General features: G+C 41.9%; 192 protein-coding genes, 3 tRNA genes, 1 pseudogene and 1 riboswitch (2 of these 197 cut by a window edge). Of the genes and pseudogenes, 111 read left to right on the plus strand and 85 right to left on the minus strand.

What is annotated here, in order from left to right:
* From BLS59_RS06420 to BLS59_RS06490, 15 genes are all read left to right on the plus strand, one after another.
* Positions 1-975 carry the 3' portion of an AAA family ATPase gene (locus BLS59_RS06420; RefSeq protein ID WP_091146391.1) on the plus strand. 24 nt of this gene lie to the left of the window's left edge, so the window shows 975 of its 999 coding nt (coding positions 25-999); its start codon lies off the left edge, out of view; the stop codon is at positions 973-975.
* 142 nt (positions 976-1,117) lie between these two features.
* Positions 1,118-1,993 carry a DUF58 domain-containing protein gene (locus BLS59_RS06425; RefSeq protein ID WP_240315160.1) on the plus strand — a complete coding sequence of 292 codons (876 nt, stop codon included), beginning with the start codon at positions 1,118-1,120 and terminating at the stop codon, positions 1,991-1,993.
* Positions 1,994-2,041: 48 nt separating this feature from the next.
* A complete protein-coding gene (locus tag BLS59_RS06430; protein ID WP_091146394.1) occupies positions 2,042-3,568 on the plus strand; it encodes a BatA domain-containing protein in 1,527 nt (508 codons plus the stop codon).
* Positions 3,561-5,693, plus strand: a complete 2,133-nt coding sequence (locus tag BLS59_RS06435; RefSeq protein WP_091146398.1) for a DUF4175 family protein — start codon at positions 3,561-3,563, stop codon at positions 5,691-5,693. The genes BLS59_RS06430 and BLS59_RS06435 overlap by 8 nt, the downstream gene beginning before the upstream one ends.
* Positions 5,694-5,698: 5 nt before the next feature.
* Entirely contained in the window at positions 5,699-7,480 is a 1,782-nt protein-coding gene (locus BLS59_RS06440) for a hypothetical protein (protein ID WP_091146401.1), read from the plus strand.
* A gap of 93 nt (positions 7,481-7,573) precedes the next feature.
* Positions 7,574-9,211, plus strand: a complete 1,638-nt coding sequence (locus tag BLS59_RS06445) for a TldD/PmbA family protein (RefSeq protein ID WP_091146405.1) — start codon at positions 7,574-7,576, stop codon at positions 9,209-9,211.
* 7 nt (positions 9,212-9,218) lie between these two features.
* Complete coding sequence (locus BLS59_RS06450; protein ID WP_205411199.1) at positions 9,219-10,550, plus strand: TldD/PmbA family protein; 1,332 nt, start codon at positions 9,219-9,221, stop codon at positions 10,548-10,550.
* Positions 10,551-10,803: 253 nt separating this feature from the next.
* Complete coding sequence (locus BLS59_RS06455; RefSeq protein ID WP_091146412.1) at positions 10,804-11,370, plus strand: RNA polymerase sigma-70 factor; 567 nt, start codon at positions 10,804-10,806, stop codon at positions 11,368-11,370.
* A gap of 99 nt (positions 11,371-11,469) precedes the next feature.
* Positions 11,470-12,498 (plus strand): FecR family protein, encoded by a 1,029-nt coding sequence (locus BLS59_RS06460; RefSeq protein ID WP_091146415.1) that lies wholly within the window; start codon positions 11,470-11,472, stop codon positions 12,496-12,498.
* Positions 12,499-12,740: 242 nt separating this feature from the next.
* Positions 12,741-16,106: a TonB-dependent receptor gene (locus BLS59_RS06465; RefSeq protein ID WP_205411200.1), complete on the plus strand. Its 3,366-nt coding sequence runs from the start codon at positions 12,741-12,743 to the stop codon at positions 16,104-16,106.
* 20 nt (positions 16,107-16,126) lie between these two features.
* Positions 16,127-17,665 (plus strand): RagB/SusD family nutrient uptake outer membrane protein, encoded by a 1,539-nt coding sequence (locus BLS59_RS06470; RefSeq protein WP_091146419.1) that lies wholly within the window; start codon positions 16,127-16,129, stop codon positions 17,663-17,665.
* Positions 17,666-17,722: 57 nt separating this feature from the next.
* Positions 17,723-18,949 carry a sialidase family protein gene (locus BLS59_RS06475; protein ID WP_162842567.1) on the plus strand — a complete coding sequence of 409 codons (1,227 nt, stop codon included), beginning with the start codon at positions 17,723-17,725 and terminating at the stop codon, positions 18,947-18,949.
* A gap of 24 nt (positions 18,950-18,973) precedes the next feature.
* Complete coding sequence (locus BLS59_RS06480; RefSeq protein ID WP_091146425.1) at positions 18,974-20,026, plus strand: glycoside hydrolase family 43 protein; 1,053 nt, start codon at positions 18,974-18,976, stop codon at positions 20,024-20,026.
* A 24-nt stretch (positions 20,027-20,050) separates the two neighbouring features.
* Positions 20,051-21,121 carry a glycoside hydrolase 5 family protein gene (locus tag BLS59_RS06485; RefSeq protein WP_143014052.1) on the plus strand — a complete coding sequence of 357 codons (1,071 nt, stop codon included), beginning with the start codon at positions 20,051-20,053 and terminating at the stop codon, positions 21,119-21,121.
* A gap of 140 nt (positions 21,122-21,261) precedes the next feature.
* On the plus strand, positions 21,262-22,965 hold the full coding sequence (locus BLS59_RS06490; protein ID WP_091146427.1) for a GH39 family glycosyl hydrolase: 1,704 nt from the start codon (positions 21,262-21,264) through the stop codon (positions 22,963-22,965).
* A gap of 6 nt (positions 22,966-22,971) precedes the next feature.
* Here BLS59_RS06490 and BLS59_RS06495 read toward each other — a convergent pair whose 3' ends face one another.
* The 4 genes from BLS59_RS06495 to BLS59_RS06515 form a co-directional block, all read right to left on the minus strand.
* Positions 22,972-23,526, minus strand: coding sequence for a GNAT family N-acetyltransferase (locus BLS59_RS06495; protein WP_091146430.1), 555 nt, complete (start codon positions 23,524-23,526; stop codon positions 22,972-22,974).
* A gap of 60 nt (positions 23,527-23,586) precedes the next feature.
* On the minus strand, positions 23,587-26,682 hold the full coding sequence (locus BLS59_RS06500) for a ligand-binding sensor domain-containing protein (RefSeq protein WP_091146433.1): 3,096 nt from the start codon (positions 26,680-26,682) through the stop codon (positions 23,587-23,589).
* A gap of 150 nt (positions 26,683-26,832) precedes the next feature.
* Complete coding sequence (locus BLS59_RS06505; protein WP_240315161.1) at positions 26,833-28,137, minus strand: BamA/TamA family outer membrane protein; 1,305 nt, start codon at positions 28,135-28,137, stop codon at positions 26,833-26,835.
* A 480-nt stretch (positions 28,138-28,617) separates the two neighbouring features.
* Positions 28,618-29,310 (minus strand): DUF3667 domain-containing protein, encoded by a 693-nt coding sequence (locus tag BLS59_RS06515; protein ID WP_240315162.1) that lies wholly within the window; start codon positions 29,308-29,310, stop codon positions 28,618-28,620.
* A 384-nt stretch (positions 29,311-29,694) separates the two neighbouring features.
* Here BLS59_RS06515 and BLS59_RS06525 point away from each other — a divergent pair, with 384 nt between their 5' ends.
* Both BLS59_RS06525 and BLS59_RS06530 read left to right on the plus strand, forming a co-directional pair.
* Positions 29,695-30,456 (plus strand): response regulator transcription factor, encoded by a 762-nt coding sequence (locus BLS59_RS06525; RefSeq protein WP_091146448.1) that lies wholly within the window; start codon positions 29,695-29,697, stop codon positions 30,454-30,456.
* A gap of 203 nt (positions 30,457-30,659) precedes the next feature.
* On the plus strand, positions 30,660-31,568 hold the full coding sequence (locus BLS59_RS06530; protein ID WP_091146452.1) for a glycoside hydrolase: 909 nt from the start codon (positions 30,660-30,662) through the stop codon (positions 31,566-31,568).
* 67 nt (positions 31,569-31,635) lie between these two features.
* On the opposite strand, the gene BLS59_RS06535 is transcribed toward BLS59_RS06530, so the two are convergent.
* The gene (locus BLS59_RS06535; RefSeq protein WP_091147410.1) at positions 31,636-32,175 is read right to left on the minus strand and encodes a DUF1349 domain-containing protein; all 540 of its coding nucleotides are present in this window, start codon (positions 32,173-32,175) and stop codon (positions 31,636-31,638) included.
* 251 nt (positions 32,176-32,426) lie between these two features.
* Here BLS59_RS06535 and BLS59_RS06540 point away from each other — a divergent pair, with 251 nt between their 5' ends.
* Positions 32,427-33,161: a hypothetical protein gene (locus tag BLS59_RS06540; protein ID WP_091146456.1), complete on the plus strand. Its 735-nt coding sequence runs from the start codon at positions 32,427-32,429 to the stop codon at positions 33,159-33,161.
* A 21-nt stretch (positions 33,162-33,182) separates the two neighbouring features.
* Here BLS59_RS06540 and BLS59_RS06545 read toward each other — a convergent pair whose 3' ends face one another.
* The 11 genes from BLS59_RS06545 to BLS59_RS06595 all read right to left on the minus strand — a co-directional run bounded on the left by BLS59_RS06545 (position 33,183) and on the right by BLS59_RS06595 (position 43,315).
* Positions 33,183-34,427, minus strand: a complete 1,245-nt coding sequence (locus BLS59_RS06545; RefSeq protein WP_091146460.1) for an arsenic transporter — start codon at positions 34,425-34,427, stop codon at positions 33,183-33,185.
* Positions 34,428-34,639: 212 nt separating this feature from the next.
* Positions 34,640-35,101, minus strand: a complete 462-nt coding sequence (locus BLS59_RS06550) for a hypothetical protein (protein ID WP_091146463.1) — start codon at positions 35,099-35,101, stop codon at positions 34,640-34,642.
* Between the two features lie 66 nt (positions 35,102-35,167).
* Complete coding sequence (locus BLS59_RS06555) at positions 35,168-35,509, minus strand: hypothetical protein (RefSeq protein WP_091146467.1); 342 nt, start codon at positions 35,507-35,509, stop codon at positions 35,168-35,170.
* A 69-nt stretch (positions 35,510-35,578) separates the two neighbouring features.
* Positions 35,579-35,896, minus strand: a complete 318-nt coding sequence (locus BLS59_RS06560) for a hypothetical protein (RefSeq protein WP_091146470.1) — start codon at positions 35,894-35,896, stop codon at positions 35,579-35,581.
* 94 nt (positions 35,897-35,990) lie between these two features.
* A tRNA-Gly gene (locus tag BLS59_RS06565) sits at positions 35,991-36,066 on the minus strand.
* Positions 36,067-36,212: 146 nt separating this feature from the next.
* On the minus strand, positions 36,213-37,493 hold the full coding sequence (locus tag BLS59_RS06570; RefSeq protein ID WP_091146474.1) for a cation:proton antiporter: 1,281 nt from the start codon (positions 37,491-37,493) through the stop codon (positions 36,213-36,215).
* Positions 37,494-37,506: 13 nt separating this feature from the next.
* Positions 37,507-38,325, minus strand: coding sequence for a serine O-acetyltransferase (locus BLS59_RS06575; protein ID WP_091146477.1), 819 nt, complete (start codon positions 38,323-38,325; stop codon positions 37,507-37,509).
* An 8-nt stretch (positions 38,326-38,333) separates the two neighbouring features.
* Positions 38,334-40,250, minus strand: a complete 1,917-nt coding sequence (locus tag BLS59_RS06580; protein WP_091146481.1) for a family 2A encapsulin nanocompartment cargo protein cysteine desulfurase — start codon at positions 40,248-40,250, stop codon at positions 38,334-38,336.
* Positions 40,234-41,154 (minus strand): family 2A encapsulin nanocompartment shell protein, encoded by a 921-nt coding sequence (locus BLS59_RS06585; protein WP_091146485.1) that lies wholly within the window; start codon positions 41,152-41,154, stop codon positions 40,234-40,236. Before BLS59_RS06585 ends, BLS59_RS06580 begins: the two co-directional genes overlap by 17 nt.
* A 318-nt stretch (positions 41,155-41,472) precedes the next feature.
* Complete coding sequence (locus BLS59_RS06590; protein WP_091146488.1) at positions 41,473-42,279, minus strand: phytanoyl-CoA dioxygenase family protein; 807 nt, start codon at positions 42,277-42,279, stop codon at positions 41,473-41,475.
* 259 nt (positions 42,280-42,538) lie between these two features.
* Positions 42,539-43,315 (minus strand): SDR family NAD(P)-dependent oxidoreductase, encoded by a 777-nt coding sequence (locus BLS59_RS06595; RefSeq protein ID WP_091146491.1) that lies wholly within the window; start codon positions 43,313-43,315, stop codon positions 42,539-42,541.
* A gap of 217 nt (positions 43,316-43,532) precedes the next feature.
* Between BLS59_RS06595 and BLS59_RS06600 the strand changes: the two genes are divergently transcribed.
* The 16 genes and pseudogenes from BLS59_RS06600 (at position 43,533) to BLS59_RS06675 (ending at position 62,105) form a co-directional block, all read left to right on the plus strand.
* Entirely contained in the window at positions 43,533-44,687 is a 1,155-nt protein-coding gene (locus BLS59_RS06600; protein ID WP_091146495.1) for a hypothetical protein, read from the plus strand.
* 155 nt (positions 44,688-44,842) lie between these two features.
* Entirely contained in the window at positions 44,843-45,289 is a 447-nt protein-coding gene (locus tag BLS59_RS06605; protein ID WP_091146498.1) for a protein-disulfide reductase DsbD domain-containing protein, read from the plus strand.
* A gap of 407 nt (positions 45,290-45,696) precedes the next feature.
* Positions 45,697-45,809: riboswitch (SAM riboswitch) on the plus strand.
* 219 nt (positions 45,810-46,028) lie between these two features.
* Positions 46,029-47,348: a peroxiredoxin family protein gene (locus BLS59_RS06610; protein ID WP_091146502.1), complete on the plus strand. Its 1,320-nt coding sequence runs from the start codon at positions 46,029-46,031 to the stop codon at positions 47,346-47,348.
* Positions 47,349-47,372: 24 nt separating this feature from the next.
* Positions 47,373-48,701 (plus strand): peroxiredoxin family protein, encoded by a 1,329-nt coding sequence (locus BLS59_RS06615; protein WP_091146506.1) that lies wholly within the window; start codon positions 47,373-47,375, stop codon positions 48,699-48,701.
* Positions 48,702-48,781: 80 nt separating this feature from the next.
* Entirely contained in the window at positions 48,782-49,450 is a 669-nt protein-coding gene (locus BLS59_RS06620; RefSeq protein ID WP_091146510.1) for a YceI family protein, read from the plus strand.
* Positions 49,451-49,645: 195 nt separating this feature from the next.
* The gene (locus tag BLS59_RS06625; protein WP_091147415.1) at positions 49,646-50,608 is read left to right on the plus strand and encodes a cytochrome-c peroxidase; all 963 of its coding nucleotides are present in this window, start codon (positions 49,646-49,648) and stop codon (positions 50,606-50,608) included.
* 109 nt (positions 50,609-50,717) lie between these two features.
* The gene (locus BLS59_RS06630; protein WP_091147419.1) at positions 50,718-53,483 is read left to right on the plus strand and encodes a TonB-dependent receptor; all 2,766 of its coding nucleotides are present in this window, start codon (positions 50,718-50,720) and stop codon (positions 53,481-53,483) included.
* Positions 53,484-53,497: 14 nt separating this feature from the next.
* Complete coding sequence (locus BLS59_RS06635) at positions 53,498-54,340, plus strand: DUF4397 domain-containing protein (RefSeq protein ID WP_091146514.1); 843 nt, start codon at positions 53,498-53,500, stop codon at positions 54,338-54,340.
* 97 nt (positions 54,341-54,437) lie between these two features.
* Entirely contained in the window at positions 54,438-55,175 is a 738-nt protein-coding gene (locus BLS59_RS06640; protein ID WP_091147422.1) for a superoxide dismutase, read from the plus strand.
* Positions 55,175-56,530 carry a hypothetical protein gene (locus BLS59_RS06645; RefSeq protein WP_091146518.1) on the plus strand — a complete coding sequence of 452 codons (1,356 nt, stop codon included), beginning with the start codon at positions 55,175-55,177 and terminating at the stop codon, positions 56,528-56,530. Before BLS59_RS06640 ends, BLS59_RS06645 begins: the two co-directional genes overlap by 1 nt.
* 417 nt (positions 56,531-56,947) lie before the next feature.
* A complete protein-coding gene (gene metN, locus BLS59_RS06650; protein WP_091146522.1) occupies positions 56,948-57,979 on the plus strand; it encodes a methionine ABC transporter ATP-binding protein MetN in 1,032 nt (343 codons plus the stop codon).
* Complete coding sequence (gene metI, locus BLS59_RS06655) at positions 57,954-58,628, plus strand: methionine ABC transporter permease MetI (protein WP_449406538.1); 675 nt, start codon at positions 57,954-57,956, stop codon at positions 58,626-58,628. The genes metN and metI overlap by 26 nt, the downstream gene beginning before the upstream one ends.
* Before the next feature lie 13 nt (positions 58,629-58,641).
* Positions 58,642-59,451 carry a methionine ABC transporter substrate-binding lipoprotein MetQ gene (gene metQ / locus BLS59_RS06660; protein ID WP_091146529.1) on the plus strand — a complete coding sequence of 270 codons (810 nt, stop codon included), beginning with the start codon at positions 58,642-58,644 and terminating at the stop codon, positions 59,449-59,451.
* A 302-nt stretch (positions 59,452-59,753) separates the two neighbouring features.
* Complete coding sequence (locus BLS59_RS06665) at positions 59,754-60,638, plus strand: pirin family protein (RefSeq protein ID WP_091146532.1); 885 nt, start codon at positions 59,754-59,756, stop codon at positions 60,636-60,638.
* A 2-nt stretch (positions 60,639-60,640) separates the two neighbouring features.
* Positions 60,641-61,030, plus strand: a complete 390-nt coding sequence (locus BLS59_RS06670) for an OsmC family protein (protein WP_091146536.1) — start codon at positions 60,641-60,643, stop codon at positions 61,028-61,030.
* Between the two features lie 134 nt (positions 61,031-61,164).
* Positions 61,165-62,105 (plus strand): annotated as a pseudogene (locus BLS59_RS06675) (DUF5996 family protein).
* A 129-nt stretch (positions 62,106-62,234) separates the two neighbouring features.
* Here the strand turns inward: BLS59_RS06675 and BLS59_RS06680 are convergent.
* The 4 genes from BLS59_RS06680 to BLS59_RS06695 form a co-directional block, all read right to left on the minus strand.
* Positions 62,235-62,675 (minus strand): GreA/GreB family elongation factor, encoded by a 441-nt coding sequence (locus BLS59_RS06680; protein ID WP_091146539.1) that lies wholly within the window; start codon positions 62,673-62,675, stop codon positions 62,235-62,237.
* A 61-nt stretch (positions 62,676-62,736) separates the two neighbouring features.
* Positions 62,737-63,132 carry a GreA/GreB family elongation factor gene (locus BLS59_RS06685; protein WP_091146541.1) on the minus strand — a complete coding sequence of 132 codons (396 nt, stop codon included), beginning with the start codon at positions 63,130-63,132 and terminating at the stop codon, positions 62,737-62,739.
* Positions 63,133-63,186: 54 nt separating this feature from the next.
* A complete protein-coding gene (locus BLS59_RS06690) occupies positions 63,187-64,587 on the minus strand; it encodes a glutamate synthase-related protein (protein WP_091146543.1) in 1,401 nt (466 codons plus the stop codon).
* 620 nt (positions 64,588-65,207) lie between these two features.
* Positions 65,208-66,008: a response regulator transcription factor gene (locus BLS59_RS06695; RefSeq protein ID WP_091146547.1), complete on the minus strand. Its 801-nt coding sequence runs from the start codon at positions 66,006-66,008 to the stop codon at positions 65,208-65,210.
* A 234-nt stretch (positions 66,009-66,242) separates the two neighbouring features.
* Here BLS59_RS06695 and BLS59_RS06700 point away from each other — a divergent pair, with 234 nt between their 5' ends.
* A complete protein-coding gene (locus tag BLS59_RS06700; RefSeq protein WP_091146550.1) occupies positions 66,243-68,345 on the plus strand; it encodes a RagB/SusD family nutrient uptake outer membrane protein in 2,103 nt (700 codons plus the stop codon).
* A gap of 65 nt (positions 68,346-68,410) precedes the next feature.
* Here the strand turns inward: BLS59_RS06700 and BLS59_RS06705 are convergent, their stop codons facing one another.
* Positions 68,411-69,247: an alpha/beta fold hydrolase gene (locus BLS59_RS06705; protein ID WP_091146553.1), complete on the minus strand. Its 837-nt coding sequence runs from the start codon at positions 69,245-69,247 to the stop codon at positions 68,411-68,413.
* Positions 69,248-69,424: 177 nt separating this feature from the next.
* Positions 69,425-71,785, minus strand: a complete 2,361-nt coding sequence (locus tag BLS59_RS06710; protein WP_091146557.1) for an alpha-L-rhamnosidase-related protein — start codon at positions 71,783-71,785, stop codon at positions 69,425-69,427.
* A 216-nt stretch (positions 71,786-72,001) separates the two neighbouring features.
* Here BLS59_RS06710 and BLS59_RS06715 point away from each other — a divergent pair, with 216 nt between their 5' ends.
* On the plus strand, positions 72,002-73,267 hold the full coding sequence (locus tag BLS59_RS06715; RefSeq protein ID WP_205411202.1) for a glycoside hydrolase family 27 protein: 1,266 nt from the start codon (positions 72,002-72,004) through the stop codon (positions 73,265-73,267).
* 166 nt (positions 73,268-73,433) lie between these two features.
* Here the strand turns inward: BLS59_RS06715 and BLS59_RS06720 are convergent, their stop codons facing one another.
* The 30 genes from BLS59_RS06720 to glmS all read right to left on the minus strand — a co-directional run bounded on the left by BLS59_RS06720 (position 73,434) and on the right by glmS (position 108,723).
* Positions 73,434-74,363, minus strand: a complete 930-nt coding sequence (locus BLS59_RS06720; RefSeq protein WP_143014054.1) for a hypothetical protein — start codon at positions 74,361-74,363, stop codon at positions 73,434-73,436.
* Positions 74,364-74,405: 42 nt separating this feature from the next.
* A complete protein-coding gene (locus BLS59_RS06725) occupies positions 74,406-75,857 on the minus strand; it encodes an MBOAT family O-acyltransferase (protein WP_091146563.1) in 1,452 nt (483 codons plus the stop codon).
* Positions 75,858-76,070: 213 nt separating this feature from the next.
* Positions 76,071-76,508 (minus strand): helix-turn-helix domain-containing protein, encoded by a 438-nt coding sequence (locus BLS59_RS06730; RefSeq protein WP_091146566.1) that lies wholly within the window; start codon positions 76,506-76,508, stop codon positions 76,071-76,073.
* Positions 76,509-76,948: 440 nt separating this feature from the next.
* Complete coding sequence (locus BLS59_RS06735; RefSeq protein WP_162842568.1) at positions 76,949-78,448, minus strand: PAS domain-containing protein; 1,500 nt, start codon at positions 78,446-78,448, stop codon at positions 76,949-76,951.
* A 132-nt stretch (positions 78,449-78,580) separates the two neighbouring features.
* Positions 78,581-80,296 carry a polysaccharide biosynthesis protein gene (locus tag BLS59_RS06740; protein ID WP_240315163.1) on the minus strand — a complete coding sequence of 572 codons (1,716 nt, stop codon included), beginning with the start codon at positions 80,294-80,296 and terminating at the stop codon, positions 78,581-78,583.
* Between the two features lie 260 nt (positions 80,297-80,556).
* Positions 80,557-81,582, minus strand: a complete 1,026-nt coding sequence (locus tag BLS59_RS06745; protein WP_091146571.1) for a GNAT family N-acetyltransferase — start codon at positions 81,580-81,582, stop codon at positions 80,557-80,559.
* 25 nt (positions 81,583-81,607) lie between these two features.
* Complete coding sequence (locus BLS59_RS06750; RefSeq protein WP_091146574.1) at positions 81,608-82,114, minus strand: GNAT family N-acetyltransferase; 507 nt, start codon at positions 82,112-82,114, stop codon at positions 81,608-81,610.
* Positions 82,111-83,085 carry a hypothetical protein gene (locus BLS59_RS06755; protein ID WP_091146577.1) on the minus strand — a complete coding sequence of 325 codons (975 nt, stop codon included), beginning with the start codon at positions 83,083-83,085 and terminating at the stop codon, positions 82,111-82,113. Before BLS59_RS06755 ends, BLS59_RS06750 begins: the two co-directional genes overlap by 4 nt.
* A gap of 30 nt (positions 83,086-83,115) precedes the next feature.
* Positions 83,116-83,919, minus strand: coding sequence for a phytanoyl-CoA dioxygenase family protein (locus tag BLS59_RS06760; RefSeq protein ID WP_091146579.1), 804 nt, complete (start codon positions 83,917-83,919; stop codon positions 83,116-83,118).
* A gap of 16 nt (positions 83,920-83,935) precedes the next feature.
* Positions 83,936-84,994 carry a glycosyltransferase family 4 protein gene (locus tag BLS59_RS06765; protein WP_240315164.1) on the minus strand — a complete coding sequence of 353 codons (1,059 nt, stop codon included), beginning with the start codon at positions 84,992-84,994 and terminating at the stop codon, positions 83,936-83,938.
* 243 nt (positions 84,995-85,237) lie between these two features.
* Positions 85,238-86,323 carry an NAD-dependent epimerase gene (locus BLS59_RS06770; RefSeq protein WP_091146586.1) on the minus strand — a complete coding sequence of 362 codons (1,086 nt, stop codon included), beginning with the start codon at positions 86,321-86,323 and terminating at the stop codon, positions 85,238-85,240.
* A 140-nt stretch (positions 86,324-86,463) separates the two neighbouring features.
* On the minus strand, positions 86,464-86,895 hold the full coding sequence (locus tag BLS59_RS06775; protein ID WP_091146590.1) for a hypothetical protein: 432 nt from the start codon (positions 86,893-86,895) through the stop codon (positions 86,464-86,466).
* Between the two features lie 54 nt (positions 86,896-86,949).
* Positions 86,950-88,020: a glycosyltransferase gene (locus BLS59_RS06780; RefSeq protein WP_091146594.1), complete on the minus strand. Its 1,071-nt coding sequence runs from the start codon at positions 88,018-88,020 to the stop codon at positions 86,950-86,952.
* Positions 88,020-88,937 carry a glucosamine inositolphosphorylceramide transferase family protein gene (locus BLS59_RS06785; protein ID WP_091146598.1) on the minus strand — a complete coding sequence of 306 codons (918 nt, stop codon included), beginning with the start codon at positions 88,935-88,937 and terminating at the stop codon, positions 88,020-88,022. The genes BLS59_RS06780 and BLS59_RS06785 overlap by 1 nt, the downstream gene beginning before the upstream one ends.
* On the minus strand, positions 88,934-89,665 hold the full coding sequence (locus tag BLS59_RS06790; protein WP_143014055.1) for a hypothetical protein: 732 nt from the start codon (positions 89,663-89,665) through the stop codon (positions 88,934-88,936). The genes BLS59_RS06785 and BLS59_RS06790 overlap by 4 nt, the downstream gene beginning before the upstream one ends.
* Before the next feature lie 14 nt (positions 89,666-89,679).
* Positions 89,680-91,521 (minus strand): asparagine synthase (glutamine-hydrolyzing), encoded by a 1,842-nt coding sequence (asnB, locus tag BLS59_RS06795; RefSeq protein ID WP_091146604.1) that lies wholly within the window; start codon positions 91,519-91,521, stop codon positions 89,680-89,682.
* 30 nt (positions 91,522-91,551) lie between these two features.
* Complete coding sequence (locus BLS59_RS06800) at positions 91,552-92,616, minus strand: glycosyltransferase (RefSeq protein ID WP_091146608.1); 1,065 nt, start codon at positions 92,614-92,616, stop codon at positions 91,552-91,554.
* A gap of 37 nt (positions 92,617-92,653) precedes the next feature.
* On the minus strand, positions 92,654-93,799 hold the full coding sequence (locus tag BLS59_RS06805; RefSeq protein WP_162842569.1) for an O-antigen ligase family protein: 1,146 nt from the start codon (positions 93,797-93,799) through the stop codon (positions 92,654-92,656).
* A gap of 90 nt (positions 93,800-93,889) precedes the next feature.
* Positions 93,890-94,483: a sugar transferase gene (locus BLS59_RS06810; RefSeq protein WP_091146614.1), complete on the minus strand. Its 594-nt coding sequence runs from the start codon at positions 94,481-94,483 to the stop codon at positions 93,890-93,892.
* Between the two features lie 5 nt (positions 94,484-94,488).
* A complete protein-coding gene (locus tag BLS59_RS06815; RefSeq protein ID WP_091146617.1) occupies positions 94,489-95,739 on the minus strand; it encodes a DegT/DnrJ/EryC1/StrS family aminotransferase in 1,251 nt (416 codons plus the stop codon).
* A 23-nt stretch (positions 95,740-95,762) separates the two neighbouring features.
* Positions 95,763-96,524 carry a DUF2334 domain-containing protein gene (locus BLS59_RS06820; protein WP_091146620.1) on the minus strand — a complete coding sequence of 254 codons (762 nt, stop codon included), beginning with the start codon at positions 96,522-96,524 and terminating at the stop codon, positions 95,763-95,765.
* Positions 96,525-96,542: 18 nt separating this feature from the next.
* On the minus strand, positions 96,543-97,712 hold the full coding sequence (locus BLS59_RS06825; RefSeq protein ID WP_091146624.1) for a glycosyltransferase: 1,170 nt from the start codon (positions 97,710-97,712) through the stop codon (positions 96,543-96,545).
* Positions 97,713-97,735: 23 nt separating this feature from the next.
* Positions 97,736-98,593, minus strand: a complete 858-nt coding sequence (locus BLS59_RS06830) for a glycosyltransferase family 2 protein (RefSeq protein ID WP_091146627.1) — start codon at positions 98,591-98,593, stop codon at positions 97,736-97,738.
* On the minus strand, positions 98,590-99,765 hold the full coding sequence (locus BLS59_RS06835; RefSeq protein ID WP_091146629.1) for a DegT/DnrJ/EryC1/StrS family aminotransferase: 1,176 nt from the start codon (positions 99,763-99,765) through the stop codon (positions 98,590-98,592). Before BLS59_RS06835 ends, BLS59_RS06830 begins: the two co-directional genes overlap by 4 nt.
* Positions 99,762-101,201 carry a lipopolysaccharide biosynthesis protein gene (locus BLS59_RS06840; protein WP_091146633.1) on the minus strand — a complete coding sequence of 480 codons (1,440 nt, stop codon included), beginning with the start codon at positions 101,199-101,201 and terminating at the stop codon, positions 99,762-99,764. Before BLS59_RS06840 ends, BLS59_RS06835 begins: the two co-directional genes overlap by 4 nt.
* Before the next feature lie 5 nt (positions 101,202-101,206).
* On the minus strand, positions 101,207-102,505 hold the full coding sequence (locus tag BLS59_RS06845; protein ID WP_091146636.1) for a nucleotide sugar dehydrogenase: 1,299 nt from the start codon (positions 102,503-102,505) through the stop codon (positions 101,207-101,209).
* Positions 102,495-103,058 (minus strand): UpxY family transcription antiterminator, encoded by a 564-nt coding sequence (locus BLS59_RS06850; RefSeq protein ID WP_091146640.1) that lies wholly within the window; start codon positions 103,056-103,058, stop codon positions 102,495-102,497. Before BLS59_RS06850 ends, BLS59_RS06845 begins: the two co-directional genes overlap by 11 nt.
* Positions 103,059-103,446: 388 nt before the next feature.
* The gene (locus tag BLS59_RS06855; protein ID WP_091146644.1) at positions 103,447-105,759 is read right to left on the minus strand and encodes a GumC family protein; all 2,313 of its coding nucleotides are present in this window, start codon (positions 105,757-105,759) and stop codon (positions 103,447-103,449) included.
* A 34-nt stretch (positions 105,760-105,793) separates the two neighbouring features.
* Complete coding sequence (locus BLS59_RS06860; protein ID WP_240315165.1) at positions 105,794-106,552, minus strand: polysaccharide biosynthesis/export family protein; 759 nt, start codon at positions 106,550-106,552, stop codon at positions 105,794-105,796.
* 332 nt (positions 106,553-106,884) lie between these two features.
* On the minus strand, positions 106,885-108,723 hold the full coding sequence (glmS, locus tag BLS59_RS06865; protein ID WP_091146650.1) for a glutamine--fructose-6-phosphate transaminase (isomerizing): 1,839 nt from the start codon (positions 108,721-108,723) through the stop codon (positions 106,885-106,887).
* 478 nt (positions 108,724-109,201) lie between these two features.
* Here glmS and BLS59_RS06870 point away from each other — a divergent pair, with 478 nt between their 5' ends.
* Both BLS59_RS06870 and BLS59_RS06875 read left to right on the plus strand, forming a co-directional pair.
* The gene (locus tag BLS59_RS06870; RefSeq protein WP_240315166.1) at positions 109,202-110,515 is read left to right on the plus strand and encodes an MBOAT family O-acyltransferase; all 1,314 of its coding nucleotides are present in this window, start codon (positions 109,202-109,204) and stop codon (positions 110,513-110,515) included.
* A gap of 57 nt (positions 110,516-110,572) precedes the next feature.
* Positions 110,573-111,508: a hypothetical protein gene (locus BLS59_RS06875; RefSeq protein WP_143014056.1), complete on the plus strand. Its 936-nt coding sequence runs from the start codon at positions 110,573-110,575 to the stop codon at positions 111,506-111,508.
* 90 nt (positions 111,509-111,598) lie between these two features.
* Here the strand turns inward: BLS59_RS06875 and BLS59_RS06880 are convergent, their stop codons facing one another.
* Positions 111,599-113,011 (minus strand): pectate lyase family protein, encoded by a 1,413-nt coding sequence (locus tag BLS59_RS06880; RefSeq protein WP_143014057.1) that lies wholly within the window; start codon positions 113,009-113,011, stop codon positions 111,599-111,601.
* A 469-nt stretch (positions 113,012-113,480) separates the two neighbouring features.
* Between BLS59_RS06880 and BLS59_RS06885 the strand changes: the two genes are divergently transcribed.
* Positions 113,481-114,341: a universal stress protein gene (locus tag BLS59_RS06885; RefSeq protein WP_162842570.1), complete on the plus strand. Its 861-nt coding sequence runs from the start codon at positions 113,481-113,483 to the stop codon at positions 114,339-114,341.
* 81 nt (positions 114,342-114,422) lie between these two features.
* Here the strand turns inward: BLS59_RS06885 and BLS59_RS06890 are convergent, their stop codons facing one another.
* Positions 114,423-116,204, minus strand: a complete 1,782-nt coding sequence (locus tag BLS59_RS06890) for a hypothetical protein (protein WP_091146669.1) — start codon at positions 116,202-116,204, stop codon at positions 114,423-114,425.
* A 161-nt stretch (positions 116,205-116,365) separates the two neighbouring features.
* Between BLS59_RS06890 and BLS59_RS06895 the strand changes: the two genes are divergently transcribed.
* The 11 genes from BLS59_RS06895 (at position 116,366) to adhP (ending at position 126,952) form a co-directional block, all read left to right on the plus strand.
* Positions 116,366-118,756 carry a heavy metal translocating P-type ATPase gene (locus BLS59_RS06895; RefSeq protein WP_091147431.1) on the plus strand — a complete coding sequence of 797 codons (2,391 nt, stop codon included), beginning with the start codon at positions 116,366-116,368 and terminating at the stop codon, positions 118,754-118,756.
* On the plus strand, positions 118,753-118,914 hold the full coding sequence (gene ccoS / locus BLS59_RS06900) for a cbb3-type cytochrome oxidase assembly protein CcoS (protein WP_091146671.1): 162 nt from the start codon (positions 118,753-118,755) through the stop codon (positions 118,912-118,914). Before BLS59_RS06895 ends, ccoS begins: the two co-directional genes overlap by 4 nt.
* A gap of 82 nt (positions 118,915-118,996) precedes the next feature.
* Positions 118,997-121,123 (plus strand): cytochrome-c oxidase, cbb3-type subunit I, encoded by a 2,127-nt coding sequence (gene ccoN, locus BLS59_RS06905; RefSeq protein WP_091146676.1) that lies wholly within the window; start codon positions 118,997-118,999, stop codon positions 121,121-121,123.
* A gap of 7 nt (positions 121,124-121,130) precedes the next feature.
* On the plus strand, positions 121,131-121,322 hold the full coding sequence (locus BLS59_RS06910) for a hypothetical protein (protein WP_091146678.1): 192 nt from the start codon (positions 121,131-121,133) through the stop codon (positions 121,320-121,322).
* On the plus strand, positions 121,319-122,209 hold the full coding sequence (locus BLS59_RS06915; protein WP_091146681.1) for a cbb3-type cytochrome c oxidase N-terminal domain-containing protein: 891 nt from the start codon (positions 121,319-121,321) through the stop codon (positions 122,207-122,209). Before BLS59_RS06910 ends, BLS59_RS06915 begins: the two co-directional genes overlap by 4 nt.
* Before the next feature lie 4 nt (positions 122,210-122,213).
* A complete protein-coding gene (ccoG, locus tag BLS59_RS06920) occupies positions 122,214-123,587 on the plus strand; it encodes a cytochrome c oxidase accessory protein CcoG (protein ID WP_091147434.1) in 1,374 nt (457 codons plus the stop codon).
* Between the two features lie 4 nt (positions 123,588-123,591).
* Positions 123,592-124,014 carry a FixH family protein gene (locus BLS59_RS06925; protein WP_091146684.1) on the plus strand — a complete coding sequence of 141 codons (423 nt, stop codon included), beginning with the start codon at positions 123,592-123,594 and terminating at the stop codon, positions 124,012-124,014.
* Entirely contained in the window at positions 124,011-124,700 is a 690-nt protein-coding gene (locus tag BLS59_RS06930) for a sulfite exporter TauE/SafE family protein (RefSeq protein ID WP_091146688.1), read from the plus strand. Before BLS59_RS06925 ends, BLS59_RS06930 begins: the two co-directional genes overlap by 4 nt.
* Positions 124,701-124,715: 15 nt before the next feature.
* Positions 124,716-125,450, plus strand: a complete 735-nt coding sequence (locus BLS59_RS06935; protein WP_091146692.1) for a YoaK family protein — start codon at positions 124,716-124,718, stop codon at positions 125,448-125,450.
* 89 nt (positions 125,451-125,539) lie between these two features.
* Positions 125,540-125,887: a hypothetical protein gene (locus tag BLS59_RS06940; protein WP_091146695.1), complete on the plus strand. Its 348-nt coding sequence runs from the start codon at positions 125,540-125,542 to the stop codon at positions 125,885-125,887.
* A 27-nt stretch (positions 125,888-125,914) separates the two neighbouring features.
* Complete coding sequence (gene adhP / locus BLS59_RS06945) at positions 125,915-126,952, plus strand: alcohol dehydrogenase AdhP (RefSeq protein WP_091146699.1); 1,038 nt, start codon at positions 125,915-125,917, stop codon at positions 126,950-126,952.
* A gap of 56 nt (positions 126,953-127,008) precedes the next feature.
* On the opposite strand, the gene hemN is transcribed toward adhP, so the two are convergent.
* The gene (gene hemN, locus BLS59_RS06950) at positions 127,009-128,382 is read right to left on the minus strand and encodes an oxygen-independent coproporphyrinogen III oxidase (protein WP_091146703.1); all 1,374 of its coding nucleotides are present in this window, start codon (positions 128,380-128,382) and stop codon (positions 127,009-127,011) included.
* Positions 128,383-128,393: 11 nt separating this feature from the next.
* A complete protein-coding gene (locus BLS59_RS06955) occupies positions 128,394-129,410 on the minus strand; it encodes a 2-hydroxyacid dehydrogenase (RefSeq protein ID WP_091146706.1) in 1,017 nt (338 codons plus the stop codon).
* A 502-nt stretch (positions 129,411-129,912) separates the two neighbouring features.
* On the opposite strand from BLS59_RS06955, the gene BLS59_RS06965 reads away from it, so the two are divergent.
* The 5 genes from BLS59_RS06965 to BLS59_RS06985 are packed head-to-tail and all read left to right on the plus strand — an operon-like array spanning position 129,913 to position 133,563.
* The gene (locus BLS59_RS06965; RefSeq protein WP_091146712.1) at positions 129,913-130,350 is read left to right on the plus strand and encodes a thioredoxin family protein; all 438 of its coding nucleotides are present in this window, start codon (positions 129,913-129,915) and stop codon (positions 130,348-130,350) included.
* Positions 130,337-131,290: an FAD:protein FMN transferase gene (locus tag BLS59_RS06970; RefSeq protein WP_091146715.1), complete on the plus strand. Its 954-nt coding sequence runs from the start codon at positions 130,337-130,339 to the stop codon at positions 131,288-131,290. The genes BLS59_RS06965 and BLS59_RS06970 overlap by 14 nt, the downstream gene beginning before the upstream one ends.
* A gap of 14 nt (positions 131,291-131,304) precedes the next feature.
* Complete coding sequence (locus BLS59_RS06975) at positions 131,305-131,526, plus strand: DUF4266 domain-containing protein (protein WP_091146718.1); 222 nt, start codon at positions 131,305-131,307, stop codon at positions 131,524-131,526.
* Positions 131,527-131,550: 24 nt separating this feature from the next.
* The gene (locus tag BLS59_RS06980) at positions 131,551-132,849 is read left to right on the plus strand and encodes a DUF3570 domain-containing protein (protein ID WP_091146721.1); all 1,299 of its coding nucleotides are present in this window, start codon (positions 131,551-131,553) and stop codon (positions 132,847-132,849) included.
* A 24-nt stretch (positions 132,850-132,873) separates the two neighbouring features.
* Entirely contained in the window at positions 132,874-133,563 is a 690-nt protein-coding gene (locus BLS59_RS06985) for a VIT1/CCC1 transporter family protein (protein ID WP_091146725.1), read from the plus strand.
* A 4-nt stretch (positions 133,564-133,567) separates the two neighbouring features.
* Here BLS59_RS06985 and BLS59_RS06990 read toward each other — a convergent pair whose 3' ends face one another.
* Positions 133,568-134,251 carry a cytochrome b/b6 domain-containing protein gene (locus tag BLS59_RS06990; protein ID WP_091146728.1) on the minus strand — a complete coding sequence of 228 codons (684 nt, stop codon included), beginning with the start codon at positions 134,249-134,251 and terminating at the stop codon, positions 133,568-133,570.
* A 185-nt stretch (positions 134,252-134,436) separates the two neighbouring features.
* Here BLS59_RS06990 and BLS59_RS06995 point away from each other — a divergent pair, with 185 nt between their 5' ends.
* The 13 genes from BLS59_RS06995 (at position 134,437) to BLS59_RS07055 (ending at position 154,636) form a co-directional block, all read left to right on the plus strand.
* Complete coding sequence (locus BLS59_RS06995) at positions 134,437-135,114, plus strand: response regulator transcription factor (RefSeq protein ID WP_091146732.1); 678 nt, start codon at positions 134,437-134,439, stop codon at positions 135,112-135,114.
* The gene (locus tag BLS59_RS07000) at positions 135,111-136,364 is read left to right on the plus strand and encodes a sensor histidine kinase (protein WP_091146736.1); all 1,254 of its coding nucleotides are present in this window, start codon (positions 135,111-135,113) and stop codon (positions 136,362-136,364) included. Before BLS59_RS06995 ends, BLS59_RS07000 begins: the two co-directional genes overlap by 4 nt.
* A gap of 405 nt (positions 136,365-136,769) precedes the next feature.
* A complete protein-coding gene (locus BLS59_RS07005; protein ID WP_162842571.1) occupies positions 136,770-137,990 on the plus strand; it encodes an alpha/beta hydrolase in 1,221 nt (406 codons plus the stop codon).
* Positions 137,991-138,408: 418 nt separating this feature from the next.
* The gene (locus BLS59_RS07010; RefSeq protein WP_091146742.1) at positions 138,409-138,996 is read left to right on the plus strand and encodes an RNA polymerase sigma-70 factor; all 588 of its coding nucleotides are present in this window, start codon (positions 138,409-138,411) and stop codon (positions 138,994-138,996) included.
* Positions 138,997-139,086: 90 nt separating this feature from the next.
* Positions 139,087-140,091, plus strand: coding sequence for a FecR family protein (locus BLS59_RS07015; RefSeq protein ID WP_091146746.1), 1,005 nt, complete (start codon positions 139,087-139,089; stop codon positions 140,089-140,091).
* A gap of 231 nt (positions 140,092-140,322) precedes the next feature.
* Positions 140,323-143,751 carry a TonB-dependent receptor domain-containing protein gene (locus tag BLS59_RS07020; RefSeq protein WP_240315167.1) on the plus strand — a complete coding sequence of 1,143 codons (3,429 nt, stop codon included), beginning with the start codon at positions 140,323-140,325 and terminating at the stop codon, positions 143,749-143,751.
* A gap of 7 nt (positions 143,752-143,758) precedes the next feature.
* Positions 143,759-145,573, plus strand: coding sequence for a hypothetical protein (locus tag BLS59_RS07025; RefSeq protein WP_143014058.1), 1,815 nt, complete (start codon positions 143,759-143,761; stop codon positions 145,571-145,573).
* Between the two features lie 7 nt (positions 145,574-145,580).
* Complete coding sequence (locus BLS59_RS07030; protein ID WP_091146754.1) at positions 145,581-146,849, plus strand: hypothetical protein; 1,269 nt, start codon at positions 145,581-145,583, stop codon at positions 146,847-146,849.
* Between the two features lie 7 nt (positions 146,850-146,856).
* Positions 146,857-147,939 (plus strand): fasciclin domain-containing protein, encoded by a 1,083-nt coding sequence (locus BLS59_RS07035; RefSeq protein WP_091146758.1) that lies wholly within the window; start codon positions 146,857-146,859, stop codon positions 147,937-147,939.
* Positions 147,940-147,955: 16 nt separating this feature from the next.
* Positions 147,956-149,206, plus strand: coding sequence for a fasciclin domain-containing protein (locus tag BLS59_RS07040; protein WP_091146761.1), 1,251 nt, complete (start codon positions 147,956-147,958; stop codon positions 149,204-149,206).
* A 12-nt stretch (positions 149,207-149,218) separates the two neighbouring features.
* A complete protein-coding gene (locus BLS59_RS07045) occupies positions 149,219-150,280 on the plus strand; it encodes a fasciclin domain-containing protein (RefSeq protein ID WP_091146764.1) in 1,062 nt (353 codons plus the stop codon).
* 10 nt (positions 150,281-150,290) lie between these two features.
* Positions 150,291-151,277, plus strand: a complete 987-nt coding sequence (locus BLS59_RS07050) for a fasciclin domain-containing protein (RefSeq protein ID WP_162842572.1) — start codon at positions 150,291-150,293, stop codon at positions 151,275-151,277.
* Positions 151,278-151,336: 59 nt separating this feature from the next.
* On the plus strand, positions 151,337-154,636 hold the full coding sequence (locus BLS59_RS07055) for a TonB-dependent receptor (protein WP_091146771.1): 3,300 nt from the start codon (positions 151,337-151,339) through the stop codon (positions 154,634-154,636).
* Positions 154,637-154,953: 317 nt separating this feature from the next.
* Here the strand turns inward: BLS59_RS07055 and BLS59_RS07060 are convergent, their stop codons facing one another.
* The 5 genes from BLS59_RS07060 to BLS59_RS07080 all read right to left on the minus strand — a co-directional run bounded on the left by BLS59_RS07060 (position 154,954) and on the right by BLS59_RS07080 (position 161,604).
* Positions 154,954-158,199: a CHAT domain-containing tetratricopeptide repeat protein gene (locus tag BLS59_RS07060; RefSeq protein ID WP_091146774.1), complete on the minus strand. Its 3,246-nt coding sequence runs from the start codon at positions 158,197-158,199 to the stop codon at positions 154,954-154,956.
* A 35-nt stretch (positions 158,200-158,234) separates the two neighbouring features.
* Positions 158,235-159,161, minus strand: a complete 927-nt coding sequence (locus BLS59_RS07065) for a sensor histidine kinase (RefSeq protein ID WP_091146778.1) — start codon at positions 159,159-159,161, stop codon at positions 158,235-158,237.
* A gap of 56 nt (positions 159,162-159,217) precedes the next feature.
* Positions 159,218-160,225: a tetratricopeptide repeat protein gene (locus BLS59_RS07070; RefSeq protein ID WP_091146782.1), complete on the minus strand. Its 1,008-nt coding sequence runs from the start codon at positions 160,223-160,225 to the stop codon at positions 159,218-159,220.
* Positions 160,226-160,313: 88 nt separating this feature from the next.
* Positions 160,314-160,490: a hypothetical protein gene (locus tag BLS59_RS31505; protein ID WP_162842573.1), complete on the minus strand. Its 177-nt coding sequence runs from the start codon at positions 160,488-160,490 to the stop codon at positions 160,314-160,316.
* Positions 160,491-160,872: 382 nt separating this feature from the next.
* Positions 160,873-161,604: a hypothetical protein gene (locus BLS59_RS07080; RefSeq protein WP_091146796.1), complete on the minus strand. Its 732-nt coding sequence runs from the start codon at positions 161,602-161,604 to the stop codon at positions 160,873-160,875.
* 12 nt (positions 161,605-161,616) lie between these two features.
* On the opposite strand from BLS59_RS07080, the gene BLS59_RS07085 reads away from it, so the two are divergent.
* Complete coding sequence (locus BLS59_RS07085; protein ID WP_091146800.1) at positions 161,617-162,570, plus strand: hypothetical protein; 954 nt, start codon at positions 161,617-161,619, stop codon at positions 162,568-162,570.
* Positions 162,557-162,991 (plus strand): hypothetical protein, encoded by a 435-nt coding sequence (locus tag BLS59_RS07090; protein WP_091146803.1) that lies wholly within the window; start codon positions 162,557-162,559, stop codon positions 162,989-162,991. Before BLS59_RS07085 ends, BLS59_RS07090 begins: the two co-directional genes overlap by 14 nt.
* A 21-nt stretch (positions 162,992-163,012) precedes the next feature.
* Here the strand turns inward: BLS59_RS07090 and BLS59_RS07095 are convergent, their stop codons facing one another.
* The 3 genes from BLS59_RS07095 to BLS59_RS07105 are packed head-to-tail and all read right to left on the minus strand — an operon-like array spanning position 163,013 to position 166,122.
* Positions 163,013-163,585 carry an outer membrane beta-barrel protein gene (locus tag BLS59_RS07095; protein WP_091146807.1) on the minus strand — a complete coding sequence of 191 codons (573 nt, stop codon included), beginning with the start codon at positions 163,583-163,585 and terminating at the stop codon, positions 163,013-163,015.
* Positions 163,586-163,636: 51 nt separating this feature from the next.
* On the minus strand, positions 163,637-164,584 hold the full coding sequence (locus BLS59_RS07100) for a CsgG/HfaB family protein (RefSeq protein ID WP_091146811.1): 948 nt from the start codon (positions 164,582-164,584) through the stop codon (positions 163,637-163,639).
* A 26-nt stretch (positions 164,585-164,610) separates the two neighbouring features.
* The gene (locus BLS59_RS07105; RefSeq protein ID WP_091146814.1) at positions 164,611-166,122 is read right to left on the minus strand and encodes a DUF5018 domain-containing protein; all 1,512 of its coding nucleotides are present in this window, start codon (positions 166,120-166,122) and stop codon (positions 164,611-164,613) included.
* 256 nt (positions 166,123-166,378) lie between these two features.
* Here BLS59_RS07105 and BLS59_RS07110 point away from each other — a divergent pair, with 256 nt between their 5' ends.
* Positions 166,379-167,143, plus strand: coding sequence for a LytR/AlgR family response regulator transcription factor (locus tag BLS59_RS07110; RefSeq protein ID WP_091146816.1), 765 nt, complete (start codon positions 166,379-166,381; stop codon positions 167,141-167,143).
* A gap of 32 nt (positions 167,144-167,175) precedes the next feature.
* On the opposite strand, the gene BLS59_RS31970 is transcribed toward BLS59_RS07110, so the two are convergent.
* From BLS59_RS31970 to BLS59_RS07130, 4 genes are all read right to left on the minus strand, one after another.
* The gene (locus BLS59_RS31970) at positions 167,176-167,334 is read right to left on the minus strand and encodes a hypothetical protein (protein WP_205411203.1); all 159 of its coding nucleotides are present in this window, start codon (positions 167,332-167,334) and stop codon (positions 167,176-167,178) included.
* Positions 167,335-168,248: 914 nt separating this feature from the next.
* A tRNA-Leu gene (locus tag BLS59_RS07120) sits at positions 168,249-168,333 on the minus strand.
* Between the two features lie 51 nt (positions 168,334-168,384).
* Positions 168,385-168,457, minus strand: a tRNA-Gly gene (locus BLS59_RS07125).
* Between the two features lie 123 nt (positions 168,458-168,580).
* Complete coding sequence (locus BLS59_RS07130; protein ID WP_091146819.1) at positions 168,581-169,063, minus strand: regulatory protein RecX; 483 nt, start codon at positions 169,061-169,063, stop codon at positions 168,581-168,583.
* Between the two features lie 60 nt (positions 169,064-169,123).
* Here BLS59_RS07130 and BLS59_RS07135 point away from each other — a divergent pair, with 60 nt between their 5' ends.
* Positions 169,124-171,589: a bifunctional UDP-N-acetylmuramoyl-tripeptide:D-alanyl-D-alanine ligase/alanine racemase gene (locus tag BLS59_RS07135; RefSeq protein ID WP_091146823.1), complete on the plus strand. Its 2,466-nt coding sequence runs from the start codon at positions 169,124-169,126 to the stop codon at positions 171,587-171,589.
* Positions 171,590-172,042: 453 nt separating this feature from the next.
* A complete protein-coding gene (locus BLS59_RS07140; RefSeq protein WP_091146827.1) occupies positions 172,043-172,636 on the plus strand; it encodes a DUF502 domain-containing protein in 594 nt (197 codons plus the stop codon).
* Between the two features lie 102 nt (positions 172,637-172,738).
* On the opposite strand, the gene BLS59_RS07145 is transcribed toward BLS59_RS07140, so the two are convergent.
* Together BLS59_RS07145 and BLS59_RS07150 are read right to left on the minus strand one after the other, a co-directional pair.
* Entirely contained in the window at positions 172,739-174,022 is a 1,284-nt protein-coding gene (locus BLS59_RS07145; protein ID WP_091146831.1) for a TCR/Tet family MFS transporter, read from the minus strand.
* 71 nt (positions 174,023-174,093) lie between these two features.
* Positions 174,094-175,335, minus strand: coding sequence for a TCR/Tet family MFS transporter (locus BLS59_RS07150; RefSeq protein ID WP_091146833.1), 1,242 nt, complete (start codon positions 175,333-175,335; stop codon positions 174,094-174,096).
* Between the two features lie 90 nt (positions 175,336-175,425).
* Between BLS59_RS07150 and BLS59_RS07155 the strand changes: the two genes are divergently transcribed.
* On the plus strand, positions 175,426-177,375 hold the full coding sequence (locus BLS59_RS07155; protein ID WP_091146836.1) for a TlpA family protein disulfide reductase: 1,950 nt from the start codon (positions 175,426-175,428) through the stop codon (positions 177,373-177,375).
* A gap of 139 nt (positions 177,376-177,514) precedes the next feature.
* Positions 177,515-179,425 (plus strand): TlpA family protein disulfide reductase, encoded by a 1,911-nt coding sequence (locus tag BLS59_RS07160; protein ID WP_091146839.1) that lies wholly within the window; start codon positions 177,515-177,517, stop codon positions 179,423-179,425.
* 66 nt (positions 179,426-179,491) lie between these two features.
* Here the strand turns inward: BLS59_RS07160 and BLS59_RS07165 are convergent, their stop codons facing one another.
* Both BLS59_RS07165 and BLS59_RS07170 read right to left on the minus strand, forming a co-directional pair.
* Positions 179,492-180,199 (minus strand): LOG family protein, encoded by a 708-nt coding sequence (locus BLS59_RS07165; RefSeq protein WP_091146843.1) that lies wholly within the window; start codon positions 180,197-180,199, stop codon positions 179,492-179,494.
* Positions 180,200-180,221: 22 nt separating this feature from the next.
* The gene (locus tag BLS59_RS07170) at positions 180,222-181,706 is read right to left on the minus strand and encodes a sodium:solute symporter (RefSeq protein WP_091146845.1); all 1,485 of its coding nucleotides are present in this window, start codon (positions 181,704-181,706) and stop codon (positions 180,222-180,224) included.
* A gap of 299 nt (positions 181,707-182,005) precedes the next feature.
* Here BLS59_RS07170 and recR point away from each other — a divergent pair, with 299 nt between their 5' ends.
* The 5 genes from recR to BLS59_RS07190 all read left to right on the plus strand — a co-directional run bounded on the left by recR (position 182,006) and on the right by BLS59_RS07190 (position 184,989).
* Complete coding sequence (gene recR, locus BLS59_RS07175; RefSeq protein WP_091146849.1) at positions 182,006-182,623, plus strand: recombination mediator RecR; 618 nt, start codon at positions 182,006-182,008, stop codon at positions 182,621-182,623.
* A gap of 3 nt (positions 182,624-182,626) precedes the next feature.
* Complete coding sequence (locus BLS59_RS07180) at positions 182,627-183,463, plus strand: glycosyltransferase family 2 protein (RefSeq protein ID WP_091146852.1); 837 nt, start codon at positions 182,627-182,629, stop codon at positions 183,461-183,463.
* Entirely contained in the window at positions 183,447-184,262 is an 816-nt protein-coding gene (locus BLS59_RS07185; RefSeq protein WP_091146856.1) for an SDR family oxidoreductase, read from the plus strand. The genes BLS59_RS07180 and BLS59_RS07185 overlap by 17 nt, the downstream gene beginning before the upstream one ends.
* A 79-nt stretch (positions 184,263-184,341) precedes the next feature.
* Positions 184,342-184,506: a hypothetical protein gene (locus tag BLS59_RS31515; protein WP_162842576.1), complete on the plus strand. Its 165-nt coding sequence runs from the start codon at positions 184,342-184,344 to the stop codon at positions 184,504-184,506.
* Between the two features lie 3 nt (positions 184,507-184,509).
* Positions 184,510-184,989, plus strand: coding sequence for a hypothetical protein (locus tag BLS59_RS07190; protein ID WP_091146859.1), 480 nt, complete (start codon positions 184,510-184,512; stop codon positions 184,987-184,989).
* A gap of 41 nt (positions 184,990-185,030) precedes the next feature.
* Here BLS59_RS07190 and BLS59_RS07195 read toward each other — a convergent pair whose 3' ends face one another.
* A complete protein-coding gene (locus BLS59_RS07195) occupies positions 185,031-185,975 on the minus strand; it encodes an ion channel (protein WP_091146863.1) in 945 nt (314 codons plus the stop codon).
* A gap of 520 nt (positions 185,976-186,495) precedes the next feature.
* Between BLS59_RS07195 and trpD the strand changes: the two genes are divergently transcribed.
* The 4 genes from trpD to trpA all read left to right on the plus strand — a co-directional run bounded on the left by trpD (position 186,496) and on the right by trpA (position 190,166).
* On the plus strand, positions 186,496-187,485 hold the full coding sequence (gene trpD / locus BLS59_RS07200; RefSeq protein WP_091146866.1) for an anthranilate phosphoribosyltransferase: 990 nt from the start codon (positions 186,496-186,498) through the stop codon (positions 187,483-187,485).
* A gap of 1 nt (position 187,486) precedes the next feature.
* A complete protein-coding gene (locus BLS59_RS07205) occupies positions 187,487-188,116 on the plus strand; it encodes a phosphoribosylanthranilate isomerase (protein ID WP_091146870.1) in 630 nt (209 codons plus the stop codon).
* Positions 188,113-189,294, plus strand: a complete 1,182-nt coding sequence (gene trpB, locus BLS59_RS07210) for a tryptophan synthase subunit beta (protein ID WP_091146873.1) — start codon at positions 188,113-188,115, stop codon at positions 189,292-189,294. The genes BLS59_RS07205 and trpB overlap by 4 nt, the downstream gene beginning before the upstream one ends.
* Before the next feature lie 71 nt (positions 189,295-189,365).
* A complete protein-coding gene (trpA, locus tag BLS59_RS07215; protein WP_240315168.1) occupies positions 189,366-190,166 on the plus strand; it encodes a tryptophan synthase subunit alpha in 801 nt (266 codons plus the stop codon).
* Between the two features lie 105 nt (positions 190,167-190,271).
* Here trpA and BLS59_RS07220 read toward each other — a convergent pair whose 3' ends face one another.
* Both BLS59_RS07220 and BLS59_RS07225 read right to left on the minus strand, forming a co-directional pair.
* Complete coding sequence (locus tag BLS59_RS07220) at positions 190,272-190,892, minus strand: L-threonylcarbamoyladenylate synthase (RefSeq protein ID WP_091146877.1); 621 nt, start codon at positions 190,890-190,892, stop codon at positions 190,272-190,274.
* A 125-nt stretch (positions 190,893-191,017) separates the two neighbouring features.
* On the minus strand, positions 191,018-191,866 hold the full coding sequence (locus tag BLS59_RS07225) for a ThuA domain-containing protein (protein WP_240315169.1): 849 nt from the start codon (positions 191,864-191,866) through the stop codon (positions 191,018-191,020).
* A 354-nt stretch (positions 191,867-192,220) separates the two neighbouring features.
* Between BLS59_RS07225 and BLS59_RS07230 the strand changes: the two genes are divergently transcribed.
* The gene (locus tag BLS59_RS07230; protein WP_091146880.1) at positions 192,221-195,049 is read left to right on the plus strand and encodes a TolB family protein; all 2,829 of its coding nucleotides are present in this window, start codon (positions 192,221-192,223) and stop codon (positions 195,047-195,049) included.
* 427 nt (positions 195,050-195,476) lie between these two features.
* Here the strand turns inward: BLS59_RS07230 and BLS59_RS07235 are convergent, their stop codons facing one another.
* The 3 genes from BLS59_RS07235 to BLS59_RS07245 all read right to left on the minus strand — a co-directional run bounded on the left by BLS59_RS07235 (position 195,477) and on the right by BLS59_RS07245 (position 198,336).
* The gene (locus BLS59_RS07235) at positions 195,477-196,265 is read right to left on the minus strand and encodes a copper homeostasis protein CutC (protein WP_091147488.1); all 789 of its coding nucleotides are present in this window, start codon (positions 196,263-196,265) and stop codon (positions 195,477-195,479) included.
* Positions 196,266-196,520: 255 nt separating this feature from the next.
* Complete coding sequence (locus tag BLS59_RS07240; RefSeq protein ID WP_091146884.1) at positions 196,521-197,537, minus strand: glycosylasparaginase; 1,017 nt, start codon at positions 197,535-197,537, stop codon at positions 196,521-196,523.
* A 358-nt stretch (positions 197,538-197,895) separates the two neighbouring features.
* The gene (locus BLS59_RS07245) at positions 197,896-198,336 is read right to left on the minus strand and encodes a putative signal transducing protein (RefSeq protein ID WP_091146888.1); all 441 of its coding nucleotides are present in this window, start codon (positions 198,334-198,336) and stop codon (positions 197,896-197,898) included.
* Between the two features lie 56 nt (positions 198,337-198,392).
* Between BLS59_RS07245 and BLS59_RS07250 the strand changes: the two genes are divergently transcribed.
* From BLS59_RS07250 to BLS59_RS07265, 4 genes are all read left to right on the plus strand, one after another.
* On the plus strand, positions 198,393-199,358 hold the full coding sequence (locus BLS59_RS07250) for a helix-turn-helix transcriptional regulator (protein ID WP_091146891.1): 966 nt from the start codon (positions 198,393-198,395) through the stop codon (positions 199,356-199,358).
* Between the two features lie 95 nt (positions 199,359-199,453).
* On the plus strand, positions 199,454-199,891 hold the full coding sequence (locus BLS59_RS07255; RefSeq protein WP_091146895.1) for an EVE domain-containing protein: 438 nt from the start codon (positions 199,454-199,456) through the stop codon (positions 199,889-199,891).
* 13 nt (positions 199,892-199,904) lie between these two features.
* Positions 199,905-200,327: an SRPBCC family protein gene (locus BLS59_RS07260; protein ID WP_091146898.1), complete on the plus strand. Its 423-nt coding sequence runs from the start codon at positions 199,905-199,907 to the stop codon at positions 200,325-200,327.
* A gap of 93 nt (positions 200,328-200,420) precedes the next feature.
* Positions 200,421-200,876, plus strand: coding sequence for a GyrI-like domain-containing protein (locus tag BLS59_RS07265; RefSeq protein ID WP_091146899.1), 456 nt, complete (start codon positions 200,421-200,423; stop codon positions 200,874-200,876).
* Positions 200,877-201,152: 276 nt separating this feature from the next.
* On the opposite strand, the gene BLS59_RS07270 is transcribed toward BLS59_RS07265, so the two are convergent.
* The 3 genes from BLS59_RS07270 to BLS59_RS07280 all read right to left on the minus strand — a co-directional run bounded on the left by BLS59_RS07270 (position 201,153) and on the right by BLS59_RS07280 (position 203,482).
* Positions 201,153-202,487, minus strand: a complete 1,335-nt coding sequence (locus tag BLS59_RS07270; protein ID WP_091146903.1) for a dihydroorotase — start codon at positions 202,485-202,487, stop codon at positions 201,153-201,155.
* 117 nt (positions 202,488-202,604) lie between these two features.
* Positions 202,605-202,859 carry a hypothetical protein gene (locus tag BLS59_RS07275; RefSeq protein WP_143014059.1) on the minus strand — a complete coding sequence of 85 codons (255 nt, stop codon included), beginning with the start codon at positions 202,857-202,859 and terminating at the stop codon, positions 202,605-202,607.
* Positions 202,844-203,482, minus strand: coding sequence for a hypothetical protein (locus tag BLS59_RS07280; RefSeq protein WP_091146910.1), 639 nt, complete (start codon positions 203,480-203,482; stop codon positions 202,844-202,846). Before BLS59_RS07280 ends, BLS59_RS07275 begins: the two co-directional genes overlap by 16 nt.
* A 306-nt stretch (positions 203,483-203,788) precedes the next feature.
* Here BLS59_RS07280 and BLS59_RS07285 point away from each other — a divergent pair, with 306 nt between their 5' ends.
* From BLS59_RS07285 to BLS59_RS07320, 8 genes are all read left to right on the plus strand, one after another.
* Positions 203,789-205,138 carry a DEAD/DEAH box helicase gene (locus tag BLS59_RS07285; RefSeq protein WP_091146913.1) on the plus strand — a complete coding sequence of 450 codons (1,350 nt, stop codon included), beginning with the start codon at positions 203,789-203,791 and terminating at the stop codon, positions 205,136-205,138.
* Between the two features lie 31 nt (positions 205,139-205,169).
* Positions 205,170-205,436, plus strand: a complete 267-nt coding sequence (locus tag BLS59_RS07290) for a hypothetical protein (protein ID WP_091146916.1) — start codon at positions 205,170-205,172, stop codon at positions 205,434-205,436.
* 18 nt (positions 205,437-205,454) lie between these two features.
* On the plus strand, positions 205,455-205,784 hold the full coding sequence (gene gldC / locus BLS59_RS07295; RefSeq protein ID WP_091146918.1) for a gliding motility protein GldC: 330 nt from the start codon (positions 205,455-205,457) through the stop codon (positions 205,782-205,784).
* Positions 205,785-206,031: 247 nt separating this feature from the next.
* Entirely contained in the window at positions 206,032-206,349 is a 318-nt protein-coding gene (locus tag BLS59_RS07300; protein WP_143014060.1) for a hypothetical protein, read from the plus strand.
* Between the two features lie 86 nt (positions 206,350-206,435).
* Positions 206,436-209,885, plus strand: a complete 3,450-nt coding sequence (locus BLS59_RS07305) for a response regulator (RefSeq protein ID WP_091146924.1) — start codon at positions 206,436-206,438, stop codon at positions 209,883-209,885.
* Positions 209,886-209,888: 3 nt separating this feature from the next.
* Positions 209,889-210,719 carry a CheR family methyltransferase gene (locus BLS59_RS07310; RefSeq protein WP_205411204.1) on the plus strand — a complete coding sequence of 277 codons (831 nt, stop codon included), beginning with the start codon at positions 209,889-209,891 and terminating at the stop codon, positions 210,717-210,719.
* On the plus strand, positions 210,709-211,320 hold the full coding sequence (locus tag BLS59_RS07315) for a chemotaxis protein CheB (protein ID WP_162842577.1): 612 nt from the start codon (positions 210,709-210,711) through the stop codon (positions 211,318-211,320). The genes BLS59_RS07310 and BLS59_RS07315 overlap by 11 nt, the downstream gene beginning before the upstream one ends.
* A gap of 6 nt (positions 211,321-211,326) precedes the next feature.
* Entirely contained in the window at positions 211,327-213,270 is a 1,944-nt protein-coding gene (locus BLS59_RS07320) for a hybrid sensor histidine kinase/response regulator (RefSeq protein WP_091146931.1), read from the plus strand.
* Here the strand turns inward: BLS59_RS07320 and BLS59_RS07325 are convergent.
* Complete coding sequence (locus BLS59_RS07325) at positions 213,259-213,744, minus strand: methylated-DNA--[protein]-cysteine S-methyltransferase (RefSeq protein ID WP_091146934.1); 486 nt, start codon at positions 213,742-213,744, stop codon at positions 213,259-213,261. The genes BLS59_RS07320 and BLS59_RS07325 overlap by 12 nt on opposite strands.
* A 606-nt stretch (positions 213,745-214,350) precedes the next feature.
* On the opposite strand from BLS59_RS07325, the gene BLS59_RS07335 reads away from it, so the two are divergent.
* From BLS59_RS07335 to BLS59_RS07355, 5 genes are all read left to right on the plus strand, one after another.
* The gene (locus BLS59_RS07335; protein WP_091146941.1) at positions 214,351-215,034 is read left to right on the plus strand and encodes a heme exporter protein CcmB; all 684 of its coding nucleotides are present in this window, start codon (positions 214,351-214,353) and stop codon (positions 215,032-215,034) included.
* 105 nt (positions 215,035-215,139) lie between these two features.
* Positions 215,140-216,381, plus strand: a complete 1,242-nt coding sequence (locus BLS59_RS07340) for a hypothetical protein (RefSeq protein WP_091146944.1) — start codon at positions 215,140-215,142, stop codon at positions 216,379-216,381.
* 10 nt (positions 216,382-216,391) lie between these two features.
* Complete coding sequence (locus BLS59_RS07345) at positions 216,392-216,817, plus strand: QcrA and Rieske domain-containing protein (RefSeq protein ID WP_091146948.1); 426 nt, start codon at positions 216,392-216,394, stop codon at positions 216,815-216,817.
* A gap of 5 nt (positions 216,818-216,822) precedes the next feature.
* Positions 216,823-217,896, plus strand: a complete 1,074-nt coding sequence (locus tag BLS59_RS07350) for an imelysin family protein (RefSeq protein WP_091146952.1) — start codon at positions 216,823-216,825, stop codon at positions 217,894-217,896.
* 8 nt (positions 217,897-217,904) lie between these two features.
* Positions 217,905-219,278, plus strand: a complete 1,374-nt coding sequence (locus tag BLS59_RS07355; protein WP_205411205.1) for a di-heme oxidoreductase family protein — start codon at positions 217,905-217,907, stop codon at positions 219,276-219,278.
* 275 nt (positions 219,279-219,553) lie between these two features.
* On the opposite strand, the gene BLS59_RS07360 is transcribed toward BLS59_RS07355, so the two are convergent.
* Positions 219,554-220,081 (minus strand): YcxB family protein, encoded by a 528-nt coding sequence (locus BLS59_RS07360; protein WP_091146960.1) that lies wholly within the window; start codon positions 220,079-220,081, stop codon positions 219,554-219,556.
* A 474-nt stretch (positions 220,082-220,555) separates the two neighbouring features.
* On the opposite strand from BLS59_RS07360, the gene BLS59_RS07365 reads away from it, so the two are divergent.
* The 4 genes from BLS59_RS07365 (at position 220,556) to BLS59_RS07380 (ending at position 224,487) form a co-directional block, all read left to right on the plus strand.
* On the plus strand, positions 220,556-221,737 hold the full coding sequence (locus BLS59_RS07365; RefSeq protein ID WP_091146963.1) for a carboxypeptidase-like regulatory domain-containing protein: 1,182 nt from the start codon (positions 220,556-220,558) through the stop codon (positions 221,735-221,737).
* Between the two features lie 157 nt (positions 221,738-221,894).
* The gene (locus BLS59_RS07370; protein WP_262492937.1) at positions 221,895-222,686 is read left to right on the plus strand and encodes a cytochrome c biogenesis protein CcsA; all 792 of its coding nucleotides are present in this window, start codon (positions 221,895-221,897) and stop codon (positions 222,684-222,686) included.
* A complete protein-coding gene (locus tag BLS59_RS07375) occupies positions 222,686-222,898 on the plus strand; it encodes a CcmD family protein (RefSeq protein ID WP_091146968.1) in 213 nt (70 codons plus the stop codon). Before BLS59_RS07370 ends, BLS59_RS07375 begins: the two co-directional genes overlap by 1 nt.
* 152 nt (positions 222,899-223,050) lie before the next feature.
* On the plus strand, positions 223,051-224,487 hold the full coding sequence (locus BLS59_RS07380; RefSeq protein WP_091146971.1) for a Glu/Leu/Phe/Val family dehydrogenase: 1,437 nt from the start codon (positions 223,051-223,053) through the stop codon (positions 224,485-224,487).
* 248 nt (positions 224,488-224,735) lie between these two features.
* Here the strand turns inward: BLS59_RS07380 and BLS59_RS31520 are convergent, their stop codons facing one another.
* Positions 224,736-224,882, minus strand: coding sequence for a hypothetical protein (locus BLS59_RS31520; protein WP_162842578.1), 147 nt, complete (start codon positions 224,880-224,882; stop codon positions 224,736-224,738).
* A 139-nt stretch (positions 224,883-225,021) separates the two neighbouring features.
* On the opposite strand from BLS59_RS31520, the gene BLS59_RS07385 reads away from it, so the two are divergent.
* The 5 genes from BLS59_RS07385 to BLS59_RS07405 all read left to right on the plus strand — a co-directional run.
* Entirely contained in the window at positions 225,022-226,647 is a 1,626-nt protein-coding gene (locus BLS59_RS07385) for a sensor histidine kinase (RefSeq protein ID WP_091146973.1), read from the plus strand.
* Positions 226,640-227,335, plus strand: coding sequence for a response regulator transcription factor (locus BLS59_RS07390; RefSeq protein WP_091146975.1), 696 nt, complete (start codon positions 226,640-226,642; stop codon positions 227,333-227,335). The genes BLS59_RS07385 and BLS59_RS07390 overlap by 8 nt, the downstream gene beginning before the upstream one ends.
* A gap of 275 nt (positions 227,336-227,610) precedes the next feature.
* Positions 227,611-228,021 (plus strand): cytochrome c maturation protein CcmE domain-containing protein, encoded by a 411-nt coding sequence (locus BLS59_RS07395; protein WP_091146977.1) that lies wholly within the window; start codon positions 227,611-227,613, stop codon positions 228,019-228,021.
* A 117-nt stretch (positions 228,022-228,138) separates the two neighbouring features.
* The gene (gene ccsA / locus BLS59_RS07400) at positions 228,139-230,601 is read left to right on the plus strand and encodes a cytochrome c biogenesis protein CcsA (RefSeq protein ID WP_091146978.1); all 2,463 of its coding nucleotides are present in this window, start codon (positions 228,139-228,141) and stop codon (positions 230,599-230,601) included.
* Positions 230,602-230,609: 8 nt separating this feature from the next.
* Positions 230,610-230,686: the 5' portion of a phytanoyl-CoA dioxygenase family protein gene (locus BLS59_RS07405; RefSeq protein WP_091146980.1), read on the plus strand. 646 nt of this gene lie beyond the right edge of the window; 77 of the gene's 723 nt are visible here — the first part of the coding sequence; it begins with the start codon at positions 230,610-230,612; the stop codon falls past the right edge of the window.

Consider the following 230,686-nt stretch of genomic DNA (forward strand, 5'->3'; position numbering starts at 1 on the left):
AAAGCCTTACTGGCAAAGCTGCCGCAGCTTAAAACTGAGATACAGAAGGTGATAGTAGGGCAGGATGCCATCCTTGACGAATTATTGGTGGCGTTTTTAGCCGGCGGGCATTGCCTGCTGGAGGGCGTACCCGGCCTTGCCAAAACCCTTATCGTAAAAACTATGTCGCAGGCGTTGCATTTATCTTTCAGGCGTATTCAGTTTACGCCAGATCTGATGCCTACTGATATTATAGGTACCGAGATACTGGAAGAAGACCACGTTACCGGCAAGCGTTTTTTTAAGTTTAACAAAGGCCCGTTGTTTGCCAACATTATATTGGCCGATGAAATTAACCGCACACCGCCAAAAACGCAGTCGGCATTGTTAGAAGCCATGCAGGAGTTTGAGGTAACCTACGGCGGACAAACATATCCGCTTGATAAACCTTTCTTTATCCTGGCTACGCAAAACCCTATTGAACAGGCTGGCACCTACCCATTGCCCGAGGCGCAGTTAGACCGCTTTTTACTGCTCATTAAAATAGGCTACCCAACAGAGCAGGAAGAGTTTGAAGTATTGAACCGCACCACCGGTACCAAAAAGGCCGATGTAAAGGCGGTTATAAATGCCGAAGATATACAGCAAGCCCAAGCATTGGTAAGGCAGGTAACCATTAATGACGACCTGGTAAAATACGTAAGCAGTATAATAAGGGCAACCCGGCCAGATACTACTACCGTACCTTATATTAAAGAATGGGTACGCTGGGGCGCTGGTCCGCGGGCGGGGCAGGCGCTCATATTAACTGCAAAGGCCCGCGCGCTGTTAAAAGGCAGATACGCCGTTTTAATGGAGGACATACATGCCATGGCCCCGGCTGTTTTAAGGCACCGCATACTCATGAACTTTAAGGCCGAAGCCGAAGACATAACATCAGACAAAGTAACCGCGGAACTGATAAAGACAGTTGAACGACCGAAAAATATTGGCTGAACAAGGGGATTGTCTGAACCATGATTTATGGGATTAAAAGATTACCACGATTTTATTAAATCAAAAAAAAATCCTAAAATCAAATAAATCTGCTTAATCCCGGTTCAGACAAATTCCAAACCCGAAATCCCAAATCAAACATATGCTCGATCCTAAAGTATTAATAACCATTAAAGATTTGCCATTGCTGGCCAAAACGGTTATTGATGGCTTTATGAACGGCTTTAACAAAAGTACTGTAAAAGGGCCGGGACTGGAGTTTAGCCAATACCGCAGCTACCAGCCGGGGGACGATCTGCGCTGGTTGGATTGGCGTATGTTTGCCCGCAGCGACAGGTATTACATTCGCGAGTCAGAAGTCGAAACCAGTATTTCGGTGAGATTTTTGGTAGATGCCAGCGCATCCATGAACCATGATGACGGCGGGATAAAAAAAATAGATTACGCTAAGTTTTTAGCTGCTTCGCTGGCCTACCTGGCCAATTTGCAGGGCGATTCTGTAGGACTTTACGTTTTTCAGGATGGCGGCTTGTTTTCGCTGGCTTCCAAACCCGATCCGCAGCATCTGCAGCGTTTGTTTTACCACCTGCAGCAGGTAACACCAGCGGGTACGTTTACAAAGGCGGTACATTATAAGGAACTGTTTACGGGGGCAAATCGTAAAGAACTGCTTGTTTTTGTAACCGATATGTACCAGGCCGATGGCGAGATCAGCAAATTGCTCGATTCCTTATCGGCATTAAAGCACGAGGTTATTGTATTCCATTTAATGGGGAAGAACGAACTTGATTTTGATTTTGGCCAGTATGCCACCCTTGAGGACCTGGAAACCGGTCAAACTATCGATATAAATACCGAACAGGTAACGGTTTATAAAGAGAAGTTGCAAGCACATTTAGAGGCTATCAGGTTACAGTTGTTAGGTAAGCATATCTATTATCGCATGATCAGCACATCGCAGCCGTTGGATACAGCCCTGCGCGATTTTTTAGTTCAAAGAAATAAGAGTAAATTTTAATAATATAAACAAGTACTTCCCTTTTTGGGAGGATTCAGGAGGGGATTAATGTTGTTTTTAAATTCTACATGGTTATTTGCTATTGCCGCGTTAAGCATCCCTGTAGCAATACACCTGTGGAATATAAAGCAGGGTAAAACTCTAAAAGTGGGTAGTATAGCGCTGATAAACGAAGCCGCCCAAAAAAGCAGCCGCAGCCTTAAACTGCATGATCTACTTTTGCTGCTCCTACGCTGCCTGTTATTACTTTTACTGGCGCTGCTGTTGGCTGTACCTGTATGGCAGCATAGTTTATCATCGGCAAAAACAAAGGGCTGGCTGCTTATCCCGAAGGAGAACATTAGCGAGAGTCTGCATAAGTTTAGTCCGCTTATCGATTCACTTACTAAGGCGGGTTATGAGTTGCATTATTTTAATAAAGGATTTACGAAGGACGATTTGAAAAAGCTTCGGGCAGACACCTCCCCGAAAGATAAACCGCAAGCCGATGATCCTAATTATTGGAACATGGTAAGTATGCTCGGTCAGCAATTGCCCGCAACAATACCCGTGTACCTCATTACGCCCAACGGTGCAAGCCATTTTAGCGGAAATAAACCATCGGTGGCATTAAACTTAAGGTGGAAAACCTATATCGCCAATGATTCGGTAAGTACATGGATAGAAAAGGCATGGTTTACCAATAACAACGATATTAAGGTGATACAGGGCAGCAGCAAGCCATCGGGCACCGTGTTTGCTACTTATACCATTGCATCGGGCGCAGCCGCTAATTCGCTTTTTGAGGTAGGCACTGCCAATGGCAATCCAACGGTGAAACTAAAAAATAGCGGTCAGTCACCTGTAATTATTGATACTGCCACTTTGCGCCTTGCGGTTTATACCGATAAATACAATGCCGATGCCGGGTATTTAAAAGCGGCTTTGCAGGCAATAGCCAATTTCAGCAAGCTTAGGATAACGGTAAAGCAATACACCAACGCTGCACAAATTCCCGCAGGGCAAAACTGGTTATTCTGGTTGTCCGATAAGCCGGTGGATGCTACTACGCAGAAAAAAGCTATAAATATTTTCCAGTATGGAACCGGGAAAGTTGGCAATGCAAATTCATGGATAAAAACTAATGGTTACTTTGCAGCAGGCGGGCAGCAAAATATAGCTTTATTTAAGCTGATTGCCGGGGCAGATACAGCAGCCAGTTCGGTGTGGCAGGATGGCTTTGGAAACCCGGTTTTAAGTATTACACAAGCAGCAGGGCAAACAAATAACTACCACTTTTACTCGCACCTTAACCCGGCCTGGAATAACCTTGTTTGGAGCGATGTGTTTCCGCAGTTGTTGTTTAAGCTCATCATCGGTAGAAACGTTTTGGAACAGGGCAATAAGTATGATCGTAGGGCAATGGATGAACAGCAATTGATGCCGTATCATACTGAGGGAACAACTATTAAAACCACAGAGCCGGTAAAACAGCAAACCGACTTGTCACGCTATTTTTGGCTGGCGATGATGGTGGTTTTTGTAACCGAAAGATGGCTGGCTAACAGAAATAAACAGGTACTAAAAAATGGCTGATCAGGGGGCGATAAATAAAATAAAAAGCATACGCGGCTGGTACATCACGTACCGGGTAGCTGCCGACGTGCTTTTTGCTGCCGCCATAGCCGTTGCCCTGGGAACTGCTTTATACCTGTTCGGCTGCTCTCATTTGTTAACCATACCCTTATTTGTGGTCGCGGTTGTTGTTTTGCTCGGTTATCATAAATCTTGGCAAACCAATAATGCCGCTATAGTGGGTTTCCTTAACCAGCAATATCCGCAACTGGAAGAAAGTACCACGCTGGCGCTGAAACCCCGGCATGAACTAAACCTGCTGGAAAGCTTGCAACTTACAAGGGTGGAAACGGGGTTGCAGGAAATACCCGCGCATCAACAGCGCTTTTTTAAGCCGTTACTTATAGCATTAGTGATTTTAATTGCAGTTACCAGCATTAACCTGGCATTGGACAAAGCGGGGCTATTTAATCACCGGGGATTACCGGTTTCGTTTACGCAATCATCCACACCTGATAAAGCCATTATTCCCGAAAAGGTATTGCCGCAGATCTCATCCGTTGAAATAACAATTGCCCCGCCCGCCTATACCGGCAAACCCAAACGCGGGCAGGATAAATTTACGTTGGATGTGGAAGAGGGCGCTAAAGTATCATGGAATATCAGCACCAACATTGCCGTAAAAAAAGTTACGCTTTTGTTTAATGATAAAGAGGTTTACAACTTAACGGGCAACAGTGAGCATACCGGATGGTCGGTAGATAAAAATATCAGTCAGCCCGGTTTTTACCAGGTAAATGTAGATGGTAAATTATCGGATTTGTACCAGGTGCAGGTGATAAAGGATCTGCCGCCGGTTATCCGCATTAAAACGCCTAAGCAATATACCTACATAGATGCCGGTGAGACGCAAAAGGTAAACATAGATGCCGCCATTAGTGACGATTATGGGGTAAGTAATGCCCTCATAGTTGCCACGGTAGCAAAGGGCAGCGGCGAGGCCGTAAAGTTTAAAGAGTACAAACTCGATTTCGGCAAATCATTCGGTGAGCATCTGCCGCAATATAGTCTGCAAAAATTGATCAGCCTGCCGGCGTTGAACATGGAACCGGGTGATGAACTTTATTTTTATGTGGAGGCTAAGGATACCCATCTCAATTCGGTACGGACGGATGTATACACCGTGTCGATACAAGATACAGCGCAGCTGTTGAGCATGGATGGTATGCTAACTGGCGTAAATCAGAAGCCAGAATTTTTCAGAAGTGAGCGTCAGATCATCATGGATACCGAACGACTTTTGAAGGAAAAAGACAGCATTACGGTAGAGCAATTCAAGAACCGCAGTAACGACCTCGGGATAGATCAAAAGCTGCTCAGGCTGCGTTACGGCAAGTTTTTAGGCGAAGAATCGGAATCGGATATTAACCCGGCCGAGGATAAGAACGACCCCGTTGGCGATATCAATAATTATGGCAACGCCGCCGTTATACTTGATAAATATACTGATAAACACGACAATGCGGAGGATGCAGAATTCTTCGACCCAACCCTAAAAGCACAGCTGAAAGCTACCCTTACCGAAATGTGGAAAGCCGAGCTGCAGCTACGTTTATACAAGCCACAAGACGCGTTACCGTTTGAGTATAAGGCACTTCGGTTATTGAAAGACCTGCAGCAAAAATCAAGGGTATATGTGGCTAAAACGGCCTACAAAACCAGTCCTATAAAGTTAGAAAAACGCCTCAGCGGTGATCTTTCGAAAATAACTCAACCGGTTAATAAACAAGATATTAAACCGGGAGCGGATCAATATGCCGACCTGAAAAAGGCGGCCGAGATATTGGAACAGTTAAAAACTGATAACCAAATAAATCCCGCCGATCAGCATATACTCGCGCTGGCCAATCAGCAGCTCAGCCAACGTGCTTCGGCGGAGCCGGGGATGTATCTTTCGGCATTAAAGGCCATGCGCAGGATTTTGTCGGGCGGGGGAAATGTGCAGTTGGAGGATATAAAAATGGTTGAAAAAGCAATCCAAAAAACACTGAATACGGTTAAAAAACTACCCGAAAATGTCCAAAAACCGGTAGATATGGGTTTGGCGCAGGATTATTATAAAAACCTTAAAAACACAAACAAATAAGGCAAATGAACTGGAGCAGTATAGTTATCATCATTTGCATTTTAACAGGAGTTTTTGCTGTTTGGAGGGAGTATGCACGAGCCAAAAAAACGCGGTTATTGTGGCGTATAATTGCCGTGGTTGCTGCCATTACCGCCCTGGCCTGTATTGCCCTGCAGCCAACCTATCAAACAAATGCCACCCTGCAGTATAAACATGAAGCTGTATTAGTAACAGATGGATTTAATGCCGATAGTTTATCCAAATTCAATACTAAACTGTTTACTACCAGCGTAGCGATAAAAAAGGAATATCCGGGGGCAACGCTCATAAATAACGTAGAGGAGGTAATAGCCGATCCAACTATCACCCAGCTACATATCCTTGGCAACGGACTTTATGAAGAGGAGTTGCAGCAGTTAAATAATCTGCCTGTTATTTTTAATCCTAAAGAATTTACCCAAGGCATTACCGCCATCAACTGGAACCAAAGGTTGAAAACAGGGGATAAACTTATTATTCAGGGCAGGTACAAAAATACATCGGCACAAAAAGTAAAACTGGTTTTAAGGGGATTGAGCACTAATCTCGATTCTGTTGATATCGACAGAAACAACGAACATGTATTTGAACTGCAAACTATCCCAAAAACTGCAGGGAAAACTATATATAACCTGTTGGTAATTAGTAATAAAGATACAATTGAAAAAGAAGATCTGCCGCTGCAAACAGAACCTGTAAGGCCTTTAAGGGTACTGATGCTTACGGCATCGCCAGATTTTGAGAGCCGCTTTTTAAAGAATTGGCTGTCCGAAAATGGTTACGCGGTAGCCGTCAGATCGGCCATTAGTAAGGATAAGTTCAACAAGGAATATATCAACACCGAGCAACTTCCGCTGGATCATCTTACAGCTGGAGTGTTGAATAAATTTGATGTACTGCTCGGCGACTTGTCGGTACTAAAATCATTAAATGGTGCCGAAGCCTCTGCTTTAAAAATCGAAGTTACTCAAAAGGGTATAGGCCTAATTATAAGAGCTGATAGTACGCTAAAATCGTCCTCGTGGCTGCAAACTGATTTTCCGCTGGATAGGCTGGCCGCAAAAGACTCCATCTCATCTTCGTTATTGATACAAGGAATAAAAGATAAAACAGCGAAGATAATCCCGGGTGCTGTATATATTAATTACCAAAACGGTACACAGCCATTGGTTATTGATGGGCGCGGGCATATAGTAGTCAGCAGTGCTTTAAGTGGCGCCGGCAAAATGCTGTTTACTTCGTTAAATAATACCTTTAGCTGGATGCTGGCTGGCGATAAAAACGACTATACCACGCTATGGTCGCGGTTAATTCATGAGGGGGCCCGCAAATCACAGGCTACCGAAAGCTGGGATGTTTTAACAGCTTTGCCAGTATCACAATCGGCAGTAAAACTACAGTTAATGAGTGCTCTGCCCAATCCGTCGGCAACTTTCGGGCCAGCCAGTGTAGCATTTGAACAGGATGCTATGCTACCATTTGAACATACCGCTATATACTGGCCGCAAAGTAGTGGCTGGCAGTCTGTAAAGCAAACCGGTGGTTTGCAAAACTGGTGGTATACCTACGGGAACGATAATTGGAAAGGCCTGCAAATACTAAAGAGGGAAACCGATACCCGCAATTACATAGCTAAACACACAAATGTTAGTAATGTAACGAAAGAGATACATCAAAAACTACGGATTGCCATACCTAAAATATATTTTTATGTTTTGCTATTATTAGCAAGCATATTCTTGTGGGCCGAGGCTAAACTTAGCTAAGCCACTTAGTCCCTATACTTAAAGGGCACATCAAAGTATAAAATTAGTTCCCATACCGGGAATAATCTGAAATAATTAAGGAGGAATATAATTTTGAGAAGACGAGATTTTATTTATTTAACCGGCATTGGCACTGGCGCGCTCATGATGCCCAGCCTTACCGGATTTGGCAAAGAGATTGACCCCCTGCAGGCACTGGAAAGTGTAGATGTAAAGATCAAAAAAGAGCTTGCCGATGTGGCACTTAACGCTGCCAAATCAAACGGTGCCAGTTATGCAGATGTGCGGATTGGCCGCTACCTTAACCAGTTTGTGGTAACCCGCGAAAACAAGGTACTTAACGTTGCCAATACCGAATCATACGGGATAGGGATTCGCGTTATAGCCAATGGCTGCTGGGGATTTGCCGCAACCAATGATGTAACCAAAGAAGGTATGGCAAAAACGGCATTACGTGCCGTGGCCGTGGCAAAGGCCAACGCTAAAATTGGCAGTGCGCCTGTGCAACTTGCGCCACAAAAAGGATACGGTGAAGTAAGCTGGAAAACCCCGCTGGAGAAAAACGCGTTTGAAGTGCCTATTAAGGAAAAGGTAGACCTGTTGTTAAACGCCAATGGCGTGGCTATGGCGGGCGGTGCCAACTTTGTTAACTCAACCATGTTTGCTGTTAATGAGCAAAAATATTTCGCCTCAACAGATGGTTCTTATATCGACCAGGACATTCACCGTCTGTACCCAAGCTTTAACGTTACCAAAATAGATCCAACAGCTGGTGGTTTTGAAACCCGCCGTTCGCTGAGTTCGCCGGTAGGTATGGGTTATGAGTATATGGATCCATTGGCCAGTGAGAAAGTTTTGGGTATAACCACCCGTTACAAAAAACGCTACGATATATTAGAGGATATTAAATATGCAACCCAACAGGCAGGCGATAAGCTAAAAGCAAAATCTGTTGAACCGGGTAAGTATGACCTTGTTTTAGATCCATCGCATTTATGGCTAACTATCCATGAGTCGGTTGGTCACCCTACCGAGCTTGACCGTGTATTAGGCTACGAAGCTAACTATGCCGGTACCAGTTTTCTAACGCTGGATAAATGGAAAACGGGCAAATTTAATTTCGGCAGTAAAAATGTAAACGTAGTGGGCGATAAAACCCAGGTTGGTTCATTAGGTGCCGTAGGCTATGATGATGAAGGTGTAAAATGTAAAAAATGGGATATCATAAAAGACGGCATCCTTGTTAATTACCAGGCCATTCGTGACCAGGCACATATTATCGGCTTAACCGAATCGCAAGGTTGCTGTTATGCTCAAAGCTGGCAGGATGTACAATTTCAGCGTATGCCAAATGTATCCTTGCAGCCGGGCAAAACACCGCTAAGTGTTGATGATATGATCAAAAACGTTGAAAAAGGCGTTTACATCATTGGCGATGGCTCTTTCTCTATAGATCAGCAGCGTTATAACTTCCAGTTTGGTGGTCAGCTGTTTTACGAGATAAAAGAAGGAAAAATAGCCGGTATGCTGAATGACGTTGCTTATCAGGCCAATACACAAGAGTTTTGGAACTCCTGCACACAGGTTTGTGATGAGCGCGACTATCGTTTAGGTGGTGCTTTTAATGATGGTAAGGGCCAGCCAAGCCAGTCAAGCGCTGTTTCGCACGGTTCATCTACGGCATTGTTTAAGGGAGTTAATGTAATCAACACTAAAAGAAAGATCGGATAATTGAATTATGCCATTATTAACTAAAGAAGAAGCACAAGCCTTATTAAAGAAAGTGCTTGCCTATTCAAAGGCCGAAGAGTGCGAAGTGAGTGTAAGCGGCAGCGAAGGCGGTAATATCCGTTATGCGCTAAATGCGGTTTCAACTGCCGGTGATATCAGTACTATTGGTTTGGCGGTTACATCTGTTTTTGGTAAAAAAGCCGGTGTTGCAACTATTGACGAGTTTGACGATGCTGCCCTTGAAAGAGTTGTGCGCCGCTCAGAGGAGCTGGCACAGCTGGCCCCGGCCAATCCGGAATATATGCCAATGCTTGGTGCACAAACTTTTGCCGAATCAATAACATATAATGCGAATACAGCCGCCATGACGCCAGAAAGTCGTGCCGGTATGGTGGCCAAAAGCTTATCTGTCACCAAAGAAGCAAAATTAACAGCAGCAGGTTTCCTTGAAAATTCAACCGGCTTTAGTGCTGTAATGAATTCAAAAGGATTGTTTGCTTATAATAAAGGCAGTGACGTTACATTTTCGGTAACTACCCGCAACGAGGGGGGCACCGCATCTGGCTATGCCGCCAAAGGTTTTACCGATGTAAGCAAGCTGGATACTTTTACGGCTACCAAATATGCAGCCGGTAAATGCCTTAGCTCATCTGGTGCCAAAGCCATTGAGCCGGGTAAATACACGGTTATACTGGAACCGGTAGCTGCTACCTACATGATGGAAAATATGTTCCGTTTTGATGCCCGCAGCGCCGAGGAAGGCCGTAGCTTTTTAAGCAAAAAGGGTGGGGGCACTCGTTTGGGCGAGCAACTGGTAGATCCGAAAGTTACCATCTACTCAGACCCATTTAACACCGATCTGCCTTCATCAACTTGGAGCGGCGATGGTTTACCTCGCGAGAAAACCTTATGGATAGATAAAGGCATAGTTAAAAACCTAAGCTATTCGCGTTACTGGGCTGATAAAAAAGGTGTTAAGCCTATGCCTGGCCCGGGTAATATTATCATGGAGGGTGGTGATGCCAGCCTTGAAGATTTAATCAAAAGTACCGAAAGAGGCATCCTGGTGTCGCGCTTGTGGTATATCCGCATGGTTGATCCGCAATCGTTATTGTTAACGGGCCTTACCCGCGATGGTACTTTTTATATTGAGAACGGAAAGATCAAGTTCCCGGTAAAAAACTTTCGCTTTAATGAAAGCCCTGTAATTATGCTCAACAACCTTGAAGCATTAGGCAAACAGGAGCGAAGCATTAGTGTGGAAAGCTATCGCAGCTACCTGATCCCGCCAATGAAAATTAAGGACTTTACCTTTAGCTCATTGTCCGACGCTGTTTAACAACTGACCTCGTTTTCTATAACTAAAAAAGCGTACCCTTAAAAAGGTGCGCTTTTTTTGTTGGGTAATAGCACATTGCTGTACGATGTATTTGTAAAGTAATATGTTTAAATGTTATAACTGTATGGTTAACACTTTTTAGTTAAAATTTTGTTAATGTTAAATCTTTTGCAGATTTTTAGCTATTCGTAAAACCAATTATTACGGAGTGCTGTAATAACCTGTACCGGGTTTAAACCAAAATTGTGATCGCGTGAGGAACTATGCTGAAATATCAGATGGCGAACTGTTACAATTGCTTAGGCAAGAGGAAGACGCAATGGCTTTTGGCGAAATTTATAACCGGTATTGGGATAAACTTTATGGAGCAGCCTACAAGCGCGTTAAAATAATTGAAGTAGCCGAAGAGCTGGTACAGGATTGCTTTACCGATATATGGGTGAGGCGTAAATCCATCGATATAAAAGTTTTACTGCCGGTTTATCTCTTTACCGCCATCAGGTACAAGGTGATCAATTATGTTCATAAGGAAATAGTTAAGCATAACTACGAACATGCCTTGCAGCTTCATGGTATAGCGTATGATAACTCTACAGAAGAACTGCTTATTGCCAGCGATTTGAACAACCGGCTGCAAACCCAGGTTGAGCTGTTGCCTTTAAAATGCCGCGAGGTTTTTAAACTAAGCCGCAATGAACATAAAAGCAACAAGGAAATAGCCCAAAACTTAGGTATTTCCGAGAAAACCGTGGAGAATCACATCACACTGGCATTAAGGCGTTTGCGAACGAGCCTTAATTCTTTTTTCTTCCTTTTTTAAATTATCCAATAAATATTCAAAAGAATTTTCATTTACATTGGGGGGTATGCCTTGCTGGGCTGACTATGTAGTATAAACCAAGAAACTCCCAGTTTGTAAATGAATGAACCAATAACTGCTTATTTATTAAATAAGTATCTGCAAGGCGATTGTACGCCCGAAGAAGAGGCCGTTGTTAAAGAATGGTATAACTCCTTTGAGGCCGATACAGACCATATTTCGGCCATATCTGAACCGCAAAAGCAGGCGATAAAAGATCGTTTAAGGAATAATATCCAGGCACGCATAGCATCGTTAAATGAAGAACCTGTTTTTGAAACACAACCCCAGGTACAAAAAAGTAATGTACGTACATTGATCTATACGCTATCGGGAGTTGCTGCCGCGGTAATTATATTCTTCGGGATTTATTTTAACAAACAGACTGCTGCTCCGGATACTGCAGATAACGTTGAGTTGGTTAATGTTACCAATACCACCAAAAGTATTTATGAACAGGTTTTAAGCGATGGCAGCCACGTATGGCTTAGTCCCGGCGCGCAATTAAAATTCAGCAAAAAATTCACCGGTAACACCCGCGAGGTAACCATGACGGGCGAATCCTTCTTCGAGATCACTAAAAACCCGGCTAAGCCATTTATCATTTATAGCAATAATATGGTTACCAAGGTTTGGGGTACCAGTTTCCGCGTGCGCGATTCAAAGAATTTGTCTTTCGCCGATGTATCTGTAGTAACGGGTAAAGTTTCGGTAAAACTGGTAAAATCAAACTCATTTGGGCACAACAACAAAGCGCTTAATGAGGTAATGATATATCCAAATCAGCAAGTCACCTATTCAAAAAAGAACAACGAACTGAAGGAGAAGTTCAATATCGATATAAAGGAACTCCATATATGGAAAAAGGTTAACATATCATTTGATAATGCCACCATTGAAAGTGTTATGCCTGTTTTAAACAAACGTTTTGAAGTTAATATTCATACAGCGGATACCAAGTTGAACGCCTATCTGCTCAATGCCGATTTTAACGACCTTAACCTTCCGCAGATCATGGAATTGCTGAAGAAAACCCTGAATGTAAGTTATGAAGTTGATGGTACTGATATTTTATTAGTAAGAAATTAACAACCAATTATAAGTGCAGAACCCTAAATTAAAATATATGAGTATAAACAAACCAACCTAAAGTATCCCCCATAAAAAAAGGCAGGAGTGCTGGTACCACCCCTACCTTCCATTTAATTGTAAGCCCGTTTTAATTACCCGCAAGGCAGGTAACAGGGCTTTATTTGTCTCAATTGTTCAAAAAGAAACTTATCTAAATTATGAAATTTTATCAATTAATACCAAAACCCTGGTGTAAAATTATGAAGATAACATTAGGCCAAGTATTTATTGCAATAGTACTTACCGGTATGTCATACGCTAAAACGGGCCATGCCCAGGCGGTGCTTGAAAAACCGGTAACTATATCGATAAACAACTTAAGTTTAAGCAACGCGTTAAAAAAGCTCGAAAAAAACGCCGATATAAAATTTGTTTACAGTAAAAGCATCATCCAAACCAGTCAGGATGTATCTATCGAGTCGACGAAGGAACGACTGGAGAGTGTGCTAAGCCGATTGCTGGCACCAAACGGGATTGGTTTTGAGGTGATTAATGAACGGATAGTGCTCGTGAAAAAGGCAATAGCCCCCATAACCAACATCATAGAAGCTAAACCGGCAGATAACTACGCGGGCGACATACAGGCAATAACGGTACGGGGTGTAGTAACCTCGTCAGAAGGGGAGGTTTTGCCCGGCGTATCTGTAATGGTAAAAGGAACTTCCAGCGGCACTACTACCGATGTTAACGGTAAATACAGTATCAACTTACCCAACGGCGATGTCACGCTGGTTTTTAATTATATAGGCTACGCCCCGCAGGAGATAGCGGTTAACGGCCAAACACAGATCAATGTATCCTTAACAGGTTCAAATAAATCATTGAATGAAGTGGTGGTAATTGGTTATCAATCTGTTAAGAAAAAGGATTTAACGGGTGCGGTTGCCGTAATAAGCGCGGCGGAATCAAAACGGATATCGTCTAACAGCTTGGCAGAGTCTATACAGGGTTTATCACCGGGCGTTTCTATCCGTACCAGCGGTAATCCTGGGGGCCAGGCCGACGTTCAAATTCGGGGAATTGGCAGTTTTAACGGTACTACCCCACTGTATATAATTGACGGTATGTATGCCGATGCAAATCCAACAATAAATAACGACGATATTGAATCGATACAAATACTAAAGGATGCTTCAGCCTCGGCTATTTATGGTTCACGAGCCGGTAATGGTGTAATTATTATTACCACCAAAAAAGGCAAGCAGGGTGATGCAGTAATAAATGCAAGTGCAAAGTATGGTGTTCAGGAAATTCCAAAACGTTGGAATGTTATGGATGCAAGCCATTATGCGGCATTAGAAAAACAAGCATACATCAATTCTGGGCTTACGCCGGTAGGTAGTGTTGGCGATCAATATGACCCCAGTATAAATACTAATTGGCAGGATGAAATCATGCGTACAGGCGCTATACAGGATTATAATTTAGCTCTTTCCGGCGGTACCGAAAAAAGCAAATACCTGATATCTGGTAGTTATTTTGGAAACAAAGGCACGCTGATAGGTAACAAGTTCGATAGATCAAGCCTGCGGGTTAACACCGAAACTAAAAAAGGCATTTTAACCTTTGGCGAAAATATGTTGCTTACCAATTCAATAGCAAATAACCCCGCAGCCGGTAATCCTTTTTATGATATGCCGCAGCAGTTGCCAGTAATTCCCGTTAAAAGTGCAAAATACATAACAGATACAAATCCTGCGGGGTGGGGGATAGGTACCACAGACGCACCAAGTTACGCATGGAATTATTTGGCTATTAATGATTATGACCAGCGTAAAAGCACGTATACCAAACTTGTGGGCAATGCCTTTATCGACTTGAAATTTACCAGTTGGTTATCGTATCGTTTTAACACCGGTGCCGAAGTAAGCTTTGATGATAACAGTTATTTGAGAAAAACAGGTATATGGGCTTATACCCAGCAACCCGAACTGAGTTACGCAGAAAACGACAGAGAAAAATTCACTAATATACTGCTTGAGCATACGCTGAATTTTAACAAAACCTTTAGTAAGCACAGCATTAACGGCGTTTTAGGATATACTGAGCAACGAGTTTTAAGAACGTTTTTAGATGGTCGTAAAAATGGATTGCAGGTTGTAGGCGGCGATTATTTCACGACTATAAATTCGGCGAATGGCCTTGCATCTGTAACTGGCGGTGTAAATGAAGGACAGGATTACAGAACGCGTGGATATTTAGGACGCGTTAACTATGGCTATGATGATAAGTATTTACTGACACTTACTGGCAGGATAGACCAGGATTCGAGATTTGGAGCAAATTACAGAACCGGCTATTTTCCATCTGTCGCAGGAGCATGGCGCATAAGCAGGGAAAGCTTTTTCCATGTAGATTGGGTAAATGACCTGAAAATAAGCGCTTCTTACGGCCGCTTGGGTTATAACTCCTTAGGATCATTTGATAACCAGGCACTGTTAAATAGTGCGCAACGAGCGGTTTTCGGTCCCAATCAATTTCCATATGTAGGGGCATCGCAAGCTAAGCTAAACAATCCCGATTTGAGATGGGAAACAAGAATTGACAAAAATGTGGGTGTTGCAGCAACCTTGTTCAACAACAGCTTAACTGTAGGTATTGATGCTTATGATAACCTTTCAAAGGATATTATATTAGGTTTGAATATACCATCTTTTTTAGGGAATCAACAGGGCAACCCATCAACCAACGCGGGTAGTATTAGCAATAAAGGTATTGAATTTGAGGCCACTTACCGCCACAACACCGGCGATTTTAAATGGGACATATCAGGGAATTTCACCACCATAAAAAACAAAGTTGTTAGCTTGGGCAAACAACTTGGCTCAAGTAAATACTTCCAGACAGGTGCAACACGCTCGCAAATTGGCGGTGCTATTGGCCAGTGGTATGTGGTAAAAACCGAAGGCTTATTCCAAAGTCAGGAAGAAATAAATAATTATAAAAATTCCGGCGGCAAAATCATCCAGCCGAACGCTAAACCAGGGGATGTAAAATTCCAGGATATAAATGATGATGGTCAGATTAATAATGATGATCGCCAGTTTGATGGTTCGTCTATTCCAAAGTTTCAGGCTGGGTTTCAGTTTAACGGTTCTTACAAATCATTTTCAATAAATGTACAATTGGTTGCTTTAACGGGTTACAAAATATATAATGATGTAAGGCGACATTTAGATAGTTATGACCTAACCAACTTCAGGGCTGATGTTAGCCCCTGGACTCCAACGAACACTAATACAAACGACCCGAGAATAGGCATATTAACTAATGACCCCGGGTTAGTTGATAATGCTAAGTACGAAAGCTCAAGATGGCTTGAGAACGGATCATATTTACGTATCCGTAATCTTGAAATTGGCTATTCATTCCCTACAAGCCTGGTTAAGCAAATTGGTGTGGCAAATGCTAAGGTTTTCCTGAGCGGCCAAAACCTGCACACATTTACCAAATACACAGGGCTTGACCCGGATGTACCTGGAGCAGGTATACAAGACCGGGGAATTGATAACGGAACATGGCCGCCAAGCAGAATTTATTCATTAGGTATTCAGTGTGGGTTTTAACCATTTAAAGATTTAATTACATGAAAAAGTATATCATATATTCATTTATAGCGGGGCTTTTGCTGGTAACCGCAGCCTGCAAAAAAGATCTTAACATTAATAACCCCAATACGCCAACAATTACCGCTTTTTGGAAAACACAAGCCGATGCGCTCTCTGGAGTAAATTCCGTTTACAGTACATTACACAGGGGCGCTATTTCGCGCTGGCAGTTGTTTGCCAACATTATCCGGTCTGACGAAGGCACAAGCACCAGCCCCGATCATAGTTTGCAAAATAATTTCGATCTGTTTTTAATAACCGATTACAATTATGGTAATACAACAGGTATCTGGGCCGATAATTATGTTGGTGTTTTTCGTGCAAATCAAGTATTGGATAACGTGCCTAACATTACCATGGATGCTACCTTAAAGAATCAGTATCTTGGCGAAGCCAAATTTTTGCGGGGTTATTTTTACTATAACCTTGCTATGCTATTCGGCAATGTGCCGCTTCAGCTGAAAACTTCAGTAACAAACGATCAAATAGCTACATCTCCACAGCAGGCAGTTTGGGCACAAGTTGTAAAAGATCTTACTGAAGCTATTGCGGTTTTGCCGACAAGCTATTCAAATCCAAATGATTTGGGTAGGGCAACAAAAGGTGCGGCTTACGCTATGCTGGCTAAGGCCTACATGCAGCAGCGTAAATTTGCCGAGGCCATACCAGCATTAGCTTATTTGGCAGATGGCCCGGGAAAAGGTATGTATGGATTAACTGATGACTACCGCGATAACTTTCTGGAAAGTAAGGAAAATAATAAGGAATCGGTTTTTGAGATCCAGTTTGCAACAAACCCGTTGGATAACCATGATGATGATACCGACCCACGGGTTGATAACCTTAACTATGGCCAGTCGTTGCCGCCGTTTTTTGCGCCTAAGCCAATTGGGTTTACCGATGGACAGGGTTTACGCTGGGTGATCCACGAGTTTACCAAGGAGAAAACTGTAGCCGGCGGCCGCGATCCGCGCGTGGATGCTTCGTATCTGTATGATTCAACCGATGTTAGGGGGCCAAACTTCTCCATGATCTATGGGCAAACTTTTGCCTCACGTTATCCGGGGGGTAACAACGATGTGTGGTTTAGGAAATACCTGGATGATGCAATTGGCACGGGCGAAAGCTTTCACTCTGGCAACAACTACCGTATCATCAGGTATGCGGATGTGTTGTTGATGTATGCCGAGTGTCTTAACGAAACCGGTAAAACCACCGATGCTTACAAATACGTAGATGCTGTTAGACAACGTGCAGGTTTACCCACACTTACAAGTGCGAAACCCGGGATGGATCATGATGCATTTTTAACCCAGTTAAAACACGAACGCCTGACCGAGCTTGCCGGCGAAGGGCACCGCTGGGATGACCTTGCCCGCTGGGGCGATCTGGGAACGGGTTTAGCCAATCATGACCCCGCGTTCAGTAATTTTGTGAAAAATAAAAGTGAGTTCTTCCCGATACCACAGGTTGATCTGGACAGTGATCCTAACCTGAAGCAGAATCCTAATTATTAAATTTTACAGCCGTGAAGGATGACACTCGTCCTTCACGGTTTATATAATTCTACCATCATGAAAAAAGTTGATTATGTCCATTGTGTGTTGATTTCGGTGCTGCTGATAGCGGCATCATGTGGTAAGGGGGCAAATAACAAGCCTACGGATAACGGAAATGGTAAAACAGATCCGCCGGTTACGCCGGTAAAACATGCCGATGATACGCCGCCGGTTGATAATTCAACATCAACCGTAAATATTACCTGGGATGCCACGGCTAAAAAGATCTCGCACGATGTTTATTATGCCGAGTATGGCCGTGTTAAAAGGATAAGCGCCACAACGCTTTTACTTACCTACCACTGCGGCGGTGCCAATGATTACTGGAACAACATTGCCCTGCGCCGTAGTGATGATAATGGCGCAACCTGGGGCGATGCGCAAATACTGATGGCTGATAATATTCCCGGTTATTACGGTTTTTCTAATCCGGATATCCTGGTGATGAAAAACGGATGGCTTATGCTGGCTTTTGTTGGCAGGGGCAACCCCGATGATAACGCGCATGACAACGTGCAAATAAGAATCAGTAAAGACCAGGGATTAAGTTGGGGTGATCCTAAAATAATTGCTACAGGCCGCTCATGGGAACCTGGCGCTATACAACTGAGCGATGGCGATATAGAACTATTTTATTCCAGCGAAGCCAATTGGTGGCCAAGCAGCAATCCGCAGCAGGATATTCTGTTTATCCACTCTACGGATAATGGTGCTACCTGGTCGTCGCCAAAAGAGGTTGCTTATGCAAGTGGTTTCCGCGATGGAATGCCAACACCATTGGTTTTAAAGGATAATAAAGGGATTGTGTTCCCTATCGAGTCGGTTAATAATTCAAAATCGCCCTGGGTATTATGGTCGTCAACAGATGCTAAATGGAATTATAATACTAACGGAACTACTTCAAACGGCAGGCGATGGCTGGCTACCACCAATAATGTTTTTGGCGGCGGCCCGTATATGGTGCAGTTATCAACCGGCGAAACGTTACTCTCTTTTCAGGATGGGGATGGACGCGCCATATCCGACTGGAAAAAAAGTACCATGCTGGTATTACAGGGTAACAGTGTAGGTGCAAACTTCTCAAAAACTACCAGGCCATGGCCCAATTTGCCGCTTAACGAAGGTGCCTATTATAGCTCGATGTTTTTAAAGGATGATAATACCGTTGTTTTAATTACAACACGTAACTTTAGCGATAATCACAGTGAAATTTATTGGAAAGAAGGGCACATTACAAGGTAGCCTTTTAACGCATTTGCCATTATCATGAATAAAATATTTAAGCTTATTATCCTGCTGCTATGTTTTGCCGTTACGGGCTTTGCCCAAACTAACACCGATAAAACATTTACCAACCCGCTGCTGCCATCGGGCGCCGATCCCTGGGTTATTTATAAGGACGGGTATTACTATTATACCAATTCTGCAGGTAACCGCCTTGTAATCTGGAAAACTAAGAGTGTTGCCCGGTTAAGCTCAGCCGAAAAGAAAACCATTTGGGTGCCACCGGCAGGTACCAGCTACTCAAAGGAACTTTGGGCCCCCGAGCTACATTTTTTAAAGGACAAATGGTATATGTATTTTGCTGCCGATGATGGTAATAACAACAATCACCGTATCTATGTGCTTGAAAATTCATCTGCCGATCCAACAAAGGGCGACTGGACGTTTAAAGGCAAAGTAGGCGATGAAACCAATAAATGGGCTATCGATGTATCTGTTTTTGAAAATAACGGGCAGCTTTACATGTTATGGGCTGGCTGGGAAGGTGATGAGAACGGTCAGCAGAATATTTATATTGCTAAAATGAAAGACCCGCTTACTATTGACGGGCCACGGGTTAAAATATCTACCCCAACCTATGATTGGGAAAAGTACGGCGACCTGGGCGCAAAATCAAACCCGCCGCATGTAAATGTGAATGAAGGGCCAGAGATATTGAAACACAAAAACAAGTTGTTCCTTGTGTACTCCGCCAGCGGCTGCTGGACAGATTATTATGCCTTGGGTATGCTTACGGCATCAAAAAACAGCGACTTGCTTAACCCAGCCTCCTGGACAAAATCGCCGCAGCCTGTATTTAAGGAAGCTCCTGCGAATAGCGTTTACGCACCGGGGCACAATTCGTTCTTTAAATCGCCGGATGGCACCGAGGATTGGATCTTGTACCACGCCAACTCGCAGCCGGGTCAGGGTTGCGGAAATGAACGCTCGCCGCGGATGCAAAAGTTTAGCTGGAATAAAGATGGCTCACCAAACTTCGGCGTTCCGCTAAAAGCAGGGATAGCAATGGACGGTCCATCCGAAAAAAATAAATAGATTTATCACATCTTATTATAAACTATGAAAATAATAAAACAATTATGCGGCGCTTTATTGTTGCTGGCAATGGCCTTTAACGCGCAGGCGCAAAAGAAAGCAAGCGGACAAATATGGTCGGCAGAGAAGGCGAATAAATGGTACGCGGCGCATAAGTGGCTTAGCGGTGCCGATTACATACCTGCTACTGCAATTAACCAGTTGGAGATGTGGCAGGCTAATACATTCGACCCAAAAACAATTGACAAGGAACTTGGCTATGCCGAGGGTATTGGCTTTAATACCATGCGTGTGTTTTTACACAGCCTTGCCTATAAGCAAGACCCCGCCGGTTTTAAAAAGCGGATGGATAAGTTTTTAACCATAGCTGCCAGTCACCATATTACGCCGCTGTTTGTGTTTTTTGACGATTGCTGGAATAAAGAGCCAAAGGCCGGCAAACAACCCGAGCCAAAACCGGGCATCCATAACTCCGGTTGGATGCAGGATCCCGGTCAGCCCGCATCTGCGCAGGCGGCCAATTTCCCGGCTTTGGAAATATATGTGAAGGATGTATTAAAAACTTTTGCACATGATAAAAGAATTTTGCTTTGGGATCTGTACAATGAGCCCGGAAACTCTGGTAAAGGCGATTCATCATTGCCACTGTTGAAAAAAGTATTTGGCTGGGCAAGGGAAGTAAACCCCGATCAACCAATAAGTGCCGGTGTATGGTCATGGGGATTAGAGGCACTGAACGAATACCAGGTAACCCATTCAGATGTGGTTACTTATCATGATTACTCGCCCGAGAATGAACATTTAAAAACGGTTCAGTTTTTAAAGATGTATGGCAGGCCGGTAATTTGTACCGAGTATATGGCCCGCCCGCGTAACAGCCGGTTTGAAACCGTAATGCCTATGCTTAAAAAAGAAAATGTGGGTGCCATAAACTGGGGCTTTGTGGCCGGTAAAACCAATACCAAATACGCCTGGGATACCCCTATACCTGATGGTGGTGAGCCAAAAGAATGGTTCCACGAAATTTTCAGACCCGATGGTACACCTTACAAGCAGGAAGAAGTTGACGTGATCAAAAAATTAAACGGTAAATAAGCTGTTAATATTTACAGTATATTAAAGCCCGGTACTTTTTGTATCGGGCTTTTTACTTTAAAAAAATTAATAAGTGTTTATAAAGGAAAAGATGATAAGTATATTTAAATGTTCTTTGTAACAATTATAACTATCTCTTTATGGGTTTTAAATTAAGGTATTTCAGTTTAGTGTTGTTTTTTGCGGCAATTAGTTTCAGTACGGTGCGGGCACAGGAGTCGAAGTCATCGTCTGCAACTATCACTGTCGACCTGAAAACAGAAACAGGTGATATGAGCCCCGTTTGGGCGTGGTTTGGGCACGATGAGCCAAACTATACCTATATGAAAGATGGTAAAAAGCTACTTTCTGAACTGGCTGCCTTAAGCCCAACGCCCGTTCACATGCGGGTGCACAACCTGCTTACCACCGGCGATGGTACACCAGCCCTTAAATGGGGATCGACCAATGCCTATACAGAAGATGCCTACGGCAAACCAGTTTACGACTGGCACCTTGTCGACAGCATTTTTGATACTTATATTAAACGCGGCATGAAACCGTACGCGCAGATAGGTTTTATGCCTGAGGCGCTGTCAACACATCCGCAGCCTTACCGGCATCACTGGGAACCGGGCAAAAACTACGGCGAGATCTACACCGGCTGGGCTTACCCGCCCAATGATTATAATAAATGGGAAGAGCTGATCTATCAATGGGTAAAACATGAGGTAGCAAGGTATGGAAAAAAGGAGGTGGAAAGCTGGTATTGGGAAGTATGGAATGAACCAAACATTGATTACTGGAAAGGTACCATGCCCGAATTTTTTAAAATGTATGATTATGCGGCCCAGGGTGCAAGACGCGCTTTACCAACCGTAAAAATAGGCGGACCGGAAATAGCGGGAGGTTCAAGCAGCAGCGGAATGAAATTTCTTAAGGCTTTTATTGAACATTGTATAAGCGGTACCAATTATGCAACAGGTAAAACCGGATCGCCGTTGGATGTGATCTCGTTTCACGCCAAGGGGAACCCCTCGGTGGTTGATGGTCACGTACGGATGAATATGGCCCCGCAGATCCGCGATATACGGGAAGGGTTTAAGATAGTGGCCTCATACTCACAAACAAAAAATATTCCCATCGTAATCGGCGAATCCGACCCGGAAGGTTGCGCAGCTTGTGGCATGGCTACTAATCCGTCAAATGCTTACCGGAACGGTACCATGTATTCCAGCTACACCGCGGCTACTTTTGCGCGTAAATACTTGCTGGCCGATTCACTGAAGGTAAACTTTATGGGTGCGGTATCATGGTCATTCGAGTTTGAAGATCAGCCTTGGTTTTACGGTTTTCGGGATCTGGCTACTAATGGTGTTGATAAGCCGGTGCTAAATGTATTCAGAATGTTTGGGATGATGAAAGGCAAACGGGTAGCGGTTAAGGGCAGCCAGATGTTCAGCGTTAAGGCTGTTGCAGATTCCAGCGTTCGTGGTTCACATACCGATATTGGCGCACTGGCAGCAAAAGATAAACGCGCGGCCACGGTAATGATCTGGAATTATCATGACGATGATATACAAGACGAGGGTAGCCCGGTAACGGTCACTATAAATGATTTGCCGGTAAAGGCGGTAAAGCTTACCCAATACCGCATAGATCAGCAGCATAGTAATTCCTACGAAGTTTGGAAAAAGATGGGTTCGCCACAAAAGCCCACAGCCGCGCAGATCAGCGAATTGGAACGTGCCGGTCAACTGGAGATGATGGATAAACCGGTTACAGTTCCCGTAAAAGCGGGACAATTGCAAACCCAAATTACTTTACCCCGGCAGGGAGTGGCTTTGTTAAAGTTAGATTGGTAGTCTGCCTTACATTATGCGCTGCATGTGATAGTAAGAGTGCCCTAAAAGCTCTTTTTCCTGTACTATGCTAAATCCTAATCCTGCATATAGTTTTTCGGCACCATTATTTTCTTTGCTTACGAGCAAACCTACGATTGTATACCCTTCCGCAGCGGCCTTTTGGCACAGGGCTGCTATTAGCTTTTTGCCGATGCCTTTACCTTGTTGGTGAGGGTAAACACCCAGGCAGTCTATATAATATTCGCCGGGCTGGGTTTCGTCCTCTGGGTGGATAGCGGTGCCATAAGTCAATTTGATGTATTGCAGAAATGGTTTTCGGAGGTCATCCAGCGTTGCGCCGTCGTAAGCGGTTATCATTCCGCAGATACCGGTTTCATCTTCATAAACCAGTGCGTTTTGGTAACTATATTGGTTTGCCTGCAAACCCGCGAATTTTTCAAATACATGAATAGCTTCGGCTGTATCATTGCTGTTGATGAACTTTGCCGCCAGGTCGCCCATGGCAAGCACAATAAGCAAGGCAAGGTGGCGAGCATCTGACGGAGTTGCTTGTCGGATCATGTATGAATTTGAGAATCTGATTGCAAATTTAATACAATAAAAATAGTCAGGATATCATCGTCAGGCCAAATTTATTGGCAGTATCAATGTAGCTATAGTGCCTGATTTTCCAGGTGCGTTTATTTCCTTTATTTCAAAAGATGCTTTTGTGTCGCCGTTTAGTCCGTTCATTGCGGCTATACGCTCCCTGATACTTTTTAACGCCAGCGATTGTTGTTTAAGGATGTGTTTGCTTTGGTTTTGTGTGGCCGCGCTAAATCCTATGCCATTATCGGTTACGGTAAAACGGATAGAATCATCTTGTTTGGAAAGTTCGATGGTTACAAGTCCATCATCTTTCTGGTAGTTGCGCAAGCCGTGGTGTATGGCATTCTCTATCAAAGGCTGCACCAGCATAGGCGGAATAAGCAGGCCATTCAGATCGACATCATTGTTGCAAATGAAGTTAAAGGCAAATTGGTTATTAAAACGCATGGCCTCTACTTCTGCATATAATTTAAGCGCCTTCCATTCCCGGGCTGCCGAAACCAGGCTTTGGGTAGAGTTTTCAAGGATCAACCGGCAAAGGCCCGCGAATTTTTGGATCATTACACTGGCCGTACGCGCATTGTTTTCCATGATATATGATTCAATGGAGTTAAGGGCATTGAATATAAAATGTGGGTTCATCTGCGCGCGAATGGCCCGCAGCTCGCTTTCAATAAGTTTCTGTTTAAATAAGGCTTCATTACGGATAAACGCAATCCTTCTTCTCACTAAAAATATAATAACAGCAATGATGACCAATATGCACAATAACTCAAACACAGCTGTTTCATACCAATGTGGCAACACGGTTATGGTAAGCTTTTCTTCCTTGCTGAAAACGTTATCGTTATTGCTGCCTTTGATAAACAGGGTATAAGTGCCGTTTGGCAGGCTGCCCAAAGCTATATTTCCATTTTTTACTTGCTGCCATTGGGTAGTTGAACCTACTTTATAGTAATAATTATTTTCCTGCGGGGCGGTATAGTTGGTAATGGCGAAGTGGATGCTCACAATTTTTGTTCCAGGTGCCAGCGTAATACTTTTTTCGTTGTTGCTGGTCGAAACGCTTGTCCTGTTACCATCTGCAGATATGCTAAGTAATATAACTTTAGGTATGGCGGTATTGGTTATGATGTTGTAGGGGTTAAACCGGGTTACAAAACCGCTAAAACCAACCAGAAAATTCCCTTCGCTATCCCTTTCAAAAAAACCGTGCCCTTCATACTGAAACGGCAAACCGTTATTTACATTGAAAAATGTGAACGCTTTTTTTCTGTCGTATTTTATAATACCCTGCTGCGATGGAATCCATAAGTTGCCGAGGGTATCAATCATAATCCGTTTCAGGTAATTCTCGGGCAGGCCCGATTTGGAGTTTATCAGCAGGCCATCGTCGCTGCTTTTTTTTATTTTGATAAGCCCCGCGTCCGAAACCGCCCATATCACGTTTTCCTTGTCTTCGGTTATATCTGTTATCCAGCCTACAGGTACCACTTTACCGTCGTTCTTTTTGATGATGATCTTTTTAAACACATCTTTTGAGGGGACATAGCAGCTGATCCCACCAGTTGCGCCAACCCATAGCACGCCATCCTTAGCTAAAAAGCAGGAAAAAACGGTGCCGTCGATAGTTTTACCATCGGGTTTATACTGCTTTAAAAACACGCCGCGTTCGGGGTCAAAAACGTACAGGCCATTTTGCCTGGCCCTTATCCAGAACAAACCATCGGTACGTTTATATATTTTTGAAATGGTCAGGTTATCTTTATTAGCGGCATCTAATCCCGGCGGGAAATAAAATTTGTAGCTGTTCCCACTTTGTTTTACCAGGCCCGAATCAGTACTGAACCACAGGTTGCTTTTATCGTCCTTATAAATGCTATTTATTGATTTGCTGAGCGCGCTGGTTGAGTTTTCAGGCACCTGTAAAATATGTTTAAGCAAACGCCAGTTTTTATCAAACACATACACGCCTTTGGCGTAATAGCTGGTCAGGTAAAATTTACCGTCGGCCTCCAGCATATTATTGGGCAAGCCGAACAGTTTGGGATTGTTTAATTGCAGCTGCTGGTACAGCGGCAGGTTTTCAAAATTCTGCAGGTTAGGGTCTATAATGTTGATGCCATTATCTGTTGATAGCCACAGCCGGTTTTGCCTGTCTTTAGTAATTTGATATACATAAAAGGCATGTAACGACGAGGTGTTTAAATTGTCAAAACCGTACTCCCTTATCTGCCCACTTTTCAGATCTATAAGCCCCAACCCGCCGCTGGCACCAATGCAAAGCCAGTTATTATTGTTGTCATCCCGCCATTCGGCAATATCATTTACCTTCCCATCAGGCGCATTTGAGAGCTTGCTGATCACCTGTTGGTACAAGCTTTGCTGCGGAATGAATTTTTTAAGGCCACCCTTTAATTGCCCTAAATAAATAGTGCCGTCGGCAGTTTGGTGAAAAGCGAGGTTCAGATCTGCGGCGTGTTGGTTATATAGTACCAGTTTATGCGCCCGCTCATCAATGAGGTACATACCAAACGCACTGAGCGCCCATAACTGGTGTTTAGTATCTTCTCTTATCAGGTTAAAATAATTGTAAACGTGCTCTGCGTCCGGGCCAATTATAGGCGGCGCATTATAGGTGGTGAATTGGTTATTTTTGTAATCAAACAGTTGTACGCCGTTCCCGGTGGCAATCCATAAGCGGCCCTTGCTGTCAAAGTAGGGGATGCATTTTTCGTTGGTGGCTAAGCTGTTTTTATCGGTAGCGCTATGTATGTAATTAACGGCTTTGCCTGTATTTGGATTAAACCGGGATAAACCGCCTATTGTGCTCACCCATAATTGGTGCTCGGGATCGGCGGTGACATAATTGAGTGCGTCATTGCAAATAGAGGTACTGTCATCTTCAATATGGTGGTAAACCTCAAAACCGGTACCATCGTAGCGGTTTAGCCCCTTTGAGGTGGCTATCCACATAATGCCGTTATTATCTTCGTAAATACATTTTACGGCATTGGTGCTAAGGCCGTCTTTTACGGTAAGCTGGTTGAATTTTATATCAGGAAAAACTTGACCGGCAGCGCGAAACCCGCACAACATCAAAATAAAGCAAGCAAGCCAAGTTTTCATACGCAAATGCCGGGTGGATATCACATGTAATTTACCCACTATAACAAAGTAAAGCAATAATTTGCCTATATCTTATGGCGTATACTCATTAATGACGGTTGTTCGCTCATTAAATTGGAGGTTTTAAACTTTGGGCACCCTGAAGGATGTTTAAAAAGCCTCGTTCAATCCCAAAAAGAAGCCTCTTGAGCCATATTTACCCCAGGCATAATCAAGGCATAAGTTGGTACGCGTAGCTTTGTTAAACAGCACACGTAAGCCGCCGCCGCCGCCTGGCTGCCATACCTGGAAAAGTTTGGTACCTAAGTCGTCATTAGCGGTTTGCATACTGAAGAAAGCTACCCCGCTCAGGAATTTGTTATTCAGGATAGGGAAACGGTATTCAATTTCCGAATCGTTGTATTGTGTTCCTTTAAAATAGGTGGCTACGTAACCGCGCCCACTGCGGAAACTCCCATCCCTGCCTGTTCCGGGTAATTCAAGATAGGGCAAGGTACCGCTCAATAAATATGATCCCCAGTTCCAAATCGCTATAACATGCTCTGGATGACTGCTCGACAGGCTAAAATACTTTCTGAAATCGGTAGTGAACTGCACAGCGCTTTTGGTACTGCCTATCCAGGTTTGGTTAACCCTAAAACCAGCATCGGCATAAATACCTTTGTAAGCCCGGTTCTGGTTATCACGGGTGGTATACTGCACGTTAAAAAGAAATCCGTTTGCACTGTAGCTATCGCCCTTAAATCCGTTGCGCTCGTTGTAAATATTATAGGGGGTGAGCTTGCCCGATGTATCGGCCCGGTCTTCGATCTTTTTGCGGATATCAAGCGATAATCCTGCCCCAACAAAAAGGTTTTTCTCCACTTCCTTATACACCTTTTCCCTGAAATTGAAATATAAGGAATGCAGGGCGCGGCCTTTACGCTCGGGGTTGGTGAGTACATGATCTTCTTCGGTATCATTTACTCCGCGACCAATCCCGATACCATAATCTGGCGATACAGTTTTGGCGACTATAATACTTCCCTGTAAATTCCATTTGTTGCCGGGGGTGTATATATTATGGTTGATGTAAAAATAGATGATCCCCTTGGTGGTAATAGAAGCCGATGTTGCGGCGACAGATAGGAGGGTAGTAGGATCGCTACCCAATTTCCGACCGGCTACGGCCTTAATACCTATTTGAGAGCCTATGGTTGGGTTAGAAGCAATATTGGGGATAACGGTGATACCCGATGACGTTTTTTTTATGGAATCGGGTTTTTTGTTTGGATGGAAAACTGCATTAAACAGGTTGCCAATATCATACTGTTTGCTAAAATTATCATTATGCTTTTGGAGTTTTATGGCCGCAGCGCGTGCAGAATCAGCTTTAACGGAATCGGCATGAGTTTTTTCCTGGCTGAAGGCAAAAGTATTAGCTCCAACAAAAATGGCCAATAATAAAGTCTTCAATAATATAGAACATCTGGTACTATAAGCGCTATTTTGCAATGTGTGATATGATAAATGTTTAAAATTCAATTTCTTATACAGGTAATTTTCCGCTAACATAACGAAACCAAATTTTAAACCAAGAGATACGTAAAATGTTTTACAGCTGCTTATTCATGATAGTTGTGTGATAATAGTGATGTGTGTACAAGGGGGCGATTTAAACTTAGTTGTCAGTCACTTACATAAATTTCTCAGATCACGCAGGAAGCCACTTCTATGCTATTCATCGCCAAACTGATGTTGATTGTTGTTATTTATTTTTAAAGTTCTTGATTAGAAAATAAATTGAGGTTACAAAAACAATTATGTAAACAATTGCTAGCCATGGTTTCTCAAATTTTAAATTTTCAAAATCAAATTGCTTAAATAATGTTACACCTAAAATGATTGCTATAATGCTCAAAGTAAATGAGGGTGTCTTGTTCCTTTCCATATTTTTCAATGTTTTATTATCAAGTCAATTGACGTTCCCAAAAGAATTGCAGTTACCATAAATGTTATCATTCCTAAGATATAAGAAGCAGATGCTTTGATAAAGTTTACAGTTTTTTTCTTGTCAAAAAACTGCCCTATAGCCCATGTGCAATAACCAAATCCAATTATGCCCGCAACACTCATCAAGTTAAAATGAGTTATCCCTTGAATAATTGCAAAAACAGAAAAAATCAACATGCCCATTCCCATCACAAAACACAATAGAATTAATATTTCAAAAAAATTGTAGCTGTACCTATTAAAAAAAAGTTTTAGCCAAAAGGCAATAAAAGTGCCCATGATTATATTGGCATAACCATAATGGTTTTGAACCCAGTTGAAGATTATGCTTAGGGTAGTTTTTTTCGTCTCTCTATAATCAAGGTACCCTTGTTCGATATGAAAAAAATGATCGATTATTGTATAGGTGAATGAAGTGATAATGATAAATAGAATTGGTTTAATTAGCCTGCTACGGTTATCGGCAATAAACACGTTGATGTTTTGTCCGGGCCTGATCAACAACTCTTTTACGGTATATAAGATTCCTTTATCGAAATGTAAAACATGCTGAATTTCGTGTAGGACATAATGCCAGTCAACCCTTTTAATTTGCACGGGTAGGCCACAATTACAACAAAAGTTGCCGTTGACCATATTACTGCAGTTTTTGCAATTAGTCATATTACTAAGTATAAAGGTTAGAGATCTGCAGGCCTTTCTGAACTTCGCGATCTTAATTCATCATTTACCGATTTTAATGAAATGAAGATGGGTAGCCAGGTGATTGGCAGCACCAATGCCGGAATAAATAAAACAAATTTGGCTTTAAGAAAGTATAAGACGAAAGCAACGAGGACACCCAATATAATTAATGCTATCAAGACACTCTTTAATGTTGTTTCTCTCTTAGTCAATTCCGCTAAACTTAATTCGGATTGTTTTTTCATAATACAAAAGTTGTTTTCGTACAAAAGTGGGCACAAAAACATTCTCAAAGACTACACTTTAGTGTAAATTTGGCCTTAAGTTATTCGGCAAATGACAAATAGTGTTAATTCAAGCCTGCTTACCAAGAATAGGCTCGGGAAAATATCAAAAGAAGATTATAATCAACAACAAGATTATCTGGAAGTCGTAAAGTCTTTTGCCAGGCTAACCTACGAAAGCTTATATGTGATTGATTATGAAAAGATGAATTTTGAGTATGTTTCGGAAAATCCTTTATTCTTATGTGGGCATTCACCTGAGGAAGTGTTGAATATGGGATATGGGTTCTATTTTAAGAATGTTCCCGAAAACGATTTGGAATTGTTGAATCTGATTAATGAGGCAGGATTTGATTTCTTTGAAAAATTGCCCGGGAATGAGAAAAAAATGTATAGCATAACTTATGACTTTCACTTGGTTAATAAGGATGGCAAGCATGTTCTCATCAATCACAAGCTTACTCCGTTATTTTTGACAAACGATAAAAAAATGTGGAAAGCGATCTGCATCGTTTCTATTTCGCATCATAAAAAGGCAGGTAACATTTGTATTCATAAACAAGGCACAGACGAAACCTGGGAACTAAGTATAGAAAATAATGTTTGGCGTAAATATGAGAAACCTAAACTCACGAAAAGAGAGGTAGAGATATTGCGGCTGCATGCACAAGGATTAACAATTGACCAAATTGCAGAAAAAATATTTGTTGCCTCTGATACGGTTAAGTATTACAGAAGACGCATTTTTGAGCGTTTAGGTGTAAATAATATCGTAGAAGCACTTTCATACGCTGTTAACAACAAGATTGTTTAATTAACATGCTCTAAGTCTCATTTCCTTCATCAACTCTGAATGACCTCGAAAGGTTTGAACCATTTAAGTAAACAATACTTCCCGCTTTTCGCGTAAACCTGCCAATGGCTTATTGGCTAAAATTTGCAAAGCATTGGCCAAGTTTTATGTGTGATTATTGCATGCTGTTGGGTAATTTTAGTTATCACTAATAATCGCCACCTATGCTCATAAAATATCAAACCGGTAAACTCGTATGTGCCGTTCTCATTGCTACAGGGATGCTTTTTACCAACAAAATTGCCTTTGCCCAGCAAGGTTCTCCGGCCGGTGCGCTGATCACCAATTTCGATTCGCTGATGATAACGGCTCCGCCTGCAGCATTGGGGCTCAATCCTTTTTATAAAAAATATGCTGATGCTTATGGTATCCCTGTTGTATCGTCAGAAAAAGTGCCCAATACTGCATTACTTGTTGCGCGGGATGTGATCAATTATATGCTGCTTAACCGGCCGGATATACGGAAGGAATTAGTGAGGCGAAGGTCGCGCTTGTTAATTATGGCACAAACCGAAATGGAAACAGATCTGCCAGAACGCAGCGACTGGAAAAAGCCAACACGCGACGATAGGAGGCTTACCCCCGGCGAACGCGAGAAGTACGACAAACCCGGTGGCATCGCCTCCATGACCGATAAACAATACTGGAATAACCGGGCTCGGGGCATGGGCGGTAACATTACATCATGCGCCGAAGAAAATATCCTCGGCTATCCCGGCACAAAATATTACGGCGAAAATATCCTGGTGCACGAGTTTAGTCACAATATTATGAGTGCCATGAGCGCAGCAGATCCTGCTTTATTGCAGGAGATTGAAGCAGCCTACAAAGCCGCCAAGGAAAAAGGTATGTATAAAGGCGAGTACGCCATTAATACCGTTGCCGAATATTGGGCCGAAAGTACGCAATGGTGGTTTTTCTCCAACTTTGAATTTAACGATGGTACGGTAAAAGTGCAATCGGCCGAGGATATTAAAACTTACGACCCTGCCATGTACAGCATCCTGGCCCGGGTTTATGCTGGAAACCACATCCCGGCCGATGTTTATTACGGAAGAAATATCAAAAAGTAGCTTAGTTGTAAAACAATAAAGCCTCGCTGTAATTATACGGCGAGGCTTTGTTATATATTGAATGTAGTTATTTAATAGGTTGCACTTTAAAGTCTTCAAAAGTAACATCAAAATGTTGTTTGCCGGGTGCGGCGGCAACCATGCCTATCATGGCTTTCACCTTTGGCGGGAAATAGGCCAGGCGCAGCATGTCAAATTTTATACCATCGAACGAGTATTTTATCTCTACAAAATCTCTTTGGCGTTTTAGTTTTAGCCACACTGATTTAGGGCTGTCATGTCGTGGTACTACCGACCAATCAGATACTTCGCGGGTAACAACAGCGCTTACGTTTTGAACGCCGTCTACATATTCAATCCCGGTTTTTATCCAGTTTTTGTTATCGATCCTTATCATCAGGCCGGCCTGGTGAAACAACTCTTTGTAAGCGCCCGTGATTTTTACACTGGCCTCAAAGTCGCTGGTTTGTTCTGTAAAATAGAAAGGGCCATTGTCCCTGATAAAACCGTAATGCGTTATCCGCCAGTAATCCGTACCGGGGTCTACGGTCATTTTTAATGATTGACCTTCAACGGCCGACTTAACCGGTTTACTGTACCATTTCATTGTTTTTAAATTTTGAGCAAACCCCACTGAACAAGCCAGTGTAAATACAAATAGCAGGATAGATTTTTTCATACGGTAAAACTATTAATTTTATGATAGTAAGGTTATAGATAAACCGAATTTCGGCGCTGATATTTCATTGGCCTTGTTGTTTATCTGTCATTTATTATTCGCCGTTAGCAAGTATATAATATATATTGATGCTGATTAAACCAATAGGCTGGTTTTGTATCAAATCTTAAAAACCTGTCATGAAAAAAATCTTACTCCTGCTTTTATTCTTCGTTACGGCTAAAAGCTCCTATGCCCAATTTGATCAGAATCCCAGGGATACTTATTTCACCTTTTCATTAGGCGCCGGTATCCCGGTGGTTGATAATAGTGCCTTTGACAGGTGGACACAGCTTAACTACAATAAAAAATATAATAACAACGTGAGCGGCAATGCTGATATTGGAGTGGTTTATAAAAAGTTTAACGCGGGTATACGCGTTGCAGCCGGCTCAGGCGATTTTGTTACCTACAGTTTTTATGCAGGGCGGAAACTGACAGCTGATCAAAGTCCCCTGGTGTCGTTTCTTAATTTTGAAGTTGGAGGGCAAAGTGTTGTTAGTAAAACGCTTGCACCAGTAAATTATGAGCTATCGCCAGATGAGTTGGGCAAGGATATGCAGTTGAATTATAACGCCACATTTATAGGTTTATACAGTAAAAACTACCTGAGCCACCTGGGTATTAATATCGGAAAGAAAAAACGTGTAGCTATAACGCCGGGTTTTTACATCGGCCTTGAGTACCGGGTAGGTGGTGGTACCTGGAAGTACGGCTATTTGCAGGATAATGGGTCGGACACGTACTATTATGAAGATGGCTCATCCTACACAACCACAAACACAAAGTTTGTAGGAAATAAGGTTTACGATGTTCCCAAACTGGCCAATAAATTTATGAGCGGTGGTGTATTTTTATCTATAACCGCTTTTTAGGAGCGATTCCTATTTAAACAGTTAAATAAAAAGAGCAGCTATGGCCAATAGCAGCGCCACTGTCATGATCAGTGAGCCGAGTTTTAAAAACGTCCAGGTACTTATAGTTTGATTTTCGCGTCGTAAAGCCACCAGCCATAAAATGGTTGCCAGCGAACCCGTGACAGATAAATTTGGCCCCAGATCTACACCTATCAGCACTGCGCTTTTTATAGTTTCGTTTATATGGCCTGCCTGTATCACGTTTCCGGCAATTAATCCCGCTGGCAGGTTATTCAACAGGTTGCAGGCGAACGCTACGATTAATCCGCTGCCCCAAACTGTTGCACTGGTAGATGTTGCCGCGCTATTGTGCAGTATGACGGTAAGCGTTTCAATTAATCCGGTTTTTTGCAATGCGGCTACAATGATAAATAATCCTGCAACAAGCGGCAGTACCGACCATGAAACTCCCTTTACAACTATCCATGGATTTTTTTTGGCCCGCAAAATAACAATGGCCGATGTTAGCACACCCGTAATGGCCGTTGGCAACCCCAATTGAATGTCTAACCCCGACGATACCAACAGGATAACAGCCGTTATTAAAATGCCGATAATGGCTGTTTTTCCGCCCTGTGATAGTTTGGGAATGGCAATATCACTTTCAATTTTTTGGTTGAGTGCCCTGCGCTGCGTAAAGCGGAGCAATACATATGTAACCACAATTGCAGCTATAGATGGCAGGATATATTGCGGAAGCCATTTTAATAGTGGCGGCATGTGGCTGCCATATATAACCAGGTTTGCCGGGTTTGAAATTGGCAAAACAAATGAAGCCGCATTAGCAATAAACGCGCAGATGAGTAAATAAGGGAGTGGCTTTTCAACCTTGGCTGCTTTTACAGCCGCGGCTACTGCGGGTGTAAGTACAACGGCTGTGGCATCATTTGATAAAAAAGTAGTTACCACAACACCAACCAAATAAATGAGCAGAAATAGCCTGTTGGCCGAGCCTTTTGCCATTTTTGTGGCATGTGCCGCCAGCCAGTCGAAAAGTTTTTCTTCGCGTGCTGTTTCGGCAAGCAGCATCATCCCGGTTAAAAACAGATAAACATCCAGCCCGTTGGTGATCCCGGTTAGGGCGTCGGCAGGCGAAATAAGTTTGAATATAAGTAACACCACGGCACCCGTTACCGCATAAATAGCTTCGGTTACTTTAAACGGGCGAATAATGACACCGGCAATAGCTAAAAAAGATATAACCCAAATGGCAATATGGAACATATTAGATGCTTTCTTTCAACCAAAGCTTTGCCGTTTTGTATAATGATGGAATTGCTGCCATTTTCATACGTTGGGCAATTAGTGGTTTTGCAGCAAATATAATATTATGCCGATAAGCGTTCCGAAATCACGTGCAGTATCTTAAATAATCCTGACGGGCGGGTTTGTTAAATCCCTTTCCTGGTATGGAAAGGGATTAACTGCAAATGTTATTAAATAAGCCTTTTAATGAGGGTTTCCCATTGGGCGGCTATTTTTTGGGTTTGTTTCAGGTTTTGCTCATTATCTACATACTGTTTATAAAAAACGATCTGATTAACAGTATGTCCGTCTTTATTGCGAAGTTGTAGTTGCAGCAATTGCACGGCCTTGCCCTGTTTTTTTTCCTGCAGCCAGCAGTTACTGATCTCTTTCAGGTTGATAAGTACGGCTTCGGTCGGGTTAAACGGAATTTGTGCAATCATCTTTTTATCCTGATCCAAAGCCAGCGCAAAAGAATCCAGGTGATCGGTAACTGAAAAAAACAGTTGGTGAGTTGCCTGAACGTTAGTTAACTCATCGTTGATCCTTTTCTTTTTTTGAAGGCGGGCATTACGCACAGCCACGTAAACAGGTATAAATATAATAGTAAGCAGAACGCCAATAATAAGGCCGTTCTCTGCAGCATCGTTCATGTTGTAAAAATTAATGGTAAATAAATTGCGCTGTTGCGCCTGTAATAATTCGGTACAGAAATCTATTTACCTGAAGAAATGCGCGGGGAAAAGCAGTTTTCGGAAATGAAGCACACGGTAAAACGTGCCAGTACGGGTTTGCAGGAATAAGTTATGGCAGTGGGTAGCAAAATTAAGCTGCCAGCCGGCAAGGTCTGCAACCCATAGCGGTTTTGCAAAGCCGTAGTCGGGCATTTCAACTACCGTACGCTGGTGCCCGATCTTTATCTTCGACAGGTCATGTGCATATGATGTAACGCTTACCTGCTGCTTGTTGCCGGTATTTTCGGGCACAGTAGCATAAGCTCCCGGATCAATAGCCGTAAACAGGAAAAGAATTAAAAGAAGCTTTACCAGCGCCTTATGCATAGTGCAAAGATAGTATATCGCGGGCTATTTATGGATATTATCAGGGAGATAGGTAATAGTACTGGTGATTTAAAAGCTTTTACTTTTCCTTATCAGCGGCAGCACGCCAAATGTTATGATGCTATGGGCAACCAATGAAACCGCGAAAGTCACCACCAAAATCATTCCTTTTCTTAACGGTGTACTAAAATAATCAAGAAAGCCAGATTGATTTGTACCGCTGTAAAGCAGGGCCGCTATAAATATAACCCCACCCGTAAGCCATAAAGTTAAATGCGAATAAAAATAACGTGAAGTGGCAAATTTGGTCCCGGTAAACGAAGCGATGAGGAGAACTACATGAGCAATAAAAAGCAAAAGAACTGCTGCAATTAATAGATTAAACATATAGGTTGTAAAAAAGATACTTTAAAAATATATAAAATATCCATATCTCGATAAAAGAAATCAAAAAAAACCTTCCCGGGTTAACAGGAAGGTTTGGAGCGAAAGACGAGATTCGAACTCGCGACCCCGACCTTGGCAAGGTCGTGCTCTACCAACTGAGCTACTTTCGCGTTGGTATTTGTAAAAAGCAAAAGCCAATCATCAGATTGGCTTTGTGCCTGCAAATATATAATTTCCGACCGTTTCATAGAAACCCTTCGGCTGCTTATTTATCTATCTGCTTAAAATCAGGGTTTTAAAATTTTACGGGACTGCGTTATTGCAGCACTTTTACGTTATCAGGAGGGATATAAACGTTATTTGTTTGCTCCTTTAAAAAGTAGTATTTCATAATAGGCCCCGAGATGATCATGGTTACTACGGTCATCACCACCAATCCTTCAAACACGGGTTCGCTAATGATCTTTGCCTGCAGGGCAAGCAAACCTAAAACAATTTCCTGCGAACCCCTTGCGTTCATCCCGAAGGCTACTGCGATGGATTCGTTCTTATTCATGCCGCTCATAGCGCTGCCAATACCTGCACCTAATAGCTTTGCAATACAGGCAATAAACAGTATAATTGCTACCACCTCCAGATTAAAGTTTGCGATGAAATTAAGCCTTAATCCAACCGAAGCAAAAAACAATGGGGCCAGTACGTTAATGGTAAACTGATGCAAAACGTGTTTGTGCTTTTCCGTGAAATATTCCGAATCGTTAATACCAATACCCACCAAAAAAGCACCAAACACACCCCGAACGCCAAGACTTTCGGTAACACAGGCGCTTATAAGGCAAAGGCAAACAGCCATGGTTATCACCCTGCCTTGTTTATGACTTTTACCGGCAAAAGCCAATAATTTATGAATTAACCAACGCCCGCCGGTGAGCATAAAAATGGCGTAAAGCACAACTATTGTTACCGACCAAAATGACGCTTCTTCCTTGCCTACGTTCATGAGCTGGATGATGACGGAAAATAAGATCCAACCCAAAAAATCATCAACCATGGCGGCTGTGAGCACAATATTGCCTATCCGTGTATTTAAAATATCCAGATCGAGCAATATTTTGGTGATTACCGAGAGTGCCGTAATAGACAAGGCAGTACCAAAGAACAGCGAAGTAACCAACTGGTTATTAAAGCCATTTGCAAAATGACTTTGAAACAGGAACCACACGGTGGCAAAACCAATAGCAAAAGGGAAAATGATGCCCGTAAGGCTAATGCTGATAGCCTGTTTACCATTCTCGCGGATCTGTTTTAAATCAACCTCAAATCCGGCTATGAACATCAACAATATAATGCCAATATTGGCTATACCGTCAAACGCTTCAAAAGCATGCGGGGTTGATAGAAAGATGCCTTTAAACAGATCTGGAAAAACAAGTCCCAACAAGGTGGGGCCAACAATAATACCCGCGAAAATTTCGCCAATAATAGCAGGTAGCTTATACCGGCGGCATAGTTCGCCAAGCAGGCGGGCCGGTACCAGGATGATTAAAAGAATAATTAAGAAATGTACAATTTCTGCCGAGCTGAGTTTAGAAACCATGATAATTTAAATGTTATTGAACTCCCTCTTTTACTTCGATCCTTAATTGGTGGGTATTAAAAACATGCGAATAGGGTTGAACGCTTTTTGTTAAAAACACACTGCCGCCAATTATGCTGTGGTGGCCAATTAGTGTTCGCCCGCCTAATATGGTGCTGCGGGCATAAATAATCACATTGTCCTCTACTGTTGGATGTCGTTTGGTTTCGGAAAGCTCCTTGCTCACCTGGGATGCACCCAATGTAACACCTTGATAAATAGTAACATATTTGCCTATAATGGTGGTGGCCCCAATTACAATCCCGGTTCCGTGATCTATACAAAACGGTACGCCAATGGTAGCTTTGGGGTGAATATCAACCCCAGTTTTTCCGTGGGCGTGTTCGCTCAGAATGCGTGGCAATATGGGTATAGCGGCTTGCGTTAGCTTATTTGCTATGCGATAAACCGCTATGGCATAAAAACCGGGGTACGATACGATAACCTCATGCACACTTGTCGCGGCCGGGTCTTTATCGTATATCAGGGACGCATCAAGCCGCAGATTTTGATAAATTTCGTCCAGCGAATCGTAAAACAGGTTAACAGCTTTTTGAATGTCGATATCGCGCGAATCCAGGTAGCTCAATAAAATATTCTCCAGGTCGATCTGATTTTTTTTCAGGTGCCCGCCATAGATAGATAATTTATTGGAGCGGTTGTTCGGAAACAAAAATTCAAATAAATCAGACAGCCAACCCACGCAATCGCGGATAGACGGTGTAGCTTCCCACTCGGCCCTATGAGTTTGATAGAGCAGCTCTATAAAGCTGTCGAATTTATCATCTTTCATGTAAAGGCTTATCTTTTAAGGCTATGAAGCGTATTTACCAGTAAGTCGATCTCGGCGCAGGTATTATAAAATGCCAGCGAAGGCCTCACGGTACTCTCTACCCCAAACCGCCGTAAAATAGGCTGGGCACAATGATGCCCGGAACGTACAGCAATACCTTGTTGGTTTAATGCCGCGCCAACATCCTCGGTTTTGTAACCATCAAGTACGAATGATAGTACACTTGCCTTTTCCGGCGCTGTGCCTATAAGGCGTATACCTTTAACCTCCTTTAAAAGTTGGGTTGCATATACCAACAGGTAATGCTCATATTGTGCAATAAGCGGCATGCCCAACCTGGTTACGTAGTCAATAGCCGCGCCAAGGCCTACGGCATCGGCAATATTACCGGTACCGGCCTCAAATCTGCCTGGGGCATCATGGTATTGGGTGTGTTCAAAGGTTACATCTTTGATCATATTACCACCTCCCTGCCAGGGCTGGGTTTCATTAAGGAGATATTCCTTGCCATATAAAACACCGATACCAGTTGGTCCGAATACTTTATGACCCGAGAATACGAACCAGTCAGCATCCAGGGCCCGTACGTCAACCGGCATATGCGATACCGATTGTGCACCATCAACCAGCACTTTTGCACCGGCCAAATGGGCCAGCTGTACAATTTGCGCGGCCGGGGTAACAGTACCCAATGCGTTTGATACCTGGGTAAATGAAACCAGTTTGGTTCTTGGGCCAAGCAGTTTTACATACTCGTCAATAAGTACCTGTCCGTCATCATCTACCGGGATAACCTTTATTTTCAGGCTTTTTTTAGCCGCCAGTTGCTGCCACGGAACGATGTTGGCATGGTGCTCCAGATGGCTCACAATAATTTCATCGCCTGCGTTTAGGTTTTGATCGCCCCAGCTTTTAGCCACCAGGTTAATGGCTTCGGTTGCGCCCCTCACAAAAATAATTTCGTTAATGGAGCCGGCATTTAAAAATTGTTGTACTTTTTTACGGGCCCCTTCATAAGCATCGGTAGCACGCGCCGCCAACTCATGCGCTGCGCGATGGATGTTGGAGTTTTCGTGCTTGTAAAAATAACTGATACGATCGATAACCTGTTTAGGCTTTTGAGTTGTAGCAGCATTATCCAGCCATACCAGTTGTTTTCCGTTTACCTGCTCCTGTAATATCGGGAAATCACGCCTTATAATATTTACATCGAATGGCGGGGTTATGATACCGCTTATCCCAGCTTTGGATGGTTGGGCCTTATCGGCTTTTACGGCGGGTAAACCATGGGTATCGTTTAAAAAATAAAACGGTACCGCTGTAGTTGTGGGCGCACCATTGAAAATGCCTGACGATCCAGGTGCCGACGTGCTGATCTGCTCCAGCACTTTTTTAAGCTCGGTATCGAAATGCTGATCCTGCTGATAAGGCAGATGAAACAGATCTTGCGGAGCAGCAGATAACTGCTCAACCCCAAAGTTTTGCCTGAGCAAAACATCAGGAATAAGGTCTGTTTTCTTCAGATAAGATTCATAATCGCCATTTAGCTGCACTGGCAACTGACCACCAAAAGCAGGCTGACTATATCCCGTTGCCGGGGATAATGAGGGCGACTGGCTACTCAAATTAGGATCGGCAAAACTCGTTTGCGGATCCTGCAAGTTTACAGCATTACCCTGGTTTACCGCAGATGGTGATATACCGCCGCCGCCAATTGTGCTCGGCGGTGCCTGTTGAGCAGGGGCATTGACCGGCGCACTCGTATTAAACAAACTAATATCCGGCGCTATCGAAAATATATCTGCACCTTTTTGTGAAGGCAGTTCACTTAAAAAGCCACCCGGCCCGGCTTTAAACAGCTGGTTTGCCAGTGCTTCAAGCTCTTGCGGGCTGGGCAAGTTATCGTTATTAATATTTGTACTCATGGTAATTACCTAAATCAACATCTTCTAAAACAGCAATAGCGTCATCAACCAAAACAGCCAGTGAGCAATACAGCGACACTAAGTACGATGCAATGGCTTTGTTGTTGATGCCCATAAAGCGCACCGATAAACCAGGTGACTGCTCGCCGGGAAGTCCTGGTTGGTATAAACCAACCACACCCTGGCGGCTTTCGCCCGTGCGTATTAAAATGATCTTAGATTTATTGTTTACGATAGGTAATTTGTCAGACGGAATTAGCGGGATACCACGCCAGGTTATAAACTGCGAACCAAAAAGTGATACTGTTGGCGGTGGTACACCACGGCGGGTACACTCCCTGCCAAAGGCTGCTATAGCCAGCGGGTGCAGCAGGAAAAATCCCGGCTCTTTCCAAACTTTGGTTATCAGTTCGTCCAAATCATCCGGGGTAGGGGGGCCAAGCCTTGTTTTGATTTTTTGCGATGGGGCTATGCTGCTCAGTAAACCATATTCGGTATTATTGATAAGTTCGCTTTCCTGTCTTTCCTTAACAATTTCAATAGTAAGGCGCAGTTGCTCGCTGATCTGGTTGTAAGGCTTGCTGTATAGGTCTGATACGCGGGTATGCACATCAAGAACCGTGTTTACGGCGCTTAAATTGTACTCGCGCGGGTTTTCTTCGTAATCAACAAAGGTTGATGGCAGCTCGCGTTCATCGCGGTTTGAGCAGTCAACTTCAACATTGTTTGCATCCACCACTTTGTTTAACCTGTACACGCCAGACTCAACCGGAATCCAGTTCAGTAAATGGGTTAACCAGCGGGGCGTAATGGTTGATAATTGCGGAACGGTGCGGGTTGCTACCGCCAGCTGCCGGGCGGCTACGTCGCCAAGGGCGGTTTGTTTTGGTTTTTGATCGGGCATTTTAGTAGTAGTTGGTTTATGCTTAAATTATGTTTGATTTTAAATTTTGACAATGGTTTTACAAGTATAGTATATTAAAACTATAGATTTTATATACTAATCGATTTTATCGAAAATAATGCAGGGCTAATCCTGATTATTTAAAATCGGAATATTTTACTGACAGGAGATTGCGGGATTTTAACAGGTTAACGCTTAGGCAATAGTATTACGAATGTATACTTTAGCCATAACTTTATCTCTAAAGAAAGCTTTGAGAGTATTTAGTTTTCCAGTGCGTGCAAGGTAACCGATAAATAGAGCTATTAACATGATATCTTATTTAACGATGCCTGCAAAGCGTTGATAAAAAGCGGTCGGGCTATCGGCTGTTTTAGGCTCGTACTTACCCGCTATAATGGGTATATAGATAACGCGACGACGGCTTTCCTCACCAATTACCGTTGATTGTGCCACACGGTGCCATAGGCGACCATCATGTATGGTAAGGTCACCGGCTGTAGGAGTAATGGCAACCTCGTTTTCATCTGTATCGTGATCAAGAAAATATTTTTTGCGGAAAAGCATTTGGTAAAGGTTTTGCTGATGTGTGCCGGGCAAGATCCGCAGGCCGCCATTTTCTGACTTTAAAGTGCTCAGGTGAATGCCAACATTAAGCATTGGGTTTAACCTCGATCCGTGGAAGATATCGCGCAGGCCATCCGTGTGCCAGCCCATTTTGGTGAAACTGCTTTCGGGGCCGTTTACGTAGTGGTTAAATACCATTCCGTCCTTTTCATCGGTGCCCAAACGTGCGCCATCACCTATCAGGTTAAGTAAAGTGTTGAACCTGGGATCATTCGTAAATTCATTAAGCGTGGGGTGATGCTGGTTAATGAACGCAAAGCGCTGCACGATAGGCGAGCCATTCAAATCCTTACCGTATTTTACGGGTACGCCATTTACCTTTTCAACCTTGTTTGTAATCCAGTTTTCCTGAACCTGTTCAGATGCTTCAATGATATCTGCCACGGTTTCGGGCTTAATAAAATTGGTAAAGTGTATAAAACCATGCTGGTTAAAAAAGTGCTGTTGTTCGGGAGTAATTGTTTCGCCTAAGGTGAATTTTTGATATGAGGTTGCCATAAAAATGTACTGATTAACTTGGTGGAATAAAAGGTTGAAAAAATGGTAACCGTTTATAAACGGTTTTGGAAAAGTGGGTTAGCTCCCGGAGAAATTAACAACAACAGCTGCACATGACCCTTTGGCAAAAGGGCATTCGCATGGTAAGTGCAAATGATATGTGGCGTTGATTATTCAATGTATATTAAATCTATCTTTTTAGTAGATATTACAAATGTATGTAAACTTTGCAATCAAACAAATTTTTGTGAAAATATTTTTAGTGCTTGTAAAGTCCGGCCGTAATACGCTCAATAAAAGCTTTGGGGCTATGTATTGCAGCAACTGCCGAAAGTTTGTTTAAAAAGCCCGGTACAATTTCTGCCTTCTTTTTAAACATACCACGCAGACCAATGGCGGCAACATCATTGGCGGCCATGTTAAATTTGGCGGCCAGCTCTGCCAGGGCATCCATCCCGGCGGCGTGTGCAAAGCCGGTATCAGTAGGACCGGGGCAAAGGCAGCTTACCGATATCGTGGAATCCTTTAATTCAAACCGTAAAGCCCTACTAAATGATAACACAAATGCTTTTGTGGCCGCATAAATTGCCAGCGTAGGTACAGCCTGGTAAGCCGCCGTGCTGGATACATTTAGTATATATGCCTGCTGCTGCAATTTTAAAACGGGCAAAAGATAATGAGAAAGTTCAACTACGGCGTTTATATTAACCTTTACCATATCCATTTGTTGTGTTGCATCAAGCGCATCAAAATTGCCCCAAAGGCCATAGCCGGCGTTGTTTACCAATATGGTCAATGGTACATTCAGCTTTTTTACCCAGCCGGCCACATCGCCGGCGGCACCTGCTTTTGAAAGATCGACCGGCAGGTATTCAACGTTTACAGCATGTTCGGCTTTTAGTAAGGTGGATAAGGACTGTAGTTCGCTTTCGGTACGGGCCACCAATAATAAATTATAGCCTTTTTGCGCCAGCTGCAACGCCACCGACCTACCAATCCCTTTACTGGCGCCTGTTATTAAGGCATACTCTTTCATTTTATAATAGCTAATGGATTGGATAAAAAACGCATAATGGCGCAAGTTAAAAAATAAATACTACTAAATTTGTAGACTATTTAAAATCTTATTACGTTTGTACCGTATGAAAAACGTAGTTCTTCATTTTCATCCCATATACCATTGTTGTTGCTGTTAACCATACCGCAGTAGTATTTTGTAATAAATTCCATTTTCAATTTAATTTACCTGTTTTATGATTGCCCCCCGTACGGCGCTTTCCATAAAGGCGCTTATAATTATAAGTTACGTTTTATATAGTTTACCGGCAACTGCGCAGCTATCGGCAGCCGTGCGTTATAAGTTACCTGTATCAGATACATCGGCCCGTGCCAGCAGTTACTACAACGATGCTGACTTTGCCGAGAATAGCCTGCCAGCCTCAAATCATATGAGTAAGGACGAGGCTTCCCGCGAAGAAAGTATGGAAGCACAATTGGATACCAAGGTTGGTCGGACACGGCTCATGGGGTATTTAAAAGAAATTTCGGCTAATAATTCCCAGGTTAATTATAATGAGGCAAAGGTTAAAATATACTACCGCCTTGCCAATGTTTTTGCCCGCCTGCGCCTGTATCCGTTAGCTATGAAATGCTTTTTTAAAACCATGGCCAACAGTAATAACCAACCGGCCGATTCAAAGAATACTATACCCGCAGATACCGCCGAACGGGATGTGACTGTTAACCCTGGCTATTTATCCATCAACACTACGGATGATTCTGTTTTTGTTAACGACCCTACCCCTCCTAATAAAAAAGCCAAAAAGAGTAAAGCCATAACCTATCAGCGTATTGTTAATACTTTTAATGATGGAAAAAAGGCAGTGGCTTATGCTTTGCTTTTTCATGTAAAGCAGCCGGTTCCGGGTAAACCCAAGGTTTTTGTTTGGGCCAACACCGGGCATACTTTTATAACGTTGATTAAATATAATTCCGATTCAAGTTCGGTTTCAATTTCTTTTGGCTTTTATCCTAAAAAGGATAACCTGTTTTCTGCAACGCCCTGGGATCCTACCTGTACAGGTACCTTTAAAAATGATAACGCGCACGAATGGGATGAGGTAGTAGGGAAGTTTATATCCGCAAGAAAGTTTAACAGGATCCTAAAACTCACCAAGGATTACGATGGTCTTGAATATCAGCTTTCAAAAAACAACTGTACCGATTTTGCCATTAAAGCCGCCTCATATGCCGGTTTCGGAATTACCAATACTGCAGGTTCATGGCCGTTAGGGCATGGAAATACCCCGGCTATTACAGGGCAAAGCATCATTCAGGGTGGAGTGTACGATGCTCATAATCAGCGAGATTTGTTTATTAATTATGAAGAATCATTAAATAGAAAATAAAATACTATTAAATCCATAGGAATTATAGAATATAATATATATTTGCATCATACAAGTTCTTTACTGCTTATCCGGATAGGGGAGAAAAAAAGATTTATCCTCCTTATCAAATTCAGATAAGTTTTAATTAACATTACAAACCGAAGTCACTCACAATGAAAAAAATTATACTTACCGCATTATCAATTGTATTAAGTACTGCGGCGTTTTCGCAAATACATGCTCCTGTAAAATGGTCATACGCCGCTAAAAAAGTTGGCAAGGATCAGGCCATTGTATTTGTGAAGGCTACCATTGAAAAAGGCTGGCATATATATTCACAGCATGCAGCCGATGACAGTCAGCTGAAAACATCCTTAACGTTTAATAAAGATAATAACTATACACTGATAGGCAATACAACTGAGCCAAAGCCACAAACCAAGTTTGAACCGGCAATTAAAGCCAACGTTGGATATTTTGAGCAATCGGTTATATTTCAGCAAAAAGTAAAATTAAACTCGGCAGCTGCAACTGTTAATGGCACCGTTAATTATCTTGTTTGCGACAGCAAGCAATGTTTACCGCCAGAAGAAGTTGAATTTAAAATTCCAGTAAAGTAATATACTATATAACAAAACCTTTATACAGTTCAATAGCCACCAATTGAACCGTTTTTAAAAGCGAACACCTTATGAATCCGAAATCAGATCTATTCACTATAGCCCGCAAACAGAATGGTGGCACCCTTTTCTGTTGTTATTGTCATTGTTAAAAACGCTGCTACAATTCAGGTATTAATAAATCTTAACTAAGATATACATCCTGGCTGTACTAAGTGCGTTGCTTTGCTATGGTGGTAAAACAGGCGTGTGCTGTACAGTCCAGGATGTTTATCGGTTTACAAGATAAGAAATAATCAAAAGCATCTTTAATTAAAAATATACTACTAAATCTATAGATATAATTGTATATATCAAATTTATTACTATCTTTACACCATTCTAATTAACCCCACCATTAATTAGTTGATTTATAAAGAATAAGGGAGAGGAAGCTCGATGATCTTATAGCAACTTTTCAGTGATCTGGAATAAGTGCTAAACTTTTTTCAAAGGCAATAAGGCTTTTGAAATATAAATTAACTAACAGTCATGAATTCATTACATCATCAACAGCCGCAGGCGCTATCCGCAACCATCAACCGATGTTGTTGTATGGCACAATGTGCTTTCTGGTTTTAGCGCCGGTATTCCGAAAATTTTATAACTGATTTTTCAAAGGCTCATTAAGCCTTATTGGATAGTTCATGCCCAAATTTTCTCATCAAATCAATTAACAATAACTAAAACTTATACTAAAATGAAAATTTCAAATTACTTAACCAAGGCAAAGTTGCTTTCTGCCGGCTTGCTGCTCAGTGGTGTTAGTGTTTTATCGGCCCATGAAGGCCCAAAACCTAAGTTTATAAAAGAAGGCAGATGGCGCGGTGTATTCACCGTAAGCGAATCGGAAGTACCATTTAATTTCGAACTTAAAGGTAAAGATGCGGAGCACGCTGTATTTACCCTTATAAACGGCAGTCGCCGCGATAATTTCCATGTTAAGCTTATCGGTAAAGATTCGGTTTATGTAAAAATGAATACCTATGATGCAGCGCTGGTTGCCAAAATTAACGATGATAATACTATAACTGGTGAATACCGCAGCCTGGTGCCGGGTTTTCGTGGTAATTCATTACCCTTCACAGCCGAATATGGCAAAACCTACCGCTTTGTTGAGCCCGACAAAAATGTGGCCCCAACTGCTAATTTAAGCGGTAAATGGGAAATTAAAACCTATAGTAAAGATGCGGTACCGGCCTCTATAGCTATACTAAAACAAAACGGCAACAAACTTACAGGCGTGGTAATGACCGTAGTTGGCGATACCCGCGAACTGGAAGGAACGGTACAGGGCGATCAGTTTGCATTAAGCGGTTTCACCGGGCCAAGTCCGTTTATTATAAAGGGAAAAATTAATGCCGATGGTTCTATCAGCGGCGAAGAAGGTTTCGGGATCTACAAAAACCTGAAGTTTGATGCCGCCAAAAATGAGCGCGTAGAATTGCCCGATCCGTATAAACTTACCTTCCTGAAAGATGGCTACAAAAAGCTTGATTTTTCTTTCCCTGGTATCGACGGTAAACAGGTTTCTTTAAGTGACGATAAATATAAAGGCAAAGTAGTTATAGTAGAGATCATTGGTACCTGGTGCCCTAACTGTACAGATCAAACCGTGTTTCTTTCGCCGTGGTTCAACAAAAATCATCAGCGCGGCGTTGAGGCCATTGCCCTGGGTTTTGAGCAGAAGGATAGCCTGGAGTATGCTAAATACACGCTTGGTAAGCTTAAAGAAAAATATGCCATCAATTACGATATCGCTTTTGGCGGTCTGGCCGATAAAAAACTGGTATCGCAAAAGCTGCCTGCGCTTAATAAGTTCATTGCTTTCCCTACCACTATCATTATCGACAGAAAAGGCGATGTAAGGGAAATTTATACCGGCTACACAGGTACAGTTACCGGCAAATACCACGAAGATTACGAAAAGAAATTTAACAAATTATTGGATGAACTTATAGCCGAGCCTGCTCCAGAAACAGCCGCTATTGCCCAACCAGCTACACACCAGGGAAACTAATAACTGATCTTATAAACTACAAAAATGAAAACCATCAACTTAATTACCTCATTCAAATGCCTGTCTGTAGGCTTGTTGTTTAGCGGTGCAGCGGCGCTGGCTGCCGATAAAAATCCGCCGATAAAGTTTATTAAAGAAGGCGTTTGGCGCGGTGTATTCACCGTGGCCGAAACCAAGGTGCCATTTAATTTTGAGCTTAAAGGTAAGGACGCCCAACACGCTGTATTTACCTTGCTTAATGGCAGCCGCCGCGACAATTTTCACGTACAGCAAATAGGTAAAGATTCGGTATTTATAAAAATGAATACCTACGATGCTGCATTGGTTGCCAAGGTAGAAGAAGATGGAACCCTAAGCGGCGAATACCGCAGCCTGGTACCCGGTTTCCGCGGAAACTCATTGCCTTTTATTGCAGAGTATGGTAAAAGCTACCGTTTTGTTGAACCGGGAAAAGATGTGGCCCCCGCCGCAAACCTAACCGGTAAATGGGAACTGAAAGTTTATTCAAAAGACCAGGTGCCCAATAAAATTGCAGTATTAAAGCAAACAGGCAATAAGCTTACCGGCGTAATTATGCAGGTAACCGGCGATAGCCGCGAGTTGGAAGGCACCGTACAGGGCGATGAGTTTGAGCTTTCTGGTTTTACCGGTCCAAGCCCTAAGATCTACAAAGGAAAGATCAATGCGGATGGTACGCTGAGTGGTGAAATTGGACAGGGTATTTATGACAATACCAAGTTTGATGCCGTTAAGGATGATAAGGCCGAACTGCCTGATCCGTACAAGTTGACCTACCTGAAAGAGGGCTACAAAAAGCTTGATTTCACGTTCCCCGATCTTACCGGCAAGTCTGTTTCCCTGAGCGATAGTAAGTATAAAGGCAAGGTAACCATCATTGAAATTGTTGGTACCTGGTGCCCTAACTGTACAGATCAAACCGTGTTTCTTTCACCCTGGTTCAATAAAAATCATAACCGCGGTGTAGAAGCCATTGCTATTGGCTTTGAACAAAAGGACAGTTTAAAATACGCCCAGTATACTTTAGGCAAGCTGAAAGAAAAATACAATATCCAGTATGATATTTTATTTGGCGGCCTTGCCGATAAAAAACTGGTATCGCAAAAACTACCTGCCTTAAACAAGTTTGTAGCGTTCCCTACCACTATTATTATTGATAGGAAAGGCGATGTGCGGGAAATTTATACAGGCTATACCGGCACCGTAACAGGCAAATACTACGCAGATTATGAAAAGAAGTTTAACAAACTACTGGATGAACTGATAGCCGAACCTGCACCAGCTAACGAGGCAAATGCTGCCAATACCAATAACGAAATACTAAAAGGAAAATAAATCACTAAACTAAACCGATCCCGGCAGGGGGTAACAGCTTTGCCGGGTTTATTAAAAATCAATTAAACAGTAAACCCACCATGACAAAATTATCAGGCGCTGTATTATTTACAGCATTCGTATCGTTAACAGCGTTCACACCATCGGCTATAAAAAGCGTTAAGCTTACAAAAGGGAAAGCCAATACCATTAAAACGGTAGAAACCCACAAGAAATTTAAAGTTGCCACCTTTAAGGTTGATAACGAAAGCAGTAAACTTACCTGGGCGGCAAAAAAAGCAACCGGCGATCATAACGGCGAAGTAAAAGTGAGCAACGGTAATTTTTCAGTTGAAGGCAGCGCGCTTAAAGGCGGCAGTTTCGATATCGACCTCAACACCATTACCGATGCCGATCTTACCGACCAGGCCTCGAACGACAAACTGGTAAGCACGCTTAAAAGCGAAACGTTTTTCAATACCGAAAAATTTCCAAAAGCAAGTTTTGCCATTACCTCGGCCACAAAAACAAGCGGAAACCAATATGATGTGAAAGGCAAATTAACCATTAAGGGTATCACCAATGATGTAAGCTTCCCGGCCACTGTAACTGTTGCCGGCAAAAAGCTGGTTGCCAATGCAAAGATCACCGTTGATCGTACAAAATATGACATCAAATTCCGCTCAAAAAACTTTTTTGAAAACCTGGGCGATAAGGTGATCTACGACGATTTTGATATTAACGTAAACCTTAATGCTAACGCGCAATAAGGCTTTTACTTCCATCAATTAAAATTTTATTTAACAAACAAGGGCCGCCGGTTTAGGCGGACGGCCATTGTTTTGCCAAAAAAGCATTTGAGAATTTTGTATGGTTGGTTCCCAGGGATCATGAGCTGGGGTGTATTGGGCACCCCGGCAAAGATCCCACATTAACCTGTAAAGTATAGCTAAATGCATAATGTTATGAAAAAAGGAAATATACTTTTGGTTATTGTAGCTATCAGCACGCTGATAGGTTTTATGAGTTTTGTGGGCACAAAAGATGATGTGCAAACCAAAGAGCAATTGGGCGAGAAACTTTTTTTTGACCCCATACTGTCTGTCGATAACACCATCAGCTGCTCATCATGCCATAAGCCGGAATTTGCATTTGCAGATACCGCTACCTTCAGCATAGGTATAAAAGGCAATCTTACATCAAGAAATTCACCGGGACTAACTAATCTATCTGGCCGGCCGCACTTGTTTTGGGACGGACGCGCCTCATCGCTTGAGGAACAGGCATTGGGGCCAATTACATCGGCTACAGAAATGGGGCTTCCTATTGAGGATGCCGTAAAAAAATTAAACGCAAATAAATACTACGCTGATGCATTTCAAAAAATATTTAAATCAACACCCACCAAAGATAATTTGTTGAAGGCCATAGCCTCATTTGAGCGCACGCTGGAAACATCAAACAGTCCTTATGACCGCTATATCAACGGCGATGATAATGCGCTATCAGCCGCCGCTGCGCGGGGGCGGTTACTGTTTATAGGTAAAGCTAATTGCAACAACTGCCACTCGGGCGAGGATTTTACCGCCGACAGGTTTAAAAGTATTGGCTTATATAACGGTAAAGATCTGAATGATCCCGGTCGTTCCGCTATCACCAAAAATAAAACTGAAGACGGTGAATTTAAAATACCAAGCCTGCGCAATGTGGCTGTTACAGCGCCATATATGCACAACGGAAAATTTAAAACGCTGAAAAGTGTGGTTGAATACTACAATAACCCATCGGCAGTGGTAAAGGATGGCATAAACCGCGATCTGTCGCTTGATAAGCCGCTAAACTTAAACGACGGTGAGATAGGCGATATTGTGGAGTTTTTAAAAGCCCTTACTGATGATCGTTTCAAGCAAAAGCTCGCATCAAACTAAAATAATCCCCCTATTAAATAATTAATTAACCAAACAGCAAACGATGGTACCTGATGGCAGTATTAATACTGCTACAGCCACCGCTTTGCTTGTTTTAAACTATTGCAACATGAAGAAAATTGTACTCTTGCTTATATTTTTCGGCCTGGCATACGGGCAAAATGTATTAGCGCAAAAACGAACGGTAAGCGGTATAGTTACCGGCGCCGATGATAATAAACCAATTCCCGGTGTATCCATAACCGTAAAAGGACTAAACCAGGGCGCGGTTACCAAAGCCGACGGTTCATTTGATATTGTGATAAGGAATGGTAAATACCTGGTATTCTCATTTATTGGCTATGAAACCCAGGAGGTAGAGATTGATGGAATAAAACAATTTAGCATCAGCCTGAAACCCGCCGGGAATAACCTGAACGAAGTGCAGATAGTAGGCTCACGCAACGCTAACCGCACCAAACTTAACTCGGCAGTTGCAGTCGATGTAATTGATATCAAACCACTGCTTGAGTCATCGCCACAAGTAAGTGTAACGCAGATCCTGCAGTATATTTCGCCATCGTTCCACTCGGTTAACGGCAGTAATGCGGGCGATGCGGGTTCGGCTTTAAGCCTGGCCCAGCTGCGCGGCTTAGGTCCCGACCAGGTTTTGGTATTGGTAAACGGTAAACGCAGGCACAAAAGTGCCAACGTAAATTACGGTGGCTTGGGTAATGGTTCTACCGGTTACGATCTGAATTCCATCCCCACAGGATCAATTGACAGGATAGAGATCCTGCGCGATGGCGCGGCGGCGCAGTATGGATCTGATGCTATTGCGGGGGTAATCAACATTGTGCTAAAGAAAAAAACAGATGACCTTGCGGTATCAACCTCGGGTAGTACCCGCAGGCGTGGCGACGGTGCAGTTACCCGTACCAGCGCCAACTATGGTGTAGGTTTTGGCAACAGTGGCGGCTATGTGAATGTAACAACGGAATATGCTACCCAGGCTGTTGCCTTACCATCTGGTAAAGCTGATGCCGGTTTGTACAATGGCCCTATTTACGGTGGCGGTGCCAATACCCGCGGGTACGATGCCATTTATACCAAAGAAATTGATGATGCCATACTGAAAAGCCGTGGTATCGACCGTCACTTTTTTGACCAGCGTGCCAGCGGCTCAAATGCAGGACAAGACGCATTACTGTTTTTTAACGCCGGATTACCGCTAAAAAACTCAGCCGAACTTTATTCCTTTGGTGGTATCAGCAGCCGTAACTCGCAATTTACGGCCACTTACCGCTTACCCGGCTGGACTTCAAGAAACAATAACTTTATTTACCCCGATGGATTTTTACCTGCCATGGAAAATAACATAGTTGATGAGTCATTGGCTATAGGTATAAGAGGTAAAGTAGGCGACTGGAATGTAGATTTCTCGAACGTGTTTGGCAAAAACATATTTGGTAACCGGGTTGATAATTCACTAAATGCAAGCTTAGGTTTAAAAAGCCCGACAAGTTTTGATGCAGGCAGCTACAATGCCAGCCAAAATACTACCGCCCTTGATTTCAACCGCTATTTTGGAAAGGTTTTAAAGGGGCTTAACGTTGCCTTTGGTGCCCAGCACCGGGTTGAGGGCTTCCAAATCAAAGCCGGCGAAGAGGCATCGTATTCTAAAGCAGATCAGCGTACTATTGTTGATATAGATACCACTACGGGCGGTATTCCATACCTGTCAAACGGAGGCGTTACCTCCTTGAACGGACTTTCGGCAGGTTCGCAGATCCACCTTGGTTTCAGGCCCGAGAATGCGGTTAATGTAAACCGTTCCGTAACTGCCGGTTACATTGATGCAGAGCTGAATATAACCAAAGAGTGGCTGGTATCCGGTGCCGGTCGCGCAGAATATTTTTCTGATTTCGGCAACGTATTTACCTGGAAAGCAGCTACCCGGTATAGTTTTGCCCCCTGGTTAAACCTCCGCGGATCAGCTAATACAGGCTTTAGGGCACCCGATCTGGCACAGTCATATTACACCTCTATATCAACCACGTTTCAGCAGGGCAGGGGCGTTGATATTCTAACCGCATCAAACCAAAGCGCAGCTGCAAGGGCATTGGGTATCCCTAAGTTATCGCCCGAAAAATCAAAGGGATATACTTTGGGTTTAACATCGGCCCCGGGCAGTAACGTGGAGCTGACTGTTGATGCTTACCTCATTAATATCAGTAACAGGGTGGGTAACACGGGTAACTTTACAGCTACGGATGCCAATTTACCTGCCGACGTGAAAAGCCTGTTTCAGCAAACCGGTGCTGCGCAAGCCAACTTTTTTTACAATGAATTTAGCACACGTACTAAAGGGATAGAATTTACCGGCAGCTACAAAGTATTACTTAATAAGGGCAACATCAACTTCCTGTTTGGCGGCAACTTCGAAAAAAACGAAGTAACCAAAGTAAATACACCTAAAGGACTGGAAAAATATACCAACGTGATTTTAAGTCCGGGTGAAAAGGCAAGGGTAACTACAAATATCCCTGCCCAAAAGGTTAACCTGCAAGGTATATATAGTGTAGATAAATTTACCTTTTTGCTACGTACTGTGTACTTTGGTAAGGTAACAACAGCATCGTTACTAAGCGCCGCCGATCCGCTTAATCCCGTATATTTTTACCAGAACCTGAAACCAATTTACGTGACAGATATTTCTGTAGGTTACAGGTTTACCCCAAAACTACAGGGTACTGTTGGTGTAAACAATGTATTTAACGTATTGGGCGATTATACCGATCCATCAATAGCAGGCTTACGGAATCCTACAGTTGTCGGCATCCAAAACGGAAGTGCGGGCATTCAGCCATTTATTAAACTATCAGCTCACTTATAACAGATCAGTATATCATGAACACTATAAATCATAAAAAATACGGGCAAACACTAAAAAAGGTGGTTGTGCCAAAACTTAATAAACCTTGGTTATTACTTGGCGCGGTGTTGCTATTTGCATCATCCTGCAAAAAAACCGACTATTTAAATATTAACGCTGCCGACAGGCCTGGTTTAGCGGCACATATAAGTTTTGTAAATGCCCGCCCCGTAAGTGCAAATATCCAGTTTTGGGTGTACACCACGCAGGTAACCAAAACGGCCTTAGCCATTAACACAAAAAGCGATTACCTGGATACCCAATTTGGCGACGTGCAGATAAACTTTACCGAAGGTACCAACACCTCGTACAAAGCATCGCGCCAGTTTGGTAATAGTGCTACGTTTAGCTCTTCGGGCGGACCTAACGGACCGATTGCAAATTACTACCACACGGTTTTTGCAGTAAAAAACACCAAAGCCACCGCCGATTCGCTTATCCTTTTCTATGACGATCTTTCGGCGCCGGCAGCGGGTAAAGCCAAAGTAAGGTTCGTGAACCTTGCGCCTGGTACACCCAATGTTGATTTTGGTGTAGCCGGTCAAACTGCCCTGTTCACCAATACCGCTTATGGCAGGGCAGGTGGTTCTATTTTATCCGGTACGGGCGCAAATACATGGTCGCTTGGGCCGTTTGTTTCGGTTGATGCAGGTGCGGTGAACTTTTCCGTTACGAAAACTTCAGATCATGCCGCGCTTACTATCTCAAATGATAAGCTGACTAATGTAACCCTTGCTGCCGGTAAAATATATACCATTTACATTAATGGCACGCCTGGTAGCACTGCTGTTGGCGCCACTATAATTACCCATAATTAATTAAAAATATAGCACAGATGTAAGTGATTTAATAGATGTGCTTACTAAGCTGTCCCGGTTAAATCCGGGCAGCTTATTTATTAAAACAGAAAATATCATGAAAAATAACAGTCGCAGAAAATTCATTGAAAATACTTTAAAGGCAACTGCTGCAGTAGCAGTTGCAGGTCCGGCTATATTTGCCGCAAACAAAGCTCAGGCCAATACACCCATCTCAAGCGAAATAACAGCCGATGAAATACTGAAGTTTACGCAGGTGCCGCTTGGTTTCGAGTATAACGCGCTTGAACCTTACATAGACGCGCAGACCAACGAAATTCATTACACCAAACACCACACGGCCTATATTAAAAACGTAAACGACGCAATAACAGCCGAAAAGTTAACCTACACAACCGAGAAAGATTTTTTTGACCATGCCTCTCAACTATCGCCCAAAGCACGTAACAACGGCGGCGGTGCATGGAACCATAATTTTTTCTGGCAAAGCTTAACACCCAAACCTGCTGCACCCGCGGGTAAGATCAAGGATACTATCAACGTGTCCTTTGGTTCGCTGGATCAGTTTAAGGAACAGTTTGCGCAGGCCGCGCTTGGCCGCTTTGGATCGGGCTGGGTTTGGCTGGTTAATGTTAACGGTAAGCTTATTATAACATCAACTGCCAACCAGGATAACCCATTATTTGATAACGCTGCGGTAAAAGGTACGCCGCTGCTGGCCCTTGATGTTTGGGAGCATGCCTATTACCTTAAATATCAAAACAAAAGGAACGAATACGTTGCCGGCTGGTGGAATGTGGTAAACTGGGACCAGGTTAACAAAAGGCTGGGGTAATGAGTAATAACACAACTGAATTTGCCGCGCCCAACTGGAAAACGCCGCAAAAGGTGCTGTTGCGCACATTTACCATTTATGCGGCAGTAACCATCATTCCGCTTATCCCATCATTTTATCAGCAGGATTTTGATGCCGGGTTTTCGGTAGTTAACTATCCCTGGCGATGGCTGGATGTGATAAGCCAGAACAATCCCTGGTTTTTTAGCAGCCAGGGCGGTAAAAATTATTTCGGCTGGTTTATTACACTGGTTGTTTGCCTTATTGCCGGCACTATATGGACGTTTGCTGAAAAGCAGGTAGATAAAAACAAAAACGTATTGGAGGGTACCCGGAACGATAATAAGTTATATGACCTGTTCTTTGTATTGGTACGGTACCAGGTGGCGCTAAGAATGTCGTGGTTTGCCATAGCAAAGGTTTTTCCGGTACAGATGCCTTTTCCTACAATTAGCCAGTTGAATACCAACCTTGGCGATTTTACGGCGGGCAAGCTGTATTGGCTCACCACCGGCGTATCGCCATTTTTTGAAGTGTTTGCTGGTGTTTTTGAGCTTACAGCTACCGTATTGATCCTTTTTAGGCGCACTACAACATTGGGCGCGCTAATGATGATAGCCATATTGCTGCCAATATGGTTTGTGAACATTGGCTACGATGCGGGCGTTGAACTGGCCAGCCTGCACCTGCTGCTTTTATCATTATTGCTTTTAGCTAAAGATGCCGATAGATTCTGGGCTTTGCTTATCCAGCATCAGCAGGCCGCTATCAGTTATATAAAGCCACCTGCTTTTTCGCAGCAGTGGAAAAAACAGGCACGTTTGGTATTTAAAATAGCGTTCATTTTTGTATTCATCGTATACCGTGGTTATCATTACGAACACCTCTACGCCGCAGGTAAAACCTTCAAATTGCCGTTGGACGATGGTATAAAAAGCTTTATCGGTTTTTATAAAGTAAACGACTTTAAACTTAACGGGCAATCGATCCCTTACAGTCCAAATGATTCTGTTCGCTGGCAGAATGTGGTGTTCGAGAAATTTAATACCATCAGTATAAAAGTTCAAAAGCCATTTAAGCTGAACACCCAAAACAAGATCCGCACTACCGAATACTACGGAAACATTGGAAGGTTGTTTTATGGATATGAGGCAGATACGGTTAAAAAAACGCTGTTGCTGAAAAACCGGGCCGATACGACAGAAAAAGTGGTATTAAGCTACCAAATTCCTTTCCCCGGTAAATTTATTTTAAAAGGATTGAACGAACGACGGGATTCTATCTATATCGAACTTAACAAAGTAGATAAGCAATATCCGCTTGCGTTAAAAAGAAACAGCAAGGCTGCGGATTGATGATTAATTGCTTCGTTCAGCGTAGTTCACTTCCTCCAAAGCTCCCGTTGTTAATATCATCGGGAGCTTTGGTTTTAATGTTATTTGAGTTGTAAAAACCATGATTTTCGAAGTTTAATGACATAGCATTTAAAATAAAGGGACTGTCATGCTGAGCTTGTCGAAGCATAGTGGGCAAAGGCATCTACGCGCGACCCTTCGACAAGCTCAGGGTGACAGCCCTTTAACATCGAATATATATGGAGAGGAAATATTTAGAATAATTAAGTGTTGAAGATGCTTAAAATGAAATAGTTACTGTTGGCAGATTGTCATTAATTTAGTCTTTATACTCTACTAACTTTGTAGACTACTTAAAATATTTACTTTTGCAGCAAATTAACAAGCGCATATTTCTGAAACAGCGTAAAAGCGTGTATGATCGAATTAAAAAACATCACCAAAACATTTACCAAAAAGAGCAGTAGCGTAACAGCATTGGCTAACGTGTCGTTGCTTGTGCCCCAGGGAAAAATCTTAGGTGTGATAGGTGCTTCGGGGGCGGGGAAGAGCACACTCATCCGCTGCGTAAACTTATTGGAAAAACCTACAAGCGGGGAGGTGATAGTAAACGGGCAAAATTTGACAACACTTTCTCCATCGGCGCTGGCTAAGGCCAGGCGGCAGATAGGTATGATCTTTCAGCATTTTAATTTGCTTTCGTCAAGAACGGTTTTCGACAACATCGCTTTCCCGCTGGAATTGGATCATACGCCCAAAGCAGAGATCCGGGAACGGGTAAACGAACTTTTGATGCTGGTTGGCCTTGAAGATAAGGCAAGTGACTATCCGGCAAACCTCTCCGGCGGACAAAAGCAAAGGGTTGCCATAGCAAGAACACTGGCCAGCAACCCTAAAGTGCTTTTATGTGATGAAGCCACAAGCGCCCTTGATCCGGCTACAACCCGGTCTATCCTTGCCTTGCTAAAGGATATTAACCAGCGTTTTAACATCACAATTTTGCTTATTACTCACGAAATGAATGTGGTTAAGGCCGTTTGCGATGAGGTAGCCGTAATTAGCGAGGGTAAACTTATTGAACGCGGTACGGTTAGTGAAGTGTTTTCGCATCCTGAAACCAGCCTGGCCAAACAATTCATTGCCTCATCATTACACGCAACCTTGCCGGTTGAATATAGCCAGCGTTTGTCTGAAATTGCCGAAGGGCTGAAACACCCTGTTATAAAATTACAGTTTACCGGTCTTTCGGCAGAAGCCACTGTGCTGTCTGAAGCGAGCAGGCTTTTTAATGTGGATAACAATATCATCAGCGCCCAAATGGATTATACAGGCGGGGTTAAATACGGAATAATGCTTATAGAAGTAACCGGTACGCCGGAGAATACAGCGCAATCATTAACTTATTATAATAGTAAACATATTGATGTGGAGGTACTGGGCTATGTCTGAACCAATGATATGGATGATAGTTAACGGGTTGCTGGAAACCATAATTATGACCTTTGTTGCCGGCTTTTTCGGCTTTGTAATAGGGTTACCCACTGGTATACTGCTTTTCATGACCCGCAAAGGCCAGGTGTCAGAAAATCGGTTGGTTAACAGTTTGGTTTCTGTTGTTGTCAATGTATTTCGTTCTATCCCATTTATTATTTTAATTGTGTGGATGATACCTTTTACCCGGGCATTGGTTGGCACCTCCATTGGTGTACAGGCCGCACTTGTGCCTTTAAGTATTGGTGCTGCACCTTTTATTGCGCGCATGGTTGAAAATAGCCTCGTTGAAATTCCAAATGGTTTGATTGAGGCGGCAAGGGCCATGGGGGCCAGACCACTGCAAATAGTTTTTAAAGTGTTGATACCCGAAGCGTTGCCATCAATTATCAGTGCCGCGTCAATTACATTGATCACATTGGTAGGCTATTCTGCTATGGGTGGTGCGGTTGGTGCAGGCGGCCTTGGGCAAATTGGTTACCAGTATGGCTACGTGGGGTATGATATTGTTGTTATGAACACGGTATTGGTTTTATTGGTAACCCTGGTATTCCTTATTCAAATTTCGGGCGAGTTTATTGCCAAAAAAGTAGATCACAGAAAATAATTAATTAAAATATATGAACATTAAGCAATTCATCAGTATAGCAATAATTTCTACCAGCCTGATCGCCTGCGGCAGAAAAACGACGACAAATAATACCAACCACATTAAAGTAGGTGTTGAGTCTGGTCCGGAATTTAAGGTTGCCGAGGCTGCGAAAAAAGTAGCCAAAGAAAAATATGGCCTTGATGTGGAACTGGTGCAGTTTAATGATTACGTGATGCCTAATGAGGCATTGAACCAGGGCGATATCGACCTTAACGTTTTTCAGAACAGGCCCTATTTAGATGTTCAGGTAAAACAACGGGGCTATAAATTTGCGGTTTTGGGCGATACTTTTGTTTATCCCCTTGCAGGATATTCACGGAAAATAAAAAGTATGGATCAGCTGGTAAATGGCAGTACGATTATTATCCCGAATGATCCTACCAATAGCGGTCGTTCTTTATTATTGCTGCAAAAAGCAGGTTTAATTAAATTAAAAGATGGGGTAGGGTTGTTGCCAACGGTTAATGATATAGTTGGTAATCCAAAAAGCCTGAAGATCCTTGAACTGGAGGCCCCGCAACTGCCGCGTTCGCTTGACGATCAGCACGTAACCATCGCCATTATAAATAATACGTTTGCAGGACCTGCCGGTTTGGTGGCCAAACGCGATGGTCTGTTCGTTGAAGACGGAAAATCACCTTACGTAAACATCATCGTATCACGTGAAGACAACAAAGCGCAGGATAACGTTGGCAAGTTTGTAAAGGCCTACCAATCGCCAGAAGTGGCACAAGCTGCCGAAATTGCCTTTAAAGGTGGTGCTATCAAAGGCTGGTAATTAAAATACCAATCAGAAAAATATATAAAAGGGATTCGCAACCCGCGAATCCCTTGCGAAAGCAAATTTAATCACCCCTCCCGCTCCTTATTCGTCCAAGGAATTCGCTGCCCTTTTTTCGTGCTTGCGCCTTTCTTTTTAATCGGTTAAGGCAATCTTCATTTTGTTTTGATACCGATAGTTTGATGTTTTTTTATCTTTAATATTGTATTACGATTAGTCAAAATCGGATGGAATTATTATTACATAAAAGGACGGAATAAACAGCTCAGTTAAAACTAAAGCAATAAATAATTACGGTTATGTCAAATATTAATCTTGTTATTGAAGAAAGAGCAGCCAGTATCGGTAATTTTATGGTTGGCCGCCTGCTGCCATTCCGTGAAAAAAGAATGGTTGGTCCTTTTATTTTTATTGACCACATGGGACCGGTAAAACTTGTAGAACGCCAAAGCTTTGATGTGCTGCCGCATCCGCACATCGGTCTTTCTACACTTACCTTTTTATTTGAAGGCAGTATAATGCACCGGGATACGTTGGGAAATATTGTGGAGGTAAAACCGGGTGCTGTAAATTGGATGACCGCCGGTAAGGGAATAGTGCATTCTGAACGGATCCCTGAATATATACACCATGCCGATCAGCTGATGCATGGTTTGCAGATCTGGGTGGCATTGCCAAAGGAACTGGAACAAATGGAGCCTGAGTTTTTTCATGTTGATGGAGCGCAGTTGCCGGCATGGACATCCGGTGATCTGCAATTTAAGCTAATAGCAGGCGAAGCATTTGGTTATAGATCTCCTGTTCCGGTTTACAGTAAGCTGTTTATGATAGAAATTAGCAGCAAAACAACGCAAGCGGTTAATATTAGTCATGAACTTTATGGCGAAGCAGGATTGTACATACTTAAAGGTAATATTGAAAGCGAAGGGAATACTTATCATTCCAAGCAGTTACTGGTAGCCAAAGAAAGTGCCCTGTGTACGTTTACCATACAAGCCGACAGCACCATCTACCTGTTTGGCGGGGAGCCTTTTGCCGAAGAACGATTTATTGATTGGAATTTTGTTGCCACCAACAAGGAACTTATTAACGCCGCTAAACAAAAATGGATAGCACAAACATTTGATAAGATAAAAGGCGACGACACAGAATTTGTACCTTATCCAACATTTAATAAAAAATAATCATGGCAGCAGTTAAAGCAAGTATCGGCACCGAACTTTACAAGATCGAAATTAAATCGGCAACAGGGAACATAATTATTGCCGATGAACCCATTGAAAAAGGTGGGCAGGATAAAGGCTTTTCGCCCAAAGAACTGCTTGTATCGGCACTGGGGGCTTGCACCTGCGCTACAGTGCGTATGTATGCCGATCGTAAAGTTTGGAGCCTTGAAAATGTAAATGCAGAAATTGAGCTTAGTGAAGAAAACGGACAAACTAAATTTATTCGGAAACTGCAATTTACAGGCACGCTTAACGACGAACAACGGGCCAGGCTATTAGCCGTTGCAAATGGCTGTCCCGTTCATAAAATATTAACCAATTCCATTGTTATTGAAACAGTGTTGGTATAATTAAAAGCAGCTTTAATCATATCTAAAAGGTGCTTATTGATTGTCTGGTTTCAACAATAACCATTACTGCTCAATTAATTGTAAACAATTTTACAAAAGCCAGGTAAGTTAAAATAGTATAACAATCAATACACATGAGCGCCAATACAATTAAACAAGAACAATGGCCAGAATTGACATTTGAAAACTGGAAAGATACAATTGCTACATTGCACCTATGGACGCAGATTGTTGGCAAGATACGGCTGAAACAAATGCCCTGGTTAAACCATTCCTGGCATGTTACCTTGTATGTTGCGGCAATGGCTTAACTACGGGCAGCGTTCCATATCCTGGCGGAGTGTTCCAGATTGATTTTGATTTTATAAATCACCTGCTGCATATTACTACCAGCGCCGGAGGTATTGAAAAAATTAACCTTTATCCGCGTAGCGTAGCTGATTTTTATAGAGAACTATTTGAAAAACTCAGGAGTGCAGATATAGATGCTTGTATTAGTGCCGGGCCAAATGAAGTTGATCCGGCTATACCATTTGAGGAGGATGAAACGCACCGGTCATATGATACCGCGAGGGTGCGCGATTTTTATAAGGCATTGGTTAAAATTCATAACGTATTTACCAAATTCAGGGCAAGGTTTACGGGTAAATGTAGCCCTGTACACTTTTTTTGGGGATCTTTTGATATAGCGGTAACTCGGTTTTCGGGCCGGCCGGCACCATTGTTTACCGGCCAAGTGCCAAATATTCCCTTGCCAGTTATGCAGGAAGCTTATTCGCACGAGGTAAGTTCATGCGGGTTTTGGCCCGGAAATGAGCAGTTTCCGCATCCGGCATTTTACTCGTATTGCTATCCCTCAAATGCGGAGTTTGGTAAGCAGCCGGTTGAACCCAATGAAGCATTTTTTAGCGGCGACATGGGCGAATTTATATTGTTATATGAGTCGGTTCAGCGTTCAGACAGGCCTGAGCATACCCTAATGCAATTTCTGCAGTCAACTTATCGAGCCGCAGCCACTACGGGCGGATGGGACAAAAAAACGTTAGAATGTGATTTCTCTATGTTTGAAAAATAGGGTTTAGATTTCAACAAAGAGCACAAGAACATACCTTTGTGCTTTTTTATTCTACTAATTCTTGTGATCAGTAGTATCTGCAGTAAATGTCAATTGGCGCTTAATCAGAATATTGCCATAACAAAAGTATCATACAGCGTTGCTCATTGAATTATTATGATCTTCGGTTAATGGAAGCCAGCTTTCGTCTTTGCTTTGGTGAACCGAAACCAGTTCAATGCGATTGATGCCATCTCTCATTTCCCATTCCGTTTGGTCGCCGTCAGAATAACCCAGCAACGCAATCGCTAACGGGTCCGATAGTGATATCCGGTTCATTTTGGCTTTATCGGGATTGTTAACCACAATATGAACGCTGTAGGTTTGCATCTTATCTATATTTCTTACCAACACTTTTGATCCGGCACAAGCTACATTTAGCGGCAAATTGTCTTTACTAACAATTCTTGCACTATTTAATTCATTGAAAAGTTTTCTTTTATTAAAGGCAGAAATTCCAAGGGTAAAATAGTATTTCATCAACAACTTAAAATCATTGATGGTTAATGTAAGCTGAAAAAACTTTTTCATGATAAAATAATTAATAAATATAACTACATGTGGCTGTCATCTGGCGGGTTATGCAGCAGGCTTAAACAATGGAGTGTTGAGCTAACCGGTTTACTTTCAAAATTTCAAACTCCTGCATGCCATTAGGCATTTCCCATTGTATCCGGGCCCCCTTTCGGTAACCGAGTAAGGCAATAGCAATAGGCGCAAAAATCGATATCTTGTTTTTTTTAATGTCGGCAGCCAAAGGCAACACAATCTGGAATATGAAACTTTGCTTACCAACAACTTCCTGTACCTGTACCACGGCGTTGAGGCATATGGCATCTTCGGGTAGTTCATCCTCTGCTACAACCTGTGCAGATTCCAGTTCTGTTAAAAGTTTCCTTTTATTAAAGTCCGTGAGGTCTGAATTTTTAAGGTGTTTTTTTAATAAGTCAAGCTCTCCTTGTGTTATGGTTAATTGCTCAGTTTTCATGTTTGCTAAATTTAATCTGTAAAAAGTATATATTTAATGACCATGCCCCCGGTTTTAGTTGAGGTTTACATATAATGGATGGGGTACTGCGGAATCAGTTTGAAATATCAATTCTTCCAGTGTTTTGGTTTCCAGTCCGTTTATTTTCCTAAAAAAATCGGCCGGATTAACTTCCGAAAGCTTTTCATACCAACATAGCTCCATTAAATTTCTTGCAGCTGCTAATGTATTTCGGTGAAAATTAGCAATCCTGGTACTTTGAACATCCTGCCTGGTCTTTAACCAATCAGTAGGCGAACCGGTAGCCATTAGCGTATCGCTGGCATTGAAACAAGCGTCGGCCCCTAATGCAATGGCTCTTAATAAATCATACTCGGTTACAATAACACCTGCTGCAACTATTTTAGTTGATAAGCAGAAATGTTTAACCATCTTCCGGGCAGTTGCAATAGACTCAAAAAAAGCCTGCTGAAATATCCCAGTGTTTTGAAGCATCGTGATTCCGGAGGACAATCCCTCTATGGTTATAAAATCCAAATGTACTCCTGTGGTGATCATGCCTGTTCCTAAAAAGCTTAATATGTTTTTCCCGGGATTTTGTAAATGGATGCCTATAGGTTTGCCCTGAGATAGTGCCCGTAAACTTTTCACGAAAGAAAATATAGTAAAAGCGGTTAAACCCCGTTTTGTTACCGGAAGGTCTTCCAACAGAAACTTTACTTCAATCATTTTAACATAGGGTTTCAATGCTATAGTTCTGATAAGCGTTTCATTTAACGAGCGATCGTTATTTCGTAAAGAACAATCATCATGTCTGATATACCAAACCAGGTCACTACCTCCCCGTATCAAGTGAGAACTTAGCCCGTCTTCGCCGGTATTAACAGCACAATTGCGGATGTTGGCTCCCTGGGACAGGGCATGCACGTATTTTTTTGACAATTGTTTTTGATTTAGCCTTCCAAAGTTCAGAATGCTTAAACTGTAGGGTTGGCGGCATTGCCCACTGCCAATCTCTACTCTGAAGTCTTCACTTTGCAGGTTTATGAAACTATTGTTTACTTGCAAATACTCAAAGCCAGGGTCGCTGGAGCACAATAAATTATTCTGAATAATCTCCGTTAATTGATTTCTGGACCGTAAGGTCACTATCTCCCGTTGTTTTTGGTTAAGTAAATTCTTTGAAGTATCTCTCGGGAAAAATACGCCCTGGAGTTTTGGTGGCATAAACCCCAGGAAATTTTTAAGCATAACCCGGTATGGATAATTTTTAAGTATACCACTCTTTTTCCTGAATTGCTCATGCATATAAAATTGGAAAACAGACAGCAGGATGCCGCATACGATCAACAGGTGATTAGTTGCTATGATTCCTGCAATAATCACATAGATGTTTAAAATAAAAAAAAGCGCAAAAAACAAACCTGTTACAGATTTAAACCTGAAGTTTTTCATAAGAAATAATAAAATAAGACAGTAAAAAACGAGCGTTTTAAGACTGGCCCCAGACCCAATATGGCCGGGGCTTATTTTACAAAGTCTTTTGAAGTGGTTTGGGCGTAATAGCCGAAATGAAAATGTACAGGTACAGACAAACCATACACGGTAAATGCTACCTGCAATTTATTGCAAAGCAATTTGAAGAAATGATAAAAAGATTTTTGAAAATTGAGCATATATTAAGCTTACGACAATAAAACAAGAGTTTTAAAACCGGCCCCATAACCATTTTGGCTGGGGCTTACTTAATAAAGTCTTTACTGCTTTGAAGAAAGGCGTATTCTAAATTGTAATTAAACCCAACGGTACAACAAAACACAAAACTCCCTAATTGCAAGTTGTTTGCAATGGGGGTTAAATGCGTGTGGTATATTGTTTTGTTAGTGATCATTTAATTACAATCAAAATAGTACAACAAATAAATAAACTTTTCTTTATAATTTATTCGAAGTTATAATCAAATCAAACGTTGAAAAAGTCATTATATTTCAAACATATGCCATTTAATTTTCAAAAGCAAGAATAAGTGGTGTAAAAACTCATTGCTTATTAAGCAATGTATAATAATCAATTCCCTAAATTATTCTGTTTTTTATTGCAAAACTAACCAGCGCTATGGCATTGGGCAAATTAGTTTTCTCCTGCATATTTTTGCGGTGCGTTAAAATTGTATGTTCGCTAACGAATAATTTCTTTGCAATTTCTTTACTGCTTAATCCTTCTGCCATCCATTGTAAAACGTCTTTTTCGCGTTTGGTGAACAGCTTATCCTCTTCGTTTAAGTAGTAATATTTATGGCAAACCAATTCATTGCTCACAATACCTTCTGTATCTACCTTATCAACAGTTTGCCTGATGATACCATTATCTATAAAATTGCTGGTATTAATTAGTATGCCCATGCTAAACAGCGGGTTTCCGGCCGTGTCTGATATAAAACTACTTCGCTGCAAAAAGCCTTCATATTTTCCGTTTTTATTTTTTACGCTGCCGTTATAGGAAAATATATAGTTTTTGTGTTCTTCGGGTTTGATGCCTTTAAGTATTTGAAGCCTGTCTGGAAATATTTCCTTGTCAAAAAGTCTTAAATGGTCTGGTTGATAAATGTCGAGCGTATGGCTTATTCCTCCAGTTAAAAAGGCCTCAGCTTTATACCCCGCAAAGTTTTCAGACATATTAATATATTTACCCACCCTGTAATCAAGCAGATAAACAAATGGTACACTTTGCCTGAAAAATTGCTGCGTTAATCCATTGGAATTAATAAAGCTGTCAAAACCGGTTATACTAAGCTGCTCGTGTTGCAATGTTTGGTCTTTAAGCTCGTCCAAATAGTTTAACCATGAATTTTCACTCTTGTGAATAACCTTTGTCATAAGATATAAGGATCAATAAATGTCTTTAAATTATTAATAATTAATTACTTAGTCAAGTATTTATTAATATAAATCACTTTTTGCTTTACCATAAAAATGGTTGTAAAGGTGTAAGCTATAATGTTATGGCGACTTCAACTGTTTAGGGAAATATAGTTAAGTAAAATATACCCATTTTTGGGTATTCCTATATCGCTAACCTAATATTAAGTTTGTTTTAATTAATATGAAAATATGAAAAAAATATTACTTATCGTTTTTGCCTTGGTTGTTGCTATATCCTCTTGTAAAAAAGACAAACAGGCACCTCAAAATCAAGAGCGTACTCCAGCAATATTAATTAATGATATTACCACAAAACTGGCCGGAGCAGATAGTATAAGCAACTTTACAGATCTGTTGAAAAAAATATCGCTTAGCAGTGATGATGCCAGTCAAGGCCTTACGGTATTTGCATCGCTCAACGCTAACCTTACTTTACAGGATCAGTCAATTAAAGCATCGCCGCGGCTTGTTGTTTCTGCTACACAAAATGGCTTGTCTGCAGCCACCTCAACGGCTACATCTGTAATTACCGAGGCCGGATTAAAAGATCAGATTGTAAAAGGAATATTTAACCTTGCCGATTTGACAAATGGAAAAGTGCTTACAGCACTTAGCGGTAAACAACTTAAAATAACCCGTCTGGCAGATACTGTTTGGATTAATGGTGTTAAGATCAGCAAACAAATTGTAGGCACAAATAACGAGGTTGTTTTTACAATAAAAACAGCCTTAAGTGGCACTTCAACAGGAGATGAGCTGCAAACTACCACCCTGGAAATTACCGTGTGGGACGGAAGTAAATGGACTGCAGCAGCACCAAAAGGAGTAGTTGCGGCAGGAGCCATTGTAAAACTTTACCGCACACAGCAAAACTATGCCGATGATAGCCCTGCGGCCTACCAGGTTTTAAGTAATACAGATGGTACGGCAACATTTAAATCTATAACCCCGGGAACCTATTATATTGCTGTAAACCTGGATGATAAGAGTAATGTCTTTAGCAAATCCTCCCAAAAGGTTAACGGAATATATTTGGGTTTCGCTGATGCAGGCATCTTTCAATCTGCTGCTGATATCAGCGGCTATGCTGCTCAAACCGGTGCTGCTGTAGGAGATTTTAAATGGCTTGATGCTAACCAGGACGGAAAAATTGACGATAATGACAAAATGGGAATACCTTATGAGAAGGGAATTGCCGTTGATGGTATACTGAAGAAAACCGAAGTTACGATAGGGTATGCCGATAATGCCCAACATCAGCCACTAACAGAACAGGAATACACAACTGCATTTCAGCAGGCAACGCTTAATGTTTCTACATGGCATAACAATATGGCCATTCTTGACGGACTATTAAGCCATGACGCTGTTATTGATTCTATACCGGCTGCATATTCGGGATTGTATCAGCCTATAGGCAATTTTGCATTTAATCCCTCAACCGCAATAATTACCCAGAATTGGCAGCAGGGTTACCAGTATATAAGCACCTTAAATACATTAGAACAACGGGCACCCGCCACGCTGAGCAACCGTGCTGAGCAGATAGCCCGTTTACGCGCCATCAGGGCTTACATTTATCTGCAATTGTATACCTATTTTGGTAGCATTCCACTTATTCAAAATGGTGAAGTGGCCCCCAATCTTACAAACCCCAGCAAACTGGCAGTGTACAGTTACATCACCGCAGAATTTACTGCTGCGGCTGCTGCATTACCACAAACAACCACGAATGTAGCCGATTTGAATGCTTTAGCAGTTAAAGGCCTGCTTGCCAAAGCAGCCTTAGTTGAAAAAGATTACGCAAAGGTGGTTGATTATACCAACACAATATTAAATAGTGGCCAATATTTACTGGCAACCAACAGCGGAAAATTCTCTGCAGGAAACAAAGAAACTATTTGGGATAATTCCGGAAGCATAGATGCCAACGTTAAAGGTTATTTTTATAATCGGGAAACCCTGCCTTTCCTTCGGCTTGCCGAAGTATACCTGATGAATGCCGAAGCCAACCTGGCCCTCAATAATTCGCTCAAGGCACAAGCCGACGTTACCCTGTTGCTACAACGATCAGGAGGTTCCTTTAGCGTTTTTAACATGAACACTATACAATCGGTACGGTTAACGGAGATGAGACGGGAGGGCGGTTCTTTTCCTTGTTTAATCAGGTGGGGAATTGCGGGTTCGAGCTTGGGTTCTAAAGGCTTTTCATCACCTAAAAATAATTACTTACCTATACCTATACAGGTTCTTAACCAAAACCCGGGAATTATACAAAATGTTGCCTATTAATATCGCTTGCATCAACAGCTATAATGTAAAATTGAATAATACATTATAGCTGTTGGTGTTTATAATTATACTTCACTCAGGTTAAAACAATCCCCCGCATATGCTGCCAATAGCGTGTTGAAGTTTTCAGGGCTATCAATATTTACCAGATGGCCTGCGTTGGTAATTTTAAAAATTTCATTCTTCCATAAATTTAATTGCGCCCCGTCTAAATAATCGGGATTAACAATTTCTTCATTCTTACCGAAAATTAATAGTAATGGTTTTTTAGTGTGCTGTAATAATGCGATTTCATCACTAAAATTTTGTGCTGCTATGTTGTTAGCTAAAACAGATCTGAATTGAGGATCTGTGCGATAATAGTCTTCAACAAATACATTAGCATCAATTTCATTATCGTTATACAAAACCTCTGCCGCATATTTTCTTACGTCCACGTCGGCAGCCTGCCCGGTGAATACAACAAAAACATGAGTATCCGGCAATACGAAGTCTTGCACTGTAATATTATTTCCGGCTACGCAACTGCTGGCAAGTACTATGCCTGCTGGGTTTAAATCATAAGCCAGTGCTTCGGCTAATATATTAGTACCCAGGGACAGCCCTGCCAACAGATAGGGATGCTCGCCAGCTAATATTTTAATGGCACTTGCCATAAGTGATCCTAACCCATGAAATGTATAATCTGCCGCTGGTGTTTGTGAAATATCAGAACCGCCATGACCTGGTAAATCAATAGCTATTAACCTGTAATTATTTAGTAAGTCACTATCCAACTGCTTTTGCCAGGAACGCGACGAAACTGAGTTGCCATGAATGAAAAATATTGTTTTTTTCGATTGATGATTTTTTTCGAAATATGCAAGTTTCAGCGGACCGATGGTAATGAACTTTTGCTGCATTTTTTTAAGCCTTAATAAGCCGGTTTATATCAATTAACAAGTTTTTAATCGGCTCAATATAACAGATAAATGAGGAAGAAGCATAAAAAAAGAAAAATGGATGCCCGCAATCTTTTAATATCGAATTTGCTTTTTGCATCCTGTGGCCGACTTTGCTTGTTTCCAACGCTCATCATCTTAAATAACGAATGAATTATTACCTCCTTTGAGATCATATCTTTTAGCTTTCCAAACTAATATTCCCGATGTTTCTTGCGGCAGGTTGATATTTATTTTCCACCTGTTATTTTTCAAAGCGTAGGCTACCGAAATGTTTCCATTAGGGTGAGGGATTGAGCCGCTTATTTTAGTTATTGTTCCTAAATGTGGTTCTACCTTTATTTTACCGAATCCTGGCGCATAGCTATCAATTCCCAATACAGTTCTGAAAAATTCAATGTTGGGGCTGGCACCCCAGGCGTGACAATCCGACCGGGAGGTGTTAATGTCAGAATACTCGGCCCAAGTGGTAAGTCCCATTGCCATATTCTCACGGTAAATGCCCAGCCAACTTATGTAATCATTCCCTAAGCCAGCTTTTACCAATGCCTGGTTCAAATAATATTTAAAATAAACCGAGCATTGGGTTAGGCTCTTATCGTTAAGTAACCCTTTGGCTACGGACTGCATATCTGTACTGCTCACCATGCCTGTAAGTATGGCCAGCGAATTTACATGCTGGGAGTAGCCGTTTTTTTCTTTTGTATCGGCATATAGTTTTTTAGCCGGGTCCCAGTACTTACGCCTGATAGTAGTTTTCAACTGGGCAATCTTTTTGTTGTATAGGTTGGCATAATCGTGCAGTCCAATTTGGGCTTCCATATCTGCAGCCCACTGGTATGCCCATAATAGCTGCAAATCATAAATTGCCGCGCTGCCGTCCTTGCCTTTAACCTCGCCCCACATATTACCGGCCCAGTCAACAAATGCCCAGTATGGTGTGTCTTTTAAAGAACCATCGGCCTGTTGGTATTTGCTGAAAAAATCCAATACGCCACGTTCGCCAAGTAGCTTATTTCTGATAAAAGCGTTATCGCCACGATACATCCAGTAATCATGCAGCATGCCTATGTACCATAACGAAAATGGAGAAATAACCTGTGTGCCATTTGACGGGTAGCAACTGGCAGTTACGCCCTCGGGTAAGCGCGAATGGTCCATCTGGTTGAGCGCATTACGCGCAAGCCTGTCGTCACTGGTGTTATAGTAGGATACTACTGCTTGTATGCGGGTGTCGCCAATATATTGCAACTGTTCATAGTATGGGCAATCCGTATAAGTTTCCCATGCGTTTAGCCGCGCTGTACGCCAGCCTATATCAAGCATTTGGGTTATCTCTGCATTGTCTGTATTCATTACCGCGGTGCGTTTAAAAGGATAGCCGGTGAAAGTACCGTATAGATCATCTATCACCAGCGGCTCATCTTTTGTTTTTATGAATACCTTAATGTAACGATAGGTGCGAAAGTTTAACGTTGTGAAAGATTGCCCTTTACTGCCATCGGCAACCAGACTGTCTATTCGCCCTACAAATTCTTTTCCCTCGACGTCATTCCGGTTGCCTTTGATAACGCCTTTACTCCCTTTTTTATAAAGTGATTCGGCATAACCCAGTGAGATGCCCGCATCCTTGCCGCCACTGAAATTTAACGTTACATATGCATTTGTTTCAAACGTTTGATCAAGTAATAAAGACACTGTAGTGTTTGGCGGGATGGTTAAAGATGTTTTTTTCTCCGGAAACCCCGGCGGTATGGTTATACCAACTGCGCTGCGCAGTTTAAGAAGGCGTTGGTAGGTCATTTCCCTTGCCGGCAAACTGGATGGTACTAATGCCCAGTCTATACCCCATGCTGTACCTTTGAGTTTTCCGTCGGATAGTTTATTAGCACTTGGCCAGGCGGTGTCATCAAAGTCTTTGGTTGTCCAGGATCCCTTAACTGTTTTGTTCATATCAACCATTTCTCCTTTGCTGGCGGCAAAGAAATATCCCGGAATTGGTTGGTGTCCCACGTCTTGAATTCCTTTCCAGCTATCGTTGGTGTTTAATACATCCTCTGCTGGCGAATTGCCCTGTAAAATAAAACCCGTGCGTACGCTGATCTGCGCAGCAGGGCTGTATTGTGCTTCATTCCACACAAGTGCAGCTACTGAGTTTTTTCCTGCAGCGAGGTAAGGGGCGAGATCTACAGTTTCATAATTCCAATAATAAGTATCGCCGCGTGCCGGGCCTAAAGATACCAGGGCGCCATTAATGTACAGTTTGTACTTGTTATCGGCCGATAGATGAACAATAAAAGTTGTAGGTCTGGCAGTTAGCTCAATGTTTTTTCGAAAATAATAAACACCATAGTTTTTTCCGTTATCGCCCTGGGCTGCTATCCATTGCGCATTCCAGGGTCTTTGCAAGGGTGAAATGCCTGCGGATTGAGAACGAACAGATTTGGCCGCCGTTAATCCTAAAGCAACTACTACTATAATAGTAAAGAAGTGTTTCATCAGTGGTTTAAATTGATTAAGCAATAATAGAAATAAAATATGTAAATCGATTTAGCAAAAGAAAATAATTTAACAATGAACGTTACTATAACTTCCAATTTGATGACTAAATTGAAAAATTGATTGTTTGTCTTAGATTTGACAAAATGCCAAGAATGAGCAGATATAAAGAAGCAAAACATTCTGATGCCATGTAAACAGCAAAAAAGGATAAAAATGAATACAAAACAAAAAGCGCGAACGGCTATCCATTGCCTTGCAATTTTTCTGAATTTAATCAGCATCACAGCACATGCGCAAAACGCCCATTATGACGCTGTACTTGTAGCAACTCCTCCCATGGGCTGGATGACCTGGAATTATTTTGGTGATAAAATCAACGAAAAGGATATTAAAGAGATGGCTGATGCAATGGTTAGTTCTGGCATGTTGGATGCGGGCTACCATTACTTGATGATTGACGACGGATGGCAGGGCGGCCGCGACAGTAAGAATGAGATGATCCCCGATCCGGTTAAGTTTCCTTCGGGGATAAAAGCGCTTGCTGCTTATGTTCATTCCAAAGGCATTAAATTGGGTGTTTATTCTGATGCAGCCCAGCTTACCTGTGGCGGATATACAGCCAGCCTGAATTTTGAAGAACAGGATGCGAAAACCTTTGCATCATGGGATGTAGACTATTTAAAGTATGATTATTGCGGAGCTCCGAGTGACTCAATCACGGCTAAAGCCAGATACAAAAAAATGGCAGATGCGTTGCACAATAGTGGAAGGGAGATTGTATTTGGTATCTGTGAATGGGGCGACCGCAAACCCTGGCTCTGGGCAAAAAATGCAGGCGGGCAATTATGGCGCATATCGGCAGATATTCGTGATAAGTGGAAAACTGATAAGCCTTGGACTGACCAACGTGAACTTCACACAATAGGGGCTGGGGTATTGGATATTGTAGATGTTAACGCTGATCTGGCACCATTTGCCGGTCCGGGTGGCTGGAACGATCTGGATATGCTGGTTATAGGCCTGAATGGAAGAAAAGGCCCTTCAGGAGATTTAGGCGGAACAGGTTGTTCACCAACCGAATATCAAAGCCAGATGAGTTTATGGAGCATAATGAATGCCCCTTTAATTGCAACAAATGATTTACGCACAATGGATGATGCAACAAAACGTATTCTTTTAAATAAGGAAGTTATTGCAATAAATCAGGACCCGCTTGGAAAGCAGGCAGAACGTAAGGTCAAAAACCGAGATTGGAATGTGTTCATGAAGCCACTTAAAAACGGAGATTATGCAGTGGCCATCTTAAATCGTAATAGCAGCGAAAAAGCATTTTCGATCGACTGGAAGGAATTAGGTTTAAATGGATCTTATACAATAAATGATCTTTGGCTCAAAAAAGATATAGGCAAGGGGAAAAAGTGGGCCGGGAAGTTACAAAGTCATGAAACTAAACTGTTCCGTTTGAAAAAAGTTAGTTGATAATCCGAGTTCAGATTTTTGGCGCCTAATCCAATCCTAAAGACAATATAATACAAAGCCCCAAAATCGGAGATTTTAGGGCTTTGTATTATATCGGTATTAAAATAGAAAATTATATCGGGATGATTATGAATATCGGTTTACAATCGCTTTGATATTCAAGTATTCATAGCGGATATCGATCGCTTGATATCGAATAAATAATGTTATTCTCCTTTTGGACGAAGGAGCCGGTGGCACCCGGGTTGAGTGTTCCGCTAAGAATGAACCTGTTTATATATTTTGAAAATTTAGTTGCTCCCTCGAAATTTAGATGGCCAAAATCAGCGAAATCATTATTTTTTAATGGGAAATCATTAAAATCCAAAAATCTTACATCGTTGAAATAGCGCTTCCTGATTAGCTCAAACTCGGCCTCATTAGCTCTGTACTCATACAACTGATGCTGCGGGCTCCTGATTAAAAAAACGCTTTTGTGCATGCTGTAGCAGTAATCAATTATTTTTCTCAAATATTGCAGATTGGTAATTGAAACTGTTGTTTTCTTTGGCGAAAACTTAACTGTTTTGCCTGTCACATCACTTGCAGGTAATTGCCTCGAACCATCTATTTTGAAATATCCGCCTGTTTTTCCGGTGTAATCATAATTAAAAGTAAGTACTTTAATGAGGTTAATACGGGCGGTTATACCTATGCAATTCATAAAATATTTTGAATTGTGCTTAGCTAACAGTTCAAGATCAGAGGGGGCCATAAAAGATGCATACTGTGGGAGCATATTTGACATATAGGTATAGCCCCAGGTCCAGTCATCCATTTTTGTGTCAATCTGGTTGTTTGAAAATTCTATAATTACAGTTGTTATTTGAGGATTTTGCGGCAGATACTTTTTAACTTTTTGGAAGGTATAAAAATAAGACTCGGCAGAATGTGACAGGTTGGTAAGGTTTGATATAAGGGTATCGTTGTATGCACACTCAGCGTGTGAGTGACCAAAAAGTGCAATAGTGTTATTTTTTTTTATGCTGAATTTCGAAAATCTGTTTACCAAATAACCCGGAATTAGGGTAATAGCCGCCATGAGCAGGCAGCTCATAGCGGTAAATAATAGGGTTTTAATTAAAAAGTGGCGCATCACTTAAAATTGGAAATAAATAAATTGCTGTTCTTTCCCTGTGAATAGAAATATCACTACAACCAACATATAGTAAAAACCCAATCTGTATCCTCTTTTTCTTAGCCATGTTAATTTTTCTATAGCATACTGGTTTTCTCTGCCTTGCCATTCAACTATTATAAATATCATGATTAGCATGATCACTTCAAGTAATTGAGCCTTATTAACATCCAATTGGGGTATGGAGAATAGTGAAAGTGAAAAGATCTGACGCAGGTATTTAAAGGCTTGTGTAACACTATCAGCCCTGAAAAATATCCAGGCCACTAATACCTGCAAAAATGTCGCTATCATCTGAGCTAACTCGGTAATTGTTGGCAGGGCTCTACCTTTTGCTACAATTTCCAGATGGTTTCTGTTTGTTTTTAGCAGAACAGCAGGCAGGATCAATAAGGCATTTAAAAGCCCCCAGATAATAAATGTCCAGTTTGCGCCATGCCAAAAGCCGCTAACCAAAAAAATTATTAAAGTATTCCGTATTTTGAACCAGGTGCCTGTTTTGCTGCCACCAAGTGGTATATATAGATAATCCCTAAACCATGATGATAAGGAGATATGCCACCTTCTCCAAAATTCGGCCATATCTCTTGAAAAATATGGAAACGCAAAGTTTCGTAATAATTCAAATCCAAAAAGTCGTGATATACCTAATGCCATATCTGAATATCCAGAGAAATCGCAATAGATTTGAAAAGCAAAAAATATAGCACCTAAAACCAGGGTACTGCCCGTGTAGTTTGCGCTGTTTGCAAATATCATATTGGCATAGTCGGCGCATTGATCGGCAATTACGGCTTTTTTAAAAAGTCCCCATAATATTTGTCTTAAACCATCAACTGCTTTTAAGTAATCAAATTGTCGTGCTTTTTTTACCTGCGGTAAAAGATGCGTTGCGCGTTCTATAGGGCCAGCCACTAAAAGAGGGAAAAAGCTCACAAATAATGAATAGTCAATGAAGTTTCGTTCTGAGCTGATGCGGTTTTTATAAATATCAATAACATATGACAAACCATGAAATGTATAAAAAGAGATGCCAACGGGTAGTATCACATGTAGCGTGAACGGGCTTAAGTATATACCCCAGGCTTTGAATAAATCAGCAAATGATGTGGCAAAAAAATTGTAGTATTTAAAAATGCCTAAAAAGCCCAGATTTATAGATACGCTTAACCAAAGCCAAAAGGTTTTTATGCGTTGTACTTTTGCCTTGGACATTTGCAGCCCGGTAAAATAATCTAATAGTGTAGAAAAAATCAATAGCAGCAGAAATCGCCAATCCCAACATGCGTAAAAGAAATAACTTGCGCCGAGGAGCATTAGATTTTGCTGCTTAAGGTTGCGGTTAAGCACAAACCAGTAAACCACAAAAACTACGATCAGGAACATTCCGAACGCGAAAGAATTGAAAAGCATGTGATAATTGTTTTTATGAAACAGTTAAAGCCGGGCGGCTTAATGATATTCTATAAATACCGTGACATGAAATTAGGTATAGTATGAAGCTACGATATAAATGCTTATTATTTTGTAGCAGCCATTTTAAATATATACTTGATATAACCACTGGTTTTATCAGGATTAAAATCAGTAGCTTATATAATTATGCAAAATTAATTGTGGCGTTAACTATTCTATTTTTATTGAATTACTATTACGTAAAGTTTCGTTGAATTTTTCAAGTAGCTTTATGTATTTATCCATCCAATAATATATGGCATCAAGGGGAGGCTCCTTTGCTTGCTGGTTTTCCAGGTCTTTTTCGACACCCGAAGAGTTTAGCCTCATGGCAAATTCGTTTGGAAATTCCACTGAAAAATCATGTTCTATAACAATCCCAATCTGACAAATAATGTCGAAACTAAGCCTTTTGGTATTGAACCAGTTGTATAAGGTTCTGCGGCTGACCTGGAGTTTTCGGGCGATTTCGCTTATTCCCATGTGATCACGTCTAACAATTCGCTCTACAACTTCTCCATAATGTAAATCTTGAGTTTCCAGAATACCAATAGATCTTTGATCATTACTGATATACGAACTAATAGGATAATAAACTTTGCTGTGCATGAGATCAATTATTTTATTAATTTTTAAGGCATATGTTAAATAGATTATAAAAAATTGCAGGGTAATTATTGAGATTTACGATTGTAAATAGTCAATTGGGTTTTTTGGTTCATTATATAGATTTAGGTTGTTTTTTATTTGAAAGCTATAACATGGTTTGGGGGTTGCTTTACAAAATAAATATATATATACTTATTGCGTTATTCAACCTATAGAAGGTCAAATTATACCTGTAAAAGACGCTAACTTTCACTGTTTAAGCTTAATAGGTTAAAATAGTAAACTTTTGATCTGTAAAATGCTAAGTATAATTGATATGTAAATTAGCAAATATCAAGTATGTATTTAATGCAAAATCTTGAATCTTTGAGATTTGTGTCGGGTAAAGATATTTTGAGATTAATCTTTTATTGGGCAATTATAACGACTAAACCGAATGCTCAGACCGGTGAAACAGGGGTAATGTCCTGAAATGTTCCTGATATTCTTTTGCACTCATCATCAAAAAAGTCGGGGTATCCAATAATTCTTATTCTTTTTGAATTACCTTTTGCCGTTATCATATCAACTTCTATGTTAAAGGGGGTGCCGTATTTAAATGCTTCTTTTAATACTTTTTTACTGAGGATTTGGCTTCTCCCTTGTTTAAAGAACATGAGTACTGCTTTTACTTCGGGTACAAAGTATTCTGGTACTTCAAGGATGCTTTGTATAACGTTATCCCATTGTATTGTATTTGTAAACTGGTCTTTTGTCCAGGTGCCGGTTTTTGAAAGCGTGCTTGCGTTTTTCAATATTTTGGCGGCCAGCTTGTTGTCTTTTTCAATATCTTTAATTTTAGAAATATCTTCAGTATGTACAAATAATCCGCCTACGGCACCTGATGTAGTAAACCATGGATGGATATTCCACTTTAGCCAGCAGTTTGTACCATTGTTCTTTTTTAAGAATAAGCCATCACACTGCTGTATATGGCCCTTTAAACAATAAAGATGTAGTTTTTCGCATTTCTTTTTTGTAGCCGGCCAAACGTCATATAAACATTCTCCAATAAAATCAATGTTTTCGAGCTGGTACTCTATAATCCATTTTTTTGAAGCTGCAATAAATTGCATTTGGGTATTAAACATGGCAATAGTTATAGGTGCCTGTTCAATAAGCATTTTATAATGCTCGTTATTATCTTTTTGCGTGTTGTTGACCTCATTACCTGCCAGTTTTTCCGCTAAATATTTATGATAGCATGCTGAAAAATTTGATGGATTAGAAAAATTAAGCATTACTGCCATTTGGTTTTTATTGCAGCGTTTCTCAGTAATGTATTTATCTGCTATTTCCATTTGCAGAAACCGGTAATAGGAAAAAATTGTTCGTCCAAAGGTTTGTTTAAAATCCCGTTTTAATTTAGACTCTGATACAAAATGCTTTCTTGCAAGCACAGAGATACTTGGAAATGCAGTGAATACATTATCGTTTAAAGATTTAGTGACATTTTCAAGTAACCGGTTGCTTTGAGTTAAAAATTCGGGTAGTTTTTTTACCCTTGTTTCATCATCAATGGGTTGGGTATTTAACGGGCTTATATCCGTCATATGTGCATAAAATCCTTTTACTTCACCTTCAACATAGTGGGGATGATAAGTAACCCGCATGTTTTTAGCTTTGCCCGAGTACAAATGAATTACCTGGTCAAAAACCTGTATTTTACCTGCTAATGCGCCATTAATATAGGGAAGCTGTGCTTCAAATAAAGATCCTAAAATATCTGAAAGATATGATTTATTGATCATATGGTATGGCGTTACCGCAAACCAATCGGCCGTAGCTTTATTGGCATACCGGCAAAGCAGGTTTTTATCCCAATAAGCAAGCATAGCCTCAGTGTGCTCCGTTACGTTTAACGCTATCTCAAAAAAATCAGAGTTCGGATCAAAGGACATTGGATTTCCTCTTAAAATAATACTCATCGGCTTTATCAACTTTAAGGCGGATGAGTTTTAGGTTAGTTTGCTTAAAACTGCAAATTTTTATTGATAATTTATAAGATAAATCATATAAATTAAAAAAGATGCTCAGTTTGCCATCTGCTTGTCAATCAGCTTTATATCTAACTTTTCATATTGCGAATTGTTGCTTATGTAATCGGGCAGTATGGTTTTCATTTTTGATACCATCAAATCAACCTCGTTATGTACGTTAAGATCTAAAAGATCCTTTATTAAATTGTTGATCTTAACGTAACTAACCGGAATGTTTTTTGAGATTTTAATATCCTTATTATAAGTTGGTATTACCTCTTCCTCTGCGTTTAGCAGCTCTTCATATAACTTTTCGCCGGGGCGTAAACCGGTGTAAATAATTTGTATATCCTTCCCCGGAACAAGGCCTGCCATTTTTATCATATTCGCCGCTAAATCGGCTATTTTCACGGGCTCGCCCATATCAAATAAAAATATCTCACTACCCTTACCCATTACGGCGGCTTCAAGCACCAGTTGTACAGCTTCGGGAATTGTCATAAAATATCTTGTGATATCCGGATGGGTAACCGTAACTGGCCCACCTTTTTCAATTTGTGCCTTAAAGCGTGGGATCACAGAACCATTTGAACCGAGAACGTTGCCAAAACGGGTTGTTATAAACCTGGTTTTATTAACTGAGGATGGGCTGGCGTTAAAGAAAAGCTCTTCTACTAATAAGTTATTTAAAGATTGAATATACATTTCGGCAATACGTTTTGAAGCTCCCATGATGTTTGTAGGACGCACTGCTTTATCTGTTGAAATCATTACAAATTTTTCAACGTTAAATTCAATTGAAACATCGGCTAAGTTTTTTGTGCCCCATACATTGGTTAAAATAGCCTCTGTTGGGTTATTCTCCATCATGGGCACATGCTTGTAAGCCGCTGCATGAAATACTATTTGAGGCCTGTATAAATTAAACAGTGTTTTTATACGCCCCGTGTTTTGAATATCGGCAATAAATATCCGGGTGCGGTTGCCGTACAAGCCATCTTCAATTTCCATTTGAATATCGTGTAAAGGTGTTTCAGCCCTGTCACACAATACAACAAACTCGGGGTTATACATTAACACTTGCCTAACCAGTTCAGAACCTATTGAACCCGCGGCACCCGTGATCAATATTCGTTTACCCCTAATTTCGTCTAAAATATGTTCATTACATATCTTTATAGGTTTTCGTTCAAGTAAGTCTTCTATTTTTAGATCTTTAAATTGGTTTAAATTGGGTTTGCCGTTGATCCATTGGTCTGATGAAGGTACAACAATTACCTTTATGCCAACTTCAATGCATTTTTCAACAGCCTTCCTTTTGCCGTCGGTTTTTATATCTTCAGATGTTATGAGCAATGATTTTATAGCATAACGGTCTTTTAACATATCAATTGATTTGATAGGATAAACCCGTTTTTGTTCAATATACTTTGATATCTTATCAACCCCGGTGTCAATAAACCCCTGTACATTTAGCATAAATCCTTTTTGTGCTTCCAGCGCGTTTTTAATCAGGATAGAAGGTTCGGCCGAGCCGTATATTAAAACATTTTCCTTAACAACATTATAGCCAGGGGCTTCCAGGAATTTAAAAACATCCTTTATTATAATGCGCAGGCACATGAGCATAGATGAGGTGATAAAGAAGTTGATCAGCAGCACATCCATCATTCCGTTAATATTTATTTTTAGATAAAAAGCAAAAAATAAATAATAGAATAACAGGAACGTTACGTTACTTGCCAGCACGGTTATTAAAATCCGCATCATATCTTTTGTATTGGAATATCTGATAATGCACGTATGTATTTTCATTATCAAAAAAACCAAAACGGCGTTCCCACAGTAAATTATCATGTAATAAAGACTGGTGGGGTCAAACTGGAGCCGGTTTTTAAAATATAGTGATGACCATAACGATAACAAAACCACCATAAGGTCAATCACCAGGATTAGCCATCTTGAATGGAATTTATCCTGGAACAATAAATTTTTCAGGTATATCATAGCTGTTTATTTAAAATTATCGTCTAAGCGTATCTGTACAGCGGAAAAAAATCCACCTCGGTATTTTCTTCAATCCCCTTATCCTGCAAAAGCTTTCGATATACCTCTGGATTGACAATATATCTCCATGTTTTAAAATCCAAATGAAGATCAGAGAAAGCAGATTTCCACTCAAAAAGCTTATCGTTTTTAAACCCGAGCCCGCCGCCGAGGTTGTAATATTTCATGCCTTTTTCTCTGCCGATTTGAGTTATGTAGTCGGCCAAAAATTTGGTTGGGCTATGATGTAAATATTCTGCACGGGTACCAACCAAATGAGCCTGGATAATGCCATTTGTGAATGTTACTATAGTACTGGCAATTGAAACGTCGTTATAATAAACAGTTAATATACGTGCTTCATATTCAGACGTGTTTAGTATTTCTGAAAAGTAATTTTCATTAAACATGTAGTAGCTGGTGGCGCCTACGCGTTTCATGTTATCGGTATAGATTTCAACAAAGGTTTTCATGCCGGCAGCATTAGTTTCATCCACTATTGTGAATCCTTTACGCCAGGCATGTTTGATTGCATCCATGGTTGATTGTCTGTACTTTTTGCGCTGCTCATCTATCGTAACAGATAAATCAAGAACCACAGTTTTTCCGTTTTCGTGAATGCCACCAAATTTTTCAAGTAATTTTTGTTGCTTGTAAAACGGGTGCAGCCGCACAAAAACAGAAACATACTTTTCATTTATCAAAAAGTTGTTGAAAGCTGTTTTAAAGTTCTCCATCATTACCTCGTCTATTTCACCAAACTTTTTGTTTGAAAACGGTCCGGAAAAACCATATACACAAGTGAGGTCGCTATAATCTGATACGGGAATTTTGCGGCGAAGTAACGGGAAGCCAATGTAGGTTTCTGCTTGCTCATATATAAACAGAACGGGCGTGCCGGCTGTTTCAAGTGAGTGATAATGCCAGGTATGATAAAAATCATATTCGGCGGCATTACCAACATAGGAAATCCATTCCTCTTTATTGGGAAGGGTAAAAATCTTAACCATAGCGCAAGAATTAAAACTTAAGAAATTATGACTGTTGATTTTGAAGGGAAACAAATTTGCTTTTACTGATATTCATAGTAATCAAGTCATTGTGTTTACCCGTAATTTCAAATCCGGCTTTTTCATAAATGGTTATAGCGGATATATTGGCCGGGTGTACTTTTAAATAGATTACCTCCAGTTCTTTAATTAAAAAACCATACCTGATCATTTGCACTGTGGCCTGGTAACCAATTCCCTTACCCCAGTAAAGTTTGTTGCCGATAAACAAATGCAGTTCAGCATCATGATCAGTAACATCCAGCAGTTGGATATTGCCTATATAAGTATTGAGTTCTTTAACGCAAATTGCAAATCTGAGCTGATCTGTTTTGGCTAATTTTTCTCGTAACCAGGCTGTTTCTATTTCCGAACTGATGTAATGTGTAGGTTTATAACCTGTATATGTCCATATTACCGGGTCATTGCGCCATGCGTATGATATGGAGGCATCTTCTATTACAAGGGGCCGTATGTAAACTGAAATGGTCATAAAAATAGTCTTAGCGTGTTTAACATATAAAACATGTCCTGAAGGTCATAACGCTGATCTATAGGTAATGGAACCAGACATCTGGCCAGGTAATTTTCGGTTGTGTTTTTTTTCGTCCATTTAAATACATTGGGCCAATAGGTGGCAACGTATATTTTTTTCTGAATCAAATGAACCTTTAAATGTCTGTCATTATTTAAAAAAGGATAAACCATTGGTACGGTATCATCATCGGTAGCTTCAAACTTGAGTAAGTTAAATTCGGCAAGGTGCTTATGCAGAAAATTAAAGTTTCGTTGCCGTACAAATGCACATTCATTATAATTAACGCTTGAAAGTATTTTTCTGGTTAATAAGGACATAGACCGGATCTCATTATTTTCCAAATCCCTATTGTTGTTGATGTAGTCGGAATAGCCGGCTTCTACGCCAGCGTCTACACTTTTTATGAGGTGCGAAAACCGGTGTACAGATGAATCTACGGGTAGCTTTTTAGCAAGCTGTCTTTTAATGTTCAGGTATGCCCCGTCTGAAACCCCAAAAAACTTACGGCATGAATAAAATGTATCAATCCCGGCAAGCGGTTCTGAAAAAAAAGCTTGCGAATTATCGATTATAAGGTTTTTGATTTTACTGCTAAGCTCCAATACTTTTGCTTGTTTTATACCAAAATAGTTGGTGTATAAAAAGCAGGCATCGGGTTCAATTTCAAAATCAATAATTGGGTTTAATTGGTCATCAATAGTGTAAAACTGATATTTAAGACCAAGTTTGACTATCGGCTCCAGTAAAACCTCACAAGTAAAGTAAGGTATGTAAATTTTGTTGTACCGTTTTTGAATCAGGATATATTCTAACGCATTACGCCCTGTGTTCAAATGAACCAAATCGGGATAGTACTCATTTCCTTGAGGTAGTTCCAGTTCTAAATACCCACCTATGGATTTCAAAGCGGCTTTGTTTTTTTGCATAGCTGTAAAATTTAATGTGAGAAAAAGTTGTTATCCCTGGTCGCTTTTGTACATTCTTAGATGAATGGGTTGGTAATATTCATCGAGGCTTTCAGGAATGCGTGAATTATACCCCAATACTTGCCGTTGGTTGGCGCTGAGGTTGTCAATAAAATCATAACCCAATACACGTGGGTAATCCATTTGTGGTTTAACAAAGGGGCGGGTAAATCCCATAGTTAATGCTCTGCGTGGCTTCGCGGTTGTGTTTTCGCCTGCTGCATGCCATATATTTGAATCGAACAGAATAATACTGCCTTTTGATGTTACAGCTCTGTCGGCATTTTGATAGAAATAGGATTCATCGGGCTTAATGGCCATTTTATGCGAGCCGGATAGAAAATAGGTAGCACCGTTCTCCATTGTAAAATCGTCAAGCGTTACTATCATTTGCACCAGAAATTTGGTGTCGGGCATAAAAGTACGTACATCACGGTGCATATTACTCAGGTACGGGTGTTCTTGCCGGTAATGAATTACGGCATTGATGCCGTTTAGGATATAATTGCCACCCAAAAAGTAAGTTATTTCATCGTTGCAATACATGTTTTCTATAAAAGGAAGACTAAAGTTGTCTTTTTCCAGGAGATGATGCAGTGTTCCGGCCATATTGGCACTTATGCCATTTTTTTCCTGAATTGCCCGGCGTTTAATATATCCTTCTGCCAAATCATAGTTAATGGTTGCAACAAATTCACTATCTAAAGCATTTTCAAAAATAACCCATCCATAATCCCGCATAGCAACCCGAAAGTCCTCAAAAGATCTCTCCCCATAGTTTAATCTATTTTTCATGTGTTATAGTATTGATTTAGTCATCTGTTAGGTTCATTATCTGCATCATCCGGGCATTAACCTTGTGTACATCAAATTTTTCTTGTGCCAGCGCAAGGCCATTAAGCCCGAAATTGATTATAGCCTTATTGTTATTAATAAAATATTCCATTTTGCATACAAGTTCGGCAGTGTTTTTAATGGGGATTAAAAAACCGTTGGCATTGGGCAACGTTTCAACTGTTTCCCGGCAACCAACAGAATCACAGGTAATAATGGGGCGGCCTATGGCCATGGCTTCAAGAAGGCAACGTGGAATGCCTTCGCCGTAATACGATGGCAGTACCACAACGGATGATCCTCTTATGTAAGGCCTTACGTCATCAACGGCCCCCAGGTACTTTATAACGCTTTTATGCTTTATCTCAGTAAATAAGTTGGGCGATATGGCATCAATATTGTCGTCGTAAGCACCAATAAGTTTAAAAGTTATATCAGGGTGTTTTAAAAACACAGTTTGCGCAGCTTCAAAATACTCGCGGATCCCTTTGGCATTAATTAACCGGGACACCATAATAAAACTTATATTATCAATATCGGGCGCAGTAGGAGCGTAGTGGCTCAAGTCAACCCCCGAGCCATTAACAACTGCCGTTTGATGCTGCGGAGATATTATCTTGGATTTTAGCAGCGTTTGCAGATCATCTTTATTTTGAAATATAATAGATAAGCCAGGAGTATTCCTCAAGCTAATACGGAGTAAGCTACGTGTGATTTTGCTTATTACCGATGTATTGCCCGTCACAAAGTTATAGCCCAGCCCGGAAAGCATCGGCGTTATTTTAGGCACGCCATTTAATTTTGCAACAAGCGTTCCGTATATGACCGGCTTAAGAGTATACGGAAAAAAAACATCCGGTTTTATTTGCCTTATAAGCCTATAAAGTTTAAGTGCATATTGCAAATCGGCCAAAACAGATACATTACTGCCGTTTAAATTATTCTCAAATACAATTATTTTGAGCGATGCAAGTTTTGAACGCAGTTCGCACGGTATTGGAGGTGTAAAAACATACACAGTATGTTTTTTTTGCATCAACTCAATTAAGTTAGATCTGAAGTCAATCAACGATTTGACTGAATCGCAGGCAATCAATACTTTTTTGCTTGTCATAATTATATAATAAGCAACTGGCTATAGCGCGGGGTTAATTAGGATTATCCAGGTGACTTGTATGCTCGGATAATCAAACATAGTTGTGCCGAGTGATAGTTGATTAAATTTTCGGGGATACCAACCAGTGCGATCTCTGGATGCCGGTAGGGAGTATAACAAGCATTATTGAACAAGTACTGTCCCGGCTGTTATATTTTTAATATGATAAAACTTTTTATACCAGGCTATAAAACGCTCTACCCCGGTATGTACAGAAACCTGCGGTTTATAGTTTAGCATTTCATTTAAATTGGAAACATCGGCACAGGTTTCGGCAACATCGCCATCCTGCATGGGCTTAAATGTTTTGATTGCTTTTTTGTTTACCTGAATTTCAATTTCACTAACAAAATCAAGCAGGCTTACAGGGGCACCTCTGCCAATATTAAAAACCCTGAATGGAGCCGTAGAGGTAGCTGGATCGGGTTTTTTAGCATCCCACAGATAGTTAACTTCTGCAGGCTGATCAATAACGTGTGTAATTCCGTCAACAATGTCATCTATGTAGGTGAAATCGCGCAGCATATTCCCGTTATTAAAAACCTCGATAGGTTTGCCCTCTAAAATAGCTTTTGTGAAAATGAATAAAGCCATATCCGGCCGGCCCCATGGCCCGTAAACAGTAAAAAAACGTAAACCCGTGGTGCGGAGATTAAATAAATGGCTATAGGTATGTGCCATCATTTCATTGGCTTTTTTTGAAGCTGCATATAATGAAACTGGATGGTCGGCAATATCATGTTCGCTGAAAGGCATTTTTTTGTTTAACCCATAAACGCTTGACGAACTGGCGTATACAAGGTGATTGATTTTAAAATGCCTGCAGCATTCCAGGATGTTTAAAAAACCCTTTACGTTTGAATCGATGTACACATCGGGGTTGGTAAGGCTGTAGCGTACCCCCGCCTGTGCGGCCAGGTTACACACGGCATCAAACTGGTAGGTTTGGAAGTGTTGCTCCAGGTTTTGCTTATCTGTTATATCCAGTTTTATAAAAGTATAGTTTGGATGCTTTACACTGCAAACAGGTTTGTTATAAGCCAGGTCTGATACTTTTATTCCTGCATCCAACAATCGGGCATGTTTTAATTTTACATCATAGTAATCGTTAATGTTGTCTATACCCACAACAGTGTCGCCGCGTTTTAGTAGTTTTTGGGCTAAGTGATAGCCAATAAATCCCGCAGTGCCGGTGATTAAAATTTTCATAAAAAAGTGAAATTAGGTTTAAACAGAATGCCTCAACAGAAAAGGCTGTTAATTAATTGGTTGGTAGCGCAAGCGCCTGACAGGTATGGGAAATACCTGTATGAATAGAAATAATGGCAGGAAACGGAAATTATGCGTATTTACTTCAGGGTATAGGTATATTTTCGTCCGTTTTTAAGTGGGTCGCTATTATCTGAAGTTGAAAAATACAATGTGTTGCCCCAATGGCTAAATTGTCCCAGCCCAAAACTGCGGATATCATGATGATTGGAATGGGCTGGCCCCAGTTCAACGCCATTTTCAAACAACTTAAGCTTTGAAATAGTTGGCAACGCATTTGAATCGCCTATATCAGTTAAATCGTAGCCTATTTTATAGCTAAAGCCGCTGTCACTTCTTAAACCTATCAGATTTATTGATTTAATGGATTCGTCTTGTGTGGTAACATTTGTGGTCGTTGGTACTTTTGGCGCCGGCTGATCACCTTTTTTACAGCTATTGAAAAATATACAGGTGGTTGTTAGTATTGCAAACAACGCAACGTTTCGGATGGATTTACTTGTTGTTTTCATAAAAATATTAATTAATTAAAGTTATTGCACTATCATATTTGGATTGCGGATTGGTTATTTCAGCGCACTCAATATAGATTTGATGAAAACTTCAGGGGTACGGTCTTCTATATATTGCAGAATTTGATCTTTATTATCAGCAACGGTAATAAGTGCTGTATTAATGGTAGTTGCTAACGAGTTTACGTTATCAGCTTCGGCCAGGTAAATACCGGGGATCTCGTCAATATCGCCAGCGCAGTTAGTGCTGATCACGATGGGGTTAAGGATCAGCATCTGTAATAACACATTCGGGAACCCCTCTTTTATTGATGATACAACACAGGCTTTTGCCCGCTTAAAATATGGCATTGGATTGGCAACCCAGCCTCTTAATATAACCCTTTCCGCTAATTTCAAATCACTGATAAGTTTTTCAAGGATGGTTTGTTCTGGCCCTTCACCCAATATCAAAAGTTGTAGGTTGGGGTATGTATTTTTAATTTCATTGAAGGCCATTATCAGTATTTGAAATCCTTTTTCAGGTATCAAACGTCCGGCTGCACAAATAAATTCGGTATGAGTATCCTCAGCAGGCAGCGCAATCTCCGCAGTGATTAAAATTTGTTCAATATCAACCGGATTTTTCTGAACAATTACTTTTCGCCCGTTTATATAAGGGAGGTGATGGGTAAAGTAGCGACGCATGCTGGCGGTTTGGCATACAACCAGGTTCACCCCGGGGTAACCAAGCCGGTATGCCAACTGATAGCTCCATTTTTTTAAACCGTTATACCTTGTTAAAACAGACGAGCATTCTCTTACTATAAGTTTTGATTTTAAATAACCAATTCGTTTTAAAAAGCCCAGGTAAGCATTTAAATAAGGGTGGGTACTAAAAATGATGTAGCCTGTACGATAATGGCCTAATGCTTTTATTAAGTTGCAAAAACCCCTAAGTATACTTTGTGTACTCACATAGTCAACATGCAGGCCAGCGGGTATATTTAAGCCGCCCGTGTCAACCTTTTTTAAAAACAGCAGGGCGGCATTGCTGGCATGGGCGGCCTGCAGTAATACATTTTCGGCCCCGTTTGCTTTGTTGGTAATTGAAATAAAAAGTAGTTTAGGCTGAGTACTTGGCATTAGTTAGGCTTATTGATGTTTTTGAGTTTCCTGATTACTTTTTTTAAAGGCCCCAAAGCGCTAAATACTTTGCGTTTACCGTCAACTATCAGCAAGCCATCTTCAAAGTTTATGGTGTGCAATCCTTCGTCATAAGGCGATTGCGGTAGTAACTCAAAAGCGGTGTGATATTGGAAGTCTGTTTCAGTGATGGTGGTTATTTCATTGATCATCACCGACCCTCCATAGCATTTTTTAGGATTTTGACTCGGCATATAAAGTTTTTGGCCAACGATGAACAACCTACCTGCCGACCGGCTTACATTTGAAGCCACGTTGATCGGGTTTTGTTGATGTGCCGCAAATGGCATATTGAGCTCGTCTGCATAAAATAAATACAGCAAACCATGCTGCCCAGAGATACTGGTAAACAGCCAGTATTTGTTGTTATAATGTATAATTGAACTGTCAACAAAAGCCTGTCCATCCAAAAGTATCCTGATCTTTTTAAATTTATTAGGGTTACTCATATCAATCTGGTACAGTGCAACCTGTTTAGCCGATGCGGTTTCGGGGATACAGTATAGCTGATCGCTATCAGTAAACATATAAGGATAGGAGAGGTGAATGTCGTTTTTCATGATGCCATTTACTTTTTTCTTGTTTTTAAAATGCATGTCATCGGTCATCATGATTTCTCCTTTGCCCTTCCAAAAATTAAGCTCTTCATAATAAAGGTGCAGGCGCCCATTTATATTTGCGGTAAAAGGGTCGGCTGCATAATCTGCTGTATCTTCTGATAACCAGTTGATCTTTCCGTTTAATTGCTGGGTGTGGATAAAGTTTTCAGGCGATTGTGATATATAACCTATATTCCATTTATCATAACAGAAGAGTTTATGAAAAATTAAATTTAGTGCAGAGATAAGATCTTTCATACGCGGAATATTTTTTTTAGAAGTGACAGGAATGTTAGTGAGATAGGTACATAGTCGGTTTCCTGTAGCAGGGTACCACCAAAACTATCTTTGAACTTATTGATTTTTAAAAGCTCTGTATCTTTAGTGTCATGGGCATAACCGCCCAGGTCGTATATTTTAAACCCCAGCTGCTTAAAAAAACAGATATCATCAAAATGTAGTAGGCGGTTTGCCCTGCCGGCCACAGCCTTTAACTGGGTGTCGTTTTCATTTCTGAACAACGATGCCGAATGCAAAAGCCTTACTCTTTGTAAGGCATTGTCGCGAATGTAGGCATGCATCACAATGTCCTGACCTTGGTGTACAGCTTTGGTAATGAATAAGTGGGGTTTGTATTTATAAAAATCTTTATTGAGTTTTTTGAGGCCCTTTGTGAGCGCGAATGAGTTGTAAAATTCAATAAACGGTTTAATGCCGGTGCCCATTATACTTGTTACACCATCTTTTGCTGCCCTGCGTATTTCGTAAGCGGTGTTTTTATCAAAGTTGGCTTCAATTGCAGTTACCGGTGCGCTTATATCAATTACTTTTGTAAAAAAAGCTTCTTTACGGTATCCGGCAACTGTATCGCAGCTTTTACTTTGTTTGTAGTATTTCAAAAGGCATCCCCACAAATTGGGTTTTGCCGCAAACCATACAACCGTATAAGGCACTATTCGCATAGCCCTGCTGCTAATCTGGATCATAAACTTTTTTGTATTTAAGCTACCTGGTATGTTGATACAGCTTTCAAATTTTGATTTTTTAACCATTGGCTAAACACCAGTAGTTTCCATATTTGTGATGCCCTGTTCCATTTGCCGCTCATGTGCTCGTTTATCATTGCATACGATTTTTGCACATTGATACCAGGAATATTCTGTAATTCGCTAATTGACAGGTGATCCATCACATGATCCCTCAACTCGTTTTTAAACCAATGATTGAGGGGCATACTAAAACCAGATTTTGGCCTGTCAAATAATTGCGCCGGGGCATGTTGATATAAAATGTCTTTCAGGATCTTTTTTTGTACACCAGATTTAAACTTGTAACTATCCGGGAGGGTTTGCGCAAAAGTCACTACCCGGTGGTCCATAAGTGGTGCCCTGGCTTCTAATGAAAATGCCATGGTACCACGATCAACTTTGGTATTTATATCACCATTTAAATAGGTTTTTGTATCAAAGGCCGATAGCTTTTGGAGTATGCTCATTGACTTTGACGACCAGATATCCATAAAAGGTACCTGGAGGCCAATGTTTGGGTTGTTAAGCCAGGAATATTCTAACCCGCCAAGTGTAAGGCCGTAAAGCGAACTTATTTTTGAATTACAAATGCCCAATGCTATTAACTTATGGCGGTAGTTAGGCGATATCCGGATAACATCTGCAATTTTTTTGCGTACAGCCAGTGGGCATTTAAACAGCTGGTCAACCATGTTAAACCATTTATAGCGGCTGTATCCTAAAAAACTCTCGTCACCACCATCTCCGCTTAAAACCACGGTGACATGTTTTTTGGTGTGTTTGCTTAATAGCAAGGTAGGGATAGCGCTTGGATCGGCAAATGGTTCATCATAGTATTGACCAAAATGTTCAATGAGCTCAATACCTTCTTCTTTGTTGCATGTAATAGTATGATGATCTGTTTGCAAATGCGCTGCGATTTTTTGAGCAAATACACTTTCATCAAAACCTTTTTCGTTGAATTTTATGCAAAAGGTTTTTACATTTTTATAGCTTTTGGCGGCTAATGCAGCCACAAGCGAAGAATCAATGCCACCTGAAAGGTATACACCTAAAGGCACATCGGCATGCAGCCGTATATCTACCGCGTTGCTAATTAATCGGGTTAAATCTGTTTGGGCCTCTGCGTATGATCCTTTATATAGTTCGATGCGGCCTAAATCCAGATCCCAATATTTTTTTGAAGTAAAATTGCCGGTATTACAATCGAAACGAAATGAATGCCCGGCTTCGAGTTTTTTGATCTCGTTCCATGCTGTTTTTGGTTCGGGAACATATCCCCAAATAAAATACTCGTTAATGGCCAGTTCATCAATAGTTACATCCCTGCCTATACATATTTGTGATGGCTGACTGGCAAACTCAAAATCATAGCCACTGTGAGCATAATAAAACGGTTTTTTGCCAAGTCTGTCGCGTGCGCCAAAAAATTGCCGGGTTTGGGTATCATAAATTACAAAGGCAAACATGCCGTTGAAATGGTTAACACAATTATCGCGGTATTCCATAAAGGCAGCCGCTATTACTTCGGTGTCCGAATCGGTTGTAAACCGGTAACCCATTGCTACAAGTTTTATTCTTAATGACCTGTAGTTATAAATTTCGCCGTTGAATACTATTTTAAGATGATGGTAATTAAAAGGCTGGTTAGACCGATGATCTAAATCAACAATAGCCAGGCGGTTATGACCTAAAATAACCGGACCGGTACGCTCAAAGCCCGAATAGTCGGGCCCTCTGAAATTTGTCCTTGCCAGTTTTTGAAATATGATCTCATCTTCATATTTCACTGTTGATCCATATATTCCGCACATATATAAAAAGGCTATAGGTGAATTGTTTGTTTATTTTGAAAGCAGGATTTCGTATGCCCGGCCTATTTTATTGAGCCCAAAGCGTTCAATTATATCTGCCTTAATATTGCGATGCTGCCAAGTTTGATTGCACGCACGGATAATTTGTTTACGTAGGTTGCAAAGGTCATTTTGTTCGGCTATAAAGCCGTTAAAACCTTCCTTTATAAGTTCATTAACCCCTCCAACCCGAAAAGTAACAACCGGCACCCCAACAGATAGCGATTCAAGTATTACATTGGGGAAGCCTTCGGTAAAGGAGCTTAAAACCAGTACGTTATGTTTGGATATTACTTCGGTTACATTATTAATCTCGCCGATAAATGTTATCCGGTTTTTAATACCTGTAGTATCTGCTTCGGCTTTAAGCTTGTTCATTAGTGGCCCATCGCCGGCAATGGTTAAAACATAGTTTTGCGGCAAGGCCTTCATTACTTCCAGCAGGCGGAATAATCCTTTCTCTTTTATTAACCGGCTAACTGCTATTAACCTTTTTAAGCCGGAAATTTGATATTGAGGCCTTAAAACTTCTGTTGTAATAACCGGGTTATGGATCACTATCAGCTTACCAAGATCGATGTTATAAAGTTTGGCGATAGCTTGCCGCATCTCTTCTGACTGGCAAACAATTGAATTAAACCTCACAAATAAAAACCTGGAAAAGTAGTTGTAAAAACGAGCTTTCAACCCATAAAACTCCTTCATTTGTTGAGGGTTGTTAGATCCCCGAGCTATAAGGTGAGGTATTTTAACAAAAATGGACACAAGCGCTACCAGGATATTGATGTGATCGGTTGTTGAAAAAACGGCATATGGTTTTTCGTCCCGAATTAAATTGCGTAGTTTAAAAAATGACCGTGAGGCTTTTATGGTATTAAGGTTTACAAATTTAATACCCGCTATTTTTGTTGAGAAATGACATTCGTTTCCGTTTAAGAGGACAACCGTAACCTCATAGTCCGCGTTATTAAAATATTGGGACAGCAACCAGTAAACCCGTTCGGAGCCACCGGCGCCAAGCGAACTGATAATCAGGAAGATTTTCTTTGTAATCATAAACTAAAAATTGCGTGCAGATTTCAGATGTTGTCAACTAAGCCATTGATAATTGGTCTTGTGGCTGATTTTCAATTAGTTTATCATGGTGTAACACGGCAAAATAAAGGAATATGGTGGGGCCATCAACACTCATTAACCACCCGTTGTGTGATAGGGCATTCAACGATATGGCTAAGAAAGAAAAAAATAACGCCACGTAAATTGCTATGCCTTTGTATTGTACGTTTTTGATGGTTTGCCAAAACAGGCGAATGGGTTTGTAATATATGCCCGCAAGTAAACCCAAACCTACAAATGGGCCAAGCAGGGTAATAAACATCAGATACGAATTATGCGATGACAGACCAAAGGTAAACAGCGGGTTTCTGTAGGTTACTTCATCCCATGTTTTGCCGTAAAATATGAGTCCAAAGGGATAGTCGGCATAAATTTTCAGGTTTTCGGCAGCCATGTTTGCCCTGTTATAATCATTGGCCTCTTTAGCCTGGTTTTTAGATAAGATGTTGTTTTTGGTATCCAGGTTGTCTTTTATCACATAGTTGTACAGTCCAAAACATATAATTACCGTAGCTGCAACCAGCAAAATTGCTTTATAACGGTAATAGATAAATAGAAACAGGGTTACGGCAGTGCCAAAACTTATCAATGCCGATCTGTTCATGCCAAGATATATACAGATAATGCATGCTGATAAAACGATGATCCTGATTATTAGATATTGCTTGCAGGTACAGGCTGCAATAAATATAAAGGTAGTAACTGCAGCAACTTGATATCCAAAAGTAAATTGGGCAACAGCTACGCCCGATGGGCTTTGCTTTACCTGTTCTCCAAGCAATGTACTCCTTATGGGGTCAATTGTAGCCTGAAGGTTGTGATCCAATACCATGATTAACATGGAGAATATCAACAGGGAGAAAAACAGGAATACTGATGTATAATAGCGCAGTTTACTTGAACCAATGAAATAATTGAAATATAAAGAACAAACTATAATAGTAATTAATGTAGCAAAAAAGCCCCGGTAATCATCCAGGCCAACTACCTGGTATAAAAACACACCAATTATGAAAATTACCAGTTCATTGTAGTAGCTAAAACGCAAAATTGGTTTCTGCACAAAAAACAACAATAACAGGCAAAAAATTATGGGTGCAGGAATTCTTAAAGTATCTGTCATGAAGATGCAAAAAGCAAGCGTGTACAGATAGAATAACATTACACCAAAGCAAAGGCACTTTTTAAGCAACATAGCTACGTTTTACAGGTACTACTGAAAAATTCTTTTCAATGTGAATAATATTATTTTAACATCCATCAAAAGGTTATGGTTGTCAATGTATTCAAGATTTTTGTTGATTTTGGATGGCACGATGCTCTTGATGTACATATCCTCGGGATTGTCGCTGCCCGCCAATAGCTCGTTTTCGTCAAAGTATTTGATAGAAGCCCAATCTGTTACGCCAGGTTTTACGGTTAGCACCCTCAATTGGGCAGGAGTGTACATGTTTACATATTTTCTTACTTCGGGCCGGGGGCCAACAAGGCTCATGTCGCCTTTTAGTACGTTTAGCAATTGAGGTAGTTCATCAAGCTTGTATTTTCTGAGCCAATATCCAACCCTTGTTATCCGGTAATCTTTATTGCCTATTGTTAGTAAGCCCGCATTGTCTGAGTTTATATACATGGTTCTGAATTTGAAGAGTTTAAATTCGTTACCATGTTTCCCTACCCGTATTTGTTTATAAAATACGCCCCCGCTTGAATTAAGTTTAACAGCTATAGCTATTAACAGAAATACGGGCAGTGACATTATGAGGGCAATCAGCGCCAGGGCAATATCAAAAAGTCGTTTAACGGCCATGGTATTTATAATTCAATTTCTTCAAGCTCCTTAAAGTTATCCAGCTGCAGTACCTTGTTAACTGAGTTTATTACGGTTTTGATTATGAAAATCAACTCTCCATCGGTAAGCTGCGGGTAAATGGGAAGCGATATTTCGTTTGCATAAAGTGCATAAGCCGATGGATATTTGCCGATTTCATAACCCAGATCTTTGAAAAGTGTTAACATGGGCAGGGGAGTAAAGTGTACATTAACAGTTATCTCGCTGCTCATAATGCTGTCTATGATCTGGTCGCGCTGGGCTTCAGATATTCCTTTGATCCGCAGGGCAAATAAATGGTATGATGATTCCCGGTTATCCCGTTTCAGGGCCGGTTCTATAAACCAATCCATTTCTTTAAAAATTTCGCAATAAATGGATGCTATGCGTTTGCGCAGCGGGAGCAGTTTTGCATGGTATGTTTTAAGCTGCCCGATACCTATTGCCGCACATATATCAGGCATATTTATCTTGAGCCCCATAAACAGTATATCATATTTCCAGCCACCTCCATTGCTTTTGGTAAAGGCATCTTTGCTTTGGCCGTTAAGGGTATATAATTTTAAGTACCGGTATTCGTTATTGGCGTCGAAAGCCGGGGGGAGATTTATACAAATACAACCACCTTCGGCGGTTGTGATGTTTTTTACCGCATGAAAGGAAAAAATGGAAACATCACTATATTTTGATGCCGGTAATTCATCTATCGTTGCCCCGATAGAGTGGGCCGCATCGGCAATTAACAGAATCCGGTTTAAAGCCTTTTGTTTCGCAGTTTCAGCAATAAATAACTTTTTAATTTCCGGGGTGTTAATGATGGCCTTTAACTCCTTGTAATTACAGGGCCAGCCGGCTATATCAACCGCAATAATGGCTTTGGTTTTAGGAGTTATAGCTTTAAGTACGGCTGTTGTTGAAATACAACAATCGTCATCAACGTCAACCATTACCGGCGTAGCTCCGCAATGCAGTACGCTTAAAGCGGTAGCACAATAGGTATAGGCCGGAATGATAACCTCATCGCCTTCTTTTATGCCAAACCATTTTAACATCAGTATAGCGCCAGACGTCCAGGAGTTTACACAAACAGCGGCGTCTGAAGCCGTAAGTTGCTTCATTTGATGTTCAAGTATTGCCACTTTTGGCCCCGTGGTTATCCAGCCAGAGTTAAGCGTGTCCATAACCTCATCTATAACAAGCTGATCAATGTAAGGTGGTGCGAAAGAGATTTTCATTTCAGGCCGGGATAATGTAAATTTCAAACAGGGATTTTTTCCATGAACGCGATTGTTTTTTGAGCATAATCGCGCGCTAATCTTTTATAAATAGAATACTTTTCTGTAATGGCATCTACCCAGGTATAGTCAGAAAACTTAATATTGCTTAGTGTTATAAAAAGGTGATGGTTTTTCTCGATAAAAATTTCAAGTTCTTCAAATGCTTTAGCAGAGCAGCTTTCAGGATGGTAATTGAATGTCCAGGTATGTTTTGTTTTTTGTTCAACTTCTGAAAGCTGCACAGGGATCCAGTTGAAGCCAAACCGCATATAAGGTGATCTCAATAATCCGTCGCTAATTATCTTAATGTTGGTATATTCATTTAAAGCTAACAGCGTATTACGATCAAAAGTGTGGGCCGGTGCAATAAAAACAGCCGGGTTTATATCTTCCCGTCTGAAGATTTCAGCTGCATTTTTTATTTTTTCTTTTTGGGTTTGAATAGGAACCCCGGCAAATTCTGATCGTTTGTTCATTTTCAACAAACCCGAGTTTCTGTTTATATAATAATGATCAAACCCGTGCATTCCTATAATGTAGTTTTTGTTTTGCAGCTTACGCACCAATTGCCAGTAATAAGGATTAAAAGAACCACAGGCCTCAAGCTTAGGATCCTTATTGGCGGGTATAACAGCAATTATTGGTTTTATGTCAAACCTATCGAACAGATAGAAAAAGCGTTCCCATTTCCAAAGGTTATTTGTGGGGCACAAATCATCCAGACGAATTAAATATTGTAACATATTAATAAGTTGAAAAGTTCACAAAGCTGGTTGGTTGTTGGCAAATTGAGTTGCAAACCTCGATGTAGCAGCATGTTTTTTGATGAGTGTTTCCCATTCTCCGAGTATCTTGTCTGGATGGTTGGTTTGCAAAATTGAACGGGCATTATTTCCAATTTCATTTTTCAAAGCCGGTTTATTGACCAAATGCAACATGGCAAGGGTTAAACCGCTAATGGGTTCGTTGTTTACCAATATGCCGTTTTCTCTGTCGTTAATGATCTCTGCCGGTCCAAAATCGCAGTTTAAGGCTATAGATGGACAGCCAAAGCTCATGGCCTCAACCAAAGCATTGGGATATCCCTCGTTGCGCGATGGTAATACAAACATCTCTGCCTGGCTGTAATAGTCCTGAAGATTATTCTTGCTGCCGGGCATCAGCACTTTTTCTCTTAATCCAAGATTAAATACCTGACAAACCAGGTTTGCACGCTCTTCGCCATCACCAATTATAATAAGATCAATGTCATTGAACCCTGCTTTGGCGTAAGCTTCAATAAGCATGTCAAAACCTTTTACGTAAGCCAAACGGCCAACCCCTAAAATAAATCTCCGGTCATGTACCCGCTGATTTGATAGGGGTTGAAAAACGGTAACGGCATTTGTGATTCGTTGAATATTGTTGAGCTTTTTAAATGTTTTATTTCTAAGCAGGCAATCTTCCACTCCCTTTGCGCTAACAACCACGGCTGCTGATCTTTTGTATAGTTTAGCCGCCAATTGCCTGTGCAAATAATTAAACCGGATAACGCTCCTCTCTGGCGATGTGCGTTCAGAAACAATATAGGGCACGTGCGTTAATGAACATGTTATGCCTGCCCATATATTTGCCGATGTGATAAATGATAAAGTACATACCGGTTTTTCTGTTCGTAACAGCTTTATTAGTTTATAAAAAGTTTCGGCAATATGATAGGCCCTATGTGTGAACCTGCTTTTTTGCCGGTCTGTTAAACAAATTACTTTAACATTATTTTCGATCACGTAAGCTGGAGGATCGTTGTTTAACGAAATAATTACCGACTGAAAATCTTTTTTGCTAAAGTAGTTGGCCAGTGATATAATAACCCTTTCGGCTCCGCCCCCTTTAAGGGAAGGAATAATGAAAAATAAAACAGGTTTTAAAATGGGGGCGGGTTGTATTTTCATTGCTGTTATTAATTCCTGGGTGCTTAAAGCAGGTATTTTAATGTATTGTAGGCTTTACGAAACCGTTTGTTTTGTAATTCAAATACGAGGTAGCGTTTGATGTAAAGCAGCAGTAGCTTTTTTTTACCGATGGCCGGGTAAGTAAAGTTTTTGATGATTAAATTGAAATCACTTATAACCCTTTCCATTCGCACTTTAGCATTGATCATGCTCCAAATACCGCCTTCATGATTGCGGTAACAACTCATTACTTCGGGTATTACATAAATTTTACCGCCGGTATGCTGGGTGGCCGATAGCTTAAACATTTTGTCGCCGGCAAAACAATCAAAAAACCAGGGAGTAAAAAACAGCCGGTGAGTTTCTGAAATGTTGCGGTAAAGTACAGTTGCTGTTTTTGTTTCTTCCTGCTTGCCGGCCAGTAGGTCAACATAAGTGTGTACCAGGGGCGTTGGATTGGGATGAACATATAGCGTTTTATTAGTGGAGTTTATTAGCTTGTGATAGTGACAACAAATAATAAAATCGGGGTTGTTTTCTAAAAATGTTACCTGCTTTTGTAATTTATGTTCATCTATCCAGTAATCATCCCCTTCGCAAAGTGCTATGTATTTGCCACTGCACTGGGTAATACAGTTAATAAGGTTTTTATGGGTACCTAAATTGGTAGGAGAGGCTATAAGCTTTATTCTGCCCGGGTACGTATCTGAATATAGCTTAATGACTGCTTGTGTTTTATCTGTTGAGCAATCATCACCTATGATGATCTCATAGTTGAAGTTTGCCTCCTGCATCAAAAAGCTCTGGATAGCTTCGGCAATAAAGTTTTCATGATTGTAAGTAATACAACATATACTTACCATTACCTGCTCATTATTCATACTGTTCCATTTAAACTCGCAGTTGTTATGTTTATCTCCGATTCAATTTTATCGGTAACAAGTTTGCCAAAATGTTTCGGCTTGAAATCATTGTCGAAATTTTGTGCACGAAGTAGTAACCGGCAAATAAGATCAAGATCTGAAAGCGAAAGCGTATGATACAAAGGCAGGCAGATCACTCTTGAAGCTATGGAATCGCAAACAGGCATTGGCTGGTGTTTTACATATGGCAATGATGATAGCGAAGGGTAAAAATATCGCCTGCAATATATCTGGGCTAATTCAAGCTTTGCTTTGCTTTGGTGCATCAAGGCTTCAGTTTTAAAAATTACAGGGAAATATGCATAATTATAGTTCTCATCATTTTCAAGTTTTTGAAACTGCACATCAAGGTTACCCAAGCGTATCATATATTGCTCATATAAATACTTTCTCTTTTTAAGTATGTCATCAACATGGCGCAGGTTGCATAATCCCATTGCTGCATGAAATTCGCTGTTTTTTGCGTTGATGCCCTGTTCGGAGAAGGTATCAACTCCAGAGTATCCAAAATTGCGCATCAGCGCCATAGTTCTCAAAAGGTCAGGATCCTGGGTAAACACAGCACCACCTTCAATAGTATGATATAACTTAGTTGAGTGAAAACTGGTTACGCTGATATCACCGTATTCAAACACCGACCGGTTTTGGTAAAATGTGCCAAAGCAATGTGCAGCATCATAAATAACCCTGAGTTTGTACTTATCGGCAATAGTTTGTATAGCTTCAATATCACAAGGGTTACCAAATACGTGCGTGGCCAATATTGCCGAGGTTAGCGGTGTAATTGCAGCTTCGATTTTAGCGGCATCGATGTTCAGCGTTTCGGGATCAATATCTACAAATACCGGTTCGCAGCCCTGCCATACGATGCTGCTTGTAGTAGCAACAAATGAAAAAGGTGTTGTGATGATCTCTCCGCTTAAATTAAGTGCTTTAATAGCCAGCTGTAATGCTGTAGTTCCGTTTGAAACAAAAAGCATATGGCTAATACCCAGGTATTGTTTTAATTTTAACTCAAGTGTATTTACAAGCGGACCATTATTTGTCAGCCATTGTCTTTCCCAGATAGTTTTAACATACGCCCTGAATTCTTTTTCGGCAGGGAGAAAGGGTTTGGTTACAGGTATCATCTTTTTAGAATTAAGTGGTTAAAATCTTTAATAGCAGAAATATTTATTAACAGGCTGGCACCATAATAAACCGGAATGAATATTATGAATAGTATGCTGATTTGCATAGTTGGAATGAAAAAATCATTAATTAGCAGCCTGTCAAGAAAATAGCAGCAAAGCCCGATGCCGGCGGCCAGTGATACAGTGGGCAAAATATCTTTTATCTGCTCCGTTACAGGGTAAGCAATTAATCGCCCGCTGTAAATAGAGTTAATATAGTAGGCAATTATGTTAAAAAACAATTGAAAATATAAGAGTCCGTAGATACCGAAAGGGATAAAAAGCAGGATCCCTATCACGCTTAAAACCTTTTTAATCGCCTCTAATTTTAAAAACAACGCGCTTTTTCCCATTACTTTTAAAACATTGAGGTTATATGAATGAAGCGGATACATAATGCCGCTTATGCATAGCAATTGAAAAAACGGAACAGCTGGCAGCCATTTATCAGTTAATATGATGTGGAATAATGGCCTGGCAATTACGCTCAGGAATATCAGTACGGGTGCATTCCAAAATATAACTTGCTGCATAAGCCGTTTATACACGTTTTTTAATTGTACCGGATCATGTGAAATCTCTGCAAACATTGGATACGTAACCTTATTTATTGCTGCCGATATGTTGCTGATAGGCAATTGACTAATAGAATCGGCACGGCTGTAGTAACCGAGCTGTGCAACCGAAAAGTATTTGCCAATTATGATGAGGTATATATTTTGGTAAATGGTATCAATTAAACCCGATATAGTCATTTTGTAACCAAAGTAAATATGCTTTTTAAAGCACGCCTTATCAAATACGAGTGCCGGCATCCAGTTTGAGCTTATCCAGTGCATGGCTGTTGATAAAAAAGATGTGCATAAGCCCATCCAAACCAGGCTCCATACGCCGTAACCTAATTTTGCAAGCACAATGCCCAATATTCCGCCTCCAATAGCCGCCGGGAGTTGAATATTGGTTTGTTTTTTAAACTTCATTTCTTTAATCAATAAAGTGCTTTGCACCCCAAAAAATGCGTTTATAATTAAAATAATACCGTAAACGCGTACTATAGCTGTTAACAATGGTTGGTTATAAAAAGCCGAGATTAACGGGGCTGATAAAAACAGTAATAGGTATAAAATAGAGCTGCCAATAATATTAAAATAAAATACGGTTGAATAGTCGCGCTGATCGGCATCGGTTGTACGGATCAATGACGCGGTAAGGCCGCTATCCAACAAACTATTCCCCACCGAAATGAAAATTGATAACATAGCTATGAGCCCAAATTGTGATGGCTCCAGTATGCGTGCCAGGAATATGGATATGCCAATGCTTATCAGTTTTGAGCTTAATTGCTGCCACAGCGACCATAATATGCCAGATACGGCTCTTTGTTTATAACTCATTATTTTTAAAGCCGGGCGTTAACAACATTGTCTGGAAAAAGGGCCTTCAAATCATAAAGTACGGCGTGGGGCTTGCACAGCGCTTTTACATTCATGTCTTTAAATTCATTGTGGGCAACGGCAAGTAAAACGCCATCATAGGTCCTGGTTTTAGATTCACCATTTTCACAAATTATACCGTAGGTGCGCTTAGCTTGTGCCGCATTGGCCCAGGGATCATGAATGTGTACTTTTACTTTATATTCTTCCAGTCGTCGTACAATATCTATTACGCGGGTGTTTCTAACATCAGGGCAGTTTTCTTTAAAAGTGAAACCAAGTATCAGTACTTCGCTTTCAATTAAAGAGGTGCCGCGGCAAATCATCTGTTTAATAAACTGATCTGCCACATAAGCTCCCATCGAGTCATTTATGCGCCTGCCAGCCAAAATTATCTCAGGATGATAACCCACCTCCTGGGCCTTTTGGGCAAGATAGTAGGGATCTACCCCGATGCAATGCCCGCCAACAAGACCTGGTCTGAAGTTTAAGAAATTCCATTTTGTACCGGCGGCTTCCAGTACTTTGTGTGTATCAATGCCCAGTTTATTAAAAATCATTGCCAGTTCATTCACAAATGCAATGTTTATATCGCGCTGCGCATTCTCTATAACTTTTGCTGCTTCGGCAACTTTTATGGAATGAGCTTTGAATGTGCCCGCGGTAATGATAGAACTATAAAGCTTATCTATAGTTTCGGCTGTTTCGGGGGTTGAGCCTGATGTGATTTTACGGATCTTTGAAACGGTATGCAATTTATCTCCAGGATTGATCCGCTCCGGCGAATAGCCCACAAAAAAATCAATATTATATTTAAGCTGCGATACCTTTTCCAAAATAGGCGCGCATTCATCTTCAGTTACCCCAGGGTAAACGGTTGATTCGTAAATTACGATATCCTTCTTTTTCAGAACTTTACCCAAAAGTTTGCTGGCGTTAAGTAATGGAGAAAGATCTGGCCGGTTGTTTTTATCAACAGGGGTAGGCACTGTTACAATGTATATAGAGCACTGCCTTAATTTTTCTGTTTCGTTGGTAACATACAAGCCGGTTTGTGTTGTACAAACAGGGGTGAGTACTGCATTCAGCTGTTCCGTTTCAATCTCCAATGTATGGTCAACCCCCAATTTGAGCTGATTAATGCGATCTACATTGATATCAAAACCTATAACCTTGTATTTTTTTGCAAATTCAACTGCCAGGGGCAGCCCAACATAACCAAGACCTATGATGCCTATTTTAGGTTGAAATTTTTCAATTTTCATGATTTTCGCTGATATTATTAATTGATAAGTTTTGGATTGCAACACGCGTTACTAACGCACAATTGATGGTATCGAAAACCATTAAAATGTTTTTACCCTGTATTTGCAGTACTTTGCCCATTTGGTTTACAAGTGGGCCTTCCTTTATTTTAACTGTATCGCCAATGTTGATATTACACATGCTTACAATTTCAATATCCCTGTAATTAATAAGGTAAGTTCTTATTTCCTCTATTACATTATCTCTTACTACGGCGGGTTTCCCCATGTAATAAACAAAACCAAGTACACCCAGTATATACAGTGCTCTTGATTGCTCGTAAACATCAACATGTACAAATACATAGGAACTAAACAGGGGCACACTGATTTCTTTTTTTCTGTCTGACCATTGATTAACTACCTCTCTGACAGGGCAATATGATTCAATGTCATGTTGCTTTAAAAGTCTGTCTACCTTTTTTTCCCATCGGGGCTTTGTGTATAAAACAAGCCATTTTTTTTCACGATAGTTTGCCATGCGAACTGCTGATGCGCTTAATTGGGTTTCCATAAAATGAATAAAGTTGAGTCGGGGGGGATTGCTGAAGGCTTAGTATAGCTTCGCCAATTCACTCACATAATGTAGAGATGCCTTTTTTTAAGGATTGTTTTTGACAAAATTATTAACCCGGTTTAACCCGGTAATTGGTTTATAACAAGGGCAACTTGTGTAGCTTGTGGCTCCGCCACTCCACTCACATGGCCCGCAATAAATAAAAAGATAGAACAAAATATTAGCCCGGTTTAACCCGGTAATTGGTTTATAACAGCAGCAACTTGTATTGCTTGTGGCTCCGCCATTCCACTCACATGGCCTGCCGGTAAAAAATAATACAGCTGAACTAAGAGCTTATAACAAATAATTATTTAACCTAAGGTTACGGCAAAAAACGAGGCTATCAACTACCATAAGCTGATGCATATCCATAGCTTCCATAGGCATAAGCCGGCCGGTTTTCTTTTTTTGCATCGTTAAACACCACCATAACGTTATTTAATTTATCATTATCGTAAATATCCTTTAGTATACTTAGCTGCTCTGTATTGGTATAATTATACCTCACCATATAAATACTCAACTCGGCATATTTGGCCAGGCTAAAAGCATCTGCAACGGCTCCAACCGGCGATGTATCAAGTACTATGTAGTCAAACTGGGTTTTGCACCAGTTAAAAAGCAAATCAAGCCGTTTATCAGATAGCAGCTCGGCCGGATTTATGGCCTTGGTGCCGCTTCCCATCACAAACAGGTTCCCCGATTCGCCATAAGGCTGGACACAATCAGCCGGAGAATTAGTGTTGCCCGTTAAAAAGTCATTAATACCCAGGGTTTGCTCCATGTTGATAGATTTAAGCAAATCGGGTTTACGCAGATCAAACTCCATGATCAGTACTTGTTTTTTGAGCATGGAAAGCGTTAAGCCCAGGTTGATACTGAAAAAGGTTTTGCCTTCGCCTTTCATTGATGACGTAACCAACATGGTTTTGTGCTGAATTCCCTGGTTTAGAAATCCTATATTACTACGGATATACCTGAACAATTCTGAAATGTTGGTGTTGCTTCCATTGGATATTACTACCGGGCTTTGATTTTCATAGTTATGGCACAATTCGCCTAATATTTTTACTCCCTTTATGTTCAATAAGCTTGACTGATCCTTAATTTTCAGGCTCAGTTTCCTTTTTAAGAAGATGAATAGTCCGGGGATAAACAAACCGGCTATAATGCCAAACAAATACATAAGCTGTTGCTTGGGGAATTCAGCTACCGGGTTAGCCGCTGGCTTATCAATTAGCTGCGACGACGGAATTGTTGCCGACAGCGATAAAGCGGTTTCTTCTCTTTTTTGCAACAGGTACTGGTATAAATTAGTTTTTACCCCCTGTTCCCGGCTTCGTTGTAAAAGTCCGCGCTCAAGTGACGGAACAGAACGGATGCGTGAGTCATATTGAGCGGAGTTTTGCTTAAGCAATTTATGACCGATAGAAAACCCATTTTTGATATTGTTCAGGTTTTCCCTGATATTTAATCGCAGATTGGCTATTTGGTTGCTCAGCTCCTGAACCAGCGGGTTGGCCAGGTTTGCGCTGCTAAGCATGCGGTTTCTTTCCAGCTGAAGGTCATTGAAACGGCTAACCAGGGTATTTAATACCGGATCTTTCAATCCCATAGTGCTTGGTACTGCATTATATTGGTTAGCCGAGTTACTTAAATAAGTTTCGATGGATTTTACAATGCCCAATTGAATATTTGACTCTTCAAGTAACTGATCATACTCGGCCGATTTTGTTAAATTTACCTGTGTACTGGCTCCAATCTCCACGGCTCCCCTTTGTTGCTTAAAGGTTTCTATATCACCTTCAGTGTATGATAAATCCTGCTCCAAAGCATGCAGCCTTTTATCAATAAACAATATGGTATTTACCGCGGTAACATTCTTTTTAACAACATTTTCTGCGTTGTAAGTAGATATGATATTGTTAAGAATGTCTATCCCTCTTTCCGGTACAGCGTCAACAAGGCTTAGGGTTAAGGTGTTTGATTCTTTAACAACAGGATTTACCTGTAATAAACCAGCGCTGTAAGCTGCTGCCAGCCTGGTGAGGCTTTTAAACTGAATTAATGTAGGCTGCTCATAGCTTGCGCTGGCCGGGCCTTTTGCTACCTTAAATGAGTAATCGCTATGGTTAATCATTTGGTTATAGTAATATATCCATGTTTGGTTTCCGTCTATAAGCAAAAATTTATTTTGCGTATAGGCCTGGATGTACAATTTTTTTAGATATGCGCTATTGCCGATTCTTTTTATGGTAACAATAAAAGGCCGCTCGGCATTATAAAGTTCTTTTGTTTTATAACCGCTTTCATCAAAGTATGCGGTTTCCATGTTGAGTTTTTTAAATACGCTATAAATGAGATCTTTTGATCGTAGCACTTCAATTTCGTTGTCTACTGTTTTTGTTTCCTGGAACATATTCAGATCACTGAATGCGGTAGCTTTTAAAATACCATTGCCGTTTTTATCGTCGGGTATAAGGAGGGTACTGGTTACCTTATACAATGGGGTAACATAGTTTAAATAAGCCCAAACTGTAGTTAAACAGATAACCATACTTACTAAAAATAAATACCAGCCGCTTACATAGGGCATAATAGTTGCCCTAAGCTGATTACTTGGTAATGGTTCTTTTAAAATGAAGTTGGTATCCATATGGCTACTGTTTTGATATCTCTAAAACTATGTTCTATCTTTTCAAAAGCACTGCTGCTAATACGGCTAAGGCAGAAATAGATGCTATGACCACTGGCAACATTCGCGTATTCTGACTATACTCAACTGCTTTTGATTTATCAGGTTCCACGTAAACAATATCGTTTTGTTTAAGGTTGAAATAAGGTGAATCCATTGCTTCAACGTTATTGAGGTTAAGCCGGTTCATGGTTTTGCGCCCGTTTTCGTTACGGATTACCAAAACATTATCCCTTCGTCCATAAACCGTCATATCGCCGGCCATGCCCAATGCCTCAAGCAAGTTCACATTTTCATTAGTTATTATAAATGTTGATGGTTTGTTAACCTCACCTATTACGCTTATTTTGAAGTTTAAAAGCTGAATATCAACCACAGGGTTTTTAACAAACGCAGATAGCTTTTTTGATATGTCGGCCTGTGCGTCTTCAATGGTTAGTCCTTCAATTTTGTAATCGCCTATAAGCGGCAAATTGACCATTCCTTTTTCATTCACTTTATACCCGCTCTGATTTGACTGGTTGTTTGCTCCTGCAGTTTTATTACTATTGAACAGAAGGTTTGATTCGGGATTTGAACTATTAACTGTTACACTTAAAATATCTTTTTGATGAATAATTACCGTGCCAGGTATATTGTTATTTACAGCACCGGAGTTTGCCATGTTACTGAAATATACCAGATCACGGCTTCCGGCACAACCGGTTACTAATAGCAACGCTGAAAGGATACTGTATAGGTTAATTTTTTTCATCATTAATAGTTTAGGAGTTGGGAAACTATTTTGAACGGTTTGGTTTATAGATCAAATTTATCTATTTGGGCATTGATAGTATACGGTTTTGGGCGATTGTCGTTTTTTTGTAAACATGTAACATTGTCTTCACAGTATTTGTAAAGACTTGAGGTAGAGGCGTGTAAAAGCTGTAAAAAGATGCTGTAAAGCATGTGTCTGCGGCATCATTATTTTTGAAAAGTGACGTTAATTAAAAAAACAAAAACAAAAAAAGCCGGAAGAAAAATCTTCCGACTTTGACTGATTTGTACCCTATTATTTATCCTATTTAATAATCCGGCCTTTCACCGTTATTCTACAGTAACCGATTTGGCCAGGTTGCGTGGTTGGTCAACGTTACAGCCACGCTTTACGGCTATATGATAGGCGAGCAGTTGTAATGGAATAGTTGCCAGCAAGGGTAAAAAAGCTTCGTCGGCATCAGGTATTTCAATACAATGATCGGCCATGTTTTTTACTTTGGTATCACCCTGGGTTACAATAGCTATTACTATTCCCTTTCGGGCTTTAACCTCCTGTATATTGCTGATAACTTTTTCATAGGATGAGTTTTTTGTAGCAATGAATATTACTGGCATCTGCTCATCTATTAACGCAATGGGGCCGTGTTTCATTTCGGCAGCGGGATAACCTTCTGCATGAATATAGGAGATCTCTTTTAATTTCAAGGCTCCTTCCAAAGCAATGGGAAAGCCAAAGCCCCGGCCGAGGAAAAGGCAATTTGTCGCGTTTTTTATTTTTGAGGCAATTTGCTCAATCAGTTCATTATCCTGAAGAAGCGTTTGTATTTTATCGGGTATGGCATCAAGCCCCGTTAGCAAGTCGATGAGTTTAGCTGGCGGTAATGTTTTCTTGTGCTGTGCTATAAATAAAGCTATTAAAGTTAAAACGGTTACCTGGGCTGTAAAAGCCTTGGTTGATGCTACGCCTATTTCTGGTCCGGCATGTGTGTAAACCCCCGCATCAGTTATTCGCGGAATTGATGCACCAACAACATTGCAGATGCCCAAAATAGTTGCTCCTCTTTCTTTAGCTATCTCAATAGCGGCCATGGTATCGGCTGTTTCGCCTGATTGTGATACTGCGATCACAACATCTTTATCGCTAATTATGGGATTGCGATACCTGAACTCAGATGCATATTCAACCTCTACTTTAACGCGCCCATATTCTTCAATAAGATATTCGCCTGTTAAACCCGCATGCCATGAGGTTCCGCAGGCTATGATGATTATTCGTTCTGCATTTTTTAGTTTGTCGGTATATTGTTTAATGCCGCCCAGCTCTACCTTTCCCTCAAGAGGAAATATGCGGCCGCGCATACAATCTCTTATTGAACGTGGCTGCTCAAATATCTCCTTCATCATAAAATGTTCAAAGCCACCTTTTTCCAATGATTCAAGCTTTAGTTCCAGTTCCTGTATCAATGGGGTTTGTACTACATTATTTAATTTCTTTATTAAAAGCTGGTTATGTTTTATTAATGCTATTTCGTTGTCTTGTAAATACACAACGTTTTTAGTGTATTCAATAATAGGGGTAGCATCTGAAGCAATAAAATATTCGTCTTGGCCAACTCCAATAACCATGGGGCTTCCTTTGCGGGCAGCTACCAGCTGGTTGGGGTTTTCCCGGTCTAAAATAACAATGGCATACGCACCAATTACCGTATTTAAAGCAAGGCGAACGGCTTCTAACAAATCTGTTTGTTCAATATTTTGAATTTCCTCAATTAAGTGAATCAAAACCTCGGTATCAGTTTCACTTTTAAATGTGTGCCCCCTTGCAAGAAGTTCTTCTTTAAGGATCAGATAATTTTCAATGATGCCATTATGAATAATATGTAAACGGTTATCATTTGAACTATGCGGATGCGAATTTGCATCAGACGGCGCACCGTGTGTGGCCCACCTGGTATGCCCTATAGCAACATGGCCGCTTTTGTCCTTGTCCGCAGTTTCTGCTTCAAGGCAGGCCACTTTTCCTGCTTTTTTATGTACACTGAAACCTGCACTATTTATAATAGCAATACCGGCGCTGTCATAACCGCGATATTCTAATCTTTTAAGGCCATTCAGCACAATAGGCCAGGCCTCTCTTGATCCGATGTAACCAACAATTCCGCACATGTTTTTGGGGCTTTAATGATAAATTAAGTTTAGATGTTACTTTGTTTAGTAAAGTTATTTGATTGATAATCAATAAAATAAGCTTTTGCTTAATTGCCCGGATATTGTAAATATGGCTATTGTTTACACATTTAAACTGTGAAAGGATGTCAATTGCTTTACAGCTATTTGTTAGGTGGTTAAATTAGTAAAGTTGATTATCAGCCGGTAGCGTCATAACGGTTGTTCTTAAACCTGTAAACTGCGGCGTATGGTGTTGTAAAGTTTGTTTCGTGATTTTACACAATGATATACGATTGAAAGGGTACTATTTTATATCGTTTTATTTTCAGGTAGGTTTAGTTAACCAAAAAGCCTGACAATGATATTCAATTCGTTTACTTTTCTTCTTTTTTTTCCAATAGTAACGGTTTTATATTTCCTGTTACCTCACAAATTAAGATGGTTGCTGCTGCTTGGAGCAAGCTGCTATTTTTATATGTTTTTTAAAGCAATTTATATACTCATCCTGTTTTTTACAATAATTATTGATTATACCGCCGGGATTTATCTTGAAAAAGTTAAGGAACCTAAAAAGAAAAAACTTTTATTGATACTAAGCCTTACGGCAAACATTGGGGTGCTGGCCGTATTCAAATATTTTAATTTTTTTAACAATAATTTATCTGGCCTGCTGGAATGGTGGGGATATACTAATCCAATTCCGTTTTTGCAGATATTGCTTCCGATAGGCTTGTCATTTCACACTTTTCAGGCCATGAGTTACACCATTGAGGTGTATAGGGGCAATCAAAAAGCCGAGCATCATTTTGGTATTTATGCCTTATATGTTATGTTTTATCCGCAATTGGTTGCAGGTCCTATTGAAAGGCCCCAAAACCTGCTGCCACAGTTTAAAAGCGAACATCGTTTTAATGCCCTGGACGTTTCCGAAGGATTGAAAAGAATGTTGATCGGCTTTTTTAAAAAGGTTGTTGTTGCCGATAGGTTATCTATTTATGTGAAAACCGTTTTTAATAATTATCCTGAACACGGATCGGTCACAATAATGCTGGCTTTTTTATTTTTTGCCGTACAGATCTACTGCGACTTTTCGGGCTATTCGGATATTGCCATAGGCAGTGCCAGGGTTATGGGCTTTAAACTGATGGAGAATTTCAGGCGGCCTTATTTTGCAAAAAGTATAAACGAGTTTTGGAGCAGGTGGCATATTTCCCTTTCAACATGGTTTAAAGATTACGTGTATATCCCGTTGGGCGGTAGCCGGGTTAGCAAAGGGCGGCTGTATTTAAATTTATTTGCAGTGTTTATGATAAGCGGCCTGTGGCATGGCGCCAATTGGACATTCATTGTTTGGGGTGCTTTACATGGTTTTTACCTGATCTGCGGAATGGTAACTCAAAAATGGAGGGCAGCAATTGCAAATAAAATAGGTTTAGGTGCCGGAATATTTGCCAATTTTTTGAATATATCTTTCACAATATTTCTGGTTACTATTAGCTGGGTATTTTTCAGAGCCGTGTCGTTAGGGCAGGCCTGGGATTTGCTCAAAGGGGTTTTTATTTATAAACCGGGATTTTTCATAGGCGAACCTTCCTATTTTCTATATGATCTTATGGCCATAGCCGCTTTGTTTTTTTACGAATTAAAGCAGGAGTACAACATTCATTCATTGCGGTTTCTGCACAGTGAAAGGTTAGTGGTACGCATGGCTTCGTATATGGCATTAGTTTTTTTAATCCTGTTGTTTGGCGTTTTTGACGGGGGACAATTCATTTATTTCCAGTTTTAAATTATTATGCAATTTGTAAGAAAAATCAACACTCAATTTTTTATCAGGCTGTTATTAATGATACTGGCCTTTATAGCCGTTGATCAGGCAGCAGGTGCTTTCATTTATTATTTTTTTACACGCCAGGTTTCGGGCGAGTTTGCCGTTGCTAATCATGTAGTTTATAACTTAAATGAAGATGTATTGATTTTAGGCAGTTCAAGGGCCTCACATCACTATAACTCATCACATATAAAGGATGGTTTGAAATTAAGTTGTTTTAACGGCGGAAGAGATGGCGAAGGGATTTTATACAGCACCGGGATATTTGAACTGGCATTGCAGCGCCACATCCCTAAAGTTGTTATTTTAGATGTTAACAGTGATGTGTTAACTGAAAAGGAGGATGAAAAGAATAAGCTTTCAATTTTACTCCCTTATTTAAAACAATCGGATGTTGTTGCAAACATGATTGTAAAGAAAGGGAAGTTAGAGTTGTTAAAAAGCAATCTGCAAACTTATCGTTATAACGGCCAGCTGTTTTCCATATTTCAGCATCACTTTTTATCGTCAGGAAACACCGTTATGGGTTTTAACCCTTTGGATAACAAAATGGATGCTGGCAGGTCTTTTAGCCGGAGTTCTTCACTGAAACCATATGCAGACAATATATCTGCCGATAATGTAGATGCCCTGAATTTATTTATAACAGAATGTAAGCGGCAAAAAATCCAGCTTTTTGTTTTTGTATCTCCCCGGTATAATGATGATACCAAACTAAACTCTTATTTAAAACTAAAAAGTATTTGTAATAGCAACGAGGTTGTTTTTCATGATTTTACCAATGATGTATTTTTTAAAAATGCAGCGTACTATTCAGACAGGGCGCATCTAAACAGCAGGGGAGCCGATTTGTATACCGACACCATTGTGGCTTTTATGAAAAAAAGGTTAACTCCTGCAGTTAACGGTCAATACTTAAGTGAAAACGAAACTCAGGCAGATGAGAATTAATATTGCATTGCAATCGGCATCAATAAAAAATAAAGGCCGCTTTTATGAATAATCATAAAAGCGGCCTTTTACTTAAGTTTTGTGAATAATTTAATTGACTGTTTTAACACCAGCTCCCGCTGTTACTACCGCCGGCACGTTTGCCGCAGCATCAAGAAGTGAACTATAAGCGTATGACGGTACCCAGGTTGATAAAGCTGTGGTAATATTGTTGGCACCGCAATTTGAATAAACGTTAGTTGAGATCCCGCTAAAATAACCTACAGGGTCACCATCTAAATTAGTAGTAAGCGGTTTTTTACAGTTTGAGAAATACTCATTATCTGTCCTTACCATACCACCGTATCTCGCGCCTATAGAGTATCCATCATTGTTCAAGTGATAGTTGTTGTACATATGGATACTTCCAAATACCAAAGTTGGTTCCCTTTCACCTATATTATACCAGTAATTGTGGTGCAGGGTAACGTGTAATTTGCCTGTGTTGGCTGCAACAGCATCGCTTGTTACCGAACCAATAAGTAATGATAAATTGGTGTCATGGAATTTATTCCATGAAATGGTTACGTAGTCAGAACCTTCGGCAACACCAATATCTTTACCCCAATAATCCCAGCCATGGGTGCGGTCGGTCGAAAAATCGCAATGGTCTATCCAAACGTGGTGCGATTGAAATTTAACATATACACCACATTCTGTAACATAGTTTTTAAAGGTAACATTTTGAATGATGATGTTGCTAACGGTGAACAGATACAGATTCATACCCTGTAAAACTGCGCCGGTTTTACCTATAATGGTGGTGTTTGAACCAACATAAACAGGATCTAATCCGGCTCCTTTTATTGTACCGGTAACATATACAATTTTAGCCGAAGAGCCTGCTACGGCCGCTTTAAAAGCAGCCAGGGTACTTACTGTTACAGTAGTACCGCCTCTGCCGCCGATTGTTGTTCCGCTAACAGCAGCATATCCGGTTAATACTGTACTTAAAGCAGAACCTGTGGCTGGTGTTGTTACTGGCGCAGTAGGGGTTGTTGTACCGCTGCTTGCTGTGCTGGTAAGGGTGTAAGTATACTTTCTTCCATTTGTAATCGGGCTGCTATTGTCAGAAGTTGAGAAGTACAATCCGTTACTCCAGTGACTGAAAGCACCTTTACCAATGTCTCTGATGTCACTATGAACAGCATGGGCAGGACCTAACGCAACACCGTTTTCATAAACTTTAAGTGTTGATACGGTTGGTTGCGTATTTGAATCACCGTCTACCGGAATAGGGCTGATTTTGTAAGAATAGCCTTCATCTTGCCGAATCGAAGATGCATCCATTGAGTAAACCGTAGGGGCAACAGCTGTGGTTGCAAAACTTGCCTGGGTTGATAAAGCATTAGTTGGGGTTGTTACTGTTGTGTCTGCACTTTTTGAGCAACTACCGATGAGGAAAAGCGTACTCAATGCCAAACTGCCAAAAGTCATTTTTTTTAGGGATTTTGTTTTTTGCATGTTATAATTTTTAATTAAGGTCACGAAACGCGGTCTTATATTAAAAATTACCGTTAATTTTTACTTAAAGATATATACCAAAAGCATAGATAGTTCAAAAACGCTTGTAATGTTGTTTAAACGTATAAAAAAGTGTGAATCTGTAAAACATATAGTTGTAAAGGGTTGCACACTTTGTGACATTCAAATGACTAATTTGCTTTTTAGGAAACTTTTCTCGTGTATCCTATTTATGTTGCAAATGCTAAATTTAACACTTCGTATTGATGATCATTCCAATATTCTTCGTGTTTAATTTGTTGTAGGACAACGATAAGAAACGACTAATCTTAGAGAAATTAGATAGCTTCATTTTTATATTAATAAAAATGAAGCTATCTAACCTAATATCATGACAGATAATGACCATCGTCATTATTCTCTCCCGGCGTTTTTCCCAGCTTTACAGCAACAAATAAATACTCAACTCATGAAAACCTTACTTGTTGCTACAGACTTTTCGGCAAATGCCAGGCATGCTGCTGAATATGGATATAGTTTGGCAAAACAGATAAAAGCCAATATCGTATTGTGTAATGCGGTAATCGTACCGGCAGAAGTACCCCAATCGGGAATGGTTGCTTGGCCTATGTATGAATCTGATGAATTATTGACGGATAGTTCTAATGAACTTGAAAAATTAAAAAAACATCTCGAAAAAACTGACCATGGTCATGACTTTAAACCTGCCATCAGTTTTAAAAATGGCCCGGGCACTGTTACCGATGTAGTGCAAAGCTATGTAAGCAACAGTAAGGTTGATTTGGTTGTAATGGGAACACACGGTAGCAGCGGGCTAAGCCAGTTTCTGTTGGGTAACCACAGTAGTAATATGATCAATAATACCACCAAGCCACTAATGCTCATCTCGCCCGAAACACAGGTTTTGCCTGTAAAAAAAATCGCCTTCGCTACAGACTTTACACATCCCGAAAGTGATTTGGAATGTTTATATCACCTCATTCCGCTGGCTAAATTGCTGGGCGCGGAGATATTGTTAACTCATATTTATAACGAGCAAACACAATCGCCAGCATTAGAAAAAGCAATTAAACACTTTATGACCGAAGTTTCTAACAAAGCCAATTACCCGCATATATATTACCGAAGCATAAAAAACAGCCATATGGAAACCGGCCTGGGCTGGTTATGCGAACACGGGCAGGTGGATATGCTGGTAATGGTTCACCGTCCGCATAGTTTCTTTTATAAGTTGCTGAAAAGTAGTCATTGCGAGAAAATGGCCGGACATATAGCGGTGCCCTTACTGGTGTTCCCTGCTGCTGAATAGTTAAAGCCAAGTTTGTTTTATCACAAAAAAAGACACCTTTATTAGGTGTCTTTTTTTGTGATAGTTAGTTGATAAGAAGTGTTAAATAAGCGTGCCGTCCAATTTATGTTCTGCTACTCCCAGCTCTGCATAAAGCGTTTGCATCAAGGCCGATGTCTGGTCAGGTAATTCGTTAAAAAGTTGTTTGTAATAGGCTATACCGCTTATCAGCTGCTCTTTAAATTTGCCAAACTGCTTTGCTTTTTTATCTGTAAGCTCCTTCAGGTGTTTTTGCAGGTCGGTTTGTAAGTAATCGATATACAAGTTTAATTCTTTGATAAACATGTGCGGCCTTTTAACCTGGGCCAGCAAATCAAGTTTGCCGTAAATGTGTTTTACCATTTCATCCAGCGAATAGGTACGGTTAAAGTAGGCAAGGTTGGGGCCGGGGCAAACTGCCACCGCTTTGTTTTCTTTGGGCTTGCTGATATTATATTTAATGTAGGCCGACGAACACAAACCTTCGCAAAGGCATATTTTTTCGGTTACTGAATCATATTGCTCCTGATATTCCTCAGGAGCAAGGTTCGATGTTTGTAATTGGTTGATCTTTAATCGCTGATATTCCCTGGATGCCGTGCAAATGGGTTGCACTGTAAATTCGGTATTGGTACACAGATATTTTTTTGTGCAGGGACTGCCCGGCCTGCCGGCTTCAATTCGCGCTAATCTTTGGTTTTCGCTACTGGCCTGTTTAAAGTTATTGAATAATATACCCAAGGGCGATGAGGCACTCAGGTAATAATCTGATTCCTGGGCTCCTGCTAATTGCAGCAGTGTTTCTTCGTCTACATTGGTTGTTTCGGGAACCAAAAGGAAGGGGCTACCCCAGCCTGTAGCATCTAACTGATAATGTTTTATTAAAAACTCGTTTTCTGCAGCTGTCCCTATACCTCCCTGTACGCTCAGTTTTTGTTTTGGAGCATTAGCGGAAATGATACCTTTTTGAAGAAGAGCCGTTTGATATAGCTGAAATAATTCGGCGATCATACCGCCTCGTTTTTGTTTAAACTCTTCCAGTATCGGCCCTAACAAATAACCTTCGGTTGCAAAGGCATGCCCGCCGCAGTTTAGCCCTGATTCTACCCGGAATTCGGATACCCATAAACCCTTCTTCGCCAAAAATTTAGCCTGAATCAACGCCGACCGGAAATCGCTTACTTTTAAAATGATCTTTTTCTGCAGATCTCCGTTTTTGTCAGGAAAGAAAGCATCAAAAGTTTCCAGGTAACTATACAATTTAGGGTTCATCCCGGCAGATAAGATAACTGATGAGCGGAGGTTGCTGTTTGCAAACCCACGCAGGGCTGCCTGGGCATCTGTATTTTCATCGCCCATATAGTCTCCATTTGCGCTAAAATTCATCTTGTCGACTTTAGACATGATGTTCACATCGATGGCGCCCTTTGTCATCATTCGCCGCAATATATGCTGAAACAGGGCTTTGTTTTCACCTTCGGGATAATCCATCATCAGTTCGTAACCTGCTTTTAGCTGTGAGCTATCCGGCAATAATTCAAAATAACGGCAAATATCGCTGCCAATTTCAAATGGCTGGCTGCGCAGGTAATCAAATTGTTCATTAACCAAACTATGCAGCAGGTTAAGGTAAGCGGTGATGCGTTTGGCGCGGTAATCTGCGGCTGTTTTGGAAATCGGCATAAATGGTCTTTCATTTTCTAACGAATGATATTCGCGCATGCGTTCTATCAATTCGTCATCTACAATGGATAGTACGGAAGATATACCGTAGCGGGCAACTTTAAGCGGGGTATCAATAGAATAACCCAAACCTAAAACAGGGATATGAAAAGTATGGCTCATAAATAATTTTAATTGACGGACCTGCTTTTATCGGCTGGTGCCGTTGCCAAAGCTATGTGGTATCCCGGTTTCTAAAACTGACGAAGATCACATTCTGAAGTATTGATGGTCACGCTTTGATGGGCAATAAACCGGCAGCTTTGGATATTAAAATCCGAAAGATGACCGAAAGCAAGACCATGGAAAAAGTTGCCTGCTACCATTGCGGCGACGATTGTTTAACAACAGCTTATGTTGTTGAGGAAAAAAGCTTTTGTTGTAATGGCTGTAAAACCGTTTTCGAGATACTATCCGCCAGTAAAATGGCTAACTATTATAGCTATAATGACCATCCGGGTGCCACAAGGGCACGTACAGACAAGCGCTTTGATTATTTAAGTTCAGCAGATATTGTAAACGAGCTTGTTGATTATACCGATGCCCAGATCACCATAGTTACCTTTTTTATCCCGCATATTCATTGCAGTTCATGCCTTTGGCTGCTGGAGCAGTTGAACAGCATTAATCCCGCTATTCACTATAGCCGGGTTGATTTTTTGAAAAAGCAGTTGAATATCCGGTTTGATCAGCAAAGGATCAGCTTACAGCAGGTGGTGGAACTATTATATGATGTAGGCTACGAACCGCTCATTAGCCTGCAGGATATCATAAAAAAACAAAACGGACTGAACAAAGATAACCTTGTGCAAAAGATTGCCGTTGCAGGTTTTTGTTTCGGCAACGTAATGCTGTTAAGCTTTCCCGAGTATTTTGGCATTGCTGAATACGAGAGTACATTTAAGCACTTTTTTGGCTGGTTAAATATCCTGTTTTGCCTGCCTGTTGTTTTTTATAGTGGCCAGGGATACTTTGTAGCGGCCTGGCAAAATTTAAGGAAAAAGATATTTGGGATAGATTTTCCTTTAGCCTTAGGTATTGGTGTTTTGTTTATTCGTACTTGTGTTGAAGTGATCACCTACACCGGAGCGGGCTTTGCCGATACCCTTTGCGGCCTGGTTTTCTTTTTACTGGTTGGCAGGTTTGTACAGCAGAAAACATATCACCATATTTCATTTGAGCGCGATTACCGGTCGTTTTTTCCGGTAGCGATACATATTCTTGAGGATGGTATAGATAAGCCCGTTCCGCTTTCGCAATTAAAAACAGGTCACCGCGTACTCATCCGCCATAATGAGATCATCCCTGCCGATGCTATCTTGTTAAAAGGAGAAGCATTGATTGACTTCAGTTTTGTAACCGGAGAGAGTATACCCGTAAAAAAGACGCTGGGTGAAGTGATTTACGCGGGAGGCCGTCAAACCGGTGAAGCGATTGAATTAGAAGTAGTGAAGCCCGTATACCAAAGCTACCTTACACAGTTGTGGAATAACGAGGCCTTTACCCGGCAAAAAGATAACCGGATGCAAACCTTTAATGAAAAGGTAAGCCGGTATTTTACCATTGTATTACTAACAATCGCTTTTGGCTCCCTGCTTTTTTGGTTACCAACAGATGTAAGACGGGGATTTGCGGCTTTCACGGCCGTGTTAATAGTAGCCTGCCCCTGCGCACTGGCTTTAAGTACCCCCTTTACCATGTCGGCAGCGCTTTCTGTGTTTGATCGTAATCTATTTTATTTAAAAAACGTGGCAGTGGTTGAGCAATTGGCGGCCATTGATACCATTGTGTTCGATAAAACCGGCACCATTACCACCGGTAACAGCAAGGAAATAAAAATTGACGGGCTTTTATCAACGAAAGAACAATTGCTTATTTATAGCACCTGTATCAATTCAACACATCCCTTAAGCCGGATGATCTGCCAGTATTTAGGAACCCAGCAACGACTGGAGATAACGCGATATGCAGAGATCCCTAACCTGGGGATACTGGCAACTATTGATGGGCATCGTATACGGATAGGCAGTTCCAAACTGGTTTTGGGTTATAAAGAAATTGACGACCAGGTTAGTAAAGTTTACCTGATGATGGATGAAGAAGTACTCGGCTTTTTTGAATTTACACACCGTTATCGCGAGGGAATGGAAAATATCGCAAAGCTTGATGTTTCTTATCAAACCTATTTACTTTCCGGCGATCAGGATCATGAACGTATGGAGTTATCCCGGTTTTTCAAAAGAGATACAACCATGCATTTTAACCAATCGCCACAGCAAAAACTGGATTTTGTACAGGCGCTGCAACAGGATGGCAGGCAGGTAATGATGATGGGTGACGGGCTTAACGATGCCGGGGCTTTAAAGCAAAGCAACCTTGGTATTGCTGTAACCGACGACGTGAATAACTTTTCGCCCGGTAGCGATGCCATTATGGATGGTCGGTCGTTTCATAAGCTGCCGGCATTTCTGCGGTTTTCTAAGGATACCATCAACATTATCCGTTTTTCATTTTTGATCTCGCTTACCTATAATTTTATCGGACTTAGTTACGCTGTAACAGGTAAACTTTCGCCATTAACAGCTGCCATTTTGATGCCTTTAAGTACGGTAACCATTATCTCTTTCACCAGCCTGGCAACACACTTCGCGGCCAGGAAAAGAAAACTAGCATGAGCATTATCTACTTTTTAATAGGGTGCAGCGTATTACTTGCACTGCTTTTTTTAGCAGCCTTTTTTTGGGCACAGCGCAGCGGCCAAAACGATGACCTGTATACTCCATCAATGCGCATCCTGCTTGATGATGAAGAAGACCCGCCCGCAGAAAAGTGACCGTTATCACTTATCAGCACAACATGTGTCATTCCTCAAAAGTTCAGCTCCATCTAATTTTACCATATCATAAAAACACATTATGCAGCCCGAAAAATTTTACTACGACAATAAGATAGTCCGCAATTTTGGCATTGCTACCGTTCTCTGGGGGATCATCGGCATGACGGTAGGCCTCATCATCGCCATACAATTGTATGCCCCCGGCATGAATATGAATAACCAGTACACCACTTATGGCCGCATTCGCCCGTTGCATACCAACGCGGTGATCTTTGCATTTGTGGGTAATGCCATTTTTATGGGTGTTTACTATTCATTGCAGCGGTTACTAAAAGCCCGTATGTACAGCGATTGGCTCAGCAAGATCCATTTTTGGGGCTGGCAACTGATCATTGTATCCGCAGTTATAACGCTGCCATTAGGCTTCACCACCTCTCACGAATACGCCGAGTTGGAATGGCCTATTGATATCGCCATCACGCTTATCTGGGTGGTATTTGGTATAAACATGTTCGGTACGATATTTAAACGCCGGGAACGACACCTGTATGTAGCCATCTGGTTTTACATCGCCACATTTGTTACCATAGCGGTTTTGCACATCGTTAACTCCATGGAGCTACCCATATCAGCCTGGAAAAGTTACTATATCTATGCAGGTGTGCAGGATGCATTGGTACAATGGTGGTACGGGCATAACGCGGTAGCTTTTTTCCTCACTACGCCTTACCTGGGAATGATGTATTACTTTCTGCCTAAAATGGCCAACCGGCCTATCTACTCCTACAAGCTAAGTATCCTGCACTTTTGGGCGCTTATATTTATCTATATCTGGGCCGGTCCGCACCATTTGTTGTATACTACCTTACCGGGCTGGGCGCAATCGTTAGGTATAGCGTTTTCCATTATGCTTATCGCGCCAAGCTGGGGCGGTATGATCAATGGTTTGTTAACCCTGCGCGGCGCCTGGGATAAAGTGCGTGATGATGTGGTACTGAAATTTATGGTGGTTGGCTTAACCGCCTACGGTATGGCCACTTTTGAAGGCCCTATGTTATCCCTGAAACAGGTAAACGGCTTTGCCCACTTTAGCGATTGGATCATTGCCCATGTACACGTTGGCGCCCTGGGCTGGAACGGTTTTTTAACTTTCGCTATCCTTTACTGGGTAATCCCCCGCATCTATAAAACAGAATTGTTCTCCAAAAAACTATCGGCCTTCCATTTTTGGATAGGTACGCTGGGGATATTATTTTATGCGATACCTATGTACTGGGCAGGGTTTACCCAAAGTCTGATGCTTAAAGAGTTTACACCTGAAGGTATGCTCAAATATCCTAACTTTTTAGAAACTACCCTGCAAATCTTGCCCATGCACATGATGCGTTCTGCAGGCGGGGCCATGTACCTGTTGGGTGTTATTGTAATGGCCTATAACCTGGCCCGCACCATGATGCAGGGTAGTTTGGTTGCGAATGAAGCCGCGCAAGCAATGCCATTGGCACCCGCAAACACAGTAGTGAAGGAAAAAAGCTGGCACCGCACACTGGAGCGTAAACCTATTCAAATGATGATAGCAGCTTTGCTGGTGATCCTGGTGGGCACATTTATAGAACTGATGCCAACACTTACGGTTAAATCCAACATTCCAACTATCGCCAGCGTGAAACCATACAGGCCGCTGGAATTGCAGGGACGGGATATTTATATTAGGGAGGGTTGCGTTAATTGCCACTCACAAACGGTAAGACCATTCCGGTCAGAAACTGAGCGGTATGGTGAATACAGCAAGGCCGGTGAATTTGTATACGATCACCCGTTTTTATGGGGATCAAAACGTACCGGGCCCGATTTGGCGAGGGAAGGCGAAAAGTACGGCAATGCCTGGCATTATAACCACCTGATGGATCCAAGACTTATGTCGCCGGGTAGTATTATGCCTAATTATGATTGGCTGATCTCTCAAACGCTGGATACCACAACCACCCGGTCAAAAATTAATGCCATGCGTACGCTGGGCGTGCCTTATGCACTCGGTTACGAAAACATAGCTAACCAGGATCTGGATAAACAAGCCAATGAGATTTCTGATAACCTGGCTAAAGACCATATTAAGGTAAAAAGCAATAAAGAGATCATAGCCATCATCGCCTACCTGCAACGGTTAGGGGTAGATATTAAAGCAAATAAAACCGGTAATAAATAATCCTATCATGTTTAAACAATTCACAGAAAACATCACCGCTAATCAGGGATACCTGCTTTTTTCCCTGGGTATCTTCTTTGTATTTTTTGTAGTAGTAACCATTATGCTTGTAAGGCTGCGTAAGGAGCATGTAGCGCACATGAGCGATATGCCCCTGCATGATGGAATCCAGGAACCTAAAAAACATAAGGAGTTATGAAGTACTGCCGTATAATTTTAATGTTTTGCCTTATAACCATAACCGGTACAGCATCGGCCGATAACCTTATTGCCGGCGATGTGCAGAATTACCTTGCCTATGGTGCTATCGTATCAATGCTTTTGCTTATTGTAATTGCCCTGCTGGTGCTTGTGCGTACGTTCAATGTACTTACAAAGGTGGTACTGAAATCTGAAGGGTATACTGATGCTCAGATACAGGCCCAATTGCATCCACCTAAAAAAGCAAAAAAGCCGAAAGGGGAGGTGTGGAACAAGCTGCTTTCGCTGAGGCCAATGGCAGAGGAAAAAGAATTGCTCATTGAACATGATTATGACGGCATTCAGGAACTGGATAACCCGATTCCCGGGTGGTTTATGTACCTGTTTTATGCCACTATCATTTTCGCGGGGGGATATCTGCTCAATTACCATGTGTTTCATACCGGGCAATTACAATATGAAGAGTACAAAACCGAGATGGCGCAGGCAGATATAGCTAAAAAGCTATACCTGAGTAAATCAGCCAACCAGGTTGATGAAAATACGGTGAAACTGGTAACCGATCCGGAGATATTAAAAGCCGGTCAGGTGATCTTTACGCAAAACTGCAAACCTTGTCATGGAGAACACGCAGAGGGTAACGTAGGGCCAAACCTAACAGACGATTTCTGGCTGCATGGCGGCAAGATCAATGATCTCTTTAAAACCATTAAATATGGCGTGCAGTCCAAGGGGATGCCTACCTGGGAAAAGCAATTATCACCAAAGCAAATAGCTGATGTGGCTAATTATATAAAATCCCTGCATGATACCCACCCGGCCGGTGCTAAGGAACCACAAGGTGTTAAAGATGTGGCAGATGACAAGCTTGCCTCAACCAAATAAAACTATGGACGGATTACTGGCGGGAAAAGAAACAGGTGAAAGGAAGTGGATGTATCCGCTGCTGCGTAAGGGCGTTTTATACAAATGGCGCAGTTGGGTTAGTTACTTTTACCTTATCATATTTTTTGCCGGACCGTTTATACGCATTAATGGCCAACCTTTGCTGCTGCTGAACTTTATGGAAAGGCAGTTTGTAATTGCCGGGCAGGTTTTTTGGCCGCAGGATATTTTCCTGTTCGTGCTGGCTACATTGGTTTTCCTTGTTTGTGTGGTGCTGTTCACTATTGTTTTTGGTCGTGTGTTTTGCGGGTGGATCTGTCCGCAAACCATTTTTATGGAGATGGTTTTCAGGAAGATAGAGTTTTGGATAGAAGGCGATGCAGGCAAGCGCAAAGCGCTGGATGCAAAACCCTGGGATAAGGAAAAAGTAATAAAGAAAACGGGCAAGCACCTGTTGTTCCTGTTTTTTTCCTTCCTTATTGCCAATACCTTTTTAGCATACTTGATTGGGAGCGAAGGGTTGTTAAAGATCGTTACCGAACCGGTGATCCTGCATTGGTCGGGTTTTATAAGTATCTGGGTGTTTACCATCATCTTTTATTTGGTATACAGCCAGGTGCGCGAGCTGGTGTGTACAGTAATATGCCCTTACGGGCGCTTGCAAGGTGTATTGCTTGATCAAAATACTTTAGTGGTTGCTTATGATAATTTACGCGGAGAACCACGTGGAAAATTATCCAGAGATACGGAACTTAACGCCTCGAAAGGGGATTGCGTGGATTGCGGTTTATGTGTATCCGTTTGTCCTACAGGCATAGATATCCGTAACGGTACACAAATGGAATGTATCAATTGTACCGCCTGTATTGATGTGTGCAATGAGGTAATGATCAAAATTAAAAAGCCGGTTAACCTGGTTGGTTTTTATTCTGAGAATATGATCCAAAATAAGGTGAAACCATCATTTACCGGAAGGATGAAGGCTTACACCGTTGTTATCACGCTGTTAATTACCATATTGTGCTATTTTATATTTAGCCGCAGCGATCTGGATATGACGGTGATGCGCGGCGCAGGAATGCTATACCAGGAACAACCGGGCGGCTATGTAAGCAACATATACAATGCAGAGATTATTAATAAAACCAAGACTAATAAACTCATCACCATACAGCCGGTTGATCCTGCCGTTAAAGTGAAATACATACAGGCACCTGGTGCCATTATTGGGGGTACAGCCGTAAAAACTGTCTTCTTTTTATTGATCCCGGCAAGCCATATTCATGAAGCAAAAACGATGGTAGGCTTACAGCTTATTCAAAATCATAAGGTTATGCAAACGGTAGAAACCACGTTTGTAGGGCCTGTAAACAATTAATCATATGAACTGGGGAAAAGGAATTGTAGGCGGAATGGTGCTTTTTATGCTGTTTATCATTAGTATGTGTGTATACATGTTTAGGGTACCCGAAGATGGATACGACCATCAGTATTATGAAAAGGGCCTCAATTTTGATAAGGATTTTAATAAAGAGCAGCAGGTTCAACGGGATCATGCCCGTCCTTTAATTGAAGTTTCAGGGAAAACGGTAAGCATCACTTTTATGAAATCCGCAGCGGGTACCATCAAGTTTGTAAGACCGGCAAGCGAAGCATTAGATAATGTTATTAAATTGGATAGCACAAGTGGACAGCGCATCGATATTCCCGTTCAGCGTTTGGCAACCGGCCGCTGGCAACTGGTATTAAATTGGGAAAGCGGTCATAAAGCATATTTATACCAGCAGGAGATCTACATCAAATGAGTAGCAACAGCATCGCTTTCTTTATCGGCCTGTTTGGCAGCGTGCATTGCATCGGCATGTGCGGTCCGCTTGCGTTGGCTATTCCGTCTTTCCAAACCAAATGGTGGTTTATAGTAAGCGATAAATTGCTCTATAATGTAGGTCGCGTGATCACTTATTCGTTTTTGGGATTGTTGGTTGGCTTTTTGGGTAAACAACTTTGGCTTGCCGGTTTACAGCAGGGGGTAAGTCTTTTAAGCGGCATGTTTATTATTATGGCGGGTTTGTCGCGGTTGTTTAAAATAAGGTTTTCAAAAAAAGCGGGCATATCTAAATTGATGTTACCTTTTATGCAATTATTGAACTACGCGCTTCAGCATAAAGCAGGCCATTTATTGGTTGGCGTTCTGAATGGGTTCTTACCTTGCGGCTTTGTTTACCTGGCATTAGTTGGCGCAATAAATACAACATCACCTATATCGGCCGCGCAATATATGTTTTGGTTTGGCATGGGTACCTTCCCGCTGATGCTGCTGGCTACAGTTAGTGCTGGCTTTGTTGGTCCGGTAATTCGCCGTCGCATAAACCGTACAATGCCGTACCTAATGGTTTGCCTGGGATTTTGGTTCATCCTGCGCGGGTTAAATTTAAATATCCCATACCTGAGTCCGAGCGTACAGTCGTCGGGCATTGGTGTTTGTCATTAATAAATCTCAATTTATATGTTAAGGCACCTGGGAACCAAACGAACTTACGGGCATAATGTTAAACTGGCTTCCTTGCTGGGCTTAACAGCCGGATTTGTTAATGCTGCCGGCTTTTTAGGTTTCGCGGTTTTAACCACCAATGTTACCGGTCATGCGGCGCTGTTTGCCGAGCGTATTGCTTTGCAGGATTGGAAAGCCGCCAGGGTAATTGCGCTTTGGATGTTTTTGTTTTTAGCTGGGGCATTTATCTCCGGCCTTATTGTTTCCCGCATCGGTAGAAATCAACGCTTCTCTTACGTGGTTCCTATTTTAATTGAGATAGTCATATTGCTTGCGGTAGCCCTTTTTGGTTATAGATATAACTATAGCCTGGTAGCCAAGGAGGTTTTTGCCGGTAGTTTACTTTTTGCTATGGGCTTGCAAAATTCGCTGGTGTCTATGGTTTCGGGCTCAGTCGTCAGAACAACACATCTTACGGGTACCTTTACAGATCTGGGGATAGAACTGGCGCAATTCCTTCAAAAAAACTCAGACGATCATGCTGCCCTGGTATCCCGGATCAAGCTGCGCGCGGTAATTATTTTCTTTTTTATGTGCGGCGCTTTGGGCGGGGCTTACCTGTTTCGTTTGATGAGGTTTTATGCGTTTTTGATACCAGTATGCTTATTGATTTATGCCTTAATATACGATGTTTTCCGGATAGCTGTTAAGCGCTATTACCAGCAATTACATCATCCGCTTAAGGGCTAAAAGTGACGAAGATCACTTTTTAGATAGATGCCCATCATGGCCTAAAACGTTGTCCTTAATCATCTTTGATGTATTAAAACATATCAATTATGGCAACTTTAAAATTAACCTCCCCAACCTGGGAAGTAACAACATCTAATCAAATCAACAATACAACTTTATGGAGCAAATGGCTGGCAATAGCCGATGGTCAGGCTGGTAACAAGACCGGCTGGTTCCTGTTTTCATTAGTACTACAGGGTGTGCTTTTTTTACCCATCCCGGCAGTTTTAATGTATTATTATGATGCACCAATTGCTGTATTGGGCGTTACAATGATTTTATTTTTCGCCAATATCATTGCGGGTATGGGTGGTTCAGGTATCAGAACGGTACTATCTTTCTTTGTAGCAAGCGTGCTCGTTCATGTTATCATGCTGGCCATATTCATTATATAAATAAAAATACATCTCTAACAAAAACATATGCTCCCTAAAAAAATGAAAGCTGCCGTGATCCATGAATTTGGACAAGCGCTGCACATAGAAGAAATGCCGGTGAAAGAACCCGGCGAAAACCAAATTGTAGTGAAGGTAATAGCCTGCGGCGTATGCCATACCGATCTGCATGCCTGCCAGGGCGACTGGCCTGCCAAACCTAAACTGCCGCTGATACCGGGGCATGAAGCCTTGGGTTATGTGGTTGCCTTAGGCCGCGGCGTTAAAAATGTAAAAGAGGGAGATATTGTAGGTGTACCCTGGCTGTTTAGCGCCTGCGGTTGCTGTGAGTTTTGCATCACCGGTTGGGAAACATTATGCGATACGCAACAGAACGGCGGTTATAGTGTTGATGGCGGTTTTGCAGAGTATGTTACCGCAGATGCAAGATATGTGGCGCACTTTCCGGCTAATATCAACTTTACCCAAATGGCGCCCATCATTTGTGCCGGTGTTACGGTGTATAAAGGCATCAAAGAAACAGAGGCTAAACCGGGTGAATGGATAGCTATATCTGGCATTGGTGGCTTAGGGCACCTCGCTGTTCAATATGCCAAGGCGATGGGTTTGCACGTAGCCGCCATTGACATTGCCGATGATAAATTAAACCTGGCTAAAAGCTTAGGAGCCGACTTAACTGTTAACGCTTTAGAAAAAGATCCGGGTGAGTTTTTAAAGAAGGAAACCGGCGGCATGCATGGCGTATTGGTAACGGCAGTTTCGCCTATTGCTTTTAAACAAGGGATCTCGGCATTAAGGCGCAAAGGTACTATTGCCCTGAATGGCTTGCCAAAAGGGAGTTTCGATCTGCCGATATTTGATACTGTTATCAACAGGTACACGGTCCGCGGTTCAATAGTTGGTACAAGGAAAGATATGCAGGAGGCAATTGAATTTGCGCTGGACGGGAAGGTAAAAGCAACTGTTCACACCGCCAAACTGGAAGATATCAACTCGGTGTTTGATGAAATGAAGAAAGGGGAGATTGAAGGGCGCGTGGTATTGGAAATAGCTAAGCCTAATTAATTACAACAATTATATATGATGAGATGAGGAGAACCTAACAAGTTCTCCTTTCTTTTTTAGATAGCCATGCTAAACAACTGTGTAGCAGGTTTATCAGCCCATAACCTTGCATCAAATGCCATACTGATGTTTCTTAAAAAGCCTTTGCCTAAGGGAGTTACTTTAAGTCCCCATGAATTAAGCTCAATTAATCCGTCGTCGGCCAAAGGCTGTAAGCGATCTATACCGGCAAACAGGGAAACGCAGGGCTCCAGGTGATGATTCCATGTGGTTTCGCCTTTACACATGATGTTTTGGATGTGTTTACGGATCACCAGGTCATCGGCAGTAAGCAGGTGTCCTTTAAATACGGGCAATGCTCCTTGTTTTGCAAGCTCCAGGTATTCTTCAACATTTTTCACATTCTGGGCAAAAGCATACCCCGAATCGCTAATGGCCGATACCCCAAGTCCTATCAATAGTTGCGTGTGCTGATTGGTGTACCCCATGAAATTACGATACAGGGTGCCGTTTTTAAGGGCGGTGAACAGCTCGTCGCCCGGCAATGCAAAATGGTCCATACCTATCTCTGAATAGCCGTAACCATTCAACAAAGCACGACCGGTTTCATGTAATTTTTTCTTAGCATCGGCATTAGGCAAGTCGTTTTCTGTAAAACTGCGCTGACCCGGTTTTATCCAGGGTACGTGTGCATAACTGTAAAAAGCAATCCTATCGGGCATCAACTCGGCTACCTGTTGTATGGTGGCGGCCAAACCCTGCAAGGTTTGTAATGGAAGGCCGTAAATGAGATCATAATTAACAGATGTATAACCAATGCGGCGTGCTTGCTGGGTAACCACCTGCACCTGCGCAAAGCTTTGGTGCCGGTTAATTATGAATTGAACCGCCGGGTCAAAGTCCTGGATGCCCAAGCTTAATCGCCTGAACCCGAGGTCATACAATACCTGCAAATGATCAACCGTGGTATTGGCCGGATGCGCCTCAAAGCTAAATGCCGCATCGGGGTGAATATCTGCATGAAGAAGTATGGCACTAATCAGCGTTTTTAAGTTATCCGCATTAAAAAACGTTGGCGTACCGCCGCCAAGGTGAAGCTCGCGGATGACTGGTTTTTTACCGAAAATATTTTTATACATAGCCCACTCCAACAGCAGCGCCTTTATGTATGGTTCTTCAACGCGGTGGTTTTTAGTGATGCGGGTATTGCAGCCGCAATAGGTACATAAGCTTTCGCAAAAAGGCAAATGAATATAAATGCTGATCCCTTCTGAATCATTACTTTCATTGATCGACCGTTTAACAGTATACTGCCATTCATCAATATCGAAAGCGGCAGTGTCCCAATAGGGCATTGTTGGGTAACTGGTATAACGGGGCAATGCCACGTTGTATTTCGCGGCAAGGTTAATGTTTTCAGGAACGGGCATGGTTTTAGTTTTTAAATGATGTCTTTAACGGCCCTGCAATCTTTCTGACAAATGCAGGCTTTACCTACGCATTTATTTGATTGCCATAGATCAAGGTTTTTGATGGTTTGATCGGCTATTTCCTGCAGGGCTTCTTTGGTTAAATAGGCTTGGTGCGGTGTTACCAATACGTTAGGGTAATTTAACAAGCTGTGCAGCAACGGGTCTTTTACTAAATCATCCTCATGGTCCTCAAAAAACAGTCCCTTTTCAAATTCATAAACATCAAGACCTAAGTATCCTATTTTTCCGGTTTTTAGCGCTGCCAATACATCTGTTGTTCTGATGAGCGCACCCCTTGAGGTATTAATAAGCATAACACCGCTTTTCATCCGGTCAATAGTTTCTCTTTTTATGAGGTGTTTTGTGGCCGGGGTTAATGGTAAGTGAAGCGAGATGATATCGGCAGTAATGATAAGTTCATCAAAGGGAACCGATTTTACATACGGTATATCGCCCTGGTATGCAGGATCGTGAGTTATAACCATACAACCCAGGCCATAAAATATTTTTGCAACAGCTTTACCTGTATTACCAAGGCCTATAAGGCCAACTGTTTTGCCCGAAAAGTTAAAACCGATAAGTTCATCATTCCTGAAATCGAAGCTGTGACTATGCTCATCTGCGGTAATTAAATGGCGATTTAAGGCAAAAGCCAGGGCAATTGCGTGTTCGGCAATAGCCTGGGGCGAGTAGGAGGGTACGTTGGCGAGTTTGATACCAAATTTATCAGCGGCCTCTTTATCTATATGGTCCGTACCGGTAGATCGGGTTACGATGTATTTTACGCCCGATTTTGCCAGTTTTTCAATAACTACTGCCGATACATCATCATTGGTAAACACAATCACAGCATCCTTACCATCTGCATATATCGCAGTATCCGGGCTCAGTGCGTTGGATATCAGCGTGATGTCGTGCTTTTTTTCGTTGGCTTTAGCCAGGTACTCTTTTTCAAAAGGTTTGATACTATAAGCTACCGCTTTCATCCTATTCTGTTTTATTAAACAAAATTAGCACTTGGGTGCTGTCCTATGTATGTTCAGTATCAGTCAAAAATATGATGCTGGTCAGTTTTTTATTTTTTTTCGGCCAAATTTGATCCAGTATGATAATTGTGCCGCATTTTTTACTATTGGGGGCTTCAAATACCTTATAGCCTGTCAGTTGCAGGATTTTAGTTTTGCTGATAGTATGAGGAATGAAATAGTGAATAAGGTGCCATGTTGTTGATTGATCCTCATTTGTCTTTAGTCACTTTTGTCATCAATAGCTTGTTGTTAAAATATGTTAAATAGCCTGTTCTTCATGTTAACTACAGATTCTGTAGGTAATATTGATCTATGTTTAAACAGCAGGTTTAATCGATACAAAATAGGCGTTAATCTATACTCCATTATAAAGTCGGGATTATAACTGCAAATTCATAAGGTATTTAAACTAAGGGATTAATCCCCCTTCAGTAATTATTAATTGTAATAATTGATTAAGATGAAACTATTGGTGATCACGTTTTTAGTACTGCTTAATTCCCCGTTAAGCTGGCTTGGCGATTTTAACAAGGCGCAAACCGAGGCACATCAGTCGCACAAATTAATATTGATCAACTTTTCGGGATCAGACTGGTGTGGTCCATGTATCAGATTACGAAAGGAGATCCTGGAATCGACCACTTTTGAAAATTATGCTGCCGGCCATCTATTGCTGGTAAGGGCAGACTTCCCCCGGCAGAAAAAAAATCAATTAAGTAAAGAGCAGGTAAAACTTAACGAAACATTAGCCGACAAGTATAATGCCGATGGCAAATTTCCATTTACACTGCTGGTAGATGAACGCGGGAAAATTTTAAAACAATGGGATGGTTTTCCGGATGAAACTCCCGAAAAATTTGTGGAGCAAATCAATCAGTTTACTAATGGTACAAACTAAAAACGAAACCGCCAGTCTTGCGCTTTACAAACGCAGCTTACGTTTAATGGGCAACCGTTTTGAGCTAAGTGTAGTTGCCGGCGATGAGCAATGGGCTAACGAATGTATTGATGCAGGAATAGTCGAAATACAACGTATTGAAACGCTGCTCACAACTTTTAACAATGAAAGTGAAACCAACCAAGTAAATAATAGTGCCGGAATAACTCCTGTACAGGTTAGCAAGGAAACCTTTGAATTGATAAAACGATCTGTAATGATATCAAATATTACACAGGGCGCTTTTGATATAACTTATGGTTCCATTGATAAAGGGCTGTGGAACTTTGATGGAAAAATGACCAAACTCCCCGATCCTGGTACAGCTAAAAGCATGGTAGGCCTTATAAATTACCGTAACATTATCCTAAACGAACAGAATTTAACTGTTTTTTTAAAAGAGCGGGGTATGCGCATAGGTTTTGGTGGTATTGGAAAGGGTTACGCTGCAGAAAGAGCCAAACAGGTAATGAAAGATAAGGGGGTGCTGAATGGCGTGGTAAATGCATCAGGTGATCTTACTGCCTGGGGAAGTCAGCCCGACGGGAAAAAATGGTCAGTTGGGGTTGCCAACCCCGATGCATCACATCAAATATTTTCTTACCTCGCCATATCAGATCTTGCTGTAGCCACATCTGGCAACTACGAAAAGTTTGTGATAATTGATGGTAAACGTTATTCGCACACCATTAATCCGCGTACGGGTATGCCGGTATCCGGTATTAAAAGTGTAACCATTATTGCTACCAATGCCGAAATAGCCGACGCCATGGCAACCCCTGTTACCATTATGGGGGTTTATGCGGGGCTGGATCTGATAAACCAAATGAAAGATATTGAAGCCATTATTATTGATGATAACGATAACTTATATACCTCAAATAACATAAATATCACTTAATACCCCTAATTATAATGACCACTAAATTAATTAAAACCGCCGGCTATTTTCTGCTTGCCGCATCGCTCACCTCATGTGTGCAGCTAAAAGAGTACCAGAAAAACCGGATCAACGATTCTGAAATGGCGTTAAGCAACCGTAAGGTTGAAAGGAACGAATTAAACTTCCAATCCTACCGGGAAGGGGCATCTGGTGCTAATGCAGGCAAAACAGGTGGTGGCTGCGGCTGCAATTAATATTAATTCAGATGCTTTAATTTCATGAAGAAAATATATTTATCCGTATTGGGCTTTGCCTTGATATGTCGTATGCAAGTGTATGCGCAAACAGCTAAAGACAGCATAGGTCGTCTTAACCCTGGTTTTAGCCTGGCAACAACCGCCGCGCAGGATACCAATGCATACCGGCCACGCAGGTTAAGGGTTGATGAAGTTAACTTTGTATCAAGCTACTACAAACAGGATGGCAATCACTCGGCTGTAACCGGTGGCATCGGCACCGAAAAGGTCACGGATATTGCAAACGGGATTGATCTGAAACTGGTTTGGTTTGGCAATACACTAAATAAAAATACGCTTTCGGTAGGGCTGGGTTTTGATCATCATACCTCTGCTTCGGCGGCCTATGTTTCACAAACAGGTGCCTCCAATACCGGTGGTAGCCGGGTTTACCCCTCACTGGACTGGACGGTTGAAAATACAAAAAAGGGAACGAGTTTTGGTATTGGCTCCTATTATTCCGGCGAATACAATTACCAGTCGTTGGGTGCCGATCTTCACTTTTCAGCTAAAACCACCAATAGGATGGGCGAATTCGGAGTGAAAGTGCAGGGCTATTTTGACCAGGTAAAACTGATATATCCTTCAGAGTTTATACCCCAGTCAACCACTACGGTTACTACTGTTACAACGGCAAGTGGCAACTCGTCAACCTCTCAAGGCGGTGGTAAAGCCAAAATTCCATCAAGTCCGCGTAACACCTACAGCGCGTCTTTTTCTTACTCGCAAATTGTAACATCAAGATTGCAGATCATGTTTTTGGCCGATGTAGTTACCCAGCATGGCTTCTTGAGTTTGCCATTTCACCGGGTATATTTTTCAAACGGCAAGGATACTATAGAAAGACTGCCATCATCCCGGTTTAAACTGCCTTTGGGCTTCAGGGCTAACTACTTCCTGGGCGATAACGTGATCTTGCGCTCCTACTATCGCTACTATACTGACAACTGGGGCACAAAATCAAATACCGCCAATCTGGAGATAGCTTATAAGGTAACACCATTCTTTTCAATTTCGCCCTTTTACAGGTATTATACACAAACCGCTGCCAAATATTTTGCCCCATATGAGCAAAACAGTGCATCGCAAACATACTTTACAAGCAATTATGAATATGCAAAATTCAATAGCCAGTTTTTTGGGGCGGGTATAAGACTGGCACCACCAAAGGGAGTGTTAGGTTGGCAAAGTTTGCATGAGGTAGAAATAAGATACGGACACTATAAGCAAGATACAGGGTTATCGTCGGATGTGGTATCGCTTAGCCTTGGATTTAAATAGATATATTTATTAAAACTAAGTTTTATGCACAAAGAACATCATGTTACCAGTTCAGAGATCATCAGGGATGTTGTAATAGGAATGTCTGACGGTTTAACGGTCCCTTTTGCGCTTGCAGCCGGTTTAAGTGGCGCGGTAAGTTCTTCTGCACTTATAGTAACCGCAGGCATAGCAGAAATTGTTGCCGGCTCAATTGCAATGGGACTTGGTGGTTTTTTGGCCGGCCGAACCGAGGTTGATCATTACAATTCCGAACTTAAACGGGAATATAACGAAGTTGAGCAGGTGCCGGAACAGGAGAAAGCTGAGGTTAAAGAAGTTTTTGCAGGCTTTGGCCTATCTGTAGGTTTACAGGACCAAATAGCCGACGAGTTATCAAAAGATAAAAAGAAATGGGTTGATTTTATGATGAAGTACGAGTTGGGATTAGAGGAGCCTAATCCCAACCGTGCTACAAAAAGCGCTTTTACTATAGGTGTATCATACATTGTTGGCGGTATTATACCTTTGTCGCCCTATCTTATTATCCATACAGCGCAGGAGGCTTTGTATTACTCATGCGGGGTAACATTAATTTGCTTGTTTATTTTCGGCTACTTTAAAAGCAAGCTTACCGGCCAGCCGGCTTTAAGCGGCGCGTTTAAAGTTGTTGTTATTGGTGCTTTAGCTGCCGGGGCCGCATTTGGAATGGCAAAGCTTATCAATGGTGGTTAATAAGCTATGCAGAACCACTATTACCGCCGTTGATCATATCGGATACAATGCCTTTGCCACCATCCTTGCGTTCGGCTAAAATTACGCCGGCAATATGTACCACTATAAAAGCTATAATGAGGTACATACAAAAACCGTGAACCTCCTTTACACTGTGCCTTATCGATTTAAATTGCGCCAAAGCATCCTCAAAAGCCAGGAATAATCCGGTTAATACCATGATGGTTAGCAAAAAGTAAAAAACTCCATAAATTGCCTTTACAGTAAGTTCATGCCTTACAGCTTCGCGGTTCTTTTTTGTGATTTGAAATTGGGTGTAAGCACTTTTAAGCTTGCGCATAAATTTTTGATCGGCCAATTGAAAAAATTCCAATATCAACCTAAATAAAAGTAACCCGGCCAAAGCATAACCAAAATATATATGTACCGCCCAAACACTATCGCCTAAACCATGCGCCACTGCACCGGCCTGTTGATCGGTAATGGTTGCACCGGCTTTTTGAAGTTCGCTTTTTACAATTTCACTTGCCTGGCGACTATCGGTAATGGTTGAATTGATAAGCACTGTAATAAGCGAGCCGCTTATTACCACAAGATTTATCCAGTGCCACAAACGCAGCGAAGCTGAATATTTTTTTCTTTTCCCAGGATGTTGTACATCCTCACTAACTGGTTCAATTGCTGACATAAAATTAAAATTTAAGATCCTGCTTTACCTGACTGTATCTTCTGAATTACAAATTTGGCATCCTGGTTTTTAGTCATGGGCTAAGTTTGTTTAAAGCTACAGGATAAATTTGAAGCAATACTGAAGATAAAAAAGCTTCAGATTTACTTCAGATTATTAGTTTAGATTTGGTAAAAGGCTAAAAATTGAAGTTCCTGATCATTGAAGACGAGCAAGTCTTACGCGAAAGCATCCTATCATACTTGAATACCGATGGTAATATTTGTGAAAGCTGTTCAAACCTGGCCGACTCATTAACCAGATTGGCCGACTATAATTACGATTGCGTAATTCTTGATATTGGACTGCCCGATGGGGATGGCTTTACCGTGCTTCAATATTTAAGATCTGCGTTAAAATCCGAAGCGGTCATCATTATTTCGGCCCGAAATTCATTGGATGATAAATTAAAAGGGCTCAATATTGGTGCCGATGACTACCTTACCAAGCCTTTTCACCTTGCCGAACTTAAGGCAAGGCTGGCAGCCGTGTACAGGCGTAAAACCGCTAATAGCAACAATTACCTTGTATTTAACGAAGTAGTAATTGATCTCTCTGGCCGAACTGTTGATATTAATAACGGCACGGTAATTTTAACCCGAAAAGAGTATGATATGTTACTATATTTTATAGCCAATAAAGGGCGGGTTATTTCCAAAAATGCTATTGCCGAACATTTATGGGGAGACGAAATGGATATGAACGATAATTTCGACTTTATTTACACCCACATCAAAAATTTGCGGAAAAAAATGATGGACGCCGGGTGTAAAGACTATCTAAAATCGATATACGGAATTGGCTATAAATTTTTAGCAGAATGAAATTATCTACCCACTACAACAAAGCCAGCGTGGTTATATCGGTATCTGTTTTAGTGGTTGGCGCTATCGTTTATTTTTTTACCATCAATTATATTTCACAAAAACAGTTTGACAGTGATTTAGGAGAGGAAGTTTCTGAAGTATTGGAGTATATCAATTTTCACCACCAATTGCCCAAACCAACTGATTTTGATGAAGATCAGACAAGTTTTGTAAAAACAGATCACACGCACTTCGATACCCGTTTTTTTGATACGGTTTACACGGCGTCAAAAAATAAAATAGAGGATGGCCGGGCCGTAGAAGCCATGATTCCGTTTAATAACCAGCACTATAAAATGGTTATTGTCATTTCAAAAGAAAGTACTCAATACCTGGTACAAATTATCACGATAATCACATTAGGTTTAATGGCAACATTGCTGTTGGTTATTTTTTTAACCAACAGGTATATTTTAAGTGATTTATGGCAACCGTTTTACAATACCTTAAGTGAGATCAAGCTATTTAATGTATCCGACTCATCAAAATTTAAATCGACAGATAGTAAGGTAGATGAATTTAAAGAGTTGAATGTGGCAGTGCAGGAAATGTCTGGAAGGGCAAAAAATGATTTTCAAAATCTTAAGCATTTTACAGAAAATGCATCCCATGAGATGTTAACGCCACTTGCTGTTATAACCACCAAGCTGGATATCTTAATTCAGGACGAGAACCTAACAGATACGCAATTAAATCATATCCGTGATATTTATTCGTCCATCAACAAATCAACCCGTTTAAATCAGTCTTTATTGCTGTTGATTAAAATAGATAACCATTTGATAAATGATGAGGAGCTTATAAATTTGAAAGGCTTTTTGATATCAAAGGCCATGCAGTTTCAGGAATTGATGCGTGGGCAAAATATCGATTTAAGCTACAAGCTCATCGAAAAACAAGTTAGCGCAAGCAAGTATCTTTTAGATATATTGCTTAACAATTTGCTTAGCAACGCCATTAAGCATAATCACCCAGGCGGGAAGATTAATATAACCCTTTACAACAATCAACTCATCATAAAAAATACAGGTAAGCTTATGCCCTTAGCCGGTGATGTTATTTTTGACCGCTTTTATAAAGGCAGCGATTCGCAAGGTACAGGTCTTGGGCTTACCCTTGTTAAAAACATCTGTCAATATCATCAGTATGATGTTTCTTACGCATACGCAGTTGGCCGGCATGCTTTCACCATAACCTTTGAAAGTTAATCACTGTAACTTGGATGTCGAACCAGCAAAAAACAGAGCAGGAGATATCTTAAACTTTCTTTTTAGACTAAATCTCAAAAAGGTACAAGAAGTATTTGCGGAAAAATAGAACCGTTACTGTGAGCGGTATAACTATTTGACTAATAGTATTTTAAGGTCATAAAAAAAGGAAACAACGACCATGTGTTGTTTCCTTAAGTACCCGACGTTACAACTATCCAAACGTTTTTTGGAGGATATTCAACTTCTGTGGCGTTTAATCGCATAAAATCAGATACTTGGTGAGAAAGATATCCGGACGTTTCCTAATTAAAGATGATAAAGGGTGCGGTGAAAACGCCGACCACCGGCTGAAGGTATCAGGAAAAACCTTATTATTGGAGTTAGTTCATCATGCCAAATCATATGAAATCCAGTTTCCTAAAAAAGCATTTTACATTTGTATTTTTTATTGTATTTCTACTTTTTTCATTTAAAGCAAGTGCTCAGAAGGTAAGGCCAATTAAGTCCGATCAGGGAGAAGTTGTAACAATGCATTCCGACATTCTTAAAGAAGATCGAAGAATACTGATCTACGCACCGAAAGATTCTGCCAATTCAGAGAAAAAATATCCGGTGATCTATGTTCTGGATGCCGACAATCATTTCGCCCAAATGGTAGAATATTCTAAATACCTCAGCCGGCAAGATGTATTTGTTATTCCTCCACTGATCGTTGTAGGAATAACAAATACGGACCGTAACCGTGACCTTACTCCATCTCACAGCAATGTTGATTATTTTGGAAAATCGGATACGACTGCTAATTCCCCGTATAAGAACAGCGGAGGAAATGAGCATTTTTTTCAATTCATTCAGAAAGAACTCATGCCCTATGTTAGTTCAAATTACAAAACTCAACCTTACCGCATTTTTGCTGGACACTCATTCGGAGCTCTGACAACCATTAATTGCCTGATCAATTATCCGGATATGTTCGACGCATACATTGCCGTGAGCCCATCCTTCTGGTGGGATCAGAAATTCCTTCTGAAACTCGCGGATAAAAAATTAAAAGCAGGGTCAACCTTATCGAAGACGCTTTTTTTTAGCGATGGCAATGAAGATTCTTCTTCACCTGGATCACCGTTTCATACGGATGTTTTAAAGTTTGATTCCTTGCTCAAAAAGCGAAACATCAAAGGTTTAGATTTCGAATATATGACCTATCCGGCTGAGAGTCATATGACTGTGCCTATTAAGTCATACTATGACGGACTTCGATTTATCTATCACCAATGGCAGCTCCCTCCGGTAAGTGATGAAAAGCTCAATCCGGAAATTGTTATGAAACATTATAAAGGACTATCGCAAAAGTTTGGGTATCTGATTTTGCCTGACGAAGCATATTTCAACGACTTGGCACAATGGTTAGTAAAAAAACCAGCAACCCTAAACAATGGAATTAAGCTACTGGAAATGAATACAGTGAATTACCCATCTTCTTCAAGAGCCTTCACGGCTCTGGGTGCAGCCTACGTGGTGAAAGGAGAAAAGCAAAACGCTATCGCTTCGTACAAAAAGGCTAGCGAATTGAATCCTACGTCAAATGAAATTAAATCGCGTTTGAAGGAGTTGCAGAAATAATATATTAAGCCTTCTGCGAATTGTGAAAGGTTAAACATCGCTAAATTAACGCCTTCGCCAGATGACGGCATAATATACGTAACATCGCCCAGCAAAGGAATATCAGCATGTGCCTTCCAACTTTGGTTTAACAGTATGCATTACTGTGGGCGGGTCATCCTCGGCAAATCTGCATGTTCAATCGTTTCCAGCCAAAGCGGCGACCAACCCGAGAACTCCGTAATAAACCAAGCGCGTAAAAAAGATCAACTCATAACATATGACTAAACCGATTGCGTGCGAGAAGCGCTTTGGTAATCAAGTAATATACAATTGCAACAAATTTGTTATGTGTTAATAATAATAGATTAACACTAAATTAATTTTACTGTGCAAAGCCGAAGTTAATTTTGCCAGCAAAAGCTAACTATCGCTTTGTATGGGATTTAAAAATTTACCGGACCACTTATTGATTCAAAAATGCAGGGAAGGTAATTCGAAAGCCTTTGATCAATTATTTTTCCGTTATTTTTCCAGGTTATATAAATATACAATACATCATACAGGTAATGAACAGCTTGCCGAGGAGTTGGTGATGGACCTCATGTTATGGATCTGGAATAAAAAAGAAACGATAGAAGTAAAAGGCGATCTGTCTTCCTATCTTTTCAAGGCCATCAAAAATGCCATATACAATCATTTTCGGAAAATTGAGCTTGATACTATACCTATTGACCTGATAATTGTTGATCCGCCAGCATACGATAATATTGATGACCAGATTGCCGCCCGCGAACTGGAGGAAGAATACCAATTGAGTTTAACCATGCTTACCCCGCAGCGCCGCAAAGTTTTTGAGCTTAGCCGCGAGCAGGATATGACATATGCCGAAATAGCCGGTCATCTCAACCTGTCTGTTAAAACAGTAGAAGCTCACGTATCGGCATCTCTGCAATTTATGCGCAAACGCTTTAAAAACTATGCAGATCTCGTTACTTTGATCGTTGTTTTAAATCTTTTGAAATAATTTTCTCTTTGATTTTCAGGTTGATATAATTAATCTCAATCTTTTTTTAAAATCGGTTAAGGGTGTACGCCTGTTTTATGTGCATTGTATATGAACAGCACAGATATGCAGCAACCCATAAGCAAAGATTTAATAAAAAGATATTTAAAAGGCAATTGTACCCTCCGCGAACGCGCCCTGGTTAAGGAACTGATGCGCAACGGAGAAGCTAAAGTCTTATTTGATGAGGTTTTGGATGAACATCCTATTGATGATTATGCAAAAACCGATGGTAAACAGCTTGAGGTTTGGGCCAAAAAATTCCATGAACATCTAAATGCTTCAGGAAACGATAACGTAAAACCTATAGGCAACCGCGCATGGTTAAAATATGCTGCGGTGCTCTCATTTTTAATGCTGACAATTGGCAGTTATATTTTGCTTCATAAACGTAACACTGCCGATACGCTGATAGCTATGCAGCAAACCGTTAACCCAAACGGCAAACTGGTTCAAATTAAACTGAGCGACAATACCACAGTAATGTTAAACGCCGCCAGTAAGTTAAAATATCCCACCCATTTTAATGGCAAAACAAGGGAAGTTTACCTTGAGGGTGAAGCTTTTTTTGATGTTGCACATGATACTCAACATCCATTTATAGTACATACATCACAACTAAAAGTAAATGTATTGGGTACCTCATTTAATGTTAAAGATTATAGTGCCGAGAAAGAAATTGCCATAACCGTTGCCACTGGTAAGGTAGGTGTAATAACCAATGGGTACAGCGGCAAAACATATATGTTATTGCCAGGACAACAATTGCATTACAGCATTGCCAATCAATTTATCAGCCAAAACAAAGTTGATTTGAATGAGGTAGCCGCATGGCAGTCAGGCATGCTTATTTATCATAATGAAACGCTCGAAAATATCAGCCGCCAGATGGAACGCTGGTATGATGTGAAATTCAATTTTAAAAATGAAGCGGTTCGCCACATGCGTTTTAGCCTTAAACAAAAAAACGACCGGCTGGAAAACGTGATGCGGACATTAAAATTTGCGGGAGGCATTCGTTACTCCATTGCGGGAAAAACGGTGAGCATCTGGTAAAAGCACATGCCCTGCGTTATTTATACTAACAAATTTAATTACCCAAAACAGATGCTATGAAATAGAGATACTTCCCAACCTTCAACGCGATGTTAAAATTAAGAGACAGGGGGATTCGAGCACCCCTGCCTCAGTAAGCTTTAACAATCCATTATTTTCTTACCACAACAGACATTAAAAAAAGCTATGCACAATTCTACAAAAAGAAGTGTAATTAAACTATTATTTTTTATGACGAGGTTAACCTTCCTGGTGATCATAGTCAGCCTGACTTTAACAGGGGTTATTTTTGCGACCGGTGTAAAGTCACAAAGTTTAAATGACTACAGGGTTTCTGTAAATTTTAAGGATGCCGGTATTGAAGAAATCTTAAACAGTTTTGAAAAACAATCGCCTTTTACGTTTACCTATGCAGCAAGCTTAAGCAAAACGGCGCCGATTACCATCAACATTCAGAACAAAACCTTATTGGAAGCTTTACGGATATTGAGAAATACCGCAAAGCTGGAATTTAAACAGGTTAATTCAACAATAACGGTGGGCAGTTTACCAATCCCCCCGCCGCCAGGCGTCATAGAAGGCACCATCTATGACGCCACAACCAAAGAAACACTTATTGGGGCAATTGTTACTGCAGACGGGCGGTCATATCCAACCGATGGTAACGGGCATTATAAAATTTCCCTTGCAGCCGGCACTTATGATCTGGTGATCAAATACATTGGATATGAAACCAAAAAGATGCCTGGCATAAATGTAATACAGGGATCAACAACCTCTTTAAATATCCTGCTTAAACCTTCGGCTACGGCGTTGGGCGAGGTTAGGGTAGAAGCCCGGAGGCGCTCGGCCAGTGAAGCATTGCTGCTGAACGATCGCAAGAATTCGGCTATCGTATCCGATGGTATTTCGGCACAGAACATCGAAAAAACAGCCAGTATAACCACTACTCAAGCACTGCAAAGGGTAACCGGCGTTACCATAACCGATGATAAATATGTTGCTGTAAGGGGCCTTGGCGACCGCAGCGTTATAGCGGAGTTGAATGGCGCACGCCTATCATCAGCTAATCCGGATCGCAGTTCGGTACCGCTTGATTTGGTACCTGCAGCCCTGTTGGATAATATCAACGTTTACAAAACCCTGAGCCCTGATAGGCCAGCCGATGCCTCGGCCGGTTTGATTGAACTGAAAACCAAATCTATCCCCGAATCGCTGGTGCTGGAGTTTACAGCGCAATCCGGCTTTAATTCAACCATTGGCTTAGGCGGGCAATACAATAGCTTTTATAACAGCGACCTTGGGTTTTTAGGGGGGAATGTAAGTAAGCATAACCTAAGTAAGGATTTTACAAACCTCGGTAAGCAGTATCCGGGCGGCCTTGTACAAATCCAAAATCTATTTATTCAAAGCCGTAACAACCCTACACTTGCTGCCGAGGCATTTCGCGTAAGCAAGATCATGCAGAGTTTTGACCCGGTGTTAACAACACAGTATAAGAAGGCCGATCCTAACCAGGTATATACCATATCATTTGGTAATTCTTATAAAATTTTCCACGGGCATACGCTGGGCGTTGTGCTCAGTGCAAATTATTATCAGCGTACTACTGACATTTACAACGGCGAGCGAAACCAATACAGTTTATTTCAGGGTGTGGTTACCGGTTCGCCTACTATTTATAGCGCACTTCATATTCCTAATTTTATTACGCCGAATTACCCCCGTTTAGGGAATTATTTAAGCTACAAGGAAAATACAGGTACTCAAACGCTAAATTATGGCGGCCTGGTGGGGCTAACTTATCAATTCAACAAGCGTAACGAGATACAGGCGCAGTATTTAGGTAGCCGCGGCGCCGAATCGCAGGGCAGTAACCTGACCGGGGCATGGCAAAATACGGGTTTAAATTTTCCGGTTTACAATACCATTAACCAGCTGCGCACTACCTACCGCACTTTTAATACCTTCAATTTGCAGGGAGAGCACAAGTTTTTGGATAAGGTATGGTCGCCAAAGTTGGGCTATAATTTAAGTACATCAAAAAGCACCCAAACAGACCCGGATTTTCGTTCAACAGATGTTGCTGATTACAGGACGCAGCGATTTCAGGATCCTAACGGAGTGGGTATAGGATCAGACACTTATACTTTTGTGAGTGGTTTGGTACATGGCGTCGGCAACGATGTTAGCAACATTATAGTAGCCGACCCTAACGGGCGCCAGTACCGCAAACTTGATGAAACTAATTATAACGCCAAAGCAGATTTGAGTCAGCCCTTTAAAATAGGAAAGCTGGATCAGTTATTAAAATTCGGTTTCAACTATCTGAAGAGAGACAGGGATTATACCGAACAGGTGTTGGGCTTGCCAGGCTCAAATTTAGGTGGTGGCGGGGCACAATTGCTTAATAATGCCAAGGGTAATTTGAATCAATTGATATCGCCAAGTAATATAGGCCTCCTTGATCCTGCTCAGTACGATAGTGAAGGCCAGCCAAGAGTTGGCGGTTTCTTATATCAAACCAAGAAATCGCCTAACAATTACACGGGCACCTATGAAACCCGTGCTTTTTATGGAATGCTGGATGCACATGTTATGGACGGACTTCGCATAACCGGCGGTGTGCGTTTTGAATCGACCGATATCAGGGCGCATGTTGATACCGCCGGGGTATTTGTGCCGCAAAACCTGAACGTGCTTACCGGTTTGCCAAATGCATCGGTAAAATACAGTACAAACCAACCCAATACCGCCTATACGCAAAACTATAAGCCTTATTATTCAGTCAATTTAACCTACTCAAAAATCAAAGACATGAATTTCAGGCTGGCCTACAGTACATCACTGGCTCGCCCCGAACTACGTGAGCTAACCAATATTTTTGAGTTCGATCCATTCCAGTTCGCGGTAGTTGGCGGTAACCCCAACCTCATCAATCAATTAACAAAAAGTGCCGATTTCAGGTGGGAGTGGTTTACCGGCCCCGGCGAAGTATTATCAGCGTCGGTATTTACAAAAAATATTCATAATTCTTTAGAAAAAGTATTCAGTTACCAGTCGCAGGGTAACCTGTCAACCGCGCCGGAGTTTCCTTTGATAATATACCAGAATGACCCTAACGTGGGTAAAGTATACGGTGTGGAACTGGAGGCACGCCGCGACCTGGGCAAAATATTTGATCCACTTAAATACCTGTTCATCGGTGCTAATTTATTGCTGGACGAAAGTACCATCGACAAAAATCCGGCGCGTTTGGATGCCTCGCGTATTAACGACAGACGTTCGCCTGCAACAAGTCCCGTATTTGAGCAGGCACCTTATTCCATCAACACTTACCTTGATTATGCCAACACCGCAAGTGGTACCAATATAACCGCCAGCTTCAACATGGTTGGTGCAAGGCTGATACAAGTACAGTTGGATGGTACTCCCGATATATACGACAGGCCTACACCTACACTCGACCTGGTGTTCAGCCAGAAATTTGGGAAACAATGGATAGTAAAAGGCTTTGCCAAAAATATTTTTGATCCACCTTATAAAGAGGTTTATACCAACCCCGGCAACAATGGTAAATACTACGGTAACGAATACATCTACCGCATGTACCACAAAGGTGCCGAGTTTTCATTAGGACTTACCTACAAATTATTCTAAAATGAGTATGAAAAAAATACTAATTCATCAGCCAGCATACCATTGTGTTTTATTGCTGGTGCTGCTTGTCCTGTTGACATGCAGTTGTAAAAAGGAAAAAATAAGCAACACTATTCCTTTACAAAATGCAGGTAATCAATCTGCTTCAAGCATTCGTATGTTCAATTTTAGCGGCTATCCGGCAAATATGACCGTTAATAATATACCGCTTACATCTTACTCAAACGGCAATACCGGGCAGGGAACGCCACTGGGTTTGTCTGTATTTCCAACAGGAATGTGGGAAGCCGGAGATGACGGCAGCCCGTTTACATTACCCAATAGCTTATTGAACAAGGATGGAAAAGCGCATTTTATTTTGGGCGGAGGACTTGGTGGAGCATCGGCTATTGATACCACCATAGTAAATAATGTGGCGCATCCGCAGGATTACTATCTGCTGCTAAACGGACAGTTTAGGGTAATAGACCGTAACAATCTGCCACCGACAAATCCCAAAAACTTTAGGATAAGGATCATCAACCTGGGGGCGACCACTGACCCCTATGGCTTAAATGGCCCGGTTTCCCTTACCTATTCCGATGGCAGTCAGGTCGATCCGGCCTTAAATAACATCGCGCTGAACGCATCTTCCGGATATGTGGATATACCTTACGGCACTTATCAGTTTAAGCTTTTTGCATCAGATGGTGCGGGTATAAAAGCAAACCGGCAACTGGCAGAATTGCCAACTATAGTCCGTTTAGATCCCTGTGCGCCAAATGTCATTCAACCCCAGGAAGGCCTTACCCCAAGGGTACGAACTTTTAAACCCGGCGGCGTTTATAGTTTGGTGATTACCCCAAATCTGATGAATTATATAGGTTGTGATACTTACCCGGCAATTACCTATGCAAATTCATATCGTGTAATCACCGAGCTTGACCCCGGTGTAAATAGCACCTACGCCCGCATGCAGGCTGTCAATGCTATACCTGGCAAGCAAATAACCATTAAAGTGGATGGGGGCGCATTGGGAGGCCAACAGCCTTACATTGGCTCAGTTACGGCAGTTGCGGCTCAGCAATCAACTTATCAGATTTTTGTGCAAGGGAACCATCACATACAAGCCATCGACCAGAATGGTACTGTTTTAGCCGAAGGAGATCTCAAGCTGTACCCATATGATAATTATACCATATGGGCTTATAACAAGTCCGATGGCAAGCCAGCCGTTTTATTTGAGTCTAATGACATGTCGGGATCTATTTACAACAGCTCTTATGCTCCAAACCCGCAAACTGGAGTCGTCCCTGATGATGGCACAAACGGTATTCCGCGCAGGGGGCAATATTTTTACGCGCTGGAATCGCGGTTTCTTAACCTGAGCCCCGATCTGCCTTATGCAACATTTACTAACGATCATCAGTTGTTTTTACCGGAGGGTAACTTTCAGAATGGCGATACCATGCGTTATTACAGCGCATATGTAAACCTCGCGTCAGGTATAATGCCTGCAAACAACAGCTCCATTATTTACACTTTACAACCTGTAACAGGGGGTAAGGTAGGGGTATATGCAGAGTTTAACTACCTCCCCAAATATATCAGGGCCTACCAGTCGAGCCCGGGTAACCTGCCCGAAATACCGGGCACCCTGTTGGTTAACGTAGCACCGGTTGATGTATTGCAAACCTTTGTTTCAAACCAAAATTTATACTCAACGCCTAAATATAAAGTAGCGGAAACGGGTATATACACCGTGGCTTTGGTAGGGAAAACCGCAAGTGGTGCCCAAGCCGCTGAAAAAGCCAGGATCGTTGTAATTAAACACAATAAATAGGCATAACATGAAACTATATAGATCAATATTTTTTTTATTGCTGTTTAGCCTTGGCACGGCCGGCTGCAAGAAATATGCGCTCGCCCCGCTAGTGAAGGATCCGGCCTACATCCGGGTATTTAATAATCTTACCAGTACTATTGATGCGCTGCATAACCAGCAGGCTACGCCATTTTTAACATTTTTGATGGACCCCAAAACCGATGCGGCAGGTGTACCCAACGATGCCGACATTATAGGCGACTATTTGGGCACCAGGCAAATTTTTAGCCTGTCATATCCTATTAATGAGGCAAACAGCTCAACAGGTAATGGCACCCTGGGGAATTTTACCCATCCGCCAACAGTGAATTTAACACCTGTAAATTACGAGTATCCGGGCAACGCGCATGTGCAGGTTGCCCCGGTTATCAACGGGCTCGATCTTTCTGCGTGGGCACAGATCCCATCCGGCAAGCACCGCATCATGTTTATTGTGCGCCCGCAAAGTAATCCCGGTTTTAAAGACCTGTCGGAAACGCAGAGGAGCAGCATTTTGGTAGATACTACAATAACCTTTGAGAAAGGAGAAGTGTACACGCTGGAGGTAGTATCGCACGACCTTGATAATGGTAAGTACGGGCTTTATATCCGCCATGAACAGTTCACCCACCAGGCATTTGATCCTGGTAAACTTTATGTAGGCTTTGTCAATCTATCGGGTAAAGCAACCAGCGATATGGTGCACGGCCTGAAAAAATACATGGGCGACAAGATAAATATCACCGCCACTTACAATATTTTTAATGACGCCGCATCAGCAGGAGGAGGGCAAAACGCACCCGGGGCCAATTACGATTTTTACCCGGGGTATAACAATACCGTGTTAACCACCCTCACCACCAAAATGGATGCCGCGATAGATTACAAGCCGCTGCCTTTTTTGTCGCAGGATGCGTTTTTCTATCAGGGCTTGCCCAGGATTTATGCTGATATAACAGGCCATGTATTTGTTAACCCGCTTGGCACGCTGCCGTATTTTAATTTTCAGCTTTTTAATGCTGATGACCCGCATCTGGACCCTTTTAGCGGCCAGTTTTTCTTTATAGACTGCGGCCAGGACCCCGCCATATTTAACAGCTATGTTACAAGTAGCAGTACCCCACAGCTTAACCTTATAGTTAATACAGGCAATGGTTTTCATGCGTATTCTACCTTAAATATCATGGAGATTGTTTATGACCGGGTTTACCTGATGCAGATACAAAGAGGATTTAACGAGTTACCTAACAACTAAACAAATCATGAAAAACAATAAATATTTCCTGATAGCGATAGCATGGCTGCTGATCTTACAAACAGCATGTGTTAAAGCGCCGGATGCGGTGCCGCAAGCCCAAAAGGATGACCGGTCGCTGCTAACCATTATAAAAAATAATTATGCCTTCAGCATGTTTTACACCGCTTTACAGCGCACCGGTTTGGATAAAACGCTACAGGGTAAGGGGCCCTATACCATATTGGTGCCGGATAACAATGCGTTTGTCAGTTCAGGCATCGGTGCCGACAGCCTTTCAAAAATAGATACTGCTACGCTTAAAAAGCTCATTAGCTATCATATCATCCCAATGAGCGTGAAATATGCAGGCATTCCGCAAACTATTGATTCGCCTTATCCAACCGTGGCGGGCCCGGTAGTTTATCTTTCGGTACCCTTAAATTCAGCTTCAGCGCCCTCCGGATCCGTTATAACTCCGTTGCATATCAATGGGGTGGTGGTAAATAAAACAGATATCGCAGCCGCCAACGGGTACATAATAGCTTTAAGCAGGGTATTGAATTATCCTGCTGCCTCAGTAAAAGCATACTTACTAAATAGCCCCAAGTACAGTTATTTTACCCAGGCACTAAAGCAGTTCGGCTTACTGGATAAGCTTGATGGCGCAGGTCCGTTTGTGGTTATGGCGCCTGATAATAACGCTTTTATCAATAATGGCATAGACAAAACAATGCTTGCCGCTATAGATACACTCAGGTATAAAAAGTTTTTATTCAGCGCCTATATCCTGTCGCCCTACCGGTTCTTTCTATCTGATTTTACTAAGGATGCACAGCCGCCTAACCTCTACAACCCCGTTATTTTCACACCGGATTATGCGATTACGATTTTTACGCCCTTTGGCGGCAGCAGTGCTGCGTACGGTATTAAATCATTAGACTACCAAACTATTGAAGCGAAATTCGATAACCCGCCATATTATGGCAACTCCTACATCTATGGTCCGCAAGCCAATATCGCCGATCCTGACCACCTGGCCGCCAACGGAGTTGTTCACGGGCTTGATGGCATGGTCATTATACCCGATAGTGTAAAAAATCATAAATAATTATTTCATCATACATATGAAGACTAACATAAGATATTTTCAGCCGATAGCCTTCCTGGCGGCTGGTTTGATTATAATGCTAAGTGCCTGTTTAAAGAAATCGGATGAGATACCTGTATCTGGTCCCGCAATACCTTTTCAAGGACAGGATTTGGTAAAAACGCTGAGCAGCCAGGCTTCATTGCATTTGTTCAATCTGGCTGTTAACCGGCTTTCGCTGGCAGCAAGTATCAATGCAAACAGCAGCTACACTATTTTTGCACCAACAGATTCGGCTATGAAAGCCAATGGTTTGGATTCGGCCGGGATAGTTAAACTAAATATCGATTCCCTTCGCCAGTTGATCAGTTACCAGATAGGTTTGGGCACTTTCGATGATAACCTGTTATCCAATAACATAACCACGCTGCAAATATTAACGCTTAGGCGGCAATCAACTATGTTGCCCAGCGGCGCAATATCAACGGTATCAGCGCCATTATATGTTAAAGAAACCGGTAAATTATATTTTAATGGTGTGCCGGTAAACAAAACTGCTCCCGCCATACCCGCTTACAACGGTTATATTTACCCTGTTTCGGGTTTCATGGCAAGGCTGTCTGCGCGTACCATAACTGACATTATCAGTACAGACCCCGACCTGAGTATGTTTAACCAGGCAGTAGCAATTGCCGACAGCGTATTCATTGCCAATGCCGGGTTAAATATTGGTGACCTGCCTACGTTATTTACCACACTCCCAACAGCAGGGCGACCGCAATTATTACCCACCGTATTTGCACCTACAAATAAGGCGTTTAATGATGCCGGTTTTCATACTGCGGATGACCTGCGTAATTTTGCCTCGCGCTATCCGCCAACATTGGATTTTAACGACTTTGCTACCATTACTTATTCATCGTTGGACAGCTTGCTGGGCCGCCACATCCTTTTTAACGACATCAATCCACCCTATAACGTAAGGGTGCTTTATAACGATTTGCTTGGCCCGCTGATGAATAACGGTGTATATAATACTTACGTAGGCGGTTTTACTTCAAGTCAATTAGGGATACCGGGAGAGCCATCGGCGTTGAAATTTAAAACCCCATTAATCTTTTCTGCTAAAAACGGTATCGCTTATGTTAAGTGGACCAACGATCCAAAATTGCCACAGGTGGCGATACCGCTGGATGCTAACCCATTACACCCGGTGAACAACTATGTTGCATCCAACGGCGCGGTGTATAAAATAGACAAGCTTTTTTATCCTATAGTAAATAATTAATTCCCTTGAACGATGATAATCAACCTACATAAAATACCTGTCTGGTTAAAAGCGGCTGTTTGTTTAATACTGCTTGTTATAACCATAGCCGGCTGTAAAAAAGACACGCCACAGGCATCAAACCAAACATTGGATGGCAGTACTATCAAGTTTGTATTGAACGATAATTTTACTTTCGGTGTGGTTTACGCTGCACTTACCAGTGTTAGCTTGCAGGATAGCCTTGCAAAACCCGGTCCCTATACCTTTTTGGCACCGAATAATGATGCTTACGCTTTGATCCATGTTGCCTATCCGGCTACAATGTACAGTTTCGCTTACGTTCCGCCGGCAGTTATGCTAAACACCATGCGCTATAATACCCTGGATGGAAGAATATCATTTAAAAATATCCCGTTAACCGAGAATAAACCTTATAAAACGCATACCGGCGGTAATATTTATGTTAGCAAATACCTTGATGGTACTGATACGGTTACCACTATTAATGGTGTAAAACTAACCAGCATGGATAACCCGGCTTCTAATGGTTTTATACAGGTGATGCCGAAGGTGATGAACCCGGAGATATACCCCAATGCGGTGGCTTATCTTCATAGTGATACTACGCTTAGCTTATTTGCCGCTGCCCTGCAACGTTCGGGGCTCGACAAGTCGTTACTGCAGGGCAATGATGTATACACATTGTTAGCGCCATCAAACAACGCATTTCAGCGATCCGGGAAATTGGGCACAAATTTAGGAGTAAGCACGTTAGATAGCATATTGATGGCCGATCCGGTAAAACTTGCCAACCTGCTAAAATACCATACCATTAAGGGCCGGTATTTTGATGGTGATCTTTTCCGGTATGCCAAAACCAATCCCACGGGGATAGCTACATTGAACACCGGCAAGGTGATCATAGGCGGAGATCCGGGCGGATTTCATACCATTACCTTTTTAGGCAACGGTAACCAAGGTATCCCGTCGGGCATCGCAGTGCCTTTATCCTATAATCCCGTTACTAATAATGTTAACATACCCTGTGGAAACGCCGTGGTACACATCATTAACCAGCTACTCATCCCATAAAGAATTTATCATGGAAATAAAATTCAACTATCTTAAAAAAATGAACATAAACAGGCAACGGGTTATGTTGATGATGGCGTTTTTGCTCCCGCTGTTCTTCTTTGCATCATGCAAAAAAGAACAAACCGGAACAACAAACAAAGCCAAACTTTCAGTTTTTCAATATATCGGCCAAAATAACCAACTAAGTCTTTACCAGGCCGCTTTAAAAAGAGCGGGGATGTACAATGCGGAAACATTTAGCAATGGTGGTCCGTTTACTGTTTTTGTCCCGGTTGATTCTGCTTTCATCGGCGCGGGCCTTACGCTCGATAGTATTAACAAGTACGACCCGCAAGCTCTGGCCATGGCCTTAAAATACGGAATTGTTTATGGCAAGATCAGCAGTGGCAGCCTGGTTGGTTTTTATGCAGAAGATGTGAGCGCGTTAGACTCACTCTATAAACCCAACCTTGTAAAAAATTATTACGGTGTATTTTTTAACGGAGTACCACTTGTCCCCGGCGGTAGTATCGATTTGAACGATGGTGTGGTGCAGGAATTACAAAAGGTAGCGCTACCACCAGCAGGCTCACTGCTTGATATTATTAAAAAAACGCCAAACCTTACACTTTTGGCTGCTGCTATTAAAGTATCAAATCTCGAAAACAAGTACGCTACAATTGGTGTAAATTCAACTTATTGGGCTTTACTTGCGCCTACCGATGATGCTTTTAAAAAATTTGGCTATCCTGATGTGGCATCCATCAACGCCGATCCGTCAAAACTACCATTGATTTTGCAGGCAAACACGTTAGGTTCGGCACAAAAGCTGTTTACATCATCGTTTCTGGGTGGTTATGCTATTGGTGGCAAGGGTTTTTATGTAGAGGCCGATGGGTTTACCCTCATATCTGTAGGAAACACAACGCCAATCCATATTATTCATGGTAATATAGTAGCTACCAATGGAGTGTTACATGTGGTGGACCAGGTACCTGCACCATTCGGTTTTTAACAAACACAATACGGTAGTTTAAAAAAGCCGCTTGTCAGCAATAAGATCAATATTAAAAAATGAAAAAGATATACACTATGAAATACTTCATACAGGCATGCCTTTGCTTTATAATTTGCATTGCAGGTCAAAACATACATGCCCAGGAAACGAGTGGTGGTTTGCGTGGCCAGGTATTAGATGCCTCCAACCAGCCCCTGCCGGGGGGAACAGTAACGGCGGTGCATACAGCATCGGGTACGAAATACAGCACGGCCACTGACAAAAACGGGAGGTATAACCTGCCAGGTTTACGGGTAGGAGGACCTTACACGATAGAAGTAAAATTCCTGAGCATGAACACGGAAACCAGGACGATTGAGCAGATTAGCCTGGGCGACCCGCTGACGCTGAACTTTATTTTAACCGACAATACTAAAACGTTGAGCGAGGTAGTAGTAAAGGGTACAAAAAGCGGCCCGAAAGCGAATAACTATGGCGCAGGGCAAAACATCTCCCGCGACCAGATCAAGAATCAGCCCACCATTAGCCGGAGTATAACGGATATCACTAAAATGGTGCCGCAGGGTTCCAAGGATAACTCCTTTGCCGGTACCAACTTCAGGTATAACAACGTAACGATAGATGGTGCAATCAATAACGACGCGATTGGCTTCAGTCCCTCGGCAGGGGGGCAAACGGGTTCCTCGGGCATGCCGGGCTCATCTACCCGTACCAACCCCGTATCGCTGGACGCGATAGAAGCTATCCAGGTGTATATCGCGCCTTACGATGTAAAGATCGGTAACTTTACAGGGGGAAGTATCAATGCGGTAAGCCGTTCAGGTACTAACGAAGTACACGGCTCTGTTTACGGTTTCGGAAGAAACGCCAGTTTGGTTGGTCCGGATAACACCGGAACGGAGCTTAACAAAAAACTACCATCGGCCTTTCATGATTACCAGACCGGTTTCCGTTTAGGCTTTCCGCTGATCAAGAACAAGCTGTTCTTTTTCACCAATGAGGAGATAACCCGCAGGCAAGATCCAGTACTGGAAGTTGCAGGCAGCCCGGCCACCGCCGGTATTCTGAGCGCTGCTGACGCGCAGAAGATTATCGATTACTCGATCAAAAATTACAACTTCGATCCGGGCACGGCAGGTCAGTATAACTCCAGTTCCAACTCCATCAAATTCTTTAATCGTTTGGACTGGAACATCGACGACAAAAGCCAGCTGGCCATCCGTAACAACTATATCCGCTCGGATGCGATCAATATGGAGCGTGACCAGTTCGATTTTCGTTTCGGCAGCATCGCCTATAGACAGAACAATAACCAGAACTCCACGGTTGCCGAACTGAAAACAAGGTTCAGAAATAATTTTTCCAACAGCGCAGTAGTAGGTTATACCACCATTCATGATTACCGCACCCCAACCAGCGACCCATCGTTCCCGCAGGTACAGATTGTGGGTAATACCCCCGGCTCCACCATTTTTTTTGGTACAGACCGTGAGGCTTCCATCTTCAACATGAAGCAAAATACCATAGAGATCACTGATAACCTGGTATGGAACTTAGGCAAACATACGCTTACGGTTGGTACACATAACGAACTGTACAAGATCAATTACGGCTTTGTGAATGCCTGGAACGGTAGGGTAACCTATCAAAGCATCGGCGATTTTCTGAACAACAACCCCGAGCGGGTACAGGGGAGCTATAACTACACGGATAACAGCAGGAATTATATCCTGGCTAATCCCGGTGCTAAGTTTAATATCAACTTTTACAGCGCTTATATACAGGATGAAATACAGATATCTGACAGGTTCAGGTTTATACCCGGCATCAGGTTTGATTACCAGGATGTACCAACAAAGCAAGTATTAAGTGATAAAACACGTAACGCTTTTACCGATCCGTACTTTGGTACCAGCTATACTTATACACCGCTAAACCAGATCAGCGGGAATTACCTTGGTAAGGTTCAGGCCTCGCCCCGGGTGGGTTTCCGTTTTGATGCCTATAACGATCAAACATTGGTGCTGCGTGGCGGTTTAGGTATGTTTACTTCACGCATACCATTTGCATGGCTGGGTTATGCTTTTTATAATAACGGCAATACTTATGGCTCTTATGATCAAAAAACGGATGGTAACCCGCCTTATGTTTTCAATGGCAACCCGCTTAAACATCAGCCAGGAACCGGTATAGGCGGCTTTGCAGGTCAAAATGGCCAGGTCATAAACGAAGTTAACGCCGGTAAAACACAGGTAGATGCCGTTGATAACAATTTTACCATGCCAAAGGTATTGAGAGGCAGCTTGGCGTTGGACTACAAGGATCAGGCAGGCTTTAAATACACGGTAGAAGGAATCTATACAAAAACTATAAAAGATGTAATTTTCAGGCAAGTAAACTTAACCGATAACCCAACATATTTTGCTTATGATACCGCTGCTACGCAAAGGAAACAGCCAATTTTTCCGGGACAAAACCCGCGAAATCCACAGTTTGCCAATGCCTATGAAATGAGTAATACCTCGCAGGGTTACCGGTATAGCATTACCGGGCAGATAGCCAGGAACTTTGACAACGGCTTCGGTTTTTCAGCGGCCTATACTTATGGTAAATCCAAAGACGTATCCAATGGGATAAGGAATTCTTTTGAATCTAACTGGCAATTAAACCAGGCACTGAACCCGAATAACCCGCAGTTGGCCAACTCTAATTTCGACATCCGCAACCGGATCGTGGTAAGCGCCAATTACCGTAAAGCATGGAATAAAATGTGGGTAAGTAATTTCTCTTTATTTGTTACTGCACAATCAGGCAGCCCATATACCTATGGATTTGTAAACTATACCCCACAGAATACGCCGCAACAAATAGGATTGGCTTATATCCCGGCAAGGGGCGAATCGGCCAACTTCTTCGCGGCCACTTCAACGCAGACGGTGCAGCAGCAGGCAGACGCATTTGACAGCTTCATTGATCATGACAAATACCTGAGCACGCGCAGAGGTACATTTACCGAACGTAACGCGGCAAGAACACCCTGGAACAATAATGCCGATTTCCACTTCGCGCAGGATATCAACTTTAACACGGATAAGGACGCTTCAAAACTACAGACTCTTACCATCAGTGTAGACATTATGAACCTGACGAATCTGGTAGATAAGAACTGGGGTAAAGTATATTTTTCACCAAATACTTATAACTCCACATCAAGCGTAGGATTGATACCCTATATTCCTGCCCGGTCATCACAGGGCTATCCCCTGTACCAGTTTGTAAACCCGGGCGTGCCATATTCTGTTGATCCGCTGGCCTCAAGATGGCAGATGCAGTTAGGAGCAAGATATACCTTTTAAAGCTTAAACACTTATATACTTTATCACAGTAAACCAGGGCGGGAACTGAAAAGCCTGCCCTTTTTATTCTGCTTGATCCGTTTTAATTTGGGTGGGCGAATCGTTTGGAATTTTCTTTAAAGTGAAAATAACTCACTGATAATCATTTGGTTATTAAAAAAGTGCTCAGGGTGGGAATTGAATTGTTTATGTAAGTTATTGATTTTAAATATGTTGAAAAGTTTAAAATAGGCTATTCAATGAATCGTTCAATAAACACATATCGACCGTTGCCAATAACGTTACAACGATAATATAGCAATTAACCGGCTATGACGTTATTCTATTAAAACCATGCCCGCCCAGTTATAAGGCGGGTTATTTTTCCTGATGCCAAGCTGTGCCGATTTAAATGCCTGATAAATAGATGTGCCATTGCTTAACTTTTGTGGATAAAATGATTTGGTTAGCTGTATGGTTTCGGGCAGGGGTAAACTCCATAAGCTTAGTAGCATATTTTGTACACCGGCCAGCTTAAAGCCCCGTTGTAAACCAAAAACACCCTCGGCCCCTTTAATATCGCCAAGCGCCGTTTCACAGGCAGCAAGCACCACCAGTTCGGTATTGCTTAAATCAAGGCCGGCAATTTCATAGGCTGTAACTATACCGTCTTCTTTACCCTCAATGGGTGCGCTACCGCTCCAAACCCGGTTTGCATTGGCCATGATTATACCACTCCTGAACATCGGGTTATCGGCAACCGTTGATTGCGTTTCGGCAGAATCCTGAATGGTATTATCCGCCGACTTTGCAAAGCCGTGCGTAGCTATGTATAACAACCGCGGCGATTTACCGCTCAGTTGCTTCAGGCTTTCTTCTGTAGCGTTGAGGCCTGTAATAAGCCGTGTACTTTCTTTTTCTGATTTATACAGATCATTTAGTGAATTAACCTCGTCAAGGGTGCCGGGTAAAGCAGGCCAAAAGCTTCCTGAACCTTCTTTTACACCGTAATTTATAGCTGCGTATAGCACGGCAGTTGGCTTATTATAGGTTGAGGTAGACTTCTTTTGCTCGGCAAGTTGTCTTATGCTGTTAAACTGTCGTATTTCATATTTATCAATAAAATAATTATCCTTATCGGCCGGCAATGCATTAAAGTTTATACGGCAAAGCAAGCCCGTTGGGGCAATTACAATTTTGTTGCTCCCATTTAAAAACGGCCTAATGGGGCCCCATACTAACTTATACAACTCGTCGCTTTTTCTGCCGGTTATTTTATTACTGCCCGGGGTTAGTCCATCACCATAAAACGAGGTTATAAATTGCTTCGATGAGGTTTTTGCCGCCGATAATAGCACCGTTAATTTTCTTTCTTCGCAAAGCGGAACAAACCGGGGAGTCGCCGCACCTGGGGCGATAACGAATGCGCCGTACCAGGTAGAATCCGTCCATCTTTTACGGTAATATTTAAAGCGTACAAACTCAATGGCAACTTCATCGGTGGTTAATTTATTCTGGATCTGTTTGAAATCGATTCTGTTGTTTTGACGGTAACTGGCAAATGAGCCCGATAGCTGGTTAATTTGTTTTTCCTGTTCATTGGCAATACTGCCCAGGCTATCAATAATATGACTTACCCTTGCCGATGCAGGCCTGCTGTACTGCCATGCAATAGCCGACCGGTTACTGCGCCAATCGCGAAGCAGACGCTGTAATTGTGGGTTGCCGTTTTTGCGAATACTTTCAAACAGCTTTTGCTCATCATTTAAAACAAGGCCCTTTAGTTGTAACTGCTGATTGTAGGTTTGCCGCACAAACTCGGCAGACGGATCACGATCTGTAAGCAGGAGGGAGGCGGAGAGATCAAACGCGGAGATCTGATTGTTGAGCAACGCCATTTTTTCCTGCTCACTTAAAAAGCCAAAGTTATCTGTTATGCTGTTCATAACTGGGGCCATTATCTCGGTAAAATACTGTTCGGCTAAATGAAAGCGGTTGGTGCTTTCATATAGTTGGGCAAGTTCAATTACCCGGCCCATATGTTCGGGGTATTTTTCGGCCAGTGTTTTTTTATCATACGCCAATGCCTGTTTCAAAACATCTTCGGCGCCTGTATAATTTCCTCGTAACCTATACAGCTGCCCCAGTTTTTGCAGTGCGCCCAAATAGTGCTGCGACCTTATCATTTTATCATAAGGCGGTTGTTTGGCATATTTTATAATTTTTTGATATTGTGCCTCGGCTTGCGTAGGTTTTCCCATGGCGATATAGGCTTCGGCCAGGCAATTAATTAAAAGCGGGTTGGTTGAACCCGCAAACTTTTTACATGCCTCTGTAATATCATCAACTAAAGTATCATAATCTGCAGTTCGGTTGGTTTCTTTATAAAGTTGTGCTAAAAGTACTTTATTCTGGATGTAAAAAATATCTACTCCCCCTTGTCTTTCGTTTACATTAACCAATTGTTTCATGTTTTCTGATAGCAGCTTAGGTTGGCCCATTTTATCCAAAGCCTGGGATAGCTGTGGGGTCATTATCGACTTGATTATGTCTACATTCGGGTCAACGGCATTGGGTTCCCTATCGTCAACCGCTATAGCTTGTACCATGAGGGCCTCGGCACCTGCGTAGTTCTTCTTTTTTTTATATATGGAAAACAGTCTTTGTACTTCATCCCATGACGCGCTAAGGTCAATTCCATTTCGGTAACCGTCAAACGTTACCAATCCTTGTCTTAACAAATCAAGATCGGCAGCAGCTGGCGGCGTATTGCTGGGGGGATTATCCATAGAACGTATATACGTCTTTATCATTGCATTGAGCATATTGACACCCATAGCATTACTATCAGCTCCAGCCTTTTGCTTTGAAAATTCCTCCCATTGTTCTTCTAATTGCCGTTCCTGTTCTGCGTTATCTGGTTTGGTTTCGGCCATCTCTTTAAGAAGGTTCTCTATAAGAACGTTTGACCCCGGTGCCGCTTTCTCTCCTTTTTTTTTCGCTTTACTATTTGCTGTCAAGCTTTTTTTTAAATCTTCCCTATAATAGGAAGCACTCATTTTATACATATTGCGCATGTAGGTCTTATACTGTTCCTTTTTACTGTAGTGTTTGGCGGTGCCGTATTCAGAAAAAACCAACTCTTCCAGCAATTTTTCGGCACCTTCATCATTGCCCATTTTTTCATATAATTTCGCAAGCTGGAATAAAAAAGTCAGGTGCATGTGAATGTTTTCCAAACCCCTATCCCCGGCTAAAGCTCGTTTTAACAATAATTCCGATTTTGAAAAGTTGCCTACAAGTTCATACGTCACGGCCAAATTGCCCAATTCGTGTAGGTAATTCACTTTTTTTGTCGAATCTCTGTCGCTAATAGCCTTAAGCGAATCGACCCTTTTTGTAAGGATAGGGATAACTTCGTTGAATTTTCCCTGGTATTGTAATCTTACGACTTTAAACATGCTACCCAGGGCCCGTAGCTCCGCTTTTTCTTTTGGGTCGAAATCCTGCCCGTTGTTTTGTGCAAACGCGGTATAGCCTGGGCATAGCAATAGCATCATTAAAAAAAGCTTTTGGATTTTCATGGTGTTAATTGATGGATAGGGGGGGATTACTGCTATTAAATATTTATTTCAAATTTGTAAGAGGTGCCATTACCACTGCTAACATTCATTTGCGCGCCAAGCTGCCTTGTCATTAAATTTACCAGTTTAAGGCCAAATGATACCTCATCTTTTTTGTGAACGTGCGGTATTCCTTTGCCGTTGTCATACAGACTGAGTAATATTTTTGATTTTCCCGATTTTTGTATCCCCAGATAAATTTCGCCGGGCTTATCGTCAAAGGCATATTTAAAGGCGTTTGTTGCCAGCTCATTTACTATAAGGCCAATAGCCACAGCCTTATCTGCCTCCAACATCAGCGGACTTATCTCTATTTTAAGCTCAACGTTTTTTGCCTTATCGCCGCCAAAAGATGCCTTTACATGATGTAGTAATTTGGTTAAATACTCCTCCATTTCTATTTGTGTGGTGCTATGGTCATGATACAGCTTATGATGGATAAGGTTCATGGAAGTGAGCCTTGTTTCATTCTCACGCAGCGCGGCTTTTGATTGTTCGTCGCTAAGGCTTTCAATTTGCATGGTGAATAACCCACTCAGGATCTGTAAGTTATTTTTTACCCTATGGTGTAAATCCTTCATCAGCGTTTGAATACGCTGGTTAGCCTTGTTCTTAATACGAAAGCTATTATAAGCTATTACAAAAAACATAAACAACAATACCGCAGCTATGATCAGCACTATGATAGATAGCTTTTGCTGCTTAACTATTTTATTTTGCAGCGTGTTTTGACGATTAAGCGCGGCAATGTTATTCTCCTTTTGCGTGGTTTGGTATTTTATCTCCAGCTCAGAAATGGCCCTGCTTTTTTCAATGCTGAATAAGCTGTCCTTAAGGGCGCCTTTCTTATTATCATACAGCAGCGCGTTTTTATAATCATTAATTTGAGTGAAGATGCTAAACTTTACAGCGTAGGCGTTCATCAATAATTCGGGCAGTTTTAATTGGCGGGCAGCGTTCTCGGTAAGGTTAACAGTTGTTAGGGCCGGCTTGTATTTTTTTGTGCCAGGTAAATGTTGGCCAAATCTAAATTACCGCGGGCTGCATCCTCCTTCATGTTATAGTTAGCAGCAATTTTTAACGACCGGGCAATGTAGGCTTCGGCCTTTTTTAAATTGCCTTTCATTTTTAACGAGTTGCCCAGGTTTTGCAGCGTGAGCACCAGTATGCTGGAGTCTTTTTCATTACGGCGCATGGCCAGGCATTTTGAAAGATAGTATATGGCCGAGTCGGGCTGGTTATCCTGCGTAAAAGCAAATCCCAGGTTGTTTAATGATTGCGCCGTTAAAACTTTATCGCCAATTTTTTGGCGTAGCGCCAAAGCTTTACGGTAGTAGTCCTCACTTTTTTTAAACTCGCTGAGCGACGAAAAGCAAGCCCCCATTGAATTGTATGTGGCCGATAGATCCAACGTATCTTTTAGCTGATGAAAAATATTGGCCGATTGCAGAAAATAGCCATTAGCAGCCTCAAACCGGGAAAGCCTTATTTGGCAAATACCTATATTAACGTAAGTATTGCCAATTCTTTTTTGCAGCTTATTTTTTTTATAGTACGTAACCGCTTGCTGATAATTGGCAATAGCCCGGTTATAATTATTGTTAACATGGTCAATTGCGCCCGTTAATACCAAAAAATCGCCGGCAAGAGAATCAATACCATTTGCTTTGGCTACTGATAATCCTTTTTGCGAAAAGATGCGGGCGTTTTTAAAATCCTGAATGCCCCAATAAAAAAAAGTAATAGTGTTAATACAGGCGAGTTGTTGCCGGGGAAGTTGCTCTTTTGCGGCCAGCAGGTATGCCTCTTGCGCAAATGCTATCCCCTGCTGCGGGTTGTGTTTATAGGCATCCGAAGCTTTTTTTTGTAACGAATCAATCCGCACGCTTGCGTTTTGCGCTACGGCCTTGGGTATAAAACACAGTAAAAATAACAATAAACATCCGAATGAATTAATTAAGGTGCCGGGTTTGCGGGGGATAGTCATATTTGCCTTTAATGTACTTATTATTAGTAACGTTATCCAAATAAAAAGGCTGTAAACCTTTCAATTTACAGCCTGTGATGTGTTTTTATTATGGCTTAGTTGGCGGCGGCGGGGGAGGGGGCAATTGGGGAGGCAATTCGGGCCCGCCATCCATTATTTTTTGTGTTTTTTGTGCCGCTGGTTTAACATCATCTTTTGTACAACTTGCAAATACTGTTACTGCATACATAGCTATTATAGCCATGCCTAATTTTACTGGTTTCATAGTAATTCCTTTTAGCTTTTAGGTAAAAAGGAGAGCAGAGGTCTTTTCGGGAATAAGGGCGCTGTCTACCCTGCTATGTCCACCCGAACCCTGAAAAGACCTTAAGAACGATACAATCTTCGCGCTGACTGTGATGGTAAAATTAGGGCGCTGTAAATGAAACAGATACAGGCGTAGTGCGAACGCACTGCAAAAAAATGCGTACGCATTTTATATTTGTAATTGATTATGAGTTAGTTATGTTGGTATTTGAAATCTGCATCTGCTGGCAAATAAAAACGCTTTATAATGAGAGTTATAAAGTGGTTAAAAAAACGCGTAAAAATGGATTAACCCGTAGGGACAGCTTTGGCAAGCGTTGGGGTCAGAGAAAAGTATCTGGTTATTTTTTATTAAGGTACTGTAGGATAGCCTGGGGTTCAACAGGTTTTACATCATTTGTTCCGGGTTCAATTTGGGCAAAATAAGCAGTGCCGGGTTTGCCTTCTTTTACGTATTTTATTTTTACCCAGGGCGCATCATCACCAAACATAGCATGTGTAGCTACTTTTGTTAAAAATTCGGGTTTTATAAATAAACTCGTCTCGTCGCCTTCGAAAATAAAATCGCCATTGGCGTAAAAACGAATGATACCGTTATCGGGGTTTCTCAAAATAGCAAACCGGCCAAATGGGGCGGATGTGTACAAAACCGGGATGCTTACCGGTTCGGCTATGGTAACAATTGGGCCTTGGTCGTCCGCCGGTCGTTCTTGTTTTGTGGGTTTAACTACGCTGTCGAATTTTTTGTTAAATGACTTATAATCTTTTACCCCTATGTACATAAAAAGCGGGGTGATCTTGTGTTCAAATCCAATGATCATTTCCGGGCTTTTATCAACGAATTTTAATATACGGTTATAACTGTCGCGCAGGTAATTCTGGTAGTCGATCCAATCATTTGCAATTAAACTTGCGGCAATCTGTTCATTAGCCTGCAATTTATCCATCAATTCAAAAGCCCACTTGCTTTTCTTGATCTTCCCATCATTCGGCAACCCGGCTTTCTCAAAACTTTTTTTAAAAAGTGTGTAAGCGGCCAAAGCAGAAAGCGGAATATTGATGGTTTTTTTCATATTTTTAAGCGGATGACAACTAAGATTTTAAAGTTAGTTTTTTTGGCTCTTTTCACGATAGCTATACCCTCATTTGCGCAAAAAAAAATTGATGCCGATAGCCTGGTAATAAGCAGGTATAACAAATGGCTCAAAACATTTCAGTTAGATCAGTTGGTTAGCGCCGCAGAATTTAAAACGGTTAAGTCATGGCCAGCCAACGAAGATGACTCCACCAAAAAAGCAAACGGAACAATTGCAAAGATGCTGGTGTTAAAACCCGCGGACAAATATTCTGACGCGCAAGATTTGGCAACCGCCTGGAACTACGTAAGCGAAGGCTTGAAAAATAAAGGAATAAATTTGCAGGAGCTGATGCTAACCAAACTGGCAAGCTATGCCGAACTGCCGCTTAGCCGGGTAAAAATAATTGAGCATACCGATACCCTTGGTGTTTTTTCACTGAACATTTATTTCGATGGGAAAATTAAAAACAACAATAAGATAAATGTGATCATGGGTGGCGAGTTAACCATCGACTATGATTTTGATGCATCGCCAATAAACTCGATATTAAGTAACAGTTATAGTTTAAAGCGGCCGGTTGCCGGGCTTAGCAAATACCTACCCATATTTAACACCTATTTTAAACAGTATAAACATAAAAACGACGCCAATATTGATGTAAGAACAATGAATAGCGGCAACCATATTTTAGAGTTTAAAATAATTAATGTGGTTGGCCAGATAACCGGCAATTACAATGAAATTATTAAAATTACCATAACTAAGGATAGCGATGATAGGGGTGGAACAAAAATTGGCTACTCGGCTACTGTTTTATATGCCGGGGGGGTATTCCGCGCACCGGATAATGAAGGCGATTATACTGATGCAGCCAATGAGCCCTCGCTTAGCGCCGGCTTAAAAAAGTATAATAAACTGTTAGACGATACTTTTAGACAAATATTCCATGCCGGTTTTTAACGAAGCATCATTAAAAATCCGGCTTGTTAAAATAGGTTTAACAAGCCGGATAACAATTGTTTTAAGCGTTTTTTTACTTACTAAAATAGGCGGCTTCAGTCTTACTACGTTTAGGGAGCTTTTATACATAGTGCTGCCGCTTAGCTGTTTGTATATAACCGTTTTTGTACGGTTTATTAAAAGTAACCTTTATCGTTACCAACAAAAGGGTCAAAAGCTAACCGCCCGTTATATTAACTTTAGCTATTATGGCCTGCTGGCGCTAAACGTTGCTGAAATTTTGCTGATGTGTGGTGAAGCCTTTTTCAGTATGCCAGATCTTAAAAACTTTTTCCTGTATATCGTATCAATTGAATTTGCCTCGGGCATATTTGCGGGTTTGTATATCGTTGACTTGTTTAGTAACAAAGGCAACCCGTAACGGACTGCCTTTGTTTAGTTTTTAAAGCTTAAAGGCAACACCAATATTCAGGAACGATAAACTTTGATAGCCCAGTTCGGCATAAATGCCCGTTTTAGGATTAAAAAAGTATTTGCCGCCTGCAAAAGCGCCAAGTCCTATAGCACTGCCCGCGCTGCCGCTGCTGGAGTAAGGACCTTCTGTTGCGCTTACGTGCACAATAACATATCCCAAACTCGCGCCGCCATAAACGTCAACCCGGTTATCATCAATATCCAGCGCATCGTTTAAGTGATATGATCCGCGGGCACCAATGTAAAGCGCGCTTTCTTTAAAACTATAGCCCGAACCAAAGTAGCTAAAACTGGCTTTTGAGCTTGCATAGGAGAGTTGGCCACCCACGCTTATCTCGTCGGTTATGCCCTTTTCGTATGAAATGGTTGGGTTAACCGGCAACGACGATGAATAGCCCGACCCAAAGAAAGGGCTGCCCAACCCAATACCAATGTTCAATAAGTTATCGCCCTTGTTGTAGACAGCAGTAGTTTGTTGCTGCGCGTACGTGACTGAACTAATTGCACCGAATAATAACAATAAAAGGAAACGTTTTTTCATGATTTTAAATAAAGTTTAGGTTGAAATATTTTTTGATCTGCAGGAGATAACTTACTTTGTTTTGAGTTCTATTTTGCCATTGCCAAAGCCGGTAACTTCGTACTTACTGCCTATGTTTTTGTTAAGCGCGGTTAAAAACTCGTCGGCTGTACCTGTGTGGCTTACCGTGTAGGTGGCAACACCATCGGCCAGGGCTTTTTCCATAGATTTGTAACCTGGTATGCGGCTTAGTATGGCGGTCATGTTGTTAAATGAATTAAAATTGGCATTGTTCAACGTTATTTCGGTTTCATTAGCAGCCGATGAATTGTTTTCGCCTGCGCTTGGATCTGGCAACTCCAGGATATCCTTCTTAGATGCCAAAAACTCAACTGCCTGTATGATGCCCTGTTCGCAGGCATTTTCTACTGCCGGGTCGCTTTTTTGGCTGCTCACCACATTGGCCCCAAATAATCCGAATGACATACCGCGACCTGCCTTGGCCTCTACATTTATTGATTTGGAGAATAAAACCTCCCGTGTTTCGGGGTTTACCATTTTTATAATAAAACCTATTTTGGCCTTATTTGAGCCTACACTTAAAAGCGTGATACCCAGGCCAGTGCTTTTAACGCTGTATTCGGTTACTTCCCCTGTAATAACCACCTGGGCACCAAGTTGCTTCCCTTTTTTAGCTGCTGATTTTTTATTAGCAAATCTGCCTTCGCCGCGCCTTATTTCGTCGTCCATATCTAAGGTATCCTTCAGACTTTCCAAAACACGATAGCAGTTAACCTGCTGCAAGGCGTTGGTTAGCATGGTAGCCAGGCCGCCGCCAAATTCATAAGGCGCGTTGCTTGTAGTTACCGAAAACCGGGGTACAGTTACCCTAAGCCGCTTGGCCATAGGAATATCTTTACATTGCTCCTTAATTTGCTCAAAGGTTACCTTTGCATTTTTTTGCGCTGCCGCAAACTCAATACTAACCAGCGTTAGTAAAATGGTTAAAAATGTTTTCATATATATTTTTTTGTTTACTAACTGCGTTAATTCCGTTTTAAAATATCGGCAAGGGTATTGCCGGAGAATTTATTGTTGGTTAAGGTCACGCTTCGGCCGGCGCGGTAATTTATGCCGTACCCGCCGCTGTTAGATATAGTACAGTTTGTAACCTTTCCGCCACCTGTGAGTGCGCTGCCGCAGTTGCCACCAAAGTTCAGTGCGGCCTTCGTATTACCAGAACAATATGTGTCAGACTTTATAGAACCGGCCCCATCGAATAAACAGTTATTAAATTCAATTTGCGGGTCGGAGTTATCAAGCTCAATTCCAAACCAGTACCCTTTTATATTAGCCTCGTAGCCGGTAAATTTAATAGGCGCGGCAGCTGTTCCGTTAGCTATAATTGTACCCCCGTTATCCAAATAACCTAAATAAAAACCGGCATCTTTTGTAAATTGAAATGCAACGCCCGAGTTAATGGTCATCTTTTGATTTAATTCGGTAACCTGCTCAATAACATAAGGGATGCCGATGTTTTGAACAGTTATGTTATTGAGAAGCAGCCTGCCGGTTACCTCAATAAACTTTTGGGTGTTGTTTTTATAAGAGCTTGCAGCATCCAGACTGCCGGCTTCACCAATTTTAATTTTAAGGGCTGATTTGGTATTGTCGGTAAATGTATTGTTTGCAAATTCACTGAATATACTGATACCGTAAGCATACCCGTTTTCGTAATCCCATATTCCATAACCCTCGTTATTAATGAAGCTGCAGTTTTTTACAGATACCTGCATAGGGCTGTTATTAGAGTTGTCAAGCAATACTCCGGCGGCATATTGCCCTGCCCCCGCATCGCGTACGGTTACGTATTCCCATTGGTTGCTAATGTTCTTTGAGTTTACCTGGATGCCTGTCCATGAACCGGCCTTGGCCGTTTTACCCTCCAGGATTATTGGTTTGTCTTTAGTACCAACCATTTTAAGACCGCCTCCTACTATCGAGCCTCCTACAACTGTAATACCGGCACCTTCACCGTCAAACTGAATGGTTACGCCAGGCTTAATTGTAAGTACTTTATAGTTAGATATATTGATGTTGCATTTAATAATATAATCAACACCATCGCCCCTGTCTTCCAGTACTGCCGGTACGTTGGCGCAGTCAATAACCTGTGTTACTGCTTTTGCAATGGTTACGGTTACTTTATACACTTGTGTGCTGCCATCCTCGGCGGTTACGGTGTAGTTTACATCTTTGCTGAAATCCTGCGGCACGTTGGTATTTGGCGATACCGTTGCTTTGGCCGATATGGAAATTGCCGGTGTAAGCGCAGTAACATCTGTGCCTGCGGGCGCGGTAAAGCTTATTGTTGTACCGGTTATAACGCCGGTTATAGCCAGGCCCGAACCGCTTAATTTAAAAGCGGTTATATTTTTGTCGGATGATTTAATCTGTGTTGGAACAGGATCTGCCTTATGACCCGAACCGCATGAATTGATGATAAATAGAACCGTAAATGCCAGTACGGTATAGATACTTACTCTTGCCCACTTCATAGTTGTTGAATTTGTATGCGTTTTACTTTAATTTTTAATTAATTACAGGGTTGGTGTTTCGGTTAATATTAAACCGCTGTTAAACACATAATAAAGTTAAATTTTAGGGCACAGCTACAGGGACGAAGTTTGCCAGCGGCAATTAATTCCTTGTGAAAGTGTGTAATTATGGGCTGAAGGAAAAGGATATTTTTTTTGTTGTTTTAAAAGTAAATAGCTTACTTAACCACCTAATTATTAAATTTTTTGATTACCCATGGAAAAAGTGAAGGTTCTGATAGTAGAAGACGAACTTATAATTGCCGAGTCGTTAAAAATAATGCTGGAGAACATGGGCTATGAGGTGCCTGCCATTTTCATTTCGGGCAAAACTACACTCGAAAATTTTAAGCCGGGCTTTGCCGATATCATTATTATGGATATACACCTGGCCGAGAATACCAACGGTATAGACACCTCTATAGAGATAAGAAAAATAAGTACCGCGCCTATTATTTACATTACCGACGATAGGGACGAATACACAAGAAAAAAGGCCATCTATGAGTCAAACACGGTGCAATACATAACCAAACCGTTTACAAAGCTTGATATTTCAATAGCTATTGATTTGGCCTTAAAGGCTATGAAGGGACATGATCTTGCCCTTAAGAAAAACAGCGACTCATCATTCCTGATCAACGAAAGCATTTTTGTTAAAGATGTGCAGGGTTTCAAAAAAATAATGATAACCGATATCATGTTCCTTAAAGCCGACGGAAGTTACTGTAAGCTTTTTCATAGGGGAAGAAAAAAGGGCAACGAGACAGTTATGGAGGAGATTATGTTCAGCGAAAATTTGAGCTACCTGGAAGAGAAACTTCTTTTTGCTAAAAACCTGGTGCGTATTCACCGCTCATTTATCATTAACATTCATAATGTTAAAAAAATCCAGGAAAACAGGCTTTGGATTGAGGATGTGGAGATTCCAGTAGGGAAAACCTATAAAAACGAAATACGCGACAGGTTTAGGTTTATTTAATAGCGAGATAGCCTATATAAAAAAGAGATGTTTTAATAACATAGGGTTTGGTAAATATCATCTTTACCACCAAGCTGGCTTTGTACAGCCGCATTGTAGTTTGTGGTATTGGCGCTTCTTTCATTAATAGGGTACTGATACCTGGTTGGGATGGTAGTACCATTGTTGGTATTACCCGCGCCAATGCTCAATACAGGGATGCCTGTTCTGCGCTATTGGTAGTATGCTTCTAAGCCAGAGTTACGTGCAAATGCAAGATACTTTTGGGTTAGTATCTGTTTTCAGCCATCGGCATTATTACCGGCATATTTAACAGCAGTCTGTTTATAATAATCGTCGTACTTAAAGGTTGTACCAGCCTGGCATATTCCTGGAGGTCTGAAGCGGGGCGGAATTTTCCGCCCCGCTTAGTTAGTAGAATTATGAAAATTATAGTCCAGATGCAGATCCAAATCATCAAATTATTTACTTGTGCAATCCCTTTTTCTTAAGGTAGCTCAATAGTTCCTTTGGTCTATCTGTTTGTATAATAGTTGCGCCATGTTCAATCAGCCAATCCGAACCTAACCAACTTGCTTAACAAAAATTGGGGTAAAGTATATTTTTCACCAAACACTTTTAATTCAACCGCCAGTGTGGGGTTAACGCCGCAATTATTCCCGCCGCAGCAAAATTTGGGTAATTACCCTGTATATCGTTTTGCCGACCCTGGTAAGCCATATGCTATAGATTATTTTGCGAGCAGGTGGCAAATGCAGGTAGGAGTACGATATACATTTTAAGGAACTGAAAATTAGACGGGGCATCAACGAAACGAGGCGTGAGCATTTGTTTGATGCCCCGCTTATCGGAATATTAAATTATTATACTATTAATTTTAAGGGCTATAGCGGCTTTTTTATCAACAAAAAAGACGCTATAATTAACTCAATTTAATTTGTGGCTTTTTGATATTTGCAGGGTTTTAGCCGGAAAGTTAAAAATGTAAAGTGTTGAAATGTAGCTAATTATGAGAAATTGATCGTAAAAAAAAGAGGGTTCGATTCCTTTAGGGATTGTTAAAAACAAAAATAACTCGCTGATTATCAGCGAGTTATTTAGCAAGTACTCAGAGCGGGAATCGAACCCGCACTCCGTTTACGGGAACAGGATTTTAAGTCCTGCGTGTCTACCAGTTCCACCATCTGAGCAGGTGATTAACCTTTTAAAAATAAAACCCTTCTTTTGATGGAAGGGCTTTGAGCGAAAGACGAGATTCGAACTCGCGACCCCGACCTTGGCAAGGTCGTGCTCTACCAACTGAGCTACTTTCGCGTTGGTATTTTCCTGCTTGGAGTTGCTTTGGCCTTAACCGTTTGCTTATCTCGTTTGCGGGAGTGCAAATATAGACAGAATTGGATGTTCTGCAAGGAAAATTTTTACTTTTTTTAAAATAGTTTATAAGTCGCTGTTTTTCAGAATATCAGCAACAAGGTCGGCCTCGTATCCGCGCCCCATTGCGTACTGTTGTAGCTTGTACCGGCGTTTAATGGCATTTTTTTCGGATAATGTTACTGCTTTCTTTTCAATTACACGGGTAAGGGCGGCCATATAATCGTCGGCATCAATAGTAAGGAGAGCTTTTTTTATCAGTACATCGGGCACGCGTTTAAACTTAAGGCCTTGTTTTATTTTGATTTTACCCCATGCTTTTTGCCCAAATTTGCCTTTGGTGTAGGCCTTTGCAAAACGATCTTCATTTAAAAAATTACCCTGAATCAGTTCGCTGATGATCTGCTCCACAGCCTCAGGCCATAAACCCCATTCGTACAGCTTATCGCGCACCTCCTGCTGGCTCCGTTCCTGGTAGGCGCAATAGTGCTCGGCTTTTGCCAGCGCCACCTTTGGGTCGGTAATTTTAATTGTTTTGGGGCTATCCATTTAAAACCAAAATTCGTTAAAAATTCTTCTATTGTTAAGATAATATAGCAAATTCGTACCATGCTTAGCAACCACTACTCTATAACTAAAGTAAAGCAAATAATTAATGCCGATGGCAACATTGTAAAGGAATGCACCATCAGCACGCTTTTTACCGATAGCCGCCGTATAAGTAACGCCGCCAATGGTTTGTTTTTTGCCTTAAGCGGCAGGCGCAACGGGCACGAGTTTGTTGCCGAAGCCTATGCCGCCGGCATCCGCAATTTTGTGGTTGCGCACGGGCCGGAATTTAACCTGCCCGAAGCCAATTTTTTACGCGTTGCCGATCCACTGGCGGCTTTGCAGGCGTTGGCAGCTTATCACCGTAGCCAGTTTAATTTGCAGGTGATAGGCATAACCGGCAGCAACGGCAAAACAATAGTTAAGGAGTGGCTGTACCAGTTATTGGCAGCCGATAAAAACATTGTGCGTAACCCTAAAAGCTATAATTCGCAAATTGGTGTGCCGCTATCGGTATGGCAAATAAACGGCCGTAATGATCTGGGCATCTTCGAGGCCGGGATCTCGACCGTAAACGAAATGGATAAGCTGGAAGCCATTATAAAGCCGCAGATAGGGGTGCTTACCCATATGGGCACAGCGCATGACGAGGGTTTTGATAATCCGCGGCAAAAACTGCTGGAAAAGCTGCAATTGTTCAGGAACAGTAAAAAGCTGATCTATAACTACGATCAGCTAATAGATTATAAAAAAGACATCCCCGTAAAAGACACCTTTACCTGGAGCCGCAAATTTAACCAGGCCGATCTGTACGTTTTCAGCGAAACGGTGATCGCCAAAAACTATTACCTGCGGGCCAATTACCAAAAAAAGGAGATAGAGTGCCTGATTCCTTTTTCTGATCAGGCGTCTATAGAAAACGCCATTACCTGCTGGGCTACCATGCTGGCGCTGGGTTATAGTGCCGTTGAGGCCGATAAGCGGATAGAACGGCTTACCCCCGTAAGCATGCGCCTGGAACTAAAAACCGGGGTAAACGAATGCTCGGTTATTGACGACTCTTATAACTCCGATCTGCAATCGCTGGAGATAGCGCTGAATTTTTTAAATCAGCAAAATCAGCATCAGAAAAAAACGCTGATCCTGTCAGATATTTTTCAGTCGGGCTTGCAGCAGGATGTATTGTACCGTCAGGTGGCCGATATGGTTGCCTCAAAAAATGTCGACAAGTTTATTGGGGTAGGGGAAGCTTTGCTGGCGCATCAGCAATATTTTAAGGTGGCCGAGCAGTACTTTTTTACCGATACGGCAACTATGCTGCAACAGCTAAAGCAGCTTAATTTTAAAGAAGAAACCATCCTGATCAAAGGTTCACGCAGTTTTGAGTTCGAGCGGATCAGCAAGGCGCTGGCACAAAAGGCGCATGAAACGGTAATGGAGATTAACCTCAATACGCTGTTAAATAACCTCAACTTTTATAAATCAAAACTAAAGCCGGGCGTAAAAGTTATGGCCATGGTAAAGGCATTTAGCTATGGCAGCGGCACCTTTGAAGTAGCCAATATGCTGCAATACAACAAGGTTGATTACCTGGCGGTGGCTTATATTGATGAAGGAGTTGCCCTGCGGCAGGCGGGTATTAACCTGCCCATCATGATCCTTAATTCCGAAGCATCGGCGTTTGATAAACTAACCGAGTATAAGCTGGAACCGGTGATCTACAGTTTTGGCTTGCTGGACGATTTTGTGAGTTATACGCAGGATAGGGGCATTGCCAATTATCCTGTACACCTTAAAATTGATACCGGGATGCACCGCCTGGGGTTTGAGAATTATGAGATAGAAACCCTTTGCGATATGCTGGAAGAAAACAGGTACGTGCGTATCCAGTCCGTTTTTTCACACCTGGCTGCAAGCGAGGCCAAAAAGCATGATGAATTTACCAAAACACAGATAAAGCGCTTCGAAAAAGCAGCAAAAGAGATAGAAAAAACACTGGGTTATAAAGTGATCAAACACTTGTGTAATACGGCGGGCATTATCCGCTGGCCGGCAGCACAATATGACATGGTGCGGCTGGGGATTGGTTTGTATGGCATCGATTCGGCGGTGCCGATTACCGAAAACGCGCTGCAGCCCATTGCCAGTTTAAAAACCAGTGTAGCCCAGGTTAAAAAAATCAGCGCTGGCGATACCATAAGTTATAGCCGAAGCGGCAAGTTATCGAAAGATGGTAAGATAGCTACCGTACGTATTGGCTATGCCGATGGCTACCTGCGCGCCTTTGGTAACGGTATTGGCAAAATGTTAATAAAAGGAACCCTGGTACCAACCGTGGGCAACATTACCATGGATATGTGCATGCTTGACATAAGCGGACTTGATGTACGCGAAGGCGACGAAGTAATAGTTTTTGACGAGCAGCACCAGCGCATTGAAGAACTGGCAGCACAAATTGGTACTATCCCCTATGAAATATTAACTAATATTTCGCAAAGGGTAAAAAGGGTGTATTTTTATGAGTAGATGTTATATGGCTAAAAACGCCAAACATATCATCGCTCTCCGAATAAACTAAAAGTTATTCATCTTAAAGACATTTAAACTAATGGGCAATAATAAATAGTGTTTATGGGTTATTAAAGGGTAATTTACCTGTTTACCGTTGCTAAACGTTTTTATTATGTCGAATATTAACAGTCATGCCCACCGGGATATTCATTGCCCATCGTGTTCAACAGTGTCGCATCACCGGATACCGAGAGGCGAAATTATAAAAGTGATTTTCTTTTGGCTGCCGCTTCACAGGTATATGTGCTACAACTGCATGAGCAAATTTTATGTAAGAAGTTAAGCCAGCATTATAACTCCAATGCGCTATTTTGGGATTGCTTTTCCAGCGGATAGGGGCACCTTTTACTTTTATTTCCGTCCTGATTTAAAAGAGTGTACTTTTACCCATAGAAATTTTCGTTGTCAATGAACAGGTTTGCAGGAGCTTTATTCAGGTATTTTATAAAGGGGATGTTGGTGGTGATACCTATTGGCGCGGCCATTTTCCTGATGTACTGGGCGGTTTCTACTGTTGATAAAGCCCTGAACCTGAGTGATGTGCTTTGGGTTGATAAAAATGGAAAGCACCTTTATATTCCGGGCCTTGGTATCCTGAATGTGATTGTGGTAATCATGATAGTGGGGATACTGGTTACCACTGTAGTTACCGAACCTATTAAGCGTTGGTTTAAACGCTGGTTTAACCGCCTGCCCATTTTTGCGTTCCTGTATTCATCTATAAAAGACCTTACCGAAGCATTTGTGGGCGAAGAAAAGAAATTCAATGAGCCTGTATTGGTTGAGGTAAACGAATTTGGGATGAAAAAAATAGGCTTCCTGGTACAAAAGGATTTGGCTATGCTCAATTTACCCGGCGAGGTTGCTGTATATTTCCCTTATTCCTATTCATTTGCCGGGCAGGTGATAATTATTGATGCCAGCAAAGTAAAACCCATCGACAAGAGCGCTGCCGACGTAATGAAGTTTGTAATATCGGGCGGCGTTAGCGGGTTAGAATAAAACATAAAACGTAGAGACGCAATATTTTGCGTCTCCCTCATGCAGATTAACTATGCAGGGTATAAGACGCAAATACGCGCCTCTACATAAAAAGGTTCTACATTAAAATGCGCGGTCTGGCAAGTTCGAATCTCCCGGCTCAACAACCTTTTTGTCTTTGATCAACGATCCTTTTTTAAAGCTCTTTATCGCCATAAACATACTGACGAGCATTATTGCTGCGGCCAATATATAAGGCGCACCGGGGAAATAACTATGCGTATTACGATGCGTGAACAGGTGAAATACCGAACTCATTAACAGCGGGCCTATAATCACGGCCAAACTTGTTAAACTGGCCAGCGAACCCTGCAATTCGCCCTGCTCCTTGGGCGATACGGTTCCGGTGATCAACCCCTGCAAAGCCGGACCGGAAATACCACCCAAACAATACGGGATCATATACAAATACATCATCCAACCGTGGTTTACAAAGGCAATAAGTGTTAAGCCTATGGCGTAAAAAAGCAGACCGGCTACAATGTTTTTCTCTTGCCCGTATTTAGGTATAGTTATGCGGATCAGCCCGCCCTGTATGGCTACCAATACCACGCCTATAAAAATGCCCAGGCTGCTGATGCTGCTCAATGTCCAGTTAAATTTTTCTATCAGGAAAAAGGATAGTACATATTCTACTGCCTTTTGGGCCACGTAAACCAAGCCAAACACACCTACCAAACCTGCTAAGGCGGGATATTTCCCGAGGTTTTTTAGAGAGCTGATAGGGTTTGCCTTTTTCCACTCAAAAGGGCGGCGGTTTTCTGGTGCCAGCGATTCGGGTAGTACAAAGAAGCCGTAAATGGCGTTTATTAGCGCGAATGCCGCTGCGGCCATAAAGGGAAATTTTACGTTAAGATCGCCAAGGTAGCCGCCTATGCCTATCCCAATAATAAAACCCAGGCCCGATGCCACACCAATCAGCCCGAAGTTTGCGGCCCTGTTATCGCCGGTGCTTACATCGGCAATATAGGCTGTAGCTGTGGACGTGCTTGCGCCGGTAATACCGGCTATTATGCGGCCCACAAAAAGCCAGCCCACAGTAGGGGCAAAGGCCATAAATATATAATCGATACCAAAACCAAAAAGCGAAGTAAGCAATACTGGTCGCCGGCCGTACCTGTCGCTAAGGTTACCCACTACGGATGAAAACAGGAACTGCATAGATGCGTAGGTAAAAGTAAGGTAACCGCTGTATTGGGTAGCGGTACTTACGTCAACTCCCGCCAGGGTTTGCAGCAGCTTTGGCATTACGGGAATAATTACGCCCAGGCCCAGCACATCAATAAAAAGGGTTACAAATATAAAACCCAGCGCGGCCGAGTGCTTTTTTTTAGGCGTATCGTTCATTAAATGGTTAAGCGTTATTTATAATAAAAAGTTTTAAGGCGGATATAATAAATCAGTTACATAAACTTAATTTATTTCGCAGATGTAAGATTTTTGCCTTTTTTAAAACTTCTGATGGCCAGTAGTGCCGCCATAAGCATCAATATAGCACCTAAGATGAATGGTGCTCCGGGCAAATAAATGTGGTTTTTGGAATTTGTAAAAAAGTAAAACAAAGATGTCATTATCCAGGGGCCAAAAATTGAGCTGAGACTCATTAAGCTTGTGAGGCCGCCCTGAAGTTCACCCTGCTCATTAGCAGGTACCTGGTTGGTCATTAAGCCTTGCAAAGCCGGACCAGCAATTCCGCCCAGTGCATAAGGTACCATAAATGCAAACATCATCCATGTTTGATTTGCAAAAGCAAATAATATAAGTCCGATGCTGTAAAGTAACAGACCCATCCAGATGCTGCGTTCCAAACCGAATTTGGGCAAGGTTATTCTTATCAATAGTCCTTGAACAATGGCTATCATTAGCCCAATAAAAGCCAATGAACTACCAACTAAAAACTCGTTCCAGTTAAATTTCAGGATGGTATAAAATGTCCATACGCTTTGTACCGATTGAACCGCAAGGTATACGAGAAACAAAGACACGGCTAAGCCAATTACAGACGGATATTTTTTTAATTGTAATAGCGATCCCAGTGGGTTTGCCCTCTTTAATTCAAAAGGACGGCGGTGATCCACTGAGAGTGATTCGGGCAGGATAAAATAGCCGTAAGCCGCGTTTAATAAAGCTAATCCTGCCGCGGCAAAAAATGGATAATGTGTATTCCATTGGCCCAACACCCCGCCCAAGAAAGGGCCGATAATAAAGCCTATTCCAAATGCCACGCCAATCATTCCAAAGTTTTGTGCACGTTTCTCGGGCGCGCTGATATCGGCAATGTAGGCAGATGCCGTGGTGAAGCTTGCACCGGTGATGCCCGCTATAACACGGCCAACAAACAACCAGCCTATAGATGGGGCAAAAGCAAGGAAAAGATAATCTATGCCGAAACCTAATAGCGAACTTAACAATATCGGCCGACGGCCATATTTATCGCTAAGATTGCCAATTACCGGCGAAAATAGGAATTGCATTACCGAATATGCCAATAACATTAACCCCGAATAGAGCGATGCCTCCCGAAGTGTACCATGTATGAGGCCCTTTATCAGGTCGGGCATTACGGGTATAATTATACCAAAGCCAATAACATCTATCAGCATCGTTACAAAAATAAAGCCTAATGCAGCCTGTGGTTTAAGTTTGGCAGGTTGATCCATAGTGCAAAGTAAAATTATTAACCTTAAATATTAAAAATATTTGTATTTATAGTATCTTGTACTTAATTTAACTAAAATTTTAGTTGCCTAATGAAAAATCACAAAATCCTGTTGCTGTTGCCGGCGTTGCTGGCCATGCAAACCGCTTTCGCGCAAAGCAGCCACCTCACATTATCTGATAATTATCCTGCCGCTGCAGAAAAAATAAAACTTAAGTACGATACCGTGGGCACACCATTGGGTGGCAAAAAGGACATTAGCGCACAGGTTTATTTTCTCGATGGAAAGGAAAACCCGGCTGCAGATGTTACCCTGAAACAACAAGGTGCCGTGCTTACAGGCGATTTTACCGTGCCTGCCACTGCGAAGGCCTTTTTTGTAAAGGTTTTCAGTGGGGATGATGTTGATAGTAATAACGAAAATGGCTATATTTTTTATGTTTATAAAGATCAAAAGCCTGTTCCTAATGCTTACGAGGCCAAAGCTTATATCTTGGCGAGCGGCGTAGGTACCAACCTTGCCAAAATAAAAACCGTTACAGATCCGGCATTCGACCTGTTCAAACAGGAAGAAGAGGTATATCCGCAGGGCGAAAAACTGTACCGCCTTAATTATTACTATATGTTATCAAGTAAAAAAGATGCAGCTACGGTGGCAATGTTTGATAACAAGGTAAGAGCGCTTGCAAAAAGCGATAATGAAAAAGACCTGGTGCTGGCCATAAACATGCTCGCCTGGCGTAAAAATAAAAAAGATGCCGATTCATTGCTGGCTGTGATAAAAACACGTTTCCCTAAGGGCGAGTCTGCACAAAGCGACGATGAAATGGCAATTTACAGGGAAAGCGACCTTGGGAAAAAAGATTCGCTTTACAAGGCCTTAATTGTAAAATATCCGGCCTTGGCTAATGATAAAAGCTCACTGCTTGATTATGTAAGGGTACAAATAGCATCTGGTTTTTTAGAAAAAGGTAATACTGCCGCTTTTAACACTTATCTGCCATTGATAAAAAACAAATCAACCCTGGCTTATAATTTTAACAATGCCGCTTATGAACTGGCTAAGAAAGGTGAGAGTTTGGATGTGGCCGAAAACATGTCGAAACAATCGTTAGATATAGTTTCTGAAAATATAAAAAAGCCGGTTGGCGCTGCATTTAGCTCACCAAAATCATCAGCAAAAAACAGCCAAAGTGCTTATGATACGTATGCCGATACTTACGCGTTTATATTATACAAACAAAAGAAGTATGCCGAAGCGTACAAATATGCAAAACCATTGTTTCCCCGTTTTAAGGACGAGGCCGAAACCGCCGAGCATTATGTACTTATTCTGAACGCGCTTGGTAAATATGCCGATGCAAAACCCATTACAGAAGATTTGATAAAAGCCGGTAAAGAATCGCCGGTTTTGGTTGACGAATTAAAAAAGACCTACGTTGGCACCAACGGTAACGAAACAGGCTATGAACCATACCTGGCCAATCTAATGCAGATTTCCAAAGCCAAAAAGCGCGAAGAACTAACCAAACAAATGATAAACGAGCCTGCGGTGGCCTTTGCATTAAAAGATTTCGACGGTAATTCTGTTTCATTAGAGGGCCTTAAGGGTAAAACTGTAATTGTTGACTTTTGGGCTACCTGGTGCGGCCCTTGTAAAGCATCATTCCCGGGTATGCAACTGGCCGTAAATAAATACAAGGACGATCCCGAAGTGAAATTCCTGTTTGTGGATACATGGGAAAACGGCGATAATTTTGCAGATGGTGTTAAAAAGTTTATTGCCGATAATAAATATACCTTCCATGTACTGTTTGATGAAAAAGGTACCGATGGCAGGCAATCAAAAGTGGTATCGCAATTTGGCGTTACCGGCATCCCAACCAAATTTATCCTCGATAAAAACGGAAATATAAGGTTTAAGGTAGTAGGCTACAGCGGCTCAACCAACGGCGTATTTAACGAAGTTAGCACCATGATAGATCTGCTTAAAGACCCAACTGCTACCACTGCGGTAGCAGCAACAGAGGGCAAAAAATAATATCAACCAATTATAAAAACAAAAAATGCCGCCCGAAAGGAGTGGCATTTTTTTGTTTATGGAAAGTGATGAGTTTATTTATTAAAATATTTGAATTTATAATATTTGTTACCTATATTAACTAAAAATTTAGTTATCGATGAAATATTTTAAATCCCTATTGCTGGTTTTGCTATCCGTACAAACCGCTTTTGCACAAAGCAGCCATTTAACATTGTCTGATACCTATCCCTCTGCAACGGAAAAAATAAATATCAAATATGATACCGTAGGTACAGTATTGGGCGGTAAAAAAGATATTGCTGCATATATTTATTTTCTCGGCGATGACAGCCTCACTCCGGCCGATGTTGCAATAAAGGCAAATGGTAGGTTACTTACAGGTCATTTCACCATTCCTGCCGGCGCAAAAGCATTTATAGTGAAATTATTTAGTGGTGATATCATTGATGATAACAATGAAAAGGGATATTTATATAAAGTTTACAGCAACAAAAAGCCTGTTGCGGGTGCTTATGCTATGGAAGCTTCGGTGGCTAATGGCATAGCTATTAATATAGCTAAAATAAAGGAGGATAGAAGCCGTGCCATAGCATTATATGAACAGGAATTTGCGGCATATCCGGAGAGCAAAAAGCAATTTGAAATTGATTATTATAAAACGCTGTATATCTCTAAAAAACCGGAGTATAAAGCAATGATAGATCAAAAAATTGAAGAGTGGTCAAAAAGTAATGTTGAGTTGGAAATGCAAGCTGCTTGCAGTTTAATGGCAGCCTCCGGAATGAATGAGCGTTCAGTGGCATTAAATAAAAGTTTAATAAGTAAGTTTCCGTATAGTTTAAATTCTATAATTGAGGTTTATTCAACGGCCCAAAATCTGACGGATTCCTCGTTTTACGCTCTTGTAAAGCGGTTTAGTTTAGTAAAGGAAGCTCGGATTTACAGTGATAATTTAGCGGCAATAAAGGCCGGCGAACAACTTAAAAAGGATAGCATAGATAATTATAAAAAATATGCGGCTGTGGTATCTGATAAATCCGTGCTGGCGCCCGATTTAAATGCCTTTGCTTATGATTTGGCCAAATCCGGTAAGCGCTTACCTTACGCCGAACAATTGTCTAAGCAATCATTGGCAATTCTGCAGCAGCAAATTGATCATCCCAAACCAACGCAATATCGCTCGCCAAACCGCATTAAGCAGATAAAGCAGGCCGAATACGATATTTATGCAGATACTTACGCGTTTATACTTTATAAAATGGGAAGAGTTGCAGAGGCACTAACCTATGAGCAGTCTATTTATGAACATGGCAATAAGGATAAGCCTGAGATTACTGAACATTACTTACTAATATTAGCGGCAAACGACAAATACGCCGAAATTTTAACCGTTGCTAAAAATGCCATAATAACCAATAAAAGTACCGATGCAATCAACGCAGCAATAAAAACTGCCTATGTTAAAGTTCATGGTAATTTAAACGGGTTTGATGATTTAACAGCATCAATGGCAAGCGCCGCAAAGCAAAACCGGGAAAGCGGGATGAGGCAGCAAATGACAAATAACCCGGCACCTTCGTTTGTACTAAAAGATATGGAGGGTAACACCATATCGCTGCAAAGTTTAAAGGGTAAAATTATAATAGTTGATTTTTGGGCCACCTGGTGCGGGCCTTGTAAAAGATCATTCCCCGGTATGCAGAGGTCTGTAAATAAATATAAAGATGATGCGAATGTGAAATTTCTGTTTATTGATACATGGGAAACTGGCGATACCTATGCAGACGCAGTAAAAACATTTATTGCGGACAATAAATATAGTTTTCAGGTGCTTTTAGACGAAAAAGGTGACGATGGAAAGCAGTCGAAAGTGGTAACACAGTTTGGCGTTACAGGTATCCCAACCAAGTTTGTTATCGATAAAAATGGAAATATCCGGTTTACCCATATTGGCTATAACGAAAACTTTGAGCAGGAACTGGATACTATGATAGACGTTTTAAAGAGCTCCGAAGTAGACAAGGCATCGCCTAAAGCAATTATGTAAATTAAAAAGGGCCTCATAAAAAGCGAGTGTATAAAATATATACAGTCGCTTTTTATATGAATCGTATTAAAAATTCGGCTTCAATACATATTTGTTGTAGAAACGGGTAATGTGCTCTACGGCTTCTTCGGCGGTGTCAACCACGCGGTAAAGGTTAAGGTCATCCGGGTTGATGTTGTGCTGATCGTTCAGCATTTTTTCTTCTACCCAGTTAAACAGGCCTTTCCAGTAATCAACCCCAACAAAAATGATGGGGAAACGAGCAATTTTACCGGTTTGAATAAGCGTCATGGCTTCAAAAGATTCGTCCATAGTGCCAAAGCCACCCGGCAAAATAATAAAGCCCTGCGAGTACTTCATGAACATTACTTTGCGGATGAAGAAGTAATCAAATTCCAGGATCTTATCCCTGTCGATATATTTATTGTGAAATTGCTCAAAAGGCAGCTCGATGTTTAAACCTACCGATTTACCACCGGCTTCGTAAGCACCTTTATTGGCCGCTTCCATAATACCCGGGCCACCGCCGGATATTACACCGTAGCCATGCTCGGTAAGCAAGCGCGCGGTATGCTCGGCCAGTTCATAGTATTTATTATCATTATGGGTACGTGCCGATCCGAAGATGGATACGCAAGGGCCAATTTTGGCCAGTTTTTCAAAGCCGTCAACAAATTCGGCCATTATTTTAAAGATCTGCCAGGAATCGGTTACCTTAATTTCCTGCCAGTTTTTGTTTTCAAATGCTAATCTGATTTTTTCTTCTCCGGTCATATCTTTTCTAAAGTATTATTAACTATAACGCTGCTAATTTGTTTTTTGATGTGGAGGTAAGCAGCAAGCCAACAAAAGTAATTAATCCGTTAACAATAATGAGTTCGTTGCTGAACACGTAGCCCCCCAAAAGCGTTGCCGAATGAATGCTCAAAAAGTAACAAACCGCGGGTGATATCAGGCAAATAAATGGCACCAGTTTATCCCTAACTTGCCTGTTGCCCACAAATAGCCCAAACGAATACAAGCCCAGCAAAGGTCCGTAAGTGTAGGATGCCACAGAAAATATGGCGCTTACTACAGCATCGTTATTAATGGCGTTGAATATAATAATGGTGAGGAACATTAAGCCCGAAAAGGCTATGTGAACGGCATGGCGCGTGCCTACCTTTTTCTTGCTATTAAGATCGGTACTTTTGTTAAAGTTCAAAAAATCAACACAAAATGAAGTGGTAAGTGCCGTAAGTGCCGAATCCGTGGTGGCAAATGTGGCAGCAGTGAGGCCCAGCATAAACACCATAGCCGGCACTATGCCCAGGTATTTTAGGGCGATGGTAGGGTACAGGTAGTCGGTTTTATCAACATGGATACCGTATTTATTGGCGTACATCCATAATAAAGCGCCTACACTCAGGAAAAATATATTGATAACCACAAACACCGCCGTAAAGCTGAACATGTTTTTTTGCGCTTCGCCAATGTTTTTAAGGCTCAGGTTTTTCTGCATCAGATCCTGATCAAGCCCGGTCATGCCAACGGTGATAAACAAGCCGCCCAAAAAGGCCTTGGTGAAGTGAAACTTGCTGACCATGAAATCATTAAAGAAAAAGATCTTGGCGTAACTGCTGTTCTTGATAGCGTCGGCGGCTTCAAAAATGCTCATATCAAGGCTCCGGCAAATAAAATATATCGACAGGAAAACGGATGCTACGAGGAAAAACGTTTGCAAACTATCGGTAATAATAATGGTTTTTAGTCCCCCCTTAAATGTGTACGACCATATCAACAATAAACAAATGAGCACCGTTACGGCAAAAGGGATATGGTAGCTATCAAAAATGAACTTCTGCAATACGATAACCACCAAATAAAGCCTGAAAGCCGAGCCGATAACCCTGCTGATGAGGAAGATACCCGCCGCGGTTTTGTAGCTCCAGGTGCCTAAAGCCTGTTCAATATAGCTATAAATGGATGTTAATTTAAGCCGATAATATAGTGGTAATAACACTGTTGCTATGATAATAAAACCAGCTGCGTTACCCAGCACAAATTGAAAATATGAAAACTGATCGCCGGAAGGTGCACCCACTTTACCGGGCACCGATATAAACGTAACCCCGCTTAATGCCGTACCAATCATCCCGAAGGCTACCAAATACCATTTAGAGTTGCGATTGGCCACAAAAAAGGTATCATTATCTGATGCCTTGCGCGATGTAAGCCACGATATAATCAGCAAAACCAAAAAGTAACCGATAATAAATGAAAGTAATACTCCTGGCGACATAGGATTTTATTTAGTCCGGAAGTCGGGGAAGTCCGAAAGTCCGTAAGTTTTTTAAAGGTGCTTATAATATGTAAAATACGCAAATTGATGAATTATGTAGAATTGAAAAATATAGTATCACACTTTGTCATCCTGAGCGGAGCGAAGGATCTATTATGCGATTTGCATAGTTTGAATTGCATGGTTACGAATAGATCCTTCGCTCCGCTCAGGATGACAAAGAGTTTAAAACAGTATCCTGTTAGTTTTTTAATAAATCCCCGCTTTTGCACATCCCCACTATTCATTAACTTCGCACAATGAATTTTTCGTCGAAGTTGCTGGAGAATGCTGTTGCGGAGTTTGCTAAGTTGCCGGGTGTGGGTCAAAAAACTGCCCTGCGCTTGGTTTTGCACCTGCTTAACCAGGACAAGCAGGAAGTAGAGCGCTTTAGTACCACCATCAGTAAGCTGCGCAACGAAATACAGTTTTGCGCTGTTTGTCATAACATCTCCGATAGTTCAAAATGCGAGATCTGTACCTCGCACAAACGCGATCATAGTCTTATTTGCGTGGTTGAAGATACCCGCGATGTAATGGCTATTGAAAATACCAACCAATATAACGGTGTATATCATGTGTTAGGTGGCTTAATATCGCCAATGGATGGTGTTGGACCGTCGGACTTACAGGTAGATACCCTGGTAGAGCGGTTAAAGTTAAATGAAACAAAAGAGATTATTTTTGCCCTTAGCGCTACCATGGAGGGCGATACCACGTTATTCTACCTACACAAAAGAGTAAAAAATTTCAATATCCCTGTATCAACCATTGCTCGTGGCATAGCTTTTGGTGGTGAGTTGGAGTACGTTGATGAGATCACCCTCGGGCGGTCCATTGCTACACGTGTTCCGTATGAAAACTCATTGTCAAAGTAAGGTATGAAGCTCTCGGTTATCATTGTAAATTACAACACCTGTGATATGCTCAGGATTGCGCTCAATTCAGTGATAAGAGCCGCTTTGGGCATTAATTACGAGGTTTTTGTGGTTGACAATGCCTCTACAGATAAGTCGGTAGAGATGTTGAGGGTTGAGTTTCCTGATATTAAGGTAATCACCAGCCCTACCAATGAGGGAATAGCCAGGGCTTATAACCATGCCATAAAGCTTACAACCGGAGAGTATATTTTAATGGTCAGTGCGGATACAATTACAGGCAAAAAAACAATTGAGAAGTCGCTGGCTTTTATGGATATGCATACCGATGCCGGGGGATTAGGCGTACGCATGATAACTCCCGACGGCCGTTTCCTGGAAGAATCAAAACATGGCTTTACCAAACCCTGGGCAATCTTTTTTAAACTAACCGGGCTTGCTAAATATTTTTCCAAATCGCGCCTTACCGATGTGCAGCGTAAGGACTGGGTAGAGGAGTTTCAAACTTCAGAATCTGACGTGCTGAACGGTGCCTTTATGCTGATGCGCAAGGAAGCCATAAACAAAGTGGGCCTCATAGATGAGCGTTTTCATACTTATGGCTACGATATTGACCTTAGCTACCGCATAAGGCTGGCCGGATACAAAAACTACTACTTCCCCAAAACATATATCATTAATTTCAATATACAGGGCAAGCCTAAATTAAGCTGGTTATACATTAAGGAATTTTATGGTGCGATGATTATCTTCGCCACCAAATATTTATTTAAGGTGCCCGAAATAAAGATGGAGGGCATGCCGCAGCTATTCCCGTCCACGTATGAAGTTAAAGGATAAAATTATTGTTATAACCGGCGCCTCCTCTGGCATCGGTAAATCACTTGCTAACGAATGTGCCAAACGCGGCGCCAATGTTGTATTGGCGGCCCGCCAATATGTAACCCTTTGCGAAATTACCCAGCAGTTGGAAAGTCGTTACCAGGTAAAGGCCTTAGCTATTCAATGCGACGTTACTATAGAAGAAGATTGCGCCCAACTTATTAAACAAACACTTACCACCTTCGGCCGTATTGATGTGCTTATCAATAATGCAGGCATTAGTATGCGGGCACTGTTTAAAGATGTGGATTTGAAAGTGTTGAAATCACTCATGGATGTGAACTTTTGGGGAACTGTATACTGCACCAAATATGCCCTGCCCGAAATTACCAAAACCAAGGGCAGCATAGTTGGGGTATCGTCTATTGCGGGTTATAAAGGTTTGCCTGGTCGTGCAGGCTATTCGGCATCAAAATTTGCAATGAATGGCTTTTTGGATGCCCTGCGGGTAGAGAACCTTAAAACTGGTGTACATATCCTTACCGCCTGCCCGGGCTTCACCACTTCAAACATCAGGAATACGGCTTTGAATAAAGAAGGCGTATCACAAAGGGAAAGCACCCTCGAAGAAAATAAAATGATGAGCAGCGACGAGGTAGCCGCCATTATTGTTGATGGCATAGAAAACCGGAGCCGCACCCTTATCATGACCTTGCAAGGGAAGCTAACCGTGTTACTCAGCAAGTTATTACCCGCATTTTTGGATAAAATGGTTTATAATGTATTTGCTAAGGAACGGGATCCGTTGTTGAAGTAGTCATTAAGTCATTGAAAAAGCTTGAGCGACTTAGGGTGTATTGCTAATCGACTACATTTTGTTTAAATTTGATATCAGCATGGAGAAAAATAAACTAACGCTTAGCGAGGCCGAAATAGAACTTATAAAAGAGGGTCTGAGGCGCACCTATAAAGAGCGGTTTGAAATGGCTACGCGCTTATTTAAAGCCCAGCAAACCATGAATAAGGCGTCCATATCACATAAACCTTTTATCAGCAAGTAATTTGTGGATGTTTTTGACGAGGATATCTTAAATTTTTGGAAAGCGCTTCAGGATTATGATGTGCAATATATTATGATTGGGGGGTATGCTATAAACCTTCATGGTTACCAGCGTTTTACCGGTGATTTAGATATTTGGTTAAAGGATACTGTTGCAAACCGCAAGCAACTACGCAAAACATTTATCGATTGCAATATGGGTGATTATCCTATGATTGAAAACATGCAATTTGTTGTCGGCTGGACAGATTTTCACTTGAATAACAATTTTCGCCTTGATATTCTTACAGAAATGAAGGGATTGGAAGATTATACCTTTGATGAGTGTTTGTCCATGGCTTCAATAGCAGAAATTGAAGGAGTACGCATCCCTTTTCTACATATTAATCAGCTAATCAAAAATAAACAAGTCATTAACAGGCCAAAAGATCAGATAGATGTTATCGCACTTGAGCAAATACGCAAATTGAGGGATGAGTTGTAACGGAATGTTGAACCAAATCTTTAACGTTTAATCAAACTCATTTACCCCACCATCTCATAATCACTTATCTTACTCAAATCCAAAACTACCTGCCCGCCTGTATTTCTGTCAAAAACAGGTTTGAATTTGGCGCCCCATACCACGTCAGAGTATATATAGGATGTGCGTGAGTGTATGGTTTGTGAAAAGGTATCATCGAAGGTTTTAAGCATAACCGACAGACTGGCCTGTGTTTTTTCCAATTCTTCCTGAGTCATGTCTTTTAGGGGGCTGTTTTCATCAAGGGGATGTACAACGGTCCAGTTAAGGGTGAGGATACTTACAGATTTACGTTCCAGTTCCAGTGGGAAAAACTTGCGGATCGCCTTGCCGTTCACTTCTTCGTTGTAGCCAAAAACAACCTCCATTTCCAGGTCAATCAATATATTGCGCCTTAAATTAGCCAGGCGGAACATTAAGCCCCAGCCATTGCCGCGGTAGGGAGCAACCAGCACTTTTTCGCTATATAAAATTTTGGCCGATGGACGCGAGAAACGCCCATAAAGCAAACCCGTTGCCAGCGCAAAGGCCAGTAAACCCATCATGGATTCAATGGCGGCCACGCTGTTGGCTATCATCCCCCGCGGACTGATGTGCCCATAACCAACGGTAGATATGGTTTGAGCCGAAAAAAAGAAGGCATCCATAAACCTGTCGAACCCGGTATTGCCGCTTTTACCGTCAAGTACGTCGGGACCAAGCGAAACGTATAAGCATGCGAAAAGGATATTTACAATAAAGTACCCGGTAAAAACTATCACCCAAAACTTTCGCCAGCTCATGGTAATAAGCGAGTGGTAGTTATTTGAGGTGCTGAAAAAAGGCAACCCGGTACGCTTTACGTTAATGGAGCCATCCTTATTGATCACCGGCTGGCTTTTCATCACCGGCTGTGTACCAAAGCCCAGATCATCCTCGGGATTTATTTTTTCTTTATGTATGGCCATGCTGCCTAATTATTGATTTAGTGAATTACTGAATTATTGATTTGAGTTGCAAATACGCTATTTTCATAATTCAGTAAAGCAATATATTGATGTCGTTTAATTAGTGAATTACTGAATTATTGATTTGAGTTGCAAATGCGCTATTTTCATAATTCAGTAAAGCAATATATTGATGTTAATAGTTCATTACAAAGATTCATTAATTTTTAATTCAATAATTCAGTGAATCAATAATTCGATAATTCAAATTTATCTGTTTGTTTTTATAAAAACTATTTCCATATTTGTGGCACAAATGAAAATGAACACATTAAACAATAACTGGTGGTGGCTTAACGAGATATCGTAAGGCAATTCCGTTTTTGTTTTTTTCAAAATAATATTCAGAAGGGTTGCCAATACGGTAACCCTTTTTTTGTGGCCAGGCCCCCCGACCCCCTAAAGGGGGAGGGTTAAAACAAAATGGCTCAATGATAAATTAACAATTTAAAAAAGTACCCCCTTTAGGGGGCCAGGGGGCATGAAACAGATATTAAACCATCTTTTTGAACACAAAACATTCAGCAGGCAGCAGTCTAAAGAAATTTTGATGAACATAGCGCAGGGAAAATACAACAACTCGCAAATGGCAGCATTTATGACGGCCTATTGTATGCGCAGTATCACTGTTGATGAACTGGAAGGTTTCCGCGATGCGATGCTGGAGCTTTGCCTGCCCATCGACCTGCAAACCGGCGAACTTATTGATCTTTGCGGCACCGGCGGCGATGGCAAGGATACTTTCAATATATCAACCCTTGCGTCGTTTGTGGTTGCGGGTGCGGGTTACAAGGTGGCCAAGCATGGTAACTACGGCGTATCATCGGGCTGCGGATCATCAAACGTGATGGAGCACCTCGGTTACCATTTTACTAACGATACGGATACGCTGAGAAGGGGGATAGACCAGGCCAATATTTGCTTTTTACATGCGCCCTTGTTTCACCCTGCCATGAAAACCGTTGCACCCATCCGCAGGGAACTGGGCGTTAAAACGTTTTTTAATATGCTGGGGCCACTGGTTAATCCCGCCAAACCAGAGAATCAGCTGGTAGGGGTATTTAACCTGGAACTGGCAAGGGTTTATGCCTACCTGTACCAAAAATCTACCACTAAATATACTATAGTAAATGCGCTGGAGGGCTATGATGAAATTTCGCTTACCTGCGATTTCAAAACATTTTCTGCCGAAGGTGAAAAGATAAATACAGTTGAAGGTTTGGGGTTTGAAAAGCTGAACCCATCAGAAATTACCGGCGGCGATACCGTTGCGGCATCGGCAAAAATATTTACCGATGTTTTAAACGGCGATGGTACTTTTGCGCAAAACAATGTAGTGCTGTCAAACGCGGCGCTGGCTATTAAAACAATCGGCCCCGAGAAATCTTTTGCCGATTGTTATTACGAAGCCGAAGAGGCCCTCATAAATAAAAAGGCATTGGACAGTTTTAACGTTTTATTACAAAACTAAAATGGTTATTAAAGTGTGCGGCCTAAAACAGCCCGATAATATTAAAGCCGTAGCCGCCCTAAAGCCGGACTATATGGGCTTTATTTGTTACGGCCCATCGCCACGCTATATTAATGCCCTACCGGCTGATGCACTGGAAACCATCCCGGCTAATATTCATAAAACCGGGGTTTTTGTGAACGAAACCGCAGATAACATAACCCTGCTGATCAGTAAATATGGTTTTGATACCATACAGCTGCACGGCGACGAAAGCCCGGAATTTTGCGAGGCGTTTAAAGGGCAGGTAACGGTTTTTAAAGCATTTGGAGTTAATAATGATTTTGACTTTACTAAGTTGAATGATTACGTGAACAAAGCAGACTATTTTCTGTTCGATACCAAAACCGCAGGTTACGGCGGCTCGGGCCAAACGTTTGACTGGGGTATTTTAAATAATTACCAGTTGGATGTACCCTTCTTTTTATCGGGCGGTATAAGTCTGGATAATTTGGACGAAGTAAAGCAGATAACACACCCTCAGTTTTATGGGGTTGATTTAAACAGCCGTTTTGAAACAGAACCGGGCATAAAAAGCATACAGAAACTGGAACAAGCATTTGACATCATCAAAAAACAATATAACAGATGAAATACGGAGTTAACGAGCATGGTTATTACGGCGATTTTGGCGGCGCCTACATCCCCGAAATGCTGTATCCAAACGTTGAGGAATTACGACAAAAATATATCAGCATCATTAACGATCCCGACTTTAAGGCCGAATTTGATGATCTGCTAAAGAATTACGTTGGCCGCCCATCGCCGTTGTACCATGCAAAAAGGTATTCGGAAAAATATGGCGCCAATATATTTTTCAAGCGCGAGGACCTGAACCATACTGGCTCGCACAAGATAAATAATGCCATTGGGCAAATACTTTTGGCAAAGCGATTAGGAAAAAAACGCATCATTGCCGAAACCGGTGCCGGGCAGCATGGTGTTGCCACTGCCACGGTTTGCGCCCTTATGGGTATTGAATGCGTGGTTTACATGGGCGAAATTGACATGGCCCGCCAGGCACCCAACGTATCGCGCATGAAAATGCTTGGTGCTACGGTAAGGCCCGCATCATCTGGCAGTAAAACGCTCAAGGATGCCACTAACGAGGCCCTGCGCGATTGGATAGGCAACCCGGTTGATACACATTACATCATCGGTTCGGTAGTTGGGCCGTATCCATATCCCGATATGGTAGCGCGTTTCCAATCCATCATATCCGAAGAAACTAAAAAACAATTGGTTGAGCATACCGGGAAACAATTGCCCGAGTATGTGCTGGCCTGCGTAGGCGGCGGCAGTAATGCTATGGGCATGTTCTACCATTTTTTGGATGATGAGGATGTAAAACTGGTTGCTGTTGAAGCTGCCGGCAAAGGTGTTGATAGCGGCGAATCTGCAGCTACTACATTTTTGGGGCAAGAGGGTGTATTGCACGGCAGTCGTACCATACTGATGCAAACACCAGACGGGCAGGTTGTTGAGCCTTATTCCATTTCGGCAGGGTTAGATTATCCTGGTATTGGTCCGCAGCACGCGCACCTGTACAAGATAAACCGTGCCCAATACGTAAGCGTTACTGATGATGAAGCGATGAAGGCAGGCTTGCTTTGCTCGCAGATGGAGGGTATTATCCCCGCAATTGAATCATCGCACGCACTGGCTCAACTGGAGAAAATGACCTTCAAACCCGATGATAACGTAGTGATCTGCCTTTCGGGCAGGGGCGATAAGGATTTGGATACGTATATAAAATATTTCGGCTACTAAATAAAAGTTCATGGTTCATGGATAATTGTTCATGGATCATTGCAAAAAATAAATAACACAGGATTGCTACTATGAACAATGAACCATTAACCATGAACAGTTCAAACCGCTTAAACCAGCTATTCGCAACAAAAAAGGATAATCTTTTATCCATATACTATACGGCGGGATACCCGGCCTTGAATACCGCCGTTGATATTGCCGAGGCTTTGGAAAAAGCCGGTGCCGATTTCCTGGAGATAGGTTTCCCATATTCAGATCCTGTTGCTGATGGGCCAACCATTCAGCATAGCTCAGAGCAAGCTTTGGAAAATGGCATGACCCTTAACCTGCTGTTTGAAGAGCTGGAGCAATTGCGCAAGCGTGTAACCATCCCTATTTTACTGATGGGTTATTTTAACCCGATACTGCAATACGGCATTGAGCGTTTTTGCAAAAAAGCTGCCGAACTCGGCGTAGATGGCGTTATAGTACCCGATTTGCCGATGTATGAGTACGAAGCGCTGTACGCCAACTACTTTATTGACAACAACCTGAGTAATATATTCCTGGTTACCCCGCAAACCTCTAACGACCGTATTCGCAAGATTGATGAATTGAGCAATAGCTTTATTTACCTGCTTTCGTCGTCGTCCATAACCGGTGGCAGTTTGCAAATGACCAATAATATTGAGGATTACTACAAGCGCATTAAAGGCATGGAGCTTAAAAATCCAACTATTATAGGTTTCGGAATTTCTGATAATAATACCTTCAAACAGGCCTGCGCTTACGCCAACGGTGCAATTGTGGGCAGTAAATTTGTGAAATTACTGGCCGAAGATGGCTATATGGAGAAAATTCCAGCATTTATTAAAGGGATAAGGCCTTGATAGGAAAGGGACAAAGGATTTTGTGACAAAAGATAAAAGATTCTTATTTGTACATTTTAAGTCCTTAATCCTTTGTCCAAAAATCTTTAATCCCTTTTTAATTAATTACAAATACATTTCCAGATCGCCTTTACCTTCGCGGATAATTTCAAAGTCGCCGTTAGTGCAGTCAACTACCGTTGAGGCTATATTGTCGCCGTAGCCGCCATCAATAACCATATCAACCAGGTTTTCGTATTTCTCGTAAATCAGTTCCGGATCAGTTGAATATTCAATGATCTCGTCATCATCCTTAATAGATGTTGACAGTATGGGGTTACCCAAAGCCTTTACAATTTCACGGGCAATATCATTGTCCGGCACCCTTATACCTACCGTTTTTTTGTTGGAGCTCAGGAGCTTGGGCGCCATGTGGCTGGCATTGAATATAAAGGTGAACGGCCCCGGCAATGCCTTTTTCAACACCCGGAAAGTGGTGTTGTCAATAGGTTTAATATAATCAGAAATGTGACTGAGATCATAGCAGATAAAGGAAAAATTGGCCTTTTCGGGTTTAATGTTCCTGATCTTGCAGATGGCTTCAATGGCCCGGTGATTGGTGATGTCGCAGCCAAGTCCGTAAACGGTATCGGTAGGGTAAATGATCAATCCGCCCTTGCGTAAAACCTCCACCACCTGTTCAATGGCTTTCGGGTTCGGATTTTCGGGATAAATTTTAATGAGCATAATATATGTAAGGCATTGGCTTCTAATAATTTGAATATTGAAAAGTCTGCACTTGTTCTAAGTAAAAGTATTCTGTTATTAAACCGTTAATGTGGTTTACTGTTTTGTTTCGGTAAATATATAAACTACTTTTTGCCCCTTCCTAACCACAACAAAGTATTAATAAGCAACTGATTTTGAATATCGTTGTCAAACGTATGCGATAGGGTTTTATTCGTACCGCCATCATAATCCATATCATTATGGCCCATGTTAAAATACACCATGCGGTAATTTTTGTTGGTCCACACAACGGGATAGTAGCCGCTATGCCATATTTCTTCGGGTTTGGGGCCGTTACCCAGCGGGAAACTGGTTGAATCTATCGACAGTAATATTTTTATATCCGGGTTTTTGCGCAGATCGTGCTCCCAGCGGTACCATTCGTTAGGCTGCGATTTAAAGGTAACCGGCAATCCTTTGGTAACCGGATGTTTGGCGTCCTCTACCCGCAATATGGCCGAGGTTGGGTGCCAGGTATTGCTAACATATTGGCCCGAACCCAGGAACTCGTTATGAAACCAATCCCAATTCTGCGGATAATCCGACGGCGTAAGCGCGAAAGCCGAGAAATGGAAACCCATCCATGCGCCGCCCTTTTTCATGTATTGCTCAAACGCCTGCCTTTGGGCGGGAACATCGGGCCGGGTATCTAAAAATAGCACCACCTGGTATTTCGCCAAAAATTTGGCATTCATATTATTCCAGTTACTGGTAGAATCATAGGTGAAATTATATTTACGGCCCAACTCGGGGAAGCGTTTGTTGGCCTCGTGCACAAAACTGATGTGGGCTTTGTCTTCCCGGCCGGTATAAAATGCTATCACCTTAAATGGTTTATTACCCTGCGCGTTCAGCCTGTTAAAACTTAATAATAACATACAGCCGGTAATGGAAAACACGATAAATTTGAGGCGATTATTGCTGATACTCATGGTTATAATAGGTTTGGTGCGACTATAAAACTACGTGATTTTTACCGAATGTGCATTTTTAATGGGTTTTATTATCCTCAACAAAAAAACAGCCGCTGCATTGCTGCAAGCGGCTGCGCCTAAGTTATAATCCCTTAATTAAATAACTTATTATCGTTGTCGGCACTGTTTTTTGTAGCGCCAATGTGCTTATTGGTTTAGGTATGTCAAAGATAAAAGGCGGCGATGTGATAACCGGCAGGGATATTACGCAATCGCTATGCGGAATTTACGGAAATTGTACTCGTGGTTGCTATACGGTTTAAGCGATGCACCCGTTGTAATAGTTGTAAATTGTACCTACTTTCAACCTTAATGAATAAGCCTTTTAACACCCGTTATATTTTACCAAAATTGTTGCTGCCGTTGCTTTTATGTACGGCAAGTATGGCCGGTGCGCAGCAGTTTGGTGGTAACCCGCCATCTATTAAATGGAAACAGGTTAATATACCGGCGGCCAGGGTTATTTTCCCTGCTGGGATGGATTCTACAGGTGTTGAGGTGGCTAATATCATCCGGCAAATGAATGGGCTGGTAAAGGCAACCATAGGCAATAAACAGCGGCAGGTGAGTATAGTGCTGCAAAACCAAACTACTATTGCTAATGGCTATGTAGGTTTAGCCCCTTTCCGCAGTGAGTTTTATTTAACACCCGATCAAAATAGTCTTGAACTGGGCAGCCTCCCCTGGCCGCAGCAATTGGCCATTCACGAGTTTAGGCATGTGCAGCAGTATAATAATTTTAATGTGGGGCTGTCGCGTGTTTTGCGGGTGCTTTTTGGCGAGGGCGGACAGGCTTTGGGGAACGACCTATCTGTACCCAACTGGTTTTTTGAGGGCGATGCCGTTTATAACGAAACCCATGTAAGCGAGCAGGGCAGGGGGCGCATCCCATTCTTTTTTAACGAGTACAGGGCGCTTTGGGCAGGCGATAAGAATTATAGCTTTATGAAGCTGCGTAACGGCTCATACAGGGATTATGTACCTGACCACTACCCGCTTGGCTATATGCTGGTGGCTTATGGCAGGCAAAAGTATGGCGACGATATATGGCGAAGCATTACCCATGATGCCGCAGCCTTTAGCGGTGGGTTTTATCCTTTTCAAAGGGCTGTAAAGAAATATACCGGCGAAGATTTTAAAACCTATCGCAATGAAGCGCTTGACCATTTTAAAAAAGAATTTAATGACGATGTAAATAAAACGGCCACCAAACACTTTGATGCCGACAGGGAGTACCCAGCCTATGTGCATGACAGTACCCTCATTTACATGAAAAGTACCTATAACCACATCCCGGCATTCTTTATAAAAACCGGTGATAAAGAACGACGGATCAGCACCCGTTCCTCCTCGCTTGATAGTTATTTTGCCTATAATAATGGCAAGGTAGTTTATGCCAGCTATCGCCCGGATGCACGCTGGGGCTATCGTGATTACAGCGAATTGATGTTGCTGGATATTAATACAGGGCAGGAGCATCGCATTACCCGTAAAACAAAATACTTTTCGCCGGCCTTTAATGCCGATGGCAGCAAAATAATAACCGTACAGGTTGGTCCAACAGGTAAAAGCGAACTACATATTTTAAATACCGACGGTAAAGGCGCCGTTAATGTGATCCCTAACCCCGATAAGCTGTTTTACACCTATCCCAAGTTTTACGGCAACGATGAGGTAATATCGGCAGTAAGGAATACCGAGGGCAAAATGTCACTGGCGCTCATTGCTGTTAAAACGGGACAAGCCCGCTACCTGTTGCCTTTTACCTATAAGCCCATTGGTTTTACAGCAATTAAGGGCGATACCGTCTATTTTACAGGTATCTCCGGTAATAACGAACGACTTTTTGCGCTATTTATAAATACCAATAAATTTTATGAACTGCTGCCGACAGGTAATAACGACGGTGTTGGCAGTTATCAGCCTGCTTTGGGCAGCCATAAACTGGCCTGGGTAGGCTTTAGCGCTACCGGTTATAAAATAAATGAGGCCGATAATAAGAATCTGAAATGGATTGATGCCAACTATGCAAGTCCGCTGCCCAATATGGGGATTACGGCCCTGGCCAAAGATTCATCGGCGGATATGCTGGCAACCGTGGTTGATAAAGCATTACCCGTTACCAGTTACTCAAAGGCACATGGATTGTTCAACTTTCATAGCCTGATCCCCAATATCAGCGATCCTAATTATTCGTTTGCGATATCGGGAGAGAATGTGCTGAATACTTTTCAATCCGAACTTTCTTTTGATTATAACACCAACGAGCATTACAAACAGTTTAGTTTCGATGCCATTTATGGCGCGCTGTTCCCCTACATAGATGCCGGGGTTGATTACACGCTGGACAGGCGCCAGTTTTTCCGGGGTAACTACGTGTACTGGAATGAAACCAAACTGCATGGCGGTTTGGAAGTCCCGCTGAGTTTCTCAGCAGGGAAGCACTCCACGGGGTTAACCTTCGGCAGCGATTTTTACTATAACCGCATCAGTTTTCAGCCGAGTACCTTTGTTAAAACCACTGATAGGAGCATTACCTATCTCAATAATTATATCGCCTTCAGTAACCAAACGCAACAGGCCCGGCAAGATATCTATCCGCAACTGGCGCAAAGCATCAGCCTTAATTATAAATCGACGGTTACGGGTGGCAGTGCTACGCAGTTACTGGCAACGGGTACGTTTTATTTCCCCGGTTTGTTTACCAGCCACAGCTTTGTAATTAATGTGGCCCATCAGCAAAAAGGCAAGGACAATGTGGTTGGTTTCTCCAATGATTTCCCGTTCAGCAAAGGCTACAGCGCCGAAAGTTTGGATGAGATGAACAAAGTTGGCTTTAATTATCACTTCCCTATAGCTTATCCCGACGCCGGTTTTGGCAACATCGTTTACCTGATGCGCTTACGCGGAAACCTGTTTTTTGACTATACCCGCGCAACTGCCGACAAGTTTTTTGCCGATGGCAGCAACTTTAAACAAAACTTCCGCTCCGCAGGCGGAGGCCTCTTTTTCGATACCAAATGGTTCAACCAAAACAGCATATCCTTCGGCGTAAGGTACAGCCGCCTGCTTGATGACGATATTTTCGGCGGCACAGGCCGTAACAGGATTGAATTGGTGTTACCGGTGACGTTCTTTTAGGGAGTAAGGACTTTGGGAGCAAGGAGAGTAAGGACTTTTGGAACAAGGAGTAAGGACAAAAATACGTCATTACGAGGGAGGAACGACGAAGCAATCTCTACGGAAGCAAAGCAGTTATGCAAATCCGCCTTGCATAGCTTAGAGATTGAAAAGACTAAATTTTATAAAAGTTTGTCATTTCGATAGAGCAAACGCGGGTAAAAGTGCGAGGGGGCGAAAGAGAAATCTTCTGCTGGATACAGAGCCACATTACATTTTGTAGAAGATTTTTCGCTACGCTCAAGAGATAAGTTTCTCCTCGTACTTCGTATCGAAATGACAAATTTTAGTTTTCCCAATACTCCCGTTATACTTAGGATTGCTTCGTTTATCGCAAAGATGTGGCTTATTCCTTTCTCCTTGCTCCCAAAAGTCCTTCTTCCAAAAATCAGCTATTAGCCAGCCTTATCAATTCGCGTACCCTGCCGGCATCGCTAACGTCTATGGCGTATTCATCGCCAGGCGTATCACTCATCAGGATGTAGTCGTTATGATACTCCATTTTGCTTTTTATCAGCACCCGGGCCGATGAATGTACTTCGGTTACGCCGGTAAAATGTACCAGGTCGGCAACGTTGGTTTCGGTTACACCTGCTCCGGGCATGATACTTATACGGCCCCCGGCTTTTTCCACGAGGTGGTTAATAATGCTTGCGCCTTCCATTGCAGTGCTTTTACCACCCGAGGTAAGGATACGTTCGCATCCCATGTCAATGATCTCCTCAAGGGCCTTATATTGATCGGCACACATATCAAATGCACGGTGAAAGGTAACGCCAAGGCCCCATTGTTTGGCCAGCCTAACCATTTCGGTGCAGCGTTCAATATCTATACTGCCATCGGCCTTGAGTACGCCTATTACTACGCCATCGCAGCCGGCCTCAATGCAGTAGCGGATATCGGCACACATGATCTGGTATTCCAGGTCGGTATATAAAAAATCGCCTCCGCGGGGCCTTATCAGCACATACAATTTAATATGCAGCAGGTTGCGGGCCATCAATATCTGTCCGTGCGATGGGGTAGTGCCCCCTTCCTTTAAATTTTCACAAAGTTCAACACGTACCGCCCCACCTTCCTGCGCGGCCAGTGCCGAGGTAACAGAATTGGCACAAACTTCAAGGGAAACGCCGGGGCCATTGCCGTTTTGCACTGCTGTTGTCAGAGGTTCGGTCATCTTAATTTTTTTCTGTTTCCGGTTACCCGGATCGGAGTTCGTTTTTCTTAAAAATTTAAGTATCAAGTACTACTAACTCCCAGTAGCGTGATAGGTTTTTATTTTGTAAACTAATGCTATTCCTAAAATCTCTATTTCTTCTGCTTCATTAGTTCACTTGTTCATTAGTGTTTTATGGCGAAAATCTTCGATACTAAATGCTGATCTTACAACCTGCAAAGACCAATGAACTAATGAACAAGTGAACCAATAAACCTACTTCGCAGGGTAAAAGCTTTTTCCTTTAATTAAAAGATCCTGTTGCTGGGCGTTGCAAACCGCAAACGAGAACCCGGGTTGTATGGCATAAGCGCCGTATTCGCCTTTTTTGTTGATGGCTAAAAAGCCAACTTGTATGTTTTTAGCTGTATCGGGTTTCTTTTTAATGATACGATGAACGGCCTCTTTACAAGCTTTCTCCGGCGACATACCCTGCCGCATCAGTTCCACCACCAAAAAGCTGCCCACATTGCGGATCACCTCTTCGCCTACACCTGTTGATGTGGCGCCGCCTACTTCGTTATCAACATATAACCCCGCGCCAATAATTGGACTGTCGCCAACGCGACCATGCAGTTTAAAGGCCATGCCGCTGGTAGTACAAGCACCGGAGATATTACCTTTGGCATCAATAGCCAGCATCCCAATGGTATCGTGATTGTACTCGTTGCCGGGTTTGTGGCCGTTCTCGATATTCATAACCGGACTGTATTTGGCCGTTTTAAGCCATTCTTTCCATATTTTTTCAGACTCGGGGGTAAGCAATTTTTCTTTTTTCATGCCCTGTTCAACGGCAAACTGGGTTGCACCCTCGCCAACAAGCATCACGTGCGGGGTTTTTTCCATTACCAGTCGTGCTACCGAAATAGGGTGAGCTATATCTTCCATAGCGGCAACAGAGCCGCAGTTGCCAAATTCATCCATAATGCAGGCATCCAGGGTAACATGCCCATCGCGGTCTGGCAAGCCATGACGGCCAACCGTATGATTGGTGATATCCAGGGCCTCGGGTATTTTAGCGCCAGCCTCCAATGCATCAAGTGCGCGGCCGCCTGCTTCAAGGGTTTTCCAGGCCTCTTTATTGGCCATTATCCCAAAATCCCAGGTTGATATTACAATTGGCAGTTTAGCATCGGGTATTGCTGATACCGTTTTTGCCACGGCAGAATTGGAAAGCGCTGCCAGTGAAGCACCTGCAGCTGATAGTTTGATGAACTTACGGCGGTTATACATACCGCTAATATATAAAAAACAGGTAAAATAGCTTCACCTAAACTGCGGAGCAACCATGAGCGCAAAAAGGCAATTAACAGCGAATAATCCTCTCCAAAGGAGAGGACTATTGAATTGTATTGTTGGAAATTGTTTTTCTTACCTTTTTCCTGGGAACTAAAGTGTGTACACATCTTAATTATGTGAGTAACGTTTTTTGGCTAAAGCCAACGGCAATGAACAAAAGCCAGATATTCAAATTCATTGCCGTCCCATTTATGGGACGGGTAAATAAAAACGACAAGGGGCTTTAGCCAAACAATTAGCAATGCTGACAAACGTGTATACAGGGGGTATTCAATCGGAGAGAGCCGGGAGCTTACTCAAAATCCTGCTGGCAGTTAAAACAATGCCAGGCTTTGCGGGCGTAAAAAGGAAAAATAGAAAGTAAAAGCGAAATTATAAAGGTAAACCAATGCACCTTTTTTTCGGTGGCGGCGCCATAGCGCACATTGGTTGAGCCGCAAAAGGGGCATATTACCGCGTGGTGGGTTTCTTCATCAATTTCTACATGGTCCTGGTCGTGCAGGTCGCCTTCGGCGGCCAGTATCTCGCGGCATTTTTCAAGGTCGCGTTCAAAAACCTTTAGTTTAACACCGCCTATAGCCTGGTTATATATCGGGTTAAGGGTGCTCATGTATTCGTCTTCAATAAAACAGGAAATGCCGTTATCCTCCAGTTTGGTGCGTATAATGTGCGCCAGCATAACATCGTAATAGGTTTCAAATGTTATGATCTTCTCTTCGGGTTCTTTGGCCATATAGGTAAATAAAATAATACTACAAAGGTAAGCCCTTTTTTGTTTAATTTGAGGTTATGAACCGCATCGACCGCATATCGGCTATTTTGATCCAGTTGCAATCGCGCAGGGTAGTAAAAGCCGGTGATATTGCCGAACGCTTTAACATTAGCCTGCGCACCGTATACCGGGATATCCGCACGTTAGAAGAGGCCGGCATCCCGCTTATTGGCGAGGCCGGTGTAGGTTATTCCATTGTAGATGGTTACCGTTTGCCGCCCGTAATGTTTACCCGCGAAGAGGCCACCGCCTTTTTAACGGCCGAAAAGTTTGTGGAGAAGCTTACGGATGCTACCACAATAGCGCAATATCAATCGGCCATGTACAAGGTTAGGGCGATATTAAAAACCTCCGAGAAAGATGCGCTGGAAAATCTGGATGGCAGCATTGAGGTAATGAAGAGTCATGGCCAGAAACGGACAGGCAATAACGATCATATCCAAACCATACTGGATAGCATTGTACACAAAAAAGTTTTGACCATTGAATATTTTGCAGGTCACAGCCGGGAATTTACCAGGCGTGATGTTGAGCCGGTAGGCGTGGTTTTTCTCGACAGCTTCTGGCACCTGATAGCCTATTGCCGTTTACGCAGCGATTACCGCGATTTCAGGATAGACCGCATCCACAAACTAACCGTAACTGATACTACTTATAACAACAGCAAGCACCCAACCCTTAAAGCCTACATTGATCAAACTGTTAAGGAAAAACACCTGGAACTGGTGGTTATAAAGGTTGATAAGGAAATTTACAGTTATCTTGATTATCAGAAATATTACAGTGGTTTTGTGTCTGAAAAAACCATCGGCAACAAAATTGAAATGACCTTTTTAACCATGAGTATAGAGGGTTTTGCCCGCTGGTATATGATGTTTGGCGATAGGGCCGAGATTATTAAACCCGATGCCTTGAAAGATAAGGTTGCCTCCATAATTACCGCCATAAGCCAAAAAAATCTGCAGGAAAGCAACCTCTACTGACATACTGTTGTCACTACCCATTAATTACTTTGTTTCATAATAAATGTACCACCGTTTTGTGGTCATGTTTTTGCTGGTAATTAATTGAAAAAGTCATGAAATATTGGATAACCGTAGTGTCAAAAGATCACATAACCCGGGGCATAGCCGGCGGGTTTATGCAGGCTAATCATGGTAAACAAGGTCCGCTTACCCGTATGGCCACCGGCGATTGGGTGATCATTTATTCGCCAAGGCAAAGTATGAGCGGTAACGAGCCATTGCAGGCTTTCACCGCAATAGGGCAGGTTGCACGTGATGAGATCTATCAGCATAAAATGAGTGATGATTTTATTCCCTTCCGCCGCGATATCACTTATTACAAATGTGCCGAAACACCTATTGTTCCCTTGGTAGAAAAGCTTAGTTTTTTGCCTAATAAAAAGCAATGGGGTTATCCTTTCCGTTTCGGTTTTTTTGAGTTGCCCGGCCATGATTTTGAGCTGATAAAACAACAGATGATAAAGGATGAACTAATACCTGTAAAACAATAATAAACCAACAATTATGGAAAAGCTGACAGTAAACACCCAGGTAAAATTTAAAGCCCCGATTGCCAAAGTGTGGCAGGGGTTAACAGATCCTGCTATGGTAAAGGCGTACTTTTTTGGCACCGATTTAAAAACCAACTGGAGGGTAGGGGAGCCCATAACCTTTAGCGGCGAGTGGGATGGCCATAAATATGAAGACAAAGGAACCATCCTGAATATAGATCCGGGCAGGTATGTAAAGTACAGCTATTGGAGCAGTATGAGCGGTACCGAAGACAAGCCCGAAAACTATGCCAATGTAAGTTACAACCTCACCGAGAATAATGGCGAAACAACCCTAACCCTTACGCAGGACAATGTAAAAAACCAGGAAGCCAAAGAACATTCAGAGCAAAACTGGCAGGGTATTTTCGGTGAACTGAAAAAGTTGATTGAGTAACCCGATAGTATACAGTAAGTTTATATAACTGGTATAATAAATTGATTAAAAGTTAATTATATATCGGTATAACAAATAGTGATAGCTTTAATTATGGAAAAAATAGAATTGGAAGGCTTCTTTTTGCTGGGAATCTCTGTACGAACGACCAACGAGAACGGGCAATCGGCAAAGGATATTGGCGAGCTTTGGGAGCGCTTTATGGGAGATAACGTGCTTGAGCAAATAACCGGCCGGATGAGCGACGATATATACTGTGTTTATACCGATTACGAAAGCGATCACACGCGCCCGTATACCGCGGTGCTGGGTTGTAAGGTAAAGAGCCTTGATAACGCACCAGAGGGCCTTATAGGCCTTGTGGTGTTTGCTACAAGTTACGTTAAGTATGTAGCCAAAGGCCGCCTGCCCGATTGTGTTGCCGAAACCTGGCAGCACGTTTGGAACAACACCCTAAACCGTACCTACATTGCCGACTTTGACGTATGGGGTGCAAAGGCACAAAACCCCGAGGATGCCGAGGTGGAGATATATGTGGGGATTGCGTGATCCGGAGCTGAGCAATGGACAAAATGTTGTCATCCGATAGAGCAAGTGCGAGGAGAGAGCTGGGAAGCGAAAGAGAAATCTTCTACGGTATGTAATGCGCAAATAGCATATCGTAGAAGATTTCTCACTCGTACCTCGTATCGAAATGACAACCTTTTTTTATTCTTCCTGGCATATGATCAAGCGATAGCAGTAGCATAAAAAAGGCCCCATAATCATAAATTATGGGGCCTTTTACGTTACAGAAAATTCTGTATTTTTAAATTTTTAAAATCATTACCTGTTAAAATTCAGACGTTTGCCGGTTTTACCTTCAATTAAACTTCCGTTAGCATAAGCCACATTGCCCGATATTAGGGTATATGCAATTTGGGAGCGAAAGGTAGTGCCTTCAAACGGACTCCAGCCGCATTTGTACAGAATATTGGTGCGGTTCACGTTCCAGGGTTTGTTCAAATTTACCAGTACCAGATCGGCCCAGTAGCCTTCACGGATGAAGCCGCGCTTATCTATCTGGAAACAGGTAGCCACGTTATGCGCCATCTTTTCGGCAATTTGTTCAAGGCTTATTTTGCCGTGGTGGTAAAGCTCCAGCATGGCCGGTAATGCGTGCTGAACCAACGGACCGCCCGATGGTGCCTGCAGGTAGGGTTGCCCCTTTTCTTCCAGCGTATGCGGGGCATGGTCGGTAGCTATCACATCAATGTGTCCGTCAAGTACGGCGCGTAAAACAGCGTCGCGGTCGTCGGCGGTTTTAACGGCGGGGTTCCACTTTATGAAGTTGCCTTTTGTTTCGTAATCAGCATCGGAAAACCACAGGTGGTGCACGCAGGCTTCGGCGGTAATGCGTTTATCTTTCAGTGGTGTTTTATTGTCGAAAAGGTGTGGTTCAATCGCGGTTGATATATGCAGGATATGCAGGCGTGTATTGTGCTTTTTTGCCAGCTCAACCGCCAATGACGACGACAGGTAGCAGGCTTCGGCACTTCGTATTTTGGGGTGCAGCTGTACGGGGATGTTTTCGCCAAGCAGTTGTTTGTAATGTTCCAGGTTGGCCTTTATGGTAGCCTCATCCTCGCAGTGCACGGCAATAAGCATTGGCGATTGTGCAAAGAGGTTATCCAGCGTACGCGGATTATCAACCAGCATATTACCGGTAGATGATCCCATGAACACTTTAATGCCGCAAACATTGGCGGTATCGGTACGCAGCACCTGGTCAAGGTTATCGTTAGACGCGCCCATGAAAAAAGAGTAGTTGGCCAGCGAGTTGCGTGATGCTATCTCATATTTATCTTCAAGTAATTGCTGGGTTAAAGTATTGGGTACAGTGTTGGGCATCTCCATAAATGAAGTGATCCCCCCTGCCACTGCCGCGCGCGATTCGGTATAAATTTCGGCTTTGTGGGTAAGTCCCGGTTCGCGGAAGTGCACCTGGTCGTCAATACAGCCGGGCAGTAAGTGCAGGCCTTCGGCGTTAATAACCTCATCGGCATGGGCATCAATCTGCGCATCTATGCGTTCAATAAAGCCGTCCTTTACCAATACATCGGCAACGTATTGCTTGTTTTCGTTAACTATCGTAGCTGATTTTATGAGAATTGTAGCCATAGGTATTTTGATTTCGGATTGCTGATTTCGATTTCGGAGTTGGTGATATGGCAAATTTATAATTTAAATGATTATTAACTTGCGTTATTGCGATGCCACAATGAATAATTTAACAAGTCAGGACACCGTCACTAACCCCGCAAAATAATAAAGGCGATCAACCGAAGGTTGATCGCCTTTATCCAAAAGTCCTTTATCCAAAAGTCCTTTATCCAAAAGTCCTTTATCCAAAAGTCCTTTATCCAAAAGTCCTTTATCCAAAAGTCCTTTATCCAAAAGTCCTTTATCCAAAAGTCCTTTATCCAAAAGTCCTTTATCCAAAAGTCCTTTATCCAAAAGTCCTTTGTCTCCCCCAATTATTTCTTTCCCCAATAATAGTTCAGCCCGAAACCTATATTGGTGTTCAAGCCAAAGTTAAAGGAGTTGCTTTTGGTTTGATAATCATGCGTGTAGGCCACGTTACCGAAACCAAGATTTACAGCCAGTTTTGGGGTGGCAAAGAAAACGATATTAGGGTTGCCGCCTATAGCCAGCGAGCCCGATTTAAAGTTGCTGACATCATGAGCGGTAGTTGCGCCAAACTGCGGAAAAATTCCTACCCTGTCGTTCAGCATCCAGTAGTAACGGAAGTGGATGCCTAAGGATACGGCATCGGTATGGTACTTGTTGATTTTGGTAAAATTATCGGTCGGGGTGGTGTTGGAGTAATAGTTTGATGTTTCGGTGCCTGAGGTACGTGCGTAACCCGGCTGGATCCCTACCGACCATTTATCTGACATAAAAAAACCAAAATCGGGATTAAACTGGATAGAGGTGATCTTGTTATTGGTGTAAACCGTGGTGCCGGTAGTAAAGCCAATGTTGTTGGTATAACCGTAACCATCGTAGTTATAGTTGAGGCTACCGCCCACATATTTCTGCCCTTTACCAATTTGTGCGTTTGCTGCAAATGCAGCTGTAACTAAGAAAAATAAAATAAGTAAGTGTTTTTTCATGCCGGAAATATAAGGACTTTGATGCGTTTGGACAAAAGACTGTGGGATATTTGGACTATAAGACTTTGGGATGGTTAGAATAATTAAAGATGGCGATAGTATCCCGGCAATAAATAAACTTCCGAGGTGCCAATAGTTCAAACAAACCTGTGATCTTAATAATTTCCAAATCAACACTCCAATATCCTAAAGCCCTATAGTCTCATAGTCCCAAGTCCTAAAGTCTCCAAGTCCAAATATCCCACAGTCTTTTGTCACAAAGTAACTTTGAATATCCTACTTCAACAAAAAGCCTATCTTTGCGGCATGGGTGTAACTTTTGAAGAATTTAATTTTAACCGGCAAATTTTAAACGCGATAGCCGATGCCGGTTATACCGAAGCTACGCCTATACAGCAAAAAGCCATTCCGCCTATTATGAACGGGCAGGATGTAATGGGTATAGCGCAAACAGGTACCGGTAAAACGGCAGCCTATGTATTGCCTATTCTCATGAAACTTAAATATGCGCAGGGCGATAATCCGCGCGCGCTCATTGTGTCGCCTACGCGCGAACTGGCCATGCAAATAGAGGAAAACGTAAAGACCTTTGCCGCTAATACCGATTTACGGGTGGTGGTGCTTTACGGCGGCCTGGGCCCAAAAACGCAAATAGAACAAATTAACAAAGGGGTTGACATTATTGTGGCTACCCCTGGTCGTTTCCTGGATATTTACCTGGCTGGCCATATAGTTACCAAAACACTACAGGTATTGGTGCTGGACGAGGCCGATAAAATGATGGATATGGGCTTTATGCCCCAGATAAACCGCATCCTGGAGATAGTGCCCGTTAAAAGGCAAAATCTGCTGTTTTCGGCTACCATGAGCGAGAAGATCCACGAACTTTCAAACAACTTTTTGGAGTTTCCTACCATTATAGAGGTTAGTCCGCAGGCTACACCGGCGCAAACGGTTAACCAGCAATTATACTTTGTACCCAATACCAAAACAAAAATTAACCTGCTCAGGAAATTGCTTGACCTGGAAGGCAACATTACCAAGCTCATGATCTTTTGCAAAACCCGTGTAGCAGCAGATGATGTTTACAAGTTTTTGCAGCGTAAATACGGCGAAGGCGGTGTGAAAGTGCTGCATGCCAACAAGGGGCAAAATACCCGCATCAATTCCATCAATTCGTTTAAAAACGATGAGGTAAAAATATTGGTGGCAACAGATGTAGCCAGCCGTGGTATTGATGTGAGCGATGTAAGCCATGTTATAAACTTTGATGTGCCCGTGGTTATTGAAGATTACGTGCACAGGATAGGCAGAACCGGCCGTGCGTTACAGCATGGCGAGGCTATTACCTTTTGCGGTCCGGCCGAAGTATATTACCTAAGGAAGATAGAAAAGCTTATCAAGCAAACCATCCCCGTATCTGCCCTGCCCGATGATGTGTTTATTGAGGAAACCGGTTACGATGAGCGCCAGGAACAAAACAAAGAGATCGATTTACAAAAACGTAAGGACGATCCTGATTTTAAAGGAGCCTTCCACGAAAAGAAAAGCGCCAACCAGCACAAAAAATTCGACGTAGCCAAGGCCAAGGTTAAATACGGCAAGGCCTATAAAGTGGCTACCGGCAAAAATAAAACATCGCGCAAAAAGCGTTAATAAACCAGTTAAACCAAGTATCTTTTTATAAATGAAACTCCGTATTACGCCCCTGAACTTTGCATCTGCCTTTTTTTTGGTGGTTGCGGCTTATATCTGGATCTATGGCGCGGGCATAGCGGGCCGTCCGCTGGAAAACTGGAGCGGCACCATCGGCTGGATCTTTTTACTGTTTGCATTCGTGACGTTTTTTCTCGACCTTATATTCCGTAACTTTTTTGCCGAACTTAAAAAATTATGGCTCATAGAGCTATGCTTCATAGCCCTGGTTGTTATCATATTTTTACTTGTTAAATAATTCAATACTTAATTTAAAATGAAGACTGCTGAAATAAAGCTCACCGTTACGCTCGACGATAATAATGTTCCCGAAACCATCATGTGGGAATCAACCGATGCTGCCAACAAGGAAGCATTACCCGTAAAATCATTTATGCTGGCCCTTTGGGATCAGAGCTATAAAAATACCCTGCGTATTGATCTTTGGACAAAAGATATGCCGGTTGACGAAATGAAACGTTTCTTTTACGAAACTCTGCAAACCATGGGCGACAGCTTTTTACGCGCCACCGGCGAAACCGCCATCGTTGAAGACCTGCGCGACTACTGTGCCCACTTTGCCGATAAAATGGAGATTAAACAATAAAAAAAGTATCAAGTAGTTTGCGATTAGTATCAAGTAGTTAGTATCAAGTATCATGACTATTTTTTATTTTAAGCCGATTGTCCTTGTAAACATTTAAAGGTACTTGCTACTTGATACTAACTACTTGATACTAAATATTATGCGCCTTAGTTCAATTTTATCTTTTTTAGGGTTTGCGCTGATTTTTGGGGGTACGTATTGCCCTTTGCTGCGCCCCTTCCACTTATTTAACTGGAATGTATACCAAATGAACCAGCCCTACGGTTTGGTGCTGCTGCTGGTTGCCGTTGTGGGTATTTTAGCCTCGTTTCTTAACCAGCGTAAACTGGTGCGCATTACTGCCTGGATCTCGCTGGTGCTGGTAGTTATGCTGTTGATTGCCGCCATTTTAAAAGTGCAGTTTGCTTTTAGCTTTATACCTTTTCATAAGGTTGATGCGTTTTTAGCCAGGCAAATTAAATTTAAGTGGGGATGGTATGTGCTGTTTGCCGGCGCTATACTGGCTTTGGCCGGCGCGCTGAACAACAAGCCTAAAAGTATAATAACCGCTCCCGAAACGGTTTAAACTACTCCTAAAATGTTTATTGCTTGAGCAATATGCTAAACAGATTTTTTTTAAACATATTTGTATCAGATAAATAACGGTTCTACATGTTGAAATTTTCCTTTCGCCAGCAGGTATTAGCAGGCTTTGTTGTATCAATCATACTTGTATTAGTGGTTGGTATACTATCGTACAAAAGCATCAATCAGTTGGAGGACGATACCAAATGGGTTGATCATACCCAAAAGGTTATTAAAACCTCTACCAATTTACTGCAGTTGATGATTGATGCCGAAACAGGCATGCGCGGTTATGGTGCAACAAACAATAAAGTATTTCTTGATCCGTATACGACGGCGGTTCCGCGCGTACATAACGATATTCAGGATCTTAGGGAAATGGTTGTTGATAACCCTGTTCAAATAAAACGTATTGATTCAATAACTATATTAGTTAATGACCAGCTTGGCATCTTAAAAAACAACATTGATACCCGCGAGGCAAAAGGCCTTGATTATATGGTGCAAAACCATATGTTTTTGGATGGCAAGCAAAATATGGACGAAATAAGGAAACTTGTTGCCCATATTATTGAAGATGAAAACGGTTTGCTTGCCAAACGTAAAGAAGCATCGCAGGCGGCATCAGCAACCGCCATTGAAACTATTATTGGCGGTTCTGTTGTATTCCTTATCATTATCTTGTGGTTATTCTTCTATATTCAGAAAACTTTTGATAACCAGAAAAAAATTGAGGCCGAAATTAAAGTTGCCAATATTGAGCTGGCAGAAGTATTGGCCGAAAACGAAGCCAAAAACTGGCTGCTTACGGGTACCGGTGCTCTTAACGAAAAAATGCAGGGTCAGCAAAGCGAAAAGGAATTATCAAGAAATATACTTGCCGAGGTTTGCTCTTACACCAAAGCTGCAGCCGGTACATTGTACCTTTATGATGATACCCACCAGCGACTTGACCTTTATGCATCGTTCGCGTTTCACAACCCCGATTTTTTAAAGAAAACCGTTAAGTTATCTGAAGGATGGCTTGGACAGGTGGCCGAGGACAAAAAAGCCGCGGTTATAAAAGGCCGTCTTAACGACAGGTTGGAACTGGAATCATCGATAGTAAAAGAAGATCTGGCCGAAAGCTTTATCATTCCTTTCTTCTTCGACAAAAAACTGAAGGGTGTAATGGAAGTTGCCTTTAGCGGTACACTGGCCGATCGCGAAAAAAATTACATCGTAGCTGTTGCCAATGATATTGGTATAGCGGTTAACACTTCACAGGCACGCACCATAATGCATGACCTGTTTGAAGAAACCCAGCAACAGGCCGAAGAACTGGAAGCACAGCAGGAAGAAATGCGCGTTACCAACGAAGAGCTGATGAACAAAACAGAAATGTTGCAGGCATCAGAAGAAGAGTTGCGCGTACAACAGGAAGAACTGCGTACCATTAACGCCGAACTGGAAGAAAAAGCCAGCTTGCTTGAAGAAAAAAACCAGGCTATTGAGCAGGCCCGCGAAGCCATCAACATAAAAGTTAATGAGCTGGAAACAACCGGCAAATACAAATCGGAGTTTTTGGCCAATATGAGTCACGAGCTGCGCACGCCGCTTAACAGTATCCTGGTACTGGCCCGCATATTAAAAGATAACAAACCGCTTAACCTTTCAGAAGATCAGATCAAATACGCCAGTGTAATATTTAACGCCGGTAACGATCTGCTTACGCTCATCAACGATATCCTCGACCTTTCAAAAATTGAATCGGGCAAGCTGGATATGCAAAATGAGAATATCAAGGTTTCCGAAATTTTAGGCGACATGGAAATGTTGTTTGCCGAGGTGGCCGGTAACAAAAAAATAAACTTTACCACCAGCGTTGCCAAAAATGCACCGCAAACGGTATTTACAGATAAAGTACGCGTTGAGCAGGTGGTGAAAAATCTGCTGTCGAATGCGTTTAAGTTTACGCCCGAGCATGGTTCCATATCCATCAATGTATCGTTGGGTAAAAAAGAACAGACACTTGATCTTGCCATTAAAGATTCGGGAATCGGCATCCCGGCCGAGAAGCAGCGCATCATATTTGAAGCGTTTCAGCAGGCCGATGGTTCAACCAGCCGCAAATACGGCGGTACAGGTTTAGGCTTGTCTATAAGCCGTGAGCTTGCTTTCTTATTGGGTGGCAGCATCAGCCTTAGCAGCGAACCTGGTTTGGGCAGCGAGTTTGTGCTCACCATTCCTTTTGAGGCCAAAATAGTGCCGGTTGTTGAAGAAGAAGTTTTACCAACAGCCCAAACCTTCCGCGCCGAAACTACCTTCCTTAAAACTGCCAAACCGGCTACCCGCGAAGACAACCGCGAGCCATTGGTAGTGATAGTGGAGGATGATAAGAATTTTGCCAATATTTTGCAAGATTACGCCCGCGATCATGGTTATAAATCAATTATGGTGTACGAAGGTACCCGAGCCGTTGAAACCATTAAAGAGGCTAAACCCGATGCCGTAATTCTGGATATTATGCTGCCGGGCAAAGATGGCTGGCAGATATTGAAAGAGCTAAAGGCCGATGAAGAAATTATGCATATCCCGGTTCACCTGATGTCGGCAGGGGAGGCAGCGGCCAACCGTGTGCGTAAAGAGGGGGCCATCAGCTTCCTTAAAAAACCTATCAATACCGAAACACTTGATAAGCTGTTTGCCGATATTATGCTGCAAAGCGGTACCAAGTTTACACAAATACTATTGGTGGAAGACCACAGGGCCCAAAGCCAGGCATTAAAAGATATGATGCAGGGGCAGGGTATAACGGTTGACCAAGCCTTTGATGGCGAATCGGCATTCAGGATGCTGCATGAAAATGAATACCAGTGCGTGATCCTTGATCTTAACCTGCCCGATATTTCGGGGCTTGACCTGCTGGACAAGATAAAAGAGGTTGAACGCTTTATATCATTGCCGGTAATTGTAAATACAGCTATGGAGCTGGATAAAACCTCGGTTAACAGGCTAATGCAATACGCCAACGCCATGGTGGTTAAAACCAACAAATCTGCCGATAGGCTTATTGATGAGGTAAACCTGTTCCTGAACAAGATCAGCGAAACCGCAGGTAGTCCGCAACTTGCATCGGCATCTATTTCAAAACCCAAGGCACCATCCAAAGGCAAGGGAGCCATTAAAGGTAAAAAGGTACTCATTGTTGACGACGATATGCGTAACATTTTTGCCCTCAGCAGTGCCCTGCAAAGTTACGACCTGGTTGTTGAGATAGCCAACGATGGTGAAGAAGCGATTGCCAAGCTGGAAGAGGTAAGTGATATTGATATAGTGCTCATGGACATCATGATGCCTAAGATGGACGGATACGAAGCCACAAGATATATACGCAAGCAAAACAAATGGGCCAAGTTGCCTGTAATAGCTTTAACCGCTAAAGCAATGAAAGACGACCGCGAAAAGTGCATAGCCGCCGGGGCAAACGATTATATCACAAAACCGGTTGATATGGACAGGCTTATTTCACTAATGCAGTTGTGGCTTGAAAGCTAATTTATGACCGATACTTCCGTTATTATATCATCTATACAGGTAACCGAACTTATTGACCTTGTAAAAAAAGTTCATGGTTTTGATTTCTCTGGTTATACAAAGGCCTCGTTAAAAAGGCGCATCACCAGGATCATGCAGCTTAAAAAGCTGAGTTTTTATGACCTGAAGCACATACTGGTTAACGATCCGCATTTTTTCCAGGAGTTTTTGGAAGAGATTACGGTTAACGTTACCGAAATGTTTCGCGATCCAACTTTTTACAAGGCATTGGATGCCCAGGTGGTACCCTACCTGTCAACCTATCAGCATTCAAAGATCTGGTGCGCGGGTTGTTCCACCGGCGAAGAAGTGTATTCGCTGGCTATAGTGCTGCGGGAAGCCGGCCTGAGCAAAAAGTCATTTATATACGGTACCGATATTAATACCGAGGTGCTGAAAGAGGCCCGCAAAGGAATTTATAGTCTGCGTAACATAAAAAGCTATGCCGAAAATTATTCGTTTACCGGTTTAAAAGGTTCCATAACAGATCATTTCACCATTTTGTACGATGCTGCAACCATTCATAATGAGCTGAAGCAAAATACGCTGTTTTCTGTGCATAACCTGGTTTCAGATAATGTGTTTAACGAGTTTCAGCTTATAAGCTGCCGTAACGTGTTCATTTACTTTGAAACCGAACTGCAGGAACGCATATTGGAATTATTTTATAAAAGCTTGTGCCCACTGGGGTATTTATGCCTGGGTAGCAAAGAAACTATTCGCTCAGATTCTTTTAAGAAAAAGTTTAAGGTGATCAATCAAAAAGAAAATATCTATCAAAAAATTGGCTCTTGATAAAACCGTTATAGAACGCTGGCACGCTGCCGACATAGTTTTGTTCGGAGGTTCTGCCGGGTCTTTTAAACTGCTTTTTCAGATCGTTAAAATTTTGCCGGCTGATCTTAACAAAACAGTAATTATAGTAATTCACCGGAAAAAGAACTTTTTTAGCGAAATTGAAAAACTGTTTGCAGAAAACAGCCGTATGTTAATGCGCGAAATTGCTGATAAAGATATTCTTAAAACGAATACTATTTTTATAGCACCGGCAAATTACCATACATTAATTGAAAAGGACGGTACCTTTGCGTTAGATGTATCTGAGGCGGTTTGGTATTCAAAGCCATCAATTGATGTAACCTTTGAAAGTGCCGCCGAAGTTTATGGAGCACGTTGCCTGGCTATTTTATTATCTGGTGCAAACCAGGATGGTGCCGAGGGTTTGCTTAAATTACGAAATAGTGGCGCCACTACAATTGCCCAGGACCCGGATGATGCGGAAATGGGTGAAATGCCGAGATCGGCTGTTGACATTGGAGCTGCTGAATATGTATTGCAAACGGAAGAGATATTTAAACTATTAAACACAAAGAGTGATTCACCACACATTAATTAATATTACATGACCCCTGTAAATATTCTTATTGTTGATGATAGAGAAGAGAACATAATAGCACTTGAGGCATTATTAGCGCGCGATGATATCCGCATTTTTTCAACAACATCGCCCAACGAAGCGCTTAAAATAGCCTGGGAAACACATATAGCAATAGCATTAGTTGACGTTCAGATGCCCGAAATGGATGGCTTTGAACTGGTTGAAATGCTAAAATCAAACCCGCGTACTAAAGATATCATGGTAATTTTTGTTACCGCTATATCAAAAGAAACCAAATATGCCGTTAAGGGTCTTGGCACGGGTGCTGTTGATTATCTGTACAAACCGCTTGATCCGTATATAACATCGGCCAAGGTTGATTCATTTGTGCAGCTGGCCCGCACACAGGCCGAACTTAAATCAAAAAGCGACGAGCTGCAGAACTATGCTATCGTAGTTAAAAACTCTGCAGATATAATTTGCTCTGTTGATGCGCAAACCCTGCGCATTGAAAACATAAACCCGGCTATTGAAGGTATCATGGGCTTTAAGCCTGCCGAATTGCTGGGCAAAAGCATTGTTAACCTAGCTATTGATGAGCATAGACCGCTGTTCAGAAAAAAACTGGGTGAGATAATCAAGGATAACCTGACGTTTGCGGTTTTTGAGTTCAGGTTTGAAACATTTGATAAAAACATTATTTGGGTTGAGTGCCGTGCATCATACCGCAACAAAACCATATTTCTGAATATCAGTGATATCTCACCGCAAAAAAGTTACCAGGAACAACTGATAAAGTCAAAAGAAAATGCCGAGTACAGCAAAAAGGTTAAGGAAACTTTTTTGGCCAACATGAGCCATGAGCTTCGTACACCCATAAACGGTATTATTGGTATCACCAACCTGCTGCTTAAAACCGATGTTGATGAACAGCAAAGGGGGATGCTTGATCTGCTGGATACCTCATCGAAATCATTGTTGGGGGTGATAAACGATGTGCTTGATATTTCAAAGATAGAGGCCGGCAAGTTTAACATCATCCGCAGTGCAAATAATGTGCATGATATCATCAAATCGGTATTTGACCTGCTTAAGTTCAGGGCCGATGAAAGCAACATTGAATTTTTTCTGGATGTAGACCCCGATGTGCCGCAAAACCTCATGGTTGATTCATTAAGGCTTAACCAGATCTTGATGAACCTGCTTAGCAATGCCATTAAATTTACCGAACGTGGCTATGTAAAGCTTAGGGTAACCGTACTGCAAAGACATAGCGACAAGGTTAAGATAAAATATAGTGTAGAGGATACAGGCATAGGCATCCCTACGGACCGGCTCACTAAAATTTTTGAATCATTTGAGCAGGCCGAAGATGACACGGTGAGCAAATATGGCGGTACCGGTTTGGGCCTTACCATTGTAAAAAAGCTGGCCGAACTTAAAGGCGGCGAACTTACGGTAAGTAGCCAGATAGGTAAGGGCAGTATCTTTAGCTTTATAAACTGGCATACTATTGCTCTTAAACCGGCAGAAAAAGCTGGTCCAAAGCCCGAGAAGGCCCTTACACCTTTTGCAGGTGTAAGTATATTGGTGGCCGAGGATAACATGGTGAACCAGTTTATGCTATCGAAAATACTAAAGGACTGGAAGGTTGATGTGGATATGGTTGACAATGGCCGTAAGGCACTTGATAGGCTTGCAGCCAAGCATTACGATATGATATTGATGGATACCCACATGCCCGAAATGAACGGCTACCAGGCTGCCAAAACCATCAGGGTTGATTTTGAAGAACCCAAAAGGAGTATCCCCATTATTTCATTATCGGCAGCATCATTTGGGCACGAACAGCAGGAAGCCTTAACCGCAGGTATGAACGATGTACTGGCGAAACCGTTTCAGCCATACCAGTTACATGAAAAAATAACGGCGTTGTTAAATTCGCCTGTTAATACTTCAAAAGTTTAGTTTCGTTTGTCCAACACCCATTACGCGGGCCTCGTGTTCAAGGAGCCATTGTTTGCGCCACAGGCCGCCCGCATAGCCGGTTAAACTACCGTCGGACCCAATAATGCGGTGGCAAGGTACTACCACCCATAAATTATTTTTACCATTTGCCGATGCAATAGCCCTTATAGCCAAAGGGCTTTTCATTTTGTTTGATTGCTGCGCGTAGCTAATGGTTTTCCCGTAACCCACTTCCATTAAACATTCCCAAACCTGCTGCTGAAATACCGTACCCGGTTGTTTAATGGGGAAGTCGAATATTTTTCTTTCGCCAGTAAAATACTCCTGCAGCTGCTTAATAGCCATTTGTAACAGCGGGGTAGCAGGGGGCGTAATTTCCGGTTCCTCATCCAATATAGATACCGCCGAGATAAAATCATCATCTTCGGTAATACGGGCAACGCCAAGCGGGGTACGGTAATATGCTGTAGGCATGGTTTATAGTTAGATACAAATATTGCTATTTAGTTGGGATAAATGCAAGGGTTATGTCTGCGCGCGAACACACCCCTGCCATCCCGCATTCCAAGGCTCTCCTCTTAAGGGTAATAGCCCATGAGTAGACAGAGATATCATAAATAAGTTTGATAGGCTACATGCCGGCCCCTTCGGGGCTACGTGTTTATAGTTTAATATAATATAGGCTTGGCTCCGTAGGTGCCTCCTTATTTAACAGGAAGCTCCTATGGAGCTATTGATACCCATAAAATACCTATAAACACGATACTCCTACGGAGTTAGAAAATCTGCTTACGTTTTTATGGCTTGGGCTATTACTCTCTCAAGGGGGGAATTGAAGGATGAATCAAATAAAAACAAGAGCATAGGGCCAGGTGCGATTCCCCTCTCGAGAGGAGTGGAGGGGTGTGTTTCTTTGCTTTGCCTGATCGCGAACACACCCCTGCCATCCCGCATCCCATCGCTCGCCCCTCTCGAGAGGGGAATTAAAACACTCACCCGTCATCGATATGCAGAGCCGGTAAGCGGTGTCTTCCACGCCCGCCCCCTCCAACTTAAATACAAATTATTACCTTTGCCGGCATGAAGCTCATTAATGAAACCTGGTATCTCCTTAAAAAAGAAATTTTGCTGGAGTGGCGGTCTAAATATGCTTTTAACGGGGTTCTGCTGTATGTGGTATCTACTGTGTTTGTATGCTACATAGCCTTTAACCTTACGCCTGGTTTTACCAGCAGCACCGGCTACTCTGTAGTATGGAATGTACTGTTCTGGATAATTATGCTGTTTGCATCGGTTAATGCTATTGCCAAAAGCTTTATGCAGGAAAGTAAAAGCCGGTTGCTTTATTACTATTCCATTGCCAGTCCGCAGGCTATTATTATTTCAAAAACTATTTACAATGTGCTGCTCATGTCATTGCTGAGCATGCTGGCTTTGCTGGTATACATGGTGTTCTTCAAAAATAAACTCGGCGACCCGCTTTTTTACTTTTTAGCGGTACTGCTGGGCAGTATCAGCTTCTCCACGGTGTTCACTATGATCTCGGCCATTGCTTCAAAGGCGGGTAATAACGGCACGCTTATGGCTATCCTTAGCTTCCCGGTTATTATACCTGTTATACTGGTGCTTATCCGCCTTAGCAAAAGTGCTATGGATGGTATAGACAGGAGCCTTAGCCTGCAAAATTTTGGTGCCCTGGCTGCTATCAATGTTATTGTTATTGCTACCTCTCTGTTGCTTTTCCCTTTTCTTTGGCGCGACTAAATTATTGAAAATCAATATATTATAGCCACTTTAGAATCATTTTAAACTTAATTTGGATTAAGTCTAAATTACTTATTACTTTTGTCGCCAAATAATCACTTGGCAATGCATGGCAAAACCCTTACTTTAATTATAGCTTCTTTCTTCATATCCGGTACCTTACTGGCACAGCAGCCCAATAATTCAACTGCCGAAGATTCGCTCAATAACAACACCGCAAAAAGCAGCATCTTAACAAATACCACCATCGGCGGTTATGGCAATGCTTTTTATCAATACAATTCAAAACAAAAAACAGCCAAGGTTGATCTTGAACGTTTTGTGTTGTTTATTGGTCACAAATTCAGCGACAAGATCTCTTTCTTCTCTGAAATGGAACTGGAGGATGCCAAAGTTAATGGCGGCGAACCAGGCGGCGAGATCACCATTGAGCAGGCTTACCTGAAATTTAACCTTAACCCCAACCAATACATTGTTGCAGGTTTGTTTTTACCACGTATAGGTATCTTAAACGAAAATCACCTGCCCACCACCTTTAACGGTAATGAACGTAACTATGTAGAGACGCTGGTAATACCTGCAACCTGGCGCGAGCTTGGTGTTGGTTTATACGGCCGTTTTAATAACCTGCCTATTAATTACTCGGTAGGTATTATGAATGGTTTAAGCGCCGCAGGCTTTACCCATGGTTCGGGTATTGTTGACGGTCGTTTTGAGGGCCGTAATGCTACCGGTACCAACCTTGCTGTAACCGGCGCGCTGCAATTTTACCAGGGTGGCTTGAAAGCACAGGTATCCGGTTATTACGGTGGTACGGTAGGCATCCGTAAAACAGAGGCCGATAGCCTTGGCTTAAACTCCGGCGTATTTGGTACTCCTGTTGCCATGGGCGAAGGTGATATCCAATACAACGCGCAAGGCTTTTCTGTAAAAATATTAGGTACTGTTGCAACCATACCCGATGCCGATAAGATAAACAGGGCGTATGCCAGCAACACACCAAAAACACTATATGGTGCTTATGCGGAGATTGGTTACGATTTGCTTTACCGCAAAAATTACGGACAAACAAACCCGGCCCAGCTTATTGTTTTTGTACGCGATGAAAAGCTCGACCTTAATTCGGGCATCCCATCAAACGGTATTACCGATCAAACGCTTAATAAAAACTTTGTGGTAGCGGGATTTACCTACCTGCCGCTGCGCAACGTAGCGGTTAAGGCCGATGTAAGGCTGGCACATTCCGGCGAACAAAATCCGGCACTTATTATTAATCCAAGTCCGGTTGCTTTGCCATACCAAACAAATAATACATTGGTAAACCTTGGTGTAGGATACTCATTTTAACAAGTTTAATATGGACAGAAGGAAATTTATACAACAGTCGTGCTCATTATGTGTAGCTGTTGGCGCGGGTATGGTGGTAGTAAGTTCGCTGGAATCATGCGCTACACTGCCAGCCTACAAAACCGCCATTGTAAATAACACAGTATCGGTTCCCGAAGCCTTGTTTGCCACCAGTGCTTTCCAGCTTGTTCAGCCCAAAAATCAGTATTACAACATCGGCCTTAAAAAAGAAACCAATGGTACCTATACGGCCCTGCTGCTAAAATGTACCCATGCCGATAACCAGCTTACTCCAACAGGTAACGGTTTTAAATGCGATTTGCACGGAAGCACCTTTAGCAACGAAGGCAAGGTAACCACCGGCCCGGCCGAACGTCCGCTGAAAAAATACACAACAGAAGTTGTATCAAACCAAATAATCATCCACTTAAGTTAATACCTATGAAAAACATCCTACTCGCATTAACTTGCATAGCAGTGCTTGGCTTTAGCAGCTGTAGTAAAAACAATGGAAATAATAATACCCTTACACCTGTAGATGAAGGACAGGTGATAAACGATTTTGTTGATGTGGTTGCCAACCCCAATTACATAGAGATAAATGCAAAAGCGGTTTTATTACAAACAGCTGTTACCGCGTTAATAGCTACCCCAACTACAGCTAACCTTGTTGCAGCGCAAAATGCCTGGAAAGATACCCGTAAGCCATGGGAGTCATGTGAAGGCTTTTTGTTTGGCCCGGTTGAAGATAAGGACTATGACCCAACTATGGATAGCTGGCCTTTAAACAAGCAGGATGTTGATGGTTTATTAGCCAGTGGCAGCCCCCTTAGTGTTGGCGAGTTTGATAAGTTTGATGGTACCGCAAAAGGTTTCCATGCCATTGAGTACATTATTTTTGGTGTAGGAGGCACTAAAAAAGCAACAGATATTACTGCCCGCGAAAAAATATTCCTGGCATCAGCAACAGAAAGCCTGGTTAACACCACTCTTGAATTGCGTAATAGCTGGGCTACCAGTAGCGGCAAATACGGTGATACTGTTAAAACTGCCGGTAACGGCGTATTGCCATTTAAAAAACGTAAAGATCTGTTTAAGGTAATAGCTGGTGCAATGGCAGATATTTGCGGCGAAGTTGGTACATCAAAAATGGAAGAGCCTTATGCACAACGTGATAGCTCTTTAGATGAGTCATCATACTCACATAACTCAACTACCGATTTTAAAAACAACATCAGCGGTATTCTTAACGTGTATACCTGCACCTATAATGGTGTAAAAGGCAGTGCCAGCTTAAGCGCATTGGTTGCTTCAAAAAATGCATCACTTGATGCTAAAATAAAAAGCCAATACAATGCCGTACTTGCCCAGTTTGCTACTATTACACATAGTTATGAAAAAGCAATTTACGACCAGCGCGATCAGATTAAAAACACACAAGACGCTATTGCCGCTTTGGAAACTACGCTGACTGTTGATCTGAACGCTTTTATTGAAGCAAATATTAAAGACTAATTATACAAGTGAAAAAATTAAGGGTAGTTGGCATTTTGGCCTTATTGGTATTTGTATTAAGCAGATGCCAAAAGGCCGCCGAATTTCCGGCAGATAAGTACGATGAGCGCTTATCTGGCGGGATAGCCACGGTGTTTGATATTACATCACATTCGTTTAGCAATATGTTCCCGGGGCTATCTGCCTATGACCAGGAAGTGCATGGCTTTGGCGATGCCGCTTTCAGCAAAATATTTGTTACCGCGCCCGCCCCTGTAAACAGCGGTTTGGGCACTATCTTTAACAACAACTCCTGTATTTCATGTCACCATAATGATGGTATTGGCTTACCTACCGCCGGCGACGCACGTTCGTCATTGCTGGTACGCATCAGCTTGCCGGGTACAGATGCGCATGGTGGTCCTGTTGCGGTGCCGGGTTATGGTTTGCAGCTGCAGGATAAGGCCGTTTTTGGTAAAGTACCCGAATGTAAAATAAACATTGCCTATACCAATACTACCTACAGTTTTGCCGATGGCGAAACTTATGCGCTGCGCTCACCTACCTATACACTAAGTAATCTTTATGCCGATATGCCTTCGGGCTACATGCTTTCACCAAGATTGGCCCCGCCAATGTTTGGTTTAGGATTACTGGAAGCCGTACCAGAAAGTGAGATTTTAGCCCTTGCCGATCCTAATGATGCCAATGGCGATGGTATAAAAGGCAAGGCCAACTATGTTTGGGATGCCGCTACGCAATCTCGTCAGTTAGGCAGATTTGGGTGGAAGGCTAATACCGCATCTATACTTACACAGGTAGCTGCTGCCTATAACCAGGATATCGGGATCACCAGCAGAATCTTCCCGGTTGAAAGCAGCTTTGGCCAATTGCAATACGATGGTTTAAAAGATGACCCCGAATTACCGGATAGTACGCTTAACGCCGTGCGGTTTTATGCCGCCACGCTTGCCGTACCTGCCCGTCGTGATGTTACCGATGCCGATACAAAACGTGGCGAAATGCTTTTTAAACAAGCTAAATGTGTAAGCTGCCATGTTCAAACCCTTACTACTGGTGTAAATGTGGCCTTTGCGCCGTTATCAAACCAGGTAATACACCCTTATACCGATATGCTGGTGCACAACATGGGCGCAGGCCTTGCCGATAACCGCCCCGACTTTTTAGCCGGCGGACAGGATTGGCGTACCGCATCACTCTGGGGAATAGGTTTATTTGAAACGGTAAACAGCCCCGGCTATTACCTGCACGATGGCAGGGCCCGCAACATAACAGAAGCAATTATGTGGCACGGCGGAGAAGCCGAAGCTTCAAAAACATACTTCGCCAACCTGCCCAAAGCCGACAGGGACCTGGTGCTGAAGTTTTTGAGAAGCTTGTAAAGGGGGATTTTAGGACAAAATATTTCCGCGCGTCATTGCGGGATACGAAGCAATCTCTACGAAAGCAGATCGGACTTTTATAGTTGCCCTGTATAGCTTAGGGATTGCTTCGTGCCTTACAGCAATGACGTTTTTATTGGGGGATAACTCAAACTCCCGCGAGGTTAGCGCAGCGTAACTCGTGGGTTGCATGGTTAAAGCCTCCGGCTTTATTCAGCTGAAAGCTGAACCCATGTTAACCACGAGCTAAAAGCTCGCGGCAGCAAGAAACTATACTATTGCCCCATCTTTTCTTTTAAAACTTCCAGCAGTTCGTTAAAACCAGCATCGCCAAGTTCCTGGCGGCTAATGGTAAACATGGTTGCCACGGGCTCCTTAAGGGTTAACAATATGGTATCTTTAACTACAGATACAGGTTTAAAAAGGTGCCATTTAAGCCGGAACAGCTTCTCGTTATCTTTGTATTCAACACCGTCGTCATTAAAAATATAGGTGCAATCCATGGCTTCTTTCTCAAACCTGTTGCCGGCTTTATTGGCTATTTTTAAATGTCTTGCGCGTCGTTCAAACAGGCCTGCCCATCTCATGCACATATAAAATAGCAGGCCTCCGCCTAAAAGCTGACATATCGGGAATTCTCCCTTGGTTTCAAGCTTTACGCCCATTATTAAACAAAATAGTGCCACTACGGTATAAATTGTAAACGACAGATAATGCTTTTTGGCCGATAACTCCCAAAGGTTTCTCTGGCTTGCCATAAACAGTGTGCGGTTAAATGGGATGTGGATTATTTTTTCCTGCATAAACTAATGACGTGATAAAGTGCGATAAGATACATTAATTAAGCAATGTCGTAAAAAGAAATTGTAACTGGCGGTGGTTGTAAACTACGCAATCGGCTCTGCTACCGGTTGGACTCACCCCGGCTACACTTCGCTGGCCGACCCTCTTCAGCTTCACTGAAAAGAAGGTGAGGAAGCTTTTGGTGTTAATGAACTCAACAGTAATTTCAAACTCTGCAATCCCTCTTTCCGCCGAAGGCGAAGAGAGGGTGACCGAGCGTAGCGATGGTCGGGTGAGTCCTCTGCGGTCAGTTTACAAAAAGCAATCCCGGCGCGCCATCACCCGAACCTCGCAACTGAATCCCCACCACACCAATCAGATCACCGACATTGTAACTTAATTATATCATTTAATAAATACTTTAGTAATTCATGTGGCGTTCATAAAAAATGTGTTTTTTAGCAACTTGAAATTTATTTGAGTATTTTTATTTGATGCGGTCGTACTGGTTATTGTTACTTTTTGTTTTAAGTCCGTTTATGGTATTGGCGCAGGCCAATATTACCGGCAAGGTAGTGCGTGCCGAAGGTAAAGCCCCCATTGCCAATGCCAGCGTGTTTTTAAGTAACGCCACCTACGGTACATCAACCTATCAGGATGGTACCTTTACCCTGGCCAACGTTAAACCGGGGCAATACGAGCTGGTGGTGACCATAGTTGGCTATGAAGATTTTTCGCAAACTATTCAAGTAGGTCATGATCCCATCAAAATAAACATTGAACTTGCACAAAAGGTACTCATGCTGCGCGAGGTAGTAATTAGCAGCGCCGCCGACTGGAAACGCAACTACGAACAATTTAAACGTGAGTTTATTGGCACTACCGAAAACTCCAAACTTTGCAGGGTGGTTAACCCGCATGTTTTAAATCTTATTTACCATAGCCGCAAGCTACAGCTGGAGGCATCTGGCGATGAGTTTTTGGTTGTGGAAAACCGGGCCCTGGGTTATCGAACCAAATTTTTACTAAAGGAATTTGTGAGCGATGGTATTGAGCATACCATCAGGTATGCAGGTAAGGCACTTTTTGAGCAATTGCCGGGTACTGTTGAGCAAAAAAAGATCTGGAAATTGAAGCGTGAGGAATCATATTATGGTTCGGCGCAGCATTTTTACCGGTCGTTATATAAAGATAAGCTAACCCAGGAAGGTTTTGAGGTGCATGATTATACCCGCTACCTCAATAAAGAACGCCCATCGGACGAGGTGATCCAGCAGAAAATAAAGTTTTTTAGCCGTACCAACCGCGATTCCCTGATGCGTTGGTACAAACTGGCCAACCTAACAAAATGGTACCAGGAAAACCTGGTGCGCTTGCCGTATCAAGGATTCGAGATATTGCGCAGCACGGCACAGTCGGGCATTTATGCCATTACAGCCCCGCATTATTTATATGTGGTGTATACCAAAAAGCACGAGGAAACGGAATTTAAAGATATTTATCGTCCGCTGGATATGGAAAACTTCGAAACCAGCGTAGTTACGCTGTACAAGGGTTACTTTTTGTTTGATATGAACGGGATAGTAATATCAAACCCAAGTCCGCTTTATGAAGGCACATGGTCCAAAGCCAAACTGGCCGATCTGCTGCCGGTTGATTACGAGCCGGGGGATTAATCATTTGGTCATTCACTTTGTTGTCATTAAGTCATTCCGCTGCGCTGTCATTGGTTCATTTCACTGCGCTGTCATTGGTAATTGTTTTGGTATATCGCTTTACGAATGACCTAATGACCAATGACAGCGCAGTGTAATGACCAAATTAAATGACATAATGACTAATGACATAATGACCAAATTGCCTACCTTTGGCCGCATAAATCATATGAAACTTATTAATCAAATTTGGAGCTGGATTTTTGCTGCCGGACTTACCTTTTACAGGTTTTTACAACGCCAAATGACCAAGTTGTGGTGGAAGGTACTGGTAGTGATCCTTATTTTTTACACCCTTATAGCCGGATTTTTACTGGGCGTACCCGCCAAGGCAATCCTTAACGAAACCATCCGTAACCTGTATTTCCACGTACCTATGTGGATGGCCATGCTGTCGGTGTTTGTGATGTCGGTTTTTTATAGCATAAAATACCTGTACAAAGGCGATCAGAAAGACGATATGGCCGCTGTAGAATGTGTAAACACAGGCCTGTTTTTTTATGCGCTCGGTCTGCTAACCGGTATGCTTTGGGCAAGGTTTACCTGGGGCGAGTTCTGGAGCGGCGATCCTAAGCAAAACAGCGCTGCCATTGCCTTTTTGCTGTATTGTGCCTACGTGGTGCTGCGTAACTCCATTGATGAGGAACAAAAGAGCGCCAAAATTGCGGCCATCTACAATATCTTCGCTTTCCCTATCATGATAGTGCTGATATTTGTTTTACCGCGGATGACAGATTCATTGCACCCCGGCAGCGGCGGTAATCCGGCGTTTGGTAAATATGATCTGGATGGCCGTATGCGTGCCGTGTTTTACCCGGCTATGCTGGGCTGGAGTTTTTTAGCCGTATGGATAGCAACTATCCGCTACCGCATCCGTTTAATTGAGTATAAAAAGAACGATATAAATTAATGAAGAAGGTTACAGTTTTACTTTTACTGGTAATGAGTTTTGTAAGCGCGTTTGCGCAGCAAACGCAGGCACCTGTTGATATGGCCGAAGAGCTGTACAAGTCTGGCAAAATATACGTTGTGGTGCTTACAATAGCCATTATTTTTGCTGGACTGGCTATTTACCTGTTCTCGATAGACCGTCGATTAAAAAAAATCGAAAAAGAAAAGTAGTCTAAAAAATTTACCTATGTTGTTTAAACATAGTTTTTGAGCCATTGTAATAAGGTGTAAGGATAACACTAACGATAAAATATTTGCAATATTGATAAAAATAGTACCAAATTTGCACACTTTTTTAAGAGTTTAATATTTATACATTAATTATGGCTACGAATATTTTAGTTGCTGACGAGGATACCCATTTTTTTGGCGACGTATGTAAAAACTTTGATTACGCCGCGCAGTTTACAAAACATGATGCCGGTTTATTAGACCAGATTAAATCATGTAACAGCGTTTACCGCTTCCGTTTCCCGATACGCAGGGGCAATGGTTTTGAGGTTATTGACGCCTGGCGTGTAGAGCACTCGCACCACCAATCGCCAACCAAGGGCGGTATCCGCTACAGCGAAATGGTGAACGAGGACGAGGTAATGGCACTTGCTGCCCTCATGACCTACAAATGCGCCATTGTAAATGTACCCTTTGGTGGCGCAAAAGGCGGCATCAAAATTAACCCTAAAAACTACACCGTAAGCGAGCTGGAAAACATTACCCGCCGTTATACTGTAGAACTGATCAAGAAAAATTTCATTGGCCCCAGCATTGACGTACCCGCACCGGATTACGGCAGCGGCGAACGCGAAATGAGCTGGATTGCCGATACCTATGCCACCATGAACCCTGGTCAGCTGGATGCTATGGGAGCAGTAACAGGCAAGCCAATTGCATTACACGGTATCGCGGGCAGGAGAGAGGCCACCGGCCGTGGTGTGGCAATTGCCATACGCGAGTGTGTGAGCTTTGGCGAGGATATGCAAAAAATAGGCCTGTTGCCAGGTTTGGCCGGCAAAAAGGTTATTGTACAAGGTTTAGGTAACGTGGGTTACTATTCGGCGAAGTTTTTGGCCGAGTTTGGCGCGCTGATAGTGGGCTTGTGCGAGTTTGAAGGTGCTATTTATAACGAAGACGGTTTGGATATAGAAGCCGTTTTTCAGCACCGTAAAGCAACCGGATCTATCCTTGGTTATGCAGGTGCCAAAAAGGAATTTAAAAATACTATGGAAGGCCTGGAGCAGCCATGTGATATCCTGGTGCCCGCTGCGTTAGAAAATCAGATAACAGAAGACAACATCCGCAACATACAGGCAAAGATTATTGCCGAAGGTGCAAACGGACCAACATCGCCAGAAGCCGAAGCTATATTTTATGCCAATGGCGGCATCATCATTCCCGATATGTATGCCAATGCGGGTGGTGTAACGGTATCATACTTCGAGTGGTTGAAAAACCTTAGCCACGTGGCTTTCGGCAGAATGAACCGCAGGTTTGAAGAAAACTCAAACCTTAACCTGGTAAACATGGTTGAAGGCATCACCGGTACCTCATTAACGCCAATGCAGCGTTCAACCATCATTAAAGGTGCCTCTGAGCTTGAACTGGTAAACTCTGGATTAGAGGATACGATGATACGCTCGTACCATGAGATAAGGGAAACTTACAAAAGCAACCCGGCTATTGGTACCCTGCGCAGTGCCGCAATGGTAGGCGCCATCAACAAAATAGCGGTATCATACCAAAACTTAGGCATCTGGCCGTAAGGATTAGGTCATTGCTCATTGGTCATTGCGCTTCGCTGTCATTGGGTCATGGCCTTATAATCTTATGTCATTGCTGCGAGAACGAAGCAATTAATAAATTTTGTCATTCTGAGCATAGCGAAGAATCTATTAAGCGATATATAAGTCTGCGAATAGATTCTTCGTACCTCAGAATGACAAAGTGGATAAAGCTATTGCTTCCTACGTCGCAATGACAAACATTATAAAAAGAGGTAAGCCTAAAAAGCTTACCTCTTTTTGTTACCCTTCTCCCTCAACCTTTTATAAAAAGGAACACCAACAATACCCTCAGCCGGTTTAACTTTCACCGTATCGTTAATCCCGCTGTATGCTGCAGGAATCCATTCGGGTTTAATTATTGGTTTGGTGTTCATGCTTAAAAGCTTTTATTGAATATAGCAATTTTCCATTCCGGCGTCAACCTTAAGTATTTTTATTTAATGTTAACGATTGTTAACAGATAAGTATAGTTGCTTTACGCACAATTACTTTTACTTTAAGCAATCAATAATCATGAAAAGGAAACTTAAGGTAGTATTAGTTTTAATAGCTTTATCGTTAACTGGCATCATTGTATTTCAGGTTTACTGGAGTTTTAATGCCTTTAAGGTAAACAAGCAACAATTTGATAGCGATATTAACATCGTTATGCAGCGGGCCCTGGATAGCTGTAAAAAAGACTATTTCGATTCGATAAGGGTAGTGATGGTAAAGCGCCTGTCGGCCAAAGGTTTTTTTATTAAAATAGATACCGCGCACGAGGCGGATACTGTACATAAGCAATTGAGTATTACGTTTGGTAGTAAATTAGGTTTTTTACCATTTCAAATGACCAGTAATGTGTATGACTTTTACAGACAAAAGCTACCGCGTAACGCAACCAGGGCCGAAGTGCTTACCGAAGCATCGTTTTATGTGCCACAACTGATGGGTAACCTGGTGTCTATATTAGGCTCAGATGATATATCGGCAAACATGAACGTGTTGGATGCCTTTTTAAAAGCCCATAGCAACGAGCCAAGCGACAGCGTAATGGCCCACAATAAAATAATTGAAAGCGGTATCTATGAAATGCCTCCAAATTATCGTCAGGCTGATAGCATTAAACTACATAAATACTATGCTGCCGAACTTCGTAAAATGCATCCGCATACCAGGTTTGAGCTGGTGTTTTCAACTAAGCCGATACCCGCCAAGCCTGCCGATCCGCACCATGCAGATGAACTGCGCTATAGCGAAACTAACGAACAGCCCTACGATTATCATAGCTTTGTGTTCGTTGACAATACTATTTTTGATCATTTATATGTACGGGCTATCTTCAGAAATCCGCAGTTTGGTATTTTAAACGAGATGGTAAAAGTGCTGGTACTATCCGGGCTGCTTATTTTGTTCACCATATTTTGTTTTTACTACATCATCCGTACCATCGTTCACCAAAAAAGGCTGACTGAACTAAAGGACGATTTCATTAACAACATGACGCATGAACTTAAAACCCCCATAGCCACTATTACTGTTGCAATTGAGGGGCTACAAAAATACAACGCCCTTAACGATCCCGAAAAAACACAGCGCTATTTGCAAACATCGCGCAACGAACTTACCCGCCTTAATGACCTGGTGAGCAAAGTATTGAACATAGCCGCCTTTGATAATAAAGAGATCAGTTTGGTTAAAGAAGCTATAAAGATTGATGATCTGCTGAATGAGCTTATATCTGCAGAGAAATTAAAAACAGATAAGGAAATCAGCATCACCTATACCAATAAAAATAACATCGATGTTATTGATGCAGATAGACTGCATTTCAGGAACGTACTGGGTAATATTTTAGATAATGCCGTTAAATATTCAACAGAACCGGTAGTTATCACTATCGATCTGACAAAAAGCGGCGGCAACGCGGTATTTAGCATTAAGGATAATGGTATTGGTATTTCGCAGGCTCATATTAAACATATATTTGGTAAGTTTTACAGAGTGCCCGCCGGTAATGTGCATAACGTAAAAGGTACCGGACTGGGCCTAAACTATGTTAAATATATTGTAGAGGCACATGGCGGCAATGTTACCGTAAAAAGTGAAGTGAATGCCGGCACCGAATTTACAGTAACCATACCTTTAACAAATGGATAAAATACGCGTATTACTGGCCGAAGACGAGCTTTCTCTTGCGCACATAGTGCGCGAAAGCCTGGAGGTAAGCAATTTTGAGGTGATACTTTGTGCCAATGGCGAGCAGGCCCTGCAAAAGTACAAAGCCAATAAGCCCCATATTTTAGCGCTTGATGTAATGATGCCCAAAATGGATGGCTTCGAGGTAGCCCGGCAGGTACGCTTAATAGATAAAATAACGCCCATTATTTTCCTTACTGCCCGTTCGCAGCCAAAGGATGTAGTTGCCGGGTTTGAGCATGGTGCCAATGATTACCTCAAAAAACCCTTCAGTGTTGAGGAATTGATTGTGCGGATGCGGGTATTGCTGAGTGATAACCGCCTGCTGGTGGCGCCAAAAGCAAAACCGGTAAATGAAAATTACCAGATAGGGAGCATCGTTTTCAATTCATCTAAAAACAATATACAACAAGGTATAAATATCACACAGCTAACAGCCCGCGAAAGCGATATCCTGAAAATGCTATGTGCAGACCAGTATCAGGTTATTAACCGTAAGGCCCTGCTCCAAACCATCTGGGGCGATGACAGCTTTTTTAATGCCCGCAGTTTGGATGTGTTTATCACCAAGCTACGCCGCCACCTCGCTATTGATCCCAACATCCAGATCATTAATATACGCGGGGTAGGGTATAAGCTGGTTTGGTGAATGGGGAGCCCGCGACTGTTAAGACTTACGAAGTTTTTAAAACTTCGTAAGTCTCTAAAGAGGTGTCATGCTGAGCCTGTCGAAGCATAGTGGGCAAAGGCCTCTGCGCGCGACCTTTCGACAAGCTCAAGGTGACAGCCCCTTTAACCTTTCGCCTTTTCCCTTTTACCTTCCCTGTCAATAATGATTCTAAATAAGATATATGGCTTGTAATAAACATTATTAGCGGTTCGTTTTGTATTTTTGCAATTCTATTTATAATTTATAAACCGCAGATGAAAAAAAGTTCAATTTTTGGTCTTGTAGTTATAGCCATTGCTATAGCGGTTATCATTAGTGTTTACTCTAATACAAGTACATACGGCTCTTTTAACGATGCTGAGAAAACCAGCAGCGAGCTGCATATTATTGGTCATCTTAATAAATCAAAAGAGTTGGTTTATGATGCCACTAAGGATGCCAATTACTTTGCGTTTTACATGAAGGATAATAAAGGCGAGGAGCGCAAGGTTGTTTTTACCGGTACAAAGCCCGAAGATTTTGAGCGGAGCGAGCAATTGGTGCTAACCGGCAATATGGTAGGCAGCGAATTTCATGCCTCCAAAATTTTGATGAAATGCCCGTCGAAATATACGCAGGACAAGTTAGAAGTTACAGAAGTTAAGGCTAAACAAGCCAGTTTATAGTTAGTATCAGGTAGTTAGTATCAAGTATCAAGATTTTTTTACTGGTTTTAAATGCCGCATTTAACAAGTCGTGATACTTGATACTGACTACTTGATACTAATCACTCTAATCTAATTATGGATACAGTTTTTAAAGGCGAACACCTTTTACCGGGGCATATTGGCCAGTTTTTTATCGTTCTTTCTTTTGGCGCAGCCCTTTTATCATTTATCAGCTACTATTTTGCCACTACCGATGATGCTTTAAAACCCAACAGCAGCTGGCATAAACTGGGCCGTATAGGTTTTTACCTCAACTCATTATCTATTTTGGGTATGGGCACCTGCCTGTTTTATGTAATATACAACCATTACTTCGAGTACCATTACGCCTGGGCCTATACCTCGCGCTCCTTACCTGTTTACTATATAGTATCTGGTTTCTGGAACGGACAGGAGGGCGGCTTTCTGCTGTGGACCTTTTGGCAGGCTGTATTAGGTAACGTGCTCATCTGGAGGGCTAAATCATGGGAACGCCCGGTAATGACGGTTGTAGCCTTTTCGCAAGTGGTGCTTGGTACAATGGTACTTGGTGTAGAGATATTTGGTATAAGAATAGGTAGTTCGCCATTTTTATTGCTCAGGAACGCGCTTGATTACCCTATCTTCTCTAATGCTAATTATCTTTCTTTTATAAAAGACGGGCAGGGCATGAACCCCACCCTTCAAAACTATTGGATGGTGATTCACCCGCCAACTCTGTTCCTTGGTTTTGCATCTATGGTGGTTCCATTTGCCTACGCCGTAGCGGGGCTTTGGCAAAAGAGATATAAGGAGTGGGTAGCTCAGGCTATACCATACGCCTTGTTTGCCTGTATGATATTGGGTACAGGTGTTATCATGGGTTCGTTTTGGGCTTATGAGTCGCTTAATTTTGGCGGTTTCTGGGCCTGGGATCCGGTAGAGAATGCTTCTATTTTCCCGTGGATCACGATGGTTGCTGCCGTACACGTACTTATTGTTTATAAAAACACAGGCCACTCTTACTTTACAGCCACATTTTTAGTGCTGATAACTTTTGTGATGGTTTGGTATACCTCATTCCTATCGCGCAGCGGTATTTTGGGCGATACTTCGGTACACTCCTTTACCGATAATGGAATGTTTTGGCAATTGGTTCTTGGCGTTTTAATATTCCTGGTACTCTCTGTAGTGCTGTTAGTGAAAAGGTGGAAAGAACTGCCAATTACTAAAAAAGATGAAGAAACCTACTCGCGCGAGTTTTGGATGTTTGTAGGCTCGGTATTTTTGGGCTTATCCTGCTTCCATTTATTGGTAGTAACATCGGTGCCCGTTTGGAATGCCATGTTTGGCACCAAGATAGCGCCGCCATCAGATATTATTAAGCATTACAATGTAATCCAGTCGTCGTTTGCGTTTGTGGTTACCTTACTTACCGGCTTTACCCAGTTTTTAAAATACAAAAAAACAGATGTAACCCGCTTTTTCCTTACCACGGGTATCTACCTGCTTTTTGCTGCCTTAATAACCGCGCTTATTGTTTATGTAACCGGCATTTACAAAATGAACGTGGTATTTATATTGGTGATGTGGGGTTCGGCTTATTCGGTTATTGCCAATGGTAAGGTACTGGCCGATGCATTTAAGGGCAAGTTTAAACTTGCTGGTTCGGCAGTTGCGCATATCGGTTTTGGTTTCCTGATGATAGGGGCTTTGATAGCCGCGGGTACCAGCAAAGTGATTTCCATAAACAATACCGGCGAAGGTTTTTCACCGGAGTTTGCCAAAGAACAAAATCCACGTGAAAATATATTGGTATACCTGAATGAGCCTGTAAAAATGGGCGACTATCTGGTAAGCTACATAGGCGATTCCATCTCCAGTCCAAATCACTATTTTAAGGTTGATTATAAAAAAATAGGTGCCGACGGTAAAGTAGAAAATGAGTTTGTGCTGAAACCAAAAGCATTGATCAGCCGCGGGCAAATGTCTGCATCGCCAGATACCAAACATTATTTATTTCACGATATGTATACGCATATCACCATGTTTTATCCCGCGCCGCTTGCCGATGGCGAAGAGGCTAACAATGCCGGCGCGCATGACGAGGGTAACGACGATAAAAACTACGATGCCCCTGTAAGCCATGAGGTTGCACCGGGCGATACCATCAGATATCGTGATGGCTATATTTTGGTTAAAGGTCTTAATAAAGAAGCCAAGGTAGAGAACATTACCGTTACTGCCAGCGATGTAGTAATTGGCGCCAACCTTGAAATAGTATCGCATGGTAAAAAGTACGAGTCGGTACCTATTTACATGATACGCAATGGTAATGTGTTTGATTTTGCCCGCAAGGTTGATGATGCAGGTTTAAAACTGCGTTTCAGCAAGGTTCTTCCGGAGAAAAAGAAGGTAGAGATAATGGTATATCAGCAGCCCGAAAGCAAAAAGAAATTCATTGTAATGAAAGCCATTCAGTTTCCTTATATCAACTTCTTTTGGGCCGGTACAATCATTATGGTTATCGGGTTCTTCCTGTCGATACTTCGCCGGAAAAAGGAACTTAAAGCCGTTTAAAATACGCTGTGGATAATCAATACCCAGCGCATCAAAGCAATGTTTTAAATGATGGTTTCGCCATTGTTAATGATGTTTATACCGA

The organism is Mucilaginibacter pineti (assembly GCF_900101875.1).
Lineage (GTDB): Bacteria > Bacteroidota > Bacteroidia > Sphingobacteriales > Sphingobacteriaceae > Mucilaginibacter > Mucilaginibacter pineti.

What these genes read in the sequence shown, in the direction of transcription:
- BLS59_RS06425 (WP_240315160.1), top strand. Translation starts at nt 1,118, where the DNA reads ATGCTCGATCCTAAAGTATTAATAACCATTAAAGATTTGCCATTGCTG.
- BLS59_RS06430 (WP_091146394.1), top strand. Translation starts at nt 2,042, where the DNA reads ATGTTGTTTTTAAATTCTACATGGTTATTTGCTATTGCCGCGTTAAGC.
- BLS59_RS06435 (WP_091146398.1), top strand. Translation starts at nt 3,561, where the DNA reads ATGGCTGATCAGGGGGCGATAAATAAAATAAAAAGCATACGCGGCTGG.
- BLS59_RS06440 (WP_091146401.1), top strand. Translation starts at nt 5,699, where the DNA reads ATGAACTGGAGCAGTATAGTTATCATCATTTGCATTTTAACAGGAGTT.
- BLS59_RS06450 (WP_205411199.1), top strand. Translation starts at nt 9,219, where the DNA reads ATGCCATTATTAACTAAAGAAGAAGCACAAGCCTTATTAAAGAAAGTG.
- BLS59_RS06460 (WP_091146415.1), top strand. Translation starts at nt 11,470, where the DNA reads ATGAATGAACCAATAACTGCTTATTTATTAAATAAGTATCTGCAAGGC.
- BLS59_RS06465 (WP_205411200.1), top strand. Translation starts at nt 12,741, where the DNA reads ATGAAGATAACATTAGGCCAAGTATTTATTGCAATAGTACTTACCGGT.
- BLS59_RS06470 (WP_091146419.1), top strand. Translation starts at nt 16,127, where the DNA reads ATGAAAAAGTATATCATATATTCATTTATAGCGGGGCTTTTGCTGGTA.
- BLS59_RS06475 (WP_162842567.1), top strand. Translation starts at nt 17,723, where the DNA reads ATGAAAAAAGTTGATTATGTCCATTGTGTGTTGATTTCGGTGCTGCTG.
- BLS59_RS06480 (WP_091146425.1), top strand. Translation starts at nt 18,974, where the DNA reads ATGAATAAAATATTTAAGCTTATTATCCTGCTGCTATGTTTTGCCGTT.
- BLS59_RS06485 (WP_143014052.1), top strand. Translation starts at nt 20,051, where the DNA reads ATGAAAATAATAAAACAATTATGCGGCGCTTTATTGTTGCTGGCAATG.
- BLS59_RS06490 (WP_091146427.1), top strand. Translation starts at nt 21,262, where the DNA reads ATGGGTTTTAAATTAAGGTATTTCAGTTTAGTGTTGTTTTTTGCGGCA.
- BLS59_RS06495 (WP_091146430.1), bottom strand. Translation starts at nt 23,526, where the DNA reads ATGATCCGACAAGCAACTCCGTCAGATGCTCGCCACCTTGCCTTGCTT.
- BLS59_RS06500 (WP_091146433.1), bottom strand. Translation starts at nt 26,682, where the DNA reads ATGAAAACTTGGCTTGCTTGCTTTATTTTGATGTTGTGCGGGTTTCGC.
- BLS59_RS06515 (WP_240315162.1), bottom strand. Translation starts at nt 29,310, where the DNA reads ATGGTCAACGGCAACTTTTGTTGTAATTGTGGCCTACCCGTGCAAATT.
- BLS59_RS06525 (WP_091146448.1), top strand. Translation starts at nt 29,695, where the DNA reads ATGACAAATAGTGTTAATTCAAGCCTGCTTACCAAGAATAGGCTCGGG.
- BLS59_RS06530 (WP_091146452.1), top strand. Translation starts at nt 30,660, where the DNA reads ATGCTCATAAAATATCAAACCGGTAAACTCGTATGTGCCGTTCTCATT.
- BLS59_RS06535 (WP_091147410.1), bottom strand. Translation starts at nt 32,175, where the DNA reads ATGAAATGGTACAGTAAACCGGTTAAGTCGGCCGTTGAAGGTCAATCA.
- BLS59_RS06540 (WP_091146456.1), top strand. Translation starts at nt 32,427, where the DNA reads ATGAAAAAAATCTTACTCCTGCTTTTATTCTTCGTTACGGCTAAAAGC.
- BLS59_RS06545 (WP_091146460.1), bottom strand. Translation starts at nt 34,427, where the DNA reads ATGTTCCATATTGCCATTTGGGTTATATCTTTTTTAGCTATTGCCGGT.
- BLS59_RS06550 (WP_091146463.1), bottom strand. Translation starts at nt 35,101, where the DNA reads ATGAACGATGCTGCAGAGAACGGCCTTATTATTGGCGTTCTGCTTACT.
- BLS59_RS06555 (WP_091146467.1), bottom strand. Translation starts at nt 35,509, where the DNA reads ATGCATAAGGCGCTGGTAAAGCTTCTTTTAATTCTTTTCCTGTTTACG.
- BLS59_RS06560 (WP_091146470.1), bottom strand. Translation starts at nt 35,896, where the DNA reads ATGTTTAATCTATTAATTGCAGCAGTTCTTTTGCTTTTTATTGCTCAT.
- BLS59_RS06570 (WP_091146474.1), bottom strand. Translation starts at nt 37,493, where the DNA reads ATGGTTTCTAAACTCAGCTCGGCAGAAATTGTACATTTCTTAATTATT.
- BLS59_RS06575 (WP_091146477.1), bottom strand. Translation starts at nt 38,325, where the DNA reads ATGAAAGATGATAAATTCGACAGCTTTATAGAGCTGCTCTATCAAACT.
- BLS59_RS06580 (WP_091146481.1), bottom strand. Translation starts at nt 40,250, where the DNA reads ATGAGTACAAATATTAATAACGATAACTTGCCCAGCCCGCAAGAGCTT.
- BLS59_RS06585 (WP_091146485.1), bottom strand. Translation starts at nt 41,154, where the DNA reads ATGCCCGATCAAAAACCAAAACAAACCGCCCTTGGCGACGTAGCCGCC.
- BLS59_RS06590 (WP_091146488.1), bottom strand. Translation starts at nt 42,279, where the DNA reads ATGGCAACCTCATATCAAAAATTCACCTTAGGCGAAACAATTACTCCC.
- BLS59_RS06595 (WP_091146491.1), bottom strand. Translation starts at nt 43,315, where the DNA reads ATGAAAGAGTATGCCTTAATAACAGGCGCCAGTAAAGGGATTGGTAGG.
- BLS59_RS06600 (WP_091146495.1), top strand. Translation starts at nt 43,533, where the DNA reads ATGATTGCCCCCCGTACGGCGCTTTCCATAAAGGCGCTTATAATTATA.
- BLS59_RS06605 (WP_091146498.1), top strand. Translation starts at nt 44,843, where the DNA reads ATGAAAAAAATTATACTTACCGCATTATCAATTGTATTAAGTACTGCG.
- BLS59_RS06610 (WP_091146502.1), top strand. Translation starts at nt 46,029, where the DNA reads ATGAAAATTTCAAATTACTTAACCAAGGCAAAGTTGCTTTCTGCCGGC.
- BLS59_RS06615 (WP_091146506.1), top strand. Translation starts at nt 47,373, where the DNA reads ATGAAAACCATCAACTTAATTACCTCATTCAAATGCCTGTCTGTAGGC.
- BLS59_RS06620 (WP_091146510.1), top strand. Translation starts at nt 48,782, where the DNA reads ATGACAAAATTATCAGGCGCTGTATTATTTACAGCATTCGTATCGTTA.
- BLS59_RS06625 (WP_091147415.1), top strand. Translation starts at nt 49,646, where the DNA reads ATGAAAAAAGGAAATATACTTTTGGTTATTGTAGCTATCAGCACGCTG.
- BLS59_RS06630 (WP_091147419.1), top strand. Translation starts at nt 50,718, where the DNA reads ATGAAGAAAATTGTACTCTTGCTTATATTTTTCGGCCTGGCATACGGG.
- BLS59_RS06635 (WP_091146514.1), top strand. Translation starts at nt 53,498, where the DNA reads ATGAACACTATAAATCATAAAAAATACGGGCAAACACTAAAAAAGGTG.
- BLS59_RS06640 (WP_091147422.1), top strand. Translation starts at nt 54,438, where the DNA reads ATGAAAAATAACAGTCGCAGAAAATTCATTGAAAATACTTTAAAGGCA.
- BLS59_RS06645 (WP_091146518.1), top strand. Translation starts at nt 55,175, where the DNA reads ATGAGTAATAACACAACTGAATTTGCCGCGCCCAACTGGAAAACGCCG.
- metN (WP_091146522.1), top strand. Translation starts at nt 56,948, where the DNA reads ATGATCGAATTAAAAAACATCACCAAAACATTTACCAAAAAGAGCAGT.
- metI (WP_449406538.1), top strand. Translation starts at nt 57,954, where the DNA reads ATGTGGAGGTACTGGGCTATGTCTGAACCAATGATATGGATGATAGTT.
- metQ (WP_091146529.1), top strand. Translation starts at nt 58,642, where the DNA reads ATGAACATTAAGCAATTCATCAGTATAGCAATAATTTCTACCAGCCTG.
- BLS59_RS06665 (WP_091146532.1), top strand. Translation starts at nt 59,754, where the DNA reads ATGTCAAATATTAATCTTGTTATTGAAGAAAGAGCAGCCAGTATCGGT.
- BLS59_RS06670 (WP_091146536.1), top strand. Translation starts at nt 60,641, where the DNA reads ATGGCAGCAGTTAAAGCAAGTATCGGCACCGAACTTTACAAGATCGAA.
- BLS59_RS06680 (WP_091146539.1), bottom strand. Translation starts at nt 62,675, where the DNA reads ATGAAAAAGTTTTTTCAGCTTACATTAACCATCAATGATTTTAAGTTG.
- BLS59_RS06685 (WP_091146541.1), bottom strand. Translation starts at nt 63,132, where the DNA reads ATGAAAACTGAGCAATTAACCATAACACAAGGAGAGCTTGACTTATTA.
- BLS59_RS06690 (WP_091146543.1), bottom strand. Translation starts at nt 64,587, where the DNA reads ATGAAAAACTTCAGGTTTAAATCTGTAACAGGTTTGTTTTTTGCGCTT.
- BLS59_RS06695 (WP_091146547.1), bottom strand. Translation starts at nt 66,008, where the DNA reads ATGACAAAGGTTATTCACAAGAGTGAAAATTCATGGTTAAACTATTTG.
- BLS59_RS06700 (WP_091146550.1), top strand. Translation starts at nt 66,243, where the DNA reads ATGAAAAAAATATTACTTATCGTTTTTGCCTTGGTTGTTGCTATATCC.
- BLS59_RS06705 (WP_091146553.1), bottom strand. Translation starts at nt 69,247, where the DNA reads ATGCAGCAAAAGTTCATTACCATCGGTCCGCTGAAACTTGCATATTTC.
- BLS59_RS06710 (WP_091146557.1), bottom strand. Translation starts at nt 71,785, where the DNA reads ATGAAACACTTCTTTACTATTATAGTAGTAGTTGCTTTAGGATTAACG.
- BLS59_RS06715 (WP_205411202.1), top strand. Translation starts at nt 72,002, where the DNA reads ATGAATACAAAACAAAAAGCGCGAACGGCTATCCATTGCCTTGCAATT.
- BLS59_RS06720 (WP_143014054.1), bottom strand. Translation starts at nt 74,363, where the DNA reads ATGAGCTGCCTGCTCATGGCGGCTATTACCCTAATTCCGGGTTATTTG.
- BLS59_RS06725 (WP_091146563.1), bottom strand. Translation starts at nt 75,857, where the DNA reads ATGCTTTTCAATTCTTTCGCGTTCGGAATGTTCCTGATCGTAGTTTTT.
- BLS59_RS06730 (WP_091146566.1), bottom strand. Translation starts at nt 76,508, where the DNA reads ATGCACAGCAAAGTTTATTATCCTATTAGTTCGTATATCAGTAATGAT.
- BLS59_RS06735 (WP_162842568.1), bottom strand. Translation starts at nt 78,448, where the DNA reads ATGTCCTTTGATCCGAACTCTGATTTTTTTGAGATAGCGTTAAACGTA.
- BLS59_RS06740 (WP_240315163.1), bottom strand. Translation starts at nt 80,296, where the DNA reads ATGATGCGGATTTTAATAACCGTGCTGGCAAGTAACGTAACGTTCCTG.
- BLS59_RS06745 (WP_091146571.1), bottom strand. Translation starts at nt 81,582, where the DNA reads ATGGTTAAGATTTTTACCCTTCCCAATAAAGAGGAATGGATTTCCTAT.
- BLS59_RS06750 (WP_091146574.1), bottom strand. Translation starts at nt 82,114, where the DNA reads ATGACCATTTCAGTTTACATACGGCCCCTTGTAATAGAAGATGCCTCC.
- BLS59_RS06755 (WP_091146577.1), bottom strand. Translation starts at nt 83,085, where the DNA reads ATGCAAAAAAACAAAGCCGCTTTGAAATCCATAGGTGGGTATTTAGAA.
- BLS59_RS06760 (WP_091146579.1), bottom strand. Translation starts at nt 83,919, where the DNA reads ATGAAAAATAGATTAAACTATGGGGAGAGATCTTTTGAGGACTTTCGG.
- BLS59_RS06765 (WP_240315164.1), bottom strand. Translation starts at nt 84,994, where the DNA reads ATGCAAAAAAAACATACTGTGTATGTTTTTACACCTCCAATACCGTGC.
- BLS59_RS06770 (WP_091146586.1), bottom strand. Translation starts at nt 86,323, where the DNA reads ATGAAAATTTTAATCACCGGCACTGCGGGATTTATTGGCTATCACTTA.
- BLS59_RS06775 (WP_091146590.1), bottom strand. Translation starts at nt 86,895, where the DNA reads ATGAAAACAACAAGTAAATCCATCCGAAACGTTGCGTTGTTTGCAATA.
- BLS59_RS06780 (WP_091146594.1), bottom strand. Translation starts at nt 88,020, where the DNA reads ATGCCAAGTACTCAGCCTAAACTACTTTTTATTTCAATTACCAACAAA.
- BLS59_RS06785 (WP_091146598.1), bottom strand. Translation starts at nt 88,937, where the DNA reads ATGAAAGATCTTATCTCTGCACTAAATTTAATTTTTCATAAACTCTTC.
- BLS59_RS06790 (WP_143014055.1), bottom strand. Translation starts at nt 89,665, where the DNA reads ATGATCCAGATTAGCAGCAGGGCTATGCGAATAGTGCCTTATACGGTT.
- asnB (WP_091146604.1), bottom strand. Translation starts at nt 91,521, where the DNA reads ATGTGCGGAATATATGGATCAACAGTGAAATATGAAGATGAGATCATA.
- BLS59_RS06800 (WP_091146608.1), bottom strand. Translation starts at nt 92,616, where the DNA reads ATGATTACAAAGAAAATCTTCCTGATTATCAGTTCGCTTGGCGCCGGT.
- BLS59_RS06805 (WP_162842569.1), bottom strand. Translation starts at nt 93,799, where the DNA reads ATGACAGATACTTTAAGAATTCCTGCACCCATAATTTTTTGCCTGTTA.
- BLS59_RS06810 (WP_091146614.1), bottom strand. Translation starts at nt 94,483, where the DNA reads ATGGCCGTTAAACGACTTTTTGATATTGCCCTGGCGCTGATTGCCCTC.
- BLS59_RS06815 (WP_091146617.1), bottom strand. Translation starts at nt 95,739, where the DNA reads ATGAAAATCTCTTTCGCACCACCTTACATTGATCAGCTTGTTATAGAT.
- BLS59_RS06820 (WP_091146620.1), bottom strand. Translation starts at nt 96,524, where the DNA reads ATGTTACAATATTTAATTCGTCTGGATGATTTGTGCCCCACAAATAAC.
- BLS59_RS06825 (WP_091146624.1), bottom strand. Translation starts at nt 97,712, where the DNA reads ATGAAAATACAACCCGCCCCCATTTTAAAACCTGTTTTATTTTTCATT.
- BLS59_RS06830 (WP_091146627.1), bottom strand. Translation starts at nt 98,593, where the DNA reads ATGAATAATGAGCAGGTAATGGTAAGTATATGTTGTATTACTTACAAT.
- BLS59_RS06835 (WP_091146629.1), bottom strand. Translation starts at nt 99,765, where the DNA reads ATGATACCTGTAACCAAACCCTTTCTCCCTGCCGAAAAAGAATTCAGG.
- BLS59_RS06840 (WP_091146633.1), bottom strand. Translation starts at nt 101,201, where the DNA reads ATGAGTTATAAACAAAGAGCCGTATCTGGCATATTATGGTCGCTGTGG.
- BLS59_RS06845 (WP_091146636.1), bottom strand. Translation starts at nt 102,505, where the DNA reads ATGAAAATTGAAAAATTTCAACCTAAAATAGGCATCATAGGTCTTGGT.
- BLS59_RS06850 (WP_091146640.1), bottom strand. Translation starts at nt 103,058, where the DNA reads ATGGAAACCCAATTAAGCGCATCAGCAGTTCGCATGGCAAACTATCGT.
- BLS59_RS06855 (WP_091146644.1), bottom strand. Translation starts at nt 105,759, where the DNA reads ATGGATACCAACTTCATTTTAAAAGAACCATTACCAAGTAATCAGCTT.
- BLS59_RS06860 (WP_240315165.1), bottom strand. Translation starts at nt 106,552, where the DNA reads ATGAAAAAAATTAACCTATACAGTATCCTTTCAGCGTTGCTATTAGTA.
- glmS (WP_091146650.1), bottom strand. Translation starts at nt 108,723, where the DNA reads ATGTGCGGAATTGTTGGTTACATCGGATCAAGAGAGGCCTGGCCTATT.
- BLS59_RS06870 (WP_240315166.1), top strand. Translation starts at nt 109,202, where the DNA reads ATGTTTTTTAAAGCAATTTATATACTCATCCTGTTTTTTACAATAATT.
- BLS59_RS06875 (WP_143014056.1), top strand. Translation starts at nt 110,573, where the DNA reads ATGATACTGGCCTTTATAGCCGTTGATCAGGCAGCAGGTGCTTTCATT.
- BLS59_RS06880 (WP_143014057.1), bottom strand. Translation starts at nt 113,011, where the DNA reads ATGCAAAAAACAAAATCCCTAAAAAAAATGACTTTTGGCAGTTTGGCA.
- BLS59_RS06885 (WP_162842570.1), top strand. Translation starts at nt 113,481, where the DNA reads ATGAAAACCTTACTTGTTGCTACAGACTTTTCGGCAAATGCCAGGCAT.
- BLS59_RS06890 (WP_091146669.1), bottom strand. Translation starts at nt 116,204, where the DNA reads ATGAGCCATACTTTTCATATCCCTGTTTTAGGTTTGGGTTATTCTATT.
- BLS59_RS06895 (WP_091147431.1), top strand. Translation starts at nt 116,366, where the DNA reads ATGACCGAAAGCAAGACCATGGAAAAAGTTGCCTGCTACCATTGCGGC.
- ccoS (WP_091146671.1), top strand. Translation starts at nt 118,753, where the DNA reads ATGAGCATTATCTACTTTTTAATAGGGTGCAGCGTATTACTTGCACTG.
- ccoN (WP_091146676.1), top strand. Translation starts at nt 118,997, where the DNA reads ATGCAGCCCGAAAAATTTTACTACGACAATAAGATAGTCCGCAATTTT.
- BLS59_RS06910 (WP_091146678.1), top strand. Translation starts at nt 121,131, where the DNA reads ATGTTTAAACAATTCACAGAAAACATCACCGCTAATCAGGGATACCTG.
- BLS59_RS06915 (WP_091146681.1), top strand. Translation starts at nt 121,319, where the DNA reads ATGAAGTACTGCCGTATAATTTTAATGTTTTGCCTTATAACCATAACC.
- ccoG (WP_091147434.1), top strand. Translation starts at nt 122,214, where the DNA reads ATGGACGGATTACTGGCGGGAAAAGAAACAGGTGAAAGGAAGTGGATG.
- BLS59_RS06925 (WP_091146684.1), top strand. Translation starts at nt 123,592, where the DNA reads ATGAACTGGGGAAAAGGAATTGTAGGCGGAATGGTGCTTTTTATGCTG.
- BLS59_RS06930 (WP_091146688.1), top strand. Translation starts at nt 124,011, where the DNA reads ATGAGTAGCAACAGCATCGCTTTCTTTATCGGCCTGTTTGGCAGCGTG.
- BLS59_RS06935 (WP_091146692.1), top strand. Translation starts at nt 124,716, where the DNA reads ATGTTAAGGCACCTGGGAACCAAACGAACTTACGGGCATAATGTTAAA.
- BLS59_RS06940 (WP_091146695.1), top strand. Translation starts at nt 125,540, where the DNA reads ATGGCAACTTTAAAATTAACCTCCCCAACCTGGGAAGTAACAACATCT.
- adhP (WP_091146699.1), top strand. Translation starts at nt 125,915, where the DNA reads ATGCTCCCTAAAAAAATGAAAGCTGCCGTGATCCATGAATTTGGACAA.
- hemN (WP_091146703.1), bottom strand. Translation starts at nt 128,382, where the DNA reads ATGCCCGTTCCTGAAAACATTAACCTTGCCGCGAAATACAACGTGGCA.
- BLS59_RS06955 (WP_091146706.1), bottom strand. Translation starts at nt 129,410, where the DNA reads ATGAAAGCGGTAGCTTATAGTATCAAACCTTTTGAAAAAGAGTACCTG.
- BLS59_RS06965 (WP_091146712.1), top strand. Translation starts at nt 129,913, where the DNA reads ATGAAACTATTGGTGATCACGTTTTTAGTACTGCTTAATTCCCCGTTA.
- BLS59_RS06970 (WP_091146715.1), top strand. Translation starts at nt 130,337, where the DNA reads ATGGTACAAACTAAAAACGAAACCGCCAGTCTTGCGCTTTACAAACGC.
- BLS59_RS06975 (WP_091146718.1), top strand. Translation starts at nt 131,305, where the DNA reads ATGACCACTAAATTAATTAAAACCGCCGGCTATTTTCTGCTTGCCGCA.
- BLS59_RS06980 (WP_091146721.1), top strand. Translation starts at nt 131,551, where the DNA reads ATGAAGAAAATATATTTATCCGTATTGGGCTTTGCCTTGATATGTCGT.
- BLS59_RS06985 (WP_091146725.1), top strand. Translation starts at nt 132,874, where the DNA reads ATGCACAAAGAACATCATGTTACCAGTTCAGAGATCATCAGGGATGTT.
- BLS59_RS06990 (WP_091146728.1), bottom strand. Translation starts at nt 134,251, where the DNA reads ATGTCAGCAATTGAACCAGTTAGTGAGGATGTACAACATCCTGGGAAA.
- BLS59_RS07000 (WP_091146736.1), top strand. Translation starts at nt 135,111, where the DNA reads ATGAAATTATCTACCCACTACAACAAAGCCAGCGTGGTTATATCGGTA.
- BLS59_RS07005 (WP_162842571.1), top strand. Translation starts at nt 136,770, where the DNA reads ATGAAATCCAGTTTCCTAAAAAAGCATTTTACATTTGTATTTTTTATT.
- BLS59_RS07010 (WP_091146742.1), top strand. Translation starts at nt 138,409, where the DNA reads ATGGGATTTAAAAATTTACCGGACCACTTATTGATTCAAAAATGCAGG.
- BLS59_RS07015 (WP_091146746.1), top strand. Translation starts at nt 139,087, where the DNA reads ATGAACAGCACAGATATGCAGCAACCCATAAGCAAAGATTTAATAAAA.
- BLS59_RS07020 (WP_240315167.1), top strand. Translation starts at nt 140,323, where the DNA reads ATGACGAGGTTAACCTTCCTGGTGATCATAGTCAGCCTGACTTTAACA.
- BLS59_RS07025 (WP_143014058.1), top strand. Translation starts at nt 143,759, where the DNA reads ATGAAAAAAATACTAATTCATCAGCCAGCATACCATTGTGTTTTATTG.
- BLS59_RS07030 (WP_091146754.1), top strand. Translation starts at nt 145,581, where the DNA reads ATGAAACTATATAGATCAATATTTTTTTTATTGCTGTTTAGCCTTGGC.
- BLS59_RS07035 (WP_091146758.1), top strand. Translation starts at nt 146,857, where the DNA reads ATGAAAAACAATAAATATTTCCTGATAGCGATAGCATGGCTGCTGATC.
- BLS59_RS07040 (WP_091146761.1), top strand. Translation starts at nt 147,956, where the DNA reads ATGAAGACTAACATAAGATATTTTCAGCCGATAGCCTTCCTGGCGGCT.
- BLS59_RS07045 (WP_091146764.1), top strand. Translation starts at nt 149,219, where the DNA reads ATGATAATCAACCTACATAAAATACCTGTCTGGTTAAAAGCGGCTGTT.
- BLS59_RS07050 (WP_162842572.1), top strand. Translation starts at nt 150,291, where the DNA reads ATGGAAATAAAATTCAACTATCTTAAAAAAATGAACATAAACAGGCAA.
- BLS59_RS07055 (WP_091146771.1), top strand. Translation starts at nt 151,337, where the DNA reads ATGAAAAAGATATACACTATGAAATACTTCATACAGGCATGCCTTTGC.
- BLS59_RS07060 (WP_091146774.1), bottom strand. Translation starts at nt 158,199, where the DNA reads ATGAAAATCCAAAAGCTTTTTTTAATGATGCTATTGCTATGCCCAGGC.
- BLS59_RS07065 (WP_091146778.1), bottom strand. Translation starts at nt 159,161, where the DNA reads ATGAACGCCTACGCTGTAAAGTTTAGCATCTTCACTCAAATTAATGAT.
- BLS59_RS07070 (WP_091146782.1), bottom strand. Translation starts at nt 160,225, where the DNA reads ATGACTATCCCCCGCAAACCCGGCACCTTAATTAATTCATTCGGATGT.
- BLS59_RS31505 (WP_162842573.1), bottom strand. Translation starts at nt 160,490, where the DNA reads ATGAAACCAGTAAAATTAGGCATGGCTATAATAGCTATGTATGCAGTA.
- BLS59_RS07080 (WP_091146796.1), bottom strand. Translation starts at nt 161,604, where the DNA reads ATGAAAAAAACCATCAATATTCCGCTTTCTGCTTTGGCCGCTTACACA.
- BLS59_RS07085 (WP_091146800.1), top strand. Translation starts at nt 161,617, where the DNA reads ATGACAACTAAGATTTTAAAGTTAGTTTTTTTGGCTCTTTTCACGATA.
- BLS59_RS07090 (WP_091146803.1), top strand. Translation starts at nt 162,557, where the DNA reads ATGCCGGTTTTTAACGAAGCATCATTAAAAATCCGGCTTGTTAAAATA.
- BLS59_RS07095 (WP_091146807.1), bottom strand. Translation starts at nt 163,585, where the DNA reads ATGAAAAAACGTTTCCTTTTATTGTTATTATTCGGTGCAATTAGTTCA.
- BLS59_RS07100 (WP_091146811.1), bottom strand. Translation starts at nt 164,584, where the DNA reads ATGAAAACATTTTTAACCATTTTACTAACGCTGGTTAGTATTGAGTTT.
- BLS59_RS07105 (WP_091146814.1), bottom strand. Translation starts at nt 166,122, where the DNA reads ATGAAGTGGGCAAGAGTAAGTATCTATACCGTACTGGCATTTACGGTT.
- BLS59_RS07110 (WP_091146816.1), top strand. Translation starts at nt 166,379, where the DNA reads ATGGAAAAAGTGAAGGTTCTGATAGTAGAAGACGAACTTATAATTGCC.
- BLS59_RS07130 (WP_091146819.1), bottom strand. Translation starts at nt 169,063, where the DNA reads ATGGATAGCCCCAAAACAATTAAAATTACCGACCCAAAGGTGGCGCTG.
- BLS59_RS07135 (WP_091146823.1), top strand. Translation starts at nt 169,124, where the DNA reads ATGCTTAGCAACCACTACTCTATAACTAAAGTAAAGCAAATAATTAAT.
- BLS59_RS07140 (WP_091146827.1), top strand. Translation starts at nt 172,043, where the DNA reads ATGAACAGGTTTGCAGGAGCTTTATTCAGGTATTTTATAAAGGGGATG.
- BLS59_RS07145 (WP_091146831.1), bottom strand. Translation starts at nt 174,022, where the DNA reads ATGAACGATACGCCTAAAAAAAAGCACTCGGCCGCGCTGGGTTTTATA.
- BLS59_RS07150 (WP_091146833.1), bottom strand. Translation starts at nt 175,335, where the DNA reads ATGGATCAACCTGCCAAACTTAAACCACAGGCTGCATTAGGCTTTATT.
- BLS59_RS07155 (WP_091146836.1), top strand. Translation starts at nt 175,426, where the DNA reads ATGAAAAATCACAAAATCCTGTTGCTGTTGCCGGCGTTGCTGGCCATG.
- BLS59_RS07160 (WP_091146839.1), top strand. Translation starts at nt 177,515, where the DNA reads ATGAAATATTTTAAATCCCTATTGCTGGTTTTGCTATCCGTACAAACC.
- BLS59_RS07165 (WP_091146843.1), bottom strand. Translation starts at nt 180,199, where the DNA reads ATGACCGGAGAAGAAAAAATCAGATTAGCATTTGAAAACAAAAACTGG.
- BLS59_RS07170 (WP_091146845.1), bottom strand. Translation starts at nt 181,706, where the DNA reads ATGTCGCCAGGAGTATTACTTTCATTTATTATCGGTTACTTTTTGGTT.
- recR (WP_091146849.1), top strand. Translation starts at nt 182,006, where the DNA reads ATGAATTTTTCGTCGAAGTTGCTGGAGAATGCTGTTGCGGAGTTTGCT.
- BLS59_RS07180 (WP_091146852.1), top strand. Translation starts at nt 182,627, where the DNA reads ATGAAGCTCTCGGTTATCATTGTAAATTACAACACCTGTGATATGCTC.
- BLS59_RS07185 (WP_091146856.1), top strand. Translation starts at nt 183,447, where the DNA reads ATGAAGTTAAAGGATAAAATTATTGTTATAACCGGCGCCTCCTCTGGC.
- BLS59_RS31515 (WP_162842576.1), top strand. Translation starts at nt 184,342, where the DNA reads ATGGAGAAAAATAAACTAACGCTTAGCGAGGCCGAAATAGAACTTATA.
- BLS59_RS07195 (WP_091146863.1), bottom strand. Translation starts at nt 185,975, where the DNA reads ATGGCCATACATAAAGAAAAAATAAATCCCGAGGATGATCTGGGCTTT.
- trpD (WP_091146866.1), top strand. Translation starts at nt 186,496, where the DNA reads ATGAAACAGATATTAAACCATCTTTTTGAACACAAAACATTCAGCAGG.
- BLS59_RS07205 (WP_091146870.1), top strand. Translation starts at nt 187,487, where the DNA reads ATGGTTATTAAAGTGTGCGGCCTAAAACAGCCCGATAATATTAAAGCC.
- trpB (WP_091146873.1), top strand. Translation starts at nt 188,113, where the DNA reads ATGAAATACGGAGTTAACGAGCATGGTTATTACGGCGATTTTGGCGGC.
- trpA (WP_240315168.1), top strand. Translation starts at nt 189,366, where the DNA reads ATGAACAATGAACCATTAACCATGAACAGTTCAAACCGCTTAAACCAG.
- BLS59_RS07220 (WP_091146877.1), bottom strand. Translation starts at nt 190,892, where the DNA reads ATGCTCATTAAAATTTATCCCGAAAATCCGAACCCGAAAGCCATTGAA.
- BLS59_RS07225 (WP_240315169.1), bottom strand. Translation starts at nt 191,866, where the DNA reads ATGAGTATCAGCAATAATCGCCTCAAATTTATCGTGTTTTCCATTACC.
- BLS59_RS07230 (WP_091146880.1), top strand. Translation starts at nt 192,221, where the DNA reads ATGAATAAGCCTTTTAACACCCGTTATATTTTACCAAAATTGTTGCTG.
- BLS59_RS07235 (WP_091147488.1), bottom strand. Translation starts at nt 196,265, where the DNA reads ATGACCGAACCTCTGACAACAGCAGTGCAAAACGGCAATGGCCCCGGC.
- BLS59_RS07240 (WP_091146884.1), bottom strand. Translation starts at nt 197,537, where the DNA reads ATGTATAACCGCCGTAAGTTCATCAAACTATCAGCTGCAGGTGCTTCA.
- BLS59_RS07245 (WP_091146888.1), bottom strand. Translation starts at nt 198,336, where the DNA reads ATGGCCAAAGAACCCGAAGAGAAGATCATAACATTTGAAACCTATTAC.
- BLS59_RS07250 (WP_091146891.1), top strand. Translation starts at nt 198,393, where the DNA reads ATGAACCGCATCGACCGCATATCGGCTATTTTGATCCAGTTGCAATCG.
- BLS59_RS07255 (WP_091146895.1), top strand. Translation starts at nt 199,454, where the DNA reads ATGAAATATTGGATAACCGTAGTGTCAAAAGATCACATAACCCGGGGC.
- BLS59_RS07260 (WP_091146898.1), top strand. Translation starts at nt 199,905, where the DNA reads ATGGAAAAGCTGACAGTAAACACCCAGGTAAAATTTAAAGCCCCGATT.
- BLS59_RS07265 (WP_091146899.1), top strand. Translation starts at nt 200,421, where the DNA reads ATGGAAAAAATAGAATTGGAAGGCTTCTTTTTGCTGGGAATCTCTGTA.
- BLS59_RS07270 (WP_091146903.1), bottom strand. Translation starts at nt 202,487, where the DNA reads ATGGCTACAATTCTCATAAAATCAGCTACGATAGTTAACGAAAACAAG.
- BLS59_RS07280 (WP_091146910.1), bottom strand. Translation starts at nt 203,482, where the DNA reads ATGAAAAAACACTTACTTATTTTATTTTTCTTAGTTACAGCTGCATTT.
- BLS59_RS07285 (WP_091146913.1), top strand. Translation starts at nt 203,789, where the DNA reads ATGGGTGTAACTTTTGAAGAATTTAATTTTAACCGGCAAATTTTAAAC.
- BLS59_RS07290 (WP_091146916.1), top strand. Translation starts at nt 205,170, where the DNA reads ATGAAACTCCGTATTACGCCCCTGAACTTTGCATCTGCCTTTTTTTTG.
- gldC (WP_091146918.1), top strand. Translation starts at nt 205,455, where the DNA reads ATGAAGACTGCTGAAATAAAGCTCACCGTTACGCTCGACGATAATAAT.
- BLS59_RS07300 (WP_143014060.1), top strand. Translation starts at nt 206,032, where the DNA reads ATGAACCAGCCCTACGGTTTGGTGCTGCTGCTGGTTGCCGTTGTGGGT.
- BLS59_RS07305 (WP_091146924.1), top strand. Translation starts at nt 206,436, where the DNA reads ATGTTGAAATTTTCCTTTCGCCAGCAGGTATTAGCAGGCTTTGTTGTA.
- BLS59_RS07310 (WP_205411204.1), top strand. Translation starts at nt 209,889, where the DNA reads ATGACCGATACTTCCGTTATTATATCATCTATACAGGTAACCGAACTT.
- BLS59_RS07320 (WP_091146931.1), top strand. Translation starts at nt 211,327, where the DNA reads ATGACCCCTGTAAATATTCTTATTGTTGATGATAGAGAAGAGAACATA.
- BLS59_RS07325 (WP_091146934.1), bottom strand. Translation starts at nt 213,744, where the DNA reads ATGCCTACAGCATATTACCGTACCCCGCTTGGCGTTGCCCGTATTACC.
- BLS59_RS07335 (WP_091146941.1), top strand. Translation starts at nt 214,351, where the DNA reads ATGAAGCTCATTAATGAAACCTGGTATCTCCTTAAAAAAGAAATTTTG.
- BLS59_RS07340 (WP_091146944.1), top strand. Translation starts at nt 215,140, where the DNA reads ATGCATGGCAAAACCCTTACTTTAATTATAGCTTCTTTCTTCATATCC.
- BLS59_RS07345 (WP_091146948.1), top strand. Translation starts at nt 216,392, where the DNA reads ATGGACAGAAGGAAATTTATACAACAGTCGTGCTCATTATGTGTAGCT.
- BLS59_RS07350 (WP_091146952.1), top strand. Translation starts at nt 216,823, where the DNA reads ATGAAAAACATCCTACTCGCATTAACTTGCATAGCAGTGCTTGGCTTT.
- BLS59_RS07360 (WP_091146960.1), bottom strand. Translation starts at nt 220,081, where the DNA reads ATGCAGGAAAAAATAATCCACATCCCATTTAACCGCACACTGTTTATG.
- BLS59_RS07365 (WP_091146963.1), top strand. Translation starts at nt 220,556, where the DNA reads ATGCGGTCGTACTGGTTATTGTTACTTTTTGTTTTAAGTCCGTTTATG.
- BLS59_RS07370 (WP_262492937.1), top strand. Translation starts at nt 221,895, where the DNA reads ATGACTAATGACATAATGACCAAATTGCCTACCTTTGGCCGCATAAAT.
- BLS59_RS07375 (WP_091146968.1), top strand. Translation starts at nt 222,686, where the DNA reads ATGAAGAAGGTTACAGTTTTACTTTTACTGGTAATGAGTTTTGTAAGC.
- BLS59_RS07380 (WP_091146971.1), top strand. Translation starts at nt 223,051, where the DNA reads ATGGCTACGAATATTTTAGTTGCTGACGAGGATACCCATTTTTTTGGC.
- BLS59_RS31520 (WP_162842578.1), bottom strand. Translation starts at nt 224,882, where the DNA reads ATGAACACCAAACCAATAATTAAACCCGAATGGATTCCTGCAGCATAC.
- BLS59_RS07385 (WP_091146973.1), top strand. Translation starts at nt 225,022, where the DNA reads ATGAAAAGGAAACTTAAGGTAGTATTAGTTTTAATAGCTTTATCGTTA.
- BLS59_RS07390 (WP_091146975.1), top strand. Translation starts at nt 226,640, where the DNA reads ATGGATAAAATACGCGTATTACTGGCCGAAGACGAGCTTTCTCTTGCG.
- BLS59_RS07395 (WP_091146977.1), top strand. Translation starts at nt 227,611, where the DNA reads ATGAAAAAAAGTTCAATTTTTGGTCTTGTAGTTATAGCCATTGCTATA.
- ccsA (WP_091146978.1), top strand. Translation starts at nt 228,139, where the DNA reads ATGGATACAGTTTTTAAAGGCGAACACCTTTTACCGGGGCATATTGGC.